This window comes from Actinoallomurus sp. CA-150999, from assembly GCF_050942425.1.
Classification (GTDB): Bacteria; Actinomycetota; Actinomycetes; order Streptosporangiales; family Streptosporangiaceae; genus Actinoallomurus.
The window spans coordinates 6452813-6683498 of the sequence record NZ_CP192063.1; the positions used below are offsets into that span (position 1 = coordinate 6452813).

Genomic DNA, 230686 nt, shown 5'->3' on the forward strand with positions numbered 1-230686 from the left:
GCGGCGGATCGTCGAGGCCGGCGCCGTGCCCTTCCCGAACGCGATGGGGATGTCCCGGTCCGCCCCGTCGACGCCCTCGTGACCGGCACCGATGCCGTCCCGGGGCCCCTCGTTATGCCGCACTACTCGATCACCTGGGCCGCCCGGGTGGTCTCCGCGCCTGCGAGGAGGTCGTCGAGGCCGGCCGTGGCCCCCACCGGTCCGGGGCGATCCAGCAGGGGGGCACCCGCTCCGCCGACCCGTCAGCGGTTCACCGTCCGATAGCGGTGTACCGCCGCCGGGACGAAGACGAGCAGCAGGGCCGCCGACCACAGCAGGGTGGCGGTCACCGGGTGACGGAGGGGCCACACGAGGTGGGCGCTCCCGGGCGCGCCGGGGTTGCCGAACAGATCCCGGCACGCGGCGACGATCGCACTGACCGGGTTCCAGTCGGCGATGGCGCGCAGCCATGCCGGCATGCCCGCGGTCGGCACGAACGAGTTGGACACCATCGTGATCGGGAAGATCAGCGGGACGAGATTGTCCAGCGTCTCCTCCTTGAGCAGCAGTCCGAGGAGCACACCGCCCCAGCTGATCGCGTACCGCATCAGGACCAGCAGGGCGAAGGCGGTCAGCGTCCGGACCGGCCCCTCGTGCGGGCGCCAGCCGACGGCGAAACCGCAGGCGACCATGACCACCATGCCGAGGGCGCCGGTGATGATGTCCGCGCCCGTCTGCCCGAACGGCACCGCCGACCGTGCCATCGGCATGGACCGGAACCGGTCCATGACACCGCGGCCGGCGTCCTGGGCGACCACCATCGAGGTGGCCAGCACGCCCGTGAACGCGGTCATCCCGAATAGGCCGGGCATGAGGTACTCGCGGTAGTTCCCTCCGCCCGGGATCGGGATGGCGCTGCCGAACACGTAGCCGAACATCACCACCATGACCGCCGGGAACACCAGCTCGGCGATCAGCTCTCCCGGCTGCGACTTCAGGTGTGCGAGGTTCCGCCGCACGATCGTGCGCCCGTCGGCGAGCGCCCACCGGAGCCGCCCGGTGACGGACGCGGGCCGCGTCGGCAACCGCAGGACGCTCGCGCTGTCTGCCCCGCTCATGCCGCCACCTCCTCGGCCGTGGGAGCGCCGGTCAGACGGAGGAACACCTCGTCGAGCGTCGGGCGGCGCATGGCGACGTCCTCGGCCGCGACGCCGGCCCGGTCCAGTTCGAGCACCATGTCGGTGAAGGACACCGAGCCCTTGACGGGGACCCCGACCTTCCGGTTGGCGTGGTCGACCTCGGGCTCGGTGCCGGCGGTCCTCCTCAGCACCGTCGCGGCCGTGTCGAGGGTCGCCGCGTCGCGGACGACGACGTCGACGCGGGTGCCGATCGTGGCCTTCAGCTCGTCGGGGGTGCCGGAGGCGATCACCTGTCCGTGGTCGATCACCGCGATCCGGTCGGCGAGCTGGTCGGCCTCGTCGAGGTACTGCGTCGTCAGCACGACCGTCGTCCCGCCCGCGACGAGCTCGCGGACGGTGTCCCAGATCTCGCCGCGGCTGCGCGGATCCAGCCCGGTGGTCGGCTCGTCGAGGAACAGCACCGGCGGGGCGACGATCAGGCTGGCGATCAGGTCGATGCGACGCCGCATGCCGCCGGAGTAGGTCCCCACGACCCGGTCGGCGGCGTGTGCCAGGCCGAACCGCTCGAGGAGCTCGTCCGCCCTGGCCCGGGCGACGCGCTCGGGCAGGTGATAGAGACGGCCGAACATCCGCAGGTTGTCCCGACCGCTGAGTTTGTCGTCCATCGAGGCGTGCTGGCCGGCCAGGCCGATACGGAAGCGCACCTCGTCGGCGTCGCGGACGACGTCGTATCCGGCCACCCGGGCCTGCCCCTCGTCCGGGAGGGCGAGGGTGGTCAGCACGCGCACCGCGGTGCTCTTGCCCGCGCCGTTCGGCCCGAGAAGCCCGCAGACGGTGCCGCGTGCCACCTCCAGGTCGAGCCCTCGCAGGGCCTCGGTCCGGCCGAACCGCTTGCGCAGCCCCTCGGCCCAGACCGCGATCTCCAAATCGCTCATTCGTCACCCCGTTCTAAAACAGCGTACGTCGTACACGAGACGTGTACATCGTACGCACATCTGCGTACACCGTACAATAGCTGATACGATGTACGCACATTGACCTGCGGGAAGGGGCCTGATGACGGCGGAGGACGGCGGCACGGCACCGGAAGCGCGCGTGACCATCTGGGAGCGCCTCGAACGCCCCGCCCGCGGTCCCCGGCCCGCGCTGACCCACGACCAGATCGCGCGCGCCGGAGTGGAGATCGCCGACGAGCAGGGGCTCGACGCGGTCTCGATGCGGCGGCTGGCCGAGCGCCTGGGCGTCGCGACCATGGCGCTGTACCGGTACGTCGCGAGCAAGGACGACGTGCTCGAGCTCATGATCGACGCGGTGGCAGCCGAGATCGAGATCCCTCAGGGCACCGGCTGGAGAGAGCTCGCACGAGGCTTCGCCGGCCGACTCCGCGCCGTCGGCCTGCGGCACCACTGGCTGACCGCGGCGCTCGCGCGCACGCCCCACGTGCTCACGCCGAACCTGGCCGAGCGCGTCGAAGGCATGCTCCGCTCACTCGACGGGCTCGGTCTCGACGTCGACACGATGATGGCCGTGTTCGGCACCGTCAACGCCTTCGTACGCGGGGCGACGGCCGACGAGGTGGTCCGGCGGGAGGCCATGCGGACGAGCGGCTGGTCATCAGAGGAAGAGGCGAGGATCGCCTACCTGCCGTACGTCCGGTGGCTGATCGGCACCGAACGTTATCCGACGCTCACCCGTTACATCATCGAAGGCTCCAACGAGGACGACTCGCAGTGGCAGTTCGAATTCGGCCTGGAATGCGTCCTGGACGGCATCGCGGCCCGGCTCGGGATCTGATCCGCGTTCTCGCCGAGGCGTCGATCGGGCGACACAACGGACACCTCCCGCACGTTCCCGGCGATGGGCTGGGAGGATTCACTGCGTGTCCGTGAACGAATCCCCCGGCCGGCGCCCCGGCCCCGACCGCGCCGTTCAGGGAAACCCTCCCCCACCGCCCGCCACCGAGACGGCCGCGGAACCGCCTCGGGACCGCCCTGTCTCCCAGACCGCGGCGGAGATCCCGGCGGCCCGGCCCACCACGGAGGCCCCGGACGACGAGACGCCCACGGAGAACCCTGGCGCTGGGCCGGCCGCCGACGCCCCGGCCGACCAGCAGACCTCAGCCGCCCCGGTGGACGAGCGGACCTCATGGGTCCCGCCCGACGGGCGGGACGTCGGCGTCCGGGTCGACGAGCCGTCGCTGCCCCGGCGGATCCGGCGGCCGTCGGACGCGATCCGCTTCCTGCTGTCGGTGAGCGTCATCGCGCTCATCCTGCTGCTGGCCCACGTCGCCCGGCACACGACCAGCGGACTGGCCTCCGACATCGCCAGCGGCACCGAGCGCGCGCCGCACCTGCTCCTCACCCTCGCCAACCTCGCCTCGGGAATCGGCGTCCTCGCCGTACCCGTCGCCTTCGGCGTGGACCGCGTCATCCGGCGGAACGGTCTGCGGGTGGCGATCGGCGTCCTCGCCGCGGTGGTCGCTCTGGGCGTCTCCCTCACCCTCGACTCGTGGATCACCGCGGCGGGCATGCGCGACCTGGCGTGGTACCTGACGTGGAAGCGGCACGGCGGGTGGTTCCCCGGTCCGGCGCACATCGACATCACGCCCGTGATCGCCTACGTCACCGCCGTGGGGCTGGGCGGCCGTACCCGCTGGCAGCTCGTGACGTGGGCCGTGATCGGCCTGGACGCCGTCGCATCGCTGGCGACCGGCGGCATCACGCCGCTCGCGGTGCTGACCACGTACCTCATCGGCCGCGCCGTCGGCTACGCCACCCTGTACGCGGTGGGATCGCCCAACATCCGGCCGCCCGGCGACGCCGTGGTGGCCGCGCTCCGGCGGGTCGGCCTCGCGCCGGTCCGCGCCGCGCGCGCCGACGACGGCCCCGAGGACACCCGCCGGTACACCGCGACGCTCGCCGACGGGCGGGCCATCGCCGTCACCGTGCTCGACCGCGATCAGCAGACGGCGGGACTGCTCTACCGCCTGTGGCGGCGGGTGCGGCTGCGGGGCGGGACGCCGCCGCGGACGATCCGGTCGCTGCGGCGCTCGCTGGAGCAGGAGTCGCTGATGGCCTACGCCATCGCGGCGGCGGGCGCCTCGACCCCGGGGCTGCTGGCGACGTCGGAGGTCGGCAGTGAGGCCGCGCTGCTCGCCTACGAACACGTCCCCGGACGGCTCCTCGCCGACGTGCCGGACGAGGAGCTGACCGACGAGCTGCTCACCGCGATCTGGGCCCAGCTGAAACTCCTGCAGGACCGGCGCCTCGCCCACCGCCGGCTGGCCGGGGAAAGCGTCCTCGTCGGCGAGGCCGGACGCCCGTACCTCGTCGACCTGCGGGCCGGAGAGACCGCCGCCGGCGACCTCGTCCTCCGCATCGACCTGGCGCAGTTGCTGACCGAACTCGCCCTGCGCGTCGGCGCCGAGCGGGCCGTGCGCACCGCCGCCGACGTGCTCGGCGCCGACGCCCTGGGCGCCGCCGTGCCACTGCTGCAGAACGTCGCGCTCGCCCGGTCGACGAGGAACGCCCTGCACCGGGACAGGAAACTGCTCAGCCGGATCCGCGAACAGATCCGCGTCCTGCGGCCGGAGCTCGTGACGGCCGCCCAGCCGTTGCACCTCGACCGGTTCCGGCTGCGCACACTCGTCAGCGTGCTCGCCGGAACCGTCGGCGCGTACCTCCTCCTGTCGCAGTTGGGCAACGTCAACCTGCCCGATCTCGTGGCCCACGCCGACCTGCGCTGGTTCGCGGTCGGCGCGCTGACCTCGGCGGTCAGTTATCTGGCGGCGGCCCTCATGCTGATCGGCTTCGTGCCCGAGCGGCTGCCGCTGGGCCGTACGGTGCTGGTGCAGCTCGTCGCGTCGTTCGTCAAGCTCGTGGCGCCCGCCGCGGTCGGCGGCATCGCCGTGAACACGCGCTACCTCCAGCGGGCGGGCGTGCCCGCCGGGCAGGCGGCGGCGAGCGTCGGGGCCTCCCAGCTGACGGGGATGGTCTTTCACATCACGATGCTGGCGCTGTTCGGATACATCACGGGCAGTGACAACAACAGCCCGTCGCTCCCGCCGTCCCGGATCATCATCGTCTCGCTGCTCGCGGCGGCCGTGCTGGCGATCCTCGTGCTGTCGATCGGGCCTCTGCGCAGGCTCGTCACCTCGCGGATGCGTTCGATGTTCTCCGGGGTGCTCCCCCGCCTGCTCGACGTTCTGCAGTCACCCAAGAAACTCGCGACCGGCATGGGCGGCACGATCCTGCTCACGTTGGCGTTCGTGCTCTGCCTGGACGCGTCGATCCGCGCGTTCGGCGGTTCGCTGAGCCTGACGACGGTCGCGGTGGTCTTCCTCACCGGCAACGCCCTCGGCTCGGCCGCGCCGACGCCGGGCGGCCTGGGTGCCGTGGAGGGCGCTCTGTCGCTGGGGCTGACCCTCGCCGGGCTGCCGGCCGGGACCGCGACGTCTGCGGTGCTGCTGTTCCGACTGCACACGTTCTGGCTGCCGGTCCTGCCCGGCTGGGCGTCGCTGTCCTACCTCCAGCGCAAAGAGGCGATCTGACCCGGCGCCGCAACGGCGTCCACCTCAGCGGTATTCACCGCGTCGTCGCGTCGCGCAGCGCGGTCAGCATCCCGCTGAGTGCGGGAGCGCCCAGGGACGTCTCCCGGACCGCCGCGTGGATGGCCCGCACCGGCTCCGGGCCGCGGACCTTGCGCACGACGACGCCCGGATTGCGGTTGGCCAAGCCCAGGGCCGGGATCAGGCTGACCCCGAGACCGGCGGCGACGAACCCCTGCGCGGTGGCGTAGTCCTCGCTCTCGACCAGGACATCCGGGCTGAAGCCCGCCGCCGCGCAGCCGGCGAGCAGCACGTCGAGGCAGGGCCCCGGCCGCTCGCTGCCGACCCAGGGCTCGTCGGCGAGATCCGCCAGGTCGAGGACGCGCCGGGTGGCGAGCCGATGCCCTTTGGGCAGGACGGCCCGGTAGGGGTCGTCCAGCAGGTGGACGAGGTGAACGCCTTCGTGGTGGGCGTCCCGGGCGCGTACGACGATCGCCAGGTCGGCCTCGCCCCGCGTCACCTCCGGCAGCGGGTCCTCCGGATCGGTCATCGTGAGGTCGACCCGCACCCCCGGCGTGCTCTGGCGGAAACGCGCCAGCGCGGGCGCCACGAGGGTGGCGCCCGCGGTGGCGAAGTAATGGATCGTCAGCCGTCCGGTCCGCCCGGCCCGCAGGTCGGCCAGTGCCGTCTCCGCCTCGGCGACCTGCCTGCCGATGACCGCCGCGTGCTCGGTGAGCAACCGGCCGGCCGCCGTCGGCCGTACGCCTCGGCCGACGCGCTCGAGCAGCGCCGTCCCGGCCTGCTTCTACAGCGCCGCCACCTGCTGGCTGACCGCCGACGGCGTGTACCCGAGATTCGCGGCGGCGGCGGTCACCGAGCCGGTGGTGACGACCGTACGGAGGATCAGCATGCGCCGAACATCGAGCATGCAGGAGAGCTTAACGGTTCATGCAGAATCTTTCGCTTGTCGTTACGTGTCGCCTCCGGCAACGTTTCCCGCGGAACGGACCGAGGATGGAGGCTCACAGTGATCGGCGGACGCGGCTCTCTGGTGCGCATGGCGGTGCTCGCGCTGCTGTGGGGATCGGGCTTTCTCTGGATCAAACTCGCCCTGAACCATGGGCTGACCCCCGTCCAGATCACGGTCGTCCGCGCCGCACTCGGGTCGGCCGTCCTCGTGTGCCTCGCCCGTTCCGCGGGGCAGCGTCTCCCCCGGGATTTCGGGACGTGGCGGCGTCTCGTCGTGGCCGCCTTCTTCTGTAACGCCCTGCCGTTCTTCCTCTTCGGGATCGGCGAGCAGACCGTCGGCTCGGGCGTGGCCGGCGTGCTGAACGCGACGACGCCGCTGTGGTCCCTCCTGGTGGGCCTCGCCATCGGCACGGAGCACGGGCTCCGCCCCGTCCGCCTGGGCGGGTTGCTCCTCGGCTTCGCGGGGACCTTGCTGATCTTCGCTCCGTGGCACGCGGCCGGATTCGTGAGCCGTGGCTCGTTCGCCCTGCTGGGCGCGGCGGCGAGCTACGCGATCGCCTTCGCGTACATGGCGCGCAGGCTGACCGGGAAGGGCACCGCTCCCATCGCGCTCTCCGCGGCACAGCTCATGGCGGCGACGGGCCTGAGCGTCCTCACCCTGCCCGTCGACGGCTTCGCGCCGGTCCACGCGGACGCGAAGGCCCTGATCGCCGTGGTCATCCTGGGGATCTTCAGCACCGGTCTGACCTTCTATCTCAACTACCGGCTCATCGCGGACGACGGCGCGACCAGCGCGGCCACCGTCGGGTACCTGCTGCCGGTCGTCTCGGTGGCGCTCGGGGCGATCGTCCTGAGCGAGCCCCTCAGCCTCCGCGTCATCGCCGGGATGGCCGTCGTGCTCGTCGGCGTCGGCATGACGCGCGCACGGCCGGGACCCCCGTCAGCCGTGGAGGCACCCGCCGCCGCCGCCTCACGGACCCAGTGAGCGATCATGCAGCCGTCCTCCACGGAACCCGTTCAGCCGTAGAACGCGTCCTGGAGGGCGCCGCTCGTCACGCCAGTGTGGGCACCCACTCTGCGGCGGAGACGGGGCCGGGCGGAGTGCCATCGCCGAAAGGCCGGCCGCCCAGCTCCTCGCGGCCGTGCGGGGTCGTCCAGCCGCGCAGATCCGGGCCGAGCGGGACGATCCTGCTCGGGTTGATCTCGTGGTGGACGTAGTAGTAGTGCCGCTTGATGTGGTCGAAGTCGACCGTGTCCCCGAAGCCCGGCGTCTGAAACAGGTCACGGACGTACGCCCACAGCACCGGCATCTCGGTCAGCTTGGTGCGGTTGCATTTGAAGTGGCCGTGGTAGACGGCGTCGAACCGTACGAGCGTGACGAACAGCCGGATGTCGGCCTCGGTGATCGTGTCGCCGACGAGGTAGCGCCGGCGCTCGAGCCGTTCGGACAGCGCGTCGAGCCGGTCGAACAGGCGGCGGAACCTCCGCTCGTAGGCGTCCTGGTCCCGGGTGAAGCCGGCCAGGTAAACGCCGTTGTTCACGTCACGGAAGACGTCTTCGTTGACGGCGTCGATCTCGTCCCGGAGCCGCTCCGGGTACAGCTCCGGCGCGCCGGGCCGGTTGTGGGCGGTCCACTCGGTGGACAGGTCAAGGGTCAACTGCTGGTAGTCGTTGGTCACGAGCCGCCCGCTGGGGACGTCGACGATCGCCGGGACGCTCACCCCGCCGTCGTAGCCCGGCTCGGCCTTCTGGTACGCCTCGGACAGGAATCGGATGCCGAGGACCGGATCACGGTCGTCCGGGTCGAGGGTGAACCGCCAGCTGCGCTCGTCCTGAATCGGGTCGACGATCGCCATCGAGATGGCGTCCTCCAGGCCCAGCAGCCGCCGTACGATCACGGCCCGGCTCGCCCAGGGGCAGGCACGGCTGACCACCAGGCGGTATCTCCCGGGCTCGACCGGCCAGGGCGACGATCCATCGGCGGTGATGCGGTCGGTGAAGTGACTCGGCGACCGCTTGAACTCCTTGTCGTCCTGCTGCTCCGTGACGCTCAATCTCAGCCCGTCCTCAACCGGTCTTGCGGACCCTTCGGCGGCGGGCCAGCTCGTCGTGCGGGCTGTCCCCGCCCGCGTGCGCACGCTCGGACGGCATCTCGGCGAGGCTGCCCTCGACCTCCTGCCACACCCTGCCCAACGCTATCCCGAACACCCCCTGGCCACCCTGCACGAGGTCGACGACCTCGTCGGGAGACGTGCACTCATAGACGCTCACGCCGTCGCTCATCAAAGTGATCTGCGCCAGGTCGTGGACCCCGCGGTCGCGCAGGTGCTCCACCGCCGTGCGGATCTGTTGCAACGAGACGCCGGTGTCGAGCAATCGCTTCACGACCTTCAACACCAGGATGTCGCGGAAGCTGTAGAGGCGCTGGGAGCCCGAGCCTTGGGCGGAACGCACGCTGGGCACCACGAGCTCCGTGCGCGCCCAGTAGTCGAGCTGGCGGTAGCTGATGCCCGCCGCGGCGCATGCCGTTGGACCGCGGAACCCGACGTCGTCGGGCAGGGGTGACACGCTCCCGCCGAACAGGAGCCCCTGCTCCCCGGCGCGTTGAGACGCATCGTGCCTTTCGCGGGTCGCCTTGCCCTCGCCGCTGCTTGCCGCCACGCGGACCTCCGGCTCTATCATCCCGCAGCGATCCACCAAGGGGGTTTGACGGAATTACGCCGCAGGTGTTCAAGCAGCACGGTAGGTCGCGACCCCTGCAGGGTCAACGTTCGCGGTCGGCGCGTCGCAGCCAACACAAACTGTTACGACGTCTAATAAACCCCGCAATCGACGCTTACAACGGCACCTACCCACGTTGTGACGCTCTCCGGGGCACAGAAGTTCCCGGGAAGTAGGGAGGAACCTTTCCCTCTGGATTACGATCCTGCTACCGAGCGGAGTCATGGCGACGCATGCCGGGAGCGCGCCGAAGGTGCCCGGGGCGGGTCGGCGGCGTGGATTTCGGGGTACGACTCAGAGGCGCCCGAGACGGGTCGCCGGTGCCGGGTATGAGGCGCCGCTCAGGTGGCGCGGCCGAAGTCCTCTGGGGAGATCGTGTCCAGAAACTCGCGGAACTTTTCGACCTCGTCCTCTTGTTCGTCCGGGATCGCCACACCCGCCTCGTCGAGGACGTCCTCACTGGCGAAGATCGACGCGCCGGTCCGCAGGGCCAGGGCGATCGAATCGGAAGGGCGGGCGCTCACCTCGGCGCCGTTCGAGAACACCAGATCGGCGAAGAAGATGCCCTCCCGCAGCGCCGTGATGTTCACCGTGCGCAACTGGACGTCGAAGGCCTCGAGGACGTCGCGGAAGAGATCGTGAGTGAGTGGGCGCGCCGGCAGCACACCCTGCTGGGCGAAGGCGATCGCGGTCGCCTCCACCGCACCGATCCAGATCGGTAGGTAACGGTCGCCGTCCGTCTCCTTCAGCAGCACGATCGGCTGGTTGGAGGGCATCTCGACCCGTACGCCGACGACCTCCATCTGCTTCACAGCGGCTCCCTGCTGAAGACGGCTACCCGAAACCCTTGTAGCCAACGTACACCCCAGTCACGCTGAGCCGGGGAGTGGAAGACGAGTCGAAATCGCCATCGCTACGGATCGAGGCCTTCCCGCAACCCCATTGAGACCAGCGCGGCGTGCAACTTCAGCGAGAGCGCCGCGATCTCCCCGGCGGTCTCGGCGGCCCGGGCGCGCGCACCCGGGCTGCGCTGGCGCATGGTGGGCGCCACGGCCGCCTCGATCAGGCCGATCTCGCGCTCCGCTGCGGCCTTCACCGCACGCAGGTGACGCGCCTCGAACCCGAACGACCGCAGCGCCGCCGCCGCACGGGCGATCGTGAGCGCGTCCCGGTCATAGTGGCTCCCGGCCCGGCGGATCAGCCCGAACTCCTCCAGCTCGGCGAGGGCGTCGCCGTCGATCCCGGCCGCGTCGGCGAGCTGCCGGCGGGTCAGGCGCACCTCGGCGGTCTCGTCGGCGACGCTGTCGGTCGCGACGAGGCCCCGGGGCGCCCGGTGGCGGGCGCCGAGCGGAGGCGGATCCAGGCCGCGGTCGACCGCGTCCAGGTGCTCCTTGATGACGCGCAGCGGCAGGTAATGGTCACGCTGAGCGGCCAGGATGAACCTCAGCCGCTCGGCGTCCGCCGGGACGAACTTGCGGTAGCCCGAGGGACTGCGCTCGGGCTCGATCAACCCCTCCGCCTCGAGGAACCGGATCTTCGAGACGGTGATGTCGGGGAACTCGGCGGACAAGAGGCCGAGCACCTCCCCGATCGTCATGTACGCACGGGCCGCGGACGTGCTCATTCCCACCCCCGGTCCGACGGCGTGCGGAGCCGCACGCCGTCCTGCGGCGCCCGCGTGCCCGCGTGGCGCCCGTCACTCACCGCGTCCTTAGGCGCACGGCCCCCGCGCGCCCCCTCAGAATCGGCCACACCGCGCCTCCGGCTTCGTCACGGCCCTCCCGCCGGCCGGCCATCGCCCCTTCCGTCGGCGACGTACTGCGGGTTGGTGAGGAACACCAGCCGGAACTTGCCAATCTGGACCTCGTCGCCGCCGGACAGGCCCGCCTCGTCGATCCGCTCGCGGTTGACGTAGGTGCCGTTCAGGCTGCCAACGTCGCGCACGGAGAACTGCGATCCGCGACGGTAGAACTCGGCGTGGCGGCGGGACACGGTGACGTCGTCGAGGAAGATGTCGCTCTCCGGGTGACGCCCCGCCGTGGTCTTGTCGCTGTCGAGCAGGAACCTGCTCCCGGCGTTCGGTCCCCGCTTCACGACGAGCAGGGCGGTGTCCGGCGGGAGCGCCTCGACCGCCATCTGGTCGGGCGACAGCTCATCGCCGCCCGGCTCGACGTCGGGAATCGCGCCAAGCGAGATCGTCGACGTCGAGTCGCCCGGCTCGCCCGGCATCGGCGGCGGTGGCGGCGCCGCGCTACGGGTGAGTGGAGTTCCGCACTGCGAGCAGAATCGCGCATCCTCCGGGTTGGCGTGACCACACTGCGTGCAGTAGACGCTCGGCATTGATCGGCTCGGCCTCCTACCTATGGCCTCGGGTGTGCCTCTGGCACCGTACGGCGCGGACGACGAGCACTGACGGCACCATCGGCACCGTACCTCCGGTCAGCCCCAGCACACGATCCCCCCTTCAAGCACCGTCGGTAATGGCGCTTTCATTCCCTCGTCCGCCATCACGACGGTTGCCGCAACCTACGCGGCATTGACCGAGGGGTCAACCATGACAAGAGTCCTGTCCCCTCAAGCTACCTTCGACAGTGATCGTCGGTCCATGCCGCCGCGCGGGGAAGCCCCGGCGCGCGGCCGCACCCTCGGTCTATGGCGACCGTATCGCACGGATGACGATCCTCTGTTCCTGGGCAACGGACCCCCGCGCGCCGGAGTTCCGAAGTGTCTGCAGAACTCCGCCCGGAATGCCGAGCGCGGTGGCGAGCGTGTGCGGGTCGCCGATGACGAGGAACCGGTACGGCCGCGTCAGGATCCGCCCGTCGGCGACGACGCCCCCGGAGGCCGCGTCGGCGAGATACGTGCTGACGCCGACGCGGACGTCGTCGACCTGGATCACCTCGGCCCCGGCGTCGCGCAGCTCCTCCAGCGTGTCGAGGAGGTCCTCGGCCCGCAGGCGACCGCGCGGATCGTCGATGGTGAACTGGATGCCGGGACCCGCCGCGGGCAGGGTGCCGGCCAGCATGCCGTACGTCGCGGCGCGCCGCCGGGCGTCCTCGACCGCCGTCTGGCCCTGCGTGTCGCGCTCGAGCCCGGACTTGGTGTTCTCCAGATCCCGGATGTCGCCCCGCAGCCGCTCCGAACGCTGCGAGAGGTCCCCCAGGATCCCGACCAGCTCGTCCTGCCGGGCGGTGGCGAACTTCGTGGTCCGGTCGTTGGAGCGCACCTCGGCCGTCACGGCGAACCCCAGGGCCGCGCACAGCACCCCGATGAGCAGCCGCCCCCGGTCGAACCGGCGCGTGCGGCCCGCGCCCTTCTCCGACTCGCTCATGCCTGGAAGAGCTTGCGGCGGATGGCGGCGACGTTGGAGAAGATCCGGATGCCGAGGACGACCACGACCCCGGTGGACAGCTGTGACCCCACGCCGAGCTGATCGCCGAAGAACACGATGAGCACGGCGATGATCGTGTTGCTGAGGAAGGAGACGACGAACACCTTCTCGTCGAAGATCCCGTCGAGGCGGGCGCGCAGGCCGCCGAACATGGCGTCGAGCGCGGCCACGATCGCGATCGGCAGGTACGGCTGGAGCCACAACGGCACGTCGGGATGGAAGAACAGGCCCAGGGCGACCCCGGCCAGGAGCCCGACCAGAGCGATCACTTCGACGGCACCTCCCCTGCGTAGCGGAGACTGGGGGCCGGCGCGGCGGGAAGTCGCACGCTGTCCTCCTGGCGGATGTCGAAGCGGATGCCGAACGCGGCTTTGAGAGTACGGAACGATCGGGCGGCCGGTGAACCCGCGAACGTCCCGTCCATCCGTCGCGGATCGCCGAGGGCGGTCACCGTGTAGGGCCGCGACAGCGGCCGGTAGTCGACCAGGATGGCATCGCCGGCGAAGCGGATCGCGGTGGTGGCGGTCATCCGCTGCCCGTTGACGGCGACGGCGGTCGCCCCGGCGGCCCAGAGCGCGTTGACGAGCCGCTGCATGTCCTGGTCGGTCACGCGGCCGTCCTGCGGGTCCCCTCGGGGGTGCGAGTCGTCCAGGACGACCGTCAGCCCCGCTCCCCGGGCCGGGGCGTCCGCCGCGGCCGCGGCCAGCCGGTCCATCTCCTGGCGCGCGGTACGCCCGGCGGCGCTGCGCGCCAAGACCGTCCGGCGGAGGTGGTCGGTCTGGCCCCGCAGCCGGTCGGCCTGCCGCTGCAACGCCTCGCTCTCCCCGGTCCGCTGCCGGATCTGGGTGAGCAGCGCCCTGCGCTGCCGCTGCGCGACGGGTTCCCCGCGGTGTACCTCGACGACGGCGACGGCTCCGAGCAGACCGAGGACGAGGGTGCCGGCGAGCAGCCGCACCGACCGGCCTGTGCGGCTGCTCCGGTCACCGTCGGCGGCTCGCCGGGCGGCGGCCTCTTCGTAGCCGGGATCGAGCCCCTTCCCGGCGAGCAGGTCGGCGAGCAGCGACATCGAGGCGTCGGGCCGATTCCAGCGCGCCCCTTCTCCCCGTTCACTCATCCGGACATTCTCCCAAGCCCGCGGCACCGGCCGGACACGGAGCGAGTCCGCCGCAGCGAGCGGAGTGGCCGGAGAGCGACGAGCCGTCCGCGAAGCGAGTGAAAGGGCGAGCGACCAGACCGATACGAACATCGGCGGCCCTTTCACAGAAGACTCTTAGGAAGCGTGCACGGCCCTCCCAGAAACGCGCGGTGGACTTGGTCTCATGCGCAGGGGATATGGGGGAACGACGGGGGACCACGCAGGCGTGGTCCCGCTCATGCGGCTGCCGATCAGTGGCTGGACGGTCCGGATCGGCCGGGCCGCCGCCGATCGCGCCGCGCTGGAGGTGTACGAGGGGCGCCGGCTGACGGACGTCTGCGTCGCCACACCGGTGTCGGTGTCGGTCCTCCGCGGCGCCTGGCGCAATCCCCGGGGAGGCCCGGGATGGGCGCTGGCCTGGGGTCAGCTGCCCGGCGGGGTCTCGACCGTGACGGCGGAGTTCACCGGGTCGGGCCGCACGCCGGTCATCAGCCGCGTGCCCGCCGTGATCCTCGAGCACACGTACTGGGTGGCGGAGGCGTCCGGGGACTTCGCCGGCGTCATCGTGCACGCCGGGCCCGCGCTGGTCTCCGGCCGGCTCCGCCGCGCGCGCGGCCGTTGACGGCCCGCCGGCTCAGGGGACGCGGCGGGCGGCGAGGTCCTCGACGGCCCGCGCGACCTGCGAGGGCGCGGAGATCAGCGTCAGATGCCGGGCGCCGGGGATCAGCGTCGGATCGGGGGCGCCGATCCGGCGCGCGGTCTGGGCCGCGGAGTCCTTGGCGAACACGGCGTCCTGCGCTCCGTACACCACCGCCTTGGGCACGCCGACCGACCGGAGCAGCGTGAGCCGGCTCTCGGTCAGGCCGGGGACGCCGTACCGCAGCATGCCCCAGACCCCTGCCTCGGCGCCGGCCACCTGGTAGGGCCTGCGCCACCGGTCCAGCCCGGCCGCGTCCAGCCGGGGGCAGCCTGGACCGCACTGCGTGGAGTAGATCGTGCGGATGAGCCAGTCGGAGTGCACGACCAGGCGCAGGATGGTGGTCCGATAGGGCGGCACGACCACGTAGCGGAAGGCGGGCGGCGGCCCGGCCCCGGTGCTGAGGGCGTCGCCGTCGAGGAACATCAGCCCGCCGGCGCGATTCGGTGCGCGCAGCGCGGTCTCCGCGATCGTCGCCGCGCCGGACGAGTGGCCGACCAGTAGCGGCCGTCGCAGGTTCAGCGCGTCGAGGAAGGCCAGCAGCTGCCGCGTCTGATGATCGAGGTTGTACGGGGCGCGCCGGGAGGTGTACCCGGCCCCGTTGAGGTCGAGGGCGTACACGCGGTGGTCGCGGGCGAGGAGGTCGGCGACCGGCTCCCAGGTGTCGGCGGACTCGGCGGCCCCGTGTACGAGGACGACCGGCGACCCTCCGGTGCCCCAGGCGCGGTACCGGGTCATCAGGTCGCCGGTCCGTATGTAGGTCAGCCCGGCCGGGGCTTTGGCACGGCCGGCGGTGGCGGCGTTGTAGACGACCGAGAAGAGTGTCGCGACGACGGCGAGGGCCAGCGCGGTCAGCCCCAGCCGCCGCCCCCATCGCCGCCACCATGGGCGCCGGGGCGGCGGGGCCGCGGCCCGTTCATCCGCCTGGACGGGGCCGGCCTCCGCCGGGTCGTCGGTCGCGGCGCCGGCGTCCGTACGCGCGCCGGAACCGGTCTCGTCGGCACCGGCGTTCTGGTCGATCATGAGCCGGCGGCCTCCACGACGCCGGCCCAGCACTCCAGGAGCGCCTGGGCGGAGTCGGGGTCGGTGCCCTCGGCCCACAGGTGCGTGACCGCCTCGGACGGGTCGGGCAGCACGAGCACCCAGCCGGCGTCGTCCTCGATGACGCGGACGCCGTCGGTGGTGTCGATGGTGCGATCGCCGGCCGCCTCGACGACGTGCCGCATGACGCTGCCCTTGGCCGCCCAGGGGGTGGGCACCGACCGCTTGAGCAGGTGGGCCTCGGGGATCCGCTGGTCGATCTGGGAGAGGGTCAGGCGCGTGCGCGCGACCAGGCCGACGAGGCGCATGAACGCGGCGATGCCGTCGATCGTGGGGCTGAACTCGGGGGTCACGAAGCCGCCTCGGCCGTCGCCGGCGAAGATGATGTCCTCCGCGGTGGTGGCCTTGGTCAGCACGTCCTGGGAGGTGGAGGTCCACTCGACCTGCACGCCGTGGAAGCGGCACACCTGCTCGGCGACGCGGGTCGTCGTGACCGGCAGGGCGACCCGGCCGCCGCGCCGCTCGGCGGCGACGAGGTCGAGGACCACGAGCAGCCCGCGGTCGTCGCTGATGAGCTCGCCGTTCTCGTTGACGAGGCTGATGTGCTCTCCGACGGTGTCGAAGCGGACGCCGAACGCCGCGCGCGAGGAGGACACGAGGTCGCCCAGGCGCTGCAGGTCGCGCATGCGCTCGGCGAGGGTCTCGGTGGGCGAGACCTCGTCGAGGCGGTTGTTGACGGTGAGGACCTCGACTCCGACGCGACCGAGGAGCTGCGGCAGGACGAGGGAGGCGGTGCCGCCGGCGCAGTCGATGACGATCTTCAACTCGGCCTCGCGGACGCCGCGCATGTCGACGCAGCGGAGCAGGTCCCGGGCGTAGGTCTCGAAGACGCGGGGCGGGTAGGTCAGCTCGGCGATCTCGCCGGGGAACGCCCGCCGGTACTCCTGCCGGCTGAAGACGCGCTCCAGCTTGCGCTGGGCGGACTGGGACAGGTCCGCGCCGTTCTCGTCGAGGAAGAGGATGTCGACGCCCTGGGGGTCGCCCGGGGTCGTACGGATCACGATGCCGCCCGAGCAGTCCTCCCGAGCGGTCTCGTAGCGGGCCACGGGGATCGGGCAGGCCTCGAGGTCCTGGACGTTGATCGCGCTGGCGGTCAGCGCGCTCTGCACGGCGCGTTTGAGCGTGCGGGCGGCCCGAGAGGCGTCGCGGGACGCGGTGACGCCCGCGCCCTTCTTGAGGGTGGTGGCGTACGCGCTGGCCAGCCGCACCGCCAGCTCCGGCGTGATCTCCACGTTGACCAGCCCGGACACGCCCCGGGGCCCGAACAGGGTGCGCTGGCCGCGGGACTCCCAGATGACGCTCGTGTTGACGACCGCGCCCGCCTCGATCGTCTTGAACGGGTAGACCTTGACCTCGCTGGAGATGTACGCCTCGGCCTCGATCACGCACTCGTCGCCGACGATCGCGCCCTCCTCGACGCGGGCGGCGGCCATGATGTCGGTGTTCTTGCCCACGACGCAGCCGCGCAGGTTGGTCCGCGGCCCGACGAAGACGTTGTCGTGGACGATCGCCCGGTGCAGGAAGGCGCCCTCCTTGACGACGACGTTGCTGCCGAGGACGGTGAACTCCCGCAGCTCCGCGGCGGCCTCGACCTTGGCGTAGTCGCCGATGTACAGCGGGCCCTTGAGGATCGCCTCGGGGTCGACCTCCGCGCCCTCGCCGACCCAGACTCCCGGCGACATCTCGAACCCGTCCAGCTCGACCTGGATCTTGCCGGACAGCATGTCGGCCTGGGCCTTGAGGTAGCTCTCGTGAGTGCCGACGTCCTCCCAGTAGCCGTCGGCGACGTAGCCGTACAGCGGGGCGCCCTCGGCGAGCAGCTTGGGGAAGACGTCGCCGGACCAGTCGACGGACTCGCCCGCCGCGACGTGGTCGAGGACCTCGGGCTCCATGACGTAGATGCCGGTGTTGACGGTGTCGGAGAACACCTGTCCCCACGTCGGTTTCTCCAGGAACCGCTGGATGCGGCCGTCGTCGTCCACGATGATGATGCCGAACTCCAGCGGGTTGGGCACGCGCTTGAGGCCGATGGTGACGAGCGCGCCGTTCTCGCGGTGGAAGCGCACCATGTCGGTCAGGTCGATGTCGGTGAGCGCGTCGCCGGAGATGACGAGGAAGCGGTTGTCGCGCAGCGCGTCCTGGGCGTTCTTGACGCTGCCGGCGGTGCCGAGGGGCATCTCCTCGGTCGCGTAGCTCAGCGCCATGCCGATCTCCTCGCCGTCGCCGAAGTAGTTGCGGACGAGCGCGGCGAGGAACTGGACGGTGACGACGGTCTCGGTGAAGCCGTGCCGCTTGAGCAGGCGCAGCACGTGTTCCATGATCGGCTTGTTGACCACCGGCAGAAGCGGCTTGGGCTGGTTGGCGGTCATCGGACGCAGGCGGGTACCTTCGCCGCCCGCCATCACCACGGCCTTCAATGGAGCCACTCCTTCACGACGGTTGCGCCGATCATGGTCGGGGTTCCGCTCCCTTCAGCTCACCGGACGTGCGGTCGGCCTGCACCAGCCGGCGGACCTGAACGGTGTAGAGAACGGCGGCCCACCAGTAGAGACCCGTTCCCCAGATCGCGAACGCCCAGCCGAAGACCTTCGCGACGGTGGCGTAGGTCCCCGTGTGGACGCCCAGGAACAGCAGCGGGAAGGCGTAGAGCAGGCAGAGCGTCGCGGTCTTGCCCACGAAGTGGACCGGGAGCGCGGCGTAGTCGTGTCGCCGCAGGATGGAGAGGGGCACGGCCATGTACACCTCGCGAGCGACCAGGAGGAGCGCCACCCAAAGGGGGACGACGTCCCGGACGACGAGCCCGATGAGCGTCGCGAAGATGTAGAGCCGGTCGGCCGCCGGGTCGAGGAGCGTGCCGAGCTCGCTGGTCTGGTCCAGCATGCGCGCCAGCTTGCCGTCGAGCCAGTCGGACAGCCCCGCGAAGACGAGGATGCCGAGCGCCCACCAGTCCTCCTTGACGAGGACCAGCCACAAGAAGACGGGAACACCGATCAGACGCGCGAAACTCAATGCGTTCGGCCACGTCCACAGACGGTCGTTCAAACGCCCACCTCCCGCTCCCCCACGCTGGTCATGACCTTACCTGTCGGTACCGCCGCGCGGCGTCGCCGGTCCGCCCCCACGGCGACCGGTCGCCATCGGCGGACGCCCCGGGTGAGGCGCATGATCGGCGGATTCGCCGACGGCCTGGCGAATCATGCCTTAGAGACCGACTCGTCCGGGTCCGGCCATCGCAGAGGCGAGGGTGGCCGCGACCCGGACGGCGTGTTATGCCGAGGTCACCCGGTCCGGGGAACGGCGTGGTGCGGGCGCCTCCAGGTGCTCAGGCGGTGCCGTGGCGCTCGGTCCACGTGCCGCCCTCCGCCGGTCTCGACGTCGATGCTCCCGCCGTGGTGGGCGTGGGCGGCGACGCCCACGTGAGCTCCACGCAGCAGCCGCTGGGATTGCTGTACCGGCTCTTACGCCAGCCGTGGTCCGGTGATGGGACGTCCGGGTCTGTCCGCCGCATGTGACCCCCTCTGGGACACCGCCGCGCGGATCGGCCCTTGGACGGCCCGCGGATCGACGCGCTGACGCGCGGGGGCGCGGCCGGCACCCTGATGTGATCGGCATCATATCCCGGCATGTGCATTATGCACATGCCGGGATCTAGGAGGCGGCACGGAAGGTCCGGCCCCGGCGCGGCGGCGATGGCGACGTGCCGTGCCCTTGCCGTCCCGGCGCGGGCGTCACCAGCGGTGGTGGACCTGCGGGCGGATCCGGCCGTCGTACAGGCTGCGGATGGCGTCGAGCGTCGCCTCGGGCAGCGGCGGCAGATCTGCGGCGGCCGCGTTGGCGCGGACCTGCTCGGCGTTGCGGGCGCCGGGGATCACCGTGCCGACACCGGGCTGCTGAACGATCCACCGCAGCGCGACCTGGGCCGGGGTGGCGCCCGGCGCGGCGAGCGCGGCGAACTCCCGCGCCGCCTCCACGCCGGTGTCGAAGTCCACCCCCGAGAACGTCTCACCGACGTCGAACGCCTCGCCGTGCCGGTTGTACGCCCGATGGTCGGCCGGACCGAACTCGGTGTCGTGGCGGTAGCGTCCGGACAGCAGACCGGACGCCAGCGGCACGCGGGCGATGATGCCCACACCGGCCTCGGCGGCGGCGGGCAGAACCCGCTCCAGGGGCTTCTGCCGGAAGGCGTTGAGGATGATCTGGACGCTCGCCGTGCCCGGGCGGGCGATCGCGGTCAGCGCCTCGTCGCACGTCTCGACGCTGACGCCGTACGCGGCGACACGTCCCTCGTCGACGAGGGTGTCCAGGGCGTCGAAGACCTCGTCGCGGGAGTAGACCGGCGTCGGCGGGCAGTGCAGCTGGACGAGGTCGAGCGTGTCGACGCCGAGGTTGGCCCGCGACCGGTCGGTCCAGGCGCGGAAGTTGTCCAGCGTGTACTCGGCCGGATCGAGCGGCGCGCGCCGCCCCATCTTCGTCGCGACGAAGAGCCCGGGGTGCGCACGCAGGAAACGGCCGATGATCTGCTCGCTGCGGCCGTCACCGTAGACGTCGGCCGTGTCGAGGAACGTGACCCCGGACTCGACCGCCGCCTCGAGGACGGCGACCGCGTCCTTCTCCTCCACCTGGCCCCAGTCGGCGCCCAACTGCCAGGTGCCCAGCCCCACGACCGACACACGTCGGCCGATCCTGTCGATGAGACGTTCCTCCATGACAGGCCATTATCGGGTGTGCCGCTCCGCGCGCCGTCCCGACTCCCCGCTCGGCACCCGCTCCTCGGGCCGTCTGGGCGGTCTCGGCTCCCCGCCGGCCATCCGTTCGCGGCGCAGTCGCCGGACGGCGATCAGCATGGGGTCGTCGGCGGGACGCTCGCCGGCCAGCCATTCGGCGAACTCCGCCAGTTCCTCGTCGGTGAGTTCGCTCATGGGTCTGCCGATCCAGGCCGCGGCCCGTCCGGTCCTGTCGGCCACCGTCGGCCCCTCCCCCGTTAATGGGGCGCTGGACGCCGGTGTCTCGTCACCCACGGCGTCCAGCGCCCTTATCACCGGCCCCGGATGCGCGAGAGACCGGTCTGTGGAGAGGCTGGATCTACTGGGGCGGATCGACGCGCCTCTCCATCTCTGGTTCCGGGGCGGCGGGCTGGGCGGTGCGATTCATTTGGGAAGATCCTCGTAGGATCGGCACACCCGCCTAATACCGGAACATTCCGAACTTAACGCCCCAGGTGAGCGCAGGGGAAGAAGTCTTTACTTGACGGAAAATCACAACGTCTGTCTGATTTCGGCCGTGAAAAGTGACCTCGCTGGACCGTCCGGATCCCGGGCCGTTCAGGACGTGGGCCAGGGCACCTGGGGCGAGGGGTAGTACGCGCGGCCGAGCACCGCCCATCGAGGCCCCTGGGCGGCCAGGCGCAGCCGGAAGTCGTTCCACGACCGCCCGTTCTGCGGCGTCCAGCCGATCTCGGCGATGGCGGGCAGGCGCGGCAGCGTCATGTAGTCGATGTCGTGGTCGCTGACGATGGTCTCCGTCCACAGGGGCGCCTCGACCCCGGCCACATCCTTGTCCGTGACGCCGTCGATGAGCGTTGCGGGGTCCCACCCGTACGCGTCGCGGACCTCGACGAGGCCGGCCCAGTCCTGACCGAGCGGGGTGCTCGCGGTGTACTTCATGTCGAGGTACGCGTGGTCGGCGGGCGACATGACGAGCCGGGCGCCCTGCCGTACGGCGGCGCGGGCGGTCGCGGTGCCCTCCTCCGAGCCCTTCGCCGGCTGCCAGTACTGCGCGATGGCGCCGCGCGGGACGGTGGCCGCCCCGATGTCGGCCCACCCGGCCAGCGTCTTGCCGTGCCGCCGCACGATCTCCTCGATCCGCCGCAGATACTCGGCGTAGTCCGCCGGCTTGGTGCTCATCGCCTCGTCGCCGCCGATGTGGAGGTACGGGCCGGGGGCGAGCTTCGCGAGCCGCCCGAGGACGTCGTCGAGGAACTCGTACGTCACCGGCTTGCCGATGCACAGCGAGCTGAAGCCGACGTCCGTGCCGGTGTACAGCGGCGGGGCGTGGCCGTCGCAGTTCAGTTCCGCGTACGAGGCGAGCGCGGCGTTGGTGTGGCCGGGACCGTCGATCTCGGGCACGACCGTCATGAAGCGCTCGGCGGCGTACCGGACGATCTCGGTGAAGTCGCGCTCGGTGTAGAAGCCGCCGGGGCCGCCCCCGACGGCGGTGCTGCCGCCGTACGACGTCAGCCGCGGCCGGCCGGGGATCGCGATGCGCCAGCCCTGGTCGTCGCTGAGGTGCAGGTGAAGCATGTTGACCTTGTAGAGCGCGGCCGTGTCGATGTAGCGCTCGACCTGGCGCACGGTGAAGAAGTGCCGGGCCACGTCGAGCATCGTGCCGCGCCAGGCGAAGCGCGGGGCGTCCTCGATCTCGACGCCGGGCGCGCTCCACGGCCCCGGCCGTACGGTGGCGGACTCGATCGCGGGCGGCAGCAACTGGCGCAGCGTCTGCACGCCGCGGAACAGCCCGGCCGGCGTCCCGGAGGACAGCCGCACCGAGTCGCGCCGCACGCTCAGCCGGTAGGCCTCGCCGCCTCCCGCGCCGGTGAGGGACAGCGCGATGGCGCCCGTGGCCCCGCCGGTACGCGCGATCGGCACCGGGTAGCCGGTGGAGCGGCGCAGGATCCCGGCGAGGTACGTCCCGGCGCGGTCCGCCCCGGGCGGTACGAGGATCCGCGTGCGCCGGGTGAGCGAGAACGACACGCCGGGGAGCGCGCGGAGGGACGCAGGCGCCGGGACGACCTGCGGCGCGGCGACGGCGCGACCTGCCGTGGGGGACGGTACGGCGACGGCGGGCGCGCCCGGCACGGCGGCCAGGACCACGGTCGCCGCCGAGGCCGTCAGGACCCTGGGGAGCCGGGGCCGACGCGGTGCATGCGGCGGCACGGTGAGAGCGGATGTCAAGGTCGACCTCCGGTGGGAATCGGCGGCCGGACGGGCCGCGGCCGGGCACGCCCGCTCCCGGCACAGGAGGCCGGGAACCCCGACGAGCATTAGTTAAGAAGCTTTCCTTATCGGAAGGCTAGGAAAGGCAGGCACTCCTCGTCAAGACCCCGGAGCAGGGACTCAGGCGGCCACGCGGGCTTCCACGCCGTCCTCCGCCGCCGCGACGGGCGACGAGGAGGCGTTCGCGCGGACCTGCTGCCAGGCCACGGCAAGCGGCGTCCCGACGACGAGACTCGCGGTGCCCGCGACGGTGACCGCGGACGCCGCGCCGACGTGGTCGGCGAGGGCGCCGCCGAGCAGGACCCCGATTCCCTGGACCGCGGTGATCGCCGAACCCGCGAGGCCGGCGGACTGGCCGCAGTATCGATCGGGCACGGCGCGCACGAACTCCGCCTGCGCGACCATCTGATAGGCGAGGGCCACACCGGACAGCCCCCAGAGCAGCCCCCAGAGCGCCACCGAGATGACGGGGCCCGGACGCAGGGCGCAGACGATGAGCGGAACACCCGCGAGCGCGGCGAGCGGCCCCATCGCCCTGGCCTGGGTCTCCTGGCGCAGCATCCGGCCGATCAGCAGCATGCCGATCACAGTTCCGGCGGGCATGGCGGCGAGCAAGAGCCCGACCAGCCGCGTCGACATTCCGATCTGGGCGCGTACGGGACGGCGATCCCATCGGGGACCACCAGAAAGCAGGCCAGCAGGGCGATCGCGAGCACAGACCGCAGCCGCGGCGAGCCGACGATCACCCGCAGTCCCTCCGCCGCGCCGATCGGCCGGCGCACGGACGCCTCGGCGGCCGCGGCGGGGCGTCACCGCACGCCCGCCCACACGATCAGGGCACAGCACAGGAACGTCGCCGCGTTGACCGCGAGTGTCGTGAGCGCGTACGTCAGCGCGGTGAGCCGACGAGGTCCGCGGCGCGCTCGGCCGGGATGGACCATGGACGCCACCCGAGGCCGCCGGCGTGCGATCCTCGGACCGCGTGCCGCGTGCGGCGACTCACTGGCTTACAGGTTGTCGTTGCGTCGAGAGTTGCGGTGGTTGTCCACGATGGCGGAAGCCGGGTGCACTCGATGGCGCTCCGGGAAGCGGTCGGCGCCCTGACGGGCTGACCTCGCTCGAATTTTCGAATCATCGGGCGGATCGCGTATGCGGATCGCTACTGTGCGTACATGTTTGGTCGCGCGTCATCCGGTCGGCTCGCATGAGCCGGAAACTTCCGTTGGCCGCCGGTCAGGTGGCCCGGACCGCGACCGGCCATGCGCTGCTGCGCGGCGGGGTGGATGAGCGGACTGGCGAGGTGTTGTCGGCGCGGGTGGTGGCCGAGCGGGTGGGCTGGTGCGCGGACCTGGTCGCTGGGATGATCGCCGGTCTGCTGGCCGGGCACTGGGACGCCGGTGATGTGGCGGGGCTGGCCAGTGGGGTGGACGGCGCGGGACGTGTCTTGCCGGCGAATGCGTGGATGGCGTTGCGTCGCTTGGGCTGGGGGGTGACCGTTCCCGATGGGGTTCGGGTCAATGACCGGGTCGTACGGATGGCTCAGGAACAGGCCGGGCGGATGCTGCGCGGTGCGCAGCACCGCGCCGAGCTGGTCGGCGGCCTCCTTAAAACCTGGCCCGCCGACCCGGACAAGCGCACCCCGGGCGAATGGGATGCGGTTCGTGAGGCGATCCCGGACGGCAGGGTCCTGCCCGGCAGTGTGATCAAAGCCCGCACCCGGCAAGTCACCGCCTTCCTCGCCAGGCATGGGCGGCCTCCGGTCGATGTTTTCGAACTCGAGGACCCGCCGAACGTGGCGCGGATGCTGGTGCTTGCTGCGGTGGACCGCCAGCAGGCCACCCTGGAACGCGCCGAGGACGATCCGGCCAGGGTGCTGTTGCGGCTGCAGTTGCCCATCCGCCCGGATCCGCGCTGCTACGCCGACTGGACCTGGGTGGCCTGCCCGATCACGTTGCCGCCCACCGTCCCGCCTGATGCGGTGCTGCATCTGCCCACGCTCCGCCCTGCCACCGGACCGGGCGGTGGCCGAGTGCACGCCGACCTGGCATTCTCCCACCCCGTCCCCAAAACCAAACCGAAGGGCCACACGACAGCGCTGGGCGTGGACTGGGGCCTGAACACCCTGCTCAGCGCGGGGCCGTGTCGTTTGCATCCCGACGGCCGTATCACGGCGCTGGGGTCCGGGGCGATGTTCCGGGCGAGTGGAGTGATGGCACGCCAGCACCGGCTGCGCCGCCACGGCGAACACCTGCATGCCAAGACCGGTACCTACGAACAGCTGATCGGTGGGAACCCCGACCACCCCCTGGTCGCCAAACACGCCGTAGTGACGGCCGAGCGCCGGCAGGTGGCCGATCGCCGGTCGGGCCTGAACGACGCACTCGCCTGGTCGGCCGCACGCTGGGTCGTGGATCAGGCGATCGCCGCGGGCGCGAGCGTGATCTATGTGGAGGATCTGCGGTCGATCCAGGCCAAGGGCATGGGCCGCACCCTCAACACCCGCCTGTCCCAGGCCGTACGCGGGCAGATCGTCGCCAACATGCGGCACCTGGCCGCCGAGACCGGCATCGCCGTCGTCACCGTCCCACCGAAGAACACCTCCAGGCACTGCCCGCAGTGTCTGCTGCCGCTGCGGCACTGCAGGGCTCCCGACCGGCCTGCCATCCCCGGGTGGAAGTGGGCGATCTGCCCCTCCCCTGATTGTGGCTGGCAGGGCGACCGGGACCACGGCGCGTGGCGACGTATCGCCGCCCGCGGCCTCACCCACCAGCACCACACCCTCGTCATCGATCGCGCTACCGGCCACATGGCCATCGGCCGCGTCGTCGACATGCTCGAAGCCGGCGCGGTCATCACCCCGACCGCGCCTTCTCCAGCCAGCGGGAGTGACCGGTCCAAGACCGGACCCACCCCCCGCCGAACCCCACGCCCCGCGCCCAGGCGACGCAGGGCACCCTCCACCCCCAGCCCCCAAAGGCCGACGGGTCAGCGTCCGGAGGGACACGCTCACACGGACCACAAGCCGCCCCGCGCGGCCTACCGGTACCAGGGCGTGCATACGATCAGCTCAACCGCCACTCGTCGACACCGGCCCAAAGGAGCGGCACTGGGCGCAGGCTTCCACCTAAACGCCCACGCCACCCCACCCCGGTGGACAGATCCCCCAGCCACAACACTCCGATGTGACTACGGATCCCATAGCTGATCAGAGACGCTCGCCAGGGCGATCGCCGTCCAGTGCTCGAAGCGGGAGTAACCGTCGGCGACGGCCTGCGTCTCCGGGACGGGCATGTCGAGGATCATGTCGGCGGCGTCCAGGAGGTCCCAGTAGGGGTGGCGGCCGTCGTGGCCGACCGTCGCCTGGTAGACGGCCAGGAAACGTTCGGCGACCTCGACGCCGTACTCGATGGCCAGGTTGATCCGCATCCGGGCCAGGTCGACGCCGTACGGTCCCCGGCATCCGGTGGTCCAGTCGACGATGCCGGTGAGCCGGTCCCCGGTCCACAGGGTCTGCCCCGGATGGAAGTCGCGGTGGATGAACCCGGTGGCGGTCTCGGGGGCGGGGCCGGAGATCACCTCGAAGGCCCGCTGCCACAGCTCGGGGCTGCCCGACCAGGCGGGCGGGCGCCGCTCGCCGTACACGGCGGGATCGTGATAGGGCGCGTAGGACCGCAGGCCCGGCTCGGGCGGCACCTCGTGGACCCGCGCGAGGGCCTGGGCCAGGGCGGCCAGGTAGGCGTCCATGTCCCACGGCGTGGCCGCCGGACGGCCCGGCACGCGCGTCACCAGCAGCGCGGGGACGTCGCAGATACGGCCGTACGGGTCGGCGGCGAGCAGGCGCGGGGCGGGGACCTCGGTGTCGTCGAGGAGTTCGAGGACTGCGGCCTCGTTGGCCGGGACGTACCAGGGGTCGGTCCGCAGCCGCGCCACGTCGTGGAAACGGCGGACCACCAGGCGGCGTACCGGATCGATCCCGGCGTCGATCGCGTGCAGGGTCGTCGAGCCTGCGCCCATCGAGCGGATCGAGGTGATCCTGCCGCCCACTACGTCACGGACCCACCCCAGGACCCTATCCGGCGGATGCGGAGATGCCATCTACCGCGGGGAGCCCATGTCTGCCACGGTGACCACCTTAATTCTCCGTCGATTACCCCGGCGTCGCCTACTCGACACCGTCCGTTCGCCGGACGCGGCTATCGTCTCTGCGCCACTCCCAACGACAAGAGGCTCAATGGCTAACTCCGATCGCATCTCCGAGGTCTACAAAGGCGAGATCTGGGCCGAAAGCACGCAGCGGGTCGCTCGTGATCGTATCCACTGGCTCGTCGACCAAGCCACCGGAGAGGTGCTCGACATCGGGTGCTCGCAGGGCATCGCCTCGCTCCTGTGCGCACGGCGTGGGCTGACAGCCCTGGGCGTGGACATCCAGGCCGACCGTGTCGAGTACGCGAACAAAGAGCGCGAAGCCGAGCCGGAGGACGTACGGGAGCGCCTGACTTATCGGCTCGCGGACGCGTCAGCCCTGGACGTGCCCGACGACTCGTTCGACACGGTCATCATGGGTGAGATCATCGAGCACTCCCCAGACGCCTCCCCGCTGCTGAAGGAGGCCGCGCGGGTGCTGCGCCCGGACGGGCTGCTCGCCCTGACGACGCCGTTCGGCCTCAGCAAGCACCACGACCACTACGCCACCTTCTACGTGGACTCCGTGGTGCGGCTGCTCGCCCCGTTCGTCTCGATCGAGAGCCTCGACATCGTCGACAAGTACCTTCGGGTGCGGGCGCGGCCGGGGGCGATGGCCGACCCGGACCGGCTCATCCTCGACTCCCAGCCGATGATGGAGCGCGCCTTCATCGCGATCCAGGAGTCGATGCACGACGAGAAGGAGCGGATGCGGCGCTACGACGTCGCGATCGCCCGCTATGAGCAGGTCAACGCCCGGATGAAGAACCTCGAGGCGCGGCTGGCCCACCAGGCGTACCGCACCGAGTACGTCACCTGGCAGCTGAAGTCGGCCAAGAGCCGCAAGTGGTGGCGGCTCGGCGAGGCACTGTGGAGCGCCAAGCGCCCCGCCGACGCGCTCAAGCTGCCGAAGAACGTGGCGAGCGCCATGAAGGCGCCACCGCGCCTGACCGAGCCGAAGCCGGTCACGACGACCGGCTCACCCGACCAGAGCGGGCACTACTCCGCGATCGCCATCCCCGAGGTCGTCGTCCCGGACGGGCCAGTCGCGCGCGACCTGAAGGTCGCGGTCATCCTCGACGTGTTCTCCGCGATGGCGTTCCGGTACGAGTGGCAGCAGATCAAGTTCGGCCCGGACGACTGGCGTGAGGTCCTCGAACGCGAGAAGCCGGCGATGCTGTTCGTCGAGTCCGCCTGGCACGGCAACGACGGTCGGTGGGCGACGATGATGAGCGCGGCCGGCGCGCCGAAGCAGCCCGTGCGCGACCTCGTCGCCTGGTGCCGCGCCCAGGGCATCCCGACGGCCTTCTGGAACAAGGAGGACCCGCCGAACTTCGACCGGTTCATCGAGACGGCCAAGCTGTTCGACCGGGTCTTCACCGTCGACGCCGACTGCATCCCGCGTTACGTCGAGGCGCTGGGCCACGACCGGGTCGCGCTGCTGCCGTTCGGCGCGCAGCCGCGCATCCACAACCCGGTCGCCGTGCCGGGCGGGCGCAAGTACGAGGTGGCGTTCGCCGGGACGTACCACTCCAAGAAGTACCCCGAGCGGGCCGCGCAGATGGACACGATCCTCGCCCCGGCCCGCGAGTTCGACCTGCACATCTACAGCCGCATCTCCGACGACCCGGACTTCCAGTTCCCGGCGGAGTACGCCGACCACATCGTCGGCTCGCTGCCGTACGAGCGGATGCTCGCCGCGTACAAGGCGTACAAGATCTTCCTGAACGTCAACTCGGTGACGAAGTCGCCGACGATGTGCGCGCGCCGCGTGTTCGAGCTGTCGGCCTGCGGCACGCCGGTGGTCTCCGGGCACTCCCGGGCCCTGGAGGAGGTCTTCGGCGACCTCGTGCACCTGTCCACGACCCCGGAGCAGACGACCGAGGCGCTCGTCGAGCTGATGAAGAGCGCGGACCTGCGCGACCAGATCGGGCACCTGGCCATGCGGGAGGTGTTCGCCAAGCACCTGTACGGGCACCGGGTCGACTCGGTCCTGTCGGCGGCGGGCGTGTCCACGCCCAGCCGGGAGCGCTCGATCTCGGTGATCCTGCCGACCAACCGGCCCGAGCAGATCGACCACGCCATCGAGCAGGTCGCCCGCCAGGTCCACCGGCCGCTGCAGCTCGTGCTCGTCACGCACGGCTTCTCCTCCGACCGGGCCGAGGCCAAGGCGCGCGCCGCCGGGCTGGAGAACGTCGTGGTCCTGTCCGCCGACGCGGGGCTGACGCTCGGCGCCGTGCTCAACCTCGGCATCGACGCGGCCGACGGCGCGTACCTCGCCAAGATGGACGACGACAACCTGTACGGCCCGCACTACCTGAGCGACCTGGCGTTCGCCTTCGACCACACGACGGCCGGGCTGATCGGGAAGGGCGCGCACTACTGCGAGATGCGCACCCACGGCGTGACCCTGCTGCGCTTCCCGCACCTGGAGCACACCGAGGCGGAGCTGATCCAGGGCGGCACGATCCTCGCCGACGGCGACGCGATGCGGAAGCTGCGGTTCTCCGACCTGCCCCGCGCCGTCGACAGCGACCTGCTGCGCCGCGCGCAGGCCGAGGGCGTCGGGATCTACTCCGCCGACCGGTTCAACTTCGTCTCCGTGCGCGGCGACCGCGAGGCGCACACCTGGAAGGTCAGCGACGAGGAGCTGATGCGGCACGGCCGCGTCGCGTTCCACGGGCCCGCCGAGGAGCACGTCATCTTCTGATGCTGGACACCGCCTCCCAACCGGACGTCGCGGCGTCGGCCCCGCGCCGACGCCGCGACGAGTTCCTGCTGCCCGCCGCGCTGCTGGTGGCCTACGCCGTGCTGCTGCTGTGGAACCTGTCGGTGCCGCAGCCGGTCGACCACAGCCGCTACATGGACGCCGCCCGATCCTTCCCGTCGCGGCCCGCGGACCCGATCTTCAACCACCAGTACCTGCGGATCGGGCTGACCGCGCCGACCGCCGTGGTGATGCGCTTCTTCGGGTACTCCGAAGTGACCTACCACGCCTTCCCGGTCGCGGCGGCGCTGCTGCTGTTCGCGTCCGTGTACGCGATCGGCCGCATGCTGTTCGGCCGCCTCGTCGGCGGGGTGTCGGCGGTGGTCCTGGCCTGTATCGGCATCGTGGTCGTGGCCGGCACCGAGCTGCTGCCGGACCTGCCCGCGACCGCCCTGTTCACCGCCGCCGTCGCCCTGGCCGTCGCGGTGCGGCATCGCCTGCTCGCCCGTCGTCGCCTCTGGCTCGTGGTCATCGGCGTGCTGATGGGGTGGAGCTACCTCGTCCGCGAGTTCATCGTGTTCGTCTGGCCGCTGGTCCCCGTCCTGCTGTGGCGGCGGATCGGCCGGTGGGACACGTTGTGGGCGTTCGTCCCGGTCGCGCTGACGGGCGTGGGCGAGACGGTGTTCAACGCCTGGCTGTACCACGACCCGCTGGCCCGCCTGCACGCCGGCTCCGGCCTCGGCGACCTGCCGTCCCGCCCGGAGGTCGCCAAGACCTTCCACAACCTGCCACTGTGGGTCTACCTGTGGCGGCTGCCGCAGCAGCTCGCGATCCTCCCCGAGGGGCCGGGTCTCCTCCTGCTCCTCGCCCTGACGCTCGGCGCCGGAGCGCTCTGCGCCGTCCGGCTCGTACGGGCGTGGACGCGGCGTGGCCACACTCCCAGCGAGCGGCCGGCCGACGGTGAACCTGCCGAGAGGGAGTCGGTTTCGACCGACGGCGGGCCGGTGGGCGGGCCGTACGTGCGGCGGGCCGGGGTGTTCGCGCTGTGGATCGCGATGCTGTGGGTGCCGCTCACCCTGCTCGGCGGCGTGCTCGACCCGGCGCATCCGAAGCTGCGCCTGCAGCTCCTGCGGTACTGGTATCCCCTGTTCCCCGCCTTCGTCCTCGGCGGCGTCGCGGTGCTGTGGCTGCTCGCCCGCGCGGTCCGGCTGCCGGAACGCGTCCGGTCGGCCGCGCCCGCGGTGGTCGTGTGCTGCGTCGGGCTGGCCGTGACCGGGCTGTCCGTGCTCGGTCTCCCGGGCAAACCCGGCTGGGCGGGCTCACCGCGCGTGTCGTCGGACGCGCTGCCGGAGTTCCGCGCCTGGCTGACCCGCTCGGGTGCCCGGACGGTGTGGACGGACACGAAGCTGTACCGGATCATCCCGATCTACTTCGTCAGCCCCACCGGCCACCGGGTGTGGCGCGGCCATCTCCGGCCGCTGACCGGTGCCGGGCAGCCCGCCGCGGGCGACTACGTGGTCGCGTACAGCGTCGGCAGCGACGCCTGTCCCCGCTGCGGCGACGCCGCGCGACTCGCGCTCCCCGGCATCCCGTCCACCTGGCACCAGGTGCTGACCAGCCACGACCACCTCCTCCACGTCTGGCAGGTCGGCTGAAGCGCTCATTGCCGGAAGTGGCCGCTGATCGCAAAAGATCGTCCGTCGTACGTAACCTCGGCCTGTGAACGGACGGTTGATCGACCGGTGGACGCAGCAGTGGGTGCGCTCGACCGGGCGGCGGGTCGATCTCCGAGCCGAACCCTGGCTCGACGGCCCTCGCGGTGACCGCGACCAGGTCGGCGACTCCTGGCTCGCACGGGAGGCCGCGCGGCACGACGGCCGGATGCTGAACGGCGAGGACGACGCAGGACTCCTGCGGTCGGTGACGTCGCTGGACGGGCCCGGCTTCGAGTCCGGTGAGCTCCTCCCCGAGGTACGGAGCTTCTACGAGCACACCGCCCGCTGGCGGCTCGAGCTCTGGTCGCAGTGGTCGCCTCTCGCGTGGCCGTTCGGCTGGCTGATCTCGGCGCTGTTCGCCCGGCGGCTCCAGCAGCTGAGCCTGCCGCTGCGGCCGCTGGACGTGGCCCACGGGATGAGCAGCGAGGTCACACCCGTGGTCGGTGCCGACGAGCGGCTGATCGGCACCTCCTGGCGACGACGGCTCCGGGCGAACGGCGCGACGGTGTTCAGCGGCTGGTACCAGCACGTCATCCTGCCCGGCCGGCGACGACCCAGCGTCCGGGTGGTGTTCCCGCTGCCCAACGGGCGACTGGTCGTGCTGTTGCGCCCCGAGGTCACGGCGGACGGCGGCCTGACCCTGATCTCGCCCGCCGGCCGCTGGGGCGACGACGGCGCCTACCTGGTCGTCGACCGAGGAGACGCCTCCCCCGTCCGGGCCCGGCGCATCCCCGTGCACGAGAGGTTCCACGTCTTCGTCGACACCGAAGGCATCCTGCGCACCGACCACACCCTGACCTTGTGGACCCTGACCGTCCTACGCCTCCACTACCGCCTCGACGAGACCAAGGCCGGACTCACCTGATCTCCTCACACGGGTGCTGGGCCGCCGTCGATCAACCGCATCATCTCCGGTCACGGCTCCCGGATGCGTTCGACCGGTGCTCGTCGTCGGCGGTACGTCGCGTTTGGTACGCGCACCACGGGCCGCGCCCAGGGACTGTCGGACCCCTGCGTCATGATGAACGGGTGGTGGTCGATTTCGACGCCGAGCTATGGATATGGGATGCCCGGCGCGCCGACACGTGGACCTTCGTGAGCCTGCCTATCGAGGCTTCCGAGGAGATCCGTGACCTGGCCGGCGGGGCCCGTCGCGGCTTCGGTTCGCTGCGGGTGCGGGTCACGGTCGGCAAGAGCACCTGGAAGACCTCGATCTTCCCGGACAGCGCGCGTGGCAGCTACGTGCTGCCCATCAAACGCGCCATCCGCACGGCCGAAGCCCTCGACGCAGGTGACATCACGGCCGTAACCGTCGAGCTCATCGACTTTTGACCACCGGCGGCAAACCGGCAACAGCGCGCGATCCGAACGGCAGGGTCAGCCGGCTCTGGACAGGACGGCCTCGGCGGTGACGAGGTCCTGCCAGGACATGCCGACGCTCTTGAACAGGAGCGGGCGGTCGGACGCCGGGCTGGTGTGCCCGGTGACGACGTCGCGCATCGGCACGAGTTCTTGCGTTTGCAAGGTGCCTTCGTGAAGCGCCAGGCAGACGTCGCCGGCCTCACGGAGTGCGGTGGCGACGTCTTCGACGACGACCGTGGCGCGGGCACACAGCGCGGCGGGGACCTCCCGGGCGTCTGGTTCGTGGGAGCCGACGGCGATGACGACGGCGGTGTCGAGGACCAGATCGGCGTCGAACAGGGGGGTACGGGCCGAGGTGGCGCATACGATGACGTCCGCTGCGCGTACCACGTCGTCCGCCTGCGGGCTGTTCAGGGCGACGACGTCCGCGCCGTCGGCGGGCTGGACCCGGGTGTCTCGGACGAGGTGAGTCACCGTCGCGAGCGACCGGTGCGGTGTCAGTGCTGCGGCCAGGGTCGCGACGTGCCCGTGCGCCTGAGGTCCGGCGCCGAATACCGCCAGTCGCAGGGGGCCGGATGCGGCCAGCAACCGCGGTCGAACGGCCGCCACGGACACCGCGGGCGTGCGAAGCGTGGTCAGCGCCGTGCCGTCGAGCACAGCGACCAGGTTGAGCGAGTCGGCGTCGAAGAGCAGGTAGGACGCCTGGATGCGCGGAAGGCCGCGGGCGGGATTGCCGGGTGCCACGGTCGCCACCTTGATCCCCACGTGTGCCCCCGAGCGAGAGCCTTCCGACGGCATGAGCAGGAACTGGCCCGCGCGTACGGGAACGGCGTGGCGGGGCAGGTCGGCGGCCGGGTCGAGTCCGGAGACGAGGGCGGCGGTGATCGCCTCGACGGCGTCGACGGGACTGCAGGCGGCGCGCACCGCGTCGGCGTCGAGGATCAGCGGGGCGTTCACCGGAGCACGAACCCGGGGAGCAGCGAATCGGCGGGGTCGACGACGAACGTGTGCTCACCGGTCCGGTAGGCCATGCCGGTGACCTGGGGGACGACGGCCGGGCGGCCGGCGGCAGTGGTGGTGGCCACGACGGTCCCGGTGAACAGGGACCCGACGATCGACTCGTGGCGCAAGGTCGGACCCGCCGGCGCCACGCGGCCCTGCTCGGCGAGGACGGCCAGCCGGGCGCAGGTGCCGGATCCGCACGGTGAGCGGTCGACCTCACCGTCGGCGAACACCGTCACGTTGCGCTGGTGCACCTGGCCGTCGACGGTGCCGACGTCCTCGTGAAGGATCGTGCCGTAGATCCCGCTGAGCCGGGGATCGCCGGGATGCACGGCGTGCTCGCTGTCGTCCAGCGCCCATTTGACCTCGCGGCCCAGGGTGATGAGGTCTCGGTAGTGTGACGGACTCACGGCCAGGCCGACGCTGGTGGCGTCGATGCCGGCGTAGATGGCCCCGCCATAGCTGACGGTGACGGCGACGTCGCCGCGGGATGTGCTCAGCACGATGTCGCGGGCGAGCACGTAGCTGGGCACGTTGATGAAGTCGACGGCCACGGTGCGCCCGTGGTCGCGGTGCACGCGCGCGGTGACCCGCCCCGACGGGACGTCGATGACGACGTCGACGGTGCCGTCCCGGGGAGCCTGCACCAGCCCGGTGTCCACCGCCCAGACGCCGAGGGTGATGGTGCCGTGCCCGCAGGCGGTGGAGAAACCGTCCTTGTGCCAGAACAGCACGCCCAGGTCGGCGCCCTCGTCGTCCGGAGGGACCAGGAATCCGCCGTACATGTCGGCGTGCCCGCGTGGCTCGAAGCACAGCAGTTCCCGTAGCCCTTGGGCGTCCGGGCTGTTCAGCGCGCGCATCCGCCGGTCCGCGACGGTGACCCCGGGCAGCGCCACCGGCGGGTCCGCCACGATCCGGAAGGGTTCCCCAGCGGTGTGGTAGTCGGTCGTCGACACGCCAGGCGGTATCACCGGACCATCATGGCGTATCCGCTGAGACGCGCAGACCCGGTAGGCCGAGCATGGCGAAGTGCTGCCGAAGCTCGTTGGTCGGTGCCGTGATCAGTCTTCGTGGTCGCGGGGCGGAAGCGCGAAGACTGGGGCGTGTGTCAGCAGGTTCGGCGGTAGGGCACGTCGGGGATGTATCTGTGCCATTCGGCTCGTGACAGTGGTCCGGTCTGGGGGCAGAGCTGCTGTTGCAGTCGTTGCGTTCCGATCATGTAGGTGTGGAGTCGGCCGAGGCTGTCGACGCTGTAGAGGGTGGAGCCGTCGGCGGAATAGGCCATGGCCGCGACGAATCCAGCGGGGAGCGGGATGCGCGGGTCGGGGCTGGCCGGGGGGACGTAGAAGCCGGTGAGCGGCGGCCCGAAGGGCTGCCTGCTCTCCAGGTCCCAGATCTGGACATTCCCGGCGTCGTCGGCGTCGGCGATCAGGCGGCCGTCGGGTGAGAACAGCGGTGAGCTCAGCTGGAAGGCCGTGCCGACGGTGATGTCGAACAGGTGCTGCCGGGTGGTGGTGTCCCACATCGTGAGCTTGTCGGGATAGTTCACCGAGGCGCCGACGCCGTCGGCCCTGAGGTCGTCGATTCTGATGGTGGAATCGCCCGGCCGGATCAGGCGGCGGCCGGTGGGAATCTGTATCCGGCCCTGGTCCGGGCCGGATAGGACGTACCGGCCGTCCGGGCTGACCAGTATCCGGTCCTGGCCGAAGAACCCCAGGCCGCCTTTGACCCCGGAGGATTCGGCCACGAGCCGTCCGGACCGCACGTCCCAGAACCGGAGCACCGACGCGACGGAAAAGGAATCGAGGGTGATGAGGGTCTTGCCGTCAGGGGTGAAGGCGGGGGGTCTGTCGGCGGGGCTGAAGGACGACGACGCCTTGATCGAGGCCTGCCTGGTGCCGGTACGGATGTTCCAGACCTCGATCTGGCCGGTGGAGCGCATGGCGGCCAGCAGCGTGCCGTCTCGGGAGAGTGTGTCGGCGAGTTCTTGGTCATGTTCTCGGGGCATGGTCAGGCTGGTGCGTCTGGTCCTGGTGGCGGTGTCCCAGATGTCCACGTGGTCGCCGGCCCGTACCGCGAGTGTCGAGCCGTCGCCGCTGAAGTTCAGCATGAGGGCATAGGCCCGGGTGGTGCCGAGCGGGATCGGGTCCAGGATCGTACGCAGGGAGATGACGTTGACGAACCCTTCGGCGTCCACGCAGCGCATCGACTTTTCGGCGAGGTCGATGCGCTGGTCCAGGCAACCGGGGTCGGTGTAACGGAACGCCGGGATGCCGCGCCTGTCGGCGGTGTCCCAGATCATGCTGTCGAGCAGGAGGTAGCGGCCGTCGCTGCTGAAGGCGGGCCGGCCGCCGCGCTGCTGGTCCTGCGGCACCGTGAGGTCCAGATCGGTCTTGCCGTCGCGCAGAATTCTCAGCCGGTTCCCGTCGAAGAGTGCCAGGCGTCGGCCGTCGGGGCTGTAGGCGGCGTCCTGGTAGGCCCGGTCGAGGCCGGTCGACCGCACCCTCTGCCCGGTGCGCAGGTCCCACAGGTCCATGCGACGGCCGGTGACGGTGAGCAGCTGCCGCTCGTCGGGTGTGAACGTGACCGCTGCGATGGCGGCCGGGGAGGTCTCGGCAGCCGGGATCCGCAGGACGGCTGCGCCGGTTCGGGTGTCCCAGGCCGCCGGCCCGGCGTTGGAGGGGGTGTAGAGGTAGCGGCCGGTGCGGCTGATGCCGATGTACGGGCTGTCCGACAGCGGGATGGCGGCGCCGGTCGGCTGCCCGGAGGTGACGTCCCAGGTCCGTACGGTCCCTCCGTGACTGGGGAGAACCCCGTCCCATTGGGCCAGCGCCGCCGTCCTGCCGTCCGCTGACAGACTCACCTGCTGAACGGCCGGGCCGGGAACGGTGATGGCGCGCCGTATCGTGCGGATGTCGGTGTCGGTCACCAGGAGCCGGTGGTCTTTGGCGAAGATGATCGTGCGGCCGGTGGCGTCGACTGAATAGTGCCAGTCGCCGCTGGTGTCCCGGCGGTATATGCCGGTGACGCCGTCGGGGCGGTACCGGCTCTGTTCCCACTGCTGGTACACCGTCTCCAGGGCGTTGCGGGTGTCGAAGGCGCCGGGATTGAGGCCGGCAGCGGCCAGGGCGAGGCGGCGGGCGGTGACCGGGTCGCTGCGGCGCATGGTCATGGCGAGAGCGGCGACCTGGGTGGCGACGGCGTGGTCGCGCTGCCGGGTGACCGTCCGGTTACGCGCGGCCAGAGTCTGGCGTTGCGCGAAGACGACGGTGCCGGCGCCGGTCACGGCCACGAGCAGGATCGCCAAGATGACGCTGAGCAGCGTACGGTTGCGGCGGCGGCGCTTGTTCGCGGCCACTGAGGCGTCGAGATAGGCCCGCTCCACGGTGTTGAGGGTCGTGTGCCGCGGCCTGGACACCACCCAGGCGATCGCCTGGTCGAGCCGGGTGCCCTGAAGCAGGTCACCCGCTTTCTTGCCGTTGTCGGCCCACGAGCGCGCCGCGTCGGCCAGGTCGTGGTGGGAGTTCAGCGCGGCGCCGTCATCGGCGGTCCAGGCGCGCAACCGTGGCCAGGCGCGCACCAGCGCCGGAGTGGCCAGCGCGGACCGGTTCTCGTCGCGGACCACCAGGCCGCCCCGCCGCAGCGCCTCCAGCAGCGTTTCCAGGGCCGCCTCGTCGATGTCGCCGTCCAGGAACTCCGCGTCAGGGACCTTGCGGAGAGTGTGCCGCGCGTCCGACGCCACTGAGATCATCCGTAGCAGAACCCGGGGCACCAGCACGCGATGCTCGTCAGGCAGATCCCGGTAGAGCTGCTCAGCGCGCTCGCCCAGCGCAGGCCATCCGGCATCGATCACCGTATGGTCCGGATCGTCGGCCCGCCGCAGGCCGACGGCCAGCACCTGCTCCAGCGGCTGGTCATCTTCCGAGGCGGGCAGGCCGATCAGTCCGGCGAGCAGCGTGGCGGCGGTGGGCCGGGTGGCGGGGTCGTGGGAGAGGGCGGCGCCGACCAGTGGCCGCAGCCGGGCCGGCAGGCCGTCGAGTAAGGGGCGGTGTGTGCGGACCTGACGTTCGATGTCGCCGAACTCCCCGCCGTCGAACGGAGGAGTCCCCGTCGCGGCGTACAGCACGATCGCGGCCCATGCCCACACGTCGACGGCCGCGGTGACCGGCCTGAGATCGAAGGACTCGGGTGCCATCCAGCGAGGCGTGCCCTTGACATGGAGTTCGCTCAGCGACATGTCCGCGGTTCGGGCGATCCCGAAGTCGATGACGCGTGGCCCGTCCGGGCCGATGATCACGTTCTCTGGTTTCAGGTCGCGGTGGATGACACCGGCCTGGTGGATCGAGGCCAGGGCGGTGGCGATTCCGATGGCCAGGCGGATCAAAGCCTGCGGATCGTAGGCCCCATGTCCGTCGACCTGGCTGCGCAGGGTCGGCCCCGGGATGTACTCGCTGACCACGAACGGTGGGGTGTGGTCGAGGTCAGCGCCGATGATCCGTGCCGTGCAGAACGGCTCCAGCCGACGCAGCACCGCCACCTCGCGATGCATCTGATGGCGCGCCTCATCCGACAGGACGTCCACCCGCAACGCTTTGACCGCCACGCGGTGACCGGCGCCGTCATACCCCTCGTAGACCACGCCCTGCGCTCCGGCGGCGATCCGCCGGGCCAGCCAGTAGTCCCCGAGCTGAGGCGGATCCCCCGCAAGCAACGGCTCCGCCATGGGCATCGCTCCTCTGACGACGTGTCACCCCAATCCAAAAGAACACTAACGGCCATCTGGCCCTGCGGGAAGAGACGGCCCCAGGACGCAAGGGGTGAGGTGAGGCGCTCAGCGCAGGTCGACCTCGACGCCGTGTTCGGCGAACATCTGCAGGAGATGGTCGAGCGTGACCGCCGGCGCGTACCGATGCCGGTCGTAGCCGGCGACGAGGTGTTCACCGGCCACCGCCGAGTCGTGCCAGACCAGTCGGAACGGCGTCCGAGCACTCCACCTCCCCCTAAGGCAGTCATCGAGGGCGTCCAGGTTCCAACCGAAGTAGCCACCCGGGCCGTTGATCGCCTCTCCGATGGCGCAGTAGAAGCCCTCGAGGTCGGTGACGAAGCGGCCGTCGAGGTTGAACACGGTCCCCGCCGGCCGGTCCGGGGAATCGGAGCGATGATGGGCCAGTGCCACGCCGGCCCACTCGTGCCGCAGCGTCCGGTCATAGCCGACCCACAGGTTGCGCTCGGTCGGTCGACCGGTGGACCACAGGTCCAGAATGCCGCGGGTCCCCGCCGGGAACGGTTCACGTGCGTCGCTGGCGATGGTGACGTCGAGGAGGCCGACGCCGAGTGCGGACGGCACGCTCGACACGAGCGTCCCGGACACGATGCCATTGACCAGCCGAACCACCGAACCGTCGGCGGCGACGGCTCCCACCTGCGCGGACACCCGGCGGCGGCGCAGGCCGGCCTTCGTCGACTGCTGTACTGCGGCGATCGCGGCCGACAGCGACGGCTCGGGCCGGCAGCCGACCAGGATGACGTGCGGCACCGGCGGCTCGCTCGGCTCCCGGAAGACGCCGGTGACGTCGACGCAGACACCGCACCGCGTGTCGTCCCGACCGCTCAGCACGAATCCGGTGACGTCATCAGGACGATCGACGCCGTCCGTGCGGTCGTACACACCGACCAGCCCTTCCAACGCGATGTCGACACATCCCGGCGAGGTCTCTGACGGCCGGTGGTCCAGCACGGTCACATCGAGCAGCTCCTCGCCGATCCAGCCGCGCCGCGTCGCCGGGTCATCTGGCCTCGCCGATACCCAAAGGTTGCCCAGCCACGCTCCCTCGGGACTCGCGGGCATGCTGTCGAGGATCGAGGCGAGCGCGCCGTCCGGCATACAGCCGAGGAGGGTGAAGCGTTCCCGCGGCCGGGGCGGCAGATCCATGAACAGCCCGTCGATGTCGGCACACAACGCCAATGCCTCGTCGTCGGGAAACTGCGGCGTGCCGGTGTGTCCAACGAGCAGCCAACGCGGCGAAACCCGCCGATTCCATCTCCACCGCCGCTGCCACGGCTCGTCACCCCGGACCGGGCGGTCGGTCGTCACCTCCCAACCGTACGGGAGAACGTCCCGTAATCCGCTCCGGTGAGGCCTTCGTTGCTCACCGAGAACCTGGCTCCGGCAGACTCGAACCTCCCGGCCCGGCCGAGGCGTCATAAAGCGACGAATACAGGTTCCGCGTCCTCCGACGAGTCGGCTCATGGGCAACGGTGCCTCCAGGCGCCTGGACAGTGGGGGCGCTCGATCGGCAGAGGACGGACTTTGGACACCAAGGAAGACGTGGGGCCGCGCCGGCAGGCGGCCGAAACGGGCCGCGCGCGAGCGGAACGACCGGTTCTCACGCCGCTCCGCGTCGTGGCGTTGCTGGTCTCCCTGGTGTCCGCGACGGTCGGGGTCGTGGGCCTGGCCACGGCGGACCGGGGCATCGAGCGGAGCTCCGCCGTGGTGGCCGGAGTGCCGGTCGAGGTCGTCCGGCCCGCGGGAACGACGGGCCGGCTCCCCGGTGTGGTGGTCGCGCACGGGCTCGCCGCGAGCAGGCAGCTCATGCGGGGCCTCGCGGACACCCTCACACACCGCGGGTACGCGGTGGAGCTGGTCGACCTCGCCGGCGGCGGGGCGAACACCGAACGGCTGCCCGACGCCGGAGACGGCCCGGCCGCCGACGCGCGGCTCGCCCGCGACCTGGACGTCGCCGTCGGGCATCTGCGGGCCATGCCCTGGGTGGACGGCTCGCGGATCGGCCTCCTCGGTCACTCGATGGGCGCCGCCGCGGTCGTACGGTATGCCACCGCGCATCCGGACATCCACGCGACCGTGGCCGTCTCCCAGGGGCTGATGTCGCCGACCGGCCCCGCGTCGCGCCCCCGGGACCTGCTCCTGCTCGCCGGCGGCCTGGAGTTCCCGGGGTACCGCGAGGGCGCCGTCGACATGCTGCGGGCCGCCTATCCGCAGGGGCGCGCCGGACTCACGTACGGCGATCCGCGGGCCGGGACCGCCCGCCGGGCGGTGCTCGTCGGCGGTGTCGAACACGTCAGCGTGCTCTTCAGCCCACGCACCCACCGTGAGGTCGCGGACTGGTTCGACGCGTCCTTCGGCCACTCCGCGACCGGCGGCCACGGGGTGGGCATCCGGCCCGTGCAGCGCGCCGGATCGGCGATGCTGCTGCATCTGGCGGCCGTGCTGAGCTTCGGCACGATCGCCTCCGTTCTCCTGGGGCGGCCCGCCGGGCCGGGCCGCGACCGCCGCCGGCTCCCACTCCCCCTCGCGCTCGGTGTCCCGGCGGTCGCCGTCCTGACGGCCGTGGCGGCGATGGCGGTGATCCCCCGGCACCTGCTGCCGCTCGCCGTGGCCGGTCCGCTCGCCGGGTTCTTCGGCGTCATCGGCGTCGTGACACTGGCCGTCGCCCTGTTCGTCAGGCGCGCCGACGCCGGAGACAGCGGCGGTGAACGCGGTGGGCGCTCGTGGCCGGTGACCGCCGGGGCGGCCGTCGCGCTGGTCCTGCTGACGGTGGTCTCCTTCGCCGTCCCGGCGCAGCTGGGCTGGGCGCACGCCGTTCCCGTCGGCCCGCGGCCCTGGGCCCTCGTCGCGGTCGCGGCGTGCGCCGCCGCGTTCTTCGGCGGCGTCGAGGCGCTGTGCGCCGGGTACGACCGGCTCGCGGCGACGATGATCCACGCCTGGACCGCCGCGGGCGCGCTGGCCGGCCTGGGCGTGGCCGGCCTCCTGGGCATCGCCCCGGCGCTCGTCCTGCTGGTGGCGCCGCTCCTCGCCGCGTTGCTGGTCTGGCAGGGCGTCCAGGCCGCCGCCCTGCGTACGCTCCGGGCACCGGTATGGCTGACCGCCATCGTCGGCGGCGTGCTGCTGGCCTGGCCCATCGCCGTCACCATGCCGATCGGCTGACCGCCGTCCCCAAGGGTTGCGGTGGACTACGCCCTGCGGCGGACCCGAAATCGTTCTCGGAGTTGAGGTGCGGCTGACCCGCGGGCCTCTAGCGTGTCTAGAGCCACTACGTTCGGGGAGTTCTGTTGGTGAGTCTTCGCGATGACACGGCCGTTGCCGCCCCTCAGGACCAGCGGTCCAAGGCGGCCGATCACGCCGTCACCGGTGCGGACCAGGGGCGCTTCCAGGCGTTCATGGCCGTCATCGTGCGCAGGTTGCCCTTCGGCCTGTCCCGCGTCGTCGCGGCCAGCTTCCTGGGCTATGCGCTCATCAACGGGCTGACGTTCACGATCGACCTCGGACTGCTGACGGTGTTCCGTAGTGGCTTCGACTGGCCGTTGCCGGCGGCCATCACCACGGCCTATCTGCTGGCGTTCGGGCTGAGCTTCCTGTTGAACCGCAGCCTCAATTTCCGTTCGCACGCCCCGGCCGGGCCGCAGGTCGTCTTGTATCTGGTGGCCATCGGGATCAACTACGTCGCGTTCATTTTCGGCGTCGGCGCCGGCCTCGCCTGGCTGGGCCTGGAGTACCACCTGGCCCGGATCATCGCAGGCCTGTGCGAGGCGGTCTACATGTACAGCGTCATGCGCTGGGTCGTGTTCCGAGACGTCGCTCGGCACTGACCGGACGATGGCGGTCGTGGCCGCGAGCACGCGGTCTCGGAGGCGCGATAATCGAGGAATGTCGATCTTCCTGGAGACCAACCGCTTGACGCTGCGCCGTTTCACCGAAGGCGACGAGGACAACCTGGTCGAGCTCGACAGTGACCCGGAGGTCATGCGCTTCCTCACCGGTGGCAGGCCGACTCCTCGCGAGGAGATCCGTGACCGGATCCCGCGGCTTCTCGACTACTACGAGCGGTTCGAGGGTTTCGGGTTCTGGGTGGCGCAGGAGAAGGCCACCGAGCGGTTTCTGGGCTGGTTCCACTTCCGGCCGAACATGAGCGAACCACGTGACGGCGAGATCGAGCTCGGCTATCGGCTGCGCAGGTCCGCCTGGGGCAAGGGTTACGCCACCGAGGGGTCGCGTGCGCTGATCCGCAAGGGTTTCACCGAGTTGGGGGTGGAACGGGTGGTCGCAGAGACGATGACGGTCAATCTCGGCTCCCGGCGCGTGATGGAGAAGGCCGGTCTGACACACGTACGCACCTTCCAGCGCGACGACCTGGACGCGATCGAGGGCTTCGAGCACGGGGTGGTCGAGTACGCGCTGACCAAAGCCGACTGGAAAGGTGAGCCGGCGTGATGGGGAACGGTGCGCGATCGGACGAAGCGGTGCCCGGGAGCACGTCGGCGCGTACGGCCGGGTGGGCGCTGCGTTCCGCGGTCGCGGCGGACGTCGAGGTGATCGCGGAGTTGCGGGCCACGGTCATGCGCGCGGATCTGGAACGCCTTGGGCGCTACGACGAGCACCGGGTACGGCAGCGGCTGCGGGACTCCTTCTCCCCGCGGTACACGTCGATCATCATGCTCGACCGCGAGTTCGCGGGATGTGTCACGGTCCGTCCCGCCGACGGCAGGCAGTGGCTGGAGCACTTCTATCTCGCTCCGCGCCATCAGGGGCGAGGGCTGGGATCCGACGTCCTGCGTGCGCTGCTGGAGCGGACGGATGCGCAGGGCGTGACGGTGGCCTTGAACGTCTTGCAGGGCAGTGCCGCCCGTCGGCTCTATGAGCGCCACGGATTCGTCGTGGAGGCCCAGGACCCGATCGACGTCTTCATGGTGCGCCGGCCGGGGGCGAGCACCGCCGCGACGGCCTGACCCGCGACCGCGCGCTTCCTCGTCGGATGCGCCCGTCACCGGCCGGCCTCTTGGCCGGCCGGTGACGGACCGCTCACGCTGCTACCGCGAGGCGGCGGCTAGAAGCCCTCGAACCACCACCACTGGTTCTTGTTGCCGCTGACGAAGTCCCACAGCTGAACCCTCGTACCGTTCGCGTTGATCGTGCCGAGATCGGCGTCGAGGTACCGGCTGCTGAATGAATTGACGATCCGCGAGTAGGAGCCGTAGTTGACGACCGGCCACCACTGGTTCTTGTTGCCGCTGACGAAGTCCCACAGCTGAACCTTGGTGCCGTTTCCGTTGATGGTGCCGAGATCCGCGTCCAGGAAACGCCCGCTATAGACATTCTGGAACCGGATATAGGTGCCATAGCCCCATGCGTACCACCACTGGTTCCTGTTGGCGGCGATACAGTCCCACAGCTGAACCTTGGTGCCGTTTCCGTTGATGGTGCCCAGGTCCGCGTCGAGGCACCGGTTGTTGTAGGAGCTGTGAATCCGGAACCGGCCGAGATAGGTGGGCTGCTGAGCGCGCTCCGCGCCCCCGGTCCGCGCCCGCTGGGCGTCGGCGAGACGGACGTGCCCGTCCGCACGCCGGGCGTCGGGCGGCGCGGTGACCGTCGAGGGGGCGTCGTGCCCATCCGTCGTCGTCGCGGCGTCGCCGCCTCGCGCGAATCCGATCGTCCCGCAGCACAACAGGGCCACCACGCCCACGGCAACGCGGATCTTCATTCTCGTCCCCATTTCCCATCGTGCGGCGATTTCGTGTCGTCTCGCGATGGATGTAGCCGGATATGAGCCGCCTTCAGGACAGGGCGCCACGCACGGCGATAAAGCATTCCACCGCGCATCGCCCCACCCGGATAGGCCGATCGAAAGCTACCGCGCGTTCCATTGGATTCGCCAGCGACGGCCGTTCAGGAAATGCCAAAATGACGGTGAAGTCGACATGCGAATGCGGCCGGAATAAAGCCGCATTTCCCCAAAGCGCCCTTGGATGACCACAAAAGGAATCTCGCGTCGCAGATCACCGGCACCGGGTGGCGGTCTGCCGCAAATGCTCGCGCCCGACGGCCGGGGGCATGCTGAGCCGACGGGCCGTCGGGCGCGGGGTGTCGCAAAGGAGGACGCGGATTACGGGTACGTGCGCATGAGCCGGGATCTCAGTCCACTGGACGCCGCCCCGCACCGGCTCCGCTGAGCCGACCGAGAGTTCACTTCAGGATGTACTCGGGGATGCCGATCCACTTGCCGTTCCACTTGGCGCCGCCCGCGATGACGGTGTTCTTCGGGTACGTCTTCTTCACCTGGAACTGCCAGGCGCAGATGGTGGCACCGCCCTGGTCGCAGAGCCGGTTGTGGGTCTTGGTGCCGCCCCTTGACGTGGTGTACTCCAGCTTGACCGTGCCCATCAGAGGGCCCAGCACCTGAACGGTCGCGGCGTAGACATGCCGGCCCTTGCGGTGCACGATCAGCTCGACATGGCCGTTCTTGGCGACGTTGATGGTCATCGGCTCGATCGTCTGCCCGCCGTTCGGCGTCGCGGCGTTCGCGGTCACCGGTGCGAGCGCGACCAGGCCGGTCGCCAGGACCGCTGCCCTCGCCGTGAGCTTGCGGATGCGCATCTCCAACACCTTTCGTTCGGAAGCCGCCCCCCTCCGACGCGGCAAGTCTCGCAACCAAGATCGTTTTTTACAAGATCACAACTAACGTTTGTTTGCTCTTAAGCCGCGACCGGTTGCGGATGTCACCTGAGAGCAGCGGAGACACCGAGTGATCCCACCCGCATCCAATGCGTGGATGGCGCTGCGCCGCTTGGGCTGGGGTGTGGGAGTCCCTGAAGGGGGCCAAGGTCAATGACCGAATCGTGCGGATGGCTCAAGAACAAGCCGGACGGATCCTGCGTGGTGCGCAGCACCGCGCCGAGACGGTCGCCGGGGTCCTGGCGACCTGGCCCGCCGCCCCGGCCAAGCGCACCGTGGCCGAGTGGGACGCCGTACGCGAGGCGATCCCCAACGGCCGGTCCCTGCCCAGCGGTGTGATCAGAGCGCGCACCAGGCAGATCACCGCGCTCCTCGCCCGGAATGAGCGGTTTCCGGTCGATGTGTTCGACCTGGAGGAGGTGCCGCGCGTGGCGCCGATGCTGGTGCTGGCCGCGGTCGACCGGCAGCAGGCCACCCTGGAACGCGCCGAAGACGACCCAGCCAGGGGGGCATGCCGTTTGCACGCCGACGGTACCATCACCGCACTCGGGGCAGGGGTGATGTTCCGCGCCGCTGGGGTGGATGGCCCGCCAGCGCCGGCTACGCCGCCACGGCGAACACCTGCACGCCAAAACCGACACCTACGAACGCCTCATCGGCAGCGGCCAAGGCCACCACCTGGCCGACAAGCACGCCGTACTGACGGCCGAACGCCAGCACGTGGCCGAGCGCCGGTCGGGCCTAAACTGCGCGCCGGCCTGGGCGGCGGCGCGCTGGACGGTGGATCAGGCGATCGCTGCGCGGGCGAGTGTGATCTATGTGGAGGATCTGCGGTCGATGGAGGCCAAAGGCATGGGCCGCACCCTCACACTGCCCGCAGTGCCTGCTGCCGCTACGGCACTGCAAGGCACCCGACCGGCCCACCACACCCGGGCGGAAATGGGCGATCTGCCCCGACCCCGACCCCGACTGTGGCTGGCAGGGCGACCACGGCGCATGGCGCCGCATCGCCGCCCGCGGCCTCACCCACCAGCACAACACCACCGTTGACTGTGCCACCGGCCACCAAATATTGACTACGGATCCCTAAGCTGATCAGAGACGCTGGGAGCAGTACTTAACGATCACCCGAGCACAGTGAGGGCGCAGGACAGCAATGACTTATGTCGCCGATCCGGTCTTGGTGGAACGCGCTCGCGCGCTGCTGGCCGAACACCCCGTGGTGGACGGTCACAACGACCTTCCGTGGGCGCTGCGCGAGCAGGTCGCGTACGACCTGGACCGCCGTGACGTCGCGGTCGACCAGTCGGCCTTCCTGCACACCGACCTGCCCCGGATGCGCGCGGGCGGGGTGGGGGCGCAGTTCTGGTCGGTGTACGTGCCGTCGGAGCTGGCGGGCGACGCGGCGGTCAGCGCCACGCTGGAGCAGATCGACTGTGTCCGGGCGCTGGTGGAGCGTTATCCCGATCAGCTGCGGCTCGCCCTCACCGCCGACGACGTGGAGGCGGCCCGGGCGGAGGGACGCATCGCCTCGCTGCTGGGCGCGGAGGGCGGGCACTCGATCGCCTGTTCTCTGGCGACGCTTCGGGCGCTGTACGCGCTGGGCGTCCGGTACATGACGCTCACCCACAACGACAACACCCCCTGGGCGGACTCGGCCACCGACGAACCGGCCGCGCACGGCCTCACCGCGTTCGGCGAGGAGGTCGTGCGGGAGATGAACCGGCTCGGCATGCTGGTGGACCTGTCCCACGTGTCCGCCGACACGATGCGGGACGCCCTGCGGGTCAGCCGGGCGCCGGTCGTCTTCTCGCACTCCTCCTCACGAGCGGTGTGCGACCATCCGCGCAACATCCCCGACGACGTGCTGGAGCGGCTGCCCGCGAACGGCGGCGTGGCGATGGCGACGTTCGTGCCGAAGTTCGTGCTGCCCGAGGCCATCGCGTGGACGCGCGCGGCGGACGAGAACATGCGCGCGCAGGGCCTGCACCCGCTGGACACGACGCCGGAGGCGATGGAGGTGCAGCGGGCGTACGAGGCTGCGCATCCGCGGCCGGTCGCGACGGCCGCGACCGTGGCCGACCACCTGGACCACATGCGCGAGGTGGCGGGGATCGACCACATCGGCATCGGCGGCGACTATGACGGCACCGCGTTCACTCCGGCCGGGCTGGAGGACGTGTCCGGCTATCCGAACCTCATCGCCGAGCTCCTGGGCCGCGGCTGGAGCGAGCCCGACATCGCCAAGCTGACCTGGCAGAACGCCGTACGCGTGCTGCGCGACGCCGAGGACGTGGCCCGTGGGCTGCGCGCCGCCGAGCGGCCCTCGATCATGCGGATCGCGGATGTCGAGCCGCCCCAGGACGCCGCCCGCTGACGCCTGGGGCGTGTCCGGTGGGTCTTGTTCGTCGCCGAACGAAGATCCACCGGACACGGCCCAGGACCGGAGCTCAGTTCAGGGCGACGACGTCGAGGATCTCGGCGGCGCGGGCGCGGGCCGGCTCCTCGTAGCGGTGGGCGAGGGAGTGGAAGACCTTCTCGGCGCGGACGGCGGGCCAGTCGGCGGGCAGGTGCTCGGCGGGCAGGTGGGGGTCGCGGCGGACGAGGTCGAGCCAGTCGGTGTGCAGCAGCAGCTGGCGGGCGAGGTCGTCGGCCTCGGTGGCGGGTTCCGGCCGGTCCCATCGGGACAGGAACGCCTGGTAACGGCGGGCGATGCCGGCCACGTCGAAGGCGGCGTCGATGAGGCGCGCGGCCTCGGTGGGCGCGACGGCGGTGCCCTGGAACGCCTTCAGGTGAGCGTCGAGGCCGAGACCTTCGACCAGGGCGGCGACGTCGACCCGGCCGGGCGCGGCCCACATGCCGCTCTGCAGCGGTCCGAACCCGCCCCACAGCAGGCGTGAGCGCAGGTCGTGCCGCTCCCGGCGCCAGGAGTCGGGCAGGGAGAACCCGACGACCGTCCAGGTGCCGTCCCACGCGCGGTTGACGGCGCCGGTCTGCCACACGCGCCGATGCCCGTCGCGCAGCACCTCGACGGCGCGCGGCGTGAGCCCGAAGTACATCTTGCGGCCGCGCCGGTGGCGCTCGAGGAGGTCGCGCCGGACCATCCGGGTGAGCGTCGAACGTACGGCGTCCTCGCCGACCCCGGCGCGCGCCAGGACGTCGATGATGCTGGCGGACGACAGCGCGACCGGGCGCCCCAGCACGTGGATGCCGAAGAAGCTGAGCATCAGCGACTGCGGGCGCGGGGTGCTCTCCGCCACGTCGCCCCCGTCGAGGGCGGCCGAGGACATGTCGGGTTCGACCTGATCGGTACGGGTCACCAGCACAGCGTAAGGCGCTGGACGGCTCGGACGTGCGATGACGCGAGTAATCATTGGGCAACATATTGACGACCGTCTTATATCTGCCTAGCTTTGTCGTTGCCGGAGACACGTCTCCGGGCTCCGCGCGCGAAAGGACTCCTGATGGATCTCACCGGCAAGGTCGCCGTCGTCACCGGCGCCGGCCGCGGCCTCGGTCTCGCCTACGCCTCCGCGCTCGCCGCCGCCGGCGCCGCCGTGGTGGTCAACGACGTGGACGCCGACGCCGCCGAGGCGGCGGTCAAGGAGATCACCGAGGCCGGCGGCCGGGCCGTCGCCGAGGTGCGCCCGGTCGGCACCACCGAGACCGCCGAGGCCCTGGTCGCCCGAGCCGTGGACGAGTTCGGCCGGCTGGACGTGATGGTCACCAACGCGGGCGTGTTGCGCGACCGGGTGCTGTGGAAGATGTCGGACGAGGACTTCGACACCGTGCTCCAGGTGCACCTGCGCGGGACGTTCACCTGTGTCCGCGCCGCGGCCGTGCGCATGCGGGAGCAGGGCGAAGGCGGGCGGATCATCGTCGCCGGCTCCCCTGCCGGGCAGCGCGGCAACTTCGGCCAGACCAACTACGCCGCGGCCAAGGCCGGCATCGCCGCAATGGTGCGCACCTGGGCGATGGAGCTCGCCCGGGCCGGCATCACCGCGAACGCCGTGATCCCCAACGCGGCCACCGCCATGACCCGGACCATCCCGGCGTTCGCCCCGCACGTCGAGGCGTACGAGAACAACGGCACGCCGCTGCCGGACGCGCTGCGCAAGGGGTACGCGTTCGGCACGCCCGAGGACTGCGCCGGGCTGGTCGTCTACCTCGCCTCGGACGCCTCCAAGGACGTCACCGGGCAGTGCGTCGGCATCGGCGGCGACAAGCTCTCGCTGTGGTCCCACCCGCAGGAGATCAGCGCCGCCTACACCGACGGCGGCTGGACCGCCGACGCGATCGCGGCCGCCTGGCCCGTGTCGGTCGGGCAGCACCCGGAGACGTACGGCATCCCGGCGCCGACGCTGTGAGGGGCGGGACACGACGATGATCGACCTGGACGCCGTCACGGCGATCGACATGCACACGCACGCGGAGGTCTCCGAGCGCGGCGAGCACTCCCTGTCCGCCGACCTGGACGCCGCCGCCGGCGCGTACTTCAAGACCGAGCACCGCCACCCGACGCTGACCGAGATCGCCGCGTACTACCGGGAGCGGCGGATGGCGGCCGTGGTGTTCACCGTGGACGCCGAATCCGCCACCGGCCACCCGCCCGTGCCGAACGAGGAGGTCGCCGAGGCCGCCCGCGCCAACCCGGACGTCATCATCCCCTTCGCGAGCGTCGACCCGGCCCGCGGCAAGGCCGGCGCCCGCGAGGTGCGGCGGCTGGTCGAGGAGTACGGCGTGCGGGGCTTCAAGTTCCACCCCAACGTGCAGGCGTTCCATCCGAACGACCGCCGGGCGTACGTTCTGTACGAGGTGATGGAGGAGCTCGGAGTGCCCGCCGTCTTCCACACCGGGCAGACGGGCATCGGCGCGGGAGCGCCGGGCGGGGGCGGCATCCGGCTGAAGTACTCGAACCCGATGGAGGTGGACGACGTGGCCGTCGACTTCCCCGGGCTGACCATCATCCTCGCCCACCCGTCGTTCCCGTGGCAGGACGAGGCCCTGGCTGTCGCCACGCACAAGCCGAAGGTCTACATCGACCTGTCCGGCTGGTCGCCGAAGTACTTCCCGCCGCAGCTCGTGCAGTACGCCAACACGCTGCTGAAGGACAAGGTCCTCTTCGGCTCCGACTACCCGATGATCAGCCCCGATCGCTGGCTGGCGGACTTCGCCAAGCTGCCGATCAAAGACGAGGTCCGCCCCAAGATCCTCAAGGAGAACGCCGCCCGGCTCCTGGGACTCCGCAAGGACTGACCGGGGCGAAGCTCCCGATCCGCGTCGGGCGAGAGGAGCCCTCCATGCGCAACCAAGGCATCGGCTCGTGGACCGCGCGCCGGGCCCGAAAGACCCCGGACCGGACGGCGCTGGTCTTCGGCGACCGCGCCACGAGCTACGCCGCGCTGCACGAGCGCGCCACGCGCCTGGCGCACGTCCTGCGGGCGCGGGGCGTGCGGCGCGGTGACCGTGTCGCCTACCTGGGCCCCAACCATCCGGCGTACCTGGAGACGCTGTTCGCCACCGGCATCCTCGGGGGCGTCTTCGTGCCGCTCAACAGCCGCCTGGCCGACCCGGAGCTGGTCTACCAGATCACCGACTCCGGCAGTTCGGTGCTCGTGCACGCCGGCCGCGGCGCCGAGACCCTGCGCGCCGTCCACGCGGAGGCCGTCCCGCGCGCGAGCCTCGCCGTCGGCGACCCGGTGCACCCGGCGGACCTGCCGTACGACGCGCTGGTCGACGGCGCGCCGGCCGACCCGGTCGACGAGGAGGTCGGCCTCGGCGACCCCTGCCTGATCATGTACACCTCGGGGACGACCGGGCGCCCGAAGGGCGCCGTGCTCACCCACGGCAACATCACCTGGAACAGCGTCAACGTCCTGGTCGACGTCGACCTGGCCGGCGACGAGGTGATGCTGGTCAGCGCGCCCCTGTTCCACACCGCCGCGCTCAACATGACCTGCCTGCCGACGGTCCTGAAGGGCGGCACGGTCGTGCTGGAGCAGTCCTTCGACGCGGCGCGGACCCTCGAGCTGATCGCGCGGCACCGCGTCACCTGCCTGTTCGGCGTGCCCGCGATGTACGACCAGATCGCCGCCGACCCCGGGTTCGCCGGCGCCGATCTGTCCAGCGTGCGGTCGCTGCTGTGCGGGGGCGCGCCCGTGCCGGCCCGGACCATCCGCGCCTACCTGGACCGGGGGCTCGCCTTCGTCCAGGGCTACGGGATGACCGAGACGTCCCCCGGCGTGCTGCTCCTCGACCGGGCCGACTCGCTGACCAAGGCGGGGTCGGCCGGGGTGCCGCACTTCTTCACCGACGTGCGCCTCGTCGATCCGCTCGGCGGGGACGTTCCGCCCGGCGAGCGCGGCGAGGTGCTGGTCCACGGGCCGAACGTCACCTCGGGGTACTGGGGCCTGCCCCAGGCGACCGCCGAGTCGATCAGCGACGGCTGGTTCCACACCGGCGACGTCGCGCGCGCCGACGAGGACGGTTACGTCACGATCGTCGACCGGCTCAAGGACGTGATCATCTCCGGCGGGGAGAACATCTATCCCGCCGAGGTGGAGGACGTCCTGCTCGAGCACCCGGCGGTGCGCGACTGCGCCGTCATCGGCGTCACCGACGCCCGCTGGGGCGAGGTCGGCCGGGCCGTCGTCGTCCCCGAGCCGGGCGCGGCCCCGGACGAGAAGGAACTGCTCGCCCACCTGGAGGGCCGGCTGGCCCGCTACAAGATCCCGAAGTCGGTCGTGTTCGCCGACACGCTGCCGCGCACCCCCAGCGGCAAGCTGCTCAAGCCCGCGATCCGCTCCGCGCACGGCGGCCCCGACGGCGGGCCGGCGACGAGTCGAAAGGGAGGGACCCCGTGACCATCACCGTCAACGGCCTCGAAGAGATCAAGGCCCAGGCCGGCGCCGACCTGGGATACAGCCGGTGGATGGAGATCACCCAGGACCGGGTGAACACCTTCGCCGACGCGACCGACGACCACCAGTGGATCCACGTCGACGAGGAACGCGCCAAGGACGGGCCGTTCGGAGGCACGATCGCGCACGGCTACCTGACCCTGTCGCTGCTCATCCCCCTCTGGAGCGAACTGCTGGAGGTCACCGGCGTCAGGATGGCCGTGAACCTCGGCCTGAACCGAGTCCGCTTCCCCTCCCCCGTCCCCGTCGGCTCGAAGATCCGGGCGCACGGCGCGATAGCCTCGGTCACCGAGGTGAAGGGCGGCGGTGTGGAGGTGGTCGTGGACCTCACGGTCGAGATCGACGGGGCCGACAAGCCCGCGTGCGTCGCCCAAGCGGTCTACCGCTTCTACGGCTGACGGGGCCCGTCATGCCAGCGGACTTCGGCCGGACGTCGGTCGCCGACCGGCTGCTCGGCGTCCTCGACGCCTTCACGGCCGACCGGCCCGCGCTGTCGCTCAGCGACATCGCCCGCCGCGCCGGCCTGCCTCTGGCCACCGCGCACCGTCTCGTGGCCAGGCTCGTCGCCTGGGGAGCCCTGGAGCGCGACGCCGACGGCTGCTACCACATCGGGCTGCGGCTGCTGGAGGTCGCGTCGCTGGCCCCACGCGGCCTCGCGCTCCGGGAGACGGCGATGCCGTACCTGGAGGACCTGTACGAGGCGACCCACGAGAACGTCCACCTCGCGGTGCGCGACGGACTGGACGCGGTGTACGTCGAGCGCATCTCGGCGCGCTCGGCCGTCCGGGTGCTCAGCCGGGTCGGGGCTCGCTGGCCTCTGCACGCCACGGCGGTCGGGCTGGTGCTGCTGGCGTACGGCGACCGGGCGCTCCAGGAGACGGTGTGCTCGGGGCAGTTGCGCGCCTTCACCCCGCACACCGTCACCGATCCGGCGGTGCTGCGCCGCGTGCTGGCCGAGGTTCGGCGCTGCGGCTGCGCGGTGAGCGACCGCCAGATCACCGAGGACGCCATCTCCCTCGCCGCGCCCGTACGGGGAGCCGGCGGGGACGTGGTGGCCGCGGTGTCCGTCGTGGTGGACGTCGAGGACGCGCGGGTCCCCGCGCTGACGGCCACCGTCCAGGTCGCCGCGGGCGGAATCTCGCGTGCGCTCGGATGGAGCCCCGGGAAGGACCGCTCAAGCCGCAGGAGCATCGCGGCCCCCTGAGCCAACGCCTGCTCAGGCCGGCCGGACCAGGCCGGTGTCGTACGCGAAGATCACCGCCTGGACCCGGTCGCGGACGCCGATCTTCGTGAGGATGCGGCTGACGTGAGACTTGACGGTGGTCTCGGCGACGTGGAGGCGGGCGGCGATCTCGGCGTTGCTCAGGCCGGTCGCGATGGCGACGAGGACCTCGCGTTCCCGCTCGGTGAGACCGGACAGCCGGCGCTGCTGTACGGGGGTCTGGCCGGGGAGGCGGTCGGAGAAGGCGTCGATGAGCTTGCGGGTCAGGCCAGGGGCGATCACCGCGTCTCCGGCGGCCACGGCGCGGATGCCGAATACCAGTTCGTCGGGCTGCGCGTGCTTGAGGAGGAAGCCGCTGGCGCCGGCGCGCAGGGCGTTGTAGGCGTACTCGTCCTGGTCGAACGTGGTCAGCACCAGGACGCGGGAGCGTCCGCCGGACTCGACGATGCGGCGGGTGGCCTCGATGCCGTCCATCCCGGGCATGCGTACGTCCATCAGCACGACGTCGGGGCGCAGTTCGGCGGTCATCCGGACCGCCTCGGCGCCGTGGGCGGCTTCGCCCACGACCGTCATGTCGGGGTGCTGTTCGAGGATCATGCCGAAGCCGAGGCGTTGCAGGGCCTGGTCGTCGACGATGAGCACGGTGGTCATGCCGGGTGCTTCTCCGTGGTCGTGGCGGCCGCCGTGGGGGGCGGGGTGGCGGTGAGGAGGGCGCGGACGGTCCAGCCGCCGCGGTCGTTGGGGCCGGCGTCGAGGCTGCCGTCGTAGAGGGCGGCTCGTTCGCGCATGCCGACCAGGCCGTGACCGCTGCCGGGGCCTCCGCGGCCCGTCTTCGCGGTGGCGGGCGGGCCGGTGTCCTCCACGGTGACGCGGACCAGGTCCCCGTCGGCGATGACGGACACGGCGACCGTGGTGTCGGCGGCGGCGTGCTTGAGGGCGTTGGTGAGGGATTCCTGGACGATGCGGTACACCGCGAGTTGGAGGCCCTCGCCCAGGCGGGTGAGGCCGCCTTCGGCGTACAAGGTGGCGCTGCGTCCGGCCGTGCGCGCCCGCTCCAGCAGGCCGTCGAGGTCGGACAGACCGGGCTGGGGAGCGAGCGGGCTGCCGGAGCCCGCCGCGTCTGAGTCGCCGGGGTCGTCGATGACGGAGAGCAGGCGGGTCAGTTCGCCGAGGGCCCCGCGCCCGCTGTCGGCGATGATGCGCAGCGTCTCCGCGCCGCGCTTGGGTTTGGCCTCGGCGAGTCCGGAGGCGCCGTCGGCGAGGGTGACAATGACGGCGAGGGTGTGGCCGAGGATGTCGTGCATCTCGCGGGAGATGCGGGCACGCTCGGTGGCGGCGGCGAGCCGGGCCCGCTGGTCGCGGTCCTCCTCCAGATGGACCGCGTGCTCCTCCAGGGCCGCGACGTAGGCGTTCACCAGCTTGCCGGCCATGCCCAGCGCGCTGATCAGCAGCACGGCGGTCACCGACAGGAACGACAGGATCGTGGCCTGCGAAATGGCCCGCTCCGATTCGCTGGTCCAGAAGAAGACGCCGGACACCGCCGTCTGCACCAGGTTGATGGCGGCGCAGACGATCAGCTGGGCCGGGGTTCCGAAGCGGGCGACGTTGAACAGGGCCGCGAGCCGCGCGGCACCCACTCCCGGGATCACCGCGCCGATCGGGAGCGCTGCCGCAGTGACGGCCGACACGATGAGGTAGACCGGCACGGGCCACTGCCTGCGCCAGACCAACGGGAGTGCGCCGGCCACGCACAAGGCGAGCACCACCGCAAAACCGGGCCCGGAGCCGTACGCGGCGTCCGCCAGGGAGGGGACGCCGAGCAGGACACACACGCCCGGCACCCCCCAGCGCCGGACGCTCGGGTGGGCCTGGTCCTTCTGCCGTACCCGCGTCAGCCAGAGGAGCAGCTTGACGACCGTGCGGTGCTCGGCGGCGCCCAGCCGCGTATGGCCCATCAGGCTCTCGGGCTCGATCATGCGCGTCGGCGGCGGGTACGAGGTTCGTGCGGTCACGGTGGACGCCCTTCAGATGCAGGCGGGACCGCCCGCCGGATCCCCGTGGAGATGGGGCCGGCGGGCGGATTCGGCAGGTCAGGGCCCCAGGGCCGGTCTGTTGCGACTGTACGGCCGACCGGTCAGTCCGTGCGCACCGGCGCGGGGAACACCGGCTCCCGGGCCTCCTCGGTGGACGTCTCCAGCATGCGCTGCAGCTTCTCGCCCTCGACGTCCACATTGGGCAGGCCGCGGTCCAGCCATCGGGGCAGGGCCCAGGCCCGGCGGCCGAGCAGCGCCATGACGGCGGGCACGATGGTCATCCGGACGACCAGGGCGTCGAACAGGACCGCGGAGGCGAACCCCAGGCCCATCGACTTGATCAGCGGCACGTCGTCCAGGATGAATCCGGCGAACACCGAGATCATGATGACCGCGGCGGCCGTGACCACCCGGGCGGAGTGCCGGAAGCCCGCGATCACCGCCTCGGTCGGCTCGGCGCCGTGGACGTACTCCTCTCTCATCCGGGTCACCAGGAACACCTCGTAGTCCATGGCGAGCCCGAACACCACACCGATCAGGAAGATCGGCAGGAAGCTCACGACGGGTGCGGGCTGGTCGACGCCGAAGACATCCGACAGCCAGCCCCACTGGAAGATCGCGACGACGACGCCGAGCGTGGCGGCGACGCTGAGGAGGAAGCCGAGGGCGGCCTTGAGCGGGACCAGGATCGAGCGGAAGACGAGCAGGAGCAGGATCAGGGCGAGCCCGACGACCACCGCGAGGTACGGGATCAGGGCGGCGCCGAGTTTGGTGGAGACGTCGATGTTCACCGCGGTCAGACCGGTGACCATGAGGTCGGCACCGGTGTCCTTGTGCAGGCCGGCGCTGCGCTCGCGGATGCCGGAGACCAGGTCCTTGGTGTCCTGACTGGTCGGGGCGCTCTTCGGTACGGCGCTGAGGACGGCGACGTCGCCGCGCTGGTTGAAATTGGCCGGGCCGACGGTGGCGACGTCCGGCAGCCCGCGCAGCAGCGCGGCCGCGTCCTGGGCCGCGGCCTTCGGGTCGCCGCTCTTACGGCCGTCGACGACCACCGTGAGGGGGCCGTTGTAGCCCTTACCGAAGCCCTTGGAGATGGTGTCGTACGCGATCCGCTCGCTGCTGCCGGGCGCGGACATGCCGTCGTCGGGCAACGTCAGCCGCAGCGACATCGCCGGGAGGGCCAGGACGGCCAGGGCGGTGACCGAGATGGCCAGCACCTTCACCGGGTTGCGGGTGACGAACCTCGCCCAGCGCACGCCGAGCGCCTCGCCCTCGCCTCGCTCCAGCGCTCGCAGACGGGGGCTCTTGAGCCTGCCCTTCATGATCCTCGTGCCGACGAATCCCAGGACCGCGGGCAGCAGGGTCAGCGCGATGAGGACGGCGACCACGACCGCGAAGGCGGCGGCCAGGCCGATGGCGGTCAGATTCTGGATGCCGATGACGCTCAGGCCGGTCAGCGCGATGACCACGGTCAGCCCGGCGAAGACCACCGCCGAACCGGCCGTGCCCAGAGCCCGTCCGACGGCCTGCTCCGGATCGTGCCCGTCCCGGATCTCGCCGCGATAGCGGGAGACGATGAACAGGGCGTAGTCGATGGCCACCGCCAGGCCCAGCATCAGGGCCAGCGTCGAGGCGCTGGAGCTCATGTCGAAGACCGCGGTGGCCATCGTCAGCGCGAAGATCGCCATCCCCACCCCGAAGATCGCGGTGAGCAGCGGCAGTCCGGCCGCGAGCAGCGAGCCGAAGGTGATCACCAGTGTCACGGCGGCGACCGCGACACCGATGAGTTCGGCCGGTCCGGCTCCCGCACTGCCCTGTACGGCGTTGCCGCCCAGGTTCACCGCCAGGCCCGCCTTCCTGCCCTGGTCGACGACCTGGTGGAGGGCGTCCCGCGCCGCGCCGCTGACGTCGGACGAGCCGACCCTGTAGGTCACCTGGGTGTAGGCGATGCCGCCGGACTCGCTCACCAGGTGGTTCGCGTACGGGTCGGCGACGTTCGCCACCTGCGGCGCCGCCTTCAACTCGGCGATCAGCGACCGGACCTCGGCCTTGTAGGTGCCGGACGTCAGCGTCCGCCCGTCCGGTGCCTCGAACACCACCCGGGCCGTGGCACCGTCGGCGGAGGCCTGCGGGAACTCCTTGTGCAGCAGGTCGATCGCCTGCTGCGACTGCGTGCCGGGAAGGGTGAAGCCGTCCGTCGTCTTGCCGGAGACGGTGCTCGCGCCGACCCCCACGGCGGCCAGGATGCCTATCCAAAAGATCACGAAGAGTCGCCGTCGCCGGTAGGCGAGCCGGCCCAGCCGGTAAAGGAACGTGGCCACGGTTGTACTCCCACGAAAGAGAGGGTTGTGCTGAACAGGGCCGATGCGGCCCCGTTCAGCAAGCTAGGCGCGGTCGCGGGCGGCGCCGGGGCCCGAAGGAACACACTTCGCCGTCGGCGGAGCCATCCGAAAGTAGGAAGGGCCGTCATCCTTGAAGCGCATCGACGGCCTTTCACTGGATGGAAGGGGCATGGCGGCGACGGCTCTCTGGGGGCGACGCTGAGGCCACCTCCACCTGCGAAAAGAGGGGCCGATGACGTCTTTCGCGAGAAATCAGTGGTACGTCGCCGCGTACGGCCGGGAGGTCGGCCGTGACCTGCTGGCAAGGACGGTGCTCGGCGAGCCGCTGGTGCTCTACCGCACCGAGGCCGGCGACGTCGTGGCGCTCGCCGACCGGTGCGTGCACCGGAGGTTCCCCCTGTCGGAGAGCCGGCTCGACGGCGACCGGATCGTCTGCGGCTACCACGGCTTCACGTACGCGCCGGACGGCGGCTGCGTCTCCGTCCCCGGCCAGAAGCGAATTCCCCGCACCGCCCGGGTGCCCTCCTACCCCGTCGTCGAGCAGGACTCCTTCGTGTGGGTCTGGATCGGCGACCCCGCGCTCGCCGACCCCGCGGGCATCCCCCGGGCGCCCTGGCTCGCCGACCCGGAGTGGACGACGGTCAGCGGGATGGAGCCCCTGAACGCCCGGTACGGCCTGCTGGTCGACAACCTCCTCGACCTGTCCCACGAGACGTACCTGCACGGCGGCTACATCGGCACCCCCGAGGTCGCCGAGACGCCGATCACCACCGAGGTCGACGAGGCGGCCGGGATCGTCCGGGTCGGCCGGCACATGCACGGCGCCGCGTGCCCGCCCTTCTACTCCCGGTCCACCGGTGTCGAGGGCCGGATCGACCGGTTCCAGGACATCGAGTACCACGCACCCTGCCTGTACGTCCTGCACAGCCGGGTCGCGCCCACCGGCGTCACGCCGGGACCGGACGGCGACGACAGCGGCGCCTTCCACGTCGAGGTCGTCTACGCCATCACCCCGTCGACCGAGCACACCACGTACGACTTCTGGGCCGTCGCCCGCGACTTCGCCCGCGACGACGAGGAGGTCAGCGCCTTCCTGCGCGAGTCCAACCGCACGGTGGTGCTCCAGGACGTCGAGGCGCTCAACACCCTGGAGAAGGTCATCGCCGCCGAGCCCGACGGCTACCAGGAGCTCAGCATCAACATCGACACCGGCGGCCTGGCGGCCCGCCGGATCCTGGCACGCCTCGCCGCCGGTGAGGAGGCCCCGGCCGGGGCCGGCGCGCGATGACCGGCCCCGGCCCGCAGCCGTCCGGGCCCGTCTACCGCGTGCGCTGGCTGCCCGGCTCCGACACCCTGCTGGGCACCTGCCACTGCGGTGCCGAGCACACCGCCCAGGACCCCGTCGAGCTGTGGGACTGGCTGCTCGCACACCCCGCCGGACACCGTCGGCCGCCCGCGGCCGAGCCTCCCGGCGACCCCTCGCTCACCGCCGGCGCGGCGACCGGCTGAGACGCGCTCGTACGACACCGCGAGCGTCCGACACGCACGTAAGACCCCGAGCGTCCGAGCCGCCCGTGCGGCGCCGAGCGTCCGACGCGCCCGCACGGCCGCCGAATGCCGGACGCGCCCGCACGGCCCCCGAGCGTCCGAGGCGCCCGTACGGCCGCGAGTGCCTGAGACGCGCCCGTAAGGGACGCCGTCCGCGGAGGCGGCGTCCCGTAGACCGAGAAAGGCGGCATCGACCGTGAACAACGCCGGAGACGACACCGAGGTGGTCGTCGCCGGGCGGGACCATGCCGCCGACGGCGTGGTCCGCCTGACGCTCCGCCGGCCGGACGGCGGGCCACTGCCCGCCTGGGAGCCCGGCGCCCACATCGACCTGGTCCTGGCCGACGGCCTCGTCCGGCAGTACTCCCTGTGCGGATCGCCGGCGGACCGTACGGCCTGGCGGATCGCCGTACTCCGTGAGCCGGACGGCCGCGGCGGCTCCGCGTACGTCCACGACCGGCTCACCGAGGGCACCCGGCTCCCGGTGCGCGGCCCCCGGAACAACTTCGCCCTGCGGCCCGCCGACCGCTACCTGTTCGTCGCGGGCGGCATCGGGATCACGCCGCTGCTGCCGATGGTGGCGACCGCCGAGCGGGCCGGCGCGCGATGGCGACTGCTGTACGGCGGCCGAACGCGCGCGTCCATGGCCTTCCTCGACGAGCTCGCCGTCCATGGCGACGCGGTGAGCGTACGGCCGCAGGACGAGACGGGGCTGCTGGACCTGGACGCCTTCCTGGCCGATCCCGACGACCGCACCCTGGTGTACTGCTGCGGCCCCGAGCCGCTGCTGGCCGCCGTCGAGGAGCGGTGCCGCGCGGGATGGGCGCCAGGCGCCCTCCAGGTCGAGCGGTTCCGGCCGAAGGAGGAGACCGCTCCGGCGGAGAGGTCCTCGTTCGAGGTGGCGCTCGCCCGATCCGGACGGACGCTGACCGTGCCGCCGGACCGGAGCGTCCTGGACGTCGTCCGGTCCGCCGGGGTGGAGGTCCTCTTCTCCTGCACCGAGGGCACGTGCGGGACCTGCGAGACGGACGTGCTGGAGGGCGAGCCCGACCACCGCGACTCGGTGCTCACCGAGGAAGAGCGGGCGGGCGGCGAGACGATGATGATCTGCGTCTCCCGGTCGTGCGGCCCCCGCCTGGTCCTCGACCTGTGACGCGCCTCCCGGTCGGCCTGTGACGCCCGTCCCGATCCTCGGGCCTGTGACACGCCTCCCGATCCTCGGGCCTGTGACACGCCTCCCGATCCTCGGGCCTGTGACACGCCTCCCGATCCTCGGGCCTGTGACACGCCTCCCGATCCTCGGGCCTGTGACACGCCTCCCGATCCTCGGGCCTGTGACGCGCCTCCCGATCCTCGGGCCTGTGACGCGCCTCCCGGTCCTTGGCCTGTGACGCGCCTCCCGCGACGCGCCGCCGGGATGACCGACTGCGACACGTCCGCGTCCGCGGCCTGGCGCCGGCGCGCGCGGGGCCGCCCGGGCCGCTGAGCGGCGGACGGCTTCCACGATATTCGGCACAGTCTTGACGACGGTGAAAAAACAGCCATACATTCGTGCCGTTCCTCCGTGTGTCCCATGACACACATCTCTCCCGAGAACGGAGCGCTTCCGTGCCTCGACGCCCCCTCCGCATCCCCGCCGTCACCGCCGCTCTCGCCCTCGGCGCGGCCGCCCTGACCGGGGCCGCCTCCGCAGCCCCGACCACCGCCCCGTCCCACCTCGGCGGCACGCTCGCCGACGGCGCCACCTGGGTCGCCGACCTGCCCGCCCGCTGGAACGGCACGCTCCTGCTGTTCAGCCACGGCTACGGGCCGACGACGGCGCAGGACGCGCCCTCCGACGGCGCGCGCACGGCCCTCCTCGCCGAGGGCTACGCGCTCGCCGGCTCCTCCTACGATCCGCACGGCTCCTGGTGGGCGCTGAACAGCGCCGAACGCGACCAGTTCGCCACGCTGGACGCCTTCGCGCGTACGGTCGCGCGGCCCGCCCGGACCCTGTCGGTCGGGGAGTCGATGGGCGGGCTGGTCAACGCCCGCATCGCCCGGGACGGGGCCGGTCGCGTGGACGGCGCCCTCGGCCTGTGCGGGCTGGTGGCCGGCGGCGTCGACCTGGACGACTACCAGTACGACGCCGAGTACGCCATCGCCTCTCTGCTGCTGCCCGGCCAGGACGTCCCGCTCAGCGGGTTCGCCGACGCCGGCGCGGCCGCCGCGACCGCGCAGCGGCTGACCGCGGCCGTCACCGCAGCGCAGGCGACTCCCGCCGGGCGGGCCCGGATCGCACTCGCCGCCGCGTACCTCAACCAGACCGACTGGGCCCCGGGCCAGAACCCGCCGGCCGCCGACGACGCCGAGGGCCAGGAGGCGCAGCAGTACGCCTGGATGAGCCAGGGGCTGCTCGCGTTCATCGAGAACGGCCGCTGGTCGATCGAACAGTCGGCGGGCGGCAACACGTCGTTCAACGCCGGTGTCGACTACGCCGCGCTGCTGCGCCGGTCCGAGCACGCCGCCGAGGTGCGGGCCCTCTACCGCAAGTCCGGCCTGGACCTGCGCGCCGACCTGACGACGCTGACCCGGGGCGCGCACCAGCACGCCGACCCGCAGGCGCGGCGCGCGCTGCAGGCCACCTCCACCGCGGGCCAGGGCCTGGCGGTGCCGCTGCTCGGCCTGCACACCACCGCCGACCAACTGGTCCCCGTCGAGCAGGAGGCGGCGTTCGCCGCACGGGTCCGGGCGGCCGGCGACGGCGCCCGGCTCCGCCAGGCGTACATCGCCCGTCAGGGCCACTGCGCGTTCACCACCGCCGAGATGGTGGCGGGCGTGCACGCGATCGACCATCGCGTCGCCACCGGACGCTGGGACGACGTCGCCGAACCCGCCGCCCTGCAGCGCGCCGCGCTGGCGCTGAACCTCGACGGCGCCGCCTTCGTCCCCTACCGCCCCGGCCGCCTCGTCGGCGCCCGCGACCGCTGAGCCGCCGGTCCGACCGTCCCGTCGGCGTCCGGGGCACACGCACCTCGGGTGCGCTGTCTCCGGGCCGACCCACCTCGTCCGCGGTGGCCGAGCCGCCGCCCGACCCGCCATCTCGTCGGCGGCCGCCGAGCCGCCCCTATCCCGGCCGGGCGGACCGCCGCCGGACCGGGAGCCCGTCCCACCACTCTTCTCCCAGGAACCCTCATGTCGCTGCGCGAACACTCCGACCCGGGGCCGGCCAGGCTCCCCCTCGGCACACTCATCGCGGGCTGCCTCGCCGTCTGCCTCGCCCAGATCGCCCTCGCCATCCCGGCCACCCTCAACGGCCTGTTCCAGGAGGACCTGCACCCGATCGGTTCGCAGCTCACCTGGATCTCCGACGCCTTCCTGCTGCCCGTCTCCGTGCTCGAGCTGACCTTCGGCGTGCTCGGCGACCTCTTCGGCCGCAAGCGGCTGCTGGTCGGCGGCTCGGCGCTGATCGTCCTCGGTGAGATCGTCGCCGCCGCGAGCCACGGCGTCCACCTGCTCTGGGCCGGTCAGGCGATCGCCGGCCTCGGCGCGGCCGCGCTGTTCCCGACCTCGCTGGCGATGGTCGCCGCCGGGACCCGCACGCACCAGGCGCGGTCCCGCGCGATCGCGACGTGGGCGGCGGCGCTGTCCACCGGCGGATTCATCGCGCCGCTGCTCGGCGGCATCACCGGGAACTACGGCTCCTGGCGGTGGGCGTTCGTCGTCGTCACGCTGATCGCCGTCGTCAGCACCCTGGTCAGCCTGCTGCTGGCCGCCGACTCCAGCGCGCCGGAAGGACGCTCGCTCGACCTGGGCGGCCAGGTCACCATCGGCATCGGCCTGTTCGCGCTGCTGTACGCGGTCATCCAGGGGCCGACCGACGGCTGGGGCTCCGCGCCGGTGATCACGGCGTTCGTCATCGCGGCGGTCTTCGTCGTGCTGTTCATCGTGGCCGAGCGCCGAGCCCGTTCTCCCCTGCTGCGCCTGGAGCTGTTCACCAACCGGGCGTTCGCGATCGCGTCGTTCGTCGCCGTGGTCGGCATGTTCAGCTTCCTCGGCACCGCGTACGCGACGAGCATCCGGCTCGGCCCGATCCAGCACCAGAGCCCGCTGCGCTCGTCGGTCGCGTTCCTGCTGCTGAACGGCCTGGCGCTGGTCCTGCTCCCCGTCACGTCCCGCCTGCTGGAGCGGATGGCCGGCCGCTGGATCCTCACGGTCGGCCTGGCGCTGATGGCCGCCGGCGACTTCATCGCGGCGACACTGCCCGTCTCCGACCGGGCGCTGACCTCCCTGGTGCTGCCGCTCGGCCTCGTCGGCGTCGGCTTCGCGCTGACCGTCTCCTCCATCACCGCCACCGCCGTCAACACGGTGCCGATCCACTACGCCGGCATGGCCAGCGCGGCGACGAGCCTCCTGCGCGACTTCGGCTTCACGCTCGGCCCGGCGGTGATCGGCGCGGTCGCGCTGAGCCGGGCGGCGTCGCAGTTCACCACCGGGCTGGCCGCCTCGTCGCTGAGCCCGCAGGTCAAGGCCGCCGCCGGACACGTCGCCGCCGAAGGCGGCCCCCTCGCCGTGAACTCCGTCCCGCCGTCCTCGCCGCCGGGCGGCGCCGCGCCCATCGCCCTGGACGCCCTGGGCCACGGCTACACGATCGGCTACGTCGTCTGCGGCGCGGCGGCGCTGGTCTCCTGCCTGCTGGCGCTGCTCGCGCTGCACGGTCGCGAACAACACGCCGAGGCGGGCGAGATGCCGACGGCCGGGGCGACGGCGGCCACCTGACGCGGTCTCCCCCATCCGTCCGTGTCCGATCCTCGCGGGGTCCGCTCCCTCCCTGGCGGGCCCCGCGAGGAGGTTCCTTCCCGTCATACCGGCGGTGCGGTGAACAGCACGTCCGGGTCGTTGAACTGCTCCTTGGCGACCACTTCGCTCATCGGGGCGGCGGTGCCCCACTGGTCCTGCGTCACCGGGTCGTCGACGTCGTGCAGACCGGGATGCCAGGTGTCCTCCTCGATCACGGCGAGCTCGGTCGTGTACTCGACCGTGTTGCCGTGCGGGTCGTGGAAGTAGGAGAAGGTGTTGTCACCGGCGAGGTGCCGCCCCGGTCCCCAGGTGAGCCGCGTCCCGGCGCGCAGGGCCCGGCCCGTGCCGCGCATGTACTCCTCGACACCGCGCATCTCGAACGACGCGTGGTGCAGGGAGGCGTGCGGGCCACGCGCGATCGCGAAGCTGTGGTGCAGCGGGCTGCACCGCAGGAAGTACATGAGGTCGCCCATGTGCGTGCTGTACAGCGTGTCGGACAGCCGGAACCCGAGGTGGCGTTCGTAGAACGCGCGGAGCAGGGCCGGGTCCGGGGAGTTCACGACGCAGTGCGAGAGGCGTACCGGGATCGCCTCGCGCTCTTCCAACCTGCGATGCCCACGGATGGCGACGTCGGCGGACACCTCGACGACACGACCGTCGATGTCGAAGAACCGCAGTCCGTACCCGCCGCCGGGGGTGTTCAAGGGGCCGGGCTCCGCGATGATCCGGACGCCGGCGGCGATGAGGCGCTCGGCGAGTTCGTCGACGTCGGCCACGCTCGCCGCCCCGAAGGCGACCAGGTCCATGCGCTTGCGCTCGTCCGCGCGGATCCGTACGACGTACTGTTCGGGGCTGCCCTCGGCGGCGAAGAACGCGATGCCGGTGTCGCTCGCGACCTCGGTCAGACCCCAGGTGGAGCCGTAGAAGGCGCGCTGCGTGGCGAAGTCCGGCACCGCCAGGTCCACGTGACGCAGGTGGGTGACGGGCTGGAAGCCGGCGCCGCTCATCGGTGGCCCGTCTTCGGGGCGGTTCGTCATCGGGGTTCCTCCGGGGTACTCGGGTCGGCGACGCAGGTGTTGCGCTGGACGCCCAGACCGGTGATCTCCGCTTCCAGCACGTCGCCGGGCCGCAGGAACACGCCCCAGTGCGCACCGTTGCCGGCCGGGGAACCGGTGAGCAGCAGGTCGCCCGGCCGCAGGGTGGTGGTCGCGGAGGCGTACGCGATGAGGCGGGGGATGTCGAAGATCATGTCCTTGGTCGACTCGTCCTGCCGTACGACTCCGTTGTGCCGGAGGGTGATCCGCACGTCCGACGGGTCGGACACGAAGGCCGCAGGGACCAGGAACGGGCCGGTGGGCAGGAAGGTGTCGGCGTTCTTGGCGGTGAACCAGTCGGTGCCGATCGCCTTCAGATCCGGCCGGTAGAGCCGGTCGCGGGTGGTGATGTCGTTGCAGATCGTGTACGCGGCCACGTGCGCCATCGCGTCCGCGCGCCGGATGTGACGCCCCTCGCGGCCGATGACGAGGGCGAGTTCGAGCTCCCAGTCGTGCTGCTCGCCGAGCGCGGGCAGGATCACCTCGTCGTACGGCCCGCAGACGGCACGCGGGCTGCCCAGGAAGATGTACGGCACGCCGGAGCGGGCCCGTTCGTCCATCATCCGCTCGGCGTCCGCCCGGGCCTCCTCGGGCGTCGCGCCGTGCACGCTCTCCCGCTCGGCCGCGACCAGGTCGACGACGTGGCGGCGGTAGTTGGCCCCGCTCTGCAGGATCTGACCGGGTTCGATCGGCGCGAGGATCCGCAGGTCGGCGAGGTCGTGCCAGGTGCCGCCGGGGTCGCCGGCGAGCGCGGTCAGATGGGCCTGCGACGCGTCCCAGTCCTCGAACAGGTCGCGGGTCCGGGCCGCCACGTCGGACAGGTCGTGCACCCGGCGCCCGGTCACCAGACCGGGGAACGAGGCGGGTGCGGCACCGCCGGCGCCGTTCGCGGCGAACGTGCCGAGCGCGTACGGACCGGCGTGCCGGGGCAGGGGATCGGGCACGAGTGCTCCTCGTACGGAATGACGGTCGTGCTTGGAACGCTAGGCCGCCGCGGAAGACGGCGGAAATATCCATCCGCGATGCCAGGCATCACCGGCCCGATCCGGCCGGAACGTTCCAGGTCGGCGCGTGCATCGCCGTGCCGGATGGATGACGTGTCCGTCGCCGATATCTGCATCCGTTGACCGCGCGACGGCCGCGCCAGCAGGGTCGGACCAGAGCGTCCCCCCGGTCCGGCCCAGGAGTCCAGGTGATCGTCGAGCATGCGGAGACCGGCCGTCCACGACGGCCGGCGGGCCGACGCCCCGGAGCGGTCCCGCGCCGGGCTCGCCGGCCGATACCCGTTCCCTTCTTCCCGTAAGGATCGCCCATGGCCGTCTCGAAGGTCCTCGTCGTCGGGGGCGGCATCACCGGGAGCGTCCTCGCGCTCGCACTCGCCCGGCGCGGTGTCGACGTGGAACTCGCCGAGATCTCGCCTCGGTGGTTCGGCGTCGGGCACGGCATCACCCTCCAGGGCAACGCCCTGAAGGCCCTGCGGGCCGTCGGCGTGCTCGACCGGGTGCTCGCGCACGCCGTGCCGTTCGACCTGCTGCGGCTCCGCGACGCCGACGGATCGCTGATCGTCGAACTGCCCACCCCCCGCACCGGCGGCGACGACCTGCCCGCCACCGCCGGGGCGCTGCGGTCGGACCTGCAGGACACGCTGTGCGAGGCCGTACGCGCGGCGGGCGTGCGGGTCCGCCTGGGACTCAGCGTGTCGGCCCTCGACCAGTCCGCCGATCAGGTGACGGTGGCCTTCACCGACGGCACGACCGGCCGGTACGACCTGGTGGCCGGCGCCGACGGCCTGCGGTCGCACGTGCGCGGCCTGATCGGGATCACCGCCGAACCGCGGCCGGTCGGCATGAGCATCTTCCGCGTGGTGGCGGACCGCCCCGCCGAGATGGACTGCGCGGAGGTGTACTACGGCGGTCCCCGCTACAAGGCCGGCTACAGCCCGATCTCCACCGGCCAGTGCTACGCCTACCTGCTCGACGAGAACCTCGACGCGTCGCTGGTCGGCCCGCGGGCACCGCTGCCGCTGCTGCGCGAACGCGGCGCCGGCTACGGCGGCACGTGGGGCCGGATCCTCGCATCGCTGCCGGACGACACCGCCGTGGACTACCGATGGATCGAGGCCGTCCTCCTCGAGAGCCCCTGGTACCGCGGCCGGGTCATCGTCATCGGGGACGCGGCCCACGCCTGCCCTCCCCTGATCGCGCAGGGCGCGGCCATGTGCGCCGAGGACGCCGTCGTCCTCGCCGAACACGTGACCGCGGAGGTGCCCGTGGAGACCGCGCTGAAGGACTTCATGGCCCGGCGGATGCCCCGCGTCCGGACCGTCCTGGAGAACTCCCTGCGACTGGCCGAATGGGAGATCCGCCCGGAGACGCCGGGTGCCGACCCCGCCGGGATCATGTCCGAGACCCTCGCGTTCCTCCAGGCCGCCGCATGAGCGAGCGGAGTGGCCGCGTGAGCGGAGAACGGAGCATGGGCGGCCTCGAGCGCAGGACGGCCGGGACCGTCGTCGACTTCCACGGGCATCTGGCGGTGCCGGGCGCCGACGCTCTTGTGGCCGGGACTCCCGGTCTGGCCGGCGAGCTGGCCGCCGAGCAGCGGGCGCATTCGCCGGAGAGCCTGGCCGTCAACCGGGAGCAGCTCGACCGCCTGCGCCCCCGCCTGACCGACGTTTCGGTCCGGCTGGCCGACCTCGACGCGATGGGGGTGGACGTCCAGGTCGTCGGCCCGATGCCGATGCATCACTACTGGGCGGACCGAAGGCTCGCGGAGCGGCTCGCCCGTACCGTCAACGAGGCCGTCGCCGCGCACTGCGCCGAGGCCCCGGACCGTCTCGTCGGACTGGGCACGCTGCCGATGCGGCATCCCGATCTGGCCGTGACCGAGCTGGACCGCGCCGTCCGCGAGAACGGGCTGCGAGGCGTCAGCGTCTCCACGACCGTCGACGGGCGGGAGCTGGCGGATCCGGCCCACGCCCCGGTCTGGGCCCGCGCGGAGGAGCTCGGCGCGCTGGTCTTCGTCCATCCGTGGGGCTGCTCGCTCGGCGAACGCCTCGCCACCCGGTATCTCGGCAACACGGTCGGCCAGCCCGTCGAGACGGCGGTGGCGCTGTCCCACCTGATCTTCACGGGCGTGCTCGACCGGTTCCCCTTGCTTCGGCTGGTCGTCGCGCACGGCGGCGGCTACCTGCCCACGTACATCGGGCGATCGGACCACGCGTGGTACGTGCGCGAGGACGCGCGCGGATGCGCGCTGCCGCCGAGCGAGTACCTGCGCCGGATGTGGTTCGACGCGCTCGTGTACACGCCGCGGGCGCTGCGGCATCTGGTGGAGGCCGTCGGCGCGGACCGCGTCGTGCTGGGCACCGACCACCCGTTCGACATGGGGATCGACGACCCGGTACGGCGGCTGGACGCCGCCGGGCTCGACCCGGCCGCGCGTGCGGCGATCGCGGGCGGCAACGCGCTGCAACTGCTGACGAAAGGACAGGGATGACGCTGGGACCGATCGAGGAGGAGCTCGCCAAGGCCCGCGGCGCGTACCGGAACTGGGGCCGGTGGGGCGAGAACGACGTGCTCGGCACGCTGAACTTCCTCGATGACGCCAAACGCGCCCACGCCGCCGGCCTGGTGCGCCGGGGACGGCCGTTCTCCCTGGCCCAGGAGTTCAACGAGGACGGCCCGCAGCGCGGATTCCGCGGCCGGATAAACCCGGTGCACTACATGAAGGACACCGGCACCGACGCCGCCAGCGAGTCGCAGGGCTTTCCGCACGGGTTCGGCGGCGCGGACGACCACGTCGTCATGCCGTTGCAGGCGAGTACCCAGTGGGACGGCCTCGGTCACATCTTCGACCGCAAGCGGGCCTGGAACGGCCGCCCCTGCACGATCGTCGACGGCGCCGGCGACCACGTCACCGGCATCGAGCACATGGCCGACCGATTCGTGGGCCGCGGGGTGCTGCTGGACGTCGGCCGGGCGTTCGGCGACCCCGGCCCCGGGCGGATCCGGTCACGAGAAGACGGCTCCGCCGAAGGTCACCGGCCCGGCCCCGGGCCGGTCGGGTCGGAGCCGGGCCGGAGCCGGGCTGGCTCCGGGCCGGTCGGGTCGCGCGCAGACGGCTCCGCCGAAGGCCGCCTCCCCGGCGGCGAGCTCCCCGACGGGTTCGCGATCCACGAGCGGCATCTGCTGGCCACGATCGAGGCGCAGGGGCCGACCTCGACCGTCCGCCGTGGCGACATCGTCCTGGTCCGCACCGGGCAGCTGGCCCGCTGCCGCCGGGACGGCTGGGGCGAGTACGCCGCCGGGCCCGCGCCGGGCCTGTCGTTCACCACGCTGGGCTGGCTGCACCGTACCGAGATCGCCGCCGCGGCCACCGACACGTGGGGCTTCGAGGTGCGCCCGTATGAGTTCGACGGGCCGTGCATGTCCCCGCTGCACCAGATCGCGATCCCGAACATGGGACTCCCGCTGGGCGAGATGTTCGACCTGGAGGAGCTGGCCGACGACTGCGCCGCCGACGGCGTGTACGAGTTCCTGCTGATCGCGGCACCGCTGCCGGTGACCGGCGCGGTCGGCGCCCCCGTCAACCCCATCGCGGTCAAGTGAGAGGGGCGTTCACCGGGCGCCTGCACCTGCCCGGCGACGGCGGCTACGAGGACGCCCGCGTCGGACGGGTGTTCAACGGGCGCCGTCCAGAGCGCCGACCCGCCGCGGTCCTCGAGGCGGCCTGCGAGCAGGACGTCGTCGAAGGGGTCCGGCTGGCGGCCGAACACGGCTGGCAGGTGGCGGTACGGTCCGGCGGGCACAGCTGGGCGGCCTGGAGCGTGCGCGACGCGGCGCTGCTGCTCGACCTCGGCCGATTTCGGGAGATGACGTACGACCCCGCGACCGGGATCGTGACCGCGACGCCGTCGGTCAAGGGCGGCGACGAGCTCAACCCCTTCCTCGGGCGGCACGGCCGTTTCTTCAACGGCGGCCACTGCCCGTCGGTCGGCATCGGCGGGTTCCTCCTGCAGGGCGGTCAGGGCTGGAACGCCCGGGGCTGGGGATGGGCCGCCGAGAACCTCACCGCGATCGACGTCGTGACCGCGGACGGTGAGCTGGTCCGCGCGGACCCCGAGCGGAACGGCGACCTGTTCTGGGCGGCGCGCGGCGCCGGACCCGGCTTCCCCGGCGTCGTCACCCGCTTCCACCTGCGGACGCGGCCGCTGCCGAAGGCGATGGCGCACACGGTCCACGCGTACCCGCTCGGCCTGTTCGACGAGGTCATGACCTGGCTGCACGCAAAGCACCACCAGGTCTCGAGCCTGGTGGAGATCGTCGCGCTGACCCAGACCCCACTGGAGCCGATCCCCGGTCACGACTTCGGTCCGGTCCTCCTCGTGACGGGCGTCGCCATGACCGACACACCGGAGGAGGCCCGCGCGGTCCTCGCGCCGCTGCACGCGTGCCCGTACGCCGACCGGGCGCTCCTGCGCGTCGAGGCGAAGCCCACCGACCTCGCCGAGCAGATCGCGATGCAGCGTCTCGCCAACCCCGAAGGCCACCGGTACCTGGTCGACAACGCCTGGCTGCGCGGCACCGCCGAGGAGGTCGTGCCGGCGATCCGCCGGGCGTTCACCGAGCAGCCGACGCCCGGCACGTTCACGATCTGGTTCAGCATGGCGCCGCTGCGCGAGCTGCCGGACATGGCCTTCTCTCTGCAGACCGAGATCTACTCGGCGACCTACGTCGTGTACGACGATCCCGCCCGCGACGCCGAGCTTCGCGCCTGGCTGGCCGCCGCGATGGCGGACCTGGAACCGGTGACCGCCGGCCAGTACCTCGGCGACTCGGACTTCACCGTCCGGCAGCTGCGGTTCATGGGCGACGCGCAGTGGGAGCGGCTGCGGGGCATCCGGGCCGCCCGCGACCCCAAGGGACTGTTCGCCGGCTACCTGACGGCCGGCGACCCGGTCCGGAACACCAACCACTGGGAGCGATAGGCATGCGTTTCGTCACGTACGAGCACGAGGGGGCCCGGCGGGCCGGAGTGGTCGAGGGCACCGGGATCCATCCGCTGCCCGATGGGCGGACGGTGCTGTCGCTGATCCAGGCGGGCGCCGGCGCGCTGCGGGAGGAGGGCGAGCGCGCCCGCGAACGGCCCGCGCGGATCCAGGTCGGAGACGTACGGCTGCTGCCGCCGTTCGCCCCGCCGAGCATCCGGGACTTCGTCGCCTTCGAGGCGCACATCGAGGGCGTCTCCCGCAGCCTGGACGGCCTGGAGTCGGTGCCCGAGGTCTGGTATCGGGCTCCGGCCTTCTACTTCACCAATCCCCATGCCGCCGTCGGCGCGTACGACGGCGTGCGGATGCCGGCCGGCTGCTCGGTCCTGGACTTCGAGCTGGAGGTCGGCGCGGTGATCGGCCGATCCGGGACGGACCTGACCCCGGAGCAGGCCCGCGACCACATCGTCGGTTACCTCATCTTCAACGACTGGTCCGCCCGCGACCTGCAGAAACCGGAGAAGGAGCTCGGGCTCGGCTTCTCCAAGGGCAAGGACTTCGCCAACACGCTGGGCCCCTGGCTGGTCACCGCCGACGCGCTGGAGGGCCACCGGGACGGCGACGGATACCTCGACCTGGAGATGACCGTCTCGATCAACGGCACTCTGATCGGCCGTGACACGCTCGCCAACGCCTCGTGGACGTTCGAGGAGATGGTCGCGTACGCCTCCCAGGACACCTGGGTACGGCCCGGTGACGTGCTGGGCTCCGGTACGTGCGGCTGGGGCAGCCTCGCCGAGATCTGGGGCCGGGTGGGCGAGCGCACTCCCCCGCCCCTCTCCCCCGGCGACGAGGTCACCATGACCGTCGAGGGCATCGGAACGATCAGCAACCGGGTACTGCCGGGACGCACCGACGTCTACCTGCCGCGGGCCCGCAAGCGCGGCCGTACGCCTCGCCCGTGACCGGCGCGCCGAGGGATGAGCGGCCGGGCCGCGCAGGAATCGGGAACCGCCGGGCTGCCCGGAAATCGGAATCCGCCACCAGGCTGCCCGGGCCTCCGGATTCGCCACCGGGCTACATGGGCATCGGGATTCGCCGCCGAGATCGGCAGCCGTGCTGCCTGGCATCGCGGCGGCCGATCCGGCGCACGAGTTGCCTCCGCGGTCTTCTCCTGCCCATAACCGCTGATTACGCTCACGTTTCAACGATGTCCAGCGGAACGGGCCGGAGGGAACGTCCATGGGTCTCGGCGCGATCGATCTCAATCTCCTGGTGGCCTTGGAGGCCCTCCTCGAGGACCGCAACGTCACCCATGCGGGCATGCGGCTGTCCACCAGCCAGTCGGCGATGAGCGGGTCGCTGGCCCGGCTGCGCCGCCACTTCAACGACGAGCTGCTCGTTCGGGTGGGCCGGGAGTACGAGCTGACGCCACTGGCCGAGCGGTTGCTGCCCATCGTCCAGGAGACCCTGCGCAACGCCGAGGAGGCCTTGTCGCTGACGAAGCAGTTCGACCCGGCCCGCAGCCACCAGCGCTTCTCGATCGTGATGTCGGACTACGCGATGTCGATGTTCGTAGAGCCCCTGCTGCAGATCATCGCGCGGGAGGCGCCGGGGGTACGGATCGACTTCCACCCGCTCATCCCGGGGCAGCCGGAGAACGAGACGCATCTGCGCTGTCATGACCTGATGGTCGTGCCGCTCGGCTACCGTCTGCCGGGCATCAGCGAGACCGTGATGCACGACCGGTTCGTCTGCATCGTCGACCCCGGCAACCCGTACCTCCGGGACGGCCGGCTGACTCTGGGCGACCTGGCCGCCATGCCGCACGCGGTGGCGGGCTTCGGCAAGAGCCCCACACCGGCGGACCGCCAGCTGGAGACCCTGGGCATCGTCCCGAAGGTCCAGGTCAGCACGCCCGGTTTCAGTGTGCTGCCGTTCCTCGTGGCGGGCACCGACCTGGTCGCGCTGGTGCCCGAGCGGCTGGCCGACCGGTACGCCGTGTTCACCCGATGCGTCGCCGTCCCCACCCCGTTCCCGGACGTTCCGCTGGTCGAGGCGATGTACTGGCACCACAACCGGCACACCGACCCGGGCCACCGATGGTTGCGCGAGATCGTCGGGCGGGTCGGCACCGCACTCGACGAACCGACGGCCGCCACACCTACCGAACCGACCGCCGCCACACCCACCGAGGCGACCGCCGCCACCCTCATCGAGTCGGAAGCCACCACCCCTGCCGAGTCGGCGGCCACCACCTCAGCTGAGGCGGCGAGTCCGGTGGACACCAGCGACGACGCGGATGGCAGCCATCGTGAGAACGCGTTTCCCACCCTGATCCACGCTTCCTAACGTGTGACGGGAGGACCGGCGAACAGGAGGATCGCGTGGGCAACCGCCTTACGGGCAGGACCGTCGTCGTCACCGGTGCCGCGCAAGGCCAGGGAGCGGCGGAGGCCGAGGTCCTGGCGCGCGAGGGGGCCGCGGTGATCGCCACCGACGTGCTGGACGAGGCGGGCGAGAAGCTCGTGGGGCGCCTGCGGGCCGACGGCCTGGACGTGGCCTACCGCCATCTCGACGTGACGCGGCCGGGCGACTGGGACGCGCTGGTGGACTGGCTGACACCCGATCACCTGCCCCTGCACGGGCTGGTCAACAACGCCGGAATCCCGATGCGGGCCCGTCTCGGGTCGGTGACGCTGCCGGACTGGGATCACGCGTTCGCCGTCAACACCACCGGGCCGATGCTGGGCATGCAGGCGCTCGCCCCGCTGATGACCGGCGGCGGATCCATCGTCAACGTCGGCTCCGTCGCCGCGCTCACCGCCCACCACGCCGTCGCCTACACCGCCAGCAAGTGGGCCCTGCGCGGGCTGTCCAAGGTCGCGGCCCTGGAGCTGGCGGGCAAGGGCATCCGGACGAACGTCATCCATCCCGGCTACATCGAGACGCCGCTGATGGAGACCGCCGACCCGGTCTTCACGCGGGCACACCTGTCCATGACGCCACTGGGCAGGCCCGGCACCTGCGAGGAGGTCGCTCCGCTGGTCGCCTATCTGCTCTCCGACGAGGCCGCGTACGTCAACGGCGCCGAGATCACGGTCGACGGCGGCTACGCCGCGCACGGCGGCGTCAAGGCCATCACGAACGCGCTCGACGCGCGATAAGAACGGCGCGAGGCATCGCCGCGGACGTCACGGCGGCGGGAGGACGCGACGCACCGGCGGTATCAGGCATCGCTGCGGACGGCCTGCGGGCGGCGCGGCATCACGTGAAAGGGGGCCGATCCCGGCGAGGATCGGGCCCCCTTTCCGGTGCGGCGCCTCAGGCGGGCAGGGGGTCGGTCGCCGTCGCGTCCACGGTTCGGCCCGAGGAGTCCGGTCGTACCACCACGACGGTGATCACCGCCCCGACCAGCGAGGCGATGCCGCAGACCACCATGCCGACGCTCAGGCCGTGCGCGAGCGCCGACCGGGCCGCGGCGTGCGCGGTCGCGCCGACGGCGGGGACGTTGACGACGGCCAGCGGACCGCCGGCGTGGTTCACCGCCGCGCCGGCTCCGCTGAGCTTTCCGGCGAGCGCCGAGGACGCGACGCCCATCGCGACCGCGCTGATGACCGCCGGGCCCAGCGCCTGGCCGAACTCGCGCACCAGGCTCGTGGCCCCGCTGGCCATCCCGGTCAGGTGGATCGGCACGGCGTTGACGGCCGCGGCGGTCAGCGAGCTCACCACGAAGATGAACCCGACGCCCAGCAGCAGCACCGGTCCGATGAAGGCGGGCAACGAGGTGGTGGTGATGGGGATCGCGGAGAGCCAGAACTGTCCCGCGGCCATCGGCAGCAGCCCGGCCAGCAACAGCCAGCGGGGGTTGGTCTGGCCGAGCAACCGGCTGAGGACGGGTGCGAGCAGCAGCGGGATGGCCTGCAGGATCACGAACGGGAGCCCGGCGCGCAGCGGGCTGAGGTGCATCACGGCGCCGAGCCGGATGCTCACGCAGTACGCGGTGCCGATGAAGCCGAGCATGCCGACGAGGGCGACGCCGGCCGCGCCCGCGAAGGCCGGGATCCTCAGCAGGGCCAGGTTCATCATCGGCGCGGCGGACCGCAGTTCGGCGACGACGAAGGCGATCAGGAAGACGCCCGCGATCACGAAGGCGGCGACCACGGCACCGTTGCCCCACCCCATACTCGATCCCTGGATGACCGCCCACAGCACGGCGAACAGCGCGACGGCGACGCTGATCTGACCGGGCCAGTCCAGCGAACGCCCGTCAGGGGCCTTGGAGTCGGTCACGAATCTCCAGCAGACCACCGCCGCGACCAGACCGATCACGGCGGGGGGCGCGAACGCCCAGCGGAAGTCGCCGCTCTCGGCGATGCCGCCGGAGAGCAGCGGTCCCAGGGCGGACGCGATCGAGATGCTCAGCGCCCAGGTCGACAGTGCCTTGGCGCGGGCCTGCGACTCGGGGGTGGCGGCGGCGATCACCGCGAGGGAGGACGGGAACAGCGCCGCCGCGCCCATGCCGGCCACCGCCTGCCCGATCCAGAGCCAGTGGATGTTCTGGGCGGTGGCGTTGAGCAGTTCACCCACCGCCAGTACCAGGCCGCCCAGGACCAGCAGCCGCTTTCGCCCGAACATGTCCCCGACGACACCGAAATTGAGCTCCAGAATCGCGGTCGGCAGAATGAACGCCGACGTCACCCAGGCGACCTGCGATCCCGAAGCGCCGAACGCGCTGGTGATCGCGCCGTTAATGGGCGCCGGAATGGTGATGCACATCTGCGCGATGGCGACGGCCAGACAACAAGCGACCAGAGTGCCGCGGTCGAGTTTCGCCGGCGTGGTCATGTTCCCTCTTTTCAGCCGCTGTTCTTTTCGATGAGTTCGATGAGGTTCCCCTCGGGATCGGCGACCCAGGCCATCCGGATCCCCGGTTCGGGCGACGGCCCGGGCTTCATGACCTCGTCGGCGCCCTGCCGGATCAGGGCCTCGTACACCGGCTCGAGATCGGGCACGGCGAGGGCGAAATGCCCGTACCCCTCGGTCAGGGCCGCCGTCAGCGGGTCGGGCGCGCGCAGCCCGGCAGCGGATCCACGCCGCGCGAGCAGTTCGATGCGGTACCCGTGCGGGCTCTCGAGCACGACGGCGGACAGGCCCGGTCCCTCGAGCGTGAACTCGAAGACGGTACGGAGGCCGAAGGCCGTGCTGTACCAGGCCGTGGCGGCGGCGAGGTCGCGGACGTTGATCCCGACGTGGTCGAAGCGCGCGGCCACGTCAGCCCGCCATCGCGCTGTCGCCGCCGTCGACCATGAGATCGGCCCCGTTGACGAAGGACGCCTCGTCGGAGCAGAGGAAGGCCGCGACCCGGGCGATGTCCTCCGGTCGGCCGATCCGTCCGGCGGGGATGCGCTTCTCCAGGTGCTCCCTCGGCCCGTCCGGGTCGTCCAGGAACGGCGCGGTGGCGGCCGTGCGGGTCATGCCCGGGGAGATCGTGTTGACCCGGATCCCGTGCGGGGCGCCGGCCGCGCACAGGTGCCTGCTCATCGCCAGGACGCCTCCCTTGGCGGCGCCGTGCGGGACCATCGGCATGAACGGGGCGCCGCGTACGGCGGCGACGGAGGCCACGTTCAGCACCACCCCGCCGCCCCGGGCGATCAGGTGCGGCCAGGCCGCCTGGGTGCAGAAGTACGGGACGTCCAGCTCGTTCCGGACGGTGAAGTACCAGTCCTCGGCCGGCATCGTCGCGAACGGGCCGTTCCGCAGCGCGGAGGCGTTGTTGTAGAGGATGTCGAGACCGCCGAACGCGCCGACCGCCGCGTCGATCCAGGTCCGCGCGCCCTCCGGGGTGGAAAGGTCCACGGGGGCCAGGGACTTCATCACTCCGCCGGCCTTCTCGACCGATGCGACCGTCTCGGCGTCGGCCTCTGGATTGATGTCGCAGCCGAAGACCGTGGCTCCTTCGGCAGCGAAAATCTCCGCCGCCGCTCGGCCAATTCCCGCACCGGTACCGCTGATCAACGCGATTTTTCCGGCCAGCCGTCCCATAACCCGCCCTTCGCCGAAGACCGCCGGAACACGGCGGGCTTGTAGCGTAAATTTCGCCGCTTTCGCGGGACAAGGCGCGGCGCGGGAAAGGGGCATCGGCCCTCTGAATGCCTGGTATGACGTTGATAACTTCCCACCGGCGGCCGAAGCGGCCGTGGCCGCGCGTGATCCGTGACACCGGCGCTTCAAAGCGCGAGAGCGCCGGCGAGGCGGAAGCCTCGCCGGCGCGCCGGACGTACGCCGATCTACCCTGCCTGGACCGACGATGCTCCCGAGTCGGCGGGCACGGCGCTACTCCCGCGCCCGCCCAAGTACCCCGACAGCGGCGAGAGGCGGTACGTGAGGAGGTACACGGCGGCGGCGACGGCCGCGCCGACGTAGTAGGAGACGTCACCGAGGCCGGGGTGGGCCTTGGCGATCGGGCCGGTCCACACGTTGGACACCCAGAACGGAAGGGACGCCGCGCAGCCGATCAGCCAGGCGAGAAAGCCCCACTCGAAGGTCCGCGAGCGGTCGTACAGTTCGTTGATCTTGTTGACGCGATCGGTGAGGAAGTAGTCGAGGAAGACGACGGTCACCCAGGGCGCGATGAGGTAGCCGGACGCGACGAGGAAGTCGTGGAACTTGGTGTAGATGTCACCGCTCAGCCACAGCGACAGCACCATCGTCAGGACGGTCGCGACGATCGCCGCGGTCCTGCGGGACACCGGCACCCGCAGCGTCAGCAGGGAGATCGCGCCGCCGTACAGGTTGAGCCCGTTCACGGGGAAGGTCGAGACGACGATGGTGAGCATCGCCAGCGGGGCGAAGCCGCCGGTCAGATGCTTGACCGACTCGATGACGCCGGCCTTGCCCGCCGCGCTGGCGACCAGGGCGCCGATGGCGCCGAGCCAGAAGATCGCACAGAAGTTGCCCGCCGCGGTGTTGAGCCGCACGCGGCGGCCCGGTGTGTCGGCGGGCAGGTATCGGGAGTAGTCGGAGGCGAAGGGCGCCCAGGCGAGCAGGAAGGAGAAGAAATACCCGGCGGAGGTGATCCAGCCGCCCGCCACACCGACGTAGAAGGCCGCGTGCGGATTGGCATGCATGGTCCAGTGAGCCTTGGTCAGGGCCACGATCGTGATCGCGAGGAACAGGACGCCGAGCAGGACGCTGCCGATCCGGTTCACAAAGTGGATCATGTTGTACCCGAACACGACCAGCAGTCCCTGCCCCAGCGAGATCGCGACGATCCCGACCCAGAACGGAACCGGCAGCAGTTCCTTCAGGGCCTGCGCGCCGATGATCGTGTTGACCACGGCCCAGCCCACCGCGGCGAAGACGTTGACGATCGCCACGGGCGGATAGTTGCCGTAGTAGCCGAGCGCCCCGCGGGCCTGTACCTGCTGTGGCAGGCCGAGCCGGGTGCCCATGGCGGCGAGCACGCCCATGAGCAGGGCGCCCGCCGCGGTGCCGACCGCGATGGCCAGCAGGGCCTGGGGCAGCGACAGCCCGAAGTAGATCGGCCAGAACCCGAGCAGGAGCAGAGGCAGGGTGAGGTTCCCCCCGAACCACGTGAAGAACTGTGAACTGGGCCTGCCATGCCGTTCGGCGTCGGGAATGTGGTCGACGCCGTACGGCTCGACTTTGGCGATGGCGTCACGGTAGCCGCGGTCCCCCGTGTCAGCAGCAGAGTCGATGTGGGCCATAGGGCGCTCCGTATCTCGATCGACTTGCATGGTAGGCACGAGGTTCAACCCAGATCGTCAGCGATGTCAATAGCTCGGCGCGAATTCGGGTAGCGCGATCTACCTGGGAAGAAGGTAAAGCTCCCGGAACGTCTTGACGGACAGCGACGATCAACTTACCGTCTCGTACCATGCAAGAGTCCTCCAGAAGAGCCGATCCCGGGAGACGGGCGCGACGCAACGGCGGTGTCAGCATCCAGGCCGGCGTCGCCGACAAACTCCGCCGGAAGATCACCATGGGCGACCTCACCCCCGGGTCGGGCCTGTCCGAGGTGGCCCTCGCCGAGGAGTTCGGCGTCAGCCGCACGCCGATCCGCGAGGCTCTCAAGCAGCTGCAGACGGAAGGGCTCGTCGAGATCCGGCCGCGCGTGGGCACCTTCGTCTCCACGCCGTCCCGGCGGGAGATCACCGAGCTGTTCCAGATGAAGGAGCTGCTGGAGGCCGCCGCCGCCCGCCTGCTGGCCTTCCGCGGGCAGGTTCCCGAGCTCGATCGGCTCCGCGCCAGCGTCCGCGCGGCCGACGCGGCGGTCGCCGCCGGTGACGTGGAAGGCTACGCCGAGCTGGTGCACGAGTTCCACGAACTGCTCATCGAGGGCGCGGACAACGGCAAGCTCGAGGCCCACTACCGCGTCCTGATGAACCAGCTGGCATACCACCGCCTGGTGCGCACCTCCCTTTCGCAGCCCAGGCGGCTTGCCAACTCGAACGCCGAGCACCACCGCGTCCTGGAGTACATCGAGGCCAAGGACGGCGACGGCGCCGAACGCGTGATGCGTGAACACGTCCGGGCGAGCCATCAGGCGCTCGTGGCCGGAATCGAGACCCAGGACCGCGCCAGCGCGGATGAAGAGGAAAGGTGACCCCCTATGCGCTTCTCGATCTTCCACAACCTCGGCGCGCCGGGACGATTGGGCGAATATCACGAGGTCATGGATGAGGCACGGGAGTTCGCCCGCGCCGCCGACGAGGCCGGGTTCTGGTCGATCTGGTACACCGAGCACCATTTCGGCCACGAGGGATTCGAGATCACGCCGAACCCGGTGCTCATGGGGGCGGACATCGCCGCCCGTACGAGCCGCATCCGGATCGGGCAGGCGGCCAACATCGCCACCTTCTGGCATCCGCTGCGCCTCGCGGAGGACATCGCGATGCTCGACCGGCTGTCCGGCGGCCGGGTGGAGGTCGGAGTCGGCCGGGGGCTGTACGGCCGGGAGGCCCTGAACCTCAACGCGCTGGCCGATCCCCGCGATGAGGAGCAGAACCGCGCGCTGTTCGAGGAGACCCTCGAGATCATGCAGCAGGCGTGGAGCGGTGAGTTCTTCGCGCACAAGGGCCGGTTCTACGAGTTCCCGGCTCCGGGTGTCCGCTGGAGTCACCCGCTCTCCCCCGCGACCCCCGACTACACCGAGGACGGCGTCATCACGAAGATGGCCGTCACCCCGCGGCCGCTGCAGTCCCCCATACCGCTGTGGCAGGTCATCGACTCCCCCCGGTCGATCAAGTGGGCGGCCGAGCGCGGCATCCAGGGCATGTTCTGGCTTCCGCCGGTCTCGGCGCTCAAGGAGCGCTTCGCGTTGTACCGGGACGCCGCGAGTGCGGCGTCCGGCCGCGAATACGCGCCCGGCGAGGGCATCGGGCTGGTCCGCGACGTCTACGTCGCCGACACGATGGAGCAGGCCCGGCGGGAGTTCGAAGAGGCGGTGATGACCACCTACCGGTGGATCATGCACTGGCGGGGGCTGCGCAACCTCATGAACGCCGGCGAGGAGCTCACCGACGAGCACGAGCTGTCGTTCGACTTCCTCTTCCCGCGCAACATGCTCGTCGGCACCCCGGAGTACGTCGCCGAGAAGATCGCCGAGCTGCGCGACGAGATCAACCTCGAGCACCTGCTGCTGTGGACGACCCATCCCGGTCTGCCGCACCGGAACGCCATGCGGAGCCTGGACCTGTTCGCCGAGAAGGTCATGCCACAGTTCTCCGGGCCGCAGGGCGGCTGACCGTGGACCCGCTCATCCGCAAGATCGTCATGATGACCGAGGACGTCGTCGCCGAACTCGGCCGCCCGGTCGACCGGATCAGCCGCCGCGCCGTGGCCGCCGCGGTCATCCGCAACCCGTGGCACGGCCGCGGACACGTCGCCGATCTGCAGCCCGAGGTCCGCGACGTGGCGCCCCACCTCGCCCGGGCGCTGACCGGCCGGCTGATCGAGGCGCTGGGCGGCGCGGACCGGATCGAGGCGTTCGGCAAGGCGGCCATCGTCGGCGTGGACGGCGAGACCGAGCACGGCTCCGCGCTGATCCACACCCCGTACTTCGGCGACGTCCTCCGCGACGCCGTGGACGGCACCTCGATCATCGTCTTCTCCGAGCAGCGCGCCGCTCCGGGCACACCGCTCACCGTGCCGATGTGGCACAAGACCGCGAGCGCCACCCGCTCGCACTACCAGACCGTGGAGATCCGGGTCGGCGACGCTCCGCGCCCCGACGAGATCGTCGTCATCGCCGCCGCGTCGTCCGGTTCGCGGCCCAACGCCCGCATCGGCGACCGCACCACCGACTCCACCGTCGAGATCACCGAATTGGAGGGCGCCACCTCATGAACGTCCGGAAGATCGTCACCTTCGTCGAAGAGATCCATTCCGAGGGTGGCAACGCCGTACGGCCCGCCGCCCGTACCGCCGTCGTCCTCGCCGTCATCGAGAACCCCTGGGCCGGAGAGGGATTCGTCGACGACCTGGGCCCGTTGATCGACAAGGTGGCCCCCGAGCTGGGCGCCCTGCTCGCCCCGCGTGTCGTCGAGGCTCTCGGGGCTCCGGTCGAGGCGTACGGCAAGGCCGCGATCGTCGGGCTGGACGGCGAGATCGAGCACGGCTCCGCGCTGATCCACACTCTGAAGTTCGGCGACCACTTCCGTACGACGGCGAACGCCACCACGCTGCTGCCCGCCGTCGAGAAACGCGCCCCGGCGGGGACGGTGTTCGACATCCCGCTCAAGCACGTCACCGACGCGACGACGCGGTCGCACCATCAGACCGTCGAGGCCCGGGTCGCCGACGCGCCCCGCGCCGACGAGATCGTCGTCGGTCTCGCCGCCGCCGCGCAGGGACGGCCGCAGGCCCGGCTCGCACCGCTGTCGAGCGAGCAGTGATCCAGCACCGGACGACCGGGCAGGGCCCGGACCTCGTGCTGATCCACGGGGTCGGGCTCGACCGGTCGATGTGGGACCGATGTCTGCCGGAGCTCACGCGGCACCACCGGGTCACGGTCGTCGACCTTCGCGGTCACGGCCGCTCGCCGCGGGCCGAGCCGGGCGTCACGGCGGCCGATCTGGCGGCCGACGTCGCCGAGGTGGCAGCCGGCTCCTCCCACGTCGTCGGGTTCTCGCTCGGCGCCCTCGTCGCCCAGGAGCTCGCGCTCGCCGACCCGGCCCGCGTGCGCAGCCTGACCTTGGTCGGCTCGGTCGCCGGCCGCGGCGAGGATGAGGCCGCCGCCGTACGCGCCCGGCTCGAGGGGGCCGCCGCCGACTTCGCGGGCGCCGCCCGCGCGGCGGTGGAGCGCTGGTTCTCCGACGAGTGGACCGCCCGGGAGCCGCAGCTGCGCCGCGAGGTGCTCGCCACGCTTCTCGCCAACGACCGGACGTCGTACCTCGCCTGCTATGCGGTCTTCGCCACCGCCGACCGGGACCTGTGGCCCCGCCTCGGCGAGATCTCCGCCCCCACCCTGGCCGTGACCGGATCGGACGATCCCGGCTCCACGCCCGCGATGACCCGGCGCCTCGCCTCGGCGATCCCCGGGGCCACGTCACTGATCATCCCCGGAGCACGGCACCTGCTGCCGCTCGAGCGGCCCGCCGAGCTCTGCCACGCAATCCTCACCCATGTCAGGAGCGCCAGTGCCGACATCCGCCACGACCGCCCTTCCACGGCATCAGCATCACATCGGCGGTGAACAGGTCGCCCCGGAGAGCGGCGAGTACTTCCCCAGCTTCAATCCCGCGACCGGCCTCCCCTGGTACGAGGCTGCCGACGGGAACGCCGCCGACGTGGACCGCGCCGTGCGCGCCGCCCGCACGGCGTTCGAGGACCCGCGCTGGCGCGGCCTGACCGCCACCCGGCGCGGCCGGCTGCTGCGCCGTCTCGGCGACCTGATCGGCGAGCACGCCGAGGAACTCGCCCGGCGCGAGTCGCTGGACAACGGCAAGCTGCTGCGTGAGATGCGCGGGCAGCTGGCCGTGCTGCCGGAGTACTACTACTACTTCGCCGGGATCGCGGACAAGGTCGGCGGCGAGGTGCTGCACACCATGGATCCCGCGATCTTCAACTACACGCGGCGCGAGCCGGTCGGCGTGGTCGGCGCCATCACGCCGTGGAACTCCCCGCTGCTGCTCACCTCCATGAAGCTCGCGCCGGCGCTCGCGACCGGCAACACCGTCGTCGTCAAACCGTCCGAGCACACCTCCGCCTCCCTGCTGGGGCTGGTCGCGCTGCTGGACGAGGCGGGTTTCCCGCCCGGCGTCGTCAACGTCGTCACCGGGCATGGGCGCGGGGCGGGCGCCGCGCTGGTCGAGCACCCTGGCGTCGACAAGGTCGCGTTCACCGGCAGCACGGAGACCGGGCGGGCCATCGCCGGGATCGCCGGCTCCCGGCTGGCCCGCGTCAGCCTCGAGCTCGGCGGCAAGTCGCCGAACATCGTCTTCGCCGACGCGGACCCGCGCAGCGCCGCCATGGGGATCGTCGCGGGCATCTTCGCCGCCGGCGGGCAGACCTGTGTCGCCGGATCGCGCGCGTTCCTGCACGAGGACGTGCACGACGAGGTGCTGAGCCTGGTCACCGAGCGCGCGGCCGCGATCCGCCTCGGCGATCCGCTGGACGACGCCACCGAACTCGGTCCGCTGGCCCTCCGCGAACAGCTGGAGAAGGTCCGCCACTACGTCGGGCTCGGCCTGGAGGAGGGCGGCAAGGTCGTCCTCGGCGCCGCCGAACCCGAGGGACTCGGCGACGGCTGGTACTACCAGCCGACGATCTTCACCGAGACCGACAACACGATGCGCATCTGCCAGGAGGAGATCTTCGGGCCGGTGCTGACCGTCATGCGCTTCCGGGACGAGGAGGAGGCCGTCGCGCTCGCCAACGCCACCTCGTACGGGCTGGCGGCCGGCGTCTGGACCCGTGACCTCGCCCGCGCCCACCGGATGGCGGCCGCCATCGACGCGGGCACGGTGTGGGTCAACACCTACCGCGCCATGTCACCGCTGTCGCCGCTCGGCGGTTTCAAGCAGAGCGGCCTCGGCAAGGAGAACGGACCCGAGGTGATTCATGAGTACACCCGCGTCAAGAGCGTCTGGATCAACACCAGCGACGAGCCCATGGCCGACCCCTTCGTCATGCGCTGACCTGGACGGACCCGGGTGGAACGGCGCGACGGGACGCCACAGGCCGGGCCGGCACGACGAGCACCATCGGGACGTGATCATGAACGGCACTGAGCAGAGGAAGCAGCGGATCGCCGACGTCTGGCACCGCGCCTGGAACGACGGCCGGGTCGACGCGCTCGACGAGCTGCTCGCGCCCGGATACGTGCGCCATACACAGTCCGGGGATCAGGACGCCGCGAGCCTGAAGAAGGCCATCACCATGGTCAAGCGGGCGTTTCCCGACCTCGTTACCACCATCGACGACCTCATCAGCGAGAATGAGAAGACGGTGGTCCGCTGGCACAGCGTGGGGACCCACCAGGGGGAGTTCCTCGACGTGCCGCCCACCGAACGCGAGGTCGTCGTCTCCGGCATCACCATCGCGCGCTTCGACGGGCCCCTCATCGCCGAGGAGTGGGTCACCTGGGATCCGCGCGACCTCCTGACAACTCTCGGCATCTTGACCCTGCGGGACGTCACATGACAGACACCACGAACATCGCTCCATCCGTCGTCGACGCCGATCACCTGCGTGCGTTCCACCGCAAGTTCGTCACCGGCGTGACCATCGTCACGACCATGGACCGCGGCGCGCCGCGCGGCCTCGCGGTCAACGCGTTCTCCAGCGTCTCGCTCGACCCCGCGTTGATCCTCGTCTGCGTGGCGAAGACCTCCTCGACCTACGAACCGCTGTTCCGCGCGGAGCGGTTCGCGGTGAACCTCCTCGCCGGCGACCAGGCCGGCGTGGCCCGGCACTTCGCGACCAAGAACCCCGACAAGTTCCGCGACGTGCACTGGCACATGGGCGAGCACGGCAGCCCGATCCTCGACGGAGCGTGCGCCAGTCTCGAGGCCGAGGTCCGCGAACGCGTCCGCGCCGCCACGCACACCATCTTCATCGGCCGGGTCCTCGCCGCGACCTGTCTCGACGTGGCCCCACTGGTGTACATGGGGTCCGGGTTCTTCGACGGGGCCCGGCTCGAACCGGCCCAGGAACGGCCCCTGCCCTGATCCGGAGTCCGGCCCGGCCGACGCCGGGCCGGACTCCAGGGAAGCCCGTGCGCGCCATGTCGTCCAACGCCCTGCACCGCCACCGAACGTCGGCCCTGCCCGCGGAGTTGACCAGCTTCGTGGGACGCCGACAGGAGATCCACGACGTCCGGCGGCTCCTGTCCGAATGCCGGATGGTGACGCTCACCGGTCCCGGCGGGGTGGGCAAGACCCGGCTGTCCCTCAAGGTCGCCGACGGCCTGCAGCGGGCCTTCCCCGACGGAGTGTGGTTCATCGAGCTGGCGTCTCTGGACCGGCCGGAGCTGCTCGTGCATGCCATCGTCGAGGCACTGGAGATCCGCGATCGATCCTCCCGGCCGCCCCTCGACGTGCTCATCGAACACCTCGACGGCACACGGGCACTGATCGTCCTGGACAACTGCGAGCACCTGGTGCAGGCGTGCGCCGTCCTGGCCGATGCCCTGTTGGCCGCCGTGCCGGAGCTACGGATCCTCGCCACGAGCCGGCAACCCCTGGGGATCTTCGCCGAGCGGACGCTCACCGTCCCGCCGCTGGCGCTGCCGGACACCGATGGAGAACGCATCTCCACGCCCCCCGTCTCCGACGCGATCCGTCTCTTCGGGGATCGGGCTGCGGCGGTGGTGCCCGAATTCGCGATAACGGACGAGAACCGCGACGTGGTCGAGCGGATCTGTCACCGGCTCGACGGCATCCCCCTCGCGCTGGAGCTGGCCGCCGTACGGCTGCGGGCGTTGTCCGTGAACGAGTTGCTCGACCGGCTCGACGATCGGTTCCGGCTGCTGTCGGCGAGCTCGAGGGCCGTCCTGCCCCGCCATCAGACCCTGCGAGCGCTGGTCGGCTGGAGCCACGGCCTGTGCGACGAGAAGGAGCGCCTGTTGTGGGCGCGGATCTCGGTGTTCAACGGCGGCCTGGACCTGACCGCGGCCGAGGCGGTCTGCGCCGGTGACGGCATCGCCGAAGAGGAGATCGTCGACCTGGTGACCGGGCTGGTGGAGAAGTCCGTCCTGATCCGGGAGGAGGGCCCCGCCGGGGTCCGATACCGGCTGCTCGACGTCATCCGGGCGTACGGCCGGGAACGCCTCGCCGAGTCCGGGCAGGAGGCGACGCTGCGACGCCGCTACCGCGACCACTACCGGAGGATGGCCGCCGACGCGTGCGCCAACCTGTTCGGCCCGTCGCAGGTGGAGTGGTTCACCCGGCTGCGGGCCGACCACCCGAACCTGCGCGCCGCGCTGGAGCAGTACCACGCCGAACCGGACGACGCCCCGGCCGGCCTGAGCATGGCCACCGACCTGCTCTATTACTGGATCAGTGGCTACTGCCTCGGTGAGGGCCGCGACTGGCTGGATCGGGGCCTCGCGGCGTGCCTGCGGCCCGACGCCGTCCGGGCGCGGGCCCTGTGGACCTGTTCCTGGGTCGCCATCATCCAAGGCGACCTCGACGCGGCCGGGTCGATGCTCGAGGAGGGCCTCGCCATCGGGAAGCGTCTCGGGCTGACGTCGGTCCAGGCGTATGTCGCGCTCTACTCCGGGATGATCGCCGTTTACCGGAACGAGGTCGAAGCGGCGATCCCCTGCTATCGGGAGGCGGTGGCCCTGCACCGGACCACGGGTGACCTGGCCGGTCTGGTGCTCTCGCTCATGCGGCTGGCTCTGGCCCACTCCCTGCGCGGCGAGTCCGCGCGCGCCGTCGCCGCCGCGGAGGAGGGCATCGCCGTGTGCGACGCCCACGGGGAGGTATGGCACAAGGGGTACACGACGTTCGCGCTCGGCGTCGAGGTGTGGCGCCAGGGCGACCTGCCGCGCGCCGCCTCCCTGGAACAGGAGAGCCTGCGGTTCAACCACGCGCTCGACGACCGGCTGGGCGTCGCGGTCGGGGAAGAGGTGCTGGCCTGGATCGCCGCAACCGGCGGGAATCACGAGAGGGCCGCCATGCTCATGGGGATCCGGCAGCGGACCTGGCAGGCGATCAGCGCGCCGCTGTCCGGGTACGGGAATCTCCTCCGGTACCACGACGAGTGCGAGGCCCGTGTCCGCGCCGCCCTCGGCGACGAGGCGTTCCAGGCCGCCGTCCGGCGCGGGACCGCGATGCCCGACGACGAGGCGCTCGCCTACGCCCTCGAACAGCCTTCGCCCTCCTCCGGTCCGCCGGGCACCGCTCCGGGCTCGCCGCTCACCCCGCGGGAGACGGAGGTCGCCCGGCTCATCGCCAAGGGCATGAGCAACCGGCAGATCGCCAGCACGCTCGTGGTCGCGGAGCGCACGGCGGAGGGCCACGTCGAGCGGATCCTCCACAAACTCGGCTTCCACTCCAGGACACAGATCGCGCGCTGGCTCATCGAACAAGAGGGAACGGGGAATTAACACCGGACACTTCTGTTCGCAACATGCGCCTGGGCCATATCGCCGCAGATGACGTGGTGGAACATGGAGACAGGATCGCGTTACAGCGTGGCACTGTACGTCCTATCGGCGGGCTCGTAGCGTCAGCCGTCATAGGCGGGCGTTGTCCTTTTCGCCCTTAGGACGACATCTTTTCCGGAGGGAAGATCCGATGAGCCCGATCGTGCGCGCGGCCCTCGTCCAGGCGACCTGGACGGGCGACACCGAGACGATGATCGCGAAACATGAGGAGCACGCCCGCGCGGCCGCCGCGCAGGGCGCGAAGGTCATCGGTTTCCAGGAGGTCTTCAACGCTCCGTACTTCTGCCAGGTCCAGGACGCCGAGCACTACCGGTGGGCCGAGCCGGTGCCGGACGGGCCGACCGTACGACGGATGCAGGCGCTCGCCCGCGAGACCGGCATGGTCATCGTCGTGCCCGTCTTCGAGCTCGAGCAGTCCGGCTTCTACTACAACACCGCGGCCGTCATCGACGCGGACGGCACCTTCCTCGGCAAGTACCGCAAGCACCACATCCCGCAGGTCAAGGGCTTCTGGGAGAAGTTCTACTTCCGGCCCGGCAACGTGGGCTGGCCGGTGTTCGACACGGCCGTCGGCCGTATCGGCGTCTACATCTGCTACGACCGGCACTTCCCGGAGGGCTGGCGTGCCCTCGGCCTGGCCGGCGCGCAGCTCGTCTACAACCCGTCGGCGACACATCGGGGGCTGTCGTCGTACCTGTGGAAGCTGGAGCAGCCCGCCGCCGCGGTCGCCAACGAGTACTTCGTCGCCGCGATCAACCGGGTCGGCGTGGAGGAGTACGGCGACAACGACTTCTACGGCACCAGCTACTTCGTCGACCCGCGCGGCCAGTTCGTCGGCGACGTCGCCTCGGGCAAGGAGGAGGAGCTCGTCGTCCGCGACCTCGACTTCGGCCTGATCGACGAGGTCCGGCAGCAGTGGGCGTTCTACCGGGACCGCCGTCCGGACGCGTACGGCCCGCTCGTGGAACAGTGACCGGCAGAGCCGACCGAGGGAGATAGCCGCATGGGGACCACTGTGATCCGTGGCGGACTGGTGATCACCGCCGCCGACGAGACGAACGCCGACATCCTCATCGAGTCCGGCCGGATCACCGCGCTCGCCGCCCGCGACAGCGAGGTCGCGCGGAGCTGGGCGGAGTCCGCCGACCGCGTCATCGATGCCGCCGGCAAGTACGTGATCCCGGGCGGCGTCGACGCCCACACCCACATGGAGCTCCCGTTCGGCGGGACGTTCGCCTCCGACACGTTCGAGACGGGCACCCGCGCGGCCGCGTGGGGCGGCACGACGACGATCGTCGACTTCGCCGTGCAGAGCGTCGGGGAGTCGCTGCGCAGCGGGCTGGACGCATGGCACGCCAAGGCCGACGGGCAGTGCGCGGTCGACTACGCCTTCCACATGATCCTCTCCGACGTCAACGAGGACACCCTGAAGGAGATGGACGGCCTGGTCGACGAGGGCGTCACCAGTTTCAAGCTGTTCATGGCCTACCCGGGCGTCTTCTACAGCGACGACGGCCAGATCCTGCGCGCCATGCAGCGCTCCGCCGGGAACGGCGGGCTGATCATGATGCACGCCGAGAACGGCATCGCGATCGACGTGCTGGTCGAGCAGGCCCTCGCCGCCGGGCGCACCGACCCGCGCTACCACGGCGAGGTCCGCCACGCGCTGCTCGAGGCCGAGGCCACGCACCGCGCGATCCAGCTCGCCCGGGTCGCCGGGGCGCCGCTGTACGTCGTGCACGTCTCGGCGATGGAGGCCGTCGCCGAGCTCTCCCAGGCCCGCGACATGGGCCTGCCCGTCTTCGGCGAGACCTGCCCGCAGTACCTCTTCCTGTCCACCGACAACCTCGCCGAGCCGGACTTCGAGGGCGCGAAGTACGTCTGCTCCACGCCGCTGCGGCCGGAGGAGCACCAGGCGTACCTCTGGCGAGGCCTGCGCACCAACGACCTGCAGGTGGTCTCCACCGACCACTGCCCCTTCTGCTTCAAGGGCCAGAAGGAGCTCGGCCTGGGCGACTTCTCGAAGATCCCGAACGGCCTGCCGGGGGTCGAGAACCGCATGGACCTGCTCCACCAGGCGGTCGTCGACGGCCATATCTCCCGGCGCCGCTGGATCGAGATCGCCTGCGCGACCCCGGCCCGGATGTTCGGCCTGTATCCCCGCAAGGGCACGATCGCGCCCGGCGCCGACGCCGACATCGTGATCTACGACCCGGGCGCCACCCAGGTGATGTCCGCCGAGACCCACCACATGAACGTCGACTACTCGGCGTACGAGGGGCGGACCGTCAGCGGCCGGGTCCAGACCGTCCTGTCGCGCGGCGAGGTCGTCGTCGACGACCGGTCCTACGCCGGCCGGGCCGGCCACGGCCGGTTCATCGCCCGCGAGACCTGCCAGTACCTCGGCTGAGAAAGGCGCGTGACATGGACTTCGGACTCGTCCTTCAGGCCGATCCGCCCGCGTCGGCCGTGATCGAGCTGATGCGCCGCGCCGAGCGGGCCGGTTTCTCGTACGGCTGGACGTTCGACTCGGCCGTGCTGTGGCAGGAGCCGTTCGTGATCTACAGCCAGATCCTGGCGCAGACCGAGCGCCTGATCGTGGGCCCCATGGTCACGAACCCCGGCACCCGGACGTGGGAGGTCACCGCCTCGACGTTCGCCACGCTCAACTCGATGTTCGGCGACCGGACCGTCTGCGGCATCGGACGAGGCGACTCCGCGATGCGCGTGGCGGGCCGCCGGCCGAACACCCTCGCCGTGCTCGACGAGGCCATGCACGTCATCCGCGACCTCGCGGAGGGACGGCCGGCGGAGGTCGACGGCACCTCCATCCGCATCCCGTGGGTGAAGGCGGGCTCCCGGCTGCCGGTCTGGATGGCGGCGTACGGGCCGAAGGCACTGGCCCTGACCGGTGCGAAGGCCGACGGTTTCATCCTCCAGCTCGCCGACCTCTACCTCACCGAGTGGCTGGTCAAGGCCGTCCGGGACGCCGCGGTCGCCGCCGGCCGCGACCCCGGCGAGGTCACCATCTGCGTCGCCGCGCCCGCGTACGTCACCGCGGACGACGCGCCCGCGGCTCTGGCGCACGCCCGCGAGCAGTGCCGCTGGTTCGGCGGCATGGTCGGCAACCACGTCGCCGACCTCGTGAGCAGGTACGGCGAGTCGTCCTCGCTCGTGCCCACCGAGCTCACCGACTACATCAAGGCCCGTCAGGGCTACGACTACGCGCACCATGGCCGCTCCGGCAACCCGGACACCGCGTTCGTCCCGGACGAGATCGTCGACCGGTTCTGCCTGATCGGCCCGGCCGAGGCCCACATCGCCAAACTCGCGGCCCTGCGGGATCTCGGCGTCGACCAGTTCGCCGTCTACGACATGCACGACGCCAAGGAATCGACCATCGACGCCTACGGAAAGACGATCATCCCCGCGCTGACCGGCTGACTCTTTCCAGCCCCTCCCGAGGAGTCGCCCATGACCGCCACCTCGCCCTCGCCCGCCGAACCCGCCGTCTCCGGTGGCCGCGTCGAACTCCCGCCCGGCGCGGCCGTGCCCACCGGCCCGTACGCCAATGAGGACCTGCTGCCCGTCCCCATCGCCAAGCGGCGGTGGACGACCTACAACTTCACCGCGCTGTGGGTCGGCATGGCCCACAACCTCGCCTCCTGGACGCTCGCCTCCAGCCTCGTCGCGCTCGGCATGGACTGGAAACAGGCGGTCTTCACGATCGCCCTTGCGAACGTCATCGTCCTCGTGCCGATGCTGCTCACCGGCCACGCCGGACCGCGCTACGGCATCCCGTTCCCGGTCTTCGCGCGCGCCTCGTTCGGGGTCCGGGGCGCGAACCTGCCCGCGCTGGTCCGCGCCGCCGTCGCCTGCGCGTGGTTCGGCATCCAGACCTGGATCGGCGGGTCCGGCATCTTCCTGCTCGCCGGGAAGCTCCTCGGCGACTGGTGGACCGGCGCCGCCCACGTCGGCGGTTATCCCTGGACGCAGTGGCTGTCCTTCGCGCTGTTCTGGGTCCTGCAGATCGCGATCATCATGCGCGGCATGGAGACGCTGCGCCGCTTCGAGAACTGGGCGGCGCCGTTCGTCATCGTCGGCGCGATCGCGCTGCTGATCTGGATGAGCGTCAAGGCCGGCGGGTTCGGGCCGATCATCGACCAGCCGTCGAAACTCGGGTGGGGCTCGGGCTTCTGGAAGGTCTTCTTCCCCGCCCTCATGGGCATGATCGGCTTCTGGTCCACCCTGTCGCTGAACATCCCCGACTTCACCCGGTACGGCGCGAACCAGCGTGCGCAGTTCTGGGGCCAGTCGCTCGGCCTGCCGACCACGATGACCGCGTTCGCGCTCCTGTCGGTCCTGGTGACCTCCGGCTCGCAGGCCGTGTACGGCAAGGCGATCTGGGACCCGATCGAGCTCACCGCCAAGCTCGACAACTGGGCGGGCGTCCTGTACGCGCTGGTCACCGTGCTCATCGCGACCCTCTCGGTGAACATCGCGGCCAACGTCGTCTCGCCGGCGTTCGACCTGTCCAACATCGCGCCGCGGCACGTCACCTTCCGCACCGGCGCCCTGATCACCGCGGTCGTCGGCGTCGTCATCTTCCCGTGGAAGCTGCTGGCCAGCCCGCAGGCGTACATCTTCACCTGGCTCGGCACGGTCGGCGGCCTGCTCGGCACCGTGGCCGGGATCCTCATCGCCGACTACTGGGTGCTCCGCCGCACCCGCCTGGACCTGCCCGACCTGTACCGGGCGGAGGGCCGCTACTGGTACGACGGTGGCTGGAACTGGCGGGCCGTCGCCGCGTTCGCGGTCGGCGGCGTCCTGGCGATCGGCGGCTCGTACTCCGCCCCCGGCACCGGCCCGTTCCCCACCGACGGCCTGATCCCGGTGCTCAAGCCGCTCGCCGACTACGGCTGGGCCGTCGGCCTCGGCTCGGCGTTCGTCCTGTACATCCTGCTGACCCGCCTGTTCCCGGCCACCCGCCGAATCGCCGGCCCGGCCCCGGAGGGCGCGCCGGCGTAGTCCCCGTCGTACGGAATGCTCGGTGAACCAGTCGCCCCTGGTCGCCGGGCATTCCGTACGCTCTCCGCGTTGGGCGGGTCAGCCGCCGAAGGCGGAGATGACCGAGTAGTAGGCCTGCTTCTTGGCGTAGTTGCCGTCGAACAGCAGCGGGGTGCTGCCGCTCCGCCAGGAGTACTTGTCGGTGACGCCCCAGGTCGTGATGCTCGTGCAGCGCGAGACGGCGACGCAGGCGCGGACGACCTTGGCGTAGTCGTCGGCCTGCTGCTGGCCCGAGCCGGCGATGTCGAGCTCGGTGATGTTCACGTCGACGCCGAGGTTGGCGAAGCGCTGCAGGTTGGCCTGGTAGTCACCGGGGACCTGGTTGCTGCCGAGGTGGGACTGGAAGCCGACGCAGTCGATGGGGACGCCGCGGTTCTTGAAATCCTGCACCATGGCGTAGATCGCGTTGCTCTTCGCGTTCTGCCCGTCGGTGTTGTAGTCGTTGTAGCAGAGCTTGGCGTTCGGATCGGCGCTGTGCGCGGCGCGGAACGCGTTCTCGATGTAGGCGTTGCCGATGCGCTGCTGGAACACCGACTGGCGGCGCGAGCCGTCCTCGTTGAACGCCTCGTTCACCACGTCCCAGTACCAGATCTTGCCCCGGTAGTGGCCGGCGACCTGCGCGATGTGGTTGGTCATCGCGTTGTTCAGGTCCGAGCCGGAGGAGATGCCGCTCACCCAGCCCGGAAGCTGGTTGTGCCACACCAGCGTGTGGCCGCGGATCTTCATGCCGTGGCTCTGCGCGTGCGCGACGATCGAGTCCGCCGCGCCGAAGTTGAAGGACCCGCGCGACGGCTCCGTCGTGTCCCACTTCATCTCGTTCTCCGGCGTCACGCCGGAGAACTCGGTGTCGAGGGTGCTCGCGTACTGGGACTCGCCGAGGTGGTAGTTGGCGACGGCGGCGCCGAACGTCTTGCCCTTCGACGCGGCGGCGGACTTCAGTGTGCTCGCGGCGTTCGCGGCGGGCGTGGCGGCGACCGAGAGGGCGGCCACGGCGACGACCGCCGTCACGGCGGACGGCAGGGCCGAGCGCGTCGTGCGCCGGCGGGGCGTGCGGGGGATCTTGATCACTGATCCTGCTCCTCACCTGGAGACGAAGCGGCGTGGCACGCGCGGAGCGCGCGCCCCCTGACTCACGCGGTGGGAGCGTTTCCGACGACAGTAGGACGACCGGCGAAACGCGATCAATCAGACGGCCCGCCGCCCGGGCGTGCGGTCCCGCACGGTCGGCTGATCAAACCGGGCTGGCCTGCGTCGACACCCGCGGGTGGGTCGCCGCCCAGCCGTCGATGACCGTGAAAGCTACATCGATCGCCGTTGCTCGCGTTAACGATCTCCTTGCCCGGCGTGGGGACTATCGCACCTGAGCCGGGGAAGTATTGCCTGGTCAACGGCATGGCGGCTGGGTGGGTGGGGTGTGATCGGTTCTCTCGGGAGTTCGGCGATGGCGGCCGCGGGACGGTCGCTGAAACTGGCCGCCGGCGGTGTCGCGGTCACCGGAGGCGTGGCCGGGCGTGCCGCCCGCTGGACCGGCCGCGGGGCGGGTACGGGTCGCCGTGCCGTGTCCCGGGTCGTGTCGGCGGTGCGGCCGGGTACGGGCGGGGTGTGGCAGGTGCCCGCCGCGGCCGGTGAGATGAGGCTGCGCGCCGGGGAGATCTTCGCCGTGGCGGCCGGGGAACTGCGCGACGTGGGGCGGCAACGGTTCCGGCGGCGGATGTGGTGCGGTGACGGTGAGGCTCATCTGGAGGTCCGCGGGCTGGCGGGCGCCGATGGGGATGTGCTCGGCGACGAGGTCACCGAGGCTCTCGGCCGGCTGAAGGGCGTGCACTGGGCCGAGATCAACGCCGTCACTCAGCAGGTTCTCGTCTCATTCGACAACGACCACGTGGATCTCGACACGGTCCTCGGCACCATCGAGGCGGTCGAAGAGGAACACGGCGCGCAGGCGCAGCCCTTTTCACGCTCGAAACCGGAGATTCCCGGCGACCCGTCGGCGGAGTACTCGGCGACCGTGGCGCTCGCCTCCGGCCTGGCCGGAGCGGTGCTGGCCACCGCCGGCCGGCTGAGCCTGCGTGCGCTACCGCACCAGGCGATACGGCTGCCCGTCGTGCTCGCCGAGTCCCAGCCGCGGTTGCGCGCCGCGCTGGAGAGCCGGCTCGGTAAGACGCACTCGGATCTACTGTTCCAGCTCGTCGATTCCGCCGCCTACGTCGTCACCGCCGATCCGTTCCCGCTGACGGTGGACGTGGCCGCGCGGGCGCTGGGCCTGATGGAGGCGCGATCACGGCGACTGGTCTGGGAACGGCGGGCACTGGAACTGCGCGCATATCAGTCCGCGCCGGCCGCCGCACCACGCCCGGCCCGCCCGATACCGCTGCCGCCCGGCCCGGTCGAGAAGGCCGGCGAGCGGTCCTCGCTCGCCGCGCTGGCCGCCGCGGGCGGCGTGCTCGCCTGGACCCGGGATGCCGGCAAGGCCGCGGACCTGCTCCTCGCGACGGTGCCGAAGGCGGCCCGGTCCGGCCGGGAGGCGTTCGCCGCGATGCTCTGCCACGAGCTGAGCCTCGCGGGGACACTGCCGATGAACACCTCCGCGCTCCGCCGCCTGGACCGCGTCTCGACGGTGGTCATCGACTCGACGGTGCTCGCCTGCGGCGGTGAACCGGATCCGCTGGCCGACGCGTTGATCGGGGCGGCGGGTTCCGGCGGACTTCGGGTGCTCCTGACCGAGCATCCGGCCGCCGCCGAATTCGCCTCGTGGGTGGATGAGACGGTTCCGGCCGGGGCGGACGTCGCCGACGAGGTCCGCCGCCTGCAGGCGGAGGGTCATTGCGTGCTGGTGATCAGCGACCGCGACGACGCGGCCCTGGCCGCCGCGGACGTCGGCGTCGCCGTGCTGTGCGGGCCGTGGGTGTGCTGGTCCGCCGATCTCATCTGCGGTTCGGGCCTGGAGCAGGCATGGCGGGTTCTACGGAGCCTTCAGGCGGCACGGGAGGTCAGCGAGCGATCGGCCCGGCTCGCGGTCGGCGGTGGCGCCTTGGGAGCGTTGCTGACGACATCGGGCCGGCGGCGTACCCGGGCCGGGCTCGCCCCCGCCCACAGCGCCGCGGGCGTCGCCGTCCTCAGCGGCGCGATCAGCGCTCGGCGGCTGGCCCGGTCGCCCGTACCCGATCCGGAACCGCGAGGCCGCTGGCACGAGATGACCCCCGAGGAGGTCCTTCACCGGCTCGGCGAGACCGCCACCGCCGTCGACGACGGGGAACCCGATCGCGAGAGGACGCGGCCCGACGGGCTGATGACACAGCTCGCCCATGCGGTGAACGGGGAGCTCCGAGACCCGTTGACGCCGGTACTGGCGCTGGGGGCGGCGGCCTCGGCGATCGTCGGATCGGGCGTGGACGCCGCGCTGGTCGGCGGGGTGATGGCGGGGAACGCGGTGATCGGCGGGTTGCAACGCGTCCGCGCCGAACGCGCCTTGCGGTCCCTGCTGCTCGGTGAGCGGCTGCCCGCGCGGCTGATCGACGAAGACGGGTCCGTCCGGTCCGTGCCCGCCGATCGGCTCAAACCCGGAGACGTCATCTCTCTGCACGGCTCAGACGTCGTCCCGGCGGATGTGCGGCTGCTGGAGTGTGAATGCCTGGAGGTTGACGAGGCCACCCTCACCGGTGAGTCGCTGCCCGTGCCCAAGGACACCGCCACCACCCCCGGCGCCGACCTGGCGGACCGGTCCTGCATGCTGTACGAGGGCACGACGATCATCACCGGCAGGGCACTCGGAGTGGTCGTCGCGGCCGGTACGGCCACCGAGGCGGGCAGGGCCGCATCGGCCGCCGCCGCGTCGGCCGCCGGCGATGGCACACAGCCGGTCGGTGTGCAGGCGCGCTTGGGAGAACTGACGCGCGTCACCATGCCCACGGCCGGAATCGCGGGCGCCGCGGTGACCGCACTGTCGCTGGCCCATCGCGTGCCGGTCCGGCAGGCGATCGCCTCCGGCGTCGCGATCGCGGTCGCCGCCGTTCCCGAAGGCCTGCCGCTGGTCGCGACGGTGTCCCAGCTGGCGGCGGCACGGCGACTGTCCAAGCACGGGATCCTGGTGCGGTCACCGCGGACGCTCGAGGCGCTCGGGCGCGTCGACACGTTCTGCTTCGACAAGACCGGCACCCTCACCGAAGGCAGGCTCACTCTCGCCCGCCTGGCCGACATCGACCGGGAACTAAGCGAGGACGGCCGGCAGGGGCGCCGGCTGCTGCGCGCCGCCGCCCGTGCCTGTCCCAAGGCCGAAGACGTGATCATCCATGCGACCGACCGGGCCATCGTGGAGCGAGCCGGCGAGCGGCTCGGCCCGGATGAGGACTGGCAGCTGTCGTGGGAGATGCCGTTCGAGACGAACCGGGGATACGCCGCGTCCTGCGGCACGAACTCCCCCGGCCTCGTCCTGGCCGTCAAAGGGGCACCGGAGGTGATCCTCAGCCGCTGCACCCGGGACCACCACGGCCGGCCACTGACGCCGGACCGGTTGCGGGCCGCCACCGCCCGCGTCGAAAGCCTCGCCGCGGACGGGCTGCGGGTCATCGCCGTCGCCGAGACCCACCCCTGTGGCGAACCCCTGCCGTGCGACCTCGACGCCCTCGCCCAGGAGCTGACCCTGCTCGGATTCGTCGCGATCGCCGACCTGCCGCGGCCCACCGCGTCGGAGACGATCGAGCGGCTCACGAAGGCGGGTGTCCGGATCGCCCTGATCACCGGCGATCATCCGACCACCGCCACGGCCGTCGCCCGGCAGCTCGGCATTCCCCACGACGACGCCGTACTCACCGGAGCCGAGCTCGACCTGCTGTCGGAACAGCAGCGACTCGACCGGGTGCGCCGTACGAGCGTGTTCGCCCGGGTCTCGCCCGAGCACAAGGTCCGTATCGTGCAGGCACTGCAGCAGGCCGGGCACGTCGTGGCGATGACCGGGGACGGCGCGAACGACGCGGCGGCGATCCGGCTCGCCGATGTCGGAATCGGCATGGCCGCCAGGTCGTCCACGGCCGCCCGAGGCGCCGCCGACCTGGTGCTCACCGACCCGGACCCGCTCCGCCTCATCGACGCGCTCGCCGAGGGCCGCGCACTGTGGAGCCGCGTACGCGACGCGGTGTCGATCCTGGTGGGCGGTAACGCCGGGGAGGTCGCCTTCACCCTCCTCGGCACCGCGGTCGGCGGCAGGGCACCCCTCAACACCCGGCAACTGCTGCTGGTGAACATGCTCACCGACATGCTGCCGGCCCTCGCCGTCGCGCTCCGAACCGACGATCGTCCGCCTGGCGGACACGGCGACGGTGTCCTCGCCACCGGTCCGGTCACCTTGTCCGGAGCCGACCTGGCACGCACCCTCGCCATCCGTGGAGGCGGCACCGCCCTCGGCGCGAGCCTCGCATGGTACGCGGGCCGGATCACCGGCCGCTCCCGCCGAGCCGACACCATGGGCCTGGCGGCACTGGTGAGCACCCAGCTCGGCCAGACCCTGAGCATCGGACGAGGCAACCCACTCGTCCTGGTCACCTGTGTCGCCTCCGCCGCGGTGCTCGTCGGCATCGTGGAGACACCCGGTGTCAGCCACTTCTTCGGCTGCACCCCGCTGGGCCCGATCGCCTGGGGGACCGTCGCCGCGTCCTCGGCCGCCGGCACGGTGGCCGCCGCCATCGCGCCCCGGATACTCCGAGAGCCTTGATCAGGGGCCGGTCGCGCGCTGGCCCTCGTGGGCGAGGAGGGCGACGTACAGGGAGGTGAGGCGCTCCCAGTCCTCCAGGTCGATGCCGAGCAACGCCTCGATGCGCTGCAGACGACGGTAGAGCGTGGGGCGGCTGACGTGCAGCGCCTGGGCGGCGAGGGACTTGTTGCGCCCGTTCTCCATGTAGGTGCGCAGGACGCCGAGCAGGGACGGGTCGCGCAGCAGCGGGCCGAGTTCGCGTTCGATGAAGGCCTGGAGCTCCGGATCGTCGCGCAGCAGGCGTACCAGCCCGCGCAGGCGTACGTCGCCCAGCCGTGCCACCGGGCCGGCCTGCGGGGCGGCCACCGCCGCGTCGGCGACGTGGACCGCCTCGACGAAGGACCGGCGCACCTCGTCCAGCATCGAGCAGGCGAACCCGGCACCCAGCACGGCCCTCCGGCCGCGGGCGTTCAGCGACTCCCGGATGCGCACCGCGACACGGCACATGGCGGCGTCGGAGTCCTCGCCGTACGGGATGCTCAGGAGGGCGGCCGTGCCCTCCTCGCCGATCCGCGCGACGAGCCCGGCCACCTCGGGGACCTCCGACACGGCCCGCTCGATCAGCTCAGGAACGCCGTCGGGCTCCGTCTCTCCGGGCCCGTCGGCGAGGAGCCGGACCACCAGCGGGACGAACGTCCGGCGGTTCACCGGCAGGCCGGCGGCCCGTACGCGGGTGAACAACTGCTCGGGCCGGGCCGAGCCGGAGGCCAGGTCCAGCAGCAGGGCCTCGGCCGCCTGCGCCTCCCAACCGTGGTCGCGGTCGCCGAGCAGGCGGTGCATGGCCAGCGCCTCGGCCGCCCGCGTGCCCAGCACGAGGCCGAACTCGTCCGACCCGGCGTAGCCGAAGAACACGAGCCGGCCCCACTGCCGGCCGCGGGCCTCCAGGGAGACCACGATCCACCCGTCGGGTTCGACGGTGACCGGTCCGCTGCCGGCGAGCTCGGCGACCTGCCGGGACACGCGGTCCCAGTCGCGGAGCAGTTCGCTGAGCGACGCCTTGTCGCCGGCCGAGGCGAGGACCCGCTGCGCGAGGTTGACCAGCACGACGGGACAGCCGCCGTAACAGGCGATCTCGTCGAGCAGCTGCTGCAACGTCGCCCCGGAGAGGTTCAGTGCGGTGAGCGAGGACCGGATCCGGTCGGACAGGTCCAGGGTGGCGAACCGGCCGTGGAGCAGGCGCGAGTGGACCTCCTCCGTCAGCCGGACGAACGGCGCCGGCCGATGCAGGATGATCAGCGGCACCCCGCAGCGCTCGGCCGCCCGGCGCATGGCCTCCGGCGTGGTCCGGAACGCCCGGCCGAGGCCGAGCACGACGGCGGCGACGTCGGCGCGGCGCATCGACTCCATATAGTCCGTCTGGACCCGCTCGTCGCCGGCCAGCAGCAGCCCGGTGGTCAGCACCATCTCCCCGCCGGTGAGCATCACGGAGACGTCGGCGGCCTCGGCGACGTGCAGCCAGCGGACCGGCCGGTCGAGGTGCGCCGCGCCCGCCACGACCTCCGGCCCCCACGTCGCGACCAGGTCCAGCCCGAGAATGTCGCGGACCGTGAGCCGTGCGGCCGCAGTCTCCGGCGGACCGGTCTCGGTCGGACGGGCCTCCAGCGAGCCGGCCTCCGGCGCACCGCCCTCCAGCGGACCGGTCTCCGGCGGGCGGCCGCCCTGGGCAATGGCGTTCGTCCTTCGCGCGTCACCGTCGCGGCCGGTCGGCTGCGACTCGGGACGAACGTGGTCGACGTCCCGGCGCGCGTTCATGTGCCGATGTTACGCGGTGGCCTCCTCGCGGCCGGAGATCTCGGACGTCCGCCGCCGGAGGCGGGAGGGGCTTGGTGACATGATGGCTTCCGCGATGCTCCGTACGATCACGACGCCCTTGGGAGACCGACGATGACAGAACGGACCGATCGGAACATCAAGGCGCTGCGCACCGACTACGAGCGGCTGGCCGTCCGCGTGCGCGGGTTCGGCGAGGCCGATCTCTCCCGCCCGTCGGGAGCGTCCGAGTGGGACGTCTCCCAGGTGCTGAGCCACATGGGCAGCGGCGCCGAGATCTCCCTCGCCGCACTCGACGGGGCGCTGAGCGGCACGGGCCATCCGGGCCAGGAGTTCAACCAGACCGTCTGGGCGCGGTGGGACGCCATGTCTCCGACCGAGCGAGCCGAAGAGTTCCTGCGCTCGAACGACACGCTGATCGGCCGGTACGAGGAGCTCGACGCTCCGACCAGGGAGGAATTGCTCGTCGACCTGGGGTTCATGCCCGCGCCGGTGGACCTCGCCACCGTGACGGGCCTGCGCCTCTACGAGCTCACCCATCACACGTGGGACGTCGAGGTCGCGTTCGACCCGGCGGCGACCCTGTCGCCGGAGGGCACCGACCTGCTGATCGACCACGCCGGCATGCTGATCGGTTTCCTCGGCAAGGCCGACGCGCTCGGAGGCCGCCAGGTGACCCTCGCGGTCCGGACGACCGCCCCGGAACGAGAGTTCGGCCTCGACGTACGCGACCCGGTGGCACTCTCGGAGCGATCGGTGGACGGCCGTCACCCGGTGGCGCTCGTGGAGTCCCCCGACCGGCCCGACGGGGTCCTCACCGCTCCCGCTGAGTGGTGGCTGCGTCTCGTCACCGGCCGGCACGCGCCCGCGCACACGCCGGACTCGGTCACTCTCGCCTCGGACGCTGTCACGCTCGACGACCTGCGCCGGGTGTTCCCGGGCTTTTAGAAAGGCCGTCCTGTGTCTTCGGACGTTCTGACCCGTCCGGCGCCCGATCCGGACGCTACCGTGGCCTACGGGCGCCTGCCGGACCAGGTCGCCGACCTGCGGTTCCCCCGGGGCGATCGGCCCGTGACGAGACCGCTCGTGATCATCGTGCACGGCGGTTTCTGGCGTTCCCGCTTCGATCGGGCGCACACCGGCCCGATGGCCGACGACCTGGCCTCCCGCGGCTTCGCCACAGCCGCGATCGAGTACCGCCGCGTCGGTCAGGACGGTGGCGGCTGGCCGGACACGTTCGACGACGTCGCCCGCGCCGTCGACACCGTGCCGGCGCTGGCGGACGAGGCGGTCCCAGGCGGGGTTGGTGACGTCGTGCTGCTCGGCCATTCCGCGGGAGGGCACCTCGCGCTGTGGGCCGCCTCCCGCGCCCGGCTGCCCGCGTCGGCCCCCTGGCACCTGCCCGAGCCGCCGAGCGTGCGCGGCGTCGTCGCGCTGGCCCCCGTGGCCGCCCTCGCGGTGGCATCGGAGCTGGGCCTGAGCGACAGCGCCGCCGACGAGCTGCTCGGCGGCCCGGCGGCCGGTCTGCCCGAGCGGACCGCGCTCGCCGACCCGTCGGCGCTGCTGCCCTCCTCGATCCCGTCCGTGCTGGTCCACGGGTCGGCGGACGACAGCGTCCCGGTCGAGCAGTCGCGGGCGTACGCACAGGCGGCCCGGACGGCAGGAGACGACTGCACCCTCACCGAGCTGCCCGGCGTCGGCCACTTCGCGGTGATCGACCCGCTCACGGACGCCTGGCCGGCCGTACTCGACGCGCTGTCCCGTCTCCTGGGCGCCGGGTGAGAGTGGCGGTCAGGCGTTCTTGCGGGCGACGCCGGCGAGCAGCTTCCCTCCTTCGACGAGCGGCTCGTCGGCCCGCCACTTGAAGATGTCGACCACGCCGGGCTCCAGGAGTTCGAGTCCGTCGAAGAAGCGCTCGATCCGCGCCCGGGAGCGCAGGGTGAGCCCGGACGTCACACCGGTGTAGCTGGCCGTGATCTCTTCGACCTCGTCTTCGGAGAACCCCTCCGAGGAGGTCGTGCTCATGACCAGGTGGCTGCCGGGCGCCATCCGCGCGCGCAGCGCCGCCAGGACACCGTCCGGGTCCTCCGCGTCGGAGACGAAGTGCAGGACCGCCAGGCACAGCACGCCGACCGGCCGGTCGAAGTCGATGAGCTCCCGCACGTCGGGGTGGTCCAGGATCTCCTGCGGCCGGCGGAGGTCTCCCCCGATCGCGACAACGCCCTCGGGCCGGGCCCGCAGCGCCCGGTTGTGCGCCATCACGATCGGATCGTGGTCGACGTACACCACACGGGCGTCCGGGTGGGTCCGCCGTGCCACCTCGTGCACGTTGGGCGAGGTGGGGATGCCGGTGCCGAGGTCGATGAACTGCCGGACGCCCGCCTCCGCCAGCACGCGGATCGCCCGGACCATGAAGCGGCGATTCCCCTGCGCCATGGCCTTGGCATTGGGCGACGCCTCCAGCAGCCGCGCCGCCGCCTCCCGGTCCGCCGCGAAGTTGTCCTTGCCGTCGAGCAGGAAGTCGTAGATGCGCGCGGTGCTCGGGGTGGTCACGTCGATGCCGCTGCCTTCGCTCACCCCTCCATGATCACCCAGTTCCGCACATGCCATGATCATTTTCGCGAAACCGCTCCTGGCAAGAGGCGGCCGACCTGGGCTGGGTATCAGCGTGGGGCCGGTAGAACGAAACCGCGTCCCCGCTTACTTCGGCGGGGACGCGGTCGTTCAGCCCGGTGAGGCAGGCGGGGTGGGGTCAGTCGACGACGATGTTGAAGGGGACGTCGTGGAAGCCGCCTGTTGTCTTGCCGGTCGCGACCAAGATGTTCCGGGCGGTGTCTCCGCATTTGGAGGCGCGGTCGTCGATGAACAGGGCGGCTTCCCAGATGGATGGCGAGCGTGGGGTGGCGACGGGCACGGTCTTCGCGGCGTTGATGTCCGGGTCGAGTTCGATGCAGTACTCACCCGTGCTGATCTTGCGGACGGAGGTGACGCCGGTGGAGCGCACGACGGTTCCGTCGGCATTGACCGTGGCGGCGGCGCGCGCTCCAGGGGTGTGCGCACCGCCGATGGCGGCCAGGGCGGGAATGGCAGCCGAGAGCGCGACCCCTGCGACCAGCGCCGATCCAGCGACGACCGTGGTGAAGGCGGCGGAAGGCATGGTGTCTCCTGTGTGATCGGTCCGCGTGAGGAGGCATCTCCTCATCACGATGAGTAGCTAGATGATCACACAACGTCGATCGAGAGGTGCGGACCGACACGGGATCTTTCGCCTTGGCCGCCCTGAGCGCAGGCCCTCGGGATGGACGGAATCGCTTTCGCTGAGCCGGACATCGGCTGGTCGCGCTCGCTCTCCGGCTTCGGACACGCCGGTGTGGACGGGTCAGCGGGCGGCGCGGGGGCCGCGACGGCGGCCGATCCGGATTCCGCCGAGCACCAGGTTGGCCAGGAAGACCAGGATGCCGATGATCAGTAGGTAGAAGAGGCCTTTCACCGCGACTCCGGCGATGCCGAGCCCGATCGCCACGATGATGAGGGCCAGGAACAGCGTCATGTCACAGTCTCCTTCCCGGAGTCCCTGTTCAGAGCCATACCCGCTGGTCGGCGGCGGTACGAGCGCGGGCGCGTCACTCCCGCCGTGGGCCGCCGCCATCGCCGTCGGCAGTGGGTTGATCTCCGCCGGGGGCGCACTGACTGTGGCCGGGCGACGCGAGCTGCAGAGGGCGTTCCCGCAGGTGTCGAAGGAGTCCACCACGAGGATCAAGGAGGACGCCCTCGACATCGTGGACCGGGCGCTCCCCTGACGAGAAGGCGCCCGCCCCTCCCGGGTCGCGGGAGACGCGGGCGCCGACTCTCCGTTACTCGATTCCGAAGCCGGTGAACTCCGCGCCGGAGATCTTGCCTGAGGTGTCCCCGGTGACGGCCGCGGACGAGAGGCCGACGTCCTGGGTGGCCGCCGCGCTCGGCACCTGGGCGGTGGCGACCTGCTGCCAGGTCTTGCCGTCGAGGCTGAAGGACCCGGTGAAGGTCGCCCCGGACCGTACGAGTTTGAGCTGCACGGGGTATCCGGAGAACCCGGTGTTCAGGGTGGTGTCCAGGTAACCGTCCCCGTTGGCGTCCCACTGCATGACGACGCCGTTCGCGGGCGTGGCCGCCAGGATCACGTAGCCGGGGCTCTTGGCGGACAGGTCGTTGCGGACGACGATGCCGGCCTTGGCCCAGACACCCGTCGGATCCTGCCGCGTGACCTTGGTGGTCACCGTCATGGCCTCCTTACCCGCGCCCTTGCGGTAGAGGGCGCCGAACTGGTCGGTGCGCCCCCACTGGTCCTTACCGTCGGCGAAGACGGCGAACCGGTCGCCGAGCTGTCCGACGTGGGTGGCGGTGCCCGCGACGGTGCGATAGTCGGCCGACGGCGCGGCGAAGGCGGTGAAGGTCGTCGAGCCGTTCGCCTTCCCGGTGCCGCCGGGGCCGTCCGTGAAGGTCGCCGAGGCGCCGACGTTCACGGTCGTGTCGGGGTCCGGAAGCGTCGCGGGCGGGGTGAGCGTCCAGGACGCGGTCGCCGAGGCGCCCGGCTCGATGGTGCCGAGTTCGGCCGGGTCCTGCGGCGTGGCCGTCCAGCCGTCCGGCGTGGCGAGGGTCACCTTCGTTCCCGTCACCGCGAGACAGCCGGTGTTGGTGACCTTGCCGGTGACGGTGGCCTTCCCGCCGCCGTCGACGTACGGCGAGCCGGGCGACAGTTCGAGCGTCGCCGTCGGCGGCGTGGACTTCGACGGAGCGCGGACGTCGACCTCGACGGTGTGGGTGGGCGCGGCCGATCCGAGCCCGATGCCGATCGTGTAGTGCCCCGGAGCGCACAGCTGCGGGGAGAACACCGCGGACACGGTGCCCTCGTCGTGGTGGCCGAAGGAGACGATCCGGGCGGGGGTGGTGAACCCGATCCCCCGGGCGAACGTCGTCGTGTCGGTCTGGGTCGCCTGGCCGTTCACGTAGAGCACGACGCGGGGGTCGGCGAGGTAGCCCGCTCCCCCGTTGTTGACCACCGTCCCGGTGACCGTCAGCGGCGCGCCCGCCTCGATGACGCGGTGGTCGGACTTGACGGCGGTGACCGCGGCATCGGTCGGCGACGTCATCCGCTGGTAGTTCGCCTCGTAGTCGGCGGCCGCGCGGGCGACGCCGAGTTGCGGCACGGACCGTGTCCTCGTCCAGTTCAGCCGGATCACGCTCGCCTTCCCCGGCGAGGTCAGGGTGACCTGCTTCCCGGAGATCCCGCCGGTGTGGCGGCCGTCCACGGTCACCGAGGTGAGGACGGTGCCGTCCGGCGCGGAGATCACGAGGTTCTTCGGGGTGCCGCGGGTCGGCGGCGTGAGGCGCATCGTGGCGCCCTTCCCGTCGACGGCGGCGGTGTAGGACATCGGGCCGAAGTCGGTGTCCCCGCTGAAGCCGACGGTCTGGCCGGGTTTGTTCCACTGCGGCGACCAGACGTTGGCCAGGTGCAGGGATCCGTCCGACGCTTCATAGGCGAGCATGTCGCGCAGGAACGTCAGGTACTTGCCGGCGAACTCGGCATGGGGCTGCGTTTGGTCCGTGCTCGACCATCCCCAGCGCTGGGCCGAGGCCATGCCCTCCGAGGCCATGTGTGCGGCCGACGTGTGCGTCAGCAGGGAGTACAGCGACGACAGCGCCGCGTCCTGGTCGCCGCGGAGGATGTCGGTGATCGACAGCGACATCGGCGTGTAGGAGTGCAGGGTGCTCTCCACACCGCCGGACGGATAGCCGAAGATCCCCTCGAACGTCTTGCCCCGCCAGGTGGCCAGGCTCTTGGTGATCCACGGATCGTTCGGACGGAAGGCGTTCGCGGGCCAGACGGCCTCGAGGTTGCCCCAGTCGATCCCGTACACGCCGCCGTACCAGCCGTCGCGGACGCCCGGCGCCGCCATGCCCTCGGTCGTCGGCGGGATGACGCCCAGCTTCTTCACCTGCGGGGCGAGCTTTGACCGCAGGATGCCGATGTACTGCGTGCGGCGCTGTTTCCAGGTCGTGGCGGTCGCGCCGTCGCCGACCGCCTCGGCGATCTTGGCGGCCCCCTCCTCGCCGGCGATGTTCCACAGGTCGTAGGTGAGCACGTGCCCGCGTACGCCCTCGTCGTCCTTCATCGTGGAGGCGGGGAACAGGCCGTCGTCGGACTGCCAGTACTGCCGGCGGACCTGCCACTCCCAGTCCATCGCCCGCTGGACGGCGGGCCAGACCTGGCGGGCGAACTCGGTGTCATGGGTGCGTTCGTAGTAGTTGGCGAAGGCCCACAGGGCCTCGCCGTTGCCGTCGTACTGTCCCGACTGGGAGATGAACTGCCCCGAGTCGGACTGCCAGTCGAGCATCTCGAGCGTGACCTGCTTGGCGACGTCGGTGAAGCCGGCGTTGAGGATGCCGTCGATGTCGAAGGCCGTGTCGCGCAGCCAGTAGTGGGCGTAGATGGTCGGGTTGGCGTTCCAGTAGTACCGGCCGTCGATGACGTTCATCAGGATCAGGGAGAACGCCAGGTTGGCCTTGTAGGCGTCCAGCACCTTGGTCTCGGCGCCGCTGCCGGGGACCTGCAGGACCGTTCCGGCCTGGTCGAGGGTCTTGTGCCAGAACTGCGCGGTCTGTTGCTCGTACCCGTCGTAGTCCGCGCCCTTGATCGGCGCGGTGTCGGAGTCCTGCCCGACGAAGTACGGCATCGCGAAGGTGAGCGTCCGGGTCTGGTGGGGTTGGAGCGTGACGTCGTAGTCCTGAGTGGCTCCGTCGGTGCCGCTCGGCGCCTGCCCGGAGACCAGGAGGAGCTTCCCGTCGCCTCCGTAGACGCGGTGGTCGTCGTCCCAGCCCGGGGAGGCGGGCTTGCTCGGGCCGGTGTTGCCGTTGATGGCGCCGATGCCCTTGGTGAGGTCGAGCGTGGCCGAGAACCGGTGCGTGACCGGCGACGAGCCCGGGTTGGTGAGACTGACCTTGACGAAGTTCACCATGTTGTCGACGTCGGCCGTCACCTTCTTGGCCGGCAGGCCGTACGGCTGGGTGAACGGAAGCTTGGCGACGTTCGGGACCTTGGCGGCGAAGAACCGGATCGCGTGCTGGACTCCGCCGGAGTCGAACTGCTCCGACATGATCGGCAGGTAGCCGTCCACCCAGGTCTTGACCCGCTGGTTCACGGGGGTCCGGGAGTCTCCGGTGGCGAACGTGAGGGCGCCGTACTCGTTCTGCAGGTAGCCCTCGGGGGTGATGATGGACCGTTCCGGTCCGCCGTACACGCCGATGGCGGCGCGGGGATAGCGGTACCAGTCGAACGGTTCTTTCGGGTCGTCCTTGACCGGCGGCAGGGACTGCTGCTCCTGCGGGGTCTGCATCACCCCGTACGGCGAGCGCCGGTAGTCGTTGTAGGGATTTCCGTAACCGGAGGCGCCGGTCGTCGCCTGGACGAGCGCGGGCGACCCCGGCCGGGAGCGTGCGGGCCCGGGGGCCGCGGCCCATCCGGGGGTGATGAGGCCCAGCGCCAGCACCGGGGGCACGGCGAGCGCTAGGGCACGGCGGAGGAATGATCTCATGGCGAACCTGCCTTCTGGGGCGGAAGACGCGGAACGGCGGAGGGAGAAGACGCCGGTGCTCTCCGGGCACCGGACGACTCGGCGGGGATTTAGTAACGTATCGTTCGTAACTAAAACGCTCACGAGACCATCGGTCAAGAGGTGATCTTTTGACGAGCGAGTCGGTGCCGGTCGGTACAGGGCCGCACGTACTGCGGCGGATCAACGTCGTGACGGTGCTCGACGCGCTGCGCGCGGGCGGACCCCAGCGCGTCGCGGACCTGGTCACGGCCACCGGCCTGTCCCGGCCCGCCGTGACCCGGGCCATCGAGGCGCTGCGCGCCGAAGGCTGGGCGGAGGACGCCGATCAGGGCGAGGAATCCGGGGCCGGCCGCGAAGGCAGGATCGGCCGCCCCGCCGCCGTCGTCCGGTTCCGGTCCGGCGCGGGCCACGTCCTCGGCGCCGACGTCGGACCGCACAAGATCCTCGCCATGGTCGCCGACCTGGACGGCAACGTGATCGCCGAGCGGCGCCACGACACCCACCGGCTCCGCCGCGGGGAGGACGTCCTCCGGGCCCTCCTGGGCATCGCCACCGAGGTTCTGGCCGAGGCCGGCGTCCCGGCCGACGAGGTGCTGTCCGCGGCGATCGGCAGCCCGGGACTCGTCGACCCCGGGACGGGAACGGTCACGCTGGCTCCGAGCATCCCCGGCTGGGCCTCCCTCCCCGTCGCCGCCGAGCTCCGCTCGCTGCTCGCCTGCCCGATCGCCGTCCACAACGACGTCAACCTCGCCGTCCTCGCCGAGCGCTGGCGCGGGACCGCGACGGCGACGGAGAACCTCGTGTTCGTGCAGTGGGGCGCCCGCGTCGGCGCGGGCATCATGATCGACGGCCGCCTGCTCCAGGGGGCGAACGCGGCGGCCGGCGAGATCGGGTTCCTCGACCTCGCCGAGCAGCCCGGATCCGACGGCGTCATCACGCGCGACACGATGGGACCGTTCGAACGCCAGGTCGGCGCCTCCGCCATCATCGAGCTCGCGCTCGCGGAGGCGAAAGGTCGGGGCGACACCCGGCTGGCGGAGGTCATGCTGCGGGCCAGGCCGCACGACGACGCGGCCGCGCTGTTCGACGCCGCGTCGGCCGGCAGCGCCATCGCCGAGTCGATCATCGACCAGATCGCCGCCCGCTTCGCCCGCGGCCTCGCCACCGCCTGCCTGCTCCTCGACCCGGAGCTGATCGTGATCGGCGGAGGCGTGTCCCGCGCCGGCGAGCGGCTGCTGACGGTCGTCGAGCGGCATCTCCGCCGCCGCGCCCTCGTACGGCCCCGGCTCGCGCTGTCCGCACTCGGCGACACCGCCGTCGCCGTCGGCGGGATTCGAAGCGCCCTGGACGACGTCGACCGGCGCTACCTCTCCCCCGCCGCGCTCGGCGCCGGCCGCTGACGCTCGCTCCGCCGACGGCCTTCGCCTCGCGGAAGTCCGCAGACGGCCCGGATCAGGCCGGGCATGGCGTGGCGCCGGAGACCTCCGGCTCCGGCGCCACGATCGCGTTCAGAACGGCGTAGCCGGTCAGGAGGTGACGGCGCACGCCCCGCGGTTGGCGCTTCGCGGACCGTCCCCGGTGGGACGGATGTCGAAGTCGAAGATCGCCGTAGGCAGGTACAGCGTGCAGCACGCGTTCGGGATGTCGACGATCCCACTGATCCGCCCTTCGACCGGCGCGGATCCGAGGATCAGGTACGCCTGCTCGCCGCTGTAACCCCACCTCTTGAGGTACTCGATGGCGTTGAGGCAGGCGCACTTGTACGCCAGCGTCGCGTCCATGTAGAGGTTCGTGTCGTCGTCGGGATCGACGGAGATGCCGACGAAGCTCATGAACTCCGAGTACCTGGGCTCGACGTTGCCCGGCATGAAGACCGGGTTGTTCTTAATGCCGTACTTCTCCATGCCGCCCTTGATCAGGTCGACGTGGAAGTCGATGAAGCCTCCCATCTCGATGGCACCGCAGAAGGTGATCTCTCCGTCGCCCTGGCTGAAGTGCAGGTCGCCGACGGAGAGGTTCGCGCCGTCGACGAAGACGGGGACGAACACGCGGGATCCGCGGCTGAAGTTCTTGATGTCCTGGTTACCGCCGTGCTCGCGCGCCGGCACCGTGCGGGCGCCCTCCCGGGCGACCCGGTCGGCGTCGCCGCCGTGGGCGTGGCCCGCGAGCGCGTCTTCCGGCTCCGGCGGCAACGCCAGGGGTGGCACCCGGTCGGGATTCGTGTTGATCAGGGCCTGCTCCCGGCGGTTCCACCGCTCCAGCAGCTCCTGCGACGGCGCGGTGCCGAACAGCCCCGGGTGGGTGATGCCGGTGTACCGTACGCCGGGCAGATGCCGCGAGGTGGCCTGCTGACCGTGGAAGTCCCAGATCGCCTTGACGGCGTCCGGGTAGTAGTCGGTCAGGAACGACCCGCCGTTGACCTTGGCGAACACGCCGGTATAACCCCAGCCCTCGCCGGCCGCGTCCCCGACGTGCTGCGGAACGGGCCCGAGGTCGAGGATGTCGACGATCAGCAGATCGCCGGGCTCGGCCCCTTCGATCCGGATCGGGCCGCTCAGCATGTGAGCCAGCTTCAGGTTGACGTCCCGCACGTCGTTGGCGGAGTTGTTGTTGCCGATCTGGCAGTCGGTCCACTCCCGGCATTCCATCCGGAACTCATCGCCCGGCCGGACGGAGTCCGCGGGCGGGACGGCCGGATGCCACCTGTTGTGGCCGGGTATCTTCTGATCACGCATTGACCGTGACTGGTCCACGTGGAATACGACGTCTGGCATCGTCACTCACTCCCCTGCCGAATCACGTTCTCGTGTCCGGAGGCCGTCCTCAGGGGCGTCCCGGTGCCGCGACGCCGCCGGGCCGGTGGCGCACATGACGTCCGGGGCCGACGACGAACCACAGGGCGCCGAACACCACGACGGCGAACACCGCCAGCAGGATCGCGACCTGACCGTGCCTGCCCCAGTAGCCGCACAGCAGCAGGATCGCCGGGATGGCCCCGGTGACCCAGCCCTCGATCGCCGTCACCCAGCCGGTGTAGGTGGTGATCCCCTCGACCTTCAGCCCGAGCAGGACGAAGAACAGGAACCACAGGAACGCCCAGTACAGCCAGATGACGCCGAACGGCGGGTCCCGCAGCACGCGGAAGTTGACGACGGAGTAGCCGACCGCCATCACGGCCACGAACAGCGAGAAGTATCCGACGCCGCTGGTGTCGAGCCCGGCCAGCAGCCCGATCCCGACGTACAGGTAGGTGAACCCGAACAGGTACAGCCCGGACGCCGCCAGGATCGTGTGGGTGTCGTTTCCGGCCGTCGCGATCAGTACGGTCGGGAAGACCACCTGCATCGCGCCGACGAACAGGTTGAGCATCGCCGCGGCCTTCGCCTCGACCTTGCCGAGCAGCATCATCCCGTTGAGGAACAGCACCGCTCCGACGTAGAGCAGGCCCACGTTCGCCATCTGCCTCACCCCTCGGCCCACGAGCCCGGGGAGTCGTCATGTCGTCCCGCCCGCGGCGCCACGGGCCGCGATCACGGCCGTGGCAGGCGTGCGAGCGCCGGGTGCGGCCGCCGGGCGGCCCGCCGCGACGGCGGCACCCCCGACACGATCTCCGGCGCCTCCCGGCTCCGTTCCTCACGTTCCCGGCTCGCTCGTACGGTCGGGGACGTGCGCGTCAGCGCCGGTGCGGAGTACACGCGCCGGCTGTCGCGCCCGCACGCGGGACACTCCCGCGTTGCGGGCGCGGTGCCCAGCGCCAGCCGTACGTCGAAGGAGCCGCAGCCCGGACACGTGTACTCATAGGTCGCCATGACCACCTCCACGGACCGGCCTCCATGGGACAGCCATTCCCCGCTTATCGCCCGTCCTTGGCCCAATTGCCGTTATTTGGCCGAGTGTTGAGGGAGCCCGGAGGTTGCCACGAACCCATGGGAAAGCGGGGCGGTCGTCGCCGACCGCCCCGCCATGGGCCTCAGCGGGCGGCCGGCTCCAGCGGGGTGCCGACGGCGTCGACCGGCCGCTCCTCCGGCGGGTCGACCGACAGGTGCGGGAGACGGCGATCCAGCCAGGAGGGCAGCCACCAGTTGGCGCGGCCGAACAGGTGCATCGCGGCCGGGACGAGGATCGTCCGCAGGATGAACGCGTCCAGCGCGACGGCGGCGCTCAGGCCGATGCCGAACTCGGCGATGACGCGCTGACCCCCGAAGACGAAGGCGACGAACACCGCGATCATGATGGTCGCGGCGGCGGTGATGACCCGGCCGGTGTGGGCCTGGCCCACGGTGACGGCCTTGCGGTTGTCGCCGCTGTGCACCCATTCCTCGTGCATCCGGCTGACGAGGAACACCTGGTAGTCCATTGACAGGCCGAACAGGATCGACAGCATGATCACCGGGAGGAACGCCTCGACCGGCCCGGCGGCGCCCACGCCGAGCGGATCGGAGCCCCATCCCCACTGGAAGAAGGCGACGACCACGCCGAAGGACGCGCCGGCGGCCAGCACGTTCATCACGGCGGCGATGGCCGGCACGAGCAGGCTGCGGAAGGCGAGCAGGAGCAGCAGGAACCCGAGTGTGATGATCACACCGAGGAACAGCGGGAGTTTGCCGGTCAGCACGTCCGCGAAGTCGTCGAAGATCGCCGTCGCGCCGCCGACGTAGACCCGCATCGACGTGCCGCGCTCGGCGGCCGGGACGACGTCGTGGCGGAGCCGGTTGATCAGGTCGGAGGTCTTCGCGGACTGGGGCGAGGTCGTCGGGATCACCTGTGCCATGGCGACCGTCGCACCCGGCTGAGCGGGCATCGGGGCCGCGGCGGCCACTCCCGGCGTCCGGGACACCTCGCCGACCAGACGGGTGAACGCCTGCTGGTCGGCCGCGCCGTGCGTCTCGGCGACCAGTTGCAGCGGGCCGTTGAAGCCCGGGCCGAAGCCCTCGGCCAGCAGGTCGTACGCCTGGCGCGTGGTCGTGGACGTCGGGTTGTTGCCCGCGTCGGAGGAGCCGAGGCGCAGGGAGAACACCGGCACGCACAGCACCGCGATGACCACGAGCGCGACCGCGGACAGCGTACGAGGCCGGCGCTCGACCACGCCCGCCCACCGGGTCCACACGTCCGGCCGGGCCTCGCCGCCCGCGTGGGCCCCGAGGCGGCGGCGTTCGCGGCGGCTGAGCACCCGCGTCTTGAGCAGGCCGAGCAGCGCCGGCAGCAGCGTGATCGCGGCGAGCACGGTGCACACCACGGTGACCGCCGAGGCGATGGCCATGCCGTTGAGGAAGCTCATGCCCAGGACGAACAGGCCGAGCAGGGCGATCACCACGGTGCCCCCGGCGAACAGCACCGCGCGGCCGGACGTGTCGATGGCCTTGACCACCGACTCCTCGACGCTCAATCCGTTCTTCAGGCCGGTACGGTGCCGGGTGACGATGAACAGCGCGTAGTCGATCCCGACGCCGAGCCCGATCAGCGCGCCCAGTGTGGGCCCAATCTGGCCGATGGTGACGACGTGGGTGAGCAGGCCGACGAGCATCAGGCCGCTCCCGACACCGGCGATGGCGGTGATGATCGGAAGCAGCATCGCGAACAGCGACCCGAAGGCGAGCAGCAGGACGATCGCGGCGACCGCCACGCCGATCAGCTCGGAGTTGCCAGGCGGGGTCCGCTCGACCTGGCTGATCGGGTTGCCGCCGAGCTCGACGCGGAGGCCGTCGCCCCGGGCGGCCTCGGCGGTGTCGATCACACGCTGCACGTCCGCCTTGGCCAGCTTGTCGCCCGTCTTGTCGAAGCCGACCTGGGCGTAGGCGGTCCGGCCGTCCCCGCTGATCTGGCGGGCGCCCCGCGGGCCGTCGTACGGGCCGGTCACCGAGGTCACGGAGGGCAGCTTGGAGATCGTCGCAAGGGTGGCGGTCATCTTCCGCCGTACGGCGTCGTCACGAACGGTGCCGCCCGCCGGCGCGCGCCACACGACGGTCGCCGTGTCGCCCGACTGCGCCGGCAGGGACTTCTGCAGCAGCTGCAGGGCCTTCGTGGACTCGGTGCCCGGCAGGGAGAAGGCGTCCTTGTAGGCGGAGCCCGCCGTCTGCGACAGCACGCCAAGGCCGACGAGCGCGGCCAGCCACAACAGGACCACGACGAGGCGATGGCGGTGGCACCATCGCGCGAGAGCGGACATGAGAGAAACCCCCAGTTGTCATCGAATGCCAGTGCAATCCTCGTGCCGAGGAGTGGGCGTTCCCGTCCGCCTGGGGAAGGGTCTTCGGCATACCGCGCCCGCAGTAGCCGGTGCGCGCGGCTACTGCGGCGAGGTGGCCGGACGGTTACGCGGCCGGGTGGAGACGACTCGGCCGACTGGGGCGGAGCGGCCGGGGAGGATCCCTCGGATGTCCGGGCGGTTACCACGGCGGAGCGGCCGAGGAAGGATCCTTCGGGTGATCGGGCGGCTACCGCGGCGGAGCGGCCGGACGGACGAGCCCCGTCTCGTAGGCGATCATCACCAGCTGCGCGCGGTCGTGCACCCCGAGCTTCATCATCGCCCGGTTCGCGTGGGTCTTGACCGTCAGCGGCCGGATGCACAGTCGCTCGGCGATCTGGTCGTTCGACAGCCCACGCGCCACCATGACGACGACCTCACGTTCGCGTTCGGTCAGGTCCGACAGGCGTTCCGTCGCAGCGTCGGCGATGTCCGCGGGGCCGCTGAGGAAACGGGCGATGAGCGCCTGCGTCGCCGCCGGGGACAGCAGCGCGTCCCCCCGGGCGACGGTGCGGATCGCCTCGTGCAGGTCCCCGGCCTGCACCCCCTTGCCGACGAACCCGCTGGCGCCGGCGCGCAGCGCCGCGAACACGTACTCGTCGATCTCGAAGGTCGTCAGCACCAGCACGCGCACGGCGGCCAGAGCATCGTCGGCGGTGATCTTCCGGGTCGCGACCAGGCCGTCGGACTCGGGCATCCGGATGTCCATGAGCACGACGTCCGGGCGCGTCTCGCGGGCGAGCACGACGGCCTCGTCGCCGTTCGCGGCCTCGCCCACCACCTCGAGGTCGGGCGCGGCCTGCACGAGCACCTTGAACCCCGCCCGCACCAGGGACTGGTCGTCGGCCAGCACCACGCGGATCGTCATGCGCACCCCGTCCCGGCCGCCCGGGCGGCGGGCGCGGGCGAATGGTCGGCCGAGGGCAGCACCGCGTGGACGCGGAAGCCGCCCTCCGGCCGGGGAGCAGCCTCGAAGGCGCCGCCGACCGAGTAGGCGCGTTCCCGCATGCCGAGCAGGCCGTGCCCGGTCCCCTCCCCCGACGTCGACCCGCCGGGCCCGGAGTCGGTGATCTCCAGCCGGAGCTCCCGACGCGTGTAGGCGATGCGCAGCGTCGCCGGGGCGTCGCCGGCGTGCTTGTGCACGTTGGTCAGCGCCTCCTGGACGATGCGGTAGGCGGCCAGGTCGACGGTGGCGGGCAGCTCGCGCGGCTCCCCCACCACGCGCAGGTCGACCGTCAGCCCGCCGGCCGCGAACGCCTCGAGCAGGCCGGGCAGCCGGTCGAGCCCGGGAGCGGGCTCCGGGGCCGACTCGAGCTGCGCGTTCGGCCGGCGCAGCAGGCTCACGGTGGCACCGAGGTCGTCCAGCACCTCCTGACCCGCGCGGCGAACGTGGGACAGCGCCTCGCGCGCCTGGTCCGGATCGGTCTCCATGACGTACGCCGCGACCTCGGCCTGTACGTTGATCAGCGCGACGTGGTGGGCGAGCACGTCATGGAGCTCGCGGGCGATCCGCAGCCGCTCCTCGATGACCCGCCGCTCGGCTTCTTCCTCCCGGGTCCGCTCCGCGCGGCGCGCGCGTTCCTCGACGGCCGCGACGTAGGCGCGGCGATTGCGCACCGCTTCGCCCACCGCGGCGGCGAACGCGATCTGGGCGACGACGCTCACGAGCCGGGGATCGAAGATCACCATCCCGTGCACCACGGGATCGCGGGCCACCCCCACCATCTTGGCGATGATCAGGACGAACCCCGACGCTGCGGCGGTCATGGCCGTCGTCCGGCGTACACCGCGCAGCGCGACGGTGTAGATGGCGATCATCGGCGCGAGCAGGAGGGGGCCCTCTTTGCCGTCCACGGCCAGGTAGCACGCCGTCCCGGCCAGCGTGAACGCCAGCGCGACGACCGGCCAGCGCCGCCGTACCGCCAGCGGGCCGGCTGCCAGCACGCCGAACACCGCCATCTGCCAGGTCGACGGGTCGGGCCCGACCTCATGCGGCCCCGACGGCACCCACAGGGCCAGCGCGTACACCGCCGCCGCCAACAGCCCGTCCGAGAGGAACGGGTGGCAGCCGGTGATGCGCCTGACCTCGGTCAGCGGACTCACCCGCCCCACGGTAGCCGCAGCCCGGCACATCTCCGTTGGCCCCAAGGAGTAGCCGGGGCGTACTGCGCCCGCAGTATGCGGCGACCGGCACACCGCAGGACCGTGCACCCGTCCATCCTGGTTTCGCCGGACCCGTCCGGATAGAGTGCCGCTCGTCGCGCGTCGATCAGGGGGACTGATGCCCGAGGTCACGTCTTTGCGCCCAGGCGATCCTCAGACGCTCGGCGCGTACCGGCTGACGGGCCGGCTCGGTGAGGGCGGCCAGGGCATCGTCTTCCTCGGGCAGGGGGACGACGGCACCTCGGTGGCCGTGAAGATCCTCCGCGGAAGATGGGCGGCGGACCGGCGGCTCAGGGAGCGGTTCGCCAAGGAGGTCGCGGCGGCCCGGCGCGTCGCGCCCTTCTGCGTCGCCCAGGTCCTGGACGCCGACCTCGAGAGCGCGCAGCCGTTCATCGTGACCGAGTACGTCGACGGGCCCACCCTGCGCGAGGCCGTGACGATCGGCGGGCCGCGGTCCGGACCGGCGCTGCACCGGCTGGCGGTGGCGACGGCGACGGCGCTGGCCGCCATCCACGAGGCCGGCGTGGTCCACCGCGACTTCAAGCCGGCCAACGTGCTGCTGGGCTCCGACGGGCCGCGGGTCATCGACTTCGGCATCGCCCGGACGCTGGACGCGGGCGCGCAGGCGACCGGCGGCGTGGTGGGGACGCCGACGTACATGGCGCCCGAGCAGTTCGCCGCCCAGAACATCGGGCCGGCCGTCGACGTGTTCGCCTGGGGCTGTGTGATGGTCTTCGCGGCGACGGGCGCCCCGCCCTTCGGCGGGGACAACGTCGCCGCCATCAGCTACCGGGTGCTCCACGAACAGCCGGACCTCGGGCACCTCGCGGGCCCACTGCGGGACCTCGTCTCCGCGTGCCTGTCCAAGAACCCCGCGGCGCGCCCGTCCATGCGGGAGCTCCTGCTCCGTCTGCTCGGCAACCCGGACACGGCACCGATCGAGCAGACCCTCGACCAGGGACGCCAGGCGGTCCTCGCCGCCGCTCCCCCGCCGCACCGGCCCACCGGGAGCTGGCCGACCATGCCCGCCCACCGGCGCAGGAACCGGCGAGCGGCCGCAGTGGGCGCCGGGGCCGTCGTCGCCGTCGCGGCGATCGCGGCCGCCGTGGTCCTGTGGCCGGGAACGGACCGGCACGGAGGCGGCGGACCCACCCGCCGGCCGACCACGCCCACCCAGAGCGCGAGCGGCGCACCGGCCGGCGTCCAGGTCACCCGGAGCCCGCGCCTGGGTCTGGAGTTCTGGCAGGACGGGCGGCCGAGCTCTCTCGTCTTCGGGCAGCGTGGCGGCAAGGACGTCGTGACGGTCACCCTGCGACCCGCGCCCTTCGAGTTCCGCTTCCCCAAACCGCCGGGCGACGTGGCGGTCCAGGTGTGCGCCTGGACCGACGATTCGATCTTCTCGCTGCGCGACGGCGAATCGGTGGAGGACGTGCCCTTCTACCGGATGGGCACGGGAATCGCCGACTACGAGTACGGCAGCGGGACGCTCTACCTGAACAACGAGGGTCACAACTATCTCGGTGGTACCAGGGTCCAGGCGCTGTCCTCCACCGAGGACAAGGTCTACTTCGCCCAGACGTGGATCGGGCAGCAGGCGACGCCGCTCCAGCAGCGACGGGACGACGTCTTCCTCACCGTCTTCATCGACAAGAACAAGGACCAGAAGCTGAAGCTGGCCGGTCCGGGCGAGTACGAGTACGTGATCCTCCACTTCCAGGCGTCGTAGCCCGCAACGCCGGAAAGCCGCCGATGCGCTCACCGGCTTGGCCCTGGCCCGGGAGCGGGCGGGCCCACGGAACCGTGACCGGCTCCGCTGCCGGGCCGGGCTCTACGCCCTAGCCGACCTGCAGGTCGACGCAGGAGTAGAAGGCGTTCGCGGTGTCGGCGATGTTCCAGACCGCCAGCAGCTTCACGCGGCCGGAGACGTTGCCGAGGTTGACGGTGTGCGACACCGTGGCCGGCGGCTGGCTGTCGTTGCCGCTGAACACGCCGACGCGTGTGCCGCCGATGTAGTACTGCCAGTCGGTGGTGCGGTGGCGCGCGGTGAAGGTCCAGGTGAAGGTGACCGTCCGGCCCACCTTCGTGGCGTGCCAGCCCTTGCTGTCGTCGTCGAGTTCGGCGAACCGGGCGACACCGCCGCTGCAGCTGTGCAGGCCCTTGGGGCCTTCGACGCTCTGCGGCTCGTACTTGATGTCGCCGCACGGCACGGTGCCCTGCGCGCACTCGGCCTGGCGACTGGGCGGGGAGTTGATGTAGCCGTGCGCGCTGGCCGCGCCGGCCAGGGCCACGACGAGGGCGGGGGCGAGGGCGACGCCGCTGGCAGCGGCGACGAGTCTGGTCTTCATGTGAGCTCCGAATCTCGTGGAGGGACGGCCGCTCGAGCGGCCGTTGCGGGGACGTTCGTTGCTCTGAGCGCACGAGGCGGGGCGCGAGCCGCCATGACGGTCTCCATGACACGACCGGTTATCAAATAGTAAAGTTTACTATTTGCAGGGATTTTCACTCCTTGACGATTCGCTGTCAAGAGTGACGGCACGACAGAGGCCGCGGCGTCCCAGGTGTCGAGCGGCAGCCACGAAAGCACGGGGTTGCGCCGGCATCGGCGCTACCCGGCGCGGAGCGTCAGTCCTCGATCCAGTCGTGCGAGGCGGCGAGCCGGATGACCCGCTCGCGGAGGAGCAGGATCTGCGCCGCGGTCAGCTCCGGCACCGCCGCGAGGAACGTCTCGGTGAGCTCGGTCCGGAAATCCTCCGTTGTGAGGATCTCGCACGTCCCGTCGTCGTCACGCGGACGAGGGGCACGCGCCGCAGGCTTCACCGGGCCCCGGCGGGAGCCGTCGGAGGCGCCCGGAACGACGCGGACGTCGTATCCCTTCGGGCCCCGCTCGCCCTCCGTTACCTCGAACTCGACGCTCGTCCCCGGGGAGAAGGCGTACTTGTCGTCCAGCAGGTCGTTCGCGTGAACGAAGACGTCCTCTCCGCCGTCCTCGGGGGCGACGAACCCGTATCCCCGTACCTCGTCGAACCTTACGACGCGTCCTTTGACCACCACGTGAACCCCTTGACCATGACCACCGCGCGCGATTTCACCGCATCCCGGGCGGTACTCCGCCCGTCACGACGAATCATAAGCGGCCGCGGGCATCACTCGCGCTCCGTGAGGCCGTCGATGAGCAAGCCGAGACCGAGGCCGAACAGCCAGACGTCCTTGGCCAGAATGAGCCCCTGTTCGGTCGGGAAGACACTGCCCTCCCGGCGCATCCCCGGCGTCCTGGCGTAAAGGCCGACCAGGCCGGCCGAGAAGGCGACCAGGGCTCCCCCGGCCAGGGCCGTGGGGACGACCGGAACCAGCAACGCGGCGGCCACCGCCATCTCACCGGCGGACAGCAGCCGGACGAAGGTCTTGGGATCGACGGCGCCCAGGAACGGATAGGCGTTCGCGGCCATGCCGTGCAGCGTCTCGGCGGTCTGCTGGTCCGCTCCCCGCTTGCCCAGGCCCGAGTCGAGGAAGAACACGCCCGTCGCCAGCCGACCCGGGACGTGCCGCAGCCGTAGCGGAAATCGCATGGGTCCCCCTTTCAACGGTCTCCCTCCCTACGTACCCCGGACGGTGTCGGAGACGAGTACCCCGTCGCCCAGCTCGATCACCCGGTCGGCGTACCCCATGATCAGCGGGTCGTGGGTGGCGACCACCGCGGTGACGCCCTCGTCGCGCACGATCGCGGCGATCAGCTGCATGATCGACTGAGCCGTCTCGGAGTCCAGCTGCCCGGTCGGCTCGTCGGCGAAGAGGATCCGCGGGGAATGGGCCAGCGCTCGGGCGATCGCGACCCGCTGCTGCTGGCCGCCGGACAGCTCGTACGGGCGCTGGTCGGCGTGGTCGGCCAGTCCCACCAGAGAGAGGAGCAGCCGGACCCGTTCCTCCCGCTGCCGCGCCGGGGCGCGGCTGAGACGAAGCGGGACTCCGATGTTCTCCGCGGCCGACAGGACCGGGATGAGGGCGAACGTCTGGAAGACGAAGCCGACGGCCTCGCGCCGCATGCGCTGCAGGGCGGCCTCGCCGAGCGCGGTCACCTCCTGGCCGGCGACCACGGCCCGCCCGGAGTCCGGCGTGTCCAGACCGCCCAGGATGTTCAGCAACGTCGTCTTGCCCGCTCCGGAACGGCCTTTCACGGCCAGCAGCTGCCCTTCCGGCGTCGTGAAGCTCAAATCCGTGAGCGCCTTCACCGGCACGCGCCCGGTCCGGTACGTCTTGGTCAGTCCCTCAACGCTGATCATGATCGTTCCCGTCCGGCCATACTCCGATGTGGTCGGTCTCCAGGTTGAGCCGCACCCGGTCCTTCATCCCCAGGGCCGTGGTGAACTCGCGCGGGAGCTGCAGCCGCCCCGCGCGGTCGAGCACGGCGTACTCCTCGGCCGTCACCTGCCGGCGGCCGTCCTCGTCGAGTGTGGCGCGGCGCAGGATCTCACTGCTGGTACGGCCGTCCCGGATGCCCACCGTGCGGTCGACGTTCCCGGCCACCTCCGCGTCGTGGGTGACGATGACGGTGGTCACCCCGAGCTCGGAGTTGACGCGCCGCAGCGCGCCGAAGATCTCGCCTCCGGTCGCCGTGTCGAGCTCCCCGGTGGGCTCGTCCGCGAAAATGACCTTCGGCCGGTTGGCGGTCGCCACGGCGACGGCGACCCGCTGCTGCTCGCCGCCGGACATCTCCGCGGGCCGGGCGTCGGCCCGGTGCGCGATCCCCATGAGGTCCAGCAACTCCGTCACCCGGGCGCGGCGGTCCCGGCGCCCGTTGCCGGCGAACCGCATCGGCATCTCGATGTTCTCCGCCGCCGTGAGGTAGGGCAGCAGGTTCCGCGTGGTCTGCTGCCAGACGAACCCCACGACGTCGCGCCGGAACCGCAGCCTGTCCCGGCGCGACATCCCCAGGAGCTCGACCCCGGCGACCCGGGCGACCCCGGCGGTCGGCGTGTCCAGGCCGGCCAGGATGTTCAGCAGCGTCGACTTGCCCGAGCCCGAGGCTCCGACGATCGCCACCATCTCGCCGCGCTCGATGAGCAGGTCGAGGCCTTGGAGCGCGATGACCTCGACGCCCTGGGACCGGTAGATCCGCACGAGGTTGTCGCAGATGACATAGGCGTTCTCGCCGTATGCCGGACCCTGCCGGGTGGCGCGGCGCTCGAGCTCCGCGAGATCCGGCGTCCGGCCTGTTCGATCGCTCACGCGCCTCCGATCCGCAGGGTCTCCGCCGGCCGCCCGCGGGCGCCGGCCGCGATATCGCTCAGTACGGTCATCACCGGCATGATGACCAGCCCGCCGCCGAGGACGGCCACCGACGACAGGTCCGGAAGGTAGTGCGCGATCGGCAGTCCGCCGGTGTAGGCCCGGAGGTCGAGGGCCGGTCCGACGACCGAGGGCAGCACCGCGCCGAGCGCCCATCCGGCGACGGCCGCCGCGACCAGGGCCGGGACGACCTCGACGAGAGCCAGCCGGCGTGCCTCGCGACGGCTCAGGCCGAGCGCGCGCAGATACGACACGACGCTGCCGCGTCGCCGCACCTCGGAGAGGAGCAGGAGAAGGAGCGCGAGCAGCCCGTAGCCGGCCGCGAAGAGCCCGCAGGCCCGGAAACCGGCCGTCATCATGTGGCCGAGGCGTCCCCCGGTGATGGCGTCGTGTTCGTTCCGGTAGGTGGTCACTCCGCCGGCGCCGAACTGTCCCAGGTCGCGGGCCTGAGCGGCACGGCGCAACGCGGCGACGTCGAGGTGGTCGCCTCGGATGAACAACGAGCCGGGCACCTGCCCGGCGGTGGACTTGAAGACCGGCGCGTAGGGCACGACCACGAACCGGGCGTCGGCCGCCTGCCCCGGGAACCGCGAGATCACGCCCGCGTCGCGGAGCTCGAGCCGGAGTCCCGCGTCGGTGGTCAGGCTCAGCCCGCCGCCCTTGGCGCCGGCGGCCGCCGCCGGGGAGAACAGCACCGGAAAGGCCCCGGCCTCGGCGCGCGGCGCGGGAATCCGCAGCGACGTCCCCGCCATCGCCTGCCGATAGGCGCCGAGATCCACCGCCACGAGGGTGACGTCGCCCACGGTGTACTCCCGCGAGAACAGGTGCGCGCCGTCGATGACCTCGGCCGGCACGGCCGTGCGAACCCCCGGTGACCGGCGTACCCGGTCGATCGTCGCGGCGTCCATGACCTGGGTGTCGACCCGCGCGTCGCCGCCGACCGACTGCCACGTCGCGAGCCGCTGCGCCCGGCCGAGGCTCGCCTCGACCGTCGCGGTGAATCCGATGACCGCGAACGTCAGGACCAGGAGCACGACGGGAAGCATCGCGGTGGCGCGCTGCCGGGACGCCTGGGCGAACCCGATGAACCCCACCGCGGACCGGCCACGCGCCAGGGCCCGGCAGATGAGCCGTAGCAGAGCGGAGCAGGTCCGCAGCGCGAGCAGGCCGGCCGCGATGGCCAGCAGGGCGGGCACCGCGGAGATGAGCGGATCGAGCCCTCCGGTCGGCATACCGCGCAGTCGGAGCAGGTACGTCGCGCCCACCGCGACCAGGACGACGGTTCCTTCGGCGACCGCCCGGCGGGCGGAGGAGCCGCCCGGGACCGGCGTGTTCCGCCCGCGGGCGGCGGTCACCGCGGACAACGCGATGACCGTCGCGACCACGGCCGCCGCGGAGACGGCCGAGATGCCCTGGGCCGGTCCGTCCACCAGCAGCGCGGCCGTGACCAGGCCGATGATCGCGGCCGGCAGCGTGACCGACCCCACCACCATCACGGTGATGACGGCGAGTTGGGTACGGGAGGCTCCGCGGGCGGCCTGCGTGGACAGCGCCACCCGCATCCGGGCCGGCACCAGCCGGGCGGTGAGCGCCAGAACGCCGAGAGCGGCGGCGAACAGTCCGGCCAGGGCGAGGGACAGCAGGGTTCGCGTCGCCGTCAGCCGCCGCGTGAAGTCGTCCAGCACGTGGTCGAGCCGGCTGGTCAGCGTGACGTACTGACCGTCGACCGTGCCGTTGGCGATCGACTCGGCCGCCTGGTGGACACCCTGCGCCAGGGTGTGCGCACGGCCGGCGGTGATGCGCGCGGCGGCCGGCGTGTACGTCCAGGTGACACCCACGTTCAGCTGGGTCGACGCGCAGAGCCCGTGGTATCCGGCGGGACTCAGCAACGCCGTTCCGAGGACGATCGTGTCGCCGCTCGTGGTCTGCTCCAACTCGGCGTCCTCGAACCGGTGGTGCGCCGCCCAGTAGCCCGATCCGGGGTCGGTGGGGGTGAACAGACCGCTGATCCGTACGGTGAGACCGGGCTGGCTCTTGATGGGGATGACGTCACCGGTCGTGAACCCCATCTGCCGCGCTGCGCGATCCGGCAGCGCGGCCTCGAGGCGGAGGCCCGTGCCCTTCTGCTCGGGCGGCCCGGGGGCACGCCCGGAGACGTACCGGAGATGGCCGCTCGCGGTCGCCGAGATCCCGATCGACATCCGGACCGTGGGGCGGTTCGCGGCGTGGCCGGGGACCGCGATGAAGTCGGTCCCCGCGAAGTGGTCGGACGCGCCGATCGTGTCGCGGAGCGGGCGCGGAATGTCCTGCCGCCAGTAGCCGCTCAGGGTGGCGAGGCCGTCGACGCTGCCGACCGGCCCCTTCCCTCGAAACTGCGACTGGGCCGGACCGACCGCCCGCGAGAGGACCGAGACCACGAGATCGGCGGACCCGGCGGGAGCGCCCGTGACGGCGTCTCGTACGGCCCGGTCGTACGTGGCGACCGCCCAGCGCGGGCCGGCGCCGACGAGGAACGCGGTGACCGCCATGAGCAGGCCGAGGCCGACGAGGGCGGTCCACTGCGCGCGGGCGGCCCGGACGGCCAGGGGAAGGAGCCTCATCGGTCCTCCCCCACGCGCATGAGGCGGCCCAGCCCGTTCCGGGTGAGGTGACGCACGAGGATCAGGAACGTCACGGCGAACGCGACGGTCATGCCCGCCACCATCGCCAGGACCACCGGCCACTGGAGGACCACGTGGACGGGCGGGTACGGCGCGGTCGCCCGGACCGTGAGGACGACGTACGGCAGCACGAGGTGGGCGACGACGACGCCGAGGAGAACGCCGCCCAGCAGGCCCAGGCCGACGAGGAACCCCTGCTCGACGGCGATCAGCCCGACGACCTGGCGTCCGCCGACGCCCAGGACCCGCAGGACCGCGAACTCGACGGCCCGCTCCCGCGCCGACACGACCGTGTCCACGGCCAGGCCGATGACGGCGAACACGATCGCGGCGGCGAAGCCCAGGACGAGAGCCCCCTGGAGCGATCCACCCAGCGGCGTGTCGCGCAGTCGATGGCGCAGGGCGACCCGGTCGACGATCCGGTCGCCCCAGGCCGGATGGTCGCGCAGCGCCCGCGCGGTGGCCGCCGTGTCGCCGCCGCGGGTGGCGAGCCACCATTCCGCCGGCTGCTTCGGGGTGACGCCCACCGCCAGCGACGCGTCGGCCAGCGCCGCCCAGTCCACGAGGACGCCGGGGGAACCCGGCTCCGCCGACGGCAGCGCGGGCGCCACTCCGGCGATCGTCAACGGCTGCTGGACGCCGTTCTCGGTGATCGTGATCCGGCCGCCGACGCCGGCGTGCGCGCGTGCCGCGAGTTCCCGGGTCACGATGGCCGGGATCGGTTCGGCGCGGTCCGTCGCCGCCCCTGAGCCGGCATGGAGCACCATGACACCGGTCGTCGTCGCATTCGGGAAGTAGTAATCGTCGCGCCCGGCGGGGAGCCTGGCCGTGACCAGGCCTCCGGCCTTGATCCCGGCCGTCTCGGACCCGCCGTCGCTCATCTCGATCTGACCGGTCCAGTGCGCGCCGGCCGGTCGCCGTGCGGGCGGGCCGGGCCGGTTCCCGGTACCGCCGCGGACCTCGGTCACCGTCAGGTCGGCCGGGCCGCCCGACGTCTGCGGGTAGGTGAAACGGAACCCGCGGACGGCGATCGGATAGGAGATGACGCCGTCCCGGCCCGCGAGGCCCGTCACATCGGCGACCTGGAGGTGGGTGTCCCCATCCGCCGGCGCCTTTCCGAGGTCGATCTCGTACACGACGTCGAAGGCGTCGCTGACCAGCACGGACAGGGAGACGGGGAGGGCCTGCGGAGTCCGGCCGATCCGGAACCCGACCGAGAGGCGTTCCGGTCGGCCGGTGATCGGCACCGCGGCGCCGCTGCCGGCCGCGAGCCTTGTCGGCACGTCGCTCCGCAGGGCCGTACGGGCCCGGAGCGTCCCGCCGAGCCTGCTGGAGTCGATCGCGAGCAGCGCCGCGTCGGCGCCGCCGGTCGAGACGGTGTCCCGCAGCACCGGGCCGGCGGCGGTCACTCCGGGCAGGGCCGCGTACCGTCCGCCCTGCCCCGCGGCGGCCGGGGACGACGGGCTCGCCGGGGCCGTGATCCGGAGGTCGGCGCCCGCTTGGAAATCCGCCTGGTCGAGCTGGGACCGCCGCCAGGTCGACCCGGTGGCCGCGCACAGGACGCCGGCCGCGACCGTCATCACCAGCAGCAGAACGGGGCCGGCGACGCGCAGCGGCCGGCGGCTGACCTGGTGAGCGCCCACCGCCAGCGCGAATCCGCGCGAGAAGGAGGTGGCCCACTCGCCGGCGCGGGAGGCGATCGGGGCCAGCCGCAGCAGCAGCGCGCCCCCGGCGAGCAGCCCGAGCGACGGTCCGGCGACGATGAACGGGTCGACACCGGCGTTCCCCGACGACGTCTCCAGCACCGGGCCCCGATAGTGCACGAGCCGCCACATCGCGAGACCGGCCATTAAGACGAGGGCGAGGTCGGCTCCGGCCCGCTGGATGACGGCCTGGCGTCCTTCCCGTCCGCGTGACGTGATCGTGGCGACGTAGGTCCGCCGGATCCCGCCGAGAGACGGCAGCGCGAGTACGACGACGCAGATCAGCGCGGTCGCGGCCGCGACGCTCCACGTCAGCGCCGAGGGCGAGAGCGCGCCGTGCGCGCCGCTCGTGCGGAGAAGGGGCGTCGCGGCCGCGGCACGGACGAGAAGCGGCGCCAGGAACGGTGCGGCCACCGCCGCCGGCACGCTCACCACCGTCGCCTCGCCGACGGCGAGAAGCGCGAGCTGCCGAGCGCCGGCGCCCCGCGAGCGCATGAGCGCGGTCTCGACCTGCCGATGCCCCGCCAGCAGCCGGGCGAGGAGCAGAAGCGCCGTGGTGATCAGCATCAGCACCAGCAACGCGGGGATGAGCAGGGTCGAGCGCGTCACGAGCACGGCCCGCCCGACCTGTGTCAGCAGATCCGGCAGCGAGGAACTGACCGCGTACCCCGTGCCGTCGGCGGAGCGCTTCCCCAGCGACGCCGGCAGGGCTCGGGCCCGTTCCTCGATGCCGTGCACCTGACCGGCGTCGATCGCGCCCATGTCCGGGAGGACGAGCCAGCGGACGGTGGCCGTGGCGGCGAAACGGGCGCCGAAGGTCGCGGCGGGGACGACGAAGGGGCCGACGGTGGTGTAGTCGAGGCGTTCCACTCCCGTGGTGATCAGGCGGTCCCCGCCCCACACGTAGTCGTCGGACCGGTTCACCGCGAACAGGCCGCTGACGCGTACGGTGACCGGCGGACCGCCCACGCGGCCGTGGAGCGTCACGACGCGGCCGGCGGCCAGGCCCATGGCCCGCGCGGCCGGCTCGGGAAGCGCGGCCTCGACCACTCCGCCCGGTGCCGCGACCGGCCAGCGGCCCGTCCGCAACCGGGCGTGGCCTTCGAGGCCGGAGTACGTCGCGAACACGGTCAGCCGTGGATGCGGCTTGTGCTCCTGCCCTGGTACGACGTAGGAATCACCGGAGGCGCTCAGCGAGACGTCGGCGGGAACGCGCCCGTAGACGGTCCGCACCGCCTCCCGTACCTTCCGGTCCGCCGCCGGCATCCGCCCGGTCGGAACGGTGGTGGTGACCGTCGTGCCGGCCGTGCCGAAGTCGGCCGACGCCAGGGTGGCGCGAAGGCCCTCGCCGGTCACGGAGGCGGCGTACTCACCGAGCGCGGCCAGGACGGTGGCGGCGAGCAGCGCCAGCACCGACGCGGCCACGGCCAGGGAACGCTGGGTGAGCGTCCGACGGAGAACTAACCGCCACCAACGGCCCACCCGTGCCTCCCTCGCCCCCCGAACGGCCGCTCGATGATCCACCCGGGAGGGGCGGCTCGCAACTCCGCTCAACCAAAGATCATCGAGACGGCCGTACCGGCGGGTTCGCAGTGAGCAGGGGCGACTCGGCCACACATCCTTCCTTTAGCGCCGGACTCTGGTACTTCCGGGCACATCACACACCCATGGGGCCATATACATCGGATGTATCTATTGACCTTGATCCGTACGCGCGATACACCTCTGTTGACCGAGACCGGCCGTAGGAGGCCTCGTGCGCAAGACCCTTTTCGCCCTGGCGACGTCCGCCCTCCTGCTCGGCGCCACCGCCGTGCCGTCCGCGGCGGTGCCCGCCCGGCCGTGGATGGACCGCTCCCTGTCGCCGCAGAAGCGGGCCGAACTGCTCGTGGCGCGGATGACGCTCGACGAGAAGGTCCTCGAGATCCACATGATGGACGTGCCGGACCATCCACGCGAGGTGCCGGGCATCGAACGGCTCGGCATTCCGGCCCTGAAGATCACCAACGGGCCGGCGGGCGCGGGGCCGGGCGACAGCAACGCGCCCCAGCCGGCGACGGCCCTGCCCTCGGCACTCGGAATGTCCGCGTCGTGGGATCCGCAGCTGGCCGCGGCCTTCGGCCGGGTCGCCGGCCAGGAGGTCGCGGACCGTGGAGAGGGCCTCATCGAGGCACCGGGAATGAACATCACGCGCGTGCCGCGGAACGGCCGCAACTTCGAGTACCTCGGCGAGGATCCCTACCTCGCCGCGCAGATGGCGGTCCCGGAGGTCCGCGGCATCCAGGCCCAGGGCGTCATCGCCGAGGTCAAGCACTACGCGGCCAACAACCAGGAGACGGACCGCAAGACGATCAACGAGGTCGTCGACGAGCGCACGCTGCGGGAGATCTACCTGCCCGCGTTCGAGGCCGCGGTGAAGCGCGGCCGGGCCGGCGCGGTCATGTGCGCCTACCCGAGCGTCAACGGGCAGTTCGGCTGCGAGAACACCCACCAGCTGAAGGACGTGCTCCGCGGCGACTGGGGCTTCGACGGCTTCGTCCAGTCCGACTACACCGCGAACCACAGCACGGTCGCGTCGGCGCTGGCCGGTCTGGACCTGGACATGAAGCACGTCTACTACGGCGACGCGACCAAGGCCGCCGTCCTCGGCGGGCAGCTCGACGAGTCGGTCGTCGACCGGATGCTCGTCCGCCGGTTCGCGCAGATGTTCCGCTTCGGGCTCTTCGACCATCCGCGCACGCCCACGCCGATCCCGGCGCAGCGGGACGGCGCGATCGCCCGGTCGATCGCCGAGCAGAGCGCGGTCCTGCTCAAGAACAGCGGCGGGCAGCTGCCGCTGCGCGGGGTGCGCTCGGTCGCGGTGATCGGATCGTACGCGGGCGCGGCGCACACCGGTGGAGGCGGCAGCTCGGCCGTGACGCCGCTGTACACGGTCTCCCCCGTCGACGGCATCAAGAGCAAGGGCGTGACCGTGTCGTACGCCGACGGCGCCGACCCGGCGGCCGCCGCGACACTTGCCAAGTCCGCCGACGTCGCCGTCGTCATGGTCGGTAACAAGGACAAGGAGGGCGGCGACCGGCCGAACCTGTCGCTGCCGGCTGGCCAGGACGGGCTCGTGTCGGCCGTCGCCGCGGCCAACCCGCGGACGGTCGTGGTCCTGAAGACCGGCGGTCCGGTGCTGATGCCGTGGCTCGACCAGGTCCCCGCCGTCCTCGAGGCGTGGTACCCGGGCGAGGAGGACGGCAACGCCGTCGCCGACCTCCTGTTCGGCGACGCCGTCCCGTCGGGCAAACTCCCGATGACCTTCCCGAAGGCCGAGAACGAGACGGCGGCGAACACGCCGCAGCAGTACCCCGGCGTGAACGGCACCGCGACCTACTCCGAGGGGCTCGACGTCGGCTACCGCTGGTACGACGCGCACGGTGTGACGCCGCAGTTCCCGTTCGGCTACGGCCTGTCGTACACGACCTTCGCGGTCCGTCACCTGAGCGTGTCCGGGCAGGGCCGGGTCGCGTCCGTCGACGTCACCAACACCGGCACTCGTCCCGGCGCCGACGTCGTTCAGCTGTACCTCGCGTCGCCCGCGTCCGCCGGCGAGCCACCGCGCCGGCTCGCCGGGTTCGCGAAGGTCACGCTGCGGCCCGGCCAGACCCGGCACGTGACGATGAGGCTCGACGCCCGCTCCTTCTCCGTCTGGGACACCGCGGCGGGCCGCTGGGCCACGGTCCCGGGCCGGTACACCCTCTACGCGGGCGACTCCTCGCGCGACCTGCCCCTGCACGCGACCGTCACGGTTCGGGGGTCGTGATGACGCGGGGCTGATCGCCGACCGGTGCGGCTGTGGTAGATGATGCACTGATACCGCCGCACCGAGTCCCCGCCGCCGCAGGACGGCGGCCAGCGAGGAGACCCATGGATTTCGACGTCATCGTCGTCGGAGCCGGCCTGGCCGGCCTCGTGGCCGCCCATGAGCTCACCTCCCGCGGGAGGAAGGTCGCTCTGCTCGATCAGGAGAACGCCGCCAACCTCGGCGGGCAGGCGTTCTGGTCGTTCGGCGGGCTGTTCCTGGTCGACTCGCCGGAGCAGCGGCGCATGAGGGTGAAGGACTCCCTGGAGCTGGCCTGGAACGACTGGCAGGGCAGCGCCCAGTTCGACCGTGTCGAGGACGAGGACTCCTGGGCGGTTCGCTGGGCACGTTCCTACGTCGAGTTCGCCGCCGGGGAGAAGCGTTCGTGGCTGGCGAGCCACGGCATCCAGCTGCTGCCGACCGTCGGCTGGGCCGAGCGCGGTGACCTGCGGGCGGACGGGCACGGCAACTCGGTGCCTCGCTTCCACATCGCCTGGGGCACCGGCACGGGCGTGGTGGCGCCGTTCGCGCAGAGCGCCCATCGAGCGGCCGACGCCGGAACGCTGACCTTCCGCCACCGGCACCGGGTCGACGAGCTCATCGTCGAGGCGGGCGCCGTGACGGGCGTGCGCGGCGTCCTGCTGGCCGACGACTCCGCACCGCGCGGCGTGGCCTCCACTCGTGAGGTGGTCGGGGAGTTCGAGCTCACCGCCCAGGCCGTCATCGTCACCGCGGGCGGGATCGGCGCCGACCACGACCTGGTGCGCCGCTACTGGCCGGAACGGCTGGGCAGCCCACCCGAGCGGATGGTCACGGGCGTGCCGGCGCACGTCGACGGGCGAATGCTCGACATCACCGAGACCGCCGGCGCGCGGCTGGTCAACCGCGACCGCATGTGGCACTACACCGAGGGCATCCAGAACTGGGATCCGATCTGGCCCGGCCACGGCATCCGCATCCTGCCCGGCCCGTCGTCGCTGTGGTTCGACGCCCTCGGCCGGCGTCTGCCCGTCCCCTGCCTGCCCGGCTACGACACGCTCAGCACCCTGCGGCACCTGCGCACCACCGAGGACATCGCCGCCTACGACCATTCCTGGTTCATCCTCACCCAGAAGATCCTGGAGAAGGAGTTCGCCCTGTCGGGGTCGGAGCAGAATCCCGACATCACCAGCGGCGACCGGAAGGCGTTCATGAAGGAACGGCTGCTGAGCAAGGGCGCGCCCGGCCCGGTGGACGCTTTCAAGCGGCACGGCGCGGACTTCGTCGTCGCCGACACCCTGGACGACCTCGTCGCCAAGATGAACGCGCTCACCGAGGAGCCGCTCCTGGACCCGGCCGTCCTGCGCCGCCAGATCCAGGCGCGGGACTCCCAGATCGTCAACTCCTACAGCAAGGACGCCCAGGTCCAGGGCATCCGCAACTCGCGGCGCTACCTCGGCGACCGCCTCGGCCGCACCGCCGCGCCGCACCGGATCCTCGACCCCGCGGCCGGGCCGCTGATCGGCGTCAAGCTGCACATCCTGACCCGCAAGACGCTCGGTGGCATCCAGACCGACCTGGACTCCCGGGTCCTGGGCGCCGACGGGCGGCCGATCGAGGGGCTGTACGCCGCGGGCGAGGTCGCCGGGTTCGGCGGCGGCGGGATGCACGGCTACAACGCCCTCGAAGGGACCTTCCTCGGCGGCTGCCTGCTGTCCGGACGCCGGGCCGGCCGCGCCGCCGCCGAGCAGCTCGCCTGACCGCAGACCGACTCGGATGTCAGCAGTACGCCAGTGAGCCGTCCGGGCGGGTCGGCACGCGGCGTTCCCAGTGCACGTAGTCGTCCTCCGCCAGGGCCGCCTCGTCGATGGTGACCCCCCAGCCGGGACGGTCGGGCCGCAGTTCGAGGTGCCCGTCGACCGGGACGTACGGGTCGGGGCACCAGCTCGTCGTCTCGGGCTTGTACTCGAGGATCGAGAAGTTGCTGCACGCCGCGGCGAAGTGGACGTTGTGGGCAGTGGCCAGCGGGCCCATCGGGTTGTGGGGCGCCAGCATGACGTTGAAGGTCTCGGCGATGGTCGCGATGCGCCGCAGCTGGGAGATGCCGCCGACCACGCAGATGTCGGGCTGGACGATGTCGGCGCCGCCGTGGGTGAGCAGTTGGAGGAACTCGTGCGGGGAGTACAGGCTCTCGCCCGTCGCGAGGGGGACCTGGAGCTCGCCGCGCAAGCGCCCCCAGGAGGCGAAGTGCTCGGGGCGGATCGGCTCTTCGAGGAACCGCGGGTCCATCGGCGCGAGCGCGTTGCCCAGCTGGACCGCCTGATAGGGCTCGAAGATCTTGGCGTGGGCGTCGAAGGCGAAGTCGAACTCCTCCGGGCAGCTCCGCCGAACCTCCTGCGCCCACTCTGCGGCTTCGGAGACGACGAGCCCCCACCGCGTGGCGTGGAGGTCGCTCCGGAACGGGCTCAGCTTGAAAGCGGTGAAGCCGTACCGCTCGTGCAGCTCGACGGTCCGCCGCCGGCAGTCGTCGGGGTCGGGCGCGGAGTACAGGCCACAGTAGACGCGGACCCGGTCCCGTACGGCGCCGCCGAGCACCTGGTAGACCGGGACGCCGAGCGCCTTCGCGGTGATGTCCCACAGCGCGTGGTCGATGGCGGCGATCGCCGCCAGCCCGAGCGCCCCCTGGGGAAAGCGCGCGGTGCGGATCAGGAGCTGCGACAGGTACTCGACGCGCCGGGGATCCTCGCCCCGGATCTGCCCGCCGAGGTAGTCCAGCAACGGGACGAGCGCCAGGTCGGGACCGTGGTTGTAGGCCTCGCCCCACCCGCTGACACCCTCGTCGGTGTCGACGCGCACCAGGACCCGGGGGCGCTCCCCGACGCGTTGGACGAACGAGCGGAGACCCGTGATCCTCATGAGGCCACCGCGCGGTCCGCCGGCGGCGGGGGCATGAGGTCGCCGGTCTCGGTCCAGCCGGCGACGATCCGGGCGACCGCCTGTCGTTCGCGCTCGGGCAGGACGGCGCTGGGAGGCCGTACCGAGCGGTCGCACAGGTCGAGCTGGTGCATGGCCTCCTTCACGACGCTGACGTTGTTGGCGCCCCGGTCGACCGCCCGCAGGTGCTCGAACTCCGCGATCTCCCGCAGCATCCGCTCCGCCTGGGCGTAGTCGCCCTCGCGGAGCGCGTCCCGGAGGCGGAGTGAGAAGGCGGGGATGACGTTCACCAGCCCGGAGGTGAAGCCCTCGGCGCCGTGCACGGCGTAGGACAGGGCGTACGGCTCGGCGAGCCCCGCGATCCAGACGAACCGGTCGGCACCCACCTCCATGCGCAGTTGCGCGAAGCGGTTCACGTCCGCCACCGCGTACTTCAGGGCGATGACGTTGGGGCACAGGTCACCCAGCCGCGTCAGCAGGTCGGCGTCCACCCAGGTGTTCCGCACGTAGAGGACCAGGCCCATGTCGGGCAGGGCGTCGGCGATCGCCCGGTGGTAGTCGAGCCAGCCCTCGGCCGAGACGTACGGGTGGACGGGCTGATGCACCATGACCATCCGGATGCCGCAGGCGAACGCGTGGCGGGCCTCGTGGACGGCGGTGGCGACGTCGTGGCCGACCCCGGCGAGAAGGTGCGCGTCCCCGGACACGGCCTCCGTCGCGGCGGTGAGGAGCCGGATGCGCTCGTCGCCGCTCAGGGCGTAGAACTCGCCGGTGTTGCCGTTCGGGGTGAGTACGCCGACGCCGGCCTCGACCTGGCGTCTCAGCAACCACTTGTACAACCCGTAGTCGGGCTGTCCGTCGACAAAGGGCGTCACCGGGATGGCGACCACGTCGCGCAGGGCCTGCGAGAGCTCACCGAACATCGGTGCCGACCTCCTTGATCTGGCGGATCGCCCGCTCCCGGAAGGCGCTGACGTGCTGCAGTACGAGCCGGGCGGCTTCCTCCGCCTGGCCGTTCAGGGCCGCGTCGAGGATCTCCCGGTGCTCTCTCGCCTCGTCCTCCCAGGAGGGGCGCTGCGACCAGGCGTTCACCGAGATCAGGGCGGTCTGTTCGCGCAGCTGGTCCAGCATCCCGACCAGGACGTCGTTGTCGCAGTCCGCGTACAGGGCGCGGTGGAAGTCGCGGTTCGCGAGGCTGCGCGCCACCTCGTCCGTGGCGTTGTCCGCGGCCTCCAGGGCCTCCTGGGCCGGCCGGCCGCCGGTCCGCAGACCCGCCTCGACGCTCCGCTGCACGGCGACCGGCTCGATCAGGCACCGGGCGTCGAACACGTTACGGGTGAGGCGCTCATCGACGGTCCGCACCGCGGCCCCGCTGTAGTCGCTCATGGTGACCAGGCCAGCACCACTGAGGATCTTGAGCGCCTCGCGCACCGGGGTCTTGGAGACGCCGAAGCGGCCCGCGAGCTCCGCCTCGATCAGCGGACGGCCGGCCGGCAGCTCGCCGCTCAGGATGCCGCGACGCAGCGCTTCGAGAACCAGGCCGGTCCTCGAAGACGGCTTGATCGCACCCAATGCTGTCTCGCTCACCCACACTCCTTCGCTCGGGCGACGCCCCTGACGGCGTCTTGATGGCGGCCAAAGGATCATCGCACCGGCCGGGCACGCGGTGCCGGTCATCGAGCCAGACGGGGACTGCCACACCCCTGACGCGCTGATCCCTGATGCGCCGAGATCGACCCTACCAGGCATCTCATATTTCGTATATGTTGTGCCGTCATATCGTATGCCATACGGTTGCGGAACGTCATCGCGAGACACGCAGTCCGCGGTCAAGGAGAGGGAGAGCAGCGATGAAGCGTCAGCACCACCCGGTCGCGGCCCACATTGCCGACGGCCTGCCCCGGCGCGGCTTCCTCCGAGCGGCGGCAGGCGTCGGCGTCGCCGCGGGCCTGGGATCGACGCTGAGCGCCTGCGGCGGCTCGGGGGGCTCCGGCGGCAACGTCACCCTGCAGCTGTGGGACACCGACACGCGCCCGGAGCGCACCGCCAACCTCAAGAAGCTGATCTCGATGTTCGAGGCCAAGAACCCGGGCATCCGCATCAGCTACCTGGGGCTGCCGACCGACCAGTACATGCAGAAGATCAATACCGCGATCGCCACCCGCTCGACCCCGGACCTGCTCACGCCGAAGGCGTCCGACATCGCCGCCCTCGTGGCGCAGAAGGCCCTCGCACCGCTGGACGATCGCCTGCGGACGGCCGGCCTGGAGCAACAGATCTCCGCGCAGATGCTCAAGTCCTCCCGGGCCGCCGCCCCCGACGGCAAGCTCTACCTGACGCCGGCCACCAGCCTCGCGGACGTGATCTACTACCGGGCCGACTGGTTCAAGCAGGCCAACCTGAAGCCGCCGGCGACGTGGGCGGACTTCGACACGGCCGCCCAGCGCCTCACGAACGCGTCCACGGGCCGCTTCGGCTACACGCTGCGCGGCGGCAACGGCTTCTTCGCCCAGATGGTGGAGATGGTCTATCCCCGCGCGGGCGTGTCGACCTTCTACCGCCCGGACGGCACCTGCACGCTCGACGACCCCGCGGTCATCAGCGCCTGCGAGGCCTACGTGGCGCTGTTCGGCAAACAGACCGCGCGCAGCGACCTCACCGCCGACTTCAAGGCCATGGTGGCCCAGTTCGGCAAGGGCGGCGCCGGCATGCTCAGCCACAGCATCGGCTCCTACCCCAACCACGTCGCCGCCCTGGGCGCCGACAAGGTCGGCGTCGTCGCGCCCTTCCCCGCCACCGGCCACCGGGTGCTGACCGGCTGGATGACCACCGGATTCGCGATGTTCAAGGCGAGCAAGCACCAGGACGCGGCCTGGAAGTTCCTCGCCTACACGATGGAGCAGGAGGGCAACAGCTTCTGGGCCCAGAAGTCCGGATACCTCCCCGGCAACAAGGCCGTCGCCCAAGAGAAGTGGGTGACCGAGAACAAGGCCCTCAAGGCCGCCATGGACGCCGCCGCCGCGCCGGGCGCCGTGACGCTCGAGCAGCCGTACTACCTGCCGGAGTTCACCACCATCACCACCAACGACCTGCTCCCGCAGTGGCAGAAGGTCCTGCAGGGCGGCCTGTCGTCCCGTGACTTCCTCACCGCCGCCGCGGCCTCCCTCACCAAGGCCAAGAGCAAGTACGGCAAGGAGCACGGATGAGCGCGACGGCCGGACCGATCCGCCGTAAGAGGCCCGCGACCGCCCGGTTGTTCGGGCCGCGCGCCGCCCATCCCTATCTGCTGATCGCACCGGCGGTCGTGCTGGTCGCGGTCTTCCTCCTCTATCCCGTCATCAGCGTCTTCTGGGAGAGCCTGCAGAACCACAACCTCACCCGCCCCCTCGACGACGGCTTCGCCGGCCTCGACAACTTCCGGAAGATGCTGTCCGACGGCCTGTTCTGGCGGAGCCTGCGCTTCACCGGTCAGTGGGTGCTCGTCGAGGTGGGGCTGCAGTTCGCCCTCGGCCTGGCGCTGGCGCTGGTGCTGAACCGCACCTTCGTCGCCCGCGGCATGGCCCGGGCCCTCGCCTTCAGCCCGTGGGCGGTGTCCGGCATCCTGACCACGACGATCTGGCTCCTGCTCTACAACCCCACCACCGGCGTCGGCCACTACCTGGCGTCCATGGGCATCGGTCAGTACGGGACGTCGCTGCTCTCGGACCCGGGCACCAGCTTCTGGGCCCTGGTCATCGCCGAACTGTGGAAGGGCATCCCCTTCTACGCCATCCTCATCCTCGCCGACCTCCAGTCGGTGCCGACCGAGCTGTACGAGGCCGCGGACGTCGACGGGGCCGGAGTGTTCCAGAAGTTCCGGGCGGTGACCTGGTCGCACATCCGCAAGGCCGTCGTCATCGCGACGCTGCTGCGGGCGGTCTGGGAGTTCAACAACGTCGACCTGCTGTACACCATGACCGCCGGCGGCCCGGCCAACTCGACCACCACGCTGCCGCTCTACGTGGCCCAGACCGCGATCCACGGCCAGAACTTCGGGTACGGGTCCGCGCTCACCGTCGCGGCGTTCCTGCTGCTGACCTTCGCGTCCCTGGTCTACCTGCGCATCAGCAAGACGAACTTCGAGGAGGGCAAGTGAGCCTCGCCACCCGCGGCGACGTCCGGCAGGGCCCGGTGACATCTCCCCCGCGCGGGCGGACGGCCGCCGCCACGGGCGGGAGGCGGCGGCGTTCCGTGGGAGACCGCCTCGCGCTGTGGGTGCCGCTGGCCCTGTTCCTGCTCTTCACGATCGTGCCGCTCTACTGGATGGTGCTGTTCGCCTTCCGCCCGGCGGGCTCGACGTCCCTGCTGCCGTGGCCGATCACGCTGGAGCACTTCCGGACCGTCTGGGAGGGCTCCGGGTTCGGCATCTACTTCCGCAACAGCATCATGGTCGCGGTCACCAGCCTCGTCGTGTCCACCGTGGTCGGCCTGCTCGGCGGGTACGCGCTCGCCCGCCTCGACTTCCGGGGCAAGAAGCTCTTCCTGGTCACGATGCTGTGCACGCAGTTCATCCCGGGCGCGATGATGCTCATCCCGCTCTTTCAGATCTTCAACACACTGCGGCTCACGAACAGCCTGTGGAGCCTGGTCATCGCCGACACCGTCTTCCACCTGCCGCTGTCCCTCGTCCTCATGGCCGGGTTCATCCGCAACGTGCCGGTCGAACTGGAGGCGGCGGCGCAGGTCGACGGGTGCGGCCGGATCCGGGCGTTCTGCGCGGTCGTGCTTCCCCTGCTCAAGCCGGGGATCGTCGCCGTCGGGTCGTTCGCGTTCATCAGCGCGTGGAACAACTTCCTGTTCGCCATCATGTTCATCAGTTCGCAGGACAAGTTCACCGTGCCCGTGGGCCTGAGCTACCTCCTGGGCGACTTCGGGACCGACTTCGGCGCTCTCGCCGCCGGAGGTCTGATCGCCGTCGTCCCGGTCATCGTGCTCTTCGCGTACGTGCAGCGCTTCCTCATTCAGGGGCTGACCGCCGGCGCCGTGAAGGGCTGACGACCCCGACTGACCGTCCGCCGCCGGCCCGGGACCCTCTGGTCCCGGGCCGGCCGTTTTGTTCGGGGATTGGGGGTTGATTCGCGGATGCCGGGGAGCGTATAAGTAAACAACTTTCTTTCTAACAAGTTCGCCCAGTTGAGAGAGGGATGTCCAGGTGGCCCAACGGTATCCAGCAGGACCGCAACGCCTGCTGCGTCTGCTCAACGGGCGTGCGGTCCTGGAGGCGATCCACCGGGCCGGTCACCCGATCACCACCACCGACCTGGCGGGCCGGATCGACCTGTCCCGGCCGACGGTCGCCGCCGCGGTGAGCCTCCTGCTCGAGCGCGGCGTGATCAGCGAAGTGGGCCCGGAGACGGGCCGTAAGGGGCCCGCGCCCACGTTGTACGAGGTCAACGCCGACTGCGCGTTCGCGATCGGCGTGGACATCGGGCACAAGAAGATCCGCGCCGCGATCGCCGACGTCACCGGGCATGTACGGGCGCGGGCCGAACAGGAGAGCCCGTCCGACCGGGACGCGCTCATCGAGCGGGTCCTGGCGATGTGCGAGGACCTCGCCGGCCGGATGGGCATCGCGCTGGAGGCCGTCGGCCAGGTCGTGATGGGCGTGCCCGCCGTCGTCGGGCCCGACGGCCGCGCCCTGTCGTACGCCGAGGGCCTGCCCGACGCGGGACGTGGGCTCGGCACGGCGCTCGGTCGTGTCATCCCGGCGCCGCTGATCCTGGAGAACGACGTGAACCTCGCGGCGCTCGCCGAGCGCAGGCAGGGACACGGGGCCGAGGTCGACGACTTCGTCCTGGTCAGCCTGGGCGTCGGCCTCGGCCTGGGCATGGTGGTCGACGGCCGCGTACGGCGTGGGGCGACCGGTGTGGCGGGCGAGGCGGGCTACCTGCCCGGCCATCGGATGATCGCGCCGCCCGGGCAGCGCCGGGACCTCGTGCAGGACTACATCGGCGCGCGGTACATCAGCGCCGAGGCCCGTCGCCTGGGACTGCCCGGTGACGGCACCCCGCGCACCGTCTTCGAGCTGGCCCGCGGAGGCGACCCGACCGCGACGGGGATCGTGGACGACACCGCCCGCAGCATCGCGCACGTGATCGCCTGCGTGGTGCCGCTGATCGATCCGGCCCTGATCGTGCTGGGCGGCGCCATCGGCGGCAACGGCGACCTGCTGCTCGCGCCGGTCGCCCGGCACCTCACGGACTTCAGTATCTTCCAGCCCCGGATCGTCGCCTCCGACCTCGGACCGGGCGCGGAACTCATCGGCGCCACGACCATGGCGTCGGATCTGGCACGCGAGTCGACCTACGCGGCCGCCACCGCACCGAGTGGCCTGATGGAGGCGCCCCTGTCCTTGTCCTGACGTGCCGCGGCGGCGCCGTCTTGCCGGACGGCGCCGCCACCAGAGACGCCTGGGCGTTGCCGCGCCCGGAGCGATGACCGACCCGTCACCCAGCGAATGTCATTACCGAGGAAGGACGATCAGTGTTCAAATTTACCACCGGGGCCGTGGCGGGCACGGCTGCCGTACTGTTGCTGGCCGGCTGCACATCCAGCGGGCCCGCGTCGTCGGAGCCGACCACCGCGATCTCGGCGGGTGCCTCGCACGCGCCGAACACGATCAGCGTGTGGACGTTCAACCACCTACCCAACGAGGTGGCGGCGTTCACCGCGGCGCTGAACCGCCTGCACGCGAAGTACCCGTGGCTGACCGTGAAGTTCGTGCCCAACAAGGACGACGCGGCGTTCGCCAAGGCGGTCGCCGCCGGTGATCCGCCGGACGTCTTCGTCGCGTCGGCGCCGGACAACGTCGGCAAGTTCTGCGCCAACGGCACGGTCGCCGACCTCGGCCCGTACCTGTCGTCGGCGAAGGTGAACACCACCGCGACGTTCCCGGCCGCGACCCTGGTGTACACGAAGTACCAGGGCAAGCAGTGCGCGCTGCCGCTGCTCACCGACGCGTTCGGGCTGTACTACAACAAGAAGATGTTCGCGGCGGCCGGCATCACCACGCCGCCGAAGACGCTGTCGGAGCTGGCCGCCGACGCGAAGAAGCTCACCGTGAAGAACGCGAACGGCTCGATCAAGACGTACGGGTTCGTGTCCCGGTCCGACTACAACGCCAACCGGTACATCTACACCGGAGTGCAGAGCGGCACCAAGTTCTACGGCGGTGACGGGAAGGCCACGTTCGCCGCCGACCCCAAGTGGCAGCAGCTGCTGCAGTGGGACAAGAACCTCGGCGACTCCTACGGCCCGGGGAACGTGCAGAAGTTCGTCGGCCAGTACCAGGCGCACGCGGACGACACGAGCAACCCCTTCCTGACCGGCACGGCGGCGATGGAGTTCGACGGCGAGTGGCACATCGGCGAGATCGACGCGGCCAAGAAGGGCCTCGACTACGGGGTCGCGCCGATGCCGATGCTCGACTCCACGTCGGGCACGTACGGCGCGGGTAACACCCTGGGCACCGTCGCCTACCTGCCCGCGGGGTCCAAGCACAAGCAGGAGGGCTTCTTCGCCCTGCAGCAGCTCACCACCGACACGACGTTCCTGAACACTCTGGCGGACACGGTCTCGAACATCCCGAGCACCTTCGCATCGCTGCAGAGCTGGGACAAGGCGAACGACCCGCACTGGAAGCCGCTCGTCGACATGTTCAAGAACCCCGGCTCGTACTACAAGACGCTCGCACCTGCCGGCCTGGAGGACATGGACAGCTGGAGGGAGTTCCTGCTCCAGTACGAGCAGGGCAAGGTGGCGAACCTGCCGTCCGGTCTCGCCGGGATCGCCAAGAAGATCGACAACGCCAACGCGCAGGCGGGGAACTGAGGATGACGACCACCGTCGCCCGCGCCGGCGGCACCGTGAGCGGGGCGCCCCGGCGCCCCGCCCAGGGGACGCGCCGCCGCCATCCGAGCAAGACCCGTTGGTGGGTCGTGCTGGCCTTCCTGTCGCCGTTCGTGATCGGGCTCGCGACCTTCGTGCTGTATCCGGTGGTCGCGACGCTGTACTACTCACTGACCAACTTCCAGGCCGGCTCGTACCGGCCCGTGCGGTTCGTCGGGCTGAACAACTACCGGACCCTGTTCACCCAGTCCGACAACTTCTGGATCGCGGTGCGCAACACCGTGTGGATGGTCGTGATCATGGTGCCGCTGCGCACCGCCTGGGCCATGCTCACCGCCTGGCTGATCACCCGGGTGAAGCGCGGCCGGAACGTCTACCGCACGATCTTCTTCCTTCCCCACATGGTGCCGCCGGTGTCCGCCGCGCTGTCGTTCATCGTGCTGCTCAACCCGGTCGGGCCGCTCAACAAGCTGCTGGGCCTGTTCGGCATCGGCGAGCCCGGGTGGTTCTCCGATCCCGCCTGGTCCAAGCCGAGCCTGGTGCTGATGGCGCTCTGGGCGGCCGGCAACACGATGGTGATCTTCTCGGCCGCCATGCTGGACGTGCCGCGCGAGCTGTACGAGGCCGCCGACCTGGACGGCGCGGGCCCGATCCGGAAGTTCCGCAGCATCACGCTGCCGGCACTCTCCCCCGTGATCTACTTCTCGCTGCTCACCGGGATGATCTACGCGTTCCAGTACTTCACCGAGGCGTTCGTCGTGTCCGGCTCGGCGAACGTCGAGGCGTCCAGCAACGAGCTGATCGGCTACCCGGCCAGGTCGCTGCTGTTCTACTCCACGGAGCTCTACCAGCAGGGCTTCTCGTACTTCAAGACCGGGTACGCGTCGGCGATGGCATGGCTGCTCTTCCTGGCCATCTTCGCCGCGACCGTGGTGTTCATCCGCGCCTCCCGCCGCTTCGTGCACTACTCGGGCGGTGACCGGTGACCGCCGCGGGCATGACCGGGCGCCGGGCCGCGCTCGGCCGCCCCCGGCCGCCGATCGGGCGTCGCCTGCTGTACCGGCTGGCCGAGCACGCGCCGGCCGTCGCGGTCGCGCTCTGTTTCCTGCTGCCGTTGACGATCAGCGTGCTCACCGCGTTCATGACGCAGCACCAGGCGGGCACCGGGTCACTGTGGCCGTCGCCCTGGGACTTCGGCAACTTCCGGCGGGTCTTCAGCGCCATGCCGTTCGGCCGCGACCTGCTCAACACCATCCTGTACGCCGGGCTGTCCACGATCGGCACGGTCGTCTCATCGGTGCCCGTGGCGTACGCGCTGGCCCGGCTGCGCTGGCGGGGCCGGGAGGCGTTCTTCCTGGTGGTGCTGGCCGCGATGATGCTGCCCGCGCAGGTGACCAGCCTGCCGCTGTACGTCTTCTACTCGCACATCGGATGGGTGGGCACGCTCAAGCCGCTGATCGTCCCGTCGTTCTTCGGCGACGCGTTCAGCATCTTCCTGCTGCGCCAGTTCTTCCGCACGATCCCCGGCGAGCTGACCGAGGCGGCGCGGGTCGACGGCGCGGGCGAACTGCGCATCCTCCTGCGGGTGATGATCCCCATGACCAAGCCGGCGATCGCCGCCGTGGGGCTGTTCTCGTTCCTGTACGCCTGGAACGACTTCTACAACCCGCTGCTCTACACCGGTAACAGCCAGAGCGGCCAGACCCTCGCGGTGGCCCTCACCCAGCTCGCCAAGAGCGGGCACCAGAACGCGTACCAGCTGCAGATGGCGGCGTCGCTGATGTTCCTGCTGCCCGTCCTGGTGCTGTTCTTCCTGGCGCAGAAGGTGTTCGTCGAGGGCATCGCGCTGACCGGCATCAAGGGCTGACCGGCATACGAGGTGACGGCCGCCGCGACGGCGGACCGTCCCGAGCGAACTTTTGGAGTAAGAGTGAAGATCACCGTTGTCGGCGGTGGCAGCACCTACACGCCCGAGCTCGTGGAGGGCTTCGCCCGGCGCGCCGGCGTGCTTCCGGTCGACGAACTGGTCCTGTACGACGTCGACCCCGAGCGGCTCCGCGTCGTCGGCGGCCTGGCGGGGCGGATCCTCGCCCGGCACGCCTTCCCCGGCCGGCTGACCACCACGACCGACCTCGCCCAGGCCCTGGACGGGGCGGCCGCGGTGCTCATCCAGCTGCGCGTCGGCGGCCAGGCGGCCAGGCTGAGGGACGAGACGCTGCCGAACAAGTTCGATCTGATCGGCCAGGAGACCACCGGCCCGGGAGGCTTCGCCAAGGCGCTGCGCACGGTGCCGCTCGTGCTCGACATCGCGGCGGAGGTACGCCGCCGGGCCAGGCCCGACGCGTGGATCGTCGACTTCACCAACCCGGTCGGCATCGTCACCAGGGCGCTGCTGGACGCCGGGCACCGGGCGGTCGGCCTGTGCAACGTGGCGATCAAGTTCCAGCGGAGCATGGCGGACCGGTTCGGCGTCGACGCCGACCGGGTCCGACTCGGCCACGCCGGTCTCAACCATCTGTCGTGGATCCGCTCGATCACCGTGGACGGCGAGGACCGGCTGCCCGGGCTACTGGCCGGCGACATGCTCGCCGAGATCGCCGAGGAGGTGCGCCTGCCCGCCGGGCTGCTGCGCGACCTGAAGGCGATCCCGTCCTACTACCTGCACTACTTCTACTGCACCGACCACGAGCTGGGCCGGCAGCGGACAGGCTCGCACCGGGCCGAGCAGGTCCAGGCCATCGAGCGGGAGCTGCTCGCCCTCTACGAGGACCCGGACCTGGACCACAAGCCCGAGATCCTCGAACGCCGGGGCGGCGCATACTACAGCGAGGCCGCGGCGGCCCTGGTGACCAGCCTGCTCACCGGCGACGGCGCGCACCACTACGTGGACGTGCGCAACAACGGCGTGCTGGCGGGCCTGCCCGATGAGGCCGTCGTCGAGGTGCCGGCGCACGTCGACACCGCCGGTCCACATCCGGTCGCGGTGCCACCGCTGCCGCCCGAGATGCTCGGACTGGTCCAGGCCGTCACGGCGTACGAGACCCTCACGATCGAGGCCGCGCTGACCGGCGACCGGTCGGTGGCCCGGCGGGCGCTGCTCGCCAACCCGCTGGTCCGCCAGTGGGACCTCGCGGCGCCGATGTCGGACGCGATCCTGGAGGCCAACCGTTCGTACGTGCCGCGGTTCTTCGGCGGGGAGCCCGCCGATGGCTGACCTCGTGGTCGGCGTCGACGGCGGGAACTCCAAGACCGACCTCGTGCTCGCGGACACCGACGGGCGGCTGCTGGCCTGGGTGCGCGGCGTCGGTACGCGCCCGCACGCCGACGGCATGGCGGTCACCGGCGGACAGCTCGCCGACCTGACGCGCCGAGGACTGTCCGAGGCAGGTCTGCCCGAAACCACTGCCGTCACGGTCGGCGCGTACTTCCTGGCCAATGTGGACGTGCCGGACGACGAGCAGGAGGCGCTTCGGCAGCTGTCACAGCTGGGCGTGGCCGAGCGGGTCCTCATCCGGAACGACACCCTCGCCATCCTGCGGGCCGGTGCGCCGGAGGGCTGGGGCGTGGCCGTGGTGTCCGGCGCCGGCATCAACGCCGTCGGGGTCCACCCGGACGGACGGTCGGCCCGCTTCCTGTCGCTCGGCGACATCACCGGCGACTGGGGCGGCGGCATGGGCGTCGCGCGGGCGGCCCTGGGCGCGGCGGTACGCGCCGGTGACGGGCGCGGCCCCGCGACCACGCTCCGGGAGGTCCTTCCGGGCCGTTTCGGGCTGCCGACCGTGGAGGCCGTCGCCCTGGCCGTCAGCGCCGGAAAGATATCCGCCATGGAGCTACTCACCCTCGCGCCGCTGGTGTTCGCCGCCGCCGACGACGGCGACGCGGTGGCGCGGGGGATCGTGACGCGTCTCGGCGACGAGATCGTCACGATGGTGACCGCGCTGCTGCGCCGGCTCGACCTGCTGGACACCCGGACACCGGTCGTGCTCGGCGGCGGAACCCTGCAGAACGGCCAGGTCCTCCTGCACGACCACATCCGCCGGCGTCTCCGCGAGGACGCCCCGCTTGCCCGGCCGCACGTGCTCGACGTGTCACCGGTGGCCGGCGCGGTCCGCGAGGCGCTGACGGAGGCCCACGCCCCGGACTCCGCCTGGCTCCGCTTCCACGAGGCGTTCACCGGGACGCAGCTGCCCGCCTCGGCGAACGAAGAGGCCCGCTCCTGCCCCACGGGATGAAACCGGCACGGAGGCCCGTGGCACTGATCGCGGGACCGGCCGTCGCACCGCCCTGCCCGCTCCGCACCAGGCGCGGGCAGGGCACCACCCACCGCGCGGCGACGATCGCCTCTCAATACCAGCCGAAAAGCGAAGCCTCGGTCGTACGATGCGGCGTGGCCGTCAGTTCGTCTGCTGCTCCGGGCGCTGGTAGGCGCTGAGGTCGATGCTCCGGGCGATCGCGTCGACGGTCGTCCGGTAACGGTCGGGTAGCTCGATGGTCTCCAGCAGGACGCCGGACTGCGACAGCCACCATAGGCGCGGCGTCGAGCGCCAGCCGTTCCGGCACTCGAAGCGGTACTCACGGTAGATGGCCTGCCGGCCGCCGACGGGGCGGGTGCCGCGGACGGTCACGCCGTCGGCGGTGATCGCCTTGGTCATGTCCCCGGACCCGGTGTCGCGCATACAGCCCGGGATGCTGCCGGCGTCGCCCGAGTTGGCCCAGCCGGTCGGGGAATCGTAGGTCGGCGTCTCTCCCTTGGGCCATGCCTGGATGGACAGGCCGCCGTGACCGCAACCCGACGTCGCGAACTCCTTGGGCAGCACGCAGACGTCGATCTCGGCGTCCCTGCGCGACTCGGCCGAGCTCCACCCGGTCGGCAGGATGTAGGACAGCCCGCCGTTCGCGACCCGGCTGCCGCCCAGCTTCGTCGGGGCCGCCGGGTGCCCGTGGGAGGGCAGGGACACCAGCGTGACGGCGGCGGCCGCCGTGACCGCGGCGGCGATCCCGCCGCCGAGCAGGTACGCCTTCCGCCGGGATGGCCGGCGGACACTCGTCCAGGCAGGATCCTCGGGGGTGGGCGGCATGACCCAGGCGCGGTCGAGGAACGCGGTCGCGGCCCTCGTCGGGTCGTCGCCGCCGAGCGGCGTGGCGAGTGCGGTGAGCAGCTCGGTCGCCGATGGGCGGGCTGCCGGGTCCTTGGCCAGCGCTCGTTCGACCATCGCCCGGTAGCGGTCCGGGAGCGCGGCCGTGTCGGGCGTCGTGTTCAGCACGCGGGCGGCCATGACCTCCGGGCGGTCCCGCCCGTACGGCCGGCGTCCGGTCGCGGCGAAGTAGACGATCAGCCCCCAGGCATGCACGTCCGCGGTCGGGCCGACCGCCTCGCCGAGGTAGTGCTCGGGGCTGATCCAGCCCGACGAGCCGAGGACGACGCCGGTCCGGGTCATGCTGGTCTCGTCGAGGGCGCGCGCGATGCCGAAGTCGACGACCTTGGGCCCGTCCGGGGCGAGGATGAGGTTGGACGGTTTGAGATCCCGGTGCACGATCCCCTGGGAGTGCAGGGCGACCAGGGCCTCGGCCAGACCGGTGGCCAGGCCGTGCAACTCGTCACCGGACATCGGCCCCGAGTCGACCCGCCGGTCGAGGGTCGGGCCCGGGATGTACTCGGTGGCGAACCACGGCGGCGACCCGGCCGTATCGGCTGCCATGACGCGGGCGACGCACCGGTCCGACACGCGGTGGAGCAGCGACACCTCGCGGGCGAAGCGGTCGCGGAAGTCCGGGTCGTGTGCGAGTTCGGGCTGGACGACCTTGACCGCGACGCGACGCTCGTCCGCGCCCGCCCCGGCGTAGACGACCCCCATCCCGCCGGCGCCCAGTCGGCCGACGAGGCGGTAGGGCCCGACACGTCGGGGGTCGTGCGGCCTCAGTGGCTGAATCGCGGGCGTTTCGCCGTCAACCATCCCGGCCACAGCCCTCCTTATGTCGCTCTCATCCGGATATCAGGAGTAAAGCGGATTTTCGGGCCGCGTCACGCCGGAACGGGCAAGGGAGATCGCCTGGTCGGCGCGTGTCGTCGGCCTCAGGCCTGCCGTGCGCTGGTAACCGCCCGCAGGCGCCACGGCGAGCGGGAAGAGATAGGCGATTTTTACCTACATGGCTCAGGCGACCGACACCGTCCCCGGCGCCCCCGCCCCTCCGCTTCGGACGTGCCGTACGGAGAGGCGGCGCGTTCGCGGCAGCGGCACGGTGGGATCACCCCCCACCCGCCGAAGGTGGCCAGCGTCTTGTCCGAACACAGCCAAACATGTACAACCAGGACACCAACGAGTTTCGCACGCGTTCGCTCACCGCCAGGAGCCCGCCATGCGTCGAATTCTTCGTACCCCCGCCCTGCCGGCCGTCGGCGCCGGGCGCACCACGTTAGGAAAGGGGAGCCGGAACGGCCGCCGCTCCCTCGCCCTGTCCACCGTGCTCGTGCTGATCGGCGTGCTCCTCTTCGGCGCGGAGCGCGCCGAGGCGGCGATCGCGAACAGCCAGCTGCTGAATCCGGTCTCGGGCAAGTGCCTGGATGTTACCGGTAACACCAGCACCGACGGGACCCAGGTGGAGCTCTGGACCTGCAACGGAGGCGCCAACCAGCAGTGGACGTCGACGTCCGCGAACGAGCTGCGTGTGACGATCGGAGGGGTGACCAAGTGCCTCGACGCGTCCGGGCAGGGCACCTCCGACGGCACGAAGGCCGTCATCTGGACGTGCGACGGCGGCACGAACCAGAAGTGGAACCTCGGCGCCGACCAGACCATCGTCGGCGTCCAGTCGGGCAAGTGCCTGGACGCGAACGCGAACGGCACGACGGACGGCACGGTCGTCCAGCTCTGGACGTGCAAGACGCCCGGTGACAACAACCAGCGATGGATTCCGCCGAGCACGTCGACCAGCCTCACGATCAACGGCACCGGTGACGGAAGGGTCTTCGACGGCGTCGGTGCGATCAGCGGCGGAGGCGGCAACAGCCGGCTGCTGATCGACTATCCCGAACCGCAGCGCTCCCAGATCCTGGACTACCTGTTCAAGCCCGACTACGGCGCGAACGTCCAGCTCCTCAAGCTGGAGGTCGGCGGCGACGCCAACTCCACCGACGGCGCGGAGCCCAGCATCGAGCACACCCGCGGGACCGTGAACTGCAACGCCGGGTACGAATTCTGGCTGGGCGAGCAGGCCAAGGCCCGTAATCCCGATCTCAAGCTGTACGGGCTGGCGTGGGCCGGCCCGGGCTGGATCGGCGGCGGCAACTGGTGGTCGCAGGACGCGATCGACTACCTGGTCTCCTGGCTGGACTGCGCGAAGAGCCACGGTCTCACCGTCGACTACCTCGGCGGTTGGAACGAGAAGGGCCACGACAAGACCTGGTACGAGAACCTCCACCAGGCCCTCGCCGACCGCGGATACGGCAACGTCAAGGTCGTCGGCGACGACACCGGCTGGAGCGTCGCCGACGACATGGCGAGCGACCCGGCCTTCAACGCCGCCGTCGACATCGTGGGCGTCCACTATCCGTGCGGCTACCTCTCCGACTCGACGACCTGTAACTCGACCGCGAACGCACTCGCCACCGGCAAGCAGCTGTGGGCGAGCGAGAACGGCTCCCTCGACATCGACGATGGCGCCGCCGCGCTGATCCGCTCCATCACCAGGGGCTACATCGACGGCCGGATGACCGCGTACCTCAACTGGCCGGTGATCGCCGCCCTCACGCCCAACCTGCCCTACGCGACCGTCGGACTCGCGGTCGCGCCGTCACCCTGGTCCGGCTCCTACCGGCTCGGCAAGGAGACCTGGGCGATGGCGCAGGTCACCCAGTTCGTCAAACCCGGCTGGCGGTTCATCGACTCCGCGAGCGGATACCTCGGCGGCGCCCGCACCAACGGCAGTTACGTCACACTGAAGAACGGCACCGACTACAGCACGATCGTCGAGACGGCCGGCGCGAGCACCGCCCACACCCTCAACGTCACCGTCACGGGCGGCCTGTCCACCGGCACCGTCCACGTGTGGGCGACGAACCTGAACTCGGGCGACTACTTCATCAAGCAGCCCGACATCACGCCGTCCGGCGGCGGCTACCAGCTCACCCTCCAACCCGGTTACATCTACTCGCTCACCACCACGACCGGACAGGCCAAGGGCACCGCCGCCGGCCCCGCCCAGCACGGCCTCGCCCTCCCCTACCGCGACGGCTTCGACACGTACGGGACCGGCACCGAAGCCAAGTACGTATCCGACATGCAGGGCGCCTTCGAGGTACGCGCCTGCCTGAACGGCCGCAGCGGCAACTGCCTGCAACAGGTCGCCCCGGTCAAGCCCATCGAATGGCAGGGGGACAGTGACGCGTACGCCCTCGTCGGTGACACCGCCTGGACGAACTACACGGCCTCGGTCGACGTCGATCTGCAGCAGGCCGGAACGGTCAAGCTGATCGGCCGGGCCGGTGCCCAGTCCCGTCCCCAGGATCGGCAGGCCGGCTACGAGTTCCGCATCAACGACGGCGGCTCGTGGACGCTCGGCGAGCGCGACACCGGCGGCACTCTCACCACCCTGGCGAACGGTACGACCACGGCCCTCGGCCTCGGCCGCTGGCACACGCTGGCCCTCAGCATGCAGGGCAGCACCATCGCCGCGAAGGTGGACGGCGCCACCCTGGGCACGGTCACCGACGGCACCTACACCTCCGGTCAGGTCGGCTTCGGCGTCGCGGGCTACCAGACCGACCAGTTCGACAACCTCTCGATCAGCTAGCCGACACTCCCCTGGAGCCCCCGTGGCCAGTTCCAGACCGGCTCGCCGCCCAGCGCCACAAGGCGATGGGCGACGTGCTGAAGGCCACCGGCCGACCGATCGTCTACAGCGTCTCTGATTGGCTAAGCGATCCCTAGGAATCGTTCCGACTGGATGCCGGGCATGTGCCAATCGTCTTCGTGCCCTGGTGTCGGCAGAAGCGTCGACCCGCGTGGCACGTCCCTCCGGACGCTGTCGGTCCAGCCTGCACAGCTATAGGACCGAGGAGGGTGCCCCGCGTCGCCTGGGCACGGGGCATGCTGATGTCAGAACGATACCATGAGATCACCAAGAGTGACTAAGAAAGAAGTGAGCCTGTGCGACTGGGGGGGGAGGAATCGCCCTGGGTGTTCGGCCCGGGCACAGGCGGCAGCCTGTGGCGGACGACCGGCGACATCAGCGACTCGTGGTCCAGCATGACCTCCCTGCTGGACCAGCAGGCGGGGCTGGAGCTCTTCTCGCACCCGGACGCCTGGAACGACCCGGACATGCTCGAGGTCGGCAACGGCGGGATGACCGACACCGAGTACCGCGCGCACTTCTCGCTGTGGGCGCTGCTCAACGCCCCGCTGATCCTCGGCAACGACCTGCGCTCGATGAGCGCCGCCACCAAGACCATCATCACCAGCCCCGACGTCGTAGCGGTCGACCAGGACTGGGGCGGCTCCCAGGGCCGCCGGATGCGCGACCTGGGCGGCGGCCTGCAGGTGTGGGCGAAGCCGATGTCGGACGGCTCGGTGACCGCCGTGCTCCTCAACCGGTCCGGATCGGCCGCCACCATCACGACCAGCGCCGCCGAGCTCGGGCTGGGCGGATCCAGCTCGTACGGTCTCAAGGACCTCTGGAGCGGGACCACCTCGACCACGTCGGGAACGATCTCGTCGAGCGTGCCGAGCCACGGCGTGGTGATGTACCGGGTCACGCGGTCCGGCACCCTGGCCGCTCCGCGCGCCGCCGGGACGTACCAGGTCAGCGACCTCACCTGGCTCGCCGGCAGCAACGGCTGGGGCCCGGTGGAGCGTGACCGGTCGAACGGCGAGCAGGCGGCGGGCGACGGGCACACGCTGACCATCGGTACGACGACGTACGCCAAGGGCCTGGGCGCCCACGCCGACTCGGCCGTACACGTGTGGCTCGGCGGCGCCTGCAGCCGGTTCACGGCGGACGTCGGGATCGACTCCGAGGTCGGCTCCGGCAAGGGCAGTGTCCGCTTCGCGGTGTACGGTGACGGCCGGTTGATCACCTACACCGACGTCAAGTCGTACGGCGCGGCCACGAGCCTCGTGGCTCCGGTCGGTGGTGCCCGCACGCTCGAGCTGCGCGTGACCGACGCCCGCGACGGCATCGACTACGACCACGCCGACTGGGGCAACGCCTCCATCACCTGCTGATCTCCTTGGCGGGAAGACGACGTCGGCAGATCCCCGCCACACCAAGATCTTCCAATTGCCGGATCTCCGGTACATGCTGCGGATGATCATTTTCCACCGGCCGGGCGGGGGCACCGATCGGGCGTGTAAGGAGTCACCGTTCATGCACTGGTCAGAACCCCCTGGGCGCAGGACGCCGAGGCCGACGCGACGCCGGAAGAGGGGCTGGTTGCTCTCCGCCACGCTCGCGGCGGCGCTCCTGGCATGTGGAGGTGGTTCCGCGGCGGCTCTCTCCGGCAAGAAGACCGCACCCGCCGACCCCGCCGGCCCGCTGAGCATGCTGCCGTCGGCGTCCACGGCCCAGGTCGCCGCGACCACCGGCGGGCGCGGCGGTACGACGCTGACACTGATCACCGGTGAGCGCGTTCACGTCAGCGGCTCCGCAGGTCAACAGCAGGTCTCCGTCACCCCGAGCGCGTCGGGTGCCGTGCCCCTGGTCGACACGTTCACCGTGGGCGGCGACCTGTACGTGGTGCCGCGTGACGCGGGTCCGTACCTCGGAACGCTGCTCGATCGGCGGTTGTTCGACGTCAGCCTGCTGACCCGGCTCGGCTTCGACGACGCCCGCCAGAAGGCCGTCCCGGTCACGGTCGACTGGAAGGCGGATCGGCATCCGGTCTCCGTGCCGGGAGTCACATCCCCCATCAAGGGGAGGACGACCTCGGGCACCGTCGACAAGTCGCGGGCCACGACGTTCGGCGCGGCGCTGGCGTCCAGGTTCGCCGCCGACCGGCATGTCCCCGCGGGGCGCGTACCGGCCCGGGTCGCCGGGAAGGCCGGTGGCCTGGACGAGGTGAACGCCGTCTCGCTCGCCATGCCGACCGGGCCGGCACCGCTCCTTCCGGCATCCGGTGCCGCCGGGCGGGCGGCGGGCGGCCAGGCGGCGCCGCCGGCCACGGTGGGCGGCACGCCGGACGCTGCTGAGGGCGGGGCGAACGGGGTCCGGCTGTACACGCTGACGATCGGCGCCATCGAGCGCGACGGTCAGCCGGGATATGCGCGGATCGACGTCCAGAACCTGGACGACCTGCGGCATTACTGGAGCGTCAGCTGGGCGAGCCCGGACCAGCCGGTCGCCTTGAGCGTGCCGGCCGGCCGGTACAGCATCGAGGCGTTCGTCGGGACGCCGGTCGCCTCGTCGCTGTACCAGACCGCGACGTTCGTGGCGCTGCCCGACGTCACCGTCCGCCGGGACCGGTCGGTGACCGCCGACGCGCGCACCGCCGAACCGATGACGATCAAGACGCCCCGGCCCTCCGAGACGGGGATGGTCGGCCTCGGCTACACGCGTGAGGGGGCCGACGGCCGGGAGTTCTCCGGTACCGTGCTCGGGTTCGGCCGGTCCGAACTGCTGCAGGTGTTCGGGCCCGGGCAGGAGTACCCGGATCTGCGGACCTTCGCGACGCCGACCGGCGCGCACGGCGTCGGGACTCTTCATTTCGCGGACTCGTGGCTGCTCGAGCCGCCCGGTCGAGGTTTCGGCGCGAATCCCGCCTACGCCTACTACCTGGACTACGCCGACGACAGCGGCGTGCCGAAACGGCTCGATCACGACCTCGGCGCCGGCGATCTCGCCACGGTCCAGGAGAACTACGCGGCCGACCAGCCGGGTCAGGGGGCCGAGTACTTCGCACCCCATCACTCCTGGAGCCCGTACGACGCCTACCTCAGCGTCTACAACTTCGCCCTTCCCGGGACGCGCACCAACTACTTCGGCGGCGCGGGTTCGCCGATCTGGCAACCCGCCGTCTTCGACGACGTCAACGACTCGGCGGCGTCGGTCGTCGGCACCGCCCGCGCGTACGAGCCCGGCCGGCAGACGAGCGAGAGCTGGCTGCGCGGCCCGCTGGTGCCCACTCCCCCGGCCGAGTCCGGGCTGGTGGCTCCCAGCGCCGCCGCCGAGGGCCACGGCTTCATGTGCCCGGTGTGCCGGCAGGACGACAATATGGTCTTCGACGTCACCGACTACGGCGACGCGGCGGGCCACTGGGCGTATCTCCCGAGAGCGGGCGAGGACCTGAAGTTCTACCGCGACGGCGTGCTGACGCAGGAACAGCCGCGCCCCGGCGGCATCTTCCCGATGCTCCCGGACAGCGCCTCGTACAAGGTCGATTGGGTCACGCATCCCGCCCCGACCGGGTCGCCGCTGGATTCCACGGTGGAATCGGTGTGGGCGTTCACGTCGCGGCGCCCGCACCGGCCGGACAAGCTCCCCTCGTCCGACTTCTGCGGTCCGGACGTCAGCCGCGGATGTTCGCTGCTCCCGCTCGTCTTCGCGAGCTACGACCTCGATGTCGACCAGTCGGGCCGGGCGCCGGCGGACCGGCCGGAGACGTTCCGGCTCACCGGATACCACCAGGCGCATGAGACGAACGCCTCGCCCGTGACGAAGGCGGCGGTCGAGGTCTCCTTCGACGACGGAGCGACCTGGGCCGCGGTCAGTGACGTGCGGGCGGACCACGGCGGCTTCGCGGTGACGGTGCCCGCCGGTCCGCCCGCGGGCGGAAAATCCACCGGTTACGTCTCGCTCCGGACCGCGTTGACGGACGCCTCCGGAAGTGCGCTGTCCCAGACGATCATCCGCGCCTACGCGCTGCCGCCCACGTCCGCCGGCACCGCCCGGTCCCACGGCCGGTGAGGAGATCCCCGATGAACCGACGTCATTCTCCACGCCGCGGCGCCCTGCTGGGCGCGGCCGTCTGCGCGGCCGCCCTGCTCGCCGGCGGCAGCACGCGCGCCGACACCGGCCCCCGGCCCGCGGACACGAGCGCGGCGGCCCCTTCCGTACGTAACGCGTGCGGCACGCCCGCGCCGGGGCACCCCAGCTGCATGGCCGTGGTGCGCACCTCGGGACCGGCCGGACCGGCGCTGGCCGCGACGAGCCCGGCCGGGTACGGGCCCGCGGATCTGCAGGCCGCGTACCGTCTCACGTCGGCGGCGAAGGGCGGTGCCGGACAGACGATCGCGATCGTCGACGCGTTCGACGACCCGAACGCCGAGGCGGACCTGGCGGTCTACCGCCGCCAGTACGGTCTGCCGCCCTGTACGGAGGCCAACGGTTGCTTCCACAAGGTCAACCAGCGAGGCGCCGCCACCCCGCTCCCCTCGCCCGACAGCGGGTGGGCCGTGGAGGAGTCACTGGACGTCCAGATGGCCTCGGCCGTCTGCCCGAACTGTCACATCCTGCTGGTCGAGGCGGACGACAACCAGGACGAGAGCCTGGGGGCCTCGGTGGACACCGCCGCCAGGCTGCACGCGAACGCCATCTCCAACAGTTACGGCGAACCCGAGTACGTCGGGGTGACCCGTATGGAGGGCCACTTCGACCACCCGGGCGTCGCCATCACCGCGTCATCGGGCGACTCCGGGCTCGGCGTGGGCTATCCGGCCGCGTCCGCGCACGTGATCGCGGTCGGCGGGACGACGCTGTGGCCCGCGGACAACGCGCGGGGCTGGCAGGAGACCGCCTGGTGGGGAGCCGGCAGCGGATGCTCCACCCAGATCGCCAAGCCCGCCTGGCAGACCGACAAGGTCTGCACGCACCGTACGGTGGCCGACGTGGCCGCCGTGGCCGACCCCTTCACCGGCGTCGCGGTCTATGACACGTACGGCGTCGGCGGGTGGGTCACCGTGGGCGGAACGAGCGCGTCGTCACCGATCGTCGCCGGTGTCTATGCCCTCGCCGGGAATACCGCGACGGTGAACGCCGCGGCCTACCCCTACGCCCATCGCGCGCGGCTCTTCGACGTCACGAGCGGCACCAATGCCGACTGCTACCCGGCCTACCTCTGCACGGCCGGACGCGGCTACGACGGCCCGACCGGGCTCGGCACGCCCAACGGCACAGACGCCTTTTAGGCTCCGAACGAAAGATGTTCAACATGAGGATTCTTCCGTGGCGGAAACCCGGGGCCTCGGCGCGGTCGGCCATCACGGCGATGTCGCTGGGCGTCGCTCTGATCGCCGTTCCTGCCGGCGCGGTGTCGGCGGACACGCCCACCGCGTCGCGAGCGTCGAGTGTCACGAACTCGTGCCATGCCAGCTGGTCGGCCGTTGAGGCGCCGAACAACGCCGAGGCGCTCAGCCTGAGTTCGTCGAACTCCGGTCAGTCGTACACCAGCGCCCCGATCGGCGCGGTGGACGTTCTGTCCGACCACGACGTCTGGATCGCGGCCACCGACCGGGCCTGGACGCAGGCTCCCTATCCGGCCGGCAACAACATCTCCGACATAGAGCGCTATGACGGATCGAAATGGGTGCGAAGCCACAGCCCCAGCGTCCCGCCCGATCCGGGCTCCGGCGCGGCGACGCTGACCAGCCTGAGGTTCGATTCGCCCGATGACGGGTGGGCCGCCGGCTACTACACGAGCGCACCCTTCAGCCCGCTGGTCGAGCACTGGGACGGCACCCGGTGGACGATCAGTCCGGCGCTGAGCTATCCGGCCCAGCAGGATCCAGGCGGGACGGTGACCGGCCTCGCCGCGTTCTCGGCCACGGACGCCTGGATCAGTGTCGCCCGCCCCCTCGGCGGCAACGGCCTGCACCCGAGCCTGGTGGAGCACTGGGACGGTAAGTCCTGGACCTACGTCGACTATCCGCTCGCGCAGACGTCGTCCGTCCCCGTCGTGACCGCGATGTACGGCCGGGCCAAGAACGACATCTGGCTCGCGGCCGGCGTCCAGGGCGGCGGCGAGGACGCGATGCACTGGGACGGCGCCAAGTGGTCCGTCGTGCCGATGCCCCTGCCCACGGGCGCCGGCAACTGGACCATCTCCGCCTTGTCCGCGACATCCGCTCACGACGTGTGGGCCGTCGGCGCCTGGAAGGGACCGAACGGCATCGCGCCGCTGACGGAGCACTGGGACGGCGCCAAGTGGACGATCCTTCCGGTGCCCGTCCCGGGCGACTCGCCGGTCGGCACGCTCTCCTCGGTGGCCGCGATCTCCCCCTCGGACGCCTGGGCGGTCGGCTCCTACAAGCAAGGTCCTAAACCACCGGGTAATGGGGGCGCCAACCTCATCGAGCACTGGGACGGGCAGAAGTGGACGGCGGTGACCGCACCCGGCGGCTCCCCGGCCGACTCCGCGGCCCTGTCGTCGGTCTCCGCCGGTTCCGCCACGAACGTGTGGGCGGCCGGGCACGTGGAGGTCCCGAGCGCCGCCGGTTCCTCGACGGCTCCGCAGCTGTTCCACTACGGCTGCGCGACGGCGCGGTGACCACCGACCACGAATAAGGCCCGGCCGGGGCACCTCCCGGCCGGGCCGCCGTCATGGCCGGCCATGACCTCACCGCAGAGCGCTGACGCCCCTCACGGCCGCCGGCGGCTTGCGTAGCAGGGTGCGCAGCAGCCATCCGCAGGCGACGGCGACGGCGAGCGCTGCCACGGCGATGGGCCAGATGCGCCGCCGGGGGGTGTCTCGCCGCGGGCTCCTGCCGGCTTGCCGGTCCCCCTCCGTAGCAGGTGCGGGGACGCCGCGCGTCTCCGGCGGCCTCTGAGCCGGCACGTCCCGATCAGGAGCATCGCTGTCGGCGATCGCGTCCACCTCGGCGGCCGTCTGCAGCCACCGTTGCCGCCATTTTGTCCAGTCGCCGCCACAGACGCGGACGAACTCGCGCACCACCCTTTCGGTCGGCAACTGGTAGCCGGCCGTCGCGGCGGCGAGTGCGCTCTTGGACACCTCGCAAGAGTGCGCCATCTTCCAAAACGGCAGGTCACCCGCCTCAGCCCGCAACGCTCGCAACTCGCATGCGAACCGCTCTACCGGGCCCAACTTCGGATCCACCGATCGCATCCGTCGTCCCATGCCACTCCCCGTGCTGACTGTAGCTGGACAAAACGACCACCACAATTGTCCACATCACTTCATACTGGACAATCTCTGCGATAGGAAAGGGTCGTGACCCGTCAGATAGCTAGGTATCCCTTGACACGACGCCGCAAATGAGACCGGGGAAGCGCCTCGGTCACGAACACTACACGAAGGTGGTATTGCGTTTTGTCAAACGACGACATCAGCTAAGAGTGACCCGAAGCAAGGCCCCCGACAGGTCAGATATGAACTGGCAAAGGAAGGTGGTGTGCATGACGGACCGAATCCTCGTTACAGGCAGTAACGGAATGCTCGGTGGCGCTCTCGTACGGCGATTGGCCGCCAATGGTCATAAGGTCCGCGGCCTGGACTTGCGAGCGACGCCCGGTTCACATGAAATGGAAGAATGTTTTGTCGGCGATGTTCGCGACGAATCACTAATGGCCAAGGCGGTTGCGGGTGCGGATGCCGTGGTGCACTGTGCGGCCGCGCTGCCGAGCTATCCGGATGAACAGATCAGGAGCGTCATCGTCGGCGGCACCCGAAACGTACTGGAAGCAGCGTATCGGGCGAACGTTCCGCGGGTGGTCCAGATCTCCTCCACGGCCGTCTACGGGCTGCCGAAACTCGTCCCGACCCCCGAGAGTCATCCGCGCAGCCCAGTGGACGTCTACAGCGGCGCGAAGGCCTCGGCGGAGGAGGTAGGCGAGGAGTTCCGCGACCGCGGTCAATGCCTGTCCATCCTGCGTCCGAAGACCTTTCTCGGCCCTGGCCGGCTCGGGTTGTTCGCGATGCTGTTCGAGTGGGCCGACGAAGGGCGTAACTTCCCCGTTCTCGGCCGCGGTGACGTGCGCATCCAGATGCTGGACATCGAGGATCTGGTGGACGCGGTCGTGCTCGCCCTGCGCGGTCCCGAACACCGCGTCTCGGGGACGTTCAACATCGGGGCCGAACGGTTCGGCACAATTCGTGAGGACTTTCAAGCCGTGCTCGACGCCGCAGGTCACGGCAGGCGGATCGTGTCGCTCCCGGCCAAGCCGGCGCTGACGGCGCTTCGCATGCTCGAGCGCGCACGGCTTTCCCCGGTGTACGGACGGCTGCTTCACAAGCTGCTCGCCGATTCCTACGTCAGCGTCGACCTGGCGCGCGAGCAGCTCGGCTTTCGGCCGCAGCGGTCGAACCAGGACGCGATCCTGCGGACCTTCGCCTGGTGGAGAGAAGAGCGTGACGCGAACCAGGCGCGTGGCTCCGGCGCCACCTCAAAGGACGCATGGCGGCAAGGGGCGCTCGCGCTCACCAAGGCCTTTTTCTGATCTGCCGACCCAGAACTTTTTCCCCGGCGACTTCTCAGCAACGCCCTCCAGTCCTGCCACCACACGGAGACCGCGATGCATACCGTTGACCCGGCCGGGTCGGGTCCGACCGTCCATCAAGGACGTCGGGCCTCACCTGCGCCGGACCCCACCCCGCATTCACTCGCCCGCGACCTGATCGCGATATCACGTCCGCGGCAGTGGGCGAAGACACTATTGGTCGTTCCCCTTCCTCTGGTCTGGGCGCGAAACTGGTCGGTCTCAGAGGTCGTAAGGGTCTGCTTGGCGGTCGCGGTCTTCACACTCGTGTCCTGCGTGACCTATGTCGTGAACGACATCGCCGACCGGGAACGTGACAAGGAACATCCGGTCAAACGGCTGCGCCCCATCGCCGCCGGCCGGTTTCCGGTGTACGGAGCCTGGCTCTACGCCGCCGTACTGGCGGGCCTGCTCTGCGTGGCCCTCATCGGCTGGCGACAGATCGGCTGGTGGCCGGTCCTCGCCTACCTCGTCATGAACGCCGTCTACAGCCGCGGCCTCAAGCACGTGCCGCTGGTGGATGTGTTCTTGATCGCCGTTGGGTTCCTCCTGCGGCTGATCCAGGGATACCTGGCCATCGGACAACCGGTCTCCGGCTGGCTGTTGCTCTGTGTCCTCTGCCTCTGTCTCATGTTGAGCCTCGGCAAGCGGAGACACGAACTCGTCACCGTCGGCTCTGGCCACCGCCCATCGCTGCAGGGCTACTCGGTGGCACTCGTCGATCAGCTGATCCTCCTCAACGCCGCGCTCACGCTCATGGCGTACGTCCTCTATCTCGTCTCCGGCGCGCGATTCGACACGCAGGCGCAGGCCATCGCGTTTCTGTCGATCCCGGTCGGGCTCTTCGCCGTTTCGCGCTACCTGCAACTCGTCATCGTTCGGCAGGGCGGCGGCGAACCGGTGGAGACCCTGCTGCGCGACCGAGTCCTCATCGCCGACTTCGCGCTCTGGACCCTCCTCCTCGGCACGGCGACGATCGATACCCATTATCCCGGCCTCACCCACACCCTTTTTGCAACGAGGCCGTGACTCCAACGGGTGTCATGCCACGCGAATCCTGATTTCGCCTTCGTCGTCGAAGAAAGGTTTATCATGGCCGAACTGCTCAGCCTCGACGATACCGAACGGCTCAGCGTCGCCGAGGTGCACAAGCTGTACCGGAAATTCGTGAATCGAAGCCAGGTTTCGCTCATGACGTCGTTCGGCTTCGGCAAGGAACTCGTCGAGCGTGCGGAAGGCCCGTGGATCCATACCCGGGACGGCCGCCGAATCCTGGACTTCACCGGTGGGGTCGGCGTCCTCAACCACGGCCACAACCATCCGCGCATTCTGGCCGCCCGGCAGAAGTTCGCCGAACGTCACCGAATGGAGGTGCACAAGACCTACTTCTCCCCCTATGTCGCCGCGCTGAGCCACAATCTCGCGCAGCTGTTGCCCGGTGATCTCGACATGTCCTTCTTCCCGAACTCCGGAGCCGAGGCGGTCGAGGGCGCGGTCAAGCTGGCCTACAAGTACCACGGCGGCAAGCGGAACACGATCCTGCACGCCGACATCAGCTTCCACGGAAAGCTGCTCGGCAGCGGCAGCCTCACCGGCGGGGCACAGAACCATTTCGCCTTCCCCGGAATCTCCGGCGTCCGCAGCTTCCCGTACGACGATCTCGACGGCGTGCGGCGGCTCGTGGCCGAGGCCCGAACCGAACGCGGCGACTGCGACGTGTACGCGATTCTCATCGAACCGTTCAGCGCCTCCACCATGCGCCGGTGCTCCGAGGAGTTTCTGCGGGGGCTGCGCGAGCTGTGCACGGCCGAGGACATCGTGTTGATCTTCGATGAGATCTACACCGGGTGGGGGAAGACCGGCAGCCTCTTCTACTTCATGCGGTACGAGGGCCTGCTGCCCGACGTCGTGACGACATCCAAGAGCTTCGGCGGCGGGAAATCGTCGATCTCCGCCTACATCGCCAGAAATCCGGTCTTCCGCAAGGCCTACGACAGCCTCACCGACGCCCTGCTGCAGAGCACCAGCACCACGTACTACGGCTTCGGCGAGGAGACCGCGACCGCGATCGAGGCGATCAACATCGTGGTCGACGACGACTATCCGATGCGCGCACGAGCGATCGAGAAGGTGCTCGCCCCCGGCCTGGAGCGCATCCGGAAGGAACACCCGGACGTCATCTCCGACGTGCAGGGGGCCGGCGCCCTGTACGGGATCCACCTCGACGGCGGCCCGAAGGTGCTCGACCTGGTGGCGAAGCTCGCACCGGGAGGCATCGCCCGCGACCCGCTGTTCCGCACCAAGTTGATCACGTGTGCGGTCATCAACGCGCTCTACCGAGACCACGACATCTACACCTACTACACGCTCAACGGCCGCAGTCCGCTGGTCGCGGCCCCGCCCCTGGTCTGCGGGACCGCCGAGGTGGAGCAGTTCCTGGACGCCTTTGCCCAGGTGCTCGAGACCGGGCTTTCCCGGCTCCTCACCCGGTTCGTCAAGGAGAAGGTGACGTCCCTGTGGTGACCAAGGCGGTGGCGACCAAGGCTGTGGTGACCGAGGTTGCGGTGACCGGCGTATTCCCTCGACAAGGTGGTGTAAGCGCATGACCACGGACGACCGGCCACTCGTGTCGATCATCATCCCGAACTACAACTACGCCCGCACGCTCGGCATGTGCCTGCGCGCGGCGCTGAACCAGACGTACGGGCCGGTGGAGATCCTGGTCGTCGACGACGGCAGCACCGACGACTCGGTGGCCATCGCGAAGGGACTCGGCGTCTCCGTGATCTCGACACCGGCCAACGGGGGTTGCGCGGCGGCGCGTAACTTCGGCGTGGCGCGCGCCGCCGGCGAGGTGTTGTTCTTCATCGACTCCGACGTGGCCATCGCGCCCGACGCGGTGGAGGTCGCCGTCGCGCAGCTGCGCTCGGATCCGCGGATCGGCGTGATCTGCGGGATCGAGGATCCCGAGCCGCTGATCCGCGACAGCCTGCTCGAGGAGTACCGGGCGCTGCAGTACCACTACTGGTCGGTCAGCGGCGAGGGCAACGTCACGTTCCTCTTCCCCGCGATGTGCGCGATGCGCAGGGAGGTCTTCGACGAGATCGGCCCGTTCAACACCCGGCTGCGGCACACCGAGGAGGTCGACTACGGCTACCGCGTGTCCCGCCGCTACGACCTGCGGCTCACCTCCGCCATCAGCGGCCGGCACGATCACGACGACAGCCTCCGCGTACTGCTGCGCAAGCTCTTCCACCGAGGCCGGATGCGTATTCCGCTGTACGCGCGGGCGCGTGCCTTCGCGCAGGGTTTCGAGACCCGGTGGCGCGCGTACGGGAGCGTGGCGGCGCTGGCCGCGTTGGTGTCGGTGGTGGTCCCGGCGGTGTTCGGCGCGGTTTGGTGGGTGGTTCCGGCGCTGCTGTTCGCCGTGTCGGTGCTGTGCGATGTGGGCCTGTACGCCTTCGTGGCGCGCCGCCGGTCAGTCGCCTTCCTGGGGTACTTCGTCGCGATCCACTTCCTGGTGAACGTGACGATCGCGGCCGCGGCGGCGACCGGCGTGCTGCAGTGGCTCACCTCCGGCACCTTCCGGCGACTCTACGACCCCGGCCCCGGCGGCGTGCTGGAAGAGGCCGGCGCATGACGCGGCCCGCCGAGGCCGACGCTTCGGCGGCCGACCATAGGACCGCATCGCCGTCGCGCAGCCGATGGTGCCGGGCGACACGGATGCTTGTCGCTACGGCAACGGCCTGGCTGCTCGTCGTCCTTATGACCCTTCTGTTGCCATTGGACTTCCTGCCGCCTCTCGCCTACGTGGCCGTACCGGTGATGCTGCTCGTGGCCATACCTGTTGTCCGTGTCATACGAACACCCATACCGATACGGCCGCGCCTGCTCATCGCGGCCATGGCCGTCGCCGCCCTCGCTCTGGCCTTGCCGGTACGGCTTCCGTGACCCCCAAAAGCAATCATTCACCAGCAAGGAGTAGACCATGGTGCGTGTCGTATGTACCGGGCTCGGCCGAACGGGGACGAACTCCATCAAGGCGGCGCTGGAGCGGCTCGGCTACGGGCCGTGTCTGCACGCGGTGGATCTATTTGCGAACCCCAGACTGATCAGGCCATTGCTCGGAGCCATTGAAAGTGGCTCGGCGGACTGGGACGAGGTGCTCGCCGGGTATGAATCATTTGTCGGCGGGCCGGTCTCTACCCGTTGGCGGGAGCTCGCCGAGTATTACCCAGAGGCGAAGGTCATCCACACGATACGCGACCCGGAGCGCTGGCTGGGCAGCATACAAGAGACGCTGTTCAGACGGCGACAGCGCATGAGTTCGCTGCCGGGCCGGACCGCCGTCCTGCTGTCGTCGATGCTTGGCACGGATTACGCCCCGATGGTCAAGCTCCTGCAGACGACGCTCGAATCGCAGACTTTCAAATCGCCGGCCGAGCAGACCCGAGAACGCGCGATCGAGCTGTTCAAGGCGCACACGAATGAGGTCGTCGAGACCATTCCCGCCAGCCGGCTGCTGATCTTCGACGTCAAGTCGGGATGGGAGCCACTCTGCAAATTTCTCGACGTCCCGATGCCTGCGGAGCCGTTTCCCCGGATGAACGACAGAGCGGAGTACGCCAAGAGCGGCCTCGGGACAGCGGTGCCGCTGCTCCTGCGCCGGACGCGGTGATTGACGATGGTCGCCACGGAGGCGCCGGTCGGCCCCGCATCCGAAAAGCTTGACCGGCGCGTCTATGTGGTGCTGGCCGGGCTGTTGCTCGCCATGCTGCTCGCGTCGCTCGACAACCTGATCGTCGGCACCGCGATGCCCCGGATCGTCGGCGAGCTCGGCGGCATCAAGCGCCTTTCGTGGGTCGTCACGGCGTACCTCCTGACCATGACCGTGTCCGGCCCGTTCTACGGCAAGTTCGGCGACCTCTACGGGCGCAAGAAGATCTTCATGTCGGCGATCGTCATCTTCCTGGTGGCGTCCGTGCTGCTCGGCCTGTCGCAGAACATGGCCGAGCTGATCGGGTTCCGAGCCCTGCAGGGCCTCGGTGCCGGCGGCATCGTCGTCGGCGTGCTGGCGATAATCGGTGACCTTGTTCCGCCGCGTGAACGCGGCAGGCTCATGGGCTTCGCCGCGCCGGTCATCGGCGTCGCCACGATCGGCGGCCCACTGCTCGGCGGGTTCCTCACCGACCACCTCTCCTGGCGCTGGATCTTCTACATCAACCTGCCGCCAGGGATCATGGCGCTCGCGCTGATCGCCACCACGCTGCACCTGCCACACCACAAGATCAAGCACAAGATCGACTGGTTGGGCGCGGTCCTGCTGATCGTCGCCGCCTCCGCCTTGATGCTGGTGCGAAGCTGGGGCGGTTCGCACTACGGCTGGGGCTCCTGGCAGATCATCGGTCTTGCCGTCATCAGCGTCGTGTCGACACTGCTGTTCGTGCTCGTCGAGCGTCGCGCGCCGGAGCCCATGCTGCCGTTCCGGCTGTTCCGGAACCGGAACTTCAGCGTGGCCGTGTGGCACGGCTTCCTCATCGGGTTCGCGATGTTCGGTGCCGTGGCGTTCCTGCCGCTCTACCAGCAGACCGTCCAGGGCGCGTCCGCGACGAACAGCGGGATCCTCTTGCTTCCGATGATGTTCCCGATGTTCATCATCGGCCCGCTCGTCGGCCAGGTCATCAGCCGCACCGGGCGGTACAAGATCTTCCAGATCCTGGGCGGGGCGGTGCTGACCGTCGGCATGTACCTGCTCACCCGGCTCGACGTGAGCACCACGAAGCTCACATCCGGGGCGTACATGGTGGTGTTCGGTATCGGCATGGCGATGTCGATGCAGCTGACCATGCTGATCGCGCAGAACAGCGCAGAACAGCGCGACATGGGCGTGGCGAGCAGCACGTCGAACTTCTTCCGCTTGATCGGTGGTGCGTTCGGGGTGTCGCTGTTCGGCGCGATCTTCAACAATCGGCTGGCCGCCGCGCTGTCCGGGATGCCGGGCGCCGGCGTGCTGCCGGCCGGTGGCGGCGCGAAGCTCGACCCGGGCTCGCTCTCGAAGGTCGCACCCCAGGTGAAGGGGCCGCTCCTCGCCGCCATCGCCGATGCCATCCACAATGTCTTCTGGTGGGGCCTGCCGTTCACCGCACTGGTGTTCGTGATCGGCTGGGTATTGAAGGAGGTTCCGCTGCGGACCTCCGCCGGGCGCGCAGGAGAGCACCTTTCCAGCGAAGTACCAGAATAGCCGCACGAACCCATATCGTGCGCTAATGCGAGAATTGAATGGCGAATCGCCGTACGCCCACGCCTACGGCCCTTGTTTTACTTTTTCTTTGACTGATCTGTGATAAATAAGCTAAGTCCGGACGCCAATTTGCTCCTGGAGGTAGTGTGCAGATGGAGCGCGCAGGACTATTCCCGCGCTGGGCGGCACGGTTGGCGGTCGCCATGTCGGTGGCCTGGCTTGCCAACGCCGTCTTGCACCGGCTGTTCAGCGGACGGTTCTGGCTGTGGGTCCTGCCCGACCTGGCGCCTCCGCCGGTCTACATGGTGGTGCCACTCGCGTTGCTCGCGGCGGCCGCGGTGGGCCTCTTCCGCGGGCCGCGCCGGTGGGCGATGGCCGTCGCCGGCACCGCCGTGGTGGCGCTGATCCTCGGTTTCGGGCAGGCCGGGCTGAACCCACGGGCGCTGGCGGTCAGCGGCCGGGCGCCGGCCGGAGCGCTGCACATCGTGTCCTGGAACACCGAGTACTGGGACCAGACCGATGACCCCGCCCACTTCTACCGCTACCTCACCGCCCAGCACGCCGACGTCTACCTGCTGCAGGAGTACCTGAACTGGGTGAACAACGGGCCGCAGCCGGTCGACGACCTGACCAGGCTTCGGCAGGAGTTTCCCGGCTACCAGATGGCGATCAGCGGTGAACTCGTGACGCTCTCCCGATACCCGATCATCGCCACTCCCCCGATAGCGACGGCGTGGCCCGTCGACTCGTCCTGGTACTCCCAGTTCCAGGCGCGGAAGGTGCTGCGCACCGACCTCGAGGTCGGCGGCCGCACGCTGTCCGTCTACAACGTGCACATCCCCGTCCAACTCGGCCAAGGGGGGCTTCTCGACACCTCCTTCTACCGCGACGTGCACACCCGGGTGCGGCACCGCACCGCCGAGTTCAGCGCACTGCGCCGGGACGTGGCGGCCAACCATAACCCGAAACTGATCGCCGGCGACTTCAACACCACCCCGTCAATGGGGGACGTCAGCTGGTTCCGGTCCCACCTGAGCGACGCGGTACGCGCGGACGGCTCGTTCTATCCGGCGTCCTGGCCCGCGTTCGGGCCGACGGTGTGGCGGCTCGACTGGGCGTTCACGACCGGCCTTCACACGTACCGATACGGCTTCCGCAGTCCAGAGGGGATGTCGGACCACCGCGCGCAGGATCTCTGGCTCTCACTGCGTTCAGACCCGGGCCAGAAGGGCCGAACGTGACGGCGCGATGACCACCGAAACGAATAAGGCCCGGCCGGGGCTTCTCCCGGCCGGGCCACCTACCTCGGCGATCCGGCGTACCCGTGAAAGTGCAGAGCGGGGGCCCGGTCGGCCGTGGAACCGACTATTCGCAGTGGAAGCCGCGGACCCAGACCGGGAGCTCGGCGAAGCCGGAGTGCTGCCCCTCGTGTGCCCGGCAGGTCACGGTCTTCTCGGCCCCCTCGTGAGTATGGCCGCTGATGGTGAAGACACCGTAGATGGGACCGCGGTGGGTGGCGCCGTGGAACGGGAAGCAGTTGCCTTGGCCCATCCAGGCGCCGTTCTCGTGGGAGTGCAGCATGTGGCAGTGGTAGCCGGGGACGGGAGGCTGAGCCGCGCTGGCGACGGCCGGGCTGACGCCGGCACCCACCATGGCGGCGGCCAGGGTCAGGCCGGTCAGCGGAACACGCGTGATCACGGGATCCCCTTTCGGGTGTCTGGGAACTGTGCGATCCCAACGACTATCACATTGAGTAGTCGGTCACCCACTAAGCGTTAGATCCCGGCAGGCCGTGTGCGTGTCGCGCGGATGGAGCCGAGCGGGCGCAGCGCTTGCGCGCCGTGGCTCGCCGTCCGGAACGCCGATTCATCGTGACGCGGAGCCGAGCCGCAATGTCGCGCGGCTGAACGTCGTGAGAATCCGCTGGTGGGTCTGGCGGGGAAGGGATCGGCTTCCGGGCTCGCCGAGCGGCGTTCCGGGTCGTGCCGGTGCTTCGCCCAGCAGGTCGTCGAGGCCGGCGCGGGCCACCATCAGCAGTCCGTGCGTGGCCCGAGTGCAGGTCACGGCGAGCCGGCCGAAGGCCGAGTTGAACTCGTCGAGCTGGTCGGCTCCGGAGAGCGGGTGGACGGCGACGGTGATGGCGTTGGTCTGGCCCTGCCAGGAGTCGACGGTCGACGCGAGGAGCACGCCCGCCGGCAGGTCGTACTTGTCCGTGAGGCGGTCGACCATCGCGGTCGCGTCGTCCACGGCCTGATTGCGCGTGGCGAGGACGACGATCAGAGGGTCCCCGAAGGGCGCGTCGGAGGTGATCCGTTCTTCGTTCAGCGGCCTGCCGGCGCCGTCGTACCGTCGTCGGGTGATCGCGAACCCGCTCTCGAGGAGGGGCATGAGCAGGTCCTCGACCACGCCGAGCAGGTCCGGGTCGATGTCCGGCGCCTCAGGCTCGGGGAGGCCGTCGACCTCGAGCAGGGTGGGAGCGCCGGTGGCGACGGACGCCCAGACCTCGGCGACGGACCCGCTCATGGCCGGGAGCTCGATCGCCCGGTCGCCTGCGGCCGCCACGCAGTCCAGCCGGTCCCAGTCACCGTAGAAGGCCCGCCAGAGGGGAAGCTGCGCGGCCGTCGGGCGCCATACCGCGGGGAGGTCGACGGCGAAGGTCTTCTCGTCGTCCTCGTAGGCGGTCGGCCAGGCACGGTAGGGGTTGTAGCCGGGGTCGCCGCGCCAGGGGTTCTGGCCGGGGTCGATCGGCGGCAGCTGGCCGACGTCGCCGACGCCGACGGACAGCGGAGCCAGCCCCTCGACCGTGGCATAGCGGTGAAGGGGGAGCTGCCACGCCTCGTCGACGAACAGGACGTCGAACGGCAGCGTGGCGTTGACGGCGGGACCGAGGCGGTCGAGCAACCGCTGTGGCTCCCCCCACGCGCCCATCTTGTGCGAGGTCCCGAGGATCACGGCGCACGTCTCGGGGATCGCGCCGGAGGAGGTCGCGACGGTGACGTTGTCGAGCACGTCCTGCGGCACGTCCGGCATCCGGTCCTTGGCCACGAACAGGCAGACCTGGGAGGCGCCCAGCTCTCTCCCCAAATCGCCGGCGAGCGGGAACACCTGCTTGTTCGCGAAGGCGGTGACGCCCACCCGGGCGCAGTTCTCATGGCCCAGGGCTTCTTTGACCATGCGCACGAGCGCGTAGGACTTTCCGGCGCCGGCGGCGGCGCGCAGCAGGATCCGGTCGTAGTCGGCGGCGCCCTCGAGGGCCGACAGGAGCGCGGAGATGGCTCGCTGCGCGGCCTCGATGTTCCCCTCGGCCGCGGACTCGTGGTGGAGTGCGTCCTCAGGCGGCGCGGCAGAGGCCGAGAAGGTGATCGTCATTGCCGTTCAGTCCAGGTCGTCGATGGTCAGGCCGTCGGGCGTGGGCGTGGGCTCGAGCAGCGTTTCCACCTCATGCGTTCTGATGTCGAACCGCTCTTCGTCGACCAGCGGCGGCCAGATCTCCGGGTTGAGCTCACCGCGGGACCGGCGCTCCGCGAGCGTGTCGGCCCACTCGGCCTCGGTGACCGTGTGCGGCCGGCAGCACCATTGGTGCTCTTCCGGGTCCTCGGAGTAGGCGTCCGCGGTGCAGGTGGCCCTCGGGGCGGACCGGTCGTCCAGGGACGGTCGCTTCACCGCGATCTCATGGCCCGACTTGAACCGCGTGAACCAGGTGGCGTCGGCGAGGATCAGCGTGTCGCCGACCGCCAGCTCGGGGACGACCAGAGGGTCCCAGAGGAGTCCCTCGACGCCGTCCTGACGCCTGAGCGTCCCGATCGGCAGCTGCCCGAGTTTGAAGGAGCCTCTCTGGATCTTGAAGGCGGTGTTCGGGTGCTCGACGAGGGCGCGGTCGCCCACGTGCAGCGCGACGACCTCCGACGCGTCGCCCAGACGCCGTGACTTCACGTCGAGCCGGACGGGGTCGAGGCCGATCACGGTCGCGAGGGCCAGCTCGCGGGTCCCGGCGTCGGTCGCCTTGTCTCGTGCGATCGAGGTGTCCGCCAGACAGGTGAGCTGGTCGAAGCACTTGCGATCGGCGTCCAGCAGGTCGACGTGGGCGTTGCGCCAGTGCGAGTGCATCCGGGAGAAGCGGACGAGGTCGGAGGCCTGCAGCGCGACACGGCGGCCCCAGATCTCCTGCGCGTCGGCTTCCAGCACGCGGTGGACGTCACGGAGCCGGGAGAGCCCCAGCCCGTCGAGGACGCGCTGCGCCCTCTCGAGCACCTCGACGCGGTAGTCCAGGGCCGCGTTGACGAGCGCCCGGTACGCGGCCTTGTCGTCCTCGCGGCGCGCCCCGTCGATCGCGTCGGAGACGACGTTGGACAGCCGGGCACCAGGGGTCTCCGGTTGCTGCGCGATGGCGTCGGAGACCTTGCGATGGTCCAGCGGATCGGTGGCCTCGGCCCAGGTGAGGAGGTAGTCCAGGCGGCCGGCGTCGACGGCCGGGCCACCGGGCGTCACATGGGTGGCGAGCACGGCTCGTACGTCGACGATGGGCGTGCGCAGGCTCATGGCCCGGGCCCTGTCCTCCTCCAGGAGGAAGCTGACCGCGAGCCGCTCGTCGTCGTGCAGCGGCTCCGGCAGCGTGGCCGGCTCCCCGTCGAAGGTCAGGGCCGGGCGGCCGCTGTCCAGGTCGTGCTGCCAGCGCAGCCGGCTGAGTTCGACCCCGGCCAGGGAGTCCGCGGCGGTGGCCAGCAGGTCGGCGGTCGGCCGGTCCGGAACGACCAGGTGAACGGGTCCGAGGCCCGCCTCCCGGATCTCGCGGATGGCCGCGCCGAGGATCCGCATCACCGCGCGGCGGGTGAGCGGGGACTGCGGATCGGCGAACACCCGCCGAACCCAGGTGGTCCGCGCGTCCGCCCCCACCTTCCGCACGGCCACGCCGTGCATTCCGAGCGCCGACGCGTCCGACTTCACGAGAACGAGATCGACGGTGCCCGGCGACCCGCACGGGTCGGTGCGCAGACGCCCGGTCCAGGAAGGGAGGCCGGTGATGGTGGCGCGCACCTGGTTCACGATGCTTCGCGGCGCGGGCCCGTCGGTGCTCTCACCGGACGCGAGCCGCGCCACGGCAGGACGCCGGAGACGGTCGATCCCGATCTCGGTGAGGATGGCGAGCGGGTCGTCGCGGTCCCGCAGCTCCGCCCGGCAGTACGAGAAGAGGTTGCAGGTCACGCAGCTGCGCGGGTCGAAGTTCGCGGTCAGATGGGCGACGTACGGGAGGAGTTCCTCGTCCGCCGGGAAACCGTCGGCGAGTTCGGCCTTGGCCGTCAAGCGTTCATCGGCCCTCGTACGGACTTCGATCCGGTGGTCGTCCAGCAACTCCACGACGGCCTCGGGCTGCAGGAACGCGTTGCGTGGTACGGCCAGCGCTCCATGGCGATGCACGCGCATGCCGGCCGGCAGTCTGCTCCAGGCGGCGGCGGACTCCGCACCGAGCGCGACCTGCAGGAAGCCCTTGAGCATCCGGCCGTCGTCGATGCGCGAGCGGACCCGTTCGTAGTCCTTGGCGTCGCCCATGATCAGCCAGGAGCCGACGGTCCGGCCGTCTTCCTCCCGGGGACAGACGATCGCGAAGTCGGGCTGGACGGGCGTCGTGTCGGGGACGTTCTCGAGGTTCAGGTACGGAACGGCGAGCGCGGTCACCATGGTCGCCTCACCGGAGGACTCCGCGTCGAGGTGGGCCAGGGAGAGTTCGGTGACGGTGTCGGCGACGATGCCGTGGCAGTCGCGGCGGCGGATGGCCTTCGGGCGGGCGAGGCCGAGTTGTCCGACCGTCTTGGTGAGCAGTTCGGAGACGAAGTCTTCGGAGTGCACGAGGCTCTCGAAGGTCATCGCCCGCGTCCACCGAGCCTCGGGGATCCCGGCGCCGGCATCGGGGTTCCCGATGCGCGCCGCCAGCGACCTGCGCGTTCTGCGGGTGATGAACGGATCGGTCATCCGGAACCGCTGGCATCCCGCGTGCGCCGACGCGACGACGGCGCTCGTTCCACCGCCGGACTGCAGTCCCCCCATGTCCCACCCTTCACTCATGCCCGCTTCGCTACGCGACTGTAGAGCGATCCACCGAGAGCCGCATCCGGGCGCGTAAGGTCGATAGCAGCGTCATCACACGGTCAGTTGCGCCGGGCACGTCCTGGAGGCCGACATGACGAACGTTCAACAGGGTGGCAGAGTCGCCCTCATCACGGGCGCGACCAGGGGGATCGGCGCGGCCGTGGCCCGCTTGCTGGCATCCCGGGGCATGCGGGTCGTCGTCAACTACCGCAGCAGCCGCGGCGAGGCGGACGACGTGGTCGCGTCGATCGAGTCCGCCGGCGGCCGGGCGATGGCCGTGCGGGCCGACGTACGCGACGCGTCCGCCGTGCTCGGCATGGTCGAGCAGGTCCGGGCCGCCATGGGCGAGGTGGAGGTCCTGGTCCACAACGCCCTTATCCCGTACGCCATCAAGTCGTTCGACGAGATCTCGTGGGACGAACTGGGCGGCAAACTCGAACAGGAGATGCGAGCGGCCTTCCTGCTGACGAAGGCCGTCGTCCCCGGCATGACCACGCGCGGCTACGGACGGATCGTCTACCTCGGCACCGTGCTGAGCCGGCGGCCGCGTGAGGGCATGATCGCGCTCGGCACCTCGAAGGCGGCCCTGAGCCAGTTCGCCCGCTTCGTCGCGCAGGAGCTGGGGCCTCGCGGGATCACCGTCAACGTGGTGGCCCCGGGTCCGGTGGCCGAGACCGTCATCTCCGGTGTCCTCGATCAGGAGCAGAAGCAGCACCAGGCGGCCCAGGCGGCGCTGGGCCGGCTGGCCTCCCCCGACGACGTGGCCCGGGCCGTCGCCTTCTACGCGGGTGACGACAGCGGATTCATCACCGGCGCCACCGCGCCCGTCGACGGCGGACTGGCCATGGACTGACGCGTCCCGGAAGGGAGTCCTCGCAGTGCACACCATCGACCTGACCTACGTCGGGCGCGGAATCCACGAGGAACTCGTCGCCTACGTCGCCGACCAGCAGGACTACTACGAACAGGAGGGCGTCCACGTCGCGCTGCGCGACGGATGCGTCTGGGACGGCGAACGGGTCCGGCGGACCGCCACGATCGGGCTCGGCCGGGCGGTGCTGTCGCGCGTGACCGACGGCGTTCCGTGGACGGCTCTGTGCGTCAACACCGATCGGCCGCTGTTCTGGCTGCTCGCCCGCGACGCGTACGCCTCGGTCGAGGAGCTGAGGGGCCGCAGGATCGGCATCCACGCGCCCAGGACCGCGCCCGGGTGCTTCTCCCGCATCGTGCTCAGGAGGCACGGGCTCGATCCGGACCATGACGTCCGGTCGGTCGTCATGACGCCGGGCGACTACGGCCGCCACCTTCGCCGGCTCGCCGAGGGCTCCCTGGACGCGGCGTTCGTCGGCAGCACCCTGGCACCCGAGGTCACGGCCGAGGAGCACGGCCTGCGGCTGCTGGCCTTCGTCGGGGACCACTTCAGGATCCCCACGGTGGGCGTCGCCGTGGACCCCGCCCACATCGCGCCGGACGATCCGGCGGTACTGGCCCTCGTACGAGCCGACCGCCGAGCCCTGCGCACGATCCGCGACGAGCCGGATCTCGCCGTACGGTATGTCAACGCCCTCATCCCGAGCCTCAGCGAGGCGGAGGCCCGTCGGCACTACGAACGCTACGTCGCGCCGTACTTCACCGCCGACGGCCGCCACGATCCGTCCGTCGCGGCCCGGGCGGTGTCGAGCGTGGCGGAGGAACTGGGCGTGTCCACGGTGCCCGACGCGGCCGACATCTACCGCACCGAGCCAGCCGAAGGATCTGCGGAGTAGCCACAAAAAATACTACATGGCCTTGACGTAGCGTCGGGCATTTGTAGAGTATCGGCCTTACCTCGAACGACAGGAGGATGGCCGATGACCAGCGTGGCGAGCGAACCCGCCGTCCGCCCGAGCAGCCAGGGCGATGGCCTGCCTGCTCGGCGCGAGCGGGTCGAGTTCCGGACCACCCCGTCGCGGTACCGCCATTGGCGCCTGACACTCGACGGCTCCATCGCGACTCTGACGATGGATGTAGACGAACAGGGCGGTCTCGTTCCGGGGTACGAGCTGAAGCTGAACTCCTACGACCTGGGCGTGGACATCGAGCTGTACGACGCGGTGCAGCGGCTGCGGTTCGAGCATCCCGAGGTCCGCACCGTGGTCATCACGGGCGGCAAGGAGAAGGTCTTCTGCGCGGGGGCGAACATCCGGATGCTGGCGGCCTCCACGCACTCGTGGAAGGTGAACTTCTGCAAGTTCACCAACGAGACCCGCAACGGCATCGAGGACGCCAGTGCGCACTCCGGCCAGACGTACCTGGCCGCGCTGAACGGTACGGCGTCGGGCGGCGGTTACGAGCTGGCCCTGGCGTGCGAGCACATCATGCTGGTCGACGACCGCTCCTCGGCGGTGTCGCTGCCCGAGCTGCCGCTGCTCGGCGTGCTGCCCGGCACCGGAGGGCTCACCCGTGTGGTCGACAAACGGCACGTGCGGCGCGATCTGGCGGACTACTTCTCCACCAGGTCCGAGGGCGTGGGCGGGAAGAAGGCCGTGCGGTGGCGGCTGGTCGATGAGGCCGTGGCCCGTACCGCCTGGGACCGGACCGTCGCCGAGCGCGCCGCCGCCTTCGCCGAGCGCTCGGACCGGCCCGCCGGCGCCCGCGGGATCGAGCTGACCCCGCTGGCCAAGACGCGTACCGACGATCACATCGGCTACCGGTACGTCAGCGCGGCCCTGGACCACGACCGCGGCGTCGTGGAGATCACCGTCCTCGGTCCGGAGACCGACGCTCCGGTCGACGTCGCCGGCATCCACGACCAAAGCGTCGACTTCTGGCCCCTGGCGCTCACCCGCGAACTGGACGACCTGATCCTGGACCTGCGCACCAACGAGACCGAGCTGGGCACCTGGGTCTTCCGTACGAAGGGCGACGCGGCCCGGGTGCTGTCCCATGACGCGCTGCTCCTGGAGCACTCCGGCGACTGGCCGGCCCGCGAGATCGTCCTGTACCTCAAGCGCACGCTCAAGCGCCTGGACGTCACCAGCCGCAGCCTCATCGCCCTCATCGAGCCCGGCAGCTGCTTCGCCGGCTCGCTGCTGGAGCTCGCGCTGGCCGCCGACCGGTCCTTCCAGCTGGTGGGCGTCTTCGAGGACGTCGACCCCGACGCCGAGCCGGCCGCGATCACGATCGGCCCGATGAACCTGGGCCCGCTGCCGATGGGCAACGGGCTGACCCGCCTGGCCACCCGGTTCCACGGCGACCCCGAAGCGCTGGCCGCCGCCGAGGCGGCCGAGGGCGACGCGCTGCGGGCCGAGGACGCCGAGGGACTCGGCCTGGTCACCTTCATCCCCGACGACATCGACTGGGAGGAGGAGGTGCGCATCGCCATCGAGGAGCGGGCGTCGCTCAGCCCCGACGCGCTGACCGGCCTGGAGGCCAACTACCGCTTCGCGGGCCCCGAGACGATCGAGACCAAGATCTTCGGCCGACTGTCCGCCTGGCAGAACTGGATCTTCTACCGCCCCAACGCCTCCGGCCCCGACGGCGCGCTGCGCAAGTTCGGCACCGGACAGCGCGCCGACTTCGACCGGAAGCGAGTCTGACCATGACGATCGCCGACTACGGCGAGAAGATTCCCAACAACGTCGATCTGCGCGACGACCGCCGCCTGCAGCGGGCCCTGGAGTCCTGGCAGCCGAACTTCCTCACCTGGTGGGAGTCGATGGGGCCGACACTGCCCACCGAGGACGTCTACCTGCGCACGGCGATCAACGTCGGCCGGGAGGGCTGGGCCCATTTCGGGCACGTCGCGATGCGCGACTACCGGTGGGGCATCTTCCTGGCCGAGCCGCGGGCGGACCGGCGCATCGCGTTCGGCGAGCACAAGGACGATCCGGCCTGGCAGAAGGTCCCCGGGGAGTACCGCGCCGAGCTGCAGCGGCTCATCGTCATCCAGGGCGACACCGAACCGGCGTCCGTCGAGCAGCAGCGCAATCTCGGTGCGACCGCCCCCAGCCTGTACGACCTGCGCAACCTCTTCCAGGTGAACGTCGAGGAAGGCCGCCACCTGTGGGCCATGGTCTACCTCCTGCACGCCCACTTCGGCCGCGAAGGCCGCGCCGAGGCCGAGGAACTGCTGCATCGCAACTCCGGCAGCGAGGACTCCCCACGGATCCTGGGCGCCTTCAACGAGGAGACCCCCGACTGGCTGTCGTTCTTCATGTTCACCTACTTCACCGACCGGGACGGCAAGTACCAGCTCGGCACGTTGAAGGAGAGCGGCTTCGACCCGCTGTCGCGCACGTGTGAGTTCATGCTGAAGGAAGAGGCCCACCACATGTTCGTGGGCACCACCGGCATCGACCGGGTGGTGCAGCGGACCGTGGAGCTGATGCGGGAGCACGACACCGACGAGGTCGTGGGCCACGGCGGCATCCCGCTGACGGTCATCCAGAAGTACCTCAACTTCCACTACTCGGTGTCGCTGGACCTGTTCGGCTCGGAGACCTCCACCAACGTCGCCAACTACTTCACCGCCGGGATCAAGGGCCGTTGGTCGGAGGAGCGCCGCAAGGACGACCACCGCCTCACCGATGACTCGATCATGGTCGACGCGATCGTCGACGGCCGGATCGGGCAGACCGAGGCCGCCGCGCTGGTGGGCCTCAACACGGACCTGCGCCGCGAGTACATCGGTGACTGCCAGAACGGCGTGAACCGGTGGAACCGCATCCTGGAGGAGGCCGGACTGCCTCAGCGGCTGCGCCTGCCGAGCGTCGCCTTCAATCGGCAGGTCGGCGCGTTCGCCGGCATCCAGGCCACCCCGGACGGCGAGGTCATCTCGCAGGACGAGTGGCGGCGACGCGAGGGCGAGTGGCTGCCCACCGAGGTGGACAAGACCTACGTCCGGTCGCTCATGCGACCGGTGTACGAGCGCGGCAAGATCGCGGCCTGGATCGCCCCGCCCCGTCAGGGCATCAACGGCAAACCCGTCGATTATGACTACGTCCACCTCGCCTGACATCGGACGGCAGCACATGAGCGAACCCTTCAACGCCTGCCTCTACCTGCTCGACCGCCACCTCGAGCGGGGCGGCGGCGACCGCCTGGCACTGACCGGCGCGGACGAGGACGTCACCTACACGGAGTTGCACGAGCGCGTCCGGCGCACCGCCGCCGGACTGCGCGCGATCGGCCTACTGCCCGAGCAGCGGCTGATGATGTTCATGGCCGACTCACCGGACTTCGTCACGGTGTTCCTCGCCGCGCTGCGGATCGGCGCCATCCCGCTCCCGGTGTCCACGATGCTGCAGGCGGACGGCCTGGCCGAGCTGCTGCGCGACTCACGGGCGAGGCTGCTGGCGGTGACCCCGAACTTCGCCGCGACCGCGGCCGAGGCCGCCGCCACGGCGCCCGAGCTGGCCGGCGTCCTGGTCGGCGAGGGCGCCACGATCACGGCTCCCGTGCCGGTGCACGCGCTGGCCGACCTGGCCGCGGCGGGACCGGACGGCGAGCCGTACGCCACCACCGCCGACTCCCCGGCCTTCTGGCTCTACACCTCGGGCACCACCGGAACGCCCAAGGCCGCGATGCACCGCCACGGCGCGGTCCGCGTGGTGTGCGAGACCTACGGCGACCGGGTTCTGGGCATCCGGCCCGGCGACCGGTGCCTGTCGGCGTCCAAGGCGTTCTTCGCCTACGGCCTGGGCAACTCGGTGCTGTTCCCGTTGTGGGCCGGTGCGGCGACGATCCTGGAACCCGCACCGTCCCGGCCGGAACCGCTGGCCGAACGCGCCCGGACGTTCGGCGCGACGCTGTTCTTCGCCGGGCCGACGTTCTTCGCCAACATGCTCCGCGCCGATCTGCCCCGCCGAGCCCTCGAAGGGGTACGGCTGACGGCATCGGCCGGCGAACCGCTGCCCGCCGCCCTCTATCACCGGTGGACCGGCCACTTCGGGATCGAGATCCTTGACGGCATCGGCATGACCGAGATGCTGCACATCTTCCTGTCCAACAAGGAGGGCGCCGTACGGCCCGGCACGACCGGATTCCCGGTGCCCGGCTACGAGCTGCGCATCCTGGATGGGGAGGGCCGCGAGGTCTCCCCCGGGACGCCCGGAACCCTGTACGTGCGGGGCGAGTCCACCGCGCTCGGGTACTGGTCCCGCTATGCGGCGTCCCGCCGGGTGTTCCAGGGCGAGTGGCTGTGCACCGGCGACACCTACGTGCGGGACGACGACGGCTACTACATCTGCCAGGGCCGTACCGGCGACATGCTGAAGGCCGGCGGCATCTGGGTGTCGCCGGCCGAGGTGGAGACCCGGCTGCTGGCGCACCCGGCGGTCGTCCAGGCCGTGGTGGTGTCCGCCACCGACGCCGAGGGCCTGGAGAAGCCGGTCGCCTACGTCGTGACCGACGCCGGAGCCCAGGTCGCCGAGGCGGAGCTCATCGAGTTCTGCCGGGCCGGGCTGCCCTCGTTCAAACGCCCGCGCCGGGTCGTGTTCGTCGAGGCGCTGCCGACCACTCCCACCGGCAAGGTACGGCGCGTGGAGCTGCGCGCCCACGCCGCCGGGGTGCTGTCCGGTCCGCAGCAGGAGGTCGTCGCGTCCTAGGCGAACCGACGCCTGATGTAAAAAGGGACACCATGCACGACACACTGGTCCAGGTCCGCCGCGAGGACCATCTGTGGTGGGTCGGCCTCGACCGGCCCGCCAAGCACAACGCGCTCGACCAGGCGATGGTGGCCGAGCTGGAGACGGTGCTGGACGAGGCCCGCCGCAGCCCGTCCATCCTGATCGTGCACTCCACCACTCCCGGCATGTTCGCCGCCGGCGCCGACATCGCCGAGTTGCGCGACCGCGACGCCGACGCGGCGCTGCTCGCCATCAACGCCGGGCTGTTCGAACGGCTGGAGGCCCACCGCTGGCCGACCATCGCGCTCGTCGACGGCCCTGCCTTCGGCGGCGGCTGCGAGCTGGCGCTGGCCTGCGACTTCCGGATCGCCTCGGGCAACGCGCGGTTCGCCCAGCCGGAACTGTCGCTGGGCATCATCGCGGGCGCCGGAGCGAACTGGCGGCTGCCGCAACTGGTCGGCCTGCCCATCGCCCGCCGCATGCTGTACGCCGGAGCGCGCCTCGACGCGCACCAGGCCCTCACCGCCGGCCTGGTCGACGAAGTGACCGACAACGGCGACGAACTGCCCGAACGCGGCCGGGTACTGGCGAACACCATCGCCGAACGGTCCTGGCGCGCTCTGGAACTGACCAAACTCGCCCTGCGCAGCAGGCAGCCCACGACCACCGCCTTCGATCTGGCCGCCCAGGCCCTGCTGTTCGACGGCGACGACAAGCACGCCCGGATGACGGCCTTCCTGGAGCGGCGAAAACGATGACCCGGGTAGCCGGATCGCGCTGATTCAGTCCTCGGCGGACAGCGCCGACCAGCGTCGCTGGGCGGCCTCGTGCCACGCCTGATGCAGGTCCGTGAAGATGTTCGCGGCACGCACTCCGATCCAGTGCGGCGGCAGCAGCTCCAGCGGCAACTGCGGATCCAGCCCGGGAAACCGCCGCCACGCGTCCACCAGGCGGATCTGGGCGAGCAGCACCTCATCGTCGGGCGCGGGCCGCAGCCCGGCGAACTCTCCGACGAAACCCTCGTACGCGGCGGCCAGGTCACCCAGATGCCAGGCCTGCTCCACCATGGTGCGCTCCGAGCCGATGCCCGAGAACGGGCCGCAGACGGAGAAGACCGTGAGGTCCAGGCCGAGGCCGTCCACCACCTGCTTGGCCTCGGCCTCCCGAGAGCCGTGCGGGCTGATCCACACCCCCGGCATCGGACTGCCCAGGCCCGCCCACGTCAGCCTCGTACGCAGCTGGTGGCGCAGATCACGCCTCGATTCCGGCACGCTGACCAGCAGCACGAGCCAGTGCCCGTCCCATGAATCACGCTCGCGACCGAACGAATAGATCCGCTCCGCGCCCTCGCTCAGCAGCGCGCGGCCGTGCTCGGTCAACGCCCAGCGGACTCGCCGCCCCGCCCGATCCGCCGCGATCCAGCCGTCGGCCGCCATCCGGTTCAGCGCCTGCCGGGCGGACTTCTCCTCGATCTCCAGACCGCCCAGCACATGCAGCAGCGTCGAGGTCCACACCGGCCGGCCCTGCGGCAGCACGTACTCGCCGAACACGGTCAGCAGCAATGACCGGGCGCTGCCCGAACCGGTCTGCCGGCGACGGGTATAGGACGGCGTGGTCGTGCTCTCGTCACGCGACATGGCCGACGGAACACTCCTCAACTGGGCATCGTCCTCAGAACCGGACCCTTAATTCTACAAGAGCCTGACGGGTCACCCCCTCCACGTAGCGGAACCGGCCTGGTCCGCTACGCCGGCGCTGCCGCCCTCGATCGTCCGTCGACCCTGGCCGGCGGCCGGTCGCCCGTGCGCTCGCGTCGCCACATCGTCCGGTACGGGCCGGGCCGGGCCAGCAGGTCCGCGTGGCGGCCGCGCTGCACCACGCGGCCGGCGTCGAGCACGATGATCTCGTCGACGGCGTCCAGCGCGGCCAGGCGGTGGGTGACGAGCAGGGTCGTCCGGCCCTCGGTGGCCGCGAGCAGGTCGGCGGTGAGTTCGTCGGCGGTCGCGGTGTCGAGGTGTTCGGCGGGCTCGTCGAGCAGCAGCACCGGGAAGTCGGCCAGCAGGGCACGGGCCAGCGCGATGCGCTGGCGCTGGCCGCCGGAGACCTGGGCGCCCTCTTCGCCGACACGGGTGTCCAGGCCCCGCGGGAGCCCGTCGACCCAGTCCAGCAGCCGGGCCCGGCTCAGGGCGTCGCGGATCTCCTCCTCGGTGGCGGACCGCCGCGCGAGCCGGATGTTCTCCCCGATCGTCGTGTCGAACAGGTGGGCGTCCTGCGCGCACAGCCCGACCACGCGGCGCACGTCGTCACCGGCGAGTTCCCGCAGCTCGACCCCGTTCAGCGACACGAGTCCCGACGCGGACGGGAGGAAGCGCAGCAGGACGGCGGTCAGCGTGGTCTTGCCCGACCCGCTCGACCCGACGACGGCGCACCTGCGGCCCGGCGCGAGGTCGAGGGAGACGCCGTCGAGGACGTGCGGCCCGTCGGGCGTCCACCGGGCCCGCAGGTCCTCGACCCGCAGGGTGTACGGGGCCGATGGCAGCGCCGCCGGCTCCGCCGGGTCGCGCACCGGCTCGTCCCGGTCCAGCACGGCGAAGACGCGGGCGGCCGAGCGGCGGGCCCGCTGCAGGTGCTGCGCGGCGAGTGGAAGCCCGGCCACGACCTCGAACGCCGCCAGCGGGAGCAGCGCGATCACGGCGAGCAGCGTGCCGTCGAGCCGCCCGGACCGCACGGCGGGCACGCCGACCACGAGGGCAGCCCAGACCGTGAGGCCGCCGGCCAGCGCCGTGATGGCCGCACCGGCCCCCGCGGTCCCGGCCGAGCGGGCCGACGCCCGAGTCAGCTCGCGATCCAGGCGCGCGGCCGTGGCGAGCCGGTCGGCGGCGGCGCCGTAGGCCACCAGCTCGGGAGCCCCGCGCAGCGAGTCGACGAGTTGCGCCGTCAGCTCGCCGCGCAGATCGGCCGTACGGTGTTCCGCGCGCCGGGCCACGGTGGCCGACAGCCACGGGGCACCGACGCCCGCGACCAGCAGGCCGGCCAGCAGGAGCGCGCCCGCCGAGGGCAGCAGGGCCCACGCCAGGCCCACCGACGCCCCGCCGACGAGGACGGCTGCCGCGGAGGGCAGCAACACGCGAAGGTAGAGGTCCTGAACGGCGTCGACGTCGGAGACGAGCCGACCGAGCAGATCGCCGCCGCGTGCTCGGGGAAGCCCGGCCGGGACGAGCCGTTCCAGCCGCTCGTACACCCGTGCCCGCAGGTCGGCGAGGACACGGAACGTCGCGTCATGGCCGATCAGCCGTTCGGCGTAGCGGAACACGCCCCGGCCGATCCCGAACGCCCGCACCGCCACGATCGCGACCATGAGCACGAGCACCGGCGGATGCTGCGCGGCCCGGGAGATGAGCCAGGCGGACGTCGCCATCAGTCCGACGCCGCTGCCCAGCGCCAGCGTGCCGCACAGCGCGGCGAGCGCCATCCGGCCACCTGCCGGCCGGGCCGCCGCGAGCAGCCGGAGGACCGGCCCGCCACCTGCCGGGACGCGACCGCCTCCGCCGCCGCGTCGAGGCAGTCGGAGGACCGGCACGCTGCCCTGCGCCCGCCCGCTCCTCGGTATCGGTCTCATGCCACGGCCTCCATCGCTCCGACGTGCACGACCCGGTCGGCGAGCGCGGCCAGGGCCGGCCGGTGCGCGACGAGCACGACCGTGCGCCCGGCCGCCAGGCGCCGTACGGCCTTGATCACCGCGGCCTCGCTCTCGGTATCGAGGCCGGCCGTCGGTTCGTCGAGCAGCAGCAGCGGGGCGTCACGCAGGAACGCGCGGGCGAGCGCGATCCGCCGGCGCTGCCCGGCGGACAGGCCGGTCCCGCGCTCGCCGAGCGGCGTGGCGAAGCCCTGCGGCAGCGCGTCGATGAACTCCTCGGCGAAGGCGTCGCGGGCGGCTCGCCGTACGTCCTCGTCGGAGGCCTCCGGGTGGCCCAGGCGGATGTTGTCGGCGACGGTGCCGGCGAACAGGTACGGCCGCTGGGGAACCCAGGCGGCCCGCGCCCGCCAGGCGTCCGGGTCGAACTCTCCGAGGTCGGCCCCGTCCACGAGGACACGCCCCGTGTCAGGGCGGACGAAACCGAGGAGCACGGCGAGCAGCGTCGACTTGCCGGACCCGCTCGGCCCGGTGAGAGCGACGGTCTCCCCCGGGCGTACGACGAGCGAGAGGCCGTCGAGGGCCGGGGCCTCCCGCCCCTCGTACGCCACCGTCACGTCCTCGAGCCGGATCGTCGCGAGCGCCGGGTCGGGCACGTCGGTCCGCGCGCCGTGACGCGGGAGCGGCGTCTCGATCACCTCGAAGATCCGCTGGGCGGCGGTGATCCCCTCGACGCTCGCGTGGTACTGCGCGCCGACCTGGCGCAGCGGAAGGTACGCCTCCGGCGCGAGGATCAGGACGAGCAGCGCCGTCCGCAGGCCGACCTCCCCATCGACCAGCCGCAGTCCGATCGAGACGGCGACGAGGGCCACGGAGATCGTCGAGAGCAACTCCAGCGCCAGCGCGGACAGGAACGCCACCCGCAGGCTGGCCATGGTCTCGGCGCGGTACCGCTCGGTGACCTCGCGGACGGCGCGCGCCTGTGCCTTCGCCCGGCCGAAGACCTTCAGCGTCGGCAGGCCCTCGACGGCGTCGAGGAAGTGCCCGGACAGCAGGGACAGGGTGCGCCACTGGCGGTCCATCGTCTTCTGGGCGGCCAGCCCGACCAGGATCGCGAAGACCGGGATCAGCGGCAGCGTCAGCGCGATGATCAGCGCCGACGACCAGTCGCCGAACAGGATCCGCGCGCCGACCGCCGCCGGCACGAGCCCGGCCAGCACGAGCTGCGGGAGGTACCGCGAGAAGTAGCCGTCCAGCGCGTCGATTCCGCGCGTGGCGAGGGTGGCGAGCTCGCCACTGCGCTCGCCGGACAGCCACCGCGGGCCGAGCGCCATCGCCCGTTCGAGCAGGAGACCGCGCAGCTGCGACTTCACCGCGGCGGACGAGCGGTGCGCGGCGACCTCCTGCAGCCAGGCGACCAGCGCCCGGCCCGCGACGACGGCCAGGAGGAGCAGCAACGGCGTGCGGGACGCGGCGAGCGATGCGCCGCCGAGGAAGACGTCGCTGATCAGGGCCGCGAGCAGGGTCGCCTGCGCGATGACCAGCCCGGCCGTGGCGGTGCCGAGGACCACCGACCCGGCGAGGTACGCCCGCGTCGTCCGGGCGTACCGCAGGAGCCGCGGGTCGAAGGGTCTCATTTCGCCGGCTCCGGGGCGCGTCGCGCCTGGCGGAGGTGCGCGGCGTCGATGCGCCGGCGGAACACCCAGTACGTCCAGCCCTGGTAGAGCATCACCAGCGGGGTGAACGCGACCGCGGCGATCGTCATGATCTTCAGCGTGTACGGGGAAGACGCGGCGTTGGTCGTGGTGAGGCTGTTGGCGGCGGCGATCGTCGAGGGCATGACGTCGGGGAACAGCGCCGTGAACATCGTCACGACCGCGCACACGATGGCCATGCCGGTGCCGACGAACGCCCAGCCGTCGCGGCCCCGGACGATCGCGACGGCCGCGCCGGCCAGCCCCGCGGCGGCCGCCGCCACGGTCACCCAGGTCACCGGCTTGCCATGCTGAAGCTGCGTGATCACCAGGAACAGCCCGCCCACCACGATCGCGGCCGCCACGGCGACCTTCGCGACCCGGACGGCCCGCGCACGGACGTCCCCCGCCGTCTTGAGCGACAGGAAGACCGCGCCGTGCAGCACGAACAGCGTGAGCGTGGTGAGCCCGCCGAGCAGGGCGTAGGGGTTCAGCAGGTCGGTCAGCGTGCCGACGTACTCGTGCCGGGCGTCCAGCCGTACGCCCCGGGTGAGGTTCGCGAAGACCACGCCCCACATGAACGCGGGGACGACGCTGCCCCAGAAGATCGCGCGATCCCAGCGGCGCCGCCAGTGCGGCTCCTCGCGCTTGCCGCGATATTCGAACGCCACGCCGCGCACGATCAGCGCGAGCAGCACCGCTAGCAGGGGCAGGTAGAACCCACTGAACAGGCTGGCGTACCACTCCGGGAAGGCGGCGAACGTCCCGGCGCCCGCGACGATGAACCAGACCTCGTTGCCGTCCCAGACCGGCCCGATGGCGTTCAGCAGGACACGGCGCTCGGTGTCGTCCCGGCCGAGCACCGGCAGCAGAGCGCCGACGCCGAAGTCGAAGCCCTCCAGGAAGAAGTAGCCGGTCCACAAGAAGGCGATGATGATGAACCAGACGGTGGTGCCATCCATGACGCGGACCTCCTTGTCAGTAGGCGAAGGTGAGTGGCTGTTCGGCGGATTCGTCGCCGTGCGGAGGCGGCGCGACGTCCTCCTCCGAGGGCGGGCCCGCCTTGACGTACCGGGCCATCAGCCCGGTCTCGATGACGATGAGGACGCCGTAGAGGGTGGTCAGCGCGAGGACGGAGATGAGCATCGACGTGGCCGAGACGCCGGGCGAGACGCTCGCGGACGTCTTGAGCACTCCGTACACCGACCAGGGCTGGCGGCCCATCTCGGTGAAGATCCAGCCGGCGGAGTTCGCGACGAACGGCAGGATGAGCGACACCACGCCGGCCCGCCAGATCCAGCGGTTCTTGGGGAGGCGTCCGCGCCGCATGAGCCACAGGCCGAGCAGGGCGATGAGCGCGGTGAGGAACCCGATGCCGGCCATGATCCGGAAGTTCCAGTAGGTCACCGGGACGACCGGGCGGTAGTTGCCCGGGCCGTACTTGGCCTGTTCGGCGGCCTGCACGTCATTGATGCCGTCGACCTTGCCGCTGAAACTCCCGGTGGCCAGGAACGACAGGACCCGTGGCACCTTGACGCTGAAGACCTCCTTGCGGCCGTCGAGGGTGCCCACGGTGAACAGCGAGAACGCCGCCGGCTGTTCCGTCTTGTAGAGCGCCTCGGCCGCGGCCATCTTCATCGGCTGCTGCCTGGTCATGACCTTGCCCTGCTGGTCGCCCGTGATGGCCACGCCGAGCGAGGCGATCAGCGTGACGGCCAGGGCGATTTTCATCGACGGCCGGAAGACCTCGACGTGCCGCCGCCGGGCCAGGTGCCACGCGCTGACGCCGACCATGAACAGCCCCGCCGTGACGAACGCCGCGGTGATCGTGTGCGGGAAGGCGACGAGCATCGTGGAGTTGGTGAGCACGGCCCAGAAATCGGTGAGCCGGGCTCGCCCGGTGGCCGGATCGAGGTGGTAGCCGACCGGGTGCTGCATCCAGGAGTTGGCTGCGAGGATGAAGTACGCCGACAGCAGCGTCCCGACGGCGACGATCCAGATGCAGGCCAGGTGGAGCTTCTTCGGCAGCTTGTCCCAGCCGAAGATCCACAGTCCCAGGAAGGTCGACTCGAGAAAGAACGCGAGCAGGCCCTCCATCGCCAGCGGCGCGCCGAAGACGTCACCGACGAACCGGGAGTAGGCGCTCCAGTTCATCCCGAACTGGAACTCCTGCACGATCCCGGTGACGATCCCCATCGCGAAGTTGATCAGGAGGAGCTTCCCCCAGAACTTCGTCGCGCGGAGGTACCGCGTGGCGCCCGTCCGTACCCATGCCGTCTGCAGGCCCGCGACGAGCGCGGACAGGCCGATCGTCAGGGGGACGAAGAAGAAGTGGTAGATCGTGGTGATCCCGAACTGCCACCGGGCGATGTCGAGCGGGTTCATCCCCGCGCCTCCCAATCAACTACTACGACTCGTAGTACTACCTCTCGTAGTAGATCCTAGGGCCCGCCGTGACCGCACGTTCCGTAACGTCGGTCACACCACCCGCCACGCGCTTGTCCCCGTCAGTCCGGCCGTACCGCGCCCGGTACCGGGACGAACTGACCGGCCCGCGGCCCGACGCCGAAGAAGTGAGCCAACGCGGCGACGACCCGCGCGGCGGCGCGGCCGTCTCCGTGGGGGTTGATGGCTCCCGCCATGCGCTGGTACGCGGCCTGATCCCGCAGGAGGCGCCGGACCGCCAGGACGATGACGTCCGGATCGATGCCGACCAGACGGGCGGTCCCGGCCTCGAAGCCTCCCGCACGACGGGGTTGGGGTGCAGCGGGATGACGGTCTCCACAGCGGAAGACACCTCGGCCGGTCCTCGGCCGGATCCGAGAGCGGCCGGCCCGCCGGTGTTGTGCGCGAGGACGGAGTCGAACCGCCACAGTCGAAACGTCCCGTTTACAGCGGGGTGGGCTCACCACGTGCCCAGCTCGCGCAGGGTGACCGACCGGACTCGCACCGGCTTCCACCAGGATCACAACCTGGTCCCTCGACTACTTCGGGATCGGTCACAGTACCCAGTGACGGAGTCGAACCGCCGTTAACGCCGTGTGAAAGCGCCGCTCTCCCATTGAGCTAACCGGGCTCGTGACCGCCGGGATCAAACCGGCGGTGCTCGCGTACCCCCAGCAGGAGTCGAACCTGCGCTCCCGGCTCCGCAAGCCGGTGCTCTGTCCACTGAGCTATGAGGGCGTGGTACCCGGTGGAGGTGCCGCACTGCTGCTGAACCAACCGGGCATGGCGCTTGTGACCGGACTCGAACCGGCGTCTCCCTCGTTGACAACGAGATGCTCTGGCCGCTGAGCTACACAAGCAGGAGCGAAAGCCGCGCGGCGTCGTGCCACATGAGCGCGACACGGCCGGAACGGCGGCCGACACCGATCTGGCGGAAGGTGAGGGATTCGAACCCCCGCAGGTGTAACCCTGGCCACCGCTTTCAAGGCGGGCGCAATACCGGACTCTGCCAACCTTCCAGGTGCGGAAAGGCGAGGGACTTGAACCCCCGGCACGGCACGGGCCGTGCCACGCCGCTTCCAACGGCGCTCCTCGTCCAGCCGGACGCCTTCCAAGAGTTCCCCGAGCTGGGATCGAACCAGCGATCTCCCGCACATCAGACGGGCGCCTTAACCTGCTTGGCCACCGGGGATCGAGCGGAGGGTGTGCGGCTCGAACGCACGCGGGGGTGATCCCCGACCTCGGGTTAGCAACCCGGTCCCTTCCCGGCTCGGGCAACCCTCCTTGCGTACCGTCCCCGGGACTCGAACCCGGACCATCCGCGTCCTCAACGCGGCGCCTCTACCTGATTGGGCTAGGACGGCTTGAGAGTGGGTGACGGGACTCGAACCCGCCCCCCGGACATGGCGAGCCCGGATGCCTCCGACAACACTTCACCCACACAGAGCCCCTCCCCGGTGCCGACCCGGGCGGCCCGCCCTGCCAAGGGCGGGTGGACGCTGGTCCTGAAGGGCGTAGCTCCGGGAGCGGGAGTCGAACCCGCGAGTCCGTGGTTCAAGGCCGCGGTGCCGACGCCGACGCGGCATCCCGGATCATGGAGCCTCCGGTCGGACTCGAACCGACGACCACCTGTTTACGAGACAGGCGCTCTCCCTGTTGAGCTACAGAGGCATGTGCTTCTGACCGCCAGAGGTTCCTCCCCGCGCCTATGGTCCGCGGGTTCTCCCCCCGGCGGGCCCGCCTAGGCTGCCGCCCGACCGGCGGACCACGGTCCGTGGAAAGGTTCGGTGGCCGCCGCCACCGGCCCCCTTTCTCGCGTGCGCCCGGCGGGCTTCGAACCCGCATCCTTCTGGCTCTCGACCAGACGCCTCGTACCTGATTGGGCTACAGGCGCTCACGCCCCAGAGCGATGCCATGCTCGAGGTGTAGCTGCTGGGGCAGGGGTCGAACCTGCGTGACGCGATCCAGAGCCGCGCATCCTGCCATTGGATGACCCAGCATCGAGTAACGGGAGGCGGGCTTCGAACCCGCAAACCACCGATTTTGAGCCGGTGAGGTATGCCAATTCCCTTCACTCCCGCGAGCTCGTAACGTCGGTCGGTCGGGGCTCGAACCCGAACGTGGCCCCTCAGCTGGGCCCGCCGCCCTCCGTCGTACGCCGTCGGGGGATCGAACCCCGCTCCGCGGATTAAGAGTCCGCTGCATAACCAGCCATGCTCACGGCGCTTGGGGACCGTCCGAGGGCTGTTACTCCCGTCGGCGCAGTCGGCAAGCCGCACCCGGGAGTCGAACCCGGTTCCCCTGCTTGGAAGGCAGGTGCCTCACCACTTCGGCTTCTGCGGCATGTGCCCGCGATCGGCGGGCAGAGCGCCTCCACCAGGAGTCGAACCCGGATCCCCCGTTCCGAAGACGGGTGCTCTGTCCATTGAGCTACGAAGGCTGGTGCAAGGAAGGCGCGTTTCGTTACCAGCCCTCACGCGCCACACCGTCATCGGTCGGGATGCACGGACTCGAACCGCGCGTCTCCTGGTCCCCAAGCCAGGCGCTCTACCTGCTGAGCAGCGTCCCGTTGCACCGTGCGTACGTTGCCGTCTGCGTATGACAGTTCGGACACAAGAAGCACAAGTTTTCTGCCCGGCAGTCAAGACGGTCGCCGTTGATGTGCTCCACCTGGAGGCGTAGCGGCTTGTTTCGGCGTTTGCCGTACCCGGTCCGGATCTCTCCGAGATGGCTCGTATCCAACCCAAGCTCCAGCGCGGTTCGCCCAAGGAGGGTTCCATGTTCCCGCCTCCTGGCGGGAACACCAGGCGGGGCGCCATCTCCCCTTCATCCCGTTGCGGGGCGGGCGTACATCACACGCCGTCTGTCCTCGACGTCGTACGCCGCCACCGTGGACCCCCTCGGATTCGAACCGAGATCCCTCTCCTTGCAGGGGAGACGCTCTGCCAGTTGGAGCTAGAGGCCCTTGGTCCCCACGCCCCTACGGGCGCGGGGACGGCTCCCGATCGGCGGCCACCGTCGCTTGGAGTTCAGGTGACCGCCGGCCGGGAGGGTCCCCGGTGAGCCGTCGCAGTGCGACGGCTCACCTGGGACGTGCGCAGGTGCGGTCCTTGGCGTCGCCGGGTTGTTCTCAGCCGAAGCCGAAGACCTCCCGTGGACGGCTATGGACTGCGCCTGCTTATTTGGTGTCTTCCGCTGTGGAGTTATCAAGTGATTCCGTACCCCCGCCCGTAAGAAGGGGTCTGGCATGAGCGGCAGGAGTCGAACCCGCATCCTGCCGGTTTTGGAGACCGGCTGCCTATCCGCTGGCTCGCCCATAAGAAAAGGCCGCTGTGGATGTTCCTCGGCGGCCTCTGGGAGTAGGACTCACGGTCTCTACCCAGGGGCCTCCAGTGACATGAGGTATCGTCCGGCCAGGTCACACGGCTGCCCGCGCCAGCCGGCGATAAGCATGTACGCCACTTTCGGATTCCTTCCCTGTCGCTTTCTGATGTCCATCTTAGGATCTCGGCGTTGAGACTCAACAGGTTTTTCTAGGGTGAGCCTCCATCCGATTGACGTTGGCTTGGCGTGCCCGGTTCCCCGGAACCGGCGTGAATGTTCCGGGCGATCAATAGAGGAATACCGCCGACCTGCGCGAGGCGGCGTCGAAGGTATCGAGATGCGCCCGTGGACGCTCTCGGCCTGCGACGGTCGGACCACGGCGGCCACGACCGCGGCCTGGGGTGGCCGTGGTTGACATGGCAACACCGAGCAGGCCAAACTTTCGCCCAGGCTACTGGTAAGACCAGTTAACTTCCTCGGAACCTCCAGGGATCTGCCAAAGGAGCGCCCCGGATGACCAACGCCTCCCCGCATCCGCCGTCCGTGAGCGATGCCTTCCACGGCAGGATCGGCACGACCTACGAGGAGTCGACTCCGTGGTGGCCCGATCCGCAGGCGCTTCCCGAGGGCACGCCCAATGTCGTGGTGATCGTGCTCGACGACGTCGGCTTCTCCGACCTCGGCTGCTTCGGCTCGGACATCGACACCCCCGCCATGGACGCCCTCGCCACCGGTGGCCTTCGCTACACGAACTTCCACACCACCACGCTGTGTTCGCCGAGCCGTGCCTGCCTGCTGACCGGCCGGAACCACCACGCCGTCGGTATGCGAATGCTGTCCAACTTCGACACCGGCTTCCCCAGCGGTCGCGGACGGATCACCAAGGCCGCCGCGACATTGCCCGAGGTGCTGTGCGACAGCGGCTTCAACACCATGGCCGTGGGCAAGTGGCATCTGGCGCCGATGGAGCAGACCACCGCGTCCGGACCGTACACCCAGTGGCCGCTGTCTCGCGGGTTCGAGCGCTACTACGGATTCCTGGAAGCCGAGACGGACAGCTTCTATCCGGAACTGTTCTACGACAACCACGCCGTGGCTCCGCCGAAGAGCCCGGAAGAGGGCTATCACCTCACTGAGGACCTGGTCGACCGGGCGATCGAATTCGTCACGGACCAGACTTCGGTCACTCCGGAGAAGCCCTTCTTCCTGTACCTGGCGCTCGGCGCGGCGCACGCCCCGCACCAGGCTCCTCGGGAATACCTGGAGAAGTACCGGGGCCGGTTCGACCACGGCTGGGACGCCGAGCGCGCCACCCGGCACTCCCGCCAGATCGAGCAGGGCGTCCTGCCGGCCGGCACCGAACTGGCGCCGCGCAACCCCGGGGTCGTTCCCTTCGACGAGCTGTCGGACGACGAGAAGAAGCTGTCGGTACGCCTCCAGGAGGCCTACGCGGCGATGGTCGACCACACCGACCATCACATCGGGCGGCTCATGGAGTTCCTCGAGCGGGTCGGCCGGATGGAGAACACCATCACCATCCTGCTCTCGGACAACGGGGCCAGCCAGGAAGGCGGGCAGCAGGGCTCACTCAACCCCACCGCGTTCCAGAACCGTATCCCCGAGGACCTCGGGGAAATGGTCGCGCGGATCGATGAGATCGGCACCACTCGCGCTCATGCCAACTACCCCTGGGGCTGGGCGCAGGCGGGCAACACGCCGTTCAAGCGCTACAAGCAGAACACTCACGAAGGCGGCGTCCGCTGCCCGCTCATCGTGCACTGGCCTCGGGGGCTGCCGCGCACTGACGAGATCAGGCAGCAGTTCCATCACGTCACCGACATCGTCCCGACCCTTTTCGAACTGCTCGGTCTGCGGGCTCCCGCGGTCCACAACGGCATCCCGCAACTGCCGATCCACGGTGTCAGTATGGCCTACACCTTCGGCTCGCCGACCGCGCCGACGCGCAAGGAGAGCCAGTACTTCGAGATGTTCGGGCACCGCGCGATCTGGCACGACGGCTGGAAGGCCGTCGCGTTCCACGAACGCGGAACATCCTTCGACGCGGACCAGTGGGAGCTCTACCACCACGACACCGACTTCTCGGAGTGCAACGACCTGGCGCGGGAACGGCCCGAGCAACTACAGAAGATGGTCGCCCGATTCTGGGTGGAGGCAGGGAAATACGATGTCCTGCCGCTGGACGACAACGGATTCGCCTACCGGGCGAAGATTCCGCGTCCCGGCTCTCCGCGCAGGCGCACCACGTTCACCTACTACCCCGGCATGGCCCATCTGCCCGTCGCCGCGGTGCCGCCGGTGATGAACCGCGGGCACCGCATCACCGCGTTCGTCGACCGGGACGCCGCGTCGGACGAGGGCGTCCTGGTGTCGCTGGGCAACGTCAGCAGCGGGTACGTCCTGTACGTCAAGGACAACCGGCTGGTCTACGAGTACAACTTCCTCGGCACCCGGTATTCGGTGACCTCGACGGAAGAACTCCCGATCGGCCCGGCGGAGCTGACCTTCGAATTCGTCAAGACCGGTGACATGCGGGGCGTCGGACACCTGTTCGTGTCGGGAAGGCCGGTCGGTACCGAGGCCATTCCGCGGGTCCTGCCGCACTTCCTGGGATGGCAGGGCCTCGACGTCGGCCGGGACACCCTGTCGCCGTCCTCCCCCAACTACGACGGCGAATTCGCGTTCACCGGAGAGCTCGAGAAGGTCGTCTTCACGGTCGCGCCGGACGAAGAGAGCACGGAGCCCTTCGAGCGAATCGACTGACCCACGACCACCGATGAGGCCGCCTCCGCTGATCAGCGGAGGCGGCCTCGGCCGTCTTCAGTCAGTTGGGCGGCGTGTAACGTCCGTCGATCGCCGTCCAGCCGCCGTCCACGAAAAGCTGGCTCCCCGTGACGAAGGATGACGCGTCCGACGCGAGGTAGACGACGGCGCCCGCCAGTTCGTCGGGCCGGGACCAGCGGCCCAGGGCGCTCTTGGTCGCATAGGCCTCCGACCATTCCGGCACGGCCCTGATCTGCGCGGTCAGCGGTGTGTCCACGACGCCCGGGGCGATGGTGTTCACTCGCACGCCCGACGGACCCAGCTCGGCGGCCGCGGTCCGCAGCAGCTGGACGAGGCCGGCCTTCGTGGCCGCGTACACTCCCTGTCCCGGCTCGACGGCCACCGCGCGGATCGAGCTGAAGCCGATGATGCTTCCCCTGCCGCGTTCGGCCATGCCACGGCCGAAGGCCCGCACCAGGTCGAAGGACGCGCGCAGGTTGAGCGCCACGACCCGCTCGAACTCCTCCGCCGTGTAGTCGAGCAGGCACTTGCGCACGTTCGTCGCGGCGGTGAAGACGAGCACGTCGACGGGTCCGAGCTCCTCGGCGGCACGCGCGACCGCCTCGCCGTCGAGCACGTCGAGGGCGTACGCCGACAGGCCCGGCCCCATCGACGCCGTCGCCGTGGCCGCTGTCAGGTCCTGGTCGGCGCACACCACCGTGGCGCCGTGCGCGGCGAGGGCCAGGGCGCTCTCGCGGCCGATTCCGCTGCCCGCGCCCACCACGACGGCGCTGCGGCCGTCGAGCCTGAACAGGCGGGAGTACGCCTCCACTGCATCGGTGCGGTCCTCTGCTTGCATGGTCCTCACGGCTTCGTTGTCGTCGGACGGATCACTGCCATACGCGTTACGGTGAGCTCTTCGATGGCGAACCTCGGGCCCTCCCGTCCGGCCCCGGAGTCCTTCACGCCGCCGTACGGCATGACGTCGGAACGGAAGCCGGGAACCTCATTGACGACCACCCCGCCCACCTCCAGGCGGTCGAGAGCGGCGAACGCCGTGTCGAGGGAGCCGGTGTAGACGCTCGCGTGCAGTCCGTAGCGCGAGTCGTTGACCAGGTCGAAGGCAGTCTCCAGATCGGGGACGGACCGTACCGCGACCACGGGGCCGAAGACCTCCTCGTTCCAGACGGAGAGGGCGCGGTCCACGTCGAGCAGCACGGCGGGCTCGATCACGCCCTCGCTGACCCGGCCTCCGGCCACCAGCGACGCCCCCGCGTCCACCGCCTCCTCCAGCCACGCGCGCACCCGCTCGGTCGACCGCTCGTCGATGAGCGCCGAGACCCTCGTCGCCGGATCGCGGGGATCGCCCACGACCACCTGGGCCACTCGCTCCGTCAGGCGGGCCACGAACTCCTTCCGCACGGCGTCCACCACGATGACCCGCTGCACGCTGATGCACGCCTGGCCCGACGCGTAGTACCCGCCGCGCACCACCGCGTCGGCGGCGGCGTCGAGGTCGGCGTCGGCGGCCACCACCAATGCGGCGTTGGAGCCGAGTTCGAGCAGCACCTTGGTGGGTGCCGCGTCCCGGGCGATCTGGTGGCCCACGGCGGCGGATCCGGTGAAGGACACCGCCCCGATCCGGCGGTCGGTGGTCAGCGCGACGCCCACCTCCGGTCCCCCGGTCACCAGCTGCACCGCCGCCTGCGGCGCGCCGCCGGCACGAAGGGCCTCGCGGAGGAGGTGCACCAGCCACAGCGAGGCGAGCGGCGTCTGCGGGGCGGGCTTGGCGATGACCGGGCAGCCGGCGGCCAGCGATGGCGCGATCTTGTGCGCGGCGAGCAGCAGCGGGTAGTTGAAGCCCGCGATGCCCACCACCACGCCGATCGGCTTGCGGGTCCAGAACCCGAGCAGCCCCTCCCCCGACGGCAGCAGGTCCAGCGGCACCGTCTCGCCGTGCAGCCGGGCCACTTCCTCGGCCGCCGTCAGCAGTGTCAGCAGGGTGCGCTCAACCTCGACGCGGCAGTCGACCAGCGGCTTGCCGGTCTCCAGGACCAGGAGCCGCTCGAAGTCGGCGCGCCGGGAGGCGATCGCCTCGTGCGTCGCGAGCAGTGCCGCCCTGCGTGTGTGCGAGGGAAGCCGGCCGACCTGCTCACGGACCGCGACCGCCGCGTCCACCGCCTGGCGTGCGAGGCCGCCGTTCCCGACCGGCGCCCGCGCGACGAGCGTCCCGTCGTAGGGAAAGCGGACGTCCTCGGCGGCGGGTGCCGCCACCCAACCGTCCCCGATGGGAAGCCCCTCGGGGAACTCCCTCCCCACGAGGCTGTCGGGTTCGTCCTGGGTGGTCACGGTCGGTACTCCCGGTTGAGGTCGGCCGCCGACACTCCGGACAGTGCCCTGCCCAGAGTCGGGACGGCGGCGATGAGCCTGCGTGTGTAGGAATGTTCCGGTTCCTCGTACACCTGCTCCGTGGACCCGGTCTCCACGATCTGCCCGTCATGCATGACCGCTACCCGGTCGCACACGTGACGGACCACGGACAGGTCGTGGGAGACGAAGACGAGCGTGAGGGACAGCTCGTCGACGAGGTCGGCGAGGAGGTTGAGCACCTGGGCCCGTACGGACACGTCCAGGGCGCTCACCGGCTCATCGGCCACCAGGACCTTCGGGCGGGGGGCGAGAGCGCGCGCGATCGAGATGCGCTGCCGCTGGCCTCCGGAGAACTGGTGCGGATACCGGTCCGCCGCCTCGGCTCCCAGGCCGACGGCCTCGAGCAGCTCGGCCACCCGCTCCTTGCGGTTCCGGTGCCCCTGCGCGACGAGCGGCTCGGCCACGATGTCGCCGACGCGCATGCGCGGGTCCAGCGCACTCATCGGGTCCTGGAACACGAGTTGCAGCCGCTCGCGGACGAACCGGAGCCGTCTCTCCCGGAGCCCGGTGATGTCCCGCCCGTCGATCGCGACGCTGCCGCTGGTGGGGCGGTCGAGCCCGGCCATGATCCGCAGCAGGGTCGACTTGCCGCACCCCGACTCGCCCACGATGCCGAACCGTTCCCCCGGGGAGATGGCGAGGCTGACGCCGCGTAGGGCGTGCACCGGCGGACTGGGGTGGCGAAGCGAGGTACGAGGCCGCCGGTAGTGGCGCGTGACGTCGCGGACGCTGATGGCGTCGACGGGCCCGGGGGTGCTGGTCGGCTGCTCAGCCACGGCCGGCCTCCTGGTTCGTGGGTAGGCCGGTCTCGCGTGTGCCGCTCTCGGGTACCGGGTGGAAGCAGGCGTAGCCGGAGTCCGGCCCGGTCGAGACCCATTCCGGCCTGGTGGCGCACATGTCGGTCGCCTGAGCGCACCTGTTTCGGAAGACGCATCCGGCGGGGAACCGGCCCGCCGGCGGAACCGACCCGGCGATCGTGGCCAGCCGACCGCGGTCGTCGACCACGGTCAGGTCCGACGCGCCGATCAGGCCCTGGGTGTAGCGGTGCCGGGGGCGCGTGAACACCTCCCGCACCGGGCCGGACTCGACCAACCGCCCGCCGTACATGACCATGACCCGCTCGCAGACGGTGGCCACCACGGCCAGGTCGTGGGTGATGAAGAGCATGGCCGACCTGCGGTCCTCGACGCCCCGTACGATCAGGTCGAGCACCCGCGCCTGCACCGTGACGTCGAGTGCGGTGGTGGGCTCGTCGCAGACCAGGAGCGCGGGGTCGTTCGCGAGGGCGATGGCCAGCACCACCCGCTGCCGCTGGCCTCCGGAGAACTGGTGCGGATAGGCGTTCGCGGCGCTCGCGGGATCGGGTAGCCCCACCTGGGCGAGCAGTTCCACGGCCGCCGCTCGGGCGGACGCGCGGTCGGGCCTGGTCCGGTGGACCAGCAGCGCCTCGGTGATCTGCCGCCCGACCCTCATCGTGGGATTCAGAGCGGTCATGGGCTCCTGGAAGACCATGGCGATCTCCTTGCCGCGTACCTGGGACATCCGCGCCTCGTCGGCGCCCACCAGGTCGTGGCCGACTCCGGCGAGCCGCACCGAACCCGTTGCCCGGAGGCCCTCGGGGAGCAGGCCCATGACGCTCAGCGCCGTCAGCGACTTGCCCGACCCCGATTCACCGATCAGGCCGACCCGCTCGCCGGCCCGGATGGTGAAGTCGACGTCTTCGACGAGTTTGCGGCCGCCCACCGCGACGTCGAGTCTCCGCACGGTCAGGACGTCGTCCGGCCCGGAGACCGGTGCGGCGTCCGGTCCCGAGGCGGGGGCGTCGTCCGGTCCGGACGCCGGTGCCGTGTCGGGTTCCGGGGTCATCGCCGGTCCTCCAGCTTGGGGTCGAAACGGTCGCGCAGGCCGTCACCGAGCAGGTTGAATCCGAGCACCGCCACCGCGATCGCGACGCCCGGGAACACGGCGAGCCGGGGGGCGGACCACAGCATCTCCTGGCTCTCCTGCAGCATCCGGCCCCAGGACGGTGTGGGGGGCGGGGTTCCGAAGCCCAGGAAGGACAGCGCGGCTTCGGCGAGTACGGCGATGGCGAAACCGACCGACGCCTGCACGATGACGAGACTGCTGACGTTGGGCAGGACATGCCGCAGGCCGATCGAGAACGGCCCGCGGCCCGCCGCTCGCGCCGCGAGGACGTATTCGGTCCGCATGACCTGCAACGTGCCGCTGCGGGTCAGCCGGGCGAAATGCGGGATGGACGCGATGCCGATGGCGATCATCGCGACCAGCGTGCTGCCGCCGTACACGGCGGCGAACATGATGGTCAGCAGGAGCGCCGGGAAGGCGAGGAGCAGGTCGTTGCCGCGCATCAGCAGCTCACCGAGCCAGCGGGGCGCCATCCCGGCGACGATGCCGAGGGGCACTCCGACCAGGGCGGCGACGCCCACCGCCACGAAGCCGACGAACAGCGTGGTCCGCGAGCCCACCAGGATCTGGCTGAACACGTCGCGGCCGAATTTGTCCGTGCCGAACCAGTACTCCAGTGACGGCTTCTCCAGCCGCGCCGAGGGGTTCACCAGGGTCGGGTCGTGCGGCGTCCACACGAAGGACAGCAGCGCCATGGCGAACACGACCGAGACGATGAGGCCGCCCGCCACGAGGCTGCCCGTCATCGGGCGGCGCCGCCGGCGGCCGCCGGGCACCGCGGACGCGACCTCGGCCTCCGTGTCCAGAGCACTCATGACGCATCCGCCCTGAGCCGCGGGTCGATCATCAGATAGACCGCGTCCACCAGGAAGTTCACGAGCAGCACCGCCGCTGCGATGATCATGACCACGTCCTGCACCATGATGAGGTCGCGGTTGGCGACGCTGTCCAGCAGCAGGCTTCCGAGCCCGGGGATGGCGAAGACCCGTTCGATGACGACGGCGCCGACCAGCAGCGTGGCGAGCTGCAACCCCATGACGGTGACCACGGGCACCGCCGCGTTCCGCAGTCCGTGCCGCAGCAGCGCCCGCGTGGGCCGAAGTCCTTTGGCGCGAGCGGTGCGCAGATAGTCCTCCCGGAGGACGTCGAGCACGGCGCTGCGGACGTAGCGGGTGAGCACTGCCGCCTGCACCAGTCCGAGGGACAGCGCGGGCAGCACCAGCTGCTTGAGGAACAGGACCGGATCCTGCGCCGGAGGTGTCCAGCCGTTCGCCGGCAGCCAGCCGAGCCCCACCGCGAACACGGTGATCAGGAGGATGCCCGCGAGGAAGGCCGGGACGGCCACGCCGACCTGGGACAGGGCCGAGAGGAAGAGCCCGGACGGCCTGCGGTGCCGCATGGCCATGAGCGTTCCCATGGGGACCGCCAGGATGCACGCGATCACCATCCCGGCGCCGACGAGCCACAGGGTGACCTGGAGGCGGTCGGCGATCTGCGGCCCGATCGCCGCGTGGGAGATGTAGGAGTTCCCCGGATGGAAGGTCACCAGTCCGCGTACCCAGCCGAGGTACTGGTTCACCAGCGGCCGGTCGAGCCCGAACTCCTCGCGCAGTTGCGCCACCGCCGAGGGCGACGCGTTGACGCCGAGGGCGACGCGGGCCGGATCCCCTGGCAGCACCGCCATGAACGCGAACACCATCACGGAGCTCACGACGAGGCCGGCCAGGAGGATCACGACCCGCTGCACCAGACGGACGATCATCGGTTGGGGCCGCCTTTCACGACCGGCCCACGCCGGTGAGATCCAGGGACTCGGAGATGTAGTTCGCGGGCAGTCCGGTGATGCCCTTCTCCGCCACCATCAGGTTCGGCAGCAGGAACAGCCAGTCGGCCGCGGCGTCCTTGGACAGAAGCCGGGCGGCCGCCTGCATGGAGGTGATCTGCTCCTCCTGCGTGCCCTCGTCCGCCTTCTTCAGCAACGCGCGGAACTCGGGGTTGTCGTAGCGGGTGTAGTAGGTCTTGTCCCCGAACACCGTCTCGATGTCGCGCGGCTCCACGTGGGCGATGATGGACATGTCGTAGTCGGCGTTCTTGAACACGGTGGTCAGCCAGGCGGCGGGGAACTCCAGCTGGTCGAGCTTCACCTTGAACCCGGCCTGTTCGAGCTGGCTCTTGACCACGGTGCCGCACGCGGTGGCGTACGGCAGTGTCGGAAGCCGCAGCCGCAGCGTGGTGCCGGCTTCGCCGGACTCCTGAAGGAGCTGCTTGGCCTTGCTGCGGTCGAACGGATAGTCGTTCGTGAGGTCCTGGTACCACGGGTCGGTCGGCGGGACCATGCTGCCGATGAGCTTGCCGCGGCCTGCCCAGCAGGTGTCCATCAGGGCTTTGTGGTCGATGGCGTAGCGGACCGCCTGGCGGACCTTCGGATTCTTCAGCGGGCCCGAGCCGTTGTTGAAGGAGAGGACCACCTCGCCGTTGGTCGAGCCTTCGATGACCTTGTACTTCGGGTTGTTCTGGAACCGGCTGAGGGCGTCCGGGGGCTGAAACGTTCCGATCGCGTTGATGGTGCCGGTGAGCAGCGCGTTCTGCATGGCCGTCGGGTCCTTGTAGTACTTGAGGACGACTGACGCGAACTGCGGTTTGCGGCCCCAGTAGCCGGCATTACGGTCCAGCGTGATCGAGTCGCCGCGGGTCCACTTCTTCATCACGTACGGGCCGGTGCCCACCGGCTCGGTGGCCAGGTTGCTCACGCCGGTCCGGCTGAACATCGCGCCGACGCGAGTGGTCATCCAGTACAGCCAGTCGTTGCTCGGCGCTTTCAGGGTGACCTTCAGTTCGGTGGGCGACACCGCCTGCACCGTGTCGACGTCGTCCATCCGGGACTTCAGCGATACCGTCCAGTCGGACTTGACGCGTTCGATGGAGAACTTGGCGTCCTCGGCCGTGAACGGTGCGCCATTGCTGAACTTGGCGTTCTTGACCAGCTGGAACGTGTACGTCTTGCGGTCCGTGGACATGTTCCACGACGTGGCCAGGTCGGGCTGTATCTTCCCGGACTGGTCCAGCCTCACCAGGTTCTCGTAGACGTTGTAGAGCAGTGCCTGCGGAATGGCGGCGCCGTCGGTCTTGGTGAAGTCGAGGCTGCCGGGCTCGGCGATGAGGCCGACCTTCAGGGTGTCGCCGGCGGAGCCGCCGGTGCCGTTTCCGGATGCCGTGGACCCGGCCGAGCAGGCCGCCAGCAGCAGGCATGCGAGCGTGGCCGCGACCGTCCCGATGTGCCTCGTCAGCTGCTTGTCATGTCTCAATGTTCTACCCCTGGCTCCCGGTATGACGGCGAGCCGCACGACCTTGGTGTCCCGCGCCATGGACGCCACCTTTCGCCGTGACTGGCCTGACCAGTAAACTCACTTGCCAGGTACGAAAGCGACTGAAGCTGTTCTTGTCAAGGGGCCGGTTAACCGAAGGAGAGTGCGGGTGCTCACGGAACAGGGCCTGGCCGCGATGCCGGCCGTCGAGATGGTGACCGGATTCGCTGACCGCACGTTGTCTCCCGTCCAGGTCCACGACGCCGTGCAGTCGGTGATCGAGGCGCGCGAGGGTGTGCTCAACGCGTTCTGGACGCGGGATCCGGACGAGTCCCGCAAGGCGGCTCTGGCCAGCGAGGCCCGATGGGCGGCGGGGGAACCGCTCGGGCCCATCGATGGCGTGCCGGTGACGCTGAAGGAGAACATCGCCCGCAGGGGCGTCCCCATGACCTCGGGCAATGCGGGGGTCGAGCCGGTCGTCCCCGAATTGGACGCGCCCATCGCCGCGCGGGTCGTCGAATCCGGTGGGGTGATACTCGGGTCGACCGTGATGCCGGACTGGGGCATGCTCTCCTCCGGGGTCTCCAGCCGGCACGGCATTTCGCGCAGCCCCTGGAACGCGTCCTGGACCACGGGCGGCTCCAGCTCCGGTGCGGGGGCCGCGGCCGCCGGAGGGTACGGCCCGCTCCACGTCGGCACCGACATCGGGGGATCGATCCGGCTGCCGGGCACCTGGCTGGGCCTCGCCACGCTCAAGCCCAGCTACGGGCGGATCCCGCTCGACACCCCGTACCTGGGGCGCAGCGCCGGCCCCATGACGCGCACCGTGGCGGACGCGGCGCTGTTCATGCGGGTCCTGAGCCGGCCGGATCCCCGGGACTGGTCAAGCCTGCCGCCGCAGGACATCGACTGGTCGGCGCTGGACGGCGATGTGCGCGGACTGCGGGTGGGGGTGCACCTGGACGCCGCCTGCGGGGAGCCATGCGACGCCGAGATCCTCGCCGCGGTGGGCCGCGCCGCCGAGGTCTTCGAAGCGACGGGAGCCGTCGTGGAGCCGGTCGAGCCGTTCATGAGCCAAGAGCTCCTGGACGACCTGGATCTGTTCTGGCGCGTGCGGTCCTGGAACGACTTCCGCGAACTGGCGCCCGAGGCCCGGCCGCGCGTCCACCCCTACATCATCCAATGGTGTCAGGAGGGCGCGGACGTGCCGGGCACGACGGTGCTCCAGTGTTACCAGCAGATCATGCGCATCCAGGCGCGGACCGTTGCGGCGACGGTTCCGTACGATCTGGTGCTCTCGCCGGTGGCGCCGGTGGCGGCGTTTCCCGCCGAGCAGCCGATGCCGTTCATGGGGGACGGGAAGACCATGTCCCACATCGGCTTCACCGCGCCGTACAACATGTCGGGACAGCCCGCGGCGACCGTCAACTGCGGTTTCACGGCGGACCGCCGGCCCATCGGGGTGCAGATCGCGGGCCGCCGCTTCGACGATCTCGGCGTCTTGAGGGCGGCCGCGTGGTACGAACGGAACCGCCCGGCCGAGGCCGTTCCGCATTGGCCGGACGGCACTCCAGGGGCGCCCACCGGGGAGATGACGACAGAGGGGAAGAAACCGTGAGTGAGGGGGCGCAGTTCCAGCAGGTCTCGCCGGTACGGCTCTACCAGCGCATCGTCGAGCAGATCGAGCAGGCGATCGTGAGAGGTGACCTGAAACCCGGTCAACGGCTGCCGAGCGAGCGAGAGCTGGTAACGCAGTTCGGCGCGAGTCGGCCCACGGTGCGGGAGGCCTTGCGCGTGCTGGAGAGCAACGGCCTCGTCCGCTCGCGCCCGGGTGACCCGAACGGCCCGGAGATCCTGCCGTTCTCGTCGGCCGGCCTGACCAAGGAGATGACCCGGCTCGTCCAGTTCGACAGCATGTCGATGGCCGAGCTGATCTCGTTCCGCATGATCCTCGACGGGTCGGCGAGCCTGCTGGCGGCCCGGCTGCGAACCGAGGAGGAGCTGTCCTCCATGGAACGGACGCTCGCCGCCATGTCGGACGCGATCGAGGCAGGGTACGAGGAGTTCAGCAAGGCGGACGTCGCATTTCATGAGGCGGTGGCCCAGGCCGGCCGTAACTCCCTCATCGAGGTCTGCAACCAGGTGGTCCGGGGCGCCGTCCTCTCGCTGATCTCGGACAAGGTCGCCCATGCGCGCAACAGCACCGCGCTCATGCGGGAGTCGCTCCACCACCACCAGAAGGTGCTCGAGGCGATCCGGGTACGGGACGGCCTGGCGGCGGCACGAATCTCGCGGCGCAATCTCTACGACTACTACGCCGGATACGTCCCCGAGAGCGAGCAGGGGCGGCTGCTCGCACTCCTGGACGACGAAGAGATCTGAGGTGGCCGGCCTCGCGTCCACGCGGGACCGGCCACACCGTTGAGCCGGCGAGCTCACACCTGCGTGTTGATCTCGGCGGCGGCTCGTTCGCCGGAGGCGACGGCGGCGTTGAGGGTGGCGTTGTCGACGTCGGTGTGTTCGCCGGCGAAGTGGATGTTGCCTTCCTGGACGGCTTCGTAGCCGGCGAAGGTGGTGTACTGGCCGACCTTGTAGAAGTGGTAGGCGCCTTGGTGCCAGGGGTCCAGTGACCAGTGGTCTTCATAGGCCTTGCCGTTGTAGGCGGCGGTGGTGCCGGGGAAGACGTTTTCGATCTGGTCGAGGAACCAGGTCACGTCGGCGGCGGGAGCGGGTCCGTGGGCGGCGCCGGTGAGGGTCGTACGGGCGACGTCGCCGCCGGGGAAGTTGACCAGGAGTGCGGGGGATCCGTTGGCGCCGAGGTCGACGGATCCGTCCCACGCGGTCTGGTAGCCGGTGGGGCCGGTGTTGCTGACGCCGTTGAAGCCGACGCTCGGCCAGGTCTTCTCGGTGAGCTGGAGGACGAGCTTGGCGTTCTGGCCCATGCCCTGCTGCTGGATGGCGGTGGTCTTGAGGGAGGACAGCCCGGCCTTGGTGAGGTCGACGTCGCGGAGCGTGGCGAAGGGCAGGGCGAGCACGACGTGGTCGGCCTGGACGCAGACGGTGGTGCCGCCGTTGTCGAAGGTGCAGGCGTAGCTGCCGTCGGTGTTGCGGGCGAGGGCGATCAGTTCGTACCCCTGCCGTACGGTCCCGGAGGGCAGCTGGGCGAGCATGCCGGTGACCAGACGGTCGTTGCCGCCCGCGATGTGGTACTTCTCGTCGAATCCAGGGCCGCCGTCGAAGGTGGAGGACGCGCCGAGGAAGCCGATCATCCCGACCGCCGACGCCTCGTCGGGGCCGCCGCCGCTCTGGAGCTGGATGGACTCGATGAGCTGGGTGAGGGGGGCGCCGGAGGACAGTCCGATGGAGGAGAGGTAGTCCAGGCAGGACATCTGGTCAAGTTCCCGCGCGGCGGCGGTGAAGTCGTTGTAGCGGGGGGTGCCCATCGCGGTGTAGGAGTTGTGGAACGCGGTGTAGGCGTCGGCGACCCAGTCGCTCTGCTGCCGGCTTCCGTTGTAGGGGGCGTTGTCGATCCAGCCCGCGTAGTCCCCGTGGGTCAGTTCTCCTCCGTTGGCGAACTCGGTCTTCAGCCCGAGCGATTTGGCCAGCGCGAGCGCGGCGGTGTCGGTGGAGCTGATGAACGATCCGCCGTGTTCACTGACCTGGCCCGCGTCGTAGAAGCCGCGCAGCGACCAGCAGCGACCGCCGATGTGGGTGGTGTCGGCGTCGTAGACGGTGCTGGCCAGCGGTCGCGCCTGGTTCCACAGCAGATGTGCGCAGCGGAGCCCGGCCAGTCCCGCGCCGATGATGACGATGCGCGGCGCCGTCGCCGCCGAGGCTCTAGCCCGGCTCGTGAGCGGGGCCGCGAGCGCGCCCGCGGCGAGCGCGGTCACACCGCCCAGGAGCGCGCGGCGGGAGACGCGGCGCTCCGGCGAGGCCGACTCTCGGGAGCGTTCGCCGGCGAGTTCGGCGACCGGGATTCCCCGGCGGCGGGACTCGGCCTCGAGCGCGAAGGCCTTCCGCAGCGGGTTGGGCAGACCGGAGCCGGTGATCGGGCGGGAGGGAGGCGTGGGGCGCATAGGGGTTCCTCCAGGTGCGGCGGAGTAGCGGGCCCGGCAGGGGCCCTACAGCCGAATGGAGGAGAGTGAAACCCGGGCGAATCACTGTTGTCAACACTGTTGCGCCATCTCGGTCCCGAGCGATGCGCCGTCTCAGTCCCGAGCGACGGCGTGTCCGTCGGGTCGAGCGCGCCGCTCTTCGGCACACCGTTCGATGGCGGTGACCAGGGCCTCCACGCGAGCGTGGTAGATCTGGTCGTCGGTGACCGTGGCGAGTTCGTCGCCGAGCCGGGTGATGTGCGGGAAGCCGTCCGGGTCGACCAGCCGGTACTCCTGGGTCCACGACGACTCGTCGCCCTCGCGCGCCGTTTGGTCCAGCAGCAGGTAGGCGGCCCGCTGCCCCACGTACGCCAGGATCGAGTCGCCGACCATGCGGTAGTGGACGACCGCGTCCATCCCCTCGAGGCCGGCCTCGGTGACCGCTCCCAGGATCAGCTCGACCACCCGGAACTCATTGGCGCGCCGAGTCGTACGGCTGGTCATCAGCGAGCCGACCACGGGGTACTTCAGCGCCACCCTCAGGGACCCGGCGGCCAGTTCCCGCAGCCGGTCCTTCCAGCCGAGCCCGGCCGGGATCCCGTCCAGCACCTCGCCCAGCGTCCGGTCGGCGACCGACAGCAGCAGTTCGTCCTTGTCGCGGAAATGCCGGTAGACGGCGGTCGGGTCGGTGCCCAGCTCCTCTCCGAGCCGGCGGACGGTGAAGGCGTCGGCGCTCCCCCGGGCCGCGATGCGCAGGCTCGCCTGGATGATGGCCTCGCGGTTGAGCTGGCTTCCCGATCGCTTGGTGGGCCGGGACCGGGACTGGCGTTGTGCGGGCTTGGTCATGGTGGCCGCAGTGTAACAAGTCGGAAACGAGAGAGCGCAACACTGTTGACATCAGCTTTGCGCTAAGCGTTCACTCCCATATCACCGCAGTTGAGATGCAGAGAGGGGCGCGAATGCCGAGCTCAGCCGACCTGGTGTTGAAGGGAGGCCGGGTCTTCGCCGGAGGCGGGTCCCGGCCGGCGGCCGTCGCGGTCACCGGCGGCCGCGTCCAGGCCGTCACGGCGGACATCGAGGGCCACATCGGCAGGAACACCCAGGTCGTGGACCTGGAGGGCGGTCTACTGATGCCGGGTTTCCAGGACGCTCACAACCATGCGGCATTCGCGGGCGTGCAGCTGCTGCGCTGCGACCTGTCCGGCGAAGCCGATGCCGCCGGCTACCTGCGGAAGGTGGCCGCCTACGCGGCCGCCCACCGTGAGGCGGCCTGGATCCAGGGCGGCGGCTGGTCGATGGACGCCTTCCCCGGCGGAGTCCCGACGCGGCAGATGCTCGACGAGATCGTCCCGGACCGACCGGTGATGCTCACCAACCGCGACGGTCACGGCGCCTGGGTCAACACCGAGGCCCTGCGACGGGCCGGGATCGACCGCGACACCTCCGATCCCGGCGACGGCCGGATCGAGCGGGAGCCCGACGGCACCCCGGGCGGCGTCCTCCAGGAGGGAGCCATGGGCTTGATCTCCGTCCCCGCCGCCACCCGGGAGGAGGGCCGGCTCGGCCTGCTGGCGGCACAACGCTACTTGTTCTCGCTCGGCGTCACTGCCTGGCAAGACGCCAATATCGGCACATATCCTGGCAACTCAGATAATTTCGATACATATCAGGCAGCCGCCGAGTCCGGCGAGCTTCGGGCGCGGGTGGTCGGGGCGCTGTGGTGGGACCGCGAACGCGGCCTGGAACAGATCCCCGAGCTCCTGGAACGCCGCCACGCCGCCCACGGGGAACGGTTCCGAGCGACCACCGTCAAGATCATGCTGGACGGGATCGCCGAGAACTTCACCGCGAGCCTGCTGGAGCCGTACCTGGACGCGTGCGGCTGTCCCACCGCGAACGAGGGGTTGAGCTTCATCGAGCCCAGGCTTCTGGAGGAGGCCGTCACCCGCTTGGACGCGGAGGGTTTCCAGATCCACTTCCACGCGCTCGGTGACCGCGCCGTACGCCAGGCCCTGGACGGGCTGGCCGCCGCACGCGACGTCAACGGCCCGGGCGACAACCGGCATCATCTGGCCCACCTCCAGCTCGTCCACCCCGACGACCTGGGCCGCTTCGCCGAGGTCGGCGCCGCCGCGAACATCCAGGCGCTGTGGGCCGCCCACGAGCCGCAGATGGACGAGCTCACGATCCCCTTCCTCGGCCCGGACCGATCCCGGCTCCAGTACCCTTTCGGGGACCTTTTGCGGGCGGGAGCCCGTCTGGTGGCCGGCAGCGACTGGTCGGTGAGCAGTCCCGATCCGCTGGCGGCCATCCACGTCGCGGTCAACCGTGCCCAGTACGGCCGTGACCAGAAGCCGTTCTATCCCGAGCAGTCCCTGACCCTCGCCCAGGCGATGACGGCCTACACCGAGGGCAGTGCCTGGATCAATCACCTCGACGCGGTCACCGGCACCGTGGAGGTCGGCAAGTACGCCGACCTGGCCGTCCTGGACCGCGACCCGTTCGCCGGCCCCCCTGAGGAGATCGGCGCAGCCCATGTCCGCCGCACCTACGTCGAAGGTCGTCTCGTTCACAGTGAGGACCCGCAGTGAAGCACCACCTCAAGACCTCGGCGGTACTCGCCCTCGCCGCGCTGACCGCCGCCTGCAGCGGCACTGCCCGCTCCAACGGCAAGACGACCACGTACCAGCTGACCGCCGGGACCGGCACGCCCCGCGCTGACCTGAACTCCTTCACCTGGTCGATCTATGCCGAGCCGACCTCCATCGACTACGCCCAGTCCTTCGACTACCCGCCCAACCAGGTCCTGGCCAATGTGTGCGAGAGCCTGCTGCGCTGGAAACCCGACCTGAGCTATGGGCCCGCCCTGGCCAGCGGCTACCAGAACCCGACGCCGACCACCTGGGTGTACGACATCCGGCCCGGCGTGCGCTTCCACGACGGCACCAGGCTCACCGCCGACGACGTTGTCACCTCCCTGCGCCGCAACCTCGACCCGCAGGTGGCCAGCGTCTGGGCCACCGCGTTCCGCAACGTCGAATCGGTCACCAAGACCGGCCCGCTCCAGGTCACCGTCGCCCTGAAGAAGCCCGACTCCGCCTTCAACCAGTACATGGCCACCGCCCCCGGCACGATCGAGTCCGCGGCGACCCTGGCCAAGGACGGCAAGGGGTATGGAAGCCCGCAGAAGGGCGTGAACTGCACCGGTCCGTTCAGCTTCGGGTCCTGGACGCCCGGCCAGTCGATCGTCCTCAAGCGGTTCGACGGCTACTGGGACCAAACGCTGAAGGCCCACTCCGGGCAGGTGAAGTTCGTCTTCATCCCCGACCCGACGGCCCGCATCAACGCCTTCCAGAGCGGCGAGGTCGACGGCGGATGGATGCTGCCGCCCGCCTCGTACGACCAGCTGAAGAAGGGCCTGTACTTCGGCCGGTCCACCACCGTCGCCGACGAGGTGGTCTCCAACCTGCACGGCCCGCTCGGCGACCCGCGCGTGCGCCAGGCGCTGCTCATGGCCACCGACCGCAAGGGCCTCATCAGCTCGGGCGCGGGCGGGGTCGGCGACGTGGCGAACTCCCTCGTCACCCCCAACAACTGGAACAACGCACCGGCCGCGATCCGCGGTCAGGTCTCCGCGGCCTCTCCGACGTACCCGTACGACGTCGCCAAGGCCCGCGCCCTCGCCAAGCAGGCAGGCGTGAACGGACAGCAGGTGGTGATCGCCACCAGCCCGCTGGACACCCAGACCACCATCGCCACCCAGGCCGTCGCCCAGGCGGCCACCGCGATCGGCCTCAAGCCGAAGATCGACACGATCTCCACGGACAAGTACACCGCGCTGTTCACCGACCCCGCCGCGCGCAAGGGCATCGACCTGTTCGTGACCTTCTGGTACACCTCCATCACCGATCCGCTCGACATGTACGTCTCGCTGCAGACCGGTTCCTTCAGCAACTACGGTGGCTGGTCGAATTCCGCCTACGACCAGGCGATCGACCAGGCCATCGCCGCCTCCGACCCCACCGCCAAGGCGGAGGCGACCGCCCGGGCACAGAAGATCGCGCTGCAGCAGCTCCCCTGGCTGCCGCTGTACGCCGAACCGGTCAGCCTCTACCTCGGACCGAAGATCACCGGCGTGGCCCCCTCGATCAACTACCTGTACTACCCCTGGGCCGCCTCGATCGGAGCCAAGTGATCCGCCGGCTCGCCGGGATGGCCGCGACCTTGCTGGTCACGTCCTTCCTGGTCTTCGCCTCCCTCTACCTCGCGCCCGGTGACCCGATCGCGTTCCTGGTACGCGGACGCAGCCCCAGCCCCGCGCAGCTCGCGGCGCTGCGCGCCGAGTACCACCTGAACCAGCCCTTCCCGGTCCGCTACTTCGACTGGCTGGTCGGGGTCCTGCACGGCGACTTCGGGCAGTCCTACCTGTTCAACGAGAGCGTCGGCGCGGTGATCTGGTCGCGGCTGCCCGCCACCCTCCTGCTGATCGGCGTCTCGACCGTGCTGATCCTCGGCGTCGGGGTCGGCGCGGGCGTGATCGGCGCGCTGCGGCGGGGTCGCCTCGTGGTCGTCCTGGTGACCGTCGGCGCGGCGATCCCGTCGTTCACCGCCGCGATCGTGCTCCGCTCGGTGTTCGGCGTACGGCTCGGCTGGTTCCCGACGGTCGGCAACGGTTCAGGCCCCCTGGACCAGCTCCACCACGTGATCCTGCCGTCGGTCGCGCTGGCCATCACCTTCATGGCACTGGTCACCCGGGTCACCCGCTCGGCGATGCTGGACGAACTCAAGCGGGAACACGTCGAGGTCGTCCGCAGCCGCGGCCTGCCCGAGGCGACCGTCATCCGGCGGCACGTGCTGCGCAACGCGCTCGGCCCGATCGTCACCGTCTCCGGTCTGCTGGTCTCCGGCCTCCTGGTCTCCACCACGATCGTGGAAACCGCCTTCGGCATGTCGGGCATCGGATCGCTGCTGGTCCAGTCCGTGGAGAAGATGGACTTCCCCGTCGTCCAGGCCATCGTGCTGCTGGTGGTCGGCGCCTTCGTGGTCGTCAACACGCTCGTGGACCTGCTGTACCCGCTCATCGACCCCCGGGTGCGTGCATGATGATGACCCGACTCTGCCTCGTCGTCCTCGGCCTGTTCGCACTCGGCGCGGCCCTCGCCCCGTGGATCGTTCCGTACGACCCCACCATCGGTGAGCTCGGCGACACCTTCGCCGGGATCAGCCCGACGCACTGGCTCGGCACCGACCAGGGTGGCCACGACACCCTCTCCATGCTGGTCGAAGGCAGCCGGACCAGCCTGGTCGCACCGCTGCTCGTGGTCGTCCTCTCCACCGTCGGGGGAACCGCGATCGGACTGGCGGCCGCCTGGCGCGGCGGATGGCTCGACACCGTGGCCGGCCGCGCGCTGGACGTGGTGTTCGCCTTCCCAGCGCTGCTGCTGGCGATCCTGGCGGTCGCGCTGTTCGGCAAGGGACTGACGGCGCCGGTGCTGGCCATGGTCGTCGCCTACCTGCCCTACACCGCCCGGCTGGTCCGCGCCCTCACGGCGCAGGAGAAGGTACGGCCGTACATCGCCGCCTACCAGGTGCAAGGGCACTCCGCCCCGTACATCGCCCTCACCCGGCTGCTGCCCACCATCGCCCCGACCATCCTGGCCCAGTCCACGGTCAACTTCGGCTACGCCCTGCTCGATCTGGCCGCGCTGTCCTTCCTCGGCCTCGGCGTGCAGCCTCCGGCTCCTGACTGGGGAGCAATGATCAACCAAGGGCAGGCCGCGGTCCTCGAAGGCCACCCGCTGTCGGCGATTCTGCCCGCCCTGACCGTGGTCGTCGTCGTGGTCGCCGTCAACATCGTCGGAGACCATCTCGGCGACCGGCTCGCCCTCCGGGAGCCCCGATGACACCCCTGCTGGACATTGACGGCCTGACCGTCACCCTCCCGTCGATGGCCCGCCCGATCCTGGACGCGGTGAACCTGACCGTCGAAGCGGGCGAGGCCGTCGCCCTGGTCGGCGAGTCGGGCTCCGGCAAGTCGGTGACCGCCCGTTCGGCCCTCGGCCTCTTCCCATCCGGCGCTTCGCGATCCGGCGCGGTACGCGTCGACGGCACCGATCTCGTGACCGCGTCACCCGCCGAGATCCAGGCGGTGCGGTCCGGCATCGCGTCGATGGTCTTCCAGGACCCCCGGGCCGGGATCAACCCGGTCCTGCGCATCGGGGACTTTCTCACCGAGCCGCTGCGCCGGGTCCACGGGGCCTCCCGCGCCGAGGCCGACGCTCGTGCACTCGAGTTGCTGACCGCCGTCGGGCTGCCCGACCCCGCCCGCCTCCTGCGTCAGTACCCCCACCAGCTGTCCGGCGGCATGCTGCAGCGCATCATGATCGCCTACGCCCTGACCACCGGCCCCAGGCTTCTCCTGTGCGACGAACCCACCACCGCGCTCGACGTCAGCACCCAGGCCGAGATCATGGCCATCCTCGAGCGGCTCCGCCGCGAGCGGGACCTGGGGCTGCTCCTCATCACCCACGACCTGGAGCTGGCGACCGCGGTCTGCGACCGGGTGTACGTGATGTACGCGGGACGCATCGCCGAGTCCGCGCCGTCCACCACGCTGCTCGCCGCACCACGCCACCCGTACACGATCGGCCTGCTCGGCTCCGCGCCGCCCTTGACCGGGCCTCGGGACCGGCTCCGCCCCGTCCCCGGAACGCCGCTGAGCCTGCGGGAGGCCGCGCCGGGCTGTGCCTTCTTCGCCCGGTGCGCGTTCGCGCGGTCCGGTCGCTGCGACACCACTCCCCCACCGCTGGAACACCACGGCGACGGTGACGTCGCCTGCCACCGCGCCGAGGAAATCACATGACCCCGCTGCTGGAGGCCACCGGCCTGCGCAAGACCTTCGGACCCGTCGTGGCCGTCGACGACCTCTCCTTCACCCTGCACACCGGAGGATCCCTCGGCCTCGTCGGCGAGTCCGGCTCCGGCAAGACGACCACCGCCCGGATGCTCGTCGGGCTCGAGCATCCCGACGAGGGCCGCATCCTCATCGAAGGCCGGCCGCTCACCCGCACGGCCCGAGGACGCGACGCCCGCATCGCCCGGGCCAAATCCGTTCAGATCGTCTTCCAGGATCCGTACCTCTCCCTCGACGGACGGATCAGCATCGGCCGCATGCTCGACGATGTCCTCCGCCTCCACGGCCACCCCGACCGGCCCGCACGGATCAGCGAACTGCTGACCCAGGTCGGCCTCGGCGAACGCGAAGCCGACGCCCTCCCACGGCACCTGTCAGGCGGACAACGACAACGCGCCGCCATCGCCCGAGCCCTCGCCGTCGAACCCAAGATCCTCATCCTCGACGAGGCCGTCTCCGCACTCGACGTCTCCGTCCAGGCCCAGATCCTCAACCTGCTCGCCGACATCCGCGCCACCGCCGACATCGGCATCATCTTCGTCAGCCACGATCTCGCCGTCATCCGCTACCTCTGCGACGACGCCATCGTCATGCACCGCGGCAAAGCCGTCGAACACCAATCCACCGACACCCTCCTCACCGCACCAGAGCACCCCTACACCCGCCTGCTCCGGGGCTCCATCCCCCACCGAGGCTGGGACCCCGACCAGATCTCCCGGCAACGACGAGCCCTTTCCAACACCGACAGTCCCCGCAGGTGACGGCATGGATCCCGCACGCGCGCTCAGCGACGCACAGCCCACCCCGTACTGGCTCGACGATCCCGGCCGGCCGTCGGGCCGGCCCGCCCTGGTCGGTGACACCACGTGCGACCTGCTGGTCGTCGGCGGCGGTTACAGCGGGCTGTGGACCGCGCTGATCGCCAAGGAACGCGACCCGTCTCTCGACGTGGTCCTCCTCGAGGGTCAGGAGGTCGGATGGGCGGCCTCCGGACGTAACGGCGGTTTCTGCGAAGCCAGCCTCACGCACGGCTTCGAGAACGGACTGGCCCGCTGGCCGGGCGAGCTCGCCGAGCTGGAACGCCAGGGCCGGGCCAACCTCCAGGCGATCGAGACCACGATCAAGCGCTATGGCATCGACTGCGAGTGGGAGCGGACCGGGTCGATCAGCGTCGCCACGCGGCCCCACCAGCTCGCCGAGCTTCGCGAGAGCGCGCGGACCGCGGTCGAGTACGGGCTCGATCTGACCTTCCTGGACACCGACGCGCTGCGCTCACGCGTCGACTCGCCCACGTTCCTCGGCGGCCGGCTGGACCGAGACGGCACCGCCATGGTCCACCCGGCCAAGCTCGCCTGGGGCCTCAAGGCGGCATGCGTCTCTCAGGGGGTCCAGGTCTTCGAGCGCACCCGCGCCCTCGGACTGACCGCGCACGGCTCCGGCCTCGCCGTCCGGACTCCGTACGGCGAGGTCCGGGCCCGGAAGGTCGCGCTCGCCACCAACGCCTTTCCCTCGCTTCTCCGGCGGGTGCGCCCCTACATCGTTCCGGTGTACGACTACGTGCTGACGACCGAGCCGTTGCCCGACCGGCTGCTCGCCACGATCGGCTGGCGCGGCCGCGAGGGACTCAGCGACAGCGCCAACAAGTTCCACTACTTCCGGCTCACCGCCGACAACCGCATTCTCTGGGGCGGCTATGACGCCGTCTACCACTACGGCAGCCGGCTGGCCACCGAACTCGACCAGCGGCCCGCCACCTTCCGCACCCTGGCGCGCAACTTCTTCCGTACGTTCCCGCAGCTCGAGGGCGTGCGGTTCACCCACGCATGGGGCGGGGCGATCGACACCTGCAGCCGGTTCTGCGCGTTCTTCGACACCGCCTACCAGGGCCGGGTGGCCTACGCGGCCGGTTTCACCGGCCTCGGCGTCGGCGCCACCCGGTTCGGGGCGCAGGTCATGCTCGACCTGCTCACAGGCGGGTCCACCGAGCGGACGGCGCTGAAGATGGTACGGAGCAAGCCGTTGCCCTTCCCACCGGAGCCTCTGCGATGGGCCGCCATCGAGATCACTACCCGGTCGCTCGGCCGCGCCGACCGCCGCGGCGGGCGCCGCAACCTCTGGCTGCGCGCACTCGACCGGTTCGGCCTCGGCTTCGACTCCTGACCGCAGGCGGCGCCCCGCCGAAACCGGACCGGTCGTCGTGGCCTCGGTCCTGGCGGGGTGCTCGCCGACGGGCGGCGCGGTGATCGCGCGCGCCGCCGCGCGTGGTTCAGCGCACGCCCCAGGCGTAGGTCTGCTTGCGCAGCTTGAGATAGACGAAGGTCTCGGTGCTGACCACACCGTCGATACCGCGGATGTTCTTGGTCACCAGTGCGAGCAGGCGTTCGTCGCTCTCGCAGACGACCTCCGCGATGAGGTCGAAGGAGCCGGCGGTGATGACGACGTAGTCGACCTCGTCCATCGCGGCGAGCGCGTCGGCAACGGGCTCCGGGTCTCCGGCCGTTTTGATCCCGATCATGGCCTGCCGGGTGAAGCCGACCTCCTTTGGGTCGGTCACCGCCACGATCTGGATGACGCCGCTACTGACGAGCCGTTGAACCCGCTGCCGGACCGCGGCCTCCGACAGTCCGACGACCTTGCCGATCGCACCGTACGGACGACGACCGTCCTGCTGCAGCTGCTCGATGATCGCCTTGGAGACCTCGTCCAGTTCGCCGCCGCGTTCGTTCGATGCCGACTGGGCTGACATGGGGGAATCCTAGTGTCGGGAAACCCGCGCCGGGCATGCTCGTGCCCGTCCAGCGCGCCGGTGGACGTGACACGGAGCATGCTCGGCGCTTGCGGCTCCGCTCAGATCCGCTTCCACGCCTCGGTCAGGGTCGCGCGCAGGATCTGCTCCATCTCGTCGAAATGCGCCTGATCGCAGATCAGCGGCGGCGAGAGCTGCACGACGGGGTCACCACGGTCATCGGCCCGGCAGTACAGACCGGCGTCGAGGAGTGCGTGGGAGAGGAAGCCGCGAAGCAGGCGTTCGCTCTCGTCGTCGTCGAAGCTCTCCCGCGTGGCCTTGTCCTTGACCAGTTCGATGCCGTAGAAGTAACCGTCTCCGCGCACGTCGCCGACGATGGGCAGGTCCAGCAGCTTCTCGAGGGTGGCCCGGAAGGCCGCCTCGTTCGCGCGGACGTGCTCGTAGACGCCCTCGCGTTCGATGAGATCGAGGTTGGCCAGCGCGACGGCCGTCGACACCGGGTGCCCGCCGAAGGTGTAGCCGTGCGCGAACATGACGTCCTCGCGCAGGAACGGCTCGGCCAGCCGGTCGCTGGTGATCATCGCGCCGAGCGGCGCGTAGCCCGAGGTGATGCCCTTGGCGCAGGTGATGATGTCGGGCTGGTACCCGTAGCGTTCGGCGCCGAAGGTGTGACCGAGCCTGCCGAAGGCGCAGATCACCTCATCGGAGACGAACAAGACGTCGTACTCGTCGCAGATCTGCCGCACCCGTTCGAAGTATCCGGGCGGTGGCGGGAAGCAACCGCCCGCGTTCTGGACGGGCTCCAGGAACACCGCTGCCACGGTGTCGGGCCCCTCCTGCTCGATCGCGACGCCGATCTGATCGGCGGCCCACCGGCCGAACGCCTCCGGGTCGTCACCGAAGACGGGCGCACGGTAGATATTGGTGTTGGGGACGCGGAACGTGCTCGGGACCAGCGGCTCGAAGGGTGCCTTCAGAGCGGGCAGCCCGGTGATCGACAAGGCGCCCTGCGTGGTGCCGTGATAGGCGACCGCACGGCTGATGACCTTGTGCTTCGTCGGCTTGCCCACCAGCTTGAAGTACTGCTTGGCGAGCTTCCAGGCCGACTCCACCGCCTCGCCTCCCCCTGAGGTGAAGAAGACCCGGTTGAGGTCGCCGGGGGCGAGACCGGCGAGGCGCTCCGCCAGCTCGATCGCGTTCGGGTGCGCGTAGGACCAGAGCGGGAAGAACGCCAGCTCGGCCGCCTGCTTGGCGGCGGCCTCGGCGAGTTCGGCACGGCCGTGACCGACCTGGTTCGTGAACAGACCGGCGAGCGCGTCGAGGTAACGCTTGCCGTTCGCGTCATAGACGTAGGCGCCTTCGCCGCGCACGATCACGGGCACCGGGGACCCGGCCCCGTACTCGCCCATCTTGCTGAAGTGCAGCCACAGATGGTCCCGCGCCGCCCGCTGCGACTGTTCGGTGGCGGTCTGATGCAGCGTCATGGTCACCCCTGTTCATCTCATGCGGATAGCAGCAGTGTGCACGCGAAACGCGACTCGGTCAACGATATTCGTTGTATTCGAAGCTGATTGCAACTAGATTCGTCGTCGTCGAGTACGACAACAGAGGAGAAGATCCGTTGCCTACCCAGACTCGCCGCCTACAGAACTTCGTCAACGGCGCCTACGTCGACGCGACCGAAGGCCAGACGACCGGGCTCATCAACCCCGCCACGGGCGAGGTGTTCGCCGAGGCGGCGCTGTCGGGGCGCGCCGACGTCGACGCCGCGTTCGCCGTCGCGGCCGCCGCCTTCGAGAACGGCTGGCGCGACACAACGCCGGCGGAGCGGCAGATCGCGCTGAACAAACTCGCCGACGCCATCGAGGGTCGCGCGGACGAACTCGTGGCCGCCGAGGTGGAGAACTGCGGCAAGCCCGTTCAGGCGACCATGGATGAGGAGATCTTCCAGGTACTGGACGCGCTCCGCTTCTTCGCCGGCGCCGCCCGCAACCTCGAAGGCAGAGCCGCGGGAGAGTACCTGGCGGACCACACCTCCTGGATCCGCCGCGAGCCGATCGGACCGGTCGGCCAGATCACCCCATGGAACTACCCCATGGCGATGGCGGCGTGGAAGATCGGACCGGCGCTGGCCGCGGGCAACACCATCGTGCTCAAACCGTCCGACACCACTCCGGTGTCGACGCTGATGATCGCCGAGATCGCCGCCGAGTTCCTACCCCCCGGCGTGCTCAACGTGATCACCGGAGACCGCGGCACCGGCCGCGCGATCGTCGAGCACCCGACCCCGCGCTTGATCTCGCTCACCGGCTCCACGCGGGCGGGCATGGAAGTCGCCCAGGCCGGCTCGAGGGACCTGAAACGGCTCCACCTCGAACTCGGCGGCAAGGCCCCGGTCATCGTCTTCGACGACGCCGACATCGAAAAGGCGGCCGAGGGCATCGCCGGCGCCGGCTACTTCAACGCAGGACAGGACTGCACCGCGGCGACCCGCGTGCTCGCCGCACCCGCCATTCACGACGAACTGGCGGCGGCGCTCGCCGAGAAGGCCGCCGCGACCGTCACAGCAGGTCCGGACAGCCCGGAGGCCTACTACGGCCCGCTCAACAACGCCGGCCAGTTGGTCAGGGTCACCGGTTTCCTCGACCGCGCCCCCGACCACGCGCAGGTCCTGGCGGGCGGCTCCCGCGTCGGCGACACCGGCTACTTCTTCGCCCCGACCGTCGTCTCCGGGCTCCGGCAGGGCGACGAACTCGTGACCGACGAGATCTTCGGACCTGTCATCACCGTGCAACGCTTCGACGACGAGGACACCGCCGTCGCGTGGGCCAACGCCGTCGAATACGGGCTGGCCTCAAGCGTGTGGACCCGTGACCACGCACGAGCGCTGAGGGTGTCGCGACGACTCGACTTCGGATGTGTGTGGATCAACACCCATATTCCGCTCATCGCCGAGATGCCGCACGGCGGCTTCAAGCATTCCGGGTACGGCAAGGATCTGTCGGCCTACAGCTTCGAGGAGTACACCCGCGTCAAGCACGTCATGAGCTATCTCGGCTGATCACACAAGTCGTCATCCCGTGATGGCTGCGGTGAGCTCGTCGCGTCCGCTGGTATTGGTTTTGCGGAACAACGACTTCAGGTGATCGTTGACGGTGTAGAGGGAGATCCCGAGGCCGCGGGCGATCTGTTTGGGAGCGGTCCCCTCGCAGAGCTTTTCGAGGATGGTGCGTTCGCGGGAGGTGATGGAGTACCAGGCTGTGAACGCGGGCAGCAGCATTCCGCCGGTGGCCGCCTGGATGATCACAGCGACGTCGCCGGTGCCGTCGTCGTTCAGGGGTTGTGCGTGGATCGCCACCCAGTGTCCGGCGTAGGACGCGGGCATGCAGGCGACCGGGAGCGGCCGACCAAGGTGAGAATTGCGGGCGGCGAGTGATACCTCGCTGGAGATCGCGGTGGCGGCCCAGTCGCCGGAGATCGCCGCGGGCAGCCGTAGTTCGCGCAGCCATGCTCGTGCCTGTGGGCTGACCGCCCGTACGGCATGGTCGGCGCCCACCATGATGATCCCCGGTGCCAGGTCGGGCCTGGCCCCCTGTGGAGGGATGGCCGTCGCGTGCCCGCGCACGACCGCGATGAGCGGCTGGGCCAGTCGCAGCAGCGCCCGCTCGTCACCGGCCCCGAAAGGGCGACCGCCTTCTTCCCGTAGCAGCGAGACCATGCCCCACACGCCGCGCCCGTCGCGCAGGAGCATCCGCAGTTCGCTGCCTACTCCGTGCGCTGAGAGAACCCCCTGCGCCAGGGGTGCCGGCGCGGAAGGGCTGATCACGCCGATGGGCGTACTGAAGCGGGCCAGCTCATCGGGACTGTACGGGTCCTCGCCGAAGTGCAGGTTGAGCCGCTGGGCCAGGCGGAGCGCGGGGTCCGCCCGGTGCCAGAAGCCGAGGGAGGCGATGCCGGTCGCCGGATTCATCCCATTGAGGTTGAAGGAATCGTGCGGCACCACCGCGGCGATGGTCTGGGACAGGAACTCGCCTAACTCGTCCGGGCTGAGGCCCGGCCGGGCTCCGGCGCGAAGCGATTCCCCCAGTCGGGACAGCGCATCCTCCACAAGGCGAGTGTCTCGCAAGGGATGCCCATACCGCGACCGAGTTACCGGTGGCCATCCCGAGATTTGAGGGTGTCCCGCCAAGGACCGGGTGGACGACACTTGGCGAGGTGTTACCTGGTTGCATGCCGGCTAGGCGGGGGTGAGGCGAGGGTGATGGAGCCAAGATGCTGGTCGCGAAGGCTGCTGGTCATGGCGGTCTGCGGGTGGCTCGGACCAGCGGCGGTCTTCGGGGCGAGGCCCGCAGAAACCGCGACCATACCGGGGGATGAGTCCCTTGTGCGGACGGGCTCCGGGCCGGTGCGCGGCGTCCTCGGCGACGGCTACCGCGCCTTCTCCGCCATCCCGTACGCGGCGCCGCCCGTGGGTGAGCTGCGCTGGCGGCCGCCGATCCCTCCCCGGCCCTGGTCACAGGTCAAAGACGCGAGCAGGCCCGCCCCGCGCTGCCCGCAGACCGCGCTCGCCGGAAGGGATCCCGCCGATCCGGGCAGTGAGGACTGCCTCTATCTCAACGTCACCACCCCCCGCGCCACCGGGCCCCACCGGCCGTGGCCGGTCATGGTCTGGCTGCACGGCGGATCGTTCGCCACCGGCTCTGGCGGTGCCTACCGACCACAGCGACTCGTCACCGGCGGAAACGTTGTCGTGGTCACCCTCAACTACCGGCTCGGGGCGCTGGGATTCTGGGGCTACCCGGGGCTGGGCTCCTCGGCGACCTTCGGGTTGCTGGATCAGCGCGCGGCCCTGGACTGGGTGCACCGCAACGCTTCGGCGTTCGGTGGCGACGCGCGCGACGTCACCGTCTTCGGCCAGTCCGCCGGCGCGCTGAGCATTTGCGCGCACCTCACCTCAGCCCAGTCCGCGGGCCTGTTCCACCGGGCGATCCTGCAAAGTGGCGCGTGCACCACGAGCACGCCCCCGCTCAGTCCGGGTCAGGGAACCGCCACCTCGATCTGGACTCGCCGCACCGACGCCGAGAAGAGCGGTACCGCCCTCGCCGAACGCCTTGGCTGCGCGGACAAGGCCACCGCGCTCGCCTGCATGCGCCGGATCCAGCCGGCCGACCTGCTGAAAGCCACCAAGAACGCCACCTGGGGGCCGGCCTACGACACGCCGATTCTGCCGATCAGCCCGGACCAGGCGCTGCGCGCAGGCCACTTCCACCGGATGCCCGTACTGGAGGGGCACACCCGCGACGAAGCGCGACTGACCGCCGCGCTCACCCTGCCCAGACCGATCACCACCGCCGAGTACACCGCACTGGTGGTCCGAGCGTTCGGCGCGAACGCGGGCAAGGTCGCGGCCCAGTACCCGCCGGGCCGGTACCCCTCACCGAGCCTGGCCTGGGCCACCCTCCTCACGGACCGGATATTCGCCTGCCCCACCCTGACCGATGAGCGCCTCTTGGCGCGAACCGTACCCGTCTTCGGCTACGAGTTCGCCGACCCCGACGCCCCGCGCATCTACCCGTTCCCCGACTGGATGCCGCCGGGCGCCTACCACGGTTCCGACCTGGCCTACCTGTTCGACCCCGCCGAGGCCGACCGGCTGACCCCGGAACAGCGCGAACTGGCCGCCACGATGATCGGCTACTGGACCCGGTTCGCCGCCACGGGTGACCCGAACACCAGCCGGTCGCCACGCTGGCCACGAATCAGCCTCGACCGGCCGATACGCGCGCAGGCGTTCATGCCCGGAAAAGATGGCATCGCGCCAGTGGATCCGGGCATCGAGCACCACTGTGGCTTCTGGGCACAGATGTCTTGAGGTCTGGCTCGGTCAGGCGCCAGCCCAGGCGGTATGGACCTACCCCACGCAGGCGAACGGCGCCCGTGGGAGTGCCGTCCCGGCGGCCGGGCCGCCGGGACGGGAGCGTCGGCCTCAGGCGATCCCGGGCAGGAGCGCCGCGGACCAGCTGAAGTTGGTGGAGTTCAATGGTTGTCCGGTCAGGGGGTCGTAGTTCTCCATGATCGGGCGGTCGCCGAGCAAGCCGTCGGCCGACTGCCAGAGCCGGTTCGCCGCGGCGGTGGCGTCCGTGCCGTAGCCGTACCGGCGCAGGCCGGCCAGTGCGAAGTAAGCCTGGTCCAGCCAGACGGGGCCGCGCCAGTACTCTTTCGCGGAGAAGTACGGCGAGCTCTTGGCCACCGTCGGGAACGGCACCTTCGTGGCGAACTCGGCCGGATCGGTGAGCCTCGCCCGGACCCGCGCCGCCTCGGCGCCGTCGGCGACCCCGGCCCACAGTGGGACGGCGCCCTCGATGCCACGGCCCCGCTCGACGAGCCGACGGCCGGTGGCCAGGTCGGTGTCGTAGAAGAAGCCGGTCGCCGGGTCGTACATCTTGGCCCGGATCGCCGCGGTCAGCGTCCGTGCCTGCGCGGTGTACCGCGCGGCGTCGGCCCGGTGCCCGAGCCGCGCCGCGATGGCCGCCAGGTAGCGCTTCTCGGCGACGAGGTAGGAGTTCAGATCGACCGACTCCTGGTTGAGCGAGTAGCCGAGCAGGCGGCCGTTCGCATCGCGGTTCTCCGCCACGGTCGTGCCGAGTGCGGCGTCGAAGCGCGGCGCGTTGTCCATACCGCTCTCCCACGCCGCCGCCTGGCGCCGCTCCTCGGCGCTGTCGTTGGCCGGGTCGACGGTGGCGCCGTACTCGGCCAGGCCGTCGTGGTCGTGGTCCCGGTCGCGGTACCACCAGTCGTGGTAGGCGACCAACTTCGGGTACATCTCCTTGAGGAACGCGGTGTCGCCGTTGGCCCGATAGACCTCCCAGACCGCCCAGGCGGCCAGCGGCGGCTTGGAGTTGCGCTCGTTCCAGTTGCCGCCGCCGCGCGCCGGGTCGTTGTAGAAGATGCAGTCGGGGATCATCCCGGCGTCCTGCGGGCGGGTCGGCGAGTCGGGGCTGACCTGGTAGTCGAACATCGACCGGATCTGCGACTCGGCGAGCGCGGGGGCGAACCGGGCGGTGCCGACCGCCTGCTTCCAGGTGTCCCAGGCCCAGAGCCCGCCGGTGAACCACTTGTAGGTGATCGACGGGGTGACGCCGTCGTGCTTGAGCATCCCGGCCGCGCCGCGCCAGTTGGTGATCAGCGTCTCGACCGACTTGACCACGGCGCGGCGCCGATCGGCGGGCACGCCCCTGGTCACGGCGGTGACGTAGCCGTGCCAGCGCGAGTCGCCTCGGGCGATGGCCTGCTCCGGCCGGCGCAGCAGGTCGCGCACGACCGGCGTCTCCCGGTTCCGCTCCGCAGCGGTGAAGGTGTAGGTCTCGGTCCAGGTCAGCGCGGTGGTGCGGTGCGGCGCGACGGTACGCGGACGTGCCAGCTCGGTGACGTACGAGTCGCCGGTGACCGTGCTGCGAACCGGCTCGGCGTGCACGACCTCGAACCGCTCGGTGCCGTCGGTGAGGTAGTCCCACGTCTGCCGGACCCGGGCGAAGTCGACGGCGACGCCCTGGCCGGTGGCGCGCATCGACGGAGCGCTGCGCATCGGCTCGGTGTCCGGGCGCAGCAGCGCGCCGGTCCAGCCCACCTCCAGCGTGCGAGCGGCGGTGCCGGTGTTCTCCAGGTACGCCCGTACGAGTGCGCTGCGGTCGCTGCCGAACCGCAACTCCAGGGTGAGGCGCAGCCCCGGCAGGTCGTACGACTGGCGCAGCAAGCCCGGCAGCGCGGTCAGCACCGGCTTCTTCGCGGTGGCCAGGTCGATGTCCCGGCCGTTCTCCCGCAGCCGGATGCGGGAGAACGCCTTGCTCAGCCACCACGGGTACTCCTGGGCGATGTACATCGGCCCGGAGAACGCGCCGTACGTGGAGGGGTCCTTCGGCAGCGCGTAGGCGTGCCAGGCTCCCTGGTCGGCGAACACGTTGATGTCGTTGACGTCGGCGGGCAGGGCGTTCGAGGGAACGCCGTGCAGGTCGAGCACGTCGGCGTACCCGGCCGGTGGTGGCGCGGCGTACGCGACGGGAAGGGCGGTGACGACGAGGGCCGAGCCGAGCGAGAGCCCGGCCAGGGCATGCAGCGATCGACGCATGATCACCTTTCGTGGGGAGAGTAGCGGCCGTCAGCGGGCCGTCTTGAGCACCGCCGCCCCGAGCGGGGGCAGCCGGAGCGTGCCCCGCACAGCGGTGCCGGTCAGCAGCTCGATCCCGTCGGGCACGGGCAGCTCCGCGTCCGTGCCGGCGTGGTTGAGCAGGAAGAGGTAGGAGGCGTCCGGGCCGTCGCGGCGGGTGACCTCCACGCCGTCCGGGGCCTCCAGCACGGGCCGTACGCCCGCGTCGGCGAAGACGGCGTCGAGCACGACGCCGACGTCCTCGCCGAGATGGCAGCCGAGGTACCAGGAGCGGCCCGAGCCGTACGCGTTGCGGGTGACCGCCGGGCGGCCGGCCAGCGGACCGGAGGCGTACGCCCCGACGGTCTCGGCCGTCGTCGCGGTCAGCCACTCGCTCCACAACGTCGCCGACAGGGCGCGGTCGCCGACCGCGACCCCGGTCGCGTCCCCGTCGGCGATCGGCCAGAACTCCTCGACGGCGACGCCGAGCACGTCGCGCAGCGGGCCGGGACAGCCACCGTCGTGGATGTGGTCGTGCTCGTCGGCCACGCCGCTGAAGCAGCCGCAGACCAGCCGACCGCCGTCCTCGACGTAGGCGGTCAGCCATCGCGCGGTGGCCTCGGTCACGAGGTAGAGGTTGGGCGCCAGGACGACGCGGTAGCCGTCCAGCGGAGCTCCCGGCGGCACGAAGGAGACCGTCACGTTGCGGGCATGGATCGGGGCGTACCAGGAGGCGACCAACTCGCGCAGCCGCAGCCGCGACGACGGGTGCTCGTCCAGTTCCAGCGCCCACCAGGAGTCCCAGTCCACGGCGATGGCGACGTCGGCGGTCAGCCGGCTACCCGCGACCTCGCCCAGCCGGGCCAGCTCCCGGCCGAGCCGTACGGTGCCGGCCCAGCGCGGCGACGCGACGCCCCGGTGCGGCAGCAGCGCGCTGTGGAACTTCTCCGCGCCGGCCCGGGACGCCCGCCACTGGAAGTGCAGGACGCCGTCGGCGCCGCGCGCCACCGTCTGCAGGGACCACAGCCGCTGCAGCGCCGGGGTCTTCGGGACGTTGACGGGCCGCCAGCTCACCGCCGAGGGCGCCTGCTCCATCAGCAGCCACGGCCGGCCACCCTTGAGCGAGCGCATCAGGTCGTAGTTCAGCGCCGCGCCGACGTGCGCCGCCGGGTCGGCCGGGTCGGGGTAGGCGTCGTCGGAGACCAGGTCCTCCTCCGAGGCCCAGGCCCAGTAGTCCAGCGCCTTGAACATCGACATGAAGTTCGTGGTCACGGGAACGTCGCCGCGGACCTCGTCGAGCACCGCCTTCTCGGCCCGGTAGCAGGCCAGCAGCGCGTCCGAGCAGAACCGTCGCCAGTCCAGCACCTGGGTGGGGTTGACCGGGCCGGGGGCGGCGCGCGGCGGCTCGATCTCCTCCCACGCGCCGTACCGCTGGGACCAGAAGTCGGTACCCCACGCGGCGTTCAGCGCCGCCGGCCCGGTGTACCGCTCCCGCAGCCAGCGCCGGAAGTCGGCGGCCGAGGTCGGGCAGAAGCACTCGGTGACATGGTCGCCGTACTCGTTGTGGACGTGCCAGAGGGCGAGCGCCGGATGGTCGTGGTACCGCTCGGCGATCGCCCGCGCAAGCCGTACGGCCGCCCGCCGGTAGACCGGCGAGGACGGGCAGTAGTGCTGCCGCGAGCCGAACTCCAGGCGTACGCCCTCGGCGGTGACCGGCAGCACCTCCGGGTGCGCGCGGACCAGCCAGGCGGGCGGCGACGCGGTGGCGGTGGCCAGGTCGACGCCGATGCCGTTCCCGGCGAGCAGGTCCAGCAGCCGGTCGAACCAGCCGAAGTCCCAGGTGTCGGGGCCGGGCTGCAGCCGCGCCCAGGAGAACACCCCCACCGTGACCAGGTTGACCCCGGCCTCCCTCATCAGCCGGACGTCCTGCTCCCACACCTCCTCGGACCACTGTTCGGGGTTGTAGTCGCCGCCGTACAGCAGACCTGGGATCCGGGTCAGGCGATCGTCGATCCGCGTCATCCCTTGACCGCCCCTCCGAGCAGCCCGGACACGAACTGCTTCTGGAAGATGAAGAAGACGAGCATCAGCGGCAGCGTCGCCAGGAACGAGCCGAGGATCAGCCCGGAGTAGTCGACGTGGCTCTGCCCGACGAGGGTGTACAGCGCGACCGGCGCGGTGTACTTGTCCTCGGTGTTGAGCATCAGCAGCGGCCACAGGAAGGCGTTCCACTGGCTCATGAAGGTGAAGATGGCCAGCGCGCCGAGCTGCGGGCGCACCACCGGCAGCACGATCCGGTAGAAGACGCGCAGGTCGCCGGCGCCGTCCATGCGGGCCGACTCGATCAGCTCGTCGGGAAAGTCCAGGAACGCCTGGCGCATCAGGAAGATGCCGAACGAGTTGGCCAGGAACGGGATGATGACCGCCTGATACGTGTCGATCCACCCGAGGTTCGACATCATCTGGAACAGCGGAACGAGCAGCACCTGGAACGGGATCATCATGGTCGCGAGCACCAGGCCGAGCAGCAGCCCGCGGCCGCGGAACCGGTACTTCGCCAGGCCGTACCCGCACATCGCGGAGATGAGCGAGCTGACCAGTGTGTAGACGACCGCGATGCCCAGGCTGTTGGCCATCACCCGGGTGAAGCCGATGGAGTGCTGCAGCGACACGAGGTTGTGCAGCAGCCGACCGCCCGGCAGGAACGGCGGCGGCGAGCGGAACAGCTCGGCGTTGTCCCGGGTGGAGGCCACCACCATCCAGTAGAACGGCACGATGCTGACCACCGCGCCGACAGTGAGGAACAGGTAGCCGGCCGCGCGGCCGAGCAGGCGCGGGCGCAGGGTGCGGGTCGTGGTGGTCATCGGCTCGACCGGCCCTTTCCGAGGAAGCGGAACTGGACGAACGAGATCAGCCCGATCAGCAGCACGACGACCCAGGCGATGGCGGCCGCGTAGCCGAAGTCGAGCTGCTCGAAGCCGACCTTGTACAGGTAGAGGACGGGCGTCATCGTGGCGTTGCCCGGCCCGCCCTTGGTCAGCACGTAGTTCTCGTCGAACAGCTGCAGGGTGCCGATGGTCGAGGTCACCGAGCAGAAGAGGATCACCGGCCGCAGCTGCGGGACGATCACGCGGGTGAACGTCGTGAAGGCGCCCGCGCCGTCGATGGCCGCCGCCTCGTACTGCTCGCGGCCGATGCCCTGCAGCCCGGCCAGGAGGATCACCGCGTTGTAGCCGGTCCACCGCCAGGTGATCGAGCCGATCAGCGCGATCCGGGCCCAGCCGGGGCTGTTCAGCCAGTCCACCTCGGGCAGGCCCACGGCGTGCAGCGACTGGTTCACCATTCCGCCGTCGGTCTTCAGCAGCACCCGGAACACCACCGAGTAGGCCACCAGCATGGTCACGGCCGGCAGGAAGTAGGCGATGCGCCAGGTCGACCGGAACCGCAGCCACGACCGGTTCAGCCCGTACGCCAGCAGCAACCCCAGGCCGATCATGAGGGGAACCTGCACGATGAGGATCAGCCCGGTGTTGCGCAGCGACGCCCAGAACACCGGGTCGTGCAGCATCCGCCGGTACTGGGCGAGCCCGACCCAGGTCTGCACCCCGTCGCGGTCGGCGGTGAAGCTCTGGTAGACGCTCGCCAGCAGCGGATAGGCGAAGAACAGGACGAACAGCGCGGCGGCCGGCCCCGCGAAGATCCACGGAGTGAGCCGTGGCAGGCCGCGCCGCTCCTCCCCCCGGCCGGGCCGCCGCCCGGCCGGGGCCGGCGCGCGCACGGCCTCTCGTGTCACGTCGACTGTCACGGTGTCACGCCGCCGGGCGGCCGGTCGCGGCGGCGATCTGCTGGGCCGCCGACTTCAGTGCCTTCTGCGGGTCGTCGTGGTGCAGCACGATGCCGGAGACGGTGCCGTTCACGATGTCGGCCGCCTTCGACCCGTCCTTGGTGTACTCCACCGGCGGCACGCTCTTCTCCAGGTCGGCGAACGTCTTGAAGACCGGCCGGCCGCCGTAGTAGTCCTGCGGCGCGCTGACGTACGGGTCGTTCAGCGCGGGCAGGAAGGCCGGGAAGAGCCCTTCGTTCTTCAACATGGACGCCTGGTTGGCATCGTCGGCCAGCGCGAACTCGAGGAATGCCCACGCGGCCTGGGGGTTCTTCGTCTGGCCGGCGACGGCGAGGGTCGAGCCGCCGTTGTTGGACGTGCGCACGCCACCGGCGTCGAAGGCGGGCAGCGGGACGACGCCGAACCTCCCCTTCAGCTCCTTCATCTCGTCGGTGAGGGTGCCGGACCACCAGACGGCGTACGGGGTGGTGGCGACCTTGCCGGCCTTGGTTGCGGCGACCAGGCCGTCCCAGCCCTTCTCGAAGTCGACCAGTCCCTTGTCGGCGAGGGTCTTCAGCAGCGTCGCGGCGCGGACGGCCTGCTGGTCGGCGACGACGACCTTGCCGTCCTTGAAGTACCGCTGGCCCTGCTGCTGGAGCATCATCGGGAACGTGCTGTCCTCGGCGGGGTCCATCACGAGCAGCTTCCTGCCGGTCTTGGCCTTGATCTGCTCGCCGGCGCGCACGTAGTCGTCCCACGTCCGGATGGAGGCCGGGTCGACGCCGGCCTGCTGGAACAGGTCCGTGCGGTAGAACAGCGCGCAGGGGCCGCTGTCCCACGGCAGCGCGAACACCCGGCCCTGCGCGTCGGTGACGTTCGCCCAGGTCGCGGAGGCGAAACTCGACTTGTACCGACCGGCCAGGGACGTCAGGTCGTACAGCCCGCGCGGGAAGTTGCCGATGTAGCTCGGCAGCTTGTCGCCCTCGACGGTGAGCACGTCGGGTAGGCCCTGCCCGGATCGCATGCCGACGGTGATCTTGTCGTACGCGTTGTCGTAGCCGATGTCGACGACCTTGACCTTCACGCCGGGGTGACGCTGCTCGAAGGCGGGCGCGAGCCGCTTGAGCGCCTTGGCGGCGACGTCCCACGACCACACGGTGACGTCGCCCTTGAGCGCGGCCGCCGAGCCGGACTTCAGCGCGGGGCCGGGCTTGCGAGCCGTCCCTCCGGTGGCGCAGCCGCTCACCGCGAGCAATACCGACATAACGCCGGCGAACCCGGCGGTCAGCACCGACCGCCGTTCCAGGCTCGTCGCCATCTTGCCTCCCAGGACTGGTATGAAGAATGCTGTATACAGCACACTGCATCATGTGCTTTCGTCAAGAGGGTGCGACGAGAAACTCGAAAGCGAGGACGTGCGTGAGCGTTCATCCGTACATCCCCAACTCCGTACCGGCCATCAAAGAGCAGATGCTGGCGGCCGTCAGGGCGGCGAGCACCGAGGAGTTCTACGCCGACGTGCCGGAGAGCATCCGGCTGCGCCGGCCCCTGGACCTGCCCGCCCCGCTGCGTTCGGAGGCGGAGCTGGTCCGGCACTTCGGCGCCCTGCTGACCCGCAACACCGGGACGCACGAGGCGCTCAGCTTCCTTGGCGCCGGCTGCTACCAGCACCATGTGCCGGCGGTGGTCGACGAGGTGATCAACCGCAGTGAGTTCCTCACCGCCTACGCGGGCGAGCCGTACGAGGACCACGGCCGCTTCCAGGCGCTGTGGGAGTACCAGTCGCTGATGGGCGACCTGCTGGAGATGGACGTCGTCAACGTGCCGGCCTACGACGGCTTCCAGGCGTCCGCGACCGCGCTGCGGATGGCCGGCCGGATCACCGGGCACCGCCGGCTGCTGCTGGTCACCGCCCTCGACCCGGACAAACTGTCGAAGATCGACGACTACGTCCGTCCCGTGCACGACGTGGTCGTCGTCCCCGTCGGCACCGACGGCCGGGCCGACCTGGACGCCGTGCGCGCGGAGCTGGCCGTCGGCGACGTCGCGGCCGTCTACGCCGAGGCGCCCTCCTACCTGGGCATCGTCGACCCCGCGCTGCCGGAGCTGGGCGGCCTGGCGCACGAGGCGGGCGCGCTGTACGTCGTCGGCTGCAACCCGATCTCCCTCGGCGTGGTCGCGCCGCCCGCCGCGTACGGCGCGGAAATCGTCTGCGGCGACATCCAGCCGCTCGGGCTGCACCTGGCGTACGGCGGGCTGAACGGCGGGTTCATCGCGACCCGGGACGAGGAGCGGTTCGTCGCCGAGTTCCCCTCGCGGCTGTTCGGCCTGGCGCCGACCGATGTCGAGGGCGAGTACGGCTTCGGCGACGTGGCCTACGAGCGGACCTCCTTCGCGCTCCGTGAGGAGGGCAAGGAGTGGGTGGGCACCGCCGCCGCGCTGAACGGCATCACCGCCGGGGTGTACCTCGCGCTCATGGGCCCGCAGGGCATGCGTGAGATCGGCCAGACGATCATGGCGAACACGCGGTACGCGATCCGCCGGCTGGCCGAGGTGCCCGGCGTCGAGGTGCCGTACGCCGACGCGCCGCACTTCGCCGACTTCGCCGTGCGCTTCACCGGCGCGCGGACGGCGGCCGAGGTCGGCGACGCGCTGCTGGACCGCGGCATCTTCGGCGGCCACGTGCTGTCCGAGACCGACGCCCTGTACTGCGTCACCGAGGTCCACGGCAAGGACGACATCGACCGCCTGGCCACCGCCCTCCAGGAGATCGCCAAGTGAACACCGAACGCGCCACCGTCACGACCGCCGACGCGAAGATCGGTCCGAAGCCGCCGCTGCGCCGCTTCCACCAGGCCCGCTGGGACGAGCCGCTGCTGTTCGAGCTGAGCAGCCCCGGCGAGCGGGGCGTGCTGGTCCCCGAGCCCGAGGTGCCGCTCGACGACAGCCTGCCCGAGGGGCTGCGCCGCGCGGCCCCGCCGGCTCTTCCGGAGCTGTCCCAGCTGCACGTCCTCCGGCACTACCTGCGGCTGTCGCAGGAGAACCTCGGCGTCGACCTGAACATCGACGTCGGCCAGGGCACGTGCACGATGAAGTACAGCCCGAAGGTCAACGACCGGTTCGTCCGCGACCCGAAGCTGGCCGAACTGCACCCGCTGCAGGACGAGCGGACCGTACAGGGCGTCCTGGAGATCATTTATCGGCTGGAGCGGATGCTGCGGGAGATCTCCGGCATGGACCGGGTGTCGCTGCAGCCCGGTGCCGGTTCGGCGGCGATCTACACGAACGTGGCCATGATCCGGGCGTACTTCGCCGCGCGCGGCGAGCTGGAGCAGCGGGACGAGGTGATCACCACGATCTTCTCGCATCCGTCCAACGCCGCCTGCGCCAAGACGGCCGGGTTCAAGGTGATCACGCTGTACCCGGACGCCGACGGCTACCCCGACATCGAGGCGCTGAAGGCCGCGGTCGGCCCCCGCACCGCGGCACTGCTGATCACCAACCCGGAGGACACCGGGATCTTCAACCCGCGGATCGAGGAGTTCGTCAGGATCGTCCACGACGCGGGCGGCCTATGCGCCTACGACCAGGCGAACGCCAACGGCATCCTCGGCATCACGCGGGCCCGCGACGCCGGCTTCGACCTGTGCCATTTCAACCTGCACAAGACCTTCTCGACGCCGCACGCCTGCGGCGGCCCCGCGGCGGGCGCCTGCGGCGTGACCGAGGCGCTGGCACCGTACCTGCCCAAGCCGGCCGTGGAGTTCGACGGCACCCGCTACCGTCTCGACGACGACCGGCCCGAGTCGGTCGGCAAGATCCGGCCGTTCTACGGCGTCGTCCCGAACCTGGTCCGCGCGTACGCCTGGATCATGGCGCTCGGCGCGGAGGGCCTGCGGGAGGCCGCCGAGGTCGCGGTGCTGAACAACAACTACCTGATGAAGAAGGTCCTGGAGATCCGCGGCGCGTCCGCCCCGTACGCGGCGGGCCGGCGGCGGATCGAGCAGGTCCGCTACAGCTGGGCGAGGCTGGCCGAGGAGACCGGCGTGCACACCGAGGACATCGGTTACCGCGCCGCCGACTTCGGCACGCACTACTGGACCAGCCACCATCCGTTCGTGGTGCCGGAGCCGATGACGCTCGAACCCACCGAGTCGTACTCCAGGGCCGACCTGGACGAGTACGCCGCGATCCTGGCCGAGGTCGCGCGCGAGGCGTACGAGGAGCCGGAGACGGTGCGGACCGCCCCGCACCGCTCGACCGTGCACCGTGTCCGGCAGGACACCCTGGACGACCCGACGACCTGGGCGGTCACCTGGCGCGCCTACCGGCGGAAGATCCTGGGCGCATGAGGTTCGGGCTCGTCGTCAACCCGGTCGCCGGTCTCGGCGGCCGGGTGGGGCTCAAGGGCAGCGACGGCGCGGACGTGCAGCGGCGGGCCCGCGCGCTCGGCGCGGAGCCCCGGGCGGGCGAGCGCGCCGGGCTCGCGCTGGCCGAGCTGCGCTCGCGGCTCGGCGCCGGCCTGACCGTACGGACCGTCGCGGGCGCGATGGGCGCCGACGCGGTCACCGCCGCCGGGCTGCGGCCCGTCGTCGTCCACGAGCCGGGCTCCCCCACCACGCCCTCCGACACCGGGGCCGCCGCCGCTGCGCTGGCCGCCGAGGTCGACCTGCTGCTGTTCGCCGGCGGCGACGGCACCGCCCGCGACGTCCTGGACGCGGTCGGCTCGTCGGTGCCGGTGCTCGGGGTGCCGACCGGCGTGAAGATGCACTCGGCGGTGTTCGGCGTCAGCCCGCGCGCCGCCGGGGAGGCGGCCGCGCTGATGGCGGCCGGCGGCACGGCGCTCCGCGACGCCGAGGTGATGGACCTCGACGAGGACGCGGTGCGCGAGGGACGCGTTTCGGCCCGGCTGTACGGCCACCTGCGGGTGCCGGACGTCCCGGTCCGGATCCAGCAGCGCAAGCTGGGCGGCTCGGTCACCGCGCCGGCATCCGTCGCCGGGATCGCCGCCGAACTGCGCCGGCGACTCGCCCCCGGCGAGCCGCTCGTCCTCGGCCCGGGCGGCACGATGCGCGCCGTCGCCGCCGCGTTCGGCGCCGACGTCCCCGTCATGGGGGTGAACGCCCTGGACCGGGACGGGCGGCTCGTCGCCGCAGACGTCTCGGCGGCGAGACTGGAGGAGATCGTCCGGGCGACGCCCGCGTGGGTGGCCGTAACGCCGATCGGCGGGCAGGGCTTCCTGCTCGGCCGGGGCAACCAGCAGATCTCCCCCGCCGTGCTGCGCGCCGTCGGCGTGGACCGCCTGCTGGTCGTGGCGACCGAGGCCAAGCTCGCCGCCCTGGGCGGGCGGCCCCTGCTCGTCGACACCGGCGAGGAGGACCTGGACCGCGAGCTCACGGGCCACCGGCCCGTACTGACGGGATATGCGCGCACCGCCATGTACCCGATCCGTTGAGGAAGGACCTGAAGAATGATCTCTCTTAAGGGCAAGCGAGCCGTCGTGACCGGTGCCGCCTCCGGCATCGGCCGGGCGACGGCCGAGCTGCTGGCCGAGCTCGGCGCCGCCGTCGTGCTGGCCGACATCGACGAAACGGGCGGGGCGGAGGCCGAGAAGGCCGTCGGCGCCGCCGGTGGCCGTGCCGTGTTCGTCCGCTGCGACGTATCCGACGCCGCCGACTGCGAGCGCGTCATCGCGACCGCCCGGGACACCTTCGGCGGCGTCGACGTGCTGTTCAACAACGCCGGGATCATCCGGCGGTCCACCGTGTGCGGAATCACCGAGGACGACTGGGACCGGGTGATGGCCGTCAACGTAAAGTCGATCATGCTGCTGAGCCGGCAGGCGATACCACTGATGCGGGCCGCCGGCGGCGGAAGCATCATCAACACCGGGTCCGGTTGGGGCATCAAGGGCGGCGCGGACGCCGTATCGTACTGCGCGTCCAAAGGCGCGGTCGTGAACATGACGCGTGCGATGGCGATCGACCACGGGCCCGACAACATCCGGGTCAACTGCGTCTGCCCGGGCGACACGGCCACCGGCATGCTCGCCGAGGAGGCGCGGCAGCTCGGCGGATCGCTGGAGGCCTTCTACGAGGAGGCGGCCGACCGTCCGCTCGGCAGGATCGGCACGCCCGGGGACATCGCCCGGACCGTGGCCTTCCTGGCGAGCGACGCCGCGTCGTTCGTCAGCGGCGCGGTCATCGCCGTCGACGGAGCCGGCACCGCCTGAACGACCTGATCGCCGACCACCGAGGAAGGGATGATAGCCAGATGCCGATCGAGCGCCGCCCGTTGCGCGAGCAGATCAAGGACGAGATCCTCGATCGGCTGGGCCGGGGTGAGTTCGACCCCGACCAGCCGATCAACGAGACCGTCCTGGCGACCGATCTGGGGGTGAGCCGCACCCCCCTGCGGGAGGCGCTGATCGGCCTGGAGCGCGAAGGAATCATCGTCAGCGAGCGCGGGCGAGGATTCCGGTTCGCGCCGATGAGCGCGCAGGAGTTCCGCGACCTGACCACGATCGTGGCC

General features: G+C 70.9%; 187 protein-coding genes and 21 tRNA genes (2 of these 208 cut by a window edge). 98 read left to right on the forward strand and 110 right to left on the reverse strand.

The annotated features are described in order from the left end of the window. On the forward strand, nucleotides 1–82 hold the end of the coding sequence (locus ACQP2O_RS29905; RefSeq protein WP_433170784.1) for an SCO6745 family protein. The gene continues 776 nt to the left of window position 1, outside the view; only the last 82 of its 858 coding nucleotides appear in the window; the start codon falls outside the window, past its left edge; it ends in the stop codon at nucleotides 80–82. 160 nt (nucleotides 83–242) lie between these two features. On the opposite strand, the gene ACQP2O_RS29910 is transcribed toward ACQP2O_RS29905, so the two are convergent. Next, nucleotides 243–1097 (reverse strand): ABC transporter permease, encoded by an 855-nt coding sequence (locus ACQP2O_RS29910; protein WP_433170786.1) that lies wholly within the window; start codon nucleotides 1095–1097, stop codon nucleotides 243–245. After that, on the reverse strand, nucleotides 1094–2053 hold the full coding sequence (locus ACQP2O_RS29915) for an ATP-binding cassette domain-containing protein (RefSeq protein WP_433170788.1): 960 nt from the start codon (nucleotides 2051–2053) through the stop codon (nucleotides 1094–1096). The genes ACQP2O_RS29910 and ACQP2O_RS29915 overlap by 4 nt, the downstream gene beginning before the upstream one ends. A 121-nt stretch (nucleotides 2054–2174) precedes the next feature. Here ACQP2O_RS29915 and ACQP2O_RS29920 point away from each other — a divergent pair, with 121 nt between their 5' ends. After that, entirely contained in the window at nucleotides 2175–2912 is a 738-nt protein-coding gene (locus ACQP2O_RS29920) for a TetR/AcrR family transcriptional regulator (protein WP_433170790.1), read from the forward strand. An 85-nt stretch (nucleotides 2913–2997) separates the two neighbouring features. Further along, on the forward strand, nucleotides 2998–5667 hold the full coding sequence (locus ACQP2O_RS29925) for a flippase-like domain-containing protein (protein WP_433170792.1): 2670 nt from the start codon (nucleotides 2998–3000) through the stop codon (nucleotides 5665–5667). A 34-nt stretch (nucleotides 5668–5701) separates the two neighbouring features. On the opposite strand, the gene ACQP2O_RS29930 is transcribed toward ACQP2O_RS29925, so the two are convergent. Together ACQP2O_RS29930 and ACQP2O_RS29935 are read right to left on the reverse strand one after the other, a co-directional pair. Beyond that, nucleotides 5702–6403 (reverse strand): LysR substrate-binding domain-containing protein, encoded by a 702-nt coding sequence (locus ACQP2O_RS29930; protein ID WP_433170794.1) that lies wholly within the window; start codon nucleotides 6401–6403, stop codon nucleotides 5702–5704. 66 nt (nucleotides 6404–6469) lie between these two features. Then, nucleotides 6470–6592, reverse strand: coding sequence for a LysR family transcriptional regulator (locus ACQP2O_RS29935; RefSeq protein WP_433170796.1), 123 nt, complete (start codon nucleotides 6590–6592; stop codon nucleotides 6470–6472). Nucleotides 6593–6691: 99 nt separating this feature from the next. On the opposite strand from ACQP2O_RS29935, the gene ACQP2O_RS29940 reads away from it, so the two are divergent. Continuing rightward, nucleotides 6692–7618, forward strand: a complete 927-nt coding sequence (locus tag ACQP2O_RS29940) for a DMT family transporter (protein WP_433170798.1) — start codon at nucleotides 6692–6694, stop codon at nucleotides 7616–7618. 67 nt (nucleotides 7619–7685) lie between these two features. Here ACQP2O_RS29940 and ACQP2O_RS29945 read toward each other — a convergent pair whose 3' ends face one another. From ACQP2O_RS29945 to ACQP2O_RS29980, 8 genes are all read right to left on the reverse strand, one after another. Beyond that, nucleotides 7686–8687 (reverse strand): glutathione S-transferase family protein, encoded by a 1002-nt coding sequence (locus ACQP2O_RS29945; RefSeq protein WP_433170800.1) that lies wholly within the window; start codon nucleotides 8685–8687, stop codon nucleotides 7686–7688. A 13-nt stretch (nucleotides 8688–8700) separates the two neighbouring features. Next, nucleotides 8701–9294, reverse strand: coding sequence for a MerR family transcriptional regulator (locus tag ACQP2O_RS29950; protein WP_433170802.1), 594 nt, complete (start codon nucleotides 9292–9294; stop codon nucleotides 8701–8703). Nucleotides 9295–9695: 401 nt separating this feature from the next. Then, on the reverse strand, nucleotides 9696–10166 hold the full coding sequence (locus tag ACQP2O_RS29955; protein ID WP_252781406.1) for a bifunctional nuclease family protein: 471 nt from the start codon (nucleotides 10164–10166) through the stop codon (nucleotides 9696–9698). Nucleotides 10167–10267: 101 nt separating this feature from the next. Next, complete coding sequence (gene ftsR, locus ACQP2O_RS29960; RefSeq protein WP_433170805.1) at nucleotides 10268–10978, reverse strand: transcriptional regulator FtsR; 711 nt, start codon at nucleotides 10976–10978, stop codon at nucleotides 10268–10270. A 146-nt stretch (nucleotides 10979–11124) separates the two neighbouring features. Beyond that, nucleotides 11125–11694 (reverse strand): FHA domain-containing protein, encoded by a 570-nt coding sequence (locus ACQP2O_RS29965; protein ID WP_433170807.1) that lies wholly within the window; start codon nucleotides 11692–11694, stop codon nucleotides 11125–11127. Between the two features lie 310 nt (nucleotides 11695–12004). Further along, entirely contained in the window at nucleotides 12005–12685 is a 681-nt protein-coding gene (locus ACQP2O_RS29970; RefSeq protein WP_433170809.1) for a DUF881 domain-containing protein, read from the reverse strand. Further along, the gene (locus ACQP2O_RS29975) at nucleotides 12682–13014 is read right to left on the reverse strand and encodes a small basic family protein (protein WP_433170810.1); all 333 of its coding nucleotides are present in this window, start codon (nucleotides 13012–13014) and stop codon (nucleotides 12682–12684) included. Before ACQP2O_RS29975 ends, ACQP2O_RS29970 begins: the two co-directional genes overlap by 4 nt. Beyond that, nucleotides 13011–13859, reverse strand: coding sequence for a DUF881 domain-containing protein (locus ACQP2O_RS29980; protein ID WP_433170812.1), 849 nt, complete (start codon nucleotides 13857–13859; stop codon nucleotides 13011–13013). Before ACQP2O_RS29980 ends, ACQP2O_RS29975 begins: the two co-directional genes overlap by 4 nt. 205 nt (nucleotides 13860–14064) lie before the next feature. On the opposite strand from ACQP2O_RS29980, the gene ACQP2O_RS29985 reads away from it, so the two are divergent. Continuing rightward, nucleotides 14065–14502, forward strand: coding sequence for a hypothetical protein (locus tag ACQP2O_RS29985; RefSeq protein ID WP_433170814.1), 438 nt, complete (start codon nucleotides 14065–14067; stop codon nucleotides 14500–14502). A 12-nt stretch (nucleotides 14503–14514) separates the two neighbouring features. Here ACQP2O_RS29985 and ACQP2O_RS29990 read toward each other — a convergent pair whose 3' ends face one another. The 9 genes from ACQP2O_RS29990 to ACQP2O_RS30030 all read right to left on the reverse strand — a co-directional run bounded on the left by ACQP2O_RS29990 (nucleotide 14515) and on the right by ACQP2O_RS30030 (nucleotide 23611). Continuing rightward, nucleotides 14515–15600 (reverse strand): alpha/beta fold hydrolase, encoded by a 1086-nt coding sequence (locus ACQP2O_RS29990; RefSeq protein ID WP_433170816.1) that lies wholly within the window; start codon nucleotides 15598–15600, stop codon nucleotides 14515–14517. Further along, nucleotides 15597–18095 (reverse strand): sugar phosphate nucleotidyltransferase, encoded by a 2499-nt coding sequence (locus ACQP2O_RS29995; RefSeq protein ID WP_433170818.1) that lies wholly within the window; start codon nucleotides 18093–18095, stop codon nucleotides 15597–15599. The genes ACQP2O_RS29990 and ACQP2O_RS29995 overlap by 4 nt, the downstream gene beginning before the upstream one ends. Nucleotides 18096–18126: 31 nt before the next feature. Then, the gene (locus tag ACQP2O_RS30000; protein WP_433170820.1) at nucleotides 18127–18720 is read right to left on the reverse strand and encodes a CDP-alcohol phosphatidyltransferase family protein; all 594 of its coding nucleotides are present in this window, start codon (nucleotides 18718–18720) and stop codon (nucleotides 18127–18129) included. 280 nt (nucleotides 18721–19000) lie between these two features. Continuing rightward, a complete protein-coding gene (locus ACQP2O_RS30005; protein WP_433170822.1) occupies nucleotides 19001–19186 on the reverse strand; it encodes a DUF397 domain-containing protein in 186 nt (61 codons plus the stop codon). 220 nt (nucleotides 19187–19406) lie between these two features. Continuing rightward, nucleotides 19407–20384, reverse strand: a complete 978-nt coding sequence (locus ACQP2O_RS30010) for an aldo/keto reductase (RefSeq protein ID WP_433170824.1) — start codon at nucleotides 20382–20384, stop codon at nucleotides 19407–19409. A 9-nt stretch (nucleotides 20385–20393) separates the two neighbouring features. Further along, the gene (locus ACQP2O_RS30015; RefSeq protein WP_433170826.1) at nucleotides 20394–20597 is read right to left on the reverse strand and encodes a hypothetical protein; all 204 of its coding nucleotides are present in this window, start codon (nucleotides 20595–20597) and stop codon (nucleotides 20394–20396) included. Nucleotides 20598–20999: 402 nt separating this feature from the next. After that, nucleotides 21000–22628 carry a beta-N-acetylhexosaminidase gene (locus ACQP2O_RS30020; RefSeq protein WP_433170828.1) on the reverse strand — a complete coding sequence of 543 codons (1629 nt, stop codon included), beginning with the start codon at nucleotides 22626–22628 and terminating at the stop codon, nucleotides 21000–21002. A 162-nt stretch (nucleotides 22629–22790) separates the two neighbouring features. Next, nucleotides 22791–23273, reverse strand: a complete 483-nt coding sequence (locus tag ACQP2O_RS30025; protein WP_433170830.1) for a hypothetical protein — start codon at nucleotides 23271–23273, stop codon at nucleotides 22791–22793. 206 nt (nucleotides 23274–23479) lie between these two features. Then, the gene (locus ACQP2O_RS30030; protein WP_433170832.1) at nucleotides 23480–23611 is read right to left on the reverse strand and encodes a hypothetical protein; all 132 of its coding nucleotides are present in this window, start codon (nucleotides 23609–23611) and stop codon (nucleotides 23480–23482) included. Nucleotides 23612–23874: 263 nt separating this feature from the next. Between ACQP2O_RS30030 and ACQP2O_RS30035 the strand changes: the two genes are divergently transcribed. Then, a complete protein-coding gene (locus ACQP2O_RS30035) occupies nucleotides 23875–25875 on the forward strand; it encodes a zinc ribbon domain-containing protein (protein WP_433170834.1) in 2001 nt (666 codons plus the stop codon). Here ACQP2O_RS30035 and ACQP2O_RS30040 read toward each other — a convergent pair. After that, nucleotides 25857–26684, reverse strand: a complete 828-nt coding sequence (locus tag ACQP2O_RS30040) for a phosphotransferase family protein (protein WP_433170836.1) — start codon at nucleotides 26682–26684, stop codon at nucleotides 25857–25859. The genes ACQP2O_RS30035 and ACQP2O_RS30040 overlap by 19 nt on opposite strands. A 217-nt stretch (nucleotides 26685–26901) precedes the next feature. On the opposite strand from ACQP2O_RS30040, the gene ACQP2O_RS30045 reads away from it, so the two are divergent. The 4 genes from ACQP2O_RS30045 (at nucleotide 26902) to ACQP2O_RS30060 (ending at nucleotide 32606) form a co-directional block, all read left to right on the forward strand. Continuing rightward, a complete protein-coding gene (locus tag ACQP2O_RS30045) occupies nucleotides 26902–29562 on the forward strand; it encodes a methyltransferase domain-containing protein (RefSeq protein ID WP_433170838.1) in 2661 nt (886 codons plus the stop codon). Beyond that, nucleotides 29562–31214: an ArnT family glycosyltransferase gene (locus tag ACQP2O_RS30050; RefSeq protein ID WP_433170840.1), complete on the forward strand. Its 1653-nt coding sequence runs from the start codon at nucleotides 29562–29564 to the stop codon at nucleotides 31212–31214. Before ACQP2O_RS30045 ends, ACQP2O_RS30050 begins: the two co-directional genes overlap by 1 nt. 64 nt (nucleotides 31215–31278) lie before the next feature. Then, on the forward strand, nucleotides 31279–32139 hold the full coding sequence (locus ACQP2O_RS30055; RefSeq protein WP_433170842.1) for a hypothetical protein: 861 nt from the start codon (nucleotides 31279–31281) through the stop codon (nucleotides 32137–32139). A 164-nt stretch (nucleotides 32140–32303) separates the two neighbouring features. Next, complete coding sequence (locus tag ACQP2O_RS30060) at nucleotides 32304–32606, forward strand: DUF1905 domain-containing protein (RefSeq protein ID WP_433170844.1); 303 nt, start codon at nucleotides 32304–32306, stop codon at nucleotides 32604–32606. 45 nt (nucleotides 32607–32651) lie between these two features. On the opposite strand, the gene ACQP2O_RS30065 is transcribed toward ACQP2O_RS30060, so the two are convergent. From ACQP2O_RS30065 to ACQP2O_RS30080, 4 genes are all read right to left on the reverse strand, one after another. Continuing rightward, complete coding sequence (locus tag ACQP2O_RS30065; protein WP_433170846.1) at nucleotides 32652–33593, reverse strand: ornithine cyclodeaminase family protein; 942 nt, start codon at nucleotides 33591–33593, stop codon at nucleotides 32652–32654. After that, complete coding sequence (locus ACQP2O_RS30070) at nucleotides 33590–34594, reverse strand: proline racemase family protein (protein WP_433170848.1); 1005 nt, start codon at nucleotides 34592–34594, stop codon at nucleotides 33590–33592. Before ACQP2O_RS30070 ends, ACQP2O_RS30065 begins: the two co-directional genes overlap by 4 nt. Nucleotides 34595–34746: 152 nt before the next feature. Next, a complete protein-coding gene (locus ACQP2O_RS30075) occupies nucleotides 34747–38361 on the reverse strand; it encodes a protein kinase domain-containing protein (RefSeq protein WP_433170850.1) in 3615 nt (1204 codons plus the stop codon). Between the two features lie 108 nt (nucleotides 38362–38469). Then, nucleotides 38470–39732: a barstar family protein gene (locus ACQP2O_RS30080; protein ID WP_433170852.1), complete on the reverse strand. Its 1263-nt coding sequence runs from the start codon at nucleotides 39730–39732 to the stop codon at nucleotides 38470–38472. A 216-nt stretch (nucleotides 39733–39948) separates the two neighbouring features. Between ACQP2O_RS30080 and ACQP2O_RS30085 the strand changes: the two genes are divergently transcribed. The 4 genes from ACQP2O_RS30085 (at nucleotide 39949) to ACQP2O_RS30100 (ending at nucleotide 43382) form a co-directional block, all read left to right on the forward strand. Beyond that, nucleotides 39949–41583: a dienelactone hydrolase family protein gene (locus ACQP2O_RS30085; protein WP_433170854.1), complete on the forward strand. Its 1635-nt coding sequence runs from the start codon at nucleotides 39949–39951 to the stop codon at nucleotides 41581–41583. Nucleotides 41584–41711: 128 nt separating this feature from the next. Beyond that, nucleotides 41712–42245 carry a GtrA family protein gene (locus tag ACQP2O_RS30090; protein ID WP_433170856.1) on the forward strand — a complete coding sequence of 178 codons (534 nt, stop codon included), beginning with the start codon at nucleotides 41712–41714 and terminating at the stop codon, nucleotides 42243–42245. Nucleotides 42246–42303: 58 nt separating this feature from the next. Next, nucleotides 42304–42867: a GNAT family N-acetyltransferase gene (locus tag ACQP2O_RS30095; protein WP_433170858.1), complete on the forward strand. Its 564-nt coding sequence runs from the start codon at nucleotides 42304–42306 to the stop codon at nucleotides 42865–42867. Continuing rightward, on the forward strand, nucleotides 42867–43382 hold the full coding sequence (locus tag ACQP2O_RS30100) for an N-acetyltransferase family protein (RefSeq protein ID WP_433191201.1): 516 nt from the start codon (nucleotides 42867–42869) through the stop codon (nucleotides 43380–43382). The genes ACQP2O_RS30095 and ACQP2O_RS30100 overlap by 1 nt, the downstream gene beginning before the upstream one ends. 98 nt (nucleotides 43383–43480) lie before the next feature. Here the strand turns inward: ACQP2O_RS30100 and ACQP2O_RS30105 are convergent, their stop codons facing one another. Both ACQP2O_RS30105 and ACQP2O_RS30110 read right to left on the reverse strand, forming a co-directional pair. Further along, the gene (locus ACQP2O_RS30105) at nucleotides 43481–44134 is read right to left on the reverse strand and encodes an RICIN domain-containing protein (RefSeq protein WP_433170860.1); all 654 of its coding nucleotides are present in this window, start codon (nucleotides 44132–44134) and stop codon (nucleotides 43481–43483) included. 482 nt (nucleotides 44135–44616) lie between these two features. Further along, nucleotides 44617–45027: a hypothetical protein gene (locus ACQP2O_RS30110; RefSeq protein WP_433170862.1), complete on the reverse strand. Its 411-nt coding sequence runs from the start codon at nucleotides 45025–45027 to the stop codon at nucleotides 44617–44619. Between the two features lie 660 nt (nucleotides 45028–45687). Between ACQP2O_RS30110 and ACQP2O_RS30115 the strand changes: the two genes are divergently transcribed. Then, nucleotides 45688–46155, forward strand: a complete 468-nt coding sequence (locus ACQP2O_RS30115; protein WP_433170864.1) for a hypothetical protein — start codon at nucleotides 45688–45690, stop codon at nucleotides 46153–46155. A gap of 106 nt (nucleotides 46156–46261) precedes the next feature. Further along, nucleotides 46262–47482: a dipeptidase gene (locus ACQP2O_RS30120; RefSeq protein WP_433170866.1), complete on the forward strand. Its 1221-nt coding sequence runs from the start codon at nucleotides 46262–46264 to the stop codon at nucleotides 47480–47482. Nucleotides 47483–47555: 73 nt separating this feature from the next. On the opposite strand, the gene ACQP2O_RS30125 is transcribed toward ACQP2O_RS30120, so the two are convergent. Continuing rightward, nucleotides 47556–48425: a PaaX family transcriptional regulator gene (locus ACQP2O_RS30125; RefSeq protein WP_433170868.1), complete on the reverse strand. Its 870-nt coding sequence runs from the start codon at nucleotides 48423–48425 to the stop codon at nucleotides 47556–47558. 144 nt (nucleotides 48426–48569) lie between these two features. Here ACQP2O_RS30125 and ACQP2O_RS30130 point away from each other — a divergent pair, with 144 nt between their 5' ends. Genes ACQP2O_RS30130 through ACQP2O_RS30150 form a run of 5 tightly spaced genes read left to right on the forward strand, consistent with a single transcriptional unit; the run spans nucleotide 48570 to nucleotide 53229 of the window. Further along, nucleotides 48570–49472: an SDR family oxidoreductase gene (locus tag ACQP2O_RS30130; protein WP_433170870.1), complete on the forward strand. Its 903-nt coding sequence runs from the start codon at nucleotides 48570–48572 to the stop codon at nucleotides 49470–49472. Between the two features lie 16 nt (nucleotides 49473–49488). After that, the gene (locus ACQP2O_RS30135; RefSeq protein ID WP_433170872.1) at nucleotides 49489–50361 is read left to right on the forward strand and encodes an amidohydrolase family protein; all 873 of its coding nucleotides are present in this window, start codon (nucleotides 49489–49491) and stop codon (nucleotides 50359–50361) included. Nucleotides 50362–50405: 44 nt separating this feature from the next. Then, nucleotides 50406–51968: an acyl-CoA synthetase gene (locus tag ACQP2O_RS30140; RefSeq protein WP_433170874.1), complete on the forward strand. Its 1563-nt coding sequence runs from the start codon at nucleotides 50406–50408 to the stop codon at nucleotides 51966–51968. Next, nucleotides 51965–52423: a MaoC family dehydratase gene (locus ACQP2O_RS30145; protein ID WP_360884010.1), complete on the forward strand. Its 459-nt coding sequence runs from the start codon at nucleotides 51965–51967 to the stop codon at nucleotides 52421–52423. Before ACQP2O_RS30140 ends, ACQP2O_RS30145 begins: the two co-directional genes overlap by 4 nt. Nucleotides 52424–52434: 11 nt before the next feature. Further along, on the forward strand, nucleotides 52435–53229 hold the full coding sequence (locus tag ACQP2O_RS30150) for an IclR family transcriptional regulator (RefSeq protein ID WP_433170876.1): 795 nt from the start codon (nucleotides 52435–52437) through the stop codon (nucleotides 53227–53229). A 12-nt stretch (nucleotides 53230–53241) separates the two neighbouring features. Here ACQP2O_RS30150 and ACQP2O_RS30155 read toward each other — a convergent pair whose 3' ends face one another. The 3 genes from ACQP2O_RS30155 to ACQP2O_RS30165 all read right to left on the reverse strand — a co-directional run bounded on the left by ACQP2O_RS30155 (nucleotide 53242) and on the right by ACQP2O_RS30165 (nucleotide 57601). After that, nucleotides 53242–53898, reverse strand: a complete 657-nt coding sequence (locus ACQP2O_RS30155; RefSeq protein ID WP_433170878.1) for a response regulator — start codon at nucleotides 53896–53898, stop codon at nucleotides 53242–53244. Continuing rightward, on the reverse strand, nucleotides 53895–55259 hold the full coding sequence (locus tag ACQP2O_RS30160) for a sensor histidine kinase (RefSeq protein WP_433170880.1): 1365 nt from the start codon (nucleotides 55257–55259) through the stop codon (nucleotides 53895–53897). The genes ACQP2O_RS30155 and ACQP2O_RS30160 overlap by 4 nt, the downstream gene beginning before the upstream one ends. Before the next feature lie 122 nt (nucleotides 55260–55381). After that, the gene (locus ACQP2O_RS30165) at nucleotides 55382–57601 is read right to left on the reverse strand and encodes an MMPL family transporter (protein ID WP_433170882.1); all 2220 of its coding nucleotides are present in this window, start codon (nucleotides 57599–57601) and stop codon (nucleotides 55382–55384) included. Between the two features lie 253 nt (nucleotides 57602–57854). Between ACQP2O_RS30165 and ACQP2O_RS30170 the strand changes: the two genes are divergently transcribed. The 5 genes from ACQP2O_RS30170 (at nucleotide 57855) to ACQP2O_RS30190 (ending at nucleotide 63928) form a co-directional block, all read left to right on the forward strand. Continuing rightward, nucleotides 57855–58910: a Rieske 2Fe-2S domain-containing protein gene (locus ACQP2O_RS30170; protein ID WP_433170884.1), complete on the forward strand. Its 1056-nt coding sequence runs from the start codon at nucleotides 57855–57857 to the stop codon at nucleotides 58908–58910. After that, nucleotides 58907–59131, forward strand: coding sequence for a hypothetical protein (locus ACQP2O_RS30175; RefSeq protein WP_433170886.1), 225 nt, complete (start codon nucleotides 58907–58909; stop codon nucleotides 59129–59131). The genes ACQP2O_RS30170 and ACQP2O_RS30175 overlap by 4 nt, the downstream gene beginning before the upstream one ends. 235 nt (nucleotides 59132–59366) lie before the next feature. Further along, on the forward strand, nucleotides 59367–60323 hold the full coding sequence (locus tag ACQP2O_RS30180; RefSeq protein WP_433170888.1) for a PDR/VanB family oxidoreductase: 957 nt from the start codon (nucleotides 59367–59369) through the stop codon (nucleotides 60321–60323). A gap of 455 nt (nucleotides 60324–60778) precedes the next feature. Beyond that, nucleotides 60779–62140 (forward strand): hypothetical protein, encoded by a 1362-nt coding sequence (locus ACQP2O_RS30185; RefSeq protein WP_433170890.1) that lies wholly within the window; start codon nucleotides 60779–60781, stop codon nucleotides 62138–62140. A 204-nt stretch (nucleotides 62141–62344) separates the two neighbouring features. After that, the gene (locus tag ACQP2O_RS30190; RefSeq protein WP_433170892.1) at nucleotides 62345–63928 is read left to right on the forward strand and encodes an MFS transporter; all 1584 of its coding nucleotides are present in this window, start codon (nucleotides 62345–62347) and stop codon (nucleotides 63926–63928) included. An 83-nt stretch (nucleotides 63929–64011) separates the two neighbouring features. Here ACQP2O_RS30190 and ACQP2O_RS30195 read toward each other — a convergent pair whose 3' ends face one another. Next, nucleotides 64012–64986 carry a VOC family protein gene (locus ACQP2O_RS30195; RefSeq protein WP_433170894.1) on the reverse strand — a complete coding sequence of 325 codons (975 nt, stop codon included), beginning with the start codon at nucleotides 64984–64986 and terminating at the stop codon, nucleotides 64012–64014. Further along, entirely contained in the window at nucleotides 64983–65987 is a 1005-nt protein-coding gene (locus ACQP2O_RS30200; RefSeq protein WP_433170896.1) for a fumarylacetoacetate hydrolase family protein, read from the reverse strand. Before ACQP2O_RS30200 ends, ACQP2O_RS30195 begins: the two co-directional genes overlap by 4 nt. A 368-nt stretch (nucleotides 65988–66355) precedes the next feature. On the opposite strand from ACQP2O_RS30200, the gene ACQP2O_RS30205 reads away from it, so the two are divergent. The 7 genes from ACQP2O_RS30205 (at nucleotide 66356) to ACQP2O_RS30235 (ending at nucleotide 74196) form a co-directional block, all read left to right on the forward strand. Further along, nucleotides 66356–67480 carry an FAD-dependent monooxygenase gene (locus tag ACQP2O_RS30205; RefSeq protein WP_433170898.1) on the forward strand — a complete coding sequence of 375 codons (1125 nt, stop codon included), beginning with the start codon at nucleotides 66356–66358 and terminating at the stop codon, nucleotides 67478–67480. 17 nt (nucleotides 67481–67497) lie between these two features. After that, the gene (locus tag ACQP2O_RS30210) at nucleotides 67498–68538 is read left to right on the forward strand and encodes an amidohydrolase family protein (protein ID WP_433170900.1); all 1041 of its coding nucleotides are present in this window, start codon (nucleotides 67498–67500) and stop codon (nucleotides 68536–68538) included. After that, nucleotides 68535–69650: a cyclase family protein gene (locus ACQP2O_RS30215; RefSeq protein ID WP_433170902.1), complete on the forward strand. Its 1116-nt coding sequence runs from the start codon at nucleotides 68535–68537 to the stop codon at nucleotides 69648–69650. Before ACQP2O_RS30210 ends, ACQP2O_RS30215 begins: the two co-directional genes overlap by 4 nt. Continuing rightward, complete coding sequence (locus ACQP2O_RS30220) at nucleotides 69647–71029, forward strand: FAD-binding oxidoreductase (RefSeq protein WP_433170904.1); 1383 nt, start codon at nucleotides 69647–69649, stop codon at nucleotides 71027–71029. The genes ACQP2O_RS30215 and ACQP2O_RS30220 overlap by 4 nt, the downstream gene beginning before the upstream one ends. 2 nt (nucleotides 71030–71031) lie before the next feature. Next, the gene (locus ACQP2O_RS30225) at nucleotides 71032–71994 is read left to right on the forward strand and encodes a fumarylacetoacetate hydrolase family protein (protein ID WP_433170907.1); all 963 of its coding nucleotides are present in this window, start codon (nucleotides 71032–71034) and stop codon (nucleotides 71992–71994) included. Between the two features lie 277 nt (nucleotides 71995–72271). After that, the gene (locus tag ACQP2O_RS30230) at nucleotides 72272–73381 is read left to right on the forward strand and encodes a LysR family transcriptional regulator (protein ID WP_433170909.1); all 1110 of its coding nucleotides are present in this window, start codon (nucleotides 72272–72274) and stop codon (nucleotides 73379–73381) included. A gap of 35 nt (nucleotides 73382–73416) precedes the next feature. Then, nucleotides 73417–74196 carry an SDR family NAD(P)-dependent oxidoreductase gene (locus tag ACQP2O_RS30235; protein ID WP_433170911.1) on the forward strand — a complete coding sequence of 260 codons (780 nt, stop codon included), beginning with the start codon at nucleotides 73417–73419 and terminating at the stop codon, nucleotides 74194–74196. A 157-nt stretch (nucleotides 74197–74353) separates the two neighbouring features. On the opposite strand, the gene ACQP2O_RS30240 is transcribed toward ACQP2O_RS30235, so the two are convergent. The 4 genes from ACQP2O_RS30240 to ACQP2O_RS30255 form a co-directional block, all read right to left on the reverse strand. Next, nucleotides 74354–75877, reverse strand: a complete 1524-nt coding sequence (locus tag ACQP2O_RS30240) for an MFS transporter (RefSeq protein WP_433170913.1) — start codon at nucleotides 75875–75877, stop codon at nucleotides 74354–74356. 11 nt (nucleotides 75878–75888) lie between these two features. Then, nucleotides 75889–76302, reverse strand: coding sequence for a VOC family protein (locus ACQP2O_RS30245; protein ID WP_433170915.1), 414 nt, complete (start codon nucleotides 76300–76302; stop codon nucleotides 75889–75891). Nucleotide 76303: 1 nt separating this feature from the next. Then, nucleotides 76304–77074 carry an SDR family NAD(P)-dependent oxidoreductase gene (locus ACQP2O_RS30250; protein WP_433170917.1) on the reverse strand — a complete coding sequence of 257 codons (771 nt, stop codon included), beginning with the start codon at nucleotides 77072–77074 and terminating at the stop codon, nucleotides 76304–76306. Nucleotides 77075–77319: 245 nt separating this feature from the next. Further along, a complete protein-coding gene (locus ACQP2O_RS30255; RefSeq protein WP_433170920.1) occupies nucleotides 77320–78759 on the reverse strand; it encodes a purine-cytosine permease family protein in 1440 nt (479 codons plus the stop codon). Nucleotides 78760–78929: 170 nt separating this feature from the next. Here ACQP2O_RS30255 and ACQP2O_RS30260 point away from each other — a divergent pair, with 170 nt between their 5' ends. From ACQP2O_RS30260 to ACQP2O_RS30320, 13 genes are all read left to right on the forward strand, one after another. Then, nucleotides 78930–79658, forward strand: a complete 729-nt coding sequence (locus ACQP2O_RS30260; RefSeq protein WP_433170922.1) for a GntR family transcriptional regulator — start codon at nucleotides 78930–78932, stop codon at nucleotides 79656–79658. A 6-nt stretch (nucleotides 79659–79664) separates the two neighbouring features. Next, nucleotides 79665–80798 (forward strand): LLM class flavin-dependent oxidoreductase, encoded by a 1134-nt coding sequence (locus ACQP2O_RS30265; protein ID WP_433170924.1) that lies wholly within the window; start codon nucleotides 79665–79667, stop codon nucleotides 80796–80798. Nucleotides 80799–80800: 2 nt separating this feature from the next. Continuing rightward, the gene (locus ACQP2O_RS30270; protein WP_433170926.1) at nucleotides 80801–81400 is read left to right on the forward strand and encodes an amino acid synthesis family protein; all 600 of its coding nucleotides are present in this window, start codon (nucleotides 80801–80803) and stop codon (nucleotides 81398–81400) included. Continuing rightward, nucleotides 81397–81948, forward strand: a complete 552-nt coding sequence (locus tag ACQP2O_RS30275) for an amino acid synthesis family protein (RefSeq protein ID WP_433170928.1) — start codon at nucleotides 81397–81399, stop codon at nucleotides 81946–81948. The genes ACQP2O_RS30270 and ACQP2O_RS30275 overlap by 4 nt, the downstream gene beginning before the upstream one ends. Continuing rightward, nucleotides 81945–82748 carry an alpha/beta fold hydrolase gene (locus ACQP2O_RS30280; RefSeq protein WP_433170930.1) on the forward strand — a complete coding sequence of 268 codons (804 nt, stop codon included), beginning with the start codon at nucleotides 81945–81947 and terminating at the stop codon, nucleotides 82746–82748. Before ACQP2O_RS30275 ends, ACQP2O_RS30280 begins: the two co-directional genes overlap by 4 nt. Further along, complete coding sequence (locus ACQP2O_RS30285; protein ID WP_433170932.1) at nucleotides 82693–84192, forward strand: aldehyde dehydrogenase; 1500 nt, start codon at nucleotides 82693–82695, stop codon at nucleotides 84190–84192. Before ACQP2O_RS30280 ends, ACQP2O_RS30285 begins: the two co-directional genes overlap by 56 nt. A gap of 79 nt (nucleotides 84193–84271) precedes the next feature. After that, nucleotides 84272–84697: an ester cyclase gene (locus ACQP2O_RS30290; RefSeq protein WP_433170934.1), complete on the forward strand. Its 426-nt coding sequence runs from the start codon at nucleotides 84272–84274 to the stop codon at nucleotides 84695–84697. Beyond that, a complete protein-coding gene (locus ACQP2O_RS30295) occupies nucleotides 84694–85224 on the forward strand; it encodes a flavin reductase family protein (protein WP_433170936.1) in 531 nt (176 codons plus the stop codon). Before ACQP2O_RS30290 ends, ACQP2O_RS30295 begins: the two co-directional genes overlap by 4 nt. Nucleotides 85225–85280: 56 nt before the next feature. After that, nucleotides 85281–87608, forward strand: coding sequence for an ATP-binding protein (locus ACQP2O_RS30300; protein WP_433191203.1), 2328 nt, complete (start codon nucleotides 85281–85283; stop codon nucleotides 87606–87608). A 190-nt stretch (nucleotides 87609–87798) separates the two neighbouring features. Continuing rightward, a complete protein-coding gene (locus tag ACQP2O_RS30305; protein WP_433170938.1) occupies nucleotides 87799–88641 on the forward strand; it encodes a nitrilase-related carbon-nitrogen hydrolase in 843 nt (280 codons plus the stop codon). Nucleotides 88642–88671: 30 nt separating this feature from the next. After that, nucleotides 88672–90078 carry a dihydropyrimidinase gene (hydA, locus tag ACQP2O_RS30310; RefSeq protein ID WP_433170940.1) on the forward strand — a complete coding sequence of 469 codons (1407 nt, stop codon included), beginning with the start codon at nucleotides 88672–88674 and terminating at the stop codon, nucleotides 90076–90078. A gap of 14 nt (nucleotides 90079–90092) precedes the next feature. Next, nucleotides 90093–91112 (forward strand): TIGR03842 family LLM class F420-dependent oxidoreductase, encoded by a 1020-nt coding sequence (locus ACQP2O_RS30315; protein WP_433170942.1) that lies wholly within the window; start codon nucleotides 90093–90095, stop codon nucleotides 91110–91112. Nucleotides 91113–91142: 30 nt separating this feature from the next. After that, nucleotides 91143–92696, forward strand: a complete 1554-nt coding sequence (locus ACQP2O_RS30320) for an NCS1 family nucleobase:cation symporter-1 (RefSeq protein WP_433170944.1) — start codon at nucleotides 91143–91145, stop codon at nucleotides 92694–92696. A 78-nt stretch (nucleotides 92697–92774) separates the two neighbouring features. Here the strand turns inward: ACQP2O_RS30320 and ACQP2O_RS30325 are convergent, their stop codons facing one another. Next, nucleotides 92775–93803, reverse strand: a complete 1029-nt coding sequence (locus ACQP2O_RS30325; RefSeq protein ID WP_433170946.1) for an endo-1,4-beta-xylanase — start codon at nucleotides 93801–93803, stop codon at nucleotides 92775–92777. 373 nt (nucleotides 93804–94176) lie between these two features. Here ACQP2O_RS30325 and ACQP2O_RS30330 point away from each other — a divergent pair, with 373 nt between their 5' ends. Continuing rightward, nucleotides 94177–98442, forward strand: a complete 4266-nt coding sequence (locus ACQP2O_RS30330; protein ID WP_433170948.1) for an HAD-IC family P-type ATPase — start codon at nucleotides 94177–94179, stop codon at nucleotides 98440–98442. Here the strand turns inward: ACQP2O_RS30330 and ACQP2O_RS30335 are convergent, their stop codons facing one another. Next, entirely contained in the window at nucleotides 98443–100233 is a 1791-nt protein-coding gene (locus tag ACQP2O_RS30335) for a PucR family transcriptional regulator (RefSeq protein ID WP_433170950.1), read from the reverse strand. Nucleotides 100234–100365: 132 nt separating this feature from the next. Here ACQP2O_RS30335 and ACQP2O_RS30340 point away from each other — a divergent pair, with 132 nt between their 5' ends. After that, nucleotides 100366–101199, forward strand: a complete 834-nt coding sequence (locus ACQP2O_RS30340; RefSeq protein ID WP_433170952.1) for a maleylpyruvate isomerase family mycothiol-dependent enzyme — start codon at nucleotides 100366–100368, stop codon at nucleotides 101197–101199. 60 nt (nucleotides 101200–101259) lie between these two features. After that, nucleotides 101260–102033: an alpha/beta hydrolase gene (locus ACQP2O_RS30345; protein ID WP_433170954.1), complete on the forward strand. Its 774-nt coding sequence runs from the start codon at nucleotides 101260–101262 to the stop codon at nucleotides 102031–102033. A gap of 9 nt (nucleotides 102034–102042) precedes the next feature. On the opposite strand, the gene ACQP2O_RS30350 is transcribed toward ACQP2O_RS30345, so the two are convergent. The 3 genes from ACQP2O_RS30350 to ACQP2O_RS30360 form a co-directional block, all read right to left on the reverse strand. Beyond that, a complete protein-coding gene (locus ACQP2O_RS30350) occupies nucleotides 102043–102828 on the reverse strand; it encodes an SAM-dependent methyltransferase (protein WP_433170956.1) in 786 nt (261 codons plus the stop codon). Nucleotides 102829–103003: 175 nt separating this feature from the next. Next, nucleotides 103004–103408 carry a hypothetical protein gene (locus ACQP2O_RS30355; protein ID WP_433170958.1) on the reverse strand — a complete coding sequence of 135 codons (405 nt, stop codon included), beginning with the start codon at nucleotides 103406–103408 and terminating at the stop codon, nucleotides 103004–103006. Between the two features lie 222 nt (nucleotides 103409–103630). Continuing rightward, the gene (locus ACQP2O_RS30360; RefSeq protein WP_433170960.1) at nucleotides 103631–103801 is read right to left on the reverse strand and encodes a hypothetical protein; all 171 of its coding nucleotides are present in this window, start codon (nucleotides 103799–103801) and stop codon (nucleotides 103631–103633) included. Between ACQP2O_RS30360 and ACQP2O_RS30365 the strand changes: the two genes are divergently transcribed. Next, nucleotides 103800–104051 carry a hypothetical protein gene (locus ACQP2O_RS30365; RefSeq protein WP_433170962.1) on the forward strand — a complete coding sequence of 84 codons (252 nt, stop codon included), beginning with the start codon at nucleotides 103800–103802 and terminating at the stop codon, nucleotides 104049–104051. The two genes, ACQP2O_RS30360 and ACQP2O_RS30365, sit on opposite strands and share 2 nt — an antisense overlap. Nucleotides 104052–104105: 54 nt before the next feature. Here ACQP2O_RS30365 and ACQP2O_RS30370 read toward each other — a convergent pair whose 3' ends face one another. Continuing rightward, nucleotides 104106–107822: an NEW3 domain-containing protein gene (locus ACQP2O_RS30370; protein ID WP_433170964.1), complete on the reverse strand. Its 3717-nt coding sequence runs from the start codon at nucleotides 107820–107822 to the stop codon at nucleotides 104106–104108. A 149-nt stretch (nucleotides 107823–107971) separates the two neighbouring features. Here ACQP2O_RS30370 and ACQP2O_RS30375 point away from each other — a divergent pair, with 149 nt between their 5' ends. Further along, a complete protein-coding gene (locus ACQP2O_RS30375) occupies nucleotides 107972–109243 on the forward strand; it encodes an ROK family transcriptional regulator (protein ID WP_433170966.1) in 1272 nt (423 codons plus the stop codon). Nucleotides 109244–109369: 126 nt separating this feature from the next. On the opposite strand, the gene fmdA is transcribed toward ACQP2O_RS30375, so the two are convergent. The 6 genes from fmdA to ACQP2O_RS30405 form a co-directional block, all read right to left on the reverse strand. Beyond that, nucleotides 109370–110617, reverse strand: coding sequence for a formamidase (gene fmdA / locus ACQP2O_RS30380; RefSeq protein WP_433170969.1), 1248 nt, complete (start codon nucleotides 110615–110617; stop codon nucleotides 109370–109372). A gap of 49 nt (nucleotides 110618–110666) precedes the next feature. Then, nucleotides 110667–111302: an AmiS/UreI family transporter gene (locus tag ACQP2O_RS30385; protein ID WP_433170971.1), complete on the reverse strand. Its 636-nt coding sequence runs from the start codon at nucleotides 111300–111302 to the stop codon at nucleotides 110667–110669. Nucleotides 111303–111373: 71 nt separating this feature from the next. Continuing rightward, entirely contained in the window at nucleotides 111374–111652 is a 279-nt protein-coding gene (locus ACQP2O_RS30390; RefSeq protein ID WP_433170974.1) for an FmdB family zinc ribbon protein, read from the reverse strand. Nucleotides 111653–111813: 161 nt separating this feature from the next. After that, nucleotides 111814–114009: an MMPL family transporter gene (locus ACQP2O_RS30395; RefSeq protein WP_433170977.1), complete on the reverse strand. Its 2196-nt coding sequence runs from the start codon at nucleotides 114007–114009 to the stop codon at nucleotides 111814–111816. A gap of 268 nt (nucleotides 114010–114277) precedes the next feature. Next, nucleotides 114278–114955: a response regulator gene (locus ACQP2O_RS30400; protein WP_433170979.1), complete on the reverse strand. Its 678-nt coding sequence runs from the start codon at nucleotides 114953–114955 to the stop codon at nucleotides 114278–114280. Continuing rightward, nucleotides 114952–116190: a sensor histidine kinase gene (locus tag ACQP2O_RS30405; RefSeq protein ID WP_433170981.1), complete on the reverse strand. Its 1239-nt coding sequence runs from the start codon at nucleotides 116188–116190 to the stop codon at nucleotides 114952–114954. The genes ACQP2O_RS30400 and ACQP2O_RS30405 overlap by 4 nt, the downstream gene beginning before the upstream one ends. Before the next feature lie 178 nt (nucleotides 116191–116368). Between ACQP2O_RS30405 and ACQP2O_RS30410 the strand changes: the two genes are divergently transcribed. Next, nucleotides 116369–117976, forward strand: coding sequence for a serine/threonine protein kinase (locus ACQP2O_RS30410; protein WP_433170983.1), 1608 nt, complete (start codon nucleotides 116369–116371; stop codon nucleotides 117974–117976). A gap of 109 nt (nucleotides 117977–118085) precedes the next feature. Here the strand turns inward: ACQP2O_RS30410 and ACQP2O_RS30415 are convergent, their stop codons facing one another. The 7 genes from ACQP2O_RS30415 to ACQP2O_RS30445 all read right to left on the reverse strand — a co-directional run bounded on the left by ACQP2O_RS30415 (nucleotide 118086) and on the right by ACQP2O_RS30445 (nucleotide 127321). After that, complete coding sequence (locus tag ACQP2O_RS30415) at nucleotides 118086–118595, reverse strand: lytic polysaccharide monooxygenase auxiliary activity family 9 protein (protein WP_433170985.1); 510 nt, start codon at nucleotides 118593–118595, stop codon at nucleotides 118086–118088. 277 nt (nucleotides 118596–118872) lie between these two features. After that, a complete protein-coding gene (locus tag ACQP2O_RS30420; RefSeq protein WP_433170987.1) occupies nucleotides 118873–119301 on the reverse strand; it encodes a cold-shock protein in 429 nt (142 codons plus the stop codon). Between the two features lie 92 nt (nucleotides 119302–119393). Next, nucleotides 119394–119816, reverse strand: a complete 423-nt coding sequence (locus ACQP2O_RS30425) for a hypothetical protein (protein WP_433170990.1) — start codon at nucleotides 119814–119816, stop codon at nucleotides 119394–119396. 27 nt (nucleotides 119817–119843) lie between these two features. Continuing rightward, nucleotides 119844–120527 (reverse strand): ABC transporter ATP-binding protein, encoded by a 684-nt coding sequence (locus ACQP2O_RS30430; protein ID WP_433170992.1) that lies wholly within the window; start codon nucleotides 120525–120527, stop codon nucleotides 119844–119846. After that, nucleotides 120514–121473: an ABC transporter ATP-binding protein gene (locus tag ACQP2O_RS30435; RefSeq protein ID WP_433170994.1), complete on the reverse strand. Its 960-nt coding sequence runs from the start codon at nucleotides 121471–121473 to the stop codon at nucleotides 120514–120516. The genes ACQP2O_RS30430 and ACQP2O_RS30435 overlap by 14 nt, the downstream gene beginning before the upstream one ends. Next, a complete protein-coding gene (locus ACQP2O_RS30440) occupies nucleotides 121470–124133 on the reverse strand; it encodes an FtsX-like permease family protein (protein WP_433170996.1) in 2664 nt (887 codons plus the stop codon). The genes ACQP2O_RS30435 and ACQP2O_RS30440 overlap by 4 nt, the downstream gene beginning before the upstream one ends. Beyond that, nucleotides 124130–127321 carry an FtsX-like permease family protein gene (locus tag ACQP2O_RS30445; RefSeq protein WP_433170998.1) on the reverse strand — a complete coding sequence of 1064 codons (3192 nt, stop codon included), beginning with the start codon at nucleotides 127319–127321 and terminating at the stop codon, nucleotides 124130–124132. Before ACQP2O_RS30445 ends, ACQP2O_RS30440 begins: the two co-directional genes overlap by 4 nt. A 331-nt stretch (nucleotides 127322–127652) precedes the next feature. On the opposite strand from ACQP2O_RS30445, the gene ACQP2O_RS30450 reads away from it, so the two are divergent. Then, nucleotides 127653–129704, forward strand: coding sequence for a beta-glucosidase (locus ACQP2O_RS30450; RefSeq protein WP_433171001.1), 2052 nt, complete (start codon nucleotides 127653–127655; stop codon nucleotides 129702–129704). A 104-nt stretch (nucleotides 129705–129808) separates the two neighbouring features. Beyond that, complete coding sequence (locus ACQP2O_RS30455) at nucleotides 129809–131482, forward strand: FAD-binding dehydrogenase (RefSeq protein WP_433171004.1); 1674 nt, start codon at nucleotides 129809–129811, stop codon at nucleotides 131480–131482. 19 nt (nucleotides 131483–131501) lie between these two features. On the opposite strand, the gene ACQP2O_RS30460 is transcribed toward ACQP2O_RS30455, so the two are convergent. The 3 genes from ACQP2O_RS30460 to ACQP2O_RS30470 are packed head-to-tail and all read right to left on the reverse strand — an operon-like array spanning nucleotide 131502 to nucleotide 134243. Then, complete coding sequence (locus ACQP2O_RS30460; RefSeq protein ID WP_433171006.1) at nucleotides 131502–132638, reverse strand: mandelate racemase/muconate lactonizing enzyme family protein; 1137 nt, start codon at nucleotides 132636–132638, stop codon at nucleotides 131502–131504. Next, on the reverse strand, nucleotides 132635–133579 hold the full coding sequence (locus ACQP2O_RS30465; RefSeq protein ID WP_433171008.1) for a dihydrodipicolinate synthase family protein: 945 nt from the start codon (nucleotides 133577–133579) through the stop codon (nucleotides 132635–132637). The genes ACQP2O_RS30460 and ACQP2O_RS30465 overlap by 4 nt, the downstream gene beginning before the upstream one ends. After that, on the reverse strand, nucleotides 133569–134243 hold the full coding sequence (locus ACQP2O_RS30470; RefSeq protein ID WP_433171010.1) for a GntR family transcriptional regulator: 675 nt from the start codon (nucleotides 134241–134243) through the stop codon (nucleotides 133569–133571). Before ACQP2O_RS30470 ends, ACQP2O_RS30465 begins: the two co-directional genes overlap by 11 nt. A 263-nt stretch (nucleotides 134244–134506) precedes the next feature. Here ACQP2O_RS30470 and ACQP2O_RS30475 point away from each other — a divergent pair, with 263 nt between their 5' ends. From ACQP2O_RS30475 to ACQP2O_RS30515, 9 genes are all read left to right on the forward strand, one after another. Further along, nucleotides 134507–135862, forward strand: coding sequence for an ABC transporter substrate-binding protein (locus tag ACQP2O_RS30475; protein WP_433171013.1), 1356 nt, complete (start codon nucleotides 134507–134509; stop codon nucleotides 135860–135862). Further along, entirely contained in the window at nucleotides 135859–136791 is a 933-nt protein-coding gene (locus tag ACQP2O_RS30480) for a carbohydrate ABC transporter permease (protein WP_433171015.1), read from the forward strand. Before ACQP2O_RS30475 ends, ACQP2O_RS30480 begins: the two co-directional genes overlap by 4 nt. Then, on the forward strand, nucleotides 136788–137690 hold the full coding sequence (locus tag ACQP2O_RS30485; RefSeq protein WP_433171017.1) for a carbohydrate ABC transporter permease: 903 nt from the start codon (nucleotides 136788–136790) through the stop codon (nucleotides 137688–137690). The genes ACQP2O_RS30480 and ACQP2O_RS30485 overlap by 4 nt, the downstream gene beginning before the upstream one ends. 157 nt (nucleotides 137691–137847) lie before the next feature. Further along, nucleotides 137848–139056 carry an ROK family transcriptional regulator gene (locus ACQP2O_RS30490; protein WP_433171018.1) on the forward strand — a complete coding sequence of 403 codons (1209 nt, stop codon included), beginning with the start codon at nucleotides 137848–137850 and terminating at the stop codon, nucleotides 139054–139056. 122 nt (nucleotides 139057–139178) lie between these two features. Continuing rightward, a complete protein-coding gene (locus ACQP2O_RS30495) occupies nucleotides 139179–140525 on the forward strand; it encodes an ABC transporter substrate-binding protein (RefSeq protein WP_433171020.1) in 1347 nt (448 codons plus the stop codon). 2 nt (nucleotides 140526–140527) lie between these two features. Beyond that, on the forward strand, nucleotides 140528–141529 hold the full coding sequence (locus ACQP2O_RS30500; protein WP_433171022.1) for a carbohydrate ABC transporter permease: 1002 nt from the start codon (nucleotides 140528–140530) through the stop codon (nucleotides 141527–141529). An 11-nt stretch (nucleotides 141530–141540) separates the two neighbouring features. Then, complete coding sequence (locus ACQP2O_RS30505; protein ID WP_433171024.1) at nucleotides 141541–142410, forward strand: carbohydrate ABC transporter permease; 870 nt, start codon at nucleotides 141541–141543, stop codon at nucleotides 142408–142410. A gap of 63 nt (nucleotides 142411–142473) precedes the next feature. Beyond that, nucleotides 142474–143757 carry a 6-phospho-beta-glucosidase gene (locus ACQP2O_RS30510; RefSeq protein WP_433171027.1) on the forward strand — a complete coding sequence of 428 codons (1284 nt, stop codon included), beginning with the start codon at nucleotides 142474–142476 and terminating at the stop codon, nucleotides 143755–143757. Further along, nucleotides 143750–144775, forward strand: a complete 1026-nt coding sequence (locus tag ACQP2O_RS30515) for an N-acetylglucosamine kinase (RefSeq protein WP_433171029.1) — start codon at nucleotides 143750–143752, stop codon at nucleotides 144773–144775. Before ACQP2O_RS30510 ends, ACQP2O_RS30515 begins: the two co-directional genes overlap by 8 nt. A 162-nt stretch (nucleotides 144776–144937) precedes the next feature. On the opposite strand, the gene ACQP2O_RS30520 is transcribed toward ACQP2O_RS30515, so the two are convergent. Continuing rightward, nucleotides 144938–146497 (reverse strand): serine/threonine-protein kinase, encoded by a 1560-nt coding sequence (locus tag ACQP2O_RS30520; protein WP_433191205.1) that lies wholly within the window; start codon nucleotides 146495–146497, stop codon nucleotides 144938–144940. A gap of 403 nt (nucleotides 146498–146900) precedes the next feature. Here ACQP2O_RS30520 and ACQP2O_RS30525 point away from each other — a divergent pair, with 403 nt between their 5' ends. The 5 genes from ACQP2O_RS30525 to ACQP2O_RS30545 all read left to right on the forward strand — a co-directional run bounded on the left by ACQP2O_RS30525 (nucleotide 146901) and on the right by ACQP2O_RS30545 (nucleotide 156018). Continuing rightward, complete coding sequence (locus ACQP2O_RS30525; RefSeq protein ID WP_433171031.1) at nucleotides 146901–149333, forward strand: ricin-type beta-trefoil lectin domain protein; 2433 nt, start codon at nucleotides 146901–146903, stop codon at nucleotides 149331–149333. Nucleotides 149334–149689: 356 nt separating this feature from the next. Next, complete coding sequence (locus ACQP2O_RS30530; protein WP_433171033.1) at nucleotides 149690–150763, forward strand: NPCBM/NEW2 domain-containing protein; 1074 nt, start codon at nucleotides 149690–149692, stop codon at nucleotides 150761–150763. A gap of 208 nt (nucleotides 150764–150971) precedes the next feature. Next, nucleotides 150972–153440, forward strand: coding sequence for a hypothetical protein (locus ACQP2O_RS30535; RefSeq protein WP_433171035.1), 2469 nt, complete (start codon nucleotides 150972–150974; stop codon nucleotides 153438–153440). Between the two features lie 11 nt (nucleotides 153441–153451). Continuing rightward, a complete protein-coding gene (locus ACQP2O_RS30540) occupies nucleotides 153452–154660 on the forward strand; it encodes a S53 family peptidase (RefSeq protein WP_433171037.1) in 1209 nt (402 codons plus the stop codon). Nucleotides 154661–154683: 23 nt separating this feature from the next. Next, complete coding sequence (locus tag ACQP2O_RS30545) at nucleotides 154684–156018, forward strand: hypothetical protein (protein WP_433171039.1); 1335 nt, start codon at nucleotides 154684–154686, stop codon at nucleotides 156016–156018. 69 nt (nucleotides 156019–156087) lie between these two features. Here ACQP2O_RS30545 and ACQP2O_RS30550 read toward each other — a convergent pair whose 3' ends face one another. Beyond that, a complete protein-coding gene (locus ACQP2O_RS30550) occupies nucleotides 156088–156480 on the reverse strand; it encodes a hypothetical protein (protein ID WP_433171041.1) in 393 nt (130 codons plus the stop codon). Nucleotides 156481–156884: 404 nt separating this feature from the next. On the opposite strand from ACQP2O_RS30550, the gene ACQP2O_RS30555 reads away from it, so the two are divergent. From ACQP2O_RS30555 to ACQP2O_RS30585, 7 genes are all read left to right on the forward strand, one after another. After that, nucleotides 156885–157925, forward strand: coding sequence for an NAD-dependent epimerase/dehydratase family protein (locus tag ACQP2O_RS30555; RefSeq protein ID WP_433171043.1), 1041 nt, complete (start codon nucleotides 156885–156887; stop codon nucleotides 157923–157925). A 75-nt stretch (nucleotides 157926–158000) separates the two neighbouring features. Continuing rightward, nucleotides 158001–158993 (forward strand): UbiA prenyltransferase family protein, encoded by a 993-nt coding sequence (locus ACQP2O_RS30560; protein ID WP_433171045.1) that lies wholly within the window; start codon nucleotides 158001–158003, stop codon nucleotides 158991–158993. 63 nt (nucleotides 158994–159056) lie between these two features. Continuing rightward, nucleotides 159057–160487 carry an aspartate aminotransferase family protein gene (locus tag ACQP2O_RS30565; protein ID WP_433171047.1) on the forward strand — a complete coding sequence of 477 codons (1431 nt, stop codon included), beginning with the start codon at nucleotides 159057–159059 and terminating at the stop codon, nucleotides 160485–160487. A 79-nt stretch (nucleotides 160488–160566) separates the two neighbouring features. Next, nucleotides 160567–161604, forward strand: a complete 1038-nt coding sequence (locus ACQP2O_RS30570; RefSeq protein WP_433171049.1) for a glycosyltransferase family 2 protein — start codon at nucleotides 160567–160569, stop codon at nucleotides 161602–161604. Between the two features lie 348 nt (nucleotides 161605–161952). Continuing rightward, entirely contained in the window at nucleotides 161953–162642 is a 690-nt protein-coding gene (locus ACQP2O_RS30575) for a sulfotransferase family protein (protein ID WP_433171050.1), read from the forward strand. Nucleotides 162643–162648: 6 nt separating this feature from the next. Further along, nucleotides 162649–164205 carry an MDR family MFS transporter gene (locus ACQP2O_RS30580; protein ID WP_433171052.1) on the forward strand — a complete coding sequence of 519 codons (1557 nt, stop codon included), beginning with the start codon at nucleotides 162649–162651 and terminating at the stop codon, nucleotides 164203–164205. A gap of 152 nt (nucleotides 164206–164357) precedes the next feature. Then, the gene (locus ACQP2O_RS30585; protein ID WP_433171053.1) at nucleotides 164358–165446 is read left to right on the forward strand and encodes an endonuclease/exonuclease/phosphatase family protein; all 1089 of its coding nucleotides are present in this window, start codon (nucleotides 164358–164360) and stop codon (nucleotides 165444–165446) included. 124 nt (nucleotides 165447–165570) lie between these two features. On the opposite strand, the gene ACQP2O_RS30590 is transcribed toward ACQP2O_RS30585, so the two are convergent. The 3 genes from ACQP2O_RS30590 to ACQP2O_RS30600 form a co-directional block, all read right to left on the reverse strand. Next, entirely contained in the window at nucleotides 165571–165903 is a 333-nt protein-coding gene (locus tag ACQP2O_RS30590; protein ID WP_433171055.1) for a hypothetical protein, read from the reverse strand. 168 nt (nucleotides 165904–166071) lie between these two features. Next, a complete protein-coding gene (locus tag ACQP2O_RS30595; RefSeq protein ID WP_433171056.1) occupies nucleotides 166072–167574 on the reverse strand; it encodes a hypothetical protein in 1503 nt (500 codons plus the stop codon). A gap of 6 nt (nucleotides 167575–167580) precedes the next feature. Then, complete coding sequence (locus ACQP2O_RS30600; protein ID WP_433171058.1) at nucleotides 167581–170265, reverse strand: hypothetical protein; 2685 nt, start codon at nucleotides 170263–170265, stop codon at nucleotides 167581–167583. Nucleotides 170266–170380: 115 nt separating this feature from the next. Between ACQP2O_RS30600 and ACQP2O_RS30605 the strand changes: the two genes are divergently transcribed. From ACQP2O_RS30605 to ACQP2O_RS30630, 6 genes are all read left to right on the forward strand, one after another. After that, entirely contained in the window at nucleotides 170381–171142 is a 762-nt protein-coding gene (locus ACQP2O_RS30605) for an SDR family NAD(P)-dependent oxidoreductase (protein ID WP_433171060.1), read from the forward strand. Nucleotides 171143–171167: 25 nt separating this feature from the next. After that, nucleotides 171168–172055 (forward strand): ABC transporter substrate-binding protein, encoded by an 888-nt coding sequence (locus ACQP2O_RS30610; protein WP_433171062.1) that lies wholly within the window; start codon nucleotides 171168–171170, stop codon nucleotides 172053–172055. Between the two features lie 84 nt (nucleotides 172056–172139). Next, nucleotides 172140–173867 carry a 2,3-epoxybenzoyl-CoA dihydrolase gene (gene boxC / locus ACQP2O_RS30615; RefSeq protein ID WP_433171064.1) on the forward strand — a complete coding sequence of 576 codons (1728 nt, stop codon included), beginning with the start codon at nucleotides 172140–172142 and terminating at the stop codon, nucleotides 173865–173867. A 2-nt stretch (nucleotides 173868–173869) separates the two neighbouring features. After that, entirely contained in the window at nucleotides 173870–175285 is a 1416-nt protein-coding gene (gene boxB, locus ACQP2O_RS30620) for a benzoyl-CoA 2,3-epoxidase subunit BoxB (protein ID WP_433171066.1), read from the forward strand. A gap of 16 nt (nucleotides 175286–175301) precedes the next feature. Next, the gene (locus ACQP2O_RS30625) at nucleotides 175302–176876 is read left to right on the forward strand and encodes a benzoate-CoA ligase family protein (protein WP_433171068.1); all 1575 of its coding nucleotides are present in this window, start codon (nucleotides 175302–175304) and stop codon (nucleotides 176874–176876) included. A 32-nt stretch (nucleotides 176877–176908) separates the two neighbouring features. After that, nucleotides 176909–177655: an enoyl-CoA hydratase/isomerase family protein gene (locus ACQP2O_RS30630; RefSeq protein WP_433171071.1), complete on the forward strand. Its 747-nt coding sequence runs from the start codon at nucleotides 176909–176911 to the stop codon at nucleotides 177653–177655. Nucleotides 177656–177679: 24 nt separating this feature from the next. Here ACQP2O_RS30630 and ACQP2O_RS30635 read toward each other — a convergent pair whose 3' ends face one another. The 28 genes from ACQP2O_RS30635 to ACQP2O_RS30770 all read right to left on the reverse strand — a co-directional run bounded on the left by ACQP2O_RS30635 (nucleotide 177680) and on the right by ACQP2O_RS30770 (nucleotide 187988). After that, nucleotides 177680–178534, reverse strand: a complete 855-nt coding sequence (locus ACQP2O_RS30635; RefSeq protein WP_433171073.1) for a PaaX family transcriptional regulator — start codon at nucleotides 178532–178534, stop codon at nucleotides 177680–177682. A gap of 107 nt (nucleotides 178535–178641) precedes the next feature. Continuing rightward, nucleotides 178642–180516 carry a thiol reductant ABC exporter subunit CydC gene (gene cydC, locus ACQP2O_RS30640; RefSeq protein WP_433171075.1) on the reverse strand — a complete coding sequence of 625 codons (1875 nt, stop codon included), beginning with the start codon at nucleotides 180514–180516 and terminating at the stop codon, nucleotides 178642–178644. Beyond that, nucleotides 180513–182168 carry a thiol reductant ABC exporter subunit CydD gene (gene cydD / locus ACQP2O_RS30645; protein ID WP_433171077.1) on the reverse strand — a complete coding sequence of 552 codons (1656 nt, stop codon included), beginning with the start codon at nucleotides 182166–182168 and terminating at the stop codon, nucleotides 180513–180515. Before cydD ends, cydC begins: the two co-directional genes overlap by 4 nt. Next, nucleotides 182165–183187, reverse strand: coding sequence for a cytochrome d ubiquinol oxidase subunit II (gene cydB / locus ACQP2O_RS30650; protein WP_433171079.1), 1023 nt, complete (start codon nucleotides 183185–183187; stop codon nucleotides 182165–182167). Before cydB ends, cydD begins: the two co-directional genes overlap by 4 nt. Before the next feature lie 16 nt (nucleotides 183188–183203). Further along, on the reverse strand, nucleotides 183204–184610 hold the full coding sequence (locus ACQP2O_RS30655; protein ID WP_433171081.1) for a cytochrome ubiquinol oxidase subunit I: 1407 nt from the start codon (nucleotides 184608–184610) through the stop codon (nucleotides 183204–183206). 122 nt (nucleotides 184611–184732) lie between these two features. Next, on the reverse strand, nucleotides 184733–185098 hold the full coding sequence (locus ACQP2O_RS30660; RefSeq protein ID WP_433171083.1) for a UDP-N-acetylglucosamine 2-epimerase: 366 nt from the start codon (nucleotides 185096–185098) through the stop codon (nucleotides 184733–184735). Continuing rightward, nucleotides 185072–185152 (reverse strand) — tRNA-Tyr (locus tag ACQP2O_RS30665). The genes ACQP2O_RS30660 and ACQP2O_RS30665 overlap by 27 nt, the downstream gene beginning before the upstream one ends. A 78-nt stretch (nucleotides 185153–185230) precedes the next feature. After that, nucleotides 185231–185301, reverse strand: a tRNA-Val gene (locus ACQP2O_RS30670). A 35-nt stretch (nucleotides 185302–185336) separates the two neighbouring features. Beyond that, nucleotides 185337–185408, reverse strand: a tRNA-Arg gene (locus tag ACQP2O_RS30675). A 46-nt stretch (nucleotides 185409–185454) separates the two neighbouring features. Then, nucleotides 185455–185530 (reverse strand) — tRNA-Asp (locus tag ACQP2O_RS30680). 69 nt (nucleotides 185531–185599) lie between these two features. Further along, nucleotides 185600–185689: transfer RNA gene (locus ACQP2O_RS30685), tRNA-Ser, on the reverse strand. A 6-nt stretch (nucleotides 185690–185695) separates the two neighbouring features. After that, nucleotides 185696–185783, reverse strand: a tRNA-Ser gene (locus tag ACQP2O_RS30690). Nucleotides 185784–185788: 5 nt separating this feature from the next. Then, nucleotides 185789–185862, reverse strand: a tRNA-Ile gene (locus ACQP2O_RS30695). Nucleotides 185863–185867: 5 nt separating this feature from the next. Then, nucleotides 185868–185954 (reverse strand) — tRNA-Ser (locus tag ACQP2O_RS30700). 5 nt (nucleotides 185955–185959) lie between these two features. Beyond that, nucleotides 185960–186034 (reverse strand) — tRNA-Leu (locus ACQP2O_RS30705). Nucleotides 186035–186039: 5 nt separating this feature from the next. Next, nucleotides 186040–186111: transfer RNA gene (locus ACQP2O_RS30710), tRNA-Gly, on the reverse strand. 77 nt (nucleotides 186112–186188) lie between these two features. Continuing rightward, nucleotides 186189–186262 (reverse strand) — tRNA-Gln (locus tag ACQP2O_RS30715). A 3-nt stretch (nucleotides 186263–186265) separates the two neighbouring features. Further along, nucleotides 186266–186341: transfer RNA gene (locus ACQP2O_RS30720), tRNA-Thr, on the reverse strand. Between the two features lie 147 nt (nucleotides 186342–186488). After that, nucleotides 186489–186564 (reverse strand) — tRNA-Leu (locus ACQP2O_RS30725). Between the two features lie 35 nt (nucleotides 186565–186599). Beyond that, a tRNA-Gln gene (locus ACQP2O_RS30730) sits at nucleotides 186600–186670 on the reverse strand. Nucleotides 186671–186676: 6 nt separating this feature from the next. Further along, nucleotides 186677–186751: transfer RNA gene (locus ACQP2O_RS30735), tRNA-Leu, on the reverse strand. Nucleotides 186752–186824: 73 nt separating this feature from the next. After that, nucleotides 186825–186896 (reverse strand) — tRNA-Lys (locus ACQP2O_RS30740). Nucleotides 186897–186941: 45 nt separating this feature from the next. Further along, nucleotides 186942–187013 (reverse strand) — tRNA-Gly (locus ACQP2O_RS30745). 25 nt (nucleotides 187014–187038) lie between these two features. Next, nucleotides 187039–187110 (reverse strand) — tRNA-Arg (locus tag ACQP2O_RS30750). Nucleotides 187111–187165: 55 nt separating this feature from the next. After that, nucleotides 187166–187239 (reverse strand) — tRNA-Pro (locus tag ACQP2O_RS30755). Beyond that, a complete protein-coding gene (locus ACQP2O_RS30760; protein WP_433171085.1) occupies nucleotides 187218–187412 on the reverse strand; it encodes an HNH endonuclease in 195 nt (64 codons plus the stop codon). The genes ACQP2O_RS30755 and ACQP2O_RS30760 overlap by 22 nt, the downstream gene beginning before the upstream one ends. Nucleotides 187413–187561: 149 nt before the next feature. Then, nucleotides 187562–187635 (reverse strand) — tRNA-Ala (locus ACQP2O_RS30765). A 278-nt stretch (nucleotides 187636–187913) separates the two neighbouring features. Beyond that, a tRNA-Trp gene (locus ACQP2O_RS30770) sits at nucleotides 187914–187988 on the reverse strand. Between the two features lie 519 nt (nucleotides 187989–188507). Here ACQP2O_RS30770 and ACQP2O_RS30775 point away from each other — a divergent pair. Beyond that, nucleotides 188508–190775, forward strand: coding sequence for an arylsulfatase (locus ACQP2O_RS30775; RefSeq protein WP_433171087.1), 2268 nt, complete (start codon nucleotides 188508–188510; stop codon nucleotides 190773–190775). 61 nt (nucleotides 190776–190836) lie between these two features. Here ACQP2O_RS30775 and ACQP2O_RS30780 read toward each other — a convergent pair whose 3' ends face one another. The 7 genes from ACQP2O_RS30780 to ACQP2O_RS30810 are packed head-to-tail and all read right to left on the reverse strand — an operon-like array spanning nucleotide 190837 to nucleotide 198496. Then, complete coding sequence (locus ACQP2O_RS30780; RefSeq protein ID WP_433191207.1) at nucleotides 190837–191634, reverse strand: SDR family NAD(P)-dependent oxidoreductase; 798 nt, start codon at nucleotides 191632–191634, stop codon at nucleotides 190837–190839. A 5-nt stretch (nucleotides 191635–191639) separates the two neighbouring features. Then, nucleotides 191640–193124, reverse strand: coding sequence for an aldehyde dehydrogenase family protein (locus tag ACQP2O_RS30785; protein ID WP_433171089.1), 1485 nt, complete (start codon nucleotides 193122–193124; stop codon nucleotides 191640–191642). Beyond that, on the reverse strand, nucleotides 193121–193981 hold the full coding sequence (locus tag ACQP2O_RS30790) for an ATP-binding cassette domain-containing protein (protein ID WP_433171091.1): 861 nt from the start codon (nucleotides 193979–193981) through the stop codon (nucleotides 193121–193123). Before ACQP2O_RS30790 ends, ACQP2O_RS30785 begins: the two co-directional genes overlap by 4 nt. Further along, the gene (locus tag ACQP2O_RS30795) at nucleotides 193974–195071 is read right to left on the reverse strand and encodes an ABC transporter ATP-binding protein (protein WP_433171093.1); all 1098 of its coding nucleotides are present in this window, start codon (nucleotides 195069–195071) and stop codon (nucleotides 193974–193976) included. The genes ACQP2O_RS30790 and ACQP2O_RS30795 overlap by 8 nt, the downstream gene beginning before the upstream one ends. After that, nucleotides 195068–195946, reverse strand: coding sequence for an ABC transporter permease (locus ACQP2O_RS30800; protein ID WP_433171094.1), 879 nt, complete (start codon nucleotides 195944–195946; stop codon nucleotides 195068–195070). Before ACQP2O_RS30800 ends, ACQP2O_RS30795 begins: the two co-directional genes overlap by 4 nt. Further along, complete coding sequence (locus ACQP2O_RS30805) at nucleotides 195943–196893, reverse strand: ABC transporter permease (protein ID WP_433171096.1); 951 nt, start codon at nucleotides 196891–196893, stop codon at nucleotides 195943–195945. The genes ACQP2O_RS30800 and ACQP2O_RS30805 overlap by 4 nt, the downstream gene beginning before the upstream one ends. 16 nt (nucleotides 196894–196909) lie before the next feature. Then, on the reverse strand, nucleotides 196910–198496 hold the full coding sequence (locus ACQP2O_RS30810) for an ABC transporter substrate-binding protein (RefSeq protein WP_433171099.1): 1587 nt from the start codon (nucleotides 198494–198496) through the stop codon (nucleotides 196910–196912). 109 nt (nucleotides 198497–198605) lie between these two features. On the opposite strand from ACQP2O_RS30810, the gene ACQP2O_RS30815 reads away from it, so the two are divergent. Both ACQP2O_RS30815 and ACQP2O_RS30820 read left to right on the forward strand, forming a co-directional pair. Then, the gene (locus ACQP2O_RS30815) at nucleotides 198606–200054 is read left to right on the forward strand and encodes an amidase (protein WP_433171101.1); all 1449 of its coding nucleotides are present in this window, start codon (nucleotides 198606–198608) and stop codon (nucleotides 200052–200054) included. Further along, entirely contained in the window at nucleotides 200051–200818 is a 768-nt protein-coding gene (locus ACQP2O_RS30820) for a FadR/GntR family transcriptional regulator (protein ID WP_433171103.1), read from the forward strand. Before ACQP2O_RS30815 ends, ACQP2O_RS30820 begins: the two co-directional genes overlap by 4 nt. Nucleotides 200819–200871: 53 nt before the next feature. Here the strand turns inward: ACQP2O_RS30820 and ACQP2O_RS30825 are convergent, their stop codons facing one another. Next, nucleotides 200872–202512, reverse strand: coding sequence for a flavin monoamine oxidase family protein (locus tag ACQP2O_RS30825; RefSeq protein ID WP_433171105.1), 1641 nt, complete (start codon nucleotides 202510–202512; stop codon nucleotides 200872–200874). 132 nt (nucleotides 202513–202644) lie between these two features. Continuing rightward, nucleotides 202645–203376 (reverse strand): TetR/AcrR family transcriptional regulator, encoded by a 732-nt coding sequence (locus ACQP2O_RS30830; protein WP_433171107.1) that lies wholly within the window; start codon nucleotides 203374–203376, stop codon nucleotides 202645–202647. Between the two features lie 113 nt (nucleotides 203377–203489). On the opposite strand from ACQP2O_RS30830, the gene ACQP2O_RS30835 reads away from it, so the two are divergent. Genes ACQP2O_RS30835 through ACQP2O_RS30865 form a run of 7 tightly spaced genes read left to right on the forward strand, consistent with a single transcriptional unit; the run spans nucleotide 203490 to nucleotide 211603 of the window. Next, on the forward strand, nucleotides 203490–205121 hold the full coding sequence (locus ACQP2O_RS30835) for an amidohydrolase (protein ID WP_433171109.1): 1632 nt from the start codon (nucleotides 203490–203492) through the stop codon (nucleotides 205119–205121). Continuing rightward, entirely contained in the window at nucleotides 205118–206725 is a 1608-nt protein-coding gene (locus tag ACQP2O_RS30840; RefSeq protein ID WP_433171111.1) for an ABC transporter substrate-binding protein, read from the forward strand. The genes ACQP2O_RS30835 and ACQP2O_RS30840 overlap by 4 nt, the downstream gene beginning before the upstream one ends. Next, the gene (locus tag ACQP2O_RS30845; protein ID WP_433171112.1) at nucleotides 206722–207633 is read left to right on the forward strand and encodes an ABC transporter permease; all 912 of its coding nucleotides are present in this window, start codon (nucleotides 206722–206724) and stop codon (nucleotides 207631–207633) included. The genes ACQP2O_RS30840 and ACQP2O_RS30845 overlap by 4 nt, the downstream gene beginning before the upstream one ends. After that, entirely contained in the window at nucleotides 207630–208433 is an 804-nt protein-coding gene (locus tag ACQP2O_RS30850; protein WP_433171114.1) for an ABC transporter permease, read from the forward strand. Before ACQP2O_RS30845 ends, ACQP2O_RS30850 begins: the two co-directional genes overlap by 4 nt. Continuing rightward, nucleotides 208430–209392 carry an ABC transporter ATP-binding protein gene (locus ACQP2O_RS30855; RefSeq protein WP_433171115.1) on the forward strand — a complete coding sequence of 321 codons (963 nt, stop codon included), beginning with the start codon at nucleotides 208430–208432 and terminating at the stop codon, nucleotides 209390–209392. The genes ACQP2O_RS30850 and ACQP2O_RS30855 overlap by 4 nt, the downstream gene beginning before the upstream one ends. Beyond that, a complete protein-coding gene (locus ACQP2O_RS30860) occupies nucleotides 209389–210204 on the forward strand; it encodes an ABC transporter ATP-binding protein (protein ID WP_433171117.1) in 816 nt (271 codons plus the stop codon). Before ACQP2O_RS30855 ends, ACQP2O_RS30860 begins: the two co-directional genes overlap by 4 nt. Nucleotides 210205–210208: 4 nt before the next feature. Further along, a complete protein-coding gene (locus ACQP2O_RS30865) occupies nucleotides 210209–211603 on the forward strand; it encodes an NAD(P)/FAD-dependent oxidoreductase (protein ID WP_433171119.1) in 1395 nt (464 codons plus the stop codon). Nucleotides 211604–211709: 106 nt separating this feature from the next. On the opposite strand, the gene ACQP2O_RS30870 is transcribed toward ACQP2O_RS30865, so the two are convergent. Then, entirely contained in the window at nucleotides 211710–212189 is a 480-nt protein-coding gene (locus ACQP2O_RS30870; protein WP_433171121.1) for an Lrp/AsnC family transcriptional regulator, read from the reverse strand. Between the two features lie 101 nt (nucleotides 212190–212290). Beyond that, a complete protein-coding gene (locus ACQP2O_RS30875; protein WP_433171123.1) occupies nucleotides 212291–213673 on the reverse strand; it encodes an aspartate aminotransferase family protein in 1383 nt (460 codons plus the stop codon). A gap of 137 nt (nucleotides 213674–213810) precedes the next feature. On the opposite strand from ACQP2O_RS30875, the gene ACQP2O_RS30880 reads away from it, so the two are divergent. After that, nucleotides 213811–215250, forward strand: a complete 1440-nt coding sequence (locus ACQP2O_RS30880) for a gamma-aminobutyraldehyde dehydrogenase (RefSeq protein WP_433191209.1) — start codon at nucleotides 213811–213813, stop codon at nucleotides 215248–215250. Between the two features lie 12 nt (nucleotides 215251–215262). Here ACQP2O_RS30880 and ACQP2O_RS30885 read toward each other — a convergent pair whose 3' ends face one another. Next, entirely contained in the window at nucleotides 215263–216297 is a 1035-nt protein-coding gene (locus tag ACQP2O_RS30885) for a helix-turn-helix transcriptional regulator (RefSeq protein ID WP_433171124.1), read from the reverse strand. A gap of 276 nt (nucleotides 216298–216573) precedes the next feature. Here ACQP2O_RS30885 and ACQP2O_RS30890 point away from each other — a divergent pair, with 276 nt between their 5' ends. Beyond that, nucleotides 216574–218061 carry a carboxylesterase/lipase family protein gene (locus ACQP2O_RS30890; protein WP_433171126.1) on the forward strand — a complete coding sequence of 496 codons (1488 nt, stop codon included), beginning with the start codon at nucleotides 216574–216576 and terminating at the stop codon, nucleotides 218059–218061. Nucleotides 218062–218175: 114 nt separating this feature from the next. Here ACQP2O_RS30890 and ACQP2O_RS30895 read toward each other — a convergent pair whose 3' ends face one another. From ACQP2O_RS30895 to ACQP2O_RS30915, 5 genes are read right to left on the reverse strand one after another with little or no spacing between them, the layout of a single operon-like run. Beyond that, nucleotides 218176–220314: an MGH1-like glycoside hydrolase domain-containing protein gene (locus tag ACQP2O_RS30895; RefSeq protein ID WP_433171129.1), complete on the reverse strand. Its 2139-nt coding sequence runs from the start codon at nucleotides 220312–220314 to the stop codon at nucleotides 218176–218178. Between the two features lie 30 nt (nucleotides 220315–220344). Further along, the gene (locus ACQP2O_RS30900) at nucleotides 220345–222354 is read right to left on the reverse strand and encodes a beta-galactosidase (RefSeq protein ID WP_433171131.1); all 2010 of its coding nucleotides are present in this window, start codon (nucleotides 222352–222354) and stop codon (nucleotides 220345–220347) included. Next, entirely contained in the window at nucleotides 222351–223196 is an 846-nt protein-coding gene (locus tag ACQP2O_RS30905) for a carbohydrate ABC transporter permease (RefSeq protein WP_433171133.1), read from the reverse strand. Before ACQP2O_RS30905 ends, ACQP2O_RS30900 begins: the two co-directional genes overlap by 4 nt. Further along, nucleotides 223193–224125 carry a carbohydrate ABC transporter permease gene (locus ACQP2O_RS30910; protein ID WP_433171135.1) on the reverse strand — a complete coding sequence of 311 codons (933 nt, stop codon included), beginning with the start codon at nucleotides 224123–224125 and terminating at the stop codon, nucleotides 223193–223195. Before ACQP2O_RS30910 ends, ACQP2O_RS30905 begins: the two co-directional genes overlap by 4 nt. Nucleotides 224126–224141: 16 nt before the next feature. Beyond that, the gene (locus tag ACQP2O_RS30915) at nucleotides 224142–225473 is read right to left on the reverse strand and encodes an ABC transporter substrate-binding protein (RefSeq protein ID WP_433171137.1); all 1332 of its coding nucleotides are present in this window, start codon (nucleotides 225471–225473) and stop codon (nucleotides 224142–224144) included. Between the two features lie 101 nt (nucleotides 225474–225574). On the opposite strand from ACQP2O_RS30915, the gene gcvPA reads away from it, so the two are divergent. The 5 genes in view from gcvPA to ACQP2O_RS30940 are tightly spaced (at most 41 nt apart) and all read left to right on the forward strand, a layout consistent with a single transcriptional unit that may run on beyond the window. Further along, on the forward strand, nucleotides 225575–226936 hold the full coding sequence (gcvPA, locus tag ACQP2O_RS30920) for an aminomethyl-transferring glycine dehydrogenase subunit GcvPA (RefSeq protein ID WP_433171140.1): 1362 nt from the start codon (nucleotides 225575–225577) through the stop codon (nucleotides 226934–226936). Next, on the forward strand, nucleotides 226933–228507 hold the full coding sequence (gene gcvPB, locus ACQP2O_RS30925; RefSeq protein WP_433171142.1) for an aminomethyl-transferring glycine dehydrogenase subunit GcvPB: 1575 nt from the start codon (nucleotides 226933–226935) through the stop codon (nucleotides 228505–228507). The genes gcvPA and gcvPB overlap by 4 nt, the downstream gene beginning before the upstream one ends. After that, entirely contained in the window at nucleotides 228504–229610 is a 1107-nt protein-coding gene (locus ACQP2O_RS30930) for an ATP-NAD kinase family protein (protein ID WP_433171143.1), read from the forward strand. Before gcvPB ends, ACQP2O_RS30930 begins: the two co-directional genes overlap by 4 nt. A gap of 15 nt (nucleotides 229611–229625) precedes the next feature. After that, nucleotides 229626–230387, forward strand: a complete 762-nt coding sequence (locus ACQP2O_RS30935) for an SDR family NAD(P)-dependent oxidoreductase (RefSeq protein ID WP_433171145.1) — start codon at nucleotides 229626–229628, stop codon at nucleotides 230385–230387. Between the two features lie 41 nt (nucleotides 230388–230428). Continuing rightward, nucleotides 230429–230686: the beginning of a GntR family transcriptional regulator gene (locus tag ACQP2O_RS30940; protein WP_433171146.1), read on the forward strand. The gene runs 384 nt beyond the window's last position; 258 of the gene's 642 nt are visible here — the first part of the coding sequence; it begins with the start codon at nucleotides 230429–230431; the stop codon falls past the right edge of the window.

Bases quoted from the DNA above. Each gene is read 5' to 3' on its own strand.
- ACQP2O_RS29910 (WP_433170786.1), bottom strand. From the start codon at position 1,097: ATGAGCGGGGCAGACAGCGCGAGCGTCCTGCGGTTGCCGACGCGGCCC.
- ACQP2O_RS29915 (WP_433170788.1), bottom strand. From the start codon at position 2,053: ATGAGCGATTTGGAGATCGCGGTCTGGGCCGAGGGGCTGCGCAAGCGG.
- ACQP2O_RS29920 (WP_433170790.1), top strand. From the start codon at position 2,175: ATGACGGCGGAGGACGGCGGCACGGCACCGGAAGCGCGCGTGACCATC.
- ACQP2O_RS29935 (WP_433170796.1), bottom strand. From the start codon at position 6,592: ATGCTCGATGTTCGGCGCATGCTGATCCTCCGTACGGTCGTCACCACC.
- ftsR (WP_433170805.1), bottom strand. From the start codon at position 10,978: ATGAGCACGTCCGCGGCCCGTGCGTACATGACGATCGGGGAGGTGCTC.
- ACQP2O_RS29965 (WP_433170807.1), bottom strand. From the start codon at position 11,694: ATGCCGAGCGTCTACTGCACGCAGTGTGGTCACGCCAACCCGGAGGAT.
- ACQP2O_RS29970 (WP_433170809.1), bottom strand. From the start codon at position 12,685: ATGAGCGAGTCGGAGAAGGGCGCGGGCCGCACGCGCCGGTTCGACCGG.
- ACQP2O_RS29980 (WP_433170812.1), bottom strand. From the start codon at position 13,859: ATGAGTGAACGGGGAGAAGGGGCGCGCTGGAATCGGCCCGACGCCTCG.
- ACQP2O_RS29985 (WP_433170814.1), top strand. From the start codon at position 14,065: ATGCGCAGGGGATATGGGGGAACGACGGGGGACCACGCAGGCGTGGTC.
- ACQP2O_RS29990 (WP_433170816.1), bottom strand. From the start codon at position 15,600: ATGATCGACCAGAACGCCGGTGCCGACGAGACCGGTTCCGGCGCGCGT.
- ACQP2O_RS30005 (WP_433170822.1), bottom strand. From the start codon at position 19,186: ATGCGGCGGACAGACCCGGACGTCCCATCACCGGACCACGGCTGGCGT.
- ACQP2O_RS30010 (WP_433170824.1), bottom strand. From the start codon at position 20,384: ATGGAGGAACGTCTCATCGACAGGATCGGCCGACGTGTGTCGGTCGTG.
- ACQP2O_RS30015 (WP_433170826.1), bottom strand. From the start codon at position 20,597: ATGAGCGAACTCACCGACGAGGAACTGGCGGAGTTCGCCGAATGGCTG.
- ACQP2O_RS30025 (WP_433170830.1), bottom strand. From the start codon at position 23,273: ATGCCCGCCGGAACTGTGATCGGCATGCTGCTGATCGGCCGGATGCTG.
- ACQP2O_RS30030 (WP_433170832.1), bottom strand. From the start codon at position 23,611: ATGGTCCATCCCGGCCGAGCGCGCCGCGGACCTCGTCGGCTCACCGCG.
- ACQP2O_RS30035 (WP_433170834.1), top strand. From the start codon at position 23,875: ATGAGCCGGAAACTTCCGTTGGCCGCCGGTCAGGTGGCCCGGACCGCG.
- ACQP2O_RS30040 (WP_433170836.1), bottom strand. From the start codon at position 26,684: ATGGGCGCAGGCTCGACGACCCTGCACGCGATCGACGCCGGGATCGAT.
- ACQP2O_RS30045 (WP_433170838.1), top strand. From the start codon at position 26,902: ATGGCTAACTCCGATCGCATCTCCGAGGTCTACAAAGGCGAGATCTGG.
- ACQP2O_RS30050 (WP_433170840.1), top strand. From the start codon at position 29,562: ATGCTGGACACCGCCTCCCAACCGGACGTCGCGGCGTCGGCCCCGCGC.
- ACQP2O_RS30075 (WP_433170850.1), bottom strand. From the start codon at position 38,361: ATGGCGGAGCCGTTGCTTGCGGGGGATCCGCCTCAGCTCGGGGACTAC.
- ACQP2O_RS30095 (WP_433170858.1), top strand. From the start codon at position 42,304: ATGTCGATCTTCCTGGAGACCAACCGCTTGACGCTGCGCCGTTTCACC.
- ACQP2O_RS30100 (WP_433191201.1), top strand. From the start codon at position 42,867: ATGGGGAACGGTGCGCGATCGGACGAAGCGGTGCCCGGGAGCACGTCG.
- ACQP2O_RS30105 (WP_433170860.1), bottom strand. From the start codon at position 44,134: ATGAAGATCCGCGTTGCCGTGGGCGTGGTGGCCCTGTTGTGCTGCGGG.
- ACQP2O_RS30110 (WP_433170862.1), bottom strand. From the start codon at position 45,027: ATGCGCATCCGCAAGCTCACGGCGAGGGCAGCGGTCCTGGCGACCGGC.
- ACQP2O_RS30115 (WP_433170864.1), top strand. From the start codon at position 45,688: ATGGCCCGCCAGCGCCGGCTACGCCGCCACGGCGAACACCTGCACGCC.
- ACQP2O_RS30120 (WP_433170866.1), top strand. From the start codon at position 46,262: ATGACTTATGTCGCCGATCCGGTCTTGGTGGAACGCGCTCGCGCGCTG.
- ACQP2O_RS30130 (WP_433170870.1), top strand. From the start codon at position 48,570: ATGGATCTCACCGGCAAGGTCGCCGTCGTCACCGGCGCCGGCCGCGGC.
- ACQP2O_RS30135 (WP_433170872.1), top strand. From the start codon at position 49,489: ATGATCGACCTGGACGCCGTCACGGCGATCGACATGCACACGCACGCG.
- ACQP2O_RS30140 (WP_433170874.1), top strand. From the start codon at position 50,406: ATGCGCAACCAAGGCATCGGCTCGTGGACCGCGCGCCGGGCCCGAAAG.
- ACQP2O_RS30150 (WP_433170876.1), top strand. From the start codon at position 52,435: ATGCCAGCGGACTTCGGCCGGACGTCGGTCGCCGACCGGCTGCTCGGC.
- ACQP2O_RS30155 (WP_433170878.1), bottom strand. From the start codon at position 53,898: ATGACCACCGTGCTCATCGTCGACGACCAGGCCCTGCAACGCCTCGGC.
- ACQP2O_RS30170 (WP_433170884.1), top strand. From the start codon at position 57,855: ATGACGTCTTTCGCGAGAAATCAGTGGTACGTCGCCGCGTACGGCCGG.
- ACQP2O_RS30175 (WP_433170886.1), top strand. From the start codon at position 58,907: ATGACCGGCCCCGGCCCGCAGCCGTCCGGGCCCGTCTACCGCGTGCGC.
- ACQP2O_RS30190 (WP_433170892.1), top strand. From the start codon at position 62,345: ATGTCGCTGCGCGAACACTCCGACCCGGGGCCGGCCAGGCTCCCCCTC.
- ACQP2O_RS30195 (WP_433170894.1), bottom strand. From the start codon at position 64,986: ATGACGAACCGCCCCGAAGACGGGCCACCGATGAGCGGCGCCGGCTTC.
- ACQP2O_RS30205 (WP_433170898.1), top strand. From the start codon at position 66,356: ATGGCCGTCTCGAAGGTCCTCGTCGTCGGGGGCGGCATCACCGGGAGC.
- ACQP2O_RS30215 (WP_433170902.1), top strand. From the start codon at position 68,535: ATGACGCTGGGACCGATCGAGGAGGAGCTCGCCAAGGCCCGCGGCGCG.
- ACQP2O_RS30225 (WP_433170907.1), top strand. From the start codon at position 71,032: ATGCGTTTCGTCACGTACGAGCACGAGGGGGCCCGGCGGGCCGGAGTG.
- ACQP2O_RS30230 (WP_433170909.1), top strand. From the start codon at position 72,272: ATGGGTCTCGGCGCGATCGATCTCAATCTCCTGGTGGCCTTGGAGGCC.
- ACQP2O_RS30240 (WP_433170913.1), bottom strand. From the start codon at position 75,877: ATGACCACGCCGGCGAAACTCGACCGCGGCACTCTGGTCGCTTGTTGT.
- ACQP2O_RS30250 (WP_433170917.1), bottom strand. From the start codon at position 77,074: ATGGGACGGCTGGCCGGAAAAATCGCGTTGATCAGCGGTACCGGTGCG.
- ACQP2O_RS30255 (WP_433170920.1), bottom strand. From the start codon at position 78,759: ATGGCCCACATCGACTCTGCTGCTGACACGGGGGACCGCGGCTACCGT.
- ACQP2O_RS30260 (WP_433170922.1), top strand. From the start codon at position 78,930: ATGCAAGAGTCCTCCAGAAGAGCCGATCCCGGGAGACGGGCGCGACGC.
- ACQP2O_RS30265 (WP_433170924.1), top strand. From the start codon at position 79,665: ATGCGCTTCTCGATCTTCCACAACCTCGGCGCGCCGGGACGATTGGGC.
- ACQP2O_RS30275 (WP_433170928.1), top strand. From the start codon at position 81,397: ATGAACGTCCGGAAGATCGTCACCTTCGTCGAAGAGATCCATTCCGAG.
- ACQP2O_RS30290 (WP_433170934.1), top strand. From the start codon at position 84,272: ATGAACGGCACTGAGCAGAGGAAGCAGCGGATCGCCGACGTCTGGCAC.
- ACQP2O_RS30295 (WP_433170936.1), top strand. From the start codon at position 84,694: ATGACAGACACCACGAACATCGCTCCATCCGTCGTCGACGCCGATCAC.
- ACQP2O_RS30300 (WP_433191203.1), top strand. From the start codon at position 85,281: ATGTCGTCCAACGCCCTGCACCGCCACCGAACGTCGGCCCTGCCCGCG.
- ACQP2O_RS30305 (WP_433170938.1), top strand. From the start codon at position 87,799: ATGAGCCCGATCGTGCGCGCGGCCCTCGTCCAGGCGACCTGGACGGGC.
- hydA (WP_433170940.1), top strand. From the start codon at position 88,672: ATGGGGACCACTGTGATCCGTGGCGGACTGGTGATCACCGCCGCCGAC.
- ACQP2O_RS30315 (WP_433170942.1), top strand. From the start codon at position 90,093: ATGGACTTCGGACTCGTCCTTCAGGCCGATCCGCCCGCGTCGGCCGTG.
- ACQP2O_RS30320 (WP_433170944.1), top strand. From the start codon at position 91,143: ATGACCGCCACCTCGCCCTCGCCCGCCGAACCCGCCGTCTCCGGTGGC.
- ACQP2O_RS30330 (WP_433170948.1), top strand. From the start codon at position 94,177: ATGGCGGCCGCGGGACGGTCGCTGAAACTGGCCGCCGGCGGTGTCGCG.
- ACQP2O_RS30335 (WP_433170950.1), bottom strand. From the start codon at position 100,233: ATGAACGCGCGCCGGGACGTCGACCACGTTCGTCCCGAGTCGCAGCCG.
- ACQP2O_RS30340 (WP_433170952.1), top strand. From the start codon at position 100,366: ATGACAGAACGGACCGATCGGAACATCAAGGCGCTGCGCACCGACTAC.
- ACQP2O_RS30355 (WP_433170958.1), bottom strand. From the start codon at position 103,408: ATGCCTTCCGCCGCCTTCACCACGGTCGTCGCTGGATCGGCGCTGGTC.
- ACQP2O_RS30365 (WP_433170962.1), top strand. From the start codon at position 103,800: ATGTCACAGTCTCCTTCCCGGAGTCCCTGTTCAGAGCCATACCCGCTG.
- ACQP2O_RS30360 (WP_433170960.1), bottom strand. From the start codon at position 103,801: ATGACGCTGTTCCTGGCCCTCATCATCGTGGCGATCGGGCTCGGCATC.
- ACQP2O_RS30370 (WP_433170964.1), bottom strand. From the start codon at position 107,822: ATGAGATCATTCCTCCGCCGTGCCCTAGCGCTCGCCGTGCCCCCGGTG.
- fmdA (WP_433170969.1), bottom strand. From the start codon at position 110,617: ATGCCAGACGTCGTATTCCACGTGGACCAGTCACGGTCAATGCGTGAT.
- ACQP2O_RS30385 (WP_433170971.1), bottom strand. From the start codon at position 111,302: ATGGCGAACGTGGGCCTGCTCTACGTCGGAGCGGTGCTGTTCCTCAAC.
- ACQP2O_RS30390 (WP_433170974.1), bottom strand. From the start codon at position 111,652: ATGGCGACCTATGAGTACACGTGTCCGGGCTGCGGCTCCTTCGACGTA.
- ACQP2O_RS30395 (WP_433170977.1), bottom strand. From the start codon at position 114,009: ATGTCCGCTCTCGCGCGATGGTGCCACCGCCATCGCCTCGTCGTGGTC.
- ACQP2O_RS30400 (WP_433170979.1), bottom strand. From the start codon at position 114,955: ATGACGATCCGCGTGGTGCTGGCCGACGACCAGTCCCTGGTGCGGGCG.
- ACQP2O_RS30410 (WP_433170983.1), top strand. From the start codon at position 116,369: ATGCCCGAGGTCACGTCTTTGCGCCCAGGCGATCCTCAGACGCTCGGC.
- ACQP2O_RS30415 (WP_433170985.1), bottom strand. From the start codon at position 118,595: ATGAAGACCAGACTCGTCGCCGCTGCCAGCGGCGTCGCCCTCGCCCCC.
- ACQP2O_RS30425 (WP_433170990.1), bottom strand. From the start codon at position 119,816: ATGCGATTTCCGCTACGGCTGCGGCACGTCCCGGGTCGGCTGGCGACG.
- ACQP2O_RS30430 (WP_433170992.1), bottom strand. From the start codon at position 120,527: ATGATCAGCGTTGAGGGACTGACCAAGACGTACCGGACCGGGCGCGTG.
- ACQP2O_RS30440 (WP_433170996.1), bottom strand. From the start codon at position 124,133: ATGAGGCTCCTTCCCCTGGCCGTCCGGGCCGCCCGCGCGCAGTGGACC.
- ACQP2O_RS30455 (WP_433171004.1), top strand. From the start codon at position 129,809: ATGGATTTCGACGTCATCGTCGTCGGAGCCGGCCTGGCCGGCCTCGTG.
- ACQP2O_RS30460 (WP_433171006.1), bottom strand. From the start codon at position 132,638: ATGAGGATCACGGGTCTCCGCTCGTTCGTCCAACGCGTCGGGGAGCGC.
- ACQP2O_RS30465 (WP_433171008.1), bottom strand. From the start codon at position 133,579: ATGTTCGGTGAGCTCTCGCAGGCCCTGCGCGACGTGGTCGCCATCCCG.
- ACQP2O_RS30475 (WP_433171013.1), top strand. From the start codon at position 134,507: ATGAAGCGTCAGCACCACCCGGTCGCGGCCCACATTGCCGACGGCCTG.
- ACQP2O_RS30480 (WP_433171015.1), top strand. From the start codon at position 135,859: ATGAGCGCGACGGCCGGACCGATCCGCCGTAAGAGGCCCGCGACCGCC.
- ACQP2O_RS30500 (WP_433171022.1), top strand. From the start codon at position 140,528: ATGACGACCACCGTCGCCCGCGCCGGCGGCACCGTGAGCGGGGCGCCC.
- ACQP2O_RS30505 (WP_433171024.1), top strand. From the start codon at position 141,541: ATGACCGGGCGCCGGGCCGCGCTCGGCCGCCCCCGGCCGCCGATCGGG.
- ACQP2O_RS30515 (WP_433171029.1), top strand. From the start codon at position 143,750: ATGGCTGACCTCGTGGTCGGCGTCGACGGCGGGAACTCCAAGACCGAC.
- ACQP2O_RS30520 (WP_433191205.1), bottom strand. From the start codon at position 146,497: ATGGTTGACGGCGAAACGCCCGCGATTCAGCCACTGAGGCCGCACGAC.
- ACQP2O_RS30525 (WP_433171031.1), top strand. From the start codon at position 146,901: ATGCGTCGAATTCTTCGTACCCCCGCCCTGCCGGCCGTCGGCGCCGGG.
- ACQP2O_RS30540 (WP_433171037.1), top strand. From the start codon at position 153,452: ATGAACCGACGTCATTCTCCACGCCGCGGCGCCCTGCTGGGCGCGGCC.
- ACQP2O_RS30545 (WP_433171039.1), top strand. From the start codon at position 154,684: ATGAGGATTCTTCCGTGGCGGAAACCCGGGGCCTCGGCGCGGTCGGCC.
- ACQP2O_RS30555 (WP_433171043.1), top strand. From the start codon at position 156,885: ATGACGGACCGAATCCTCGTTACAGGCAGTAACGGAATGCTCGGTGGC.
- ACQP2O_RS30560 (WP_433171045.1), top strand. From the start codon at position 158,001: ATGCATACCGTTGACCCGGCCGGGTCGGGTCCGACCGTCCATCAAGGA.
- ACQP2O_RS30565 (WP_433171047.1), top strand. From the start codon at position 159,057: ATGGCCGAACTGCTCAGCCTCGACGATACCGAACGGCTCAGCGTCGCC.
- ACQP2O_RS30570 (WP_433171049.1), top strand. From the start codon at position 160,567: ATGACCACGGACGACCGGCCACTCGTGTCGATCATCATCCCGAACTAC.
- ACQP2O_RS30575 (WP_433171050.1), top strand. From the start codon at position 161,953: ATGGTGCGTGTCGTATGTACCGGGCTCGGCCGAACGGGGACGAACTCC.
- ACQP2O_RS30580 (WP_433171052.1), top strand. From the start codon at position 162,649: ATGGTCGCCACGGAGGCGCCGGTCGGCCCCGCATCCGAAAAGCTTGAC.
- ACQP2O_RS30585 (WP_433171053.1), top strand. From the start codon at position 164,358: ATGGAGCGCGCAGGACTATTCCCGCGCTGGGCGGCACGGTTGGCGGTC.
- ACQP2O_RS30595 (WP_433171056.1), bottom strand. From the start codon at position 167,574: ATGACGATCACCTTCTCGGCCTCTGCCGCGCCGCCTGAGGACGCACTC.
- ACQP2O_RS30600 (WP_433171058.1), bottom strand. From the start codon at position 170,265: ATGAGTGAAGGGTGGGACATGGGGGGACTGCAGTCCGGCGGTGGAACG.
- ACQP2O_RS30605 (WP_433171060.1), top strand. From the start codon at position 170,381: ATGACGAACGTTCAACAGGGTGGCAGAGTCGCCCTCATCACGGGCGCG.
- boxC (WP_433171064.1), top strand. From the start codon at position 172,140: ATGACCAGCGTGGCGAGCGAACCCGCCGTCCGCCCGAGCAGCCAGGGC.
- boxB (WP_433171066.1), top strand. From the start codon at position 173,870: ATGACGATCGCCGACTACGGCGAGAAGATTCCCAACAACGTCGATCTG.
- ACQP2O_RS30625 (WP_433171068.1), top strand. From the start codon at position 175,302: ATGAGCGAACCCTTCAACGCCTGCCTCTACCTGCTCGACCGCCACCTC.
- ACQP2O_RS30630 (WP_433171071.1), top strand. From the start codon at position 176,909: ATGCACGACACACTGGTCCAGGTCCGCCGCGAGGACCATCTGTGGTGG.
- ACQP2O_RS30635 (WP_433171073.1), bottom strand. From the start codon at position 178,534: ATGTCGCGTGACGAGAGCACGACCACGCCGTCCTATACCCGTCGCCGG.
- cydC (WP_433171075.1), bottom strand. From the start codon at position 180,516: ATGAGACCGATACCGAGGAGCGGGCGGGCGCAGGGCAGCGTGCCGGTC.
- cydD (WP_433171077.1), bottom strand. From the start codon at position 182,168: ATGAGACCCTTCGACCCGCGGCTCCTGCGGTACGCCCGGACGACGCGG.
- cydB (WP_433171079.1), bottom strand. From the start codon at position 183,187: ATGGATGGCACCACCGTCTGGTTCATCATCATCGCCTTCTTGTGGACC.
- ACQP2O_RS30655 (WP_433171081.1), bottom strand. From the start codon at position 184,610: ATGAACCCGCTCGACATCGCCCGGTGGCAGTTCGGGATCACCACGATC.
- ACQP2O_RS30775 (WP_433171087.1), top strand. From the start codon at position 188,508: ATGACCAACGCCTCCCCGCATCCGCCGTCCGTGAGCGATGCCTTCCAC.
- ACQP2O_RS30780 (WP_433191207.1), bottom strand. From the start codon at position 191,634: ATGCAAGCAGAGGACCGCACCGATGCAGTGGAGGCGTACTCCCGCCTG.
- ACQP2O_RS30795 (WP_433171093.1), bottom strand. From the start codon at position 195,071: ATGACCCCGGAACCCGACACGGCACCGGCGTCCGGACCGGACGACGCC.
- ACQP2O_RS30800 (WP_433171094.1), bottom strand. From the start codon at position 195,946: ATGAGTGCTCTGGACACGGAGGCCGAGGTCGCGTCCGCGGTGCCCGGC.
- ACQP2O_RS30805 (WP_433171096.1), bottom strand. From the start codon at position 196,893: ATGATCGTCCGTCTGGTGCAGCGGGTCGTGATCCTCCTGGCCGGCCTC.
- ACQP2O_RS30810 (WP_433171099.1), bottom strand. From the start codon at position 198,496: ATGGCGCGGGACACCAAGGTCGTGCGGCTCGCCGTCATACCGGGAGCC.
- ACQP2O_RS30825 (WP_433171105.1), bottom strand. From the start codon at position 202,512: ATGCGCCCCACGCCTCCCTCCCGCCCGATCACCGGCTCCGGTCTGCCC.
- ACQP2O_RS30830 (WP_433171107.1), bottom strand. From the start codon at position 203,376: ATGACCAAGCCCGCACAACGCCAGTCCCGGTCCCGGCCCACCAAGCGA.
- ACQP2O_RS30835 (WP_433171109.1), top strand. From the start codon at position 203,490: ATGCCGAGCTCAGCCGACCTGGTGTTGAAGGGAGGCCGGGTCTTCGCC.
- ACQP2O_RS30850 (WP_433171114.1), top strand. From the start codon at position 207,630: ATGATGATGACCCGACTCTGCCTCGTCGTCCTCGGCCTGTTCGCACTC.
- ACQP2O_RS30855 (WP_433171115.1), top strand. From the start codon at position 208,430: ATGACACCCCTGCTGGACATTGACGGCCTGACCGTCACCCTCCCGTCG.
- ACQP2O_RS30860 (WP_433171117.1), top strand. From the start codon at position 209,389: ATGACCCCGCTGCTGGAGGCCACCGGCCTGCGCAAGACCTTCGGACCC.
- ACQP2O_RS30865 (WP_433171119.1), top strand. From the start codon at position 210,209: ATGGATCCCGCACGCGCGCTCAGCGACGCACAGCCCACCCCGTACTGG.
- ACQP2O_RS30870 (WP_433171121.1), bottom strand. From the start codon at position 212,189: ATGTCAGCCCAGTCGGCATCGAACGAACGCGGCGGCGAACTGGACGAG.
- ACQP2O_RS30875 (WP_433171123.1), bottom strand. From the start codon at position 213,673: ATGACGCTGCATCAGACCGCCACCGAACAGTCGCAGCGGGCGGCGCGG.
- ACQP2O_RS30895 (WP_433171129.1), bottom strand. From the start codon at position 220,314: ATGCGTCGATCGCTGCATGCCCTGGCCGGGCTCTCGCTCGGCTCGGCC.
- ACQP2O_RS30900 (WP_433171131.1), bottom strand. From the start codon at position 222,354: ATGACGCGGATCGACGATCGCCTGACCCGGATCCCAGGTCTGCTGTAC.
- ACQP2O_RS30905 (WP_433171133.1), bottom strand. From the start codon at position 223,196: ATGACCACCACGACCCGCACCCTGCGCCCGCGCCTGCTCGGCCGCGCG.
- ACQP2O_RS30915 (WP_433171137.1), bottom strand. From the start codon at position 225,473: ATGGCGACGAGCCTGGAACGGCGGTCGGTGCTGACCGCCGGGTTCGCC.
- ACQP2O_RS30930 (WP_433171143.1), top strand. From the start codon at position 228,504: ATGAGGTTCGGGCTCGTCGTCAACCCGGTCGCCGGTCTCGGCGGCCGG.
- ACQP2O_RS30935 (WP_433171145.1), top strand. From the start codon at position 229,626: ATGATCTCTCTTAAGGGCAAGCGAGCCGTCGTGACCGGTGCCGCCTCC.